General features: G+C 41.2%; 175 protein-coding genes, 5 tRNA genes and 3 pseudogenes (1 of these 183 cut by a window edge). 76 read left to right on the top strand and 107 right to left on the bottom strand.

Annotation, left to right across the window (positions count from 1 at the left end):
• From AAEY97_RS06360 to nhaA, 7 genes and pseudogenes are all read right to left on the bottom strand, one after another.
• Nucleotides 1–690, bottom strand: the 5' portion of a protein-coding gene (locus tag AAEY97_RS06360) for an NUDIX hydrolase (RefSeq protein WP_310734201.1). Its footprint begins 27 nt before the window's first position; 690 of the gene's 717 nt are visible here — the first part of the coding sequence; the start codon lies at nucleotides 688–690; the stop codon falls past the left edge of the window.
• Between the two features lie 323 nt (nucleotides 691–1,013).
• Nucleotides 1,014–1,313 (bottom strand): annotated as a pseudogene (locus AAEY97_RS06355) (substrate-binding domain-containing protein); the annotation flags it as partial.
• 536 nt (nucleotides 1,314–1,849) lie between these two features.
• Nucleotides 1,850–3,232 (bottom strand): NAD-dependent succinate-semialdehyde dehydrogenase, encoded by a 1,383-nt coding sequence (locus AAEY97_RS06350; protein ID WP_350997401.1) that lies wholly within the window; start codon nucleotides 3,230–3,232, stop codon nucleotides 1,850–1,852.
• 130 nt (nucleotides 3,233–3,362) lie between these two features.
• Nucleotides 3,363–4,397, bottom strand: a complete 1,035-nt coding sequence (gene curA / locus AAEY97_RS06345; protein ID WP_350997398.1) for an NADPH-dependent curcumin/dihydrocurcumin reductase — start codon at nucleotides 4,395–4,397, stop codon at nucleotides 3,363–3,365.
• A gap of 12 nt (nucleotides 4,398–4,409) precedes the next feature.
• Nucleotides 4,410–5,567 carry an iron-containing alcohol dehydrogenase gene (locus AAEY97_RS06340; RefSeq protein ID WP_350997395.1) on the bottom strand — a complete coding sequence of 386 codons (1,158 nt, stop codon included), beginning with the start codon at nucleotides 5,565–5,567 and terminating at the stop codon, nucleotides 4,410–4,412.
• Nucleotides 5,568–6,526: 959 nt separating this feature from the next.
• Nucleotides 6,527–6,679 carry a TetR/AcrR family transcriptional regulator gene (locus tag AAEY97_RS06335; protein ID WP_350997392.1) on the bottom strand — a complete coding sequence of 51 codons (153 nt, stop codon included), beginning with the start codon at nucleotides 6,677–6,679 and terminating at the stop codon, nucleotides 6,527–6,529.
• 115 nt (nucleotides 6,680–6,794) lie between these two features.
• Nucleotides 6,795–8,156, bottom strand: coding sequence for a Na+/H+ antiporter NhaA (gene nhaA, locus AAEY97_RS06330; RefSeq protein WP_162023134.1), 1,362 nt, complete (start codon nucleotides 8,154–8,156; stop codon nucleotides 6,795–6,797).
• A 380-nt stretch (nucleotides 8,157–8,536) separates the two neighbouring features.
• Between nhaA and AAEY97_RS06325 the strand changes: the two genes are divergently transcribed.
• Nucleotides 8,537–8,749, top strand: coding sequence for a hypothetical protein (locus tag AAEY97_RS06325; RefSeq protein ID WP_350997388.1), 213 nt, complete (start codon nucleotides 8,537–8,539; stop codon nucleotides 8,747–8,749).
• Between the two features lie 131 nt (nucleotides 8,750–8,880).
• Here AAEY97_RS06325 and AAEY97_RS06320 read toward each other — a convergent pair whose 3' ends face one another.
• Both AAEY97_RS06320 and AAEY97_RS06315 read right to left on the bottom strand, forming a co-directional pair.
• Nucleotides 8,881–9,348, bottom strand: a complete 468-nt coding sequence (locus AAEY97_RS06320) for a hypothetical protein (protein WP_350997385.1) — start codon at nucleotides 9,346–9,348, stop codon at nucleotides 8,881–8,883.
• Nucleotides 9,349–9,535: 187 nt separating this feature from the next.
• Nucleotides 9,536–9,823: a sll1863 family stress response protein gene (locus AAEY97_RS06315; RefSeq protein ID WP_162023137.1), complete on the bottom strand. Its 288-nt coding sequence runs from the start codon at nucleotides 9,821–9,823 to the stop codon at nucleotides 9,536–9,538.
• A gap of 587 nt (nucleotides 9,824–10,410) precedes the next feature.
• Between AAEY97_RS06315 and AAEY97_RS06310 the strand changes: the two genes are divergently transcribed.
• On the top strand, nucleotides 10,411–11,019 hold the full coding sequence (locus AAEY97_RS06310; RefSeq protein WP_162023139.1) for a flavin reductase family protein: 609 nt from the start codon (nucleotides 10,411–10,413) through the stop codon (nucleotides 11,017–11,019).
• A gap of 126 nt (nucleotides 11,020–11,145) precedes the next feature.
• Here AAEY97_RS06310 and AAEY97_RS06305 read toward each other — a convergent pair whose 3' ends face one another.
• Nucleotides 11,146–12,885, bottom strand: a complete 1,740-nt coding sequence (locus AAEY97_RS06305) for a DUF885 domain-containing protein (protein ID WP_350997380.1) — start codon at nucleotides 12,883–12,885, stop codon at nucleotides 11,146–11,148.
• A 270-nt stretch (nucleotides 12,886–13,155) separates the two neighbouring features.
• Nucleotides 13,156–14,952 (bottom strand): acyl-CoA dehydrogenase C-terminal domain-containing protein, encoded by a 1,797-nt coding sequence (locus tag AAEY97_RS06300; RefSeq protein WP_101088254.1) that lies wholly within the window; start codon nucleotides 14,950–14,952, stop codon nucleotides 13,156–13,158.
• 576 nt (nucleotides 14,953–15,528) lie between these two features.
• Here AAEY97_RS06300 and AAEY97_RS06295 point away from each other — a divergent pair.
• The 9 genes from AAEY97_RS06295 (at nucleotide 15,529) to AAEY97_RS06255 (ending at nucleotide 25,790) form a co-directional block, all read left to right on the top strand.
• A complete protein-coding gene (locus tag AAEY97_RS06295; protein ID WP_350997377.1) occupies nucleotides 15,529–17,979 on the top strand; it encodes a TonB-dependent receptor in 2,451 nt (816 codons plus the stop codon).
• A gap of 141 nt (nucleotides 17,980–18,120) precedes the next feature.
• Nucleotides 18,121–18,783 carry a nitroreductase gene (locus AAEY97_RS06290; protein WP_350997374.1) on the top strand — a complete coding sequence of 221 codons (663 nt, stop codon included), beginning with the start codon at nucleotides 18,121–18,123 and terminating at the stop codon, nucleotides 18,781–18,783.
• A gap of 25 nt (nucleotides 18,784–18,808) precedes the next feature.
• Entirely contained in the window at nucleotides 18,809–19,813 is a 1,005-nt protein-coding gene (locus AAEY97_RS06285) for an alpha/beta fold hydrolase (protein WP_243756180.1), read from the top strand.
• Nucleotides 19,814–19,958: 145 nt separating this feature from the next.
• Nucleotides 19,959–21,164 carry a DUF2855 family protein gene (locus AAEY97_RS06280; protein ID WP_350997371.1) on the top strand — a complete coding sequence of 402 codons (1,206 nt, stop codon included), beginning with the start codon at nucleotides 19,959–19,961 and terminating at the stop codon, nucleotides 21,162–21,164.
• An 85-nt stretch (nucleotides 21,165–21,249) separates the two neighbouring features.
• Entirely contained in the window at nucleotides 21,250–22,161 is a 912-nt protein-coding gene (locus AAEY97_RS06275; protein WP_101088248.1) for a bile acid:sodium symporter family protein, read from the top strand.
• Between the two features lie 34 nt (nucleotides 22,162–22,195).
• Complete coding sequence (locus AAEY97_RS06270; protein WP_162023146.1) at nucleotides 22,196–22,888, top strand: crotonase/enoyl-CoA hydratase family protein; 693 nt, start codon at nucleotides 22,196–22,198, stop codon at nucleotides 22,886–22,888.
• Nucleotides 22,889–22,898: 10 nt separating this feature from the next.
• The gene (locus tag AAEY97_RS06265) at nucleotides 22,899–23,753 is read left to right on the top strand and encodes a crotonase/enoyl-CoA hydratase family protein (protein WP_350997368.1); all 855 of its coding nucleotides are present in this window, start codon (nucleotides 22,899–22,901) and stop codon (nucleotides 23,751–23,753) included.
• Between the two features lie 90 nt (nucleotides 23,754–23,843).
• On the top strand, nucleotides 23,844–24,629 hold the full coding sequence (locus tag AAEY97_RS06260; RefSeq protein ID WP_350997365.1) for an alpha/beta fold hydrolase: 786 nt from the start codon (nucleotides 23,844–23,846) through the stop codon (nucleotides 24,627–24,629).
• 60 nt (nucleotides 24,630–24,689) lie between these two features.
• Nucleotides 24,690–25,790 carry a PQQ-dependent sugar dehydrogenase gene (locus tag AAEY97_RS06255; protein ID WP_350997362.1) on the top strand — a complete coding sequence of 367 codons (1,101 nt, stop codon included), beginning with the start codon at nucleotides 24,690–24,692 and terminating at the stop codon, nucleotides 25,788–25,790.
• 957 nt (nucleotides 25,791–26,747) lie between these two features.
• Here the strand turns inward: AAEY97_RS06255 and AAEY97_RS06250 are convergent.
• The 7 genes and pseudogenes from AAEY97_RS06250 to AAEY97_RS06220 form a co-directional block, all read right to left on the bottom strand.
• Nucleotides 26,748–27,671 carry a LysR family transcriptional regulator gene (locus AAEY97_RS06250; RefSeq protein ID WP_101088243.1) on the bottom strand — a complete coding sequence of 308 codons (924 nt, stop codon included), beginning with the start codon at nucleotides 27,669–27,671 and terminating at the stop codon, nucleotides 26,748–26,750.
• 136 nt (nucleotides 27,672–27,807) lie between these two features.
• Nucleotides 27,808–28,236 (bottom strand): annotated as a pseudogene (locus AAEY97_RS06245) (cytochrome b).
• A 224-nt stretch (nucleotides 28,237–28,460) separates the two neighbouring features.
• Complete coding sequence (locus AAEY97_RS06240) at nucleotides 28,461–28,697, bottom strand: RedY/HapK family protein (protein WP_350997359.1); 237 nt, start codon at nucleotides 28,695–28,697, stop codon at nucleotides 28,461–28,463.
• Between the two features lie 76 nt (nucleotides 28,698–28,773).
• A complete protein-coding gene (locus tag AAEY97_RS06235) occupies nucleotides 28,774–29,241 on the bottom strand; it encodes a DMT family transporter (RefSeq protein ID WP_101088241.1) in 468 nt (155 codons plus the stop codon).
• Nucleotides 29,238–29,681, bottom strand: coding sequence for a DMT family transporter (locus AAEY97_RS06230; RefSeq protein ID WP_350997355.1), 444 nt, complete (start codon nucleotides 29,679–29,681; stop codon nucleotides 29,238–29,240). Before AAEY97_RS06230 ends, AAEY97_RS06235 begins: the two co-directional genes overlap by 4 nt.
• The gene (locus AAEY97_RS06225) at nucleotides 29,678–30,193 is read right to left on the bottom strand and encodes a VOC family protein (protein WP_350997352.1); all 516 of its coding nucleotides are present in this window, start codon (nucleotides 30,191–30,193) and stop codon (nucleotides 29,678–29,680) included. Before AAEY97_RS06225 ends, AAEY97_RS06230 begins: the two co-directional genes overlap by 4 nt.
• Nucleotides 30,193–30,555, bottom strand: coding sequence for a carboxymuconolactone decarboxylase family protein (locus AAEY97_RS06220; protein ID WP_101088235.1), 363 nt, complete (start codon nucleotides 30,553–30,555; stop codon nucleotides 30,193–30,195). The genes AAEY97_RS06225 and AAEY97_RS06220 overlap by 1 nt, the downstream gene beginning before the upstream one ends.
• A gap of 882 nt (nucleotides 30,556–31,437) precedes the next feature.
• Between AAEY97_RS06220 and AAEY97_RS06215 the strand changes: the two genes are divergently transcribed.
• Nucleotides 31,438–31,776 (top strand): cytosolic protein, encoded by a 339-nt coding sequence (locus AAEY97_RS06215; protein ID WP_350997407.1) that lies wholly within the window; start codon nucleotides 31,438–31,440, stop codon nucleotides 31,774–31,776.
• A 171-nt stretch (nucleotides 31,777–31,947) separates the two neighbouring features.
• On the opposite strand, the gene AAEY97_RS06210 is transcribed toward AAEY97_RS06215, so the two are convergent.
• The 21 genes and pseudogenes from AAEY97_RS06210 to AAEY97_RS06110 form a co-directional block, all read right to left on the bottom strand.
• The gene (locus AAEY97_RS06210; protein ID WP_350997349.1) at nucleotides 31,948–34,335 is read right to left on the bottom strand and encodes a bifunctional diguanylate cyclase/phosphodiesterase; all 2,388 of its coding nucleotides are present in this window, start codon (nucleotides 34,333–34,335) and stop codon (nucleotides 31,948–31,950) included.
• Between the two features lie 44 nt (nucleotides 34,336–34,379).
• The gene (locus AAEY97_RS06205) at nucleotides 34,380–35,027 is read right to left on the bottom strand and encodes a hypothetical protein (protein ID WP_350997346.1); all 648 of its coding nucleotides are present in this window, start codon (nucleotides 35,025–35,027) and stop codon (nucleotides 34,380–34,382) included.
• Between the two features lie 112 nt (nucleotides 35,028–35,139).
• Nucleotides 35,140–35,292: pseudogene (locus AAEY97_RS06200) on the bottom strand (IS5/IS1182 family transposase); the annotation flags it as partial.
• Between the two features lie 849 nt (nucleotides 35,293–36,141).
• A complete protein-coding gene (locus AAEY97_RS06195) occupies nucleotides 36,142–36,912 on the bottom strand; it encodes an SGNH/GDSL hydrolase family protein (RefSeq protein ID WP_350997344.1) in 771 nt (256 codons plus the stop codon).
• A 102-nt stretch (nucleotides 36,913–37,014) separates the two neighbouring features.
• Nucleotides 37,015–37,923, bottom strand: a complete 909-nt coding sequence (locus AAEY97_RS06190; RefSeq protein ID WP_350997342.1) for a haloalkane dehalogenase — start codon at nucleotides 37,921–37,923, stop codon at nucleotides 37,015–37,017.
• A 142-nt stretch (nucleotides 37,924–38,065) separates the two neighbouring features.
• Nucleotides 38,066–39,238 (bottom strand): vWA domain-containing protein, encoded by a 1,173-nt coding sequence (locus tag AAEY97_RS06185; protein ID WP_350997340.1) that lies wholly within the window; start codon nucleotides 39,236–39,238, stop codon nucleotides 38,066–38,068.
• A gap of 6 nt (nucleotides 39,239–39,244) precedes the next feature.
• Nucleotides 39,245–40,078 (bottom strand): AAA family ATPase, encoded by an 834-nt coding sequence (locus AAEY97_RS06180; RefSeq protein WP_101087184.1) that lies wholly within the window; start codon nucleotides 40,076–40,078, stop codon nucleotides 39,245–39,247.
• Between the two features lie 74 nt (nucleotides 40,079–40,152).
• Nucleotides 40,153–42,267, bottom strand: coding sequence for a molybdopterin-dependent oxidoreductase (locus tag AAEY97_RS06175; RefSeq protein WP_350997337.1), 2,115 nt, complete (start codon nucleotides 42,265–42,267; stop codon nucleotides 40,153–40,155).
• A 201-nt stretch (nucleotides 42,268–42,468) separates the two neighbouring features.
• Nucleotides 42,469–43,467, bottom strand: coding sequence for an NADP-dependent oxidoreductase (locus AAEY97_RS06170; RefSeq protein WP_182749681.1), 999 nt, complete (start codon nucleotides 43,465–43,467; stop codon nucleotides 42,469–42,471).
• 84 nt (nucleotides 43,468–43,551) lie between these two features.
• Nucleotides 43,552–44,616, bottom strand: coding sequence for a patatin-like phospholipase family protein (locus AAEY97_RS06165; protein WP_350997334.1), 1,065 nt, complete (start codon nucleotides 44,614–44,616; stop codon nucleotides 43,552–43,554).
• 54 nt (nucleotides 44,617–44,670) lie between these two features.
• Complete coding sequence (locus tag AAEY97_RS06160; protein ID WP_350997331.1) at nucleotides 44,671–46,341, bottom strand: AMP-binding protein; 1,671 nt, start codon at nucleotides 46,339–46,341, stop codon at nucleotides 44,671–44,673.
• 103 nt (nucleotides 46,342–46,444) lie between these two features.
• A complete protein-coding gene (locus AAEY97_RS06155) occupies nucleotides 46,445–47,626 on the bottom strand; it encodes an acetyl-CoA C-acyltransferase (RefSeq protein WP_350997328.1) in 1,182 nt (393 codons plus the stop codon).
• 121 nt (nucleotides 47,627–47,747) lie between these two features.
• Entirely contained in the window at nucleotides 47,748–48,668 is a 921-nt protein-coding gene (locus AAEY97_RS06150; RefSeq protein WP_350997325.1) for an SDR family NAD(P)-dependent oxidoreductase, read from the bottom strand.
• Nucleotides 48,669–48,742: 74 nt separating this feature from the next.
• Nucleotides 48,743–49,204 carry a MaoC family dehydratase gene (locus tag AAEY97_RS06145; RefSeq protein WP_059743536.1) on the bottom strand — a complete coding sequence of 154 codons (462 nt, stop codon included), beginning with the start codon at nucleotides 49,202–49,204 and terminating at the stop codon, nucleotides 48,743–48,745.
• Between the two features lie 385 nt (nucleotides 49,205–49,589).
• On the bottom strand, nucleotides 49,590–51,395 hold the full coding sequence (locus AAEY97_RS06140; protein WP_182743439.1) for an acyl-CoA dehydrogenase: 1,806 nt from the start codon (nucleotides 51,393–51,395) through the stop codon (nucleotides 49,590–49,592).
• A 103-nt stretch (nucleotides 51,396–51,498) separates the two neighbouring features.
• Nucleotides 51,499–52,260, bottom strand: a complete 762-nt coding sequence (locus AAEY97_RS06135) for an SDR family NAD(P)-dependent oxidoreductase (protein WP_350997322.1) — start codon at nucleotides 52,258–52,260, stop codon at nucleotides 51,499–51,501.
• Nucleotides 52,261–52,429: 169 nt separating this feature from the next.
• Nucleotides 52,430–53,464: a phosphotransferase family protein gene (locus AAEY97_RS06130; RefSeq protein ID WP_101087175.1), complete on the bottom strand. Its 1,035-nt coding sequence runs from the start codon at nucleotides 53,462–53,464 to the stop codon at nucleotides 52,430–52,432.
• A gap of 196 nt (nucleotides 53,465–53,660) precedes the next feature.
• On the bottom strand, nucleotides 53,661–54,872 hold the full coding sequence (locus tag AAEY97_RS06125; protein ID WP_335691942.1) for an acyl-CoA dehydrogenase family protein: 1,212 nt from the start codon (nucleotides 54,870–54,872) through the stop codon (nucleotides 53,661–53,663).
• Between the two features lie 90 nt (nucleotides 54,873–54,962).
• Nucleotides 54,963–56,087: an NADH:flavin oxidoreductase gene (locus AAEY97_RS06120; protein ID WP_350997317.1), complete on the bottom strand. Its 1,125-nt coding sequence runs from the start codon at nucleotides 56,085–56,087 to the stop codon at nucleotides 54,963–54,965.
• Between the two features lie 62 nt (nucleotides 56,088–56,149).
• Nucleotides 56,150–56,920, bottom strand: coding sequence for an SDR family oxidoreductase (locus tag AAEY97_RS06115; protein ID WP_101087172.1), 771 nt, complete (start codon nucleotides 56,918–56,920; stop codon nucleotides 56,150–56,152).
• A gap of 54 nt (nucleotides 56,921–56,974) precedes the next feature.
• Nucleotides 56,975–57,709: a histidine phosphatase family protein gene (locus AAEY97_RS06110; protein ID WP_101087171.1), complete on the bottom strand. Its 735-nt coding sequence runs from the start codon at nucleotides 57,707–57,709 to the stop codon at nucleotides 56,975–56,977.
• Nucleotides 57,710–58,063: 354 nt separating this feature from the next.
• Here AAEY97_RS06110 and AAEY97_RS06105 point away from each other — a divergent pair, with 354 nt between their 5' ends.
• Nucleotides 58,064–58,978: a LysR family transcriptional regulator gene (locus tag AAEY97_RS06105; protein WP_182743444.1), complete on the top strand. Its 915-nt coding sequence runs from the start codon at nucleotides 58,064–58,066 to the stop codon at nucleotides 58,976–58,978.
• A 184-nt stretch (nucleotides 58,979–59,162) separates the two neighbouring features.
• Here the strand turns inward: AAEY97_RS06105 and AAEY97_RS06100 are convergent, their stop codons facing one another.
• Genes AAEY97_RS06100 through AAEY97_RS06090 form a run of 3 tightly spaced genes read right to left on the bottom strand, consistent with a single transcriptional unit; the run spans nucleotide 59,163 to nucleotide 62,885 of the window.
• Nucleotides 59,163–60,296, bottom strand: coding sequence for an HDOD domain-containing protein (locus tag AAEY97_RS06100; RefSeq protein WP_350997312.1), 1,134 nt, complete (start codon nucleotides 60,294–60,296; stop codon nucleotides 59,163–59,165).
• Nucleotides 60,293–62,278 (bottom strand): EAL domain-containing response regulator, encoded by a 1,986-nt coding sequence (locus AAEY97_RS06095; RefSeq protein WP_350997309.1) that lies wholly within the window; start codon nucleotides 62,276–62,278, stop codon nucleotides 60,293–60,295. Before AAEY97_RS06095 ends, AAEY97_RS06100 begins: the two co-directional genes overlap by 4 nt.
• Before the next feature lie 4 nt (nucleotides 62,279–62,282).
• Nucleotides 62,283–62,885, bottom strand: coding sequence for a response regulator (locus AAEY97_RS06090; protein WP_182743447.1), 603 nt, complete (start codon nucleotides 62,883–62,885; stop codon nucleotides 62,283–62,285).
• A gap of 99 nt (nucleotides 62,886–62,984) precedes the next feature.
• Here AAEY97_RS06090 and nosR point away from each other — a divergent pair, with 99 nt between their 5' ends.
• A complete protein-coding gene (gene nosR, locus AAEY97_RS06085; RefSeq protein ID WP_350997306.1) occupies nucleotides 62,985–64,319 on the top strand; it encodes a response regulator c-di-GMP phosphodiesterase, NosR family in 1,335 nt (444 codons plus the stop codon).
• A 90-nt stretch (nucleotides 64,320–64,409) separates the two neighbouring features.
• Nucleotides 64,410–67,514, top strand: a complete 3,105-nt coding sequence (locus AAEY97_RS06080; protein WP_350997303.1) for an ATP-binding protein — start codon at nucleotides 64,410–64,412, stop codon at nucleotides 67,512–67,514.
• On the opposite strand, the gene AAEY97_RS06075 is transcribed toward AAEY97_RS06080, so the two are convergent.
• Genes AAEY97_RS06075 through AAEY97_RS06065 form a run of 3 tightly spaced genes read right to left on the bottom strand, consistent with a single transcriptional unit; the run spans nucleotide 67,503 to nucleotide 69,750 of the window.
• Complete coding sequence (locus AAEY97_RS06075) at nucleotides 67,503–68,795, bottom strand: sensor histidine kinase (RefSeq protein ID WP_259395379.1); 1,293 nt, start codon at nucleotides 68,793–68,795, stop codon at nucleotides 67,503–67,505. The two genes, AAEY97_RS06080 and AAEY97_RS06075, sit on opposite strands and share 12 nt — an antisense overlap.
• Before the next feature lie 14 nt (nucleotides 68,796–68,809).
• Nucleotides 68,810–69,388 carry a chemotaxis protein CheC gene (locus AAEY97_RS06070; RefSeq protein WP_101087163.1) on the bottom strand — a complete coding sequence of 193 codons (579 nt, stop codon included), beginning with the start codon at nucleotides 69,386–69,388 and terminating at the stop codon, nucleotides 68,810–68,812.
• Entirely contained in the window at nucleotides 69,385–69,750 is a 366-nt protein-coding gene (locus tag AAEY97_RS06065; protein WP_162023171.1) for a response regulator, read from the bottom strand. Before AAEY97_RS06065 ends, AAEY97_RS06070 begins: the two co-directional genes overlap by 4 nt.
• Before the next feature lie 185 nt (nucleotides 69,751–69,935).
• Between AAEY97_RS06065 and AAEY97_RS06060 the strand changes: the two genes are divergently transcribed.
• Nucleotides 69,936–70,481, top strand: a complete 546-nt coding sequence (locus tag AAEY97_RS06060; RefSeq protein WP_182743450.1) for a heme NO-binding domain-containing protein — start codon at nucleotides 69,936–69,938, stop codon at nucleotides 70,479–70,481.
• Nucleotides 70,474–71,382, top strand: coding sequence for a sensor histidine kinase (locus AAEY97_RS06055; protein ID WP_350997299.1), 909 nt, complete (start codon nucleotides 70,474–70,476; stop codon nucleotides 71,380–71,382). Before AAEY97_RS06060 ends, AAEY97_RS06055 begins: the two co-directional genes overlap by 8 nt.
• Before the next feature lie 22 nt (nucleotides 71,383–71,404).
• Here the strand turns inward: AAEY97_RS06055 and AAEY97_RS06050 are convergent, their stop codons facing one another.
• Complete coding sequence (locus AAEY97_RS06050; protein WP_350997296.1) at nucleotides 71,405–72,295, bottom strand: dienelactone hydrolase family protein; 891 nt, start codon at nucleotides 72,293–72,295, stop codon at nucleotides 71,405–71,407.
• A 192-nt stretch (nucleotides 72,296–72,487) separates the two neighbouring features.
• Nucleotides 72,488–73,447, bottom strand: coding sequence for a helix-turn-helix domain-containing protein (locus AAEY97_RS06045; RefSeq protein WP_101087158.1), 960 nt, complete (start codon nucleotides 73,445–73,447; stop codon nucleotides 72,488–72,490).
• Between the two features lie 215 nt (nucleotides 73,448–73,662).
• Between AAEY97_RS06045 and AAEY97_RS06040 the strand changes: the two genes are divergently transcribed.
• The 3 genes from AAEY97_RS06040 to eat are packed head-to-tail and all read left to right on the top strand — an operon-like array spanning nucleotide 73,663 to nucleotide 77,412.
• Complete coding sequence (locus AAEY97_RS06040; RefSeq protein WP_101087157.1) at nucleotides 73,663–75,066, top strand: ethanolamine ammonia-lyase subunit EutB; 1,404 nt, start codon at nucleotides 73,663–73,665, stop codon at nucleotides 75,064–75,066.
• Entirely contained in the window at nucleotides 75,066–75,959 is an 894-nt protein-coding gene (gene eutC, locus AAEY97_RS06035; RefSeq protein WP_350997291.1) for an ethanolamine ammonia-lyase subunit EutC, read from the top strand. Before AAEY97_RS06040 ends, eutC begins: the two co-directional genes overlap by 1 nt.
• 49 nt (nucleotides 75,960–76,008) lie before the next feature.
• Complete coding sequence (eat, locus tag AAEY97_RS06030) at nucleotides 76,009–77,412, top strand: ethanolamine permease (protein ID WP_101087155.1); 1,404 nt, start codon at nucleotides 76,009–76,011, stop codon at nucleotides 77,410–77,412.
• A gap of 509 nt (nucleotides 77,413–77,921) precedes the next feature.
• Here eat and AAEY97_RS06025 read toward each other — a convergent pair.
• From AAEY97_RS06025 to AAEY97_RS06010, 4 genes are all read right to left on the bottom strand, one after another.
• Nucleotides 77,922–78,824: a homocysteine S-methyltransferase family protein gene (locus AAEY97_RS06025; protein ID WP_350997288.1), complete on the bottom strand. Its 903-nt coding sequence runs from the start codon at nucleotides 78,822–78,824 to the stop codon at nucleotides 77,922–77,924.
• Nucleotides 78,825–79,403: 579 nt separating this feature from the next.
• Nucleotides 79,404–82,118, bottom strand: a complete 2,715-nt coding sequence (locus tag AAEY97_RS06020; RefSeq protein ID WP_350997285.1) for an EAL domain-containing protein — start codon at nucleotides 82,116–82,118, stop codon at nucleotides 79,404–79,406.
• Between the two features lie 556 nt (nucleotides 82,119–82,674).
• Entirely contained in the window at nucleotides 82,675–83,451 is a 777-nt protein-coding gene (locus tag AAEY97_RS06015; RefSeq protein ID WP_182743456.1) for a hypothetical protein, read from the bottom strand.
• A gap of 255 nt (nucleotides 83,452–83,706) precedes the next feature.
• Nucleotides 83,707–84,849 (bottom strand): PcfJ domain-containing protein, encoded by a 1,143-nt coding sequence (locus AAEY97_RS06010; RefSeq protein WP_350997281.1) that lies wholly within the window; start codon nucleotides 84,847–84,849, stop codon nucleotides 83,707–83,709.
• Nucleotides 84,850–85,152: 303 nt separating this feature from the next.
• Between AAEY97_RS06010 and AAEY97_RS06005 the strand changes: the two genes are divergently transcribed.
• The 4 genes from AAEY97_RS06005 (at nucleotide 85,153) to AAEY97_RS05990 (ending at nucleotide 94,397) form a co-directional block, all read left to right on the top strand.
• The gene (locus AAEY97_RS06005) at nucleotides 85,153–86,754 is read left to right on the top strand and encodes an ABC-F family ATPase (RefSeq protein ID WP_101087233.1); all 1,602 of its coding nucleotides are present in this window, start codon (nucleotides 85,153–85,155) and stop codon (nucleotides 86,752–86,754) included.
• A gap of 291 nt (nucleotides 86,755–87,045) precedes the next feature.
• On the top strand, nucleotides 87,046–89,286 hold the full coding sequence (locus AAEY97_RS06000) for a peptidase U32 family protein (protein WP_192114966.1): 2,241 nt from the start codon (nucleotides 87,046–87,048) through the stop codon (nucleotides 89,284–89,286).
• A gap of 650 nt (nucleotides 89,287–89,936) precedes the next feature.
• Complete coding sequence (locus AAEY97_RS05995) at nucleotides 89,937–92,921, top strand: TonB-dependent receptor (protein WP_350997277.1); 2,985 nt, start codon at nucleotides 89,937–89,939, stop codon at nucleotides 92,919–92,921.
• Nucleotides 92,922–93,518: 597 nt separating this feature from the next.
• Nucleotides 93,519–94,397, top strand: a complete 879-nt coding sequence (locus tag AAEY97_RS05990; RefSeq protein WP_101087147.1) for an NAD(P)-dependent oxidoreductase — start codon at nucleotides 93,519–93,521, stop codon at nucleotides 94,395–94,397.
• 748 nt (nucleotides 94,398–95,145) lie between these two features.
• Here the strand turns inward: AAEY97_RS05990 and AAEY97_RS05985 are convergent.
• Together AAEY97_RS05985 and AAEY97_RS05980 are read right to left on the bottom strand one after the other, a co-directional pair.
• Nucleotides 95,146–97,896, bottom strand: coding sequence for a PAS domain-containing protein (locus tag AAEY97_RS05985; RefSeq protein WP_350997274.1), 2,751 nt, complete (start codon nucleotides 97,894–97,896; stop codon nucleotides 95,146–95,148).
• A 3-nt stretch (nucleotides 97,897–97,899) separates the two neighbouring features.
• Entirely contained in the window at nucleotides 97,900–98,307 is a 408-nt protein-coding gene (locus AAEY97_RS05980) for a response regulator (RefSeq protein ID WP_192114970.1), read from the bottom strand.
• A 219-nt stretch (nucleotides 98,308–98,526) separates the two neighbouring features.
• Between AAEY97_RS05980 and AAEY97_RS05975 the strand changes: the two genes are divergently transcribed.
• Both AAEY97_RS05975 and AAEY97_RS05970 read left to right on the top strand, forming a co-directional pair.
• Nucleotides 98,527–99,207, top strand: a complete 681-nt coding sequence (locus tag AAEY97_RS05975; protein WP_350997270.1) for an Hpt domain-containing protein — start codon at nucleotides 98,527–98,529, stop codon at nucleotides 99,205–99,207.
• A 229-nt stretch (nucleotides 99,208–99,436) separates the two neighbouring features.
• Nucleotides 99,437–99,790 (top strand): YkgJ family cysteine cluster protein, encoded by a 354-nt coding sequence (locus AAEY97_RS05970; protein WP_101031310.1) that lies wholly within the window; start codon nucleotides 99,437–99,439, stop codon nucleotides 99,788–99,790.
• A gap of 195 nt (nucleotides 99,791–99,985) precedes the next feature.
• On the opposite strand, the gene AAEY97_RS05965 is transcribed toward AAEY97_RS05970, so the two are convergent.
• The gene (locus tag AAEY97_RS05965) at nucleotides 99,986–100,990 is read right to left on the bottom strand and encodes a DUF4382 domain-containing protein (RefSeq protein WP_335691962.1); all 1,005 of its coding nucleotides are present in this window, start codon (nucleotides 100,988–100,990) and stop codon (nucleotides 99,986–99,988) included.
• Nucleotides 100,991–101,345: 355 nt separating this feature from the next.
• Here AAEY97_RS05965 and AAEY97_RS05960 point away from each other — a divergent pair, with 355 nt between their 5' ends.
• From AAEY97_RS05960 to AAEY97_RS05945, 4 genes are all read left to right on the top strand, one after another.
• Nucleotides 101,346–101,936 (top strand): hypothetical protein, encoded by a 591-nt coding sequence (locus AAEY97_RS05960; protein WP_350997267.1) that lies wholly within the window; start codon nucleotides 101,346–101,348, stop codon nucleotides 101,934–101,936.
• 80 nt (nucleotides 101,937–102,016) lie between these two features.
• On the top strand, nucleotides 102,017–102,604 hold the full coding sequence (locus tag AAEY97_RS05955) for a class I SAM-dependent DNA methyltransferase (protein ID WP_335691964.1): 588 nt from the start codon (nucleotides 102,017–102,019) through the stop codon (nucleotides 102,602–102,604).
• Between the two features lie 10 nt (nucleotides 102,605–102,614).
• Nucleotides 102,615–103,652 (top strand): DEAD/DEAH box helicase family protein, encoded by a 1,038-nt coding sequence (locus tag AAEY97_RS05950; RefSeq protein ID WP_350997264.1) that lies wholly within the window; start codon nucleotides 102,615–102,617, stop codon nucleotides 103,650–103,652.
• 59 nt (nucleotides 103,653–103,711) lie between these two features.
• On the top strand, nucleotides 103,712–105,505 hold the full coding sequence (locus AAEY97_RS05945; protein WP_350997261.1) for a helicase-related protein: 1,794 nt from the start codon (nucleotides 103,712–103,714) through the stop codon (nucleotides 105,503–105,505).
• A 57-nt stretch (nucleotides 105,506–105,562) separates the two neighbouring features.
• Here the strand turns inward: AAEY97_RS05945 and AAEY97_RS05940 are convergent, their stop codons facing one another.
• From AAEY97_RS05940 to AAEY97_RS05865, 16 genes are all read right to left on the bottom strand, one after another.
• Nucleotides 105,563–105,904, bottom strand: a complete 342-nt coding sequence (locus AAEY97_RS05940; RefSeq protein WP_182743478.1) for a hypothetical protein — start codon at nucleotides 105,902–105,904, stop codon at nucleotides 105,563–105,565.
• Nucleotides 105,905–105,925: 21 nt separating this feature from the next.
• Nucleotides 105,926–107,137, bottom strand: a complete 1,212-nt coding sequence (locus tag AAEY97_RS05935; protein ID WP_350997258.1) for a hypothetical protein — start codon at nucleotides 107,135–107,137, stop codon at nucleotides 105,926–105,928.
• A gap of 12 nt (nucleotides 107,138–107,149) precedes the next feature.
• Complete coding sequence (locus tag AAEY97_RS05930; protein ID WP_350997255.1) at nucleotides 107,150–107,974, bottom strand: type II secretion system F family protein; 825 nt, start codon at nucleotides 107,972–107,974, stop codon at nucleotides 107,150–107,152.
• A complete protein-coding gene (locus AAEY97_RS05925) occupies nucleotides 107,971–108,837 on the bottom strand; it encodes a type II secretion system F family protein (protein WP_350997252.1) in 867 nt (288 codons plus the stop codon). The genes AAEY97_RS05930 and AAEY97_RS05925 overlap by 4 nt, the downstream gene beginning before the upstream one ends.
• Nucleotides 108,824–110,167 carry a TadA family conjugal transfer-associated ATPase gene (locus AAEY97_RS05920; RefSeq protein WP_350997249.1) on the bottom strand — a complete coding sequence of 448 codons (1,344 nt, stop codon included), beginning with the start codon at nucleotides 110,165–110,167 and terminating at the stop codon, nucleotides 108,824–108,826. Before AAEY97_RS05920 ends, AAEY97_RS05925 begins: the two co-directional genes overlap by 14 nt.
• A 38-nt stretch (nucleotides 110,168–110,205) precedes the next feature.
• Nucleotides 110,206–110,967 carry a CpaB family protein gene (locus AAEY97_RS05915; protein WP_350997247.1) on the bottom strand — a complete coding sequence of 254 codons (762 nt, stop codon included), beginning with the start codon at nucleotides 110,965–110,967 and terminating at the stop codon, nucleotides 110,206–110,208.
• Nucleotides 110,968–111,052: 85 nt separating this feature from the next.
• Nucleotides 111,053–111,445: a hypothetical protein gene (locus AAEY97_RS05910; protein ID WP_101087119.1), complete on the bottom strand. Its 393-nt coding sequence runs from the start codon at nucleotides 111,443–111,445 to the stop codon at nucleotides 111,053–111,055.
• Between the two features lie 1,007 nt (nucleotides 111,446–112,452).
• Entirely contained in the window at nucleotides 112,453–113,175 is a 723-nt protein-coding gene (locus AAEY97_RS05905) for a tetratricopeptide repeat protein (protein WP_102037622.1), read from the bottom strand.
• Nucleotides 113,176–113,189: 14 nt separating this feature from the next.
• Nucleotides 113,190–115,142, bottom strand: coding sequence for a secretin GspD/PilQ domain-containing protein (locus AAEY97_RS05900; RefSeq protein WP_350997244.1), 1,953 nt, complete (start codon nucleotides 115,140–115,142; stop codon nucleotides 113,190–113,192).
• Nucleotides 115,143–115,412: 270 nt separating this feature from the next.
• On the bottom strand, nucleotides 115,413–116,864 hold the full coding sequence (locus AAEY97_RS05895) for a sigma-54-dependent transcriptional regulator (protein WP_350997242.1): 1,452 nt from the start codon (nucleotides 116,862–116,864) through the stop codon (nucleotides 115,413–115,415).
• 12 nt (nucleotides 116,865–116,876) lie between these two features.
• A complete protein-coding gene (locus AAEY97_RS05890) occupies nucleotides 116,877–117,245 on the bottom strand; it encodes an Hpt domain-containing protein (protein WP_350997239.1) in 369 nt (122 codons plus the stop codon).
• Nucleotides 117,246–117,522: 277 nt separating this feature from the next.
• The gene (locus AAEY97_RS05885; RefSeq protein ID WP_220487207.1) at nucleotides 117,523–118,332 is read right to left on the bottom strand and encodes a putative bifunctional diguanylate cyclase/phosphodiesterase; all 810 of its coding nucleotides are present in this window, start codon (nucleotides 118,330–118,332) and stop codon (nucleotides 117,523–117,525) included.
• A gap of 197 nt (nucleotides 118,333–118,529) precedes the next feature.
• Nucleotides 118,530–120,863: an ATP-binding protein gene (locus AAEY97_RS05880; RefSeq protein WP_350997235.1), complete on the bottom strand. Its 2,334-nt coding sequence runs from the start codon at nucleotides 120,861–120,863 to the stop codon at nucleotides 118,530–118,532.
• Nucleotides 120,864–120,965: 102 nt separating this feature from the next.
• Complete coding sequence (locus AAEY97_RS05875) at nucleotides 120,966–123,413, bottom strand: PAS domain-containing hybrid sensor histidine kinase/response regulator (RefSeq protein WP_335691979.1); 2,448 nt, start codon at nucleotides 123,411–123,413, stop codon at nucleotides 120,966–120,968.
• Nucleotides 123,414–123,584: 171 nt separating this feature from the next.
• Nucleotides 123,585–124,589 (bottom strand): response regulator, encoded by a 1,005-nt coding sequence (locus tag AAEY97_RS05870; protein WP_350997231.1) that lies wholly within the window; start codon nucleotides 124,587–124,589, stop codon nucleotides 123,585–123,587.
• Between the two features lie 453 nt (nucleotides 124,590–125,042).
• Nucleotides 125,043–125,939 carry a CLCA_X family protein gene (locus AAEY97_RS05865; protein ID WP_350997228.1) on the bottom strand — a complete coding sequence of 299 codons (897 nt, stop codon included), beginning with the start codon at nucleotides 125,937–125,939 and terminating at the stop codon, nucleotides 125,043–125,045.
• Between the two features lie 611 nt (nucleotides 125,940–126,550).
• On the opposite strand from AAEY97_RS05865, the gene AAEY97_RS05860 reads away from it, so the two are divergent.
• The 7 genes from AAEY97_RS05860 (at nucleotide 126,551) to AAEY97_RS05830 (ending at nucleotide 133,275) form a co-directional block, all read left to right on the top strand.
• Nucleotides 126,551–126,874, top strand: a complete 324-nt coding sequence (locus AAEY97_RS05860; protein ID WP_350997224.1) for a heavy metal-binding domain-containing protein — start codon at nucleotides 126,551–126,553, stop codon at nucleotides 126,872–126,874.
• A gap of 173 nt (nucleotides 126,875–127,047) precedes the next feature.
• Nucleotides 127,048–127,500: a DUF302 domain-containing protein gene (locus AAEY97_RS05855; protein ID WP_350997221.1), complete on the top strand. Its 453-nt coding sequence runs from the start codon at nucleotides 127,048–127,050 to the stop codon at nucleotides 127,498–127,500.
• A gap of 415 nt (nucleotides 127,501–127,915) precedes the next feature.
• Complete coding sequence (locus tag AAEY97_RS05850; protein ID WP_350997218.1) at nucleotides 127,916–128,623, top strand: SDR family oxidoreductase; 708 nt, start codon at nucleotides 127,916–127,918, stop codon at nucleotides 128,621–128,623.
• Between the two features lie 502 nt (nucleotides 128,624–129,125).
• Entirely contained in the window at nucleotides 129,126–129,956 is an 831-nt protein-coding gene (locus AAEY97_RS05845) for an EAL domain-containing protein (RefSeq protein ID WP_162023204.1), read from the top strand.
• A 781-nt stretch (nucleotides 129,957–130,737) separates the two neighbouring features.
• Nucleotides 130,738–131,124 (top strand): lactoylglutathione lyase, encoded by a 387-nt coding sequence (gene gloA, locus AAEY97_RS05840; protein WP_350997214.1) that lies wholly within the window; start codon nucleotides 130,738–130,740, stop codon nucleotides 131,122–131,124.
• 13 nt (nucleotides 131,125–131,137) lie between these two features.
• Nucleotides 131,138–132,238 carry an alkene reductase gene (locus tag AAEY97_RS05835; protein ID WP_350997211.1) on the top strand — a complete coding sequence of 367 codons (1,101 nt, stop codon included), beginning with the start codon at nucleotides 131,138–131,140 and terminating at the stop codon, nucleotides 132,236–132,238.
• Between the two features lie 176 nt (nucleotides 132,239–132,414).
• On the top strand, nucleotides 132,415–133,275 hold the full coding sequence (locus AAEY97_RS05830; RefSeq protein ID WP_350997208.1) for a DMT family transporter: 861 nt from the start codon (nucleotides 132,415–132,417) through the stop codon (nucleotides 133,273–133,275).
• Nucleotides 133,276–133,692: 417 nt separating this feature from the next.
• On the opposite strand, the gene AAEY97_RS05825 is transcribed toward AAEY97_RS05830, so the two are convergent.
• Nucleotides 133,693–134,457 (bottom strand): mechanosensitive ion channel domain-containing protein, encoded by a 765-nt coding sequence (locus tag AAEY97_RS05825; protein WP_409085805.1) that lies wholly within the window; start codon nucleotides 134,455–134,457, stop codon nucleotides 133,693–133,695.
• A gap of 342 nt (nucleotides 134,458–134,799) precedes the next feature.
• On the bottom strand, nucleotides 134,800–135,633 hold the full coding sequence (locus AAEY97_RS05820) for a hypothetical protein (RefSeq protein ID WP_350997205.1): 834 nt from the start codon (nucleotides 135,631–135,633) through the stop codon (nucleotides 134,800–134,802).
• 610 nt (nucleotides 135,634–136,243) lie between these two features.
• Here AAEY97_RS05820 and hyaA point away from each other — a divergent pair.
• From hyaA to AAEY97_RS05760, 12 genes are all read left to right on the top strand, one after another.
• A complete protein-coding gene (gene hyaA / locus AAEY97_RS05815) occupies nucleotides 136,244–137,380 on the top strand; it encodes a nickel-dependent hydrogenase small subunit (protein WP_101087103.1) in 1,137 nt (378 codons plus the stop codon).
• A gap of 2 nt (nucleotides 137,381–137,382) precedes the next feature.
• The gene (gene hyaB, locus AAEY97_RS05810; RefSeq protein ID WP_011637560.1) at nucleotides 137,383–139,086 is read left to right on the top strand and encodes a nickel-dependent hydrogenase large subunit; all 1,704 of its coding nucleotides are present in this window, start codon (nucleotides 137,383–137,385) and stop codon (nucleotides 139,084–139,086) included.
• 31 nt (nucleotides 139,087–139,117) lie between these two features.
• On the top strand, nucleotides 139,118–139,786 hold the full coding sequence (cybH, locus tag AAEY97_RS05805; protein ID WP_350997201.1) for a Ni/Fe-hydrogenase, b-type cytochrome subunit: 669 nt from the start codon (nucleotides 139,118–139,120) through the stop codon (nucleotides 139,784–139,786).
• 15 nt (nucleotides 139,787–139,801) lie between these two features.
• Nucleotides 139,802–140,356, top strand: a complete 555-nt coding sequence (locus AAEY97_RS05800) for a HyaD/HybD family hydrogenase maturation endopeptidase (protein ID WP_101087100.1) — start codon at nucleotides 139,802–139,804, stop codon at nucleotides 140,354–140,356.
• On the top strand, nucleotides 140,343–142,367 hold the full coding sequence (locus AAEY97_RS05795; RefSeq protein ID WP_350997198.1) for a NiFe hydrogenase: 2,025 nt from the start codon (nucleotides 140,343–140,345) through the stop codon (nucleotides 142,365–142,367). The genes AAEY97_RS05800 and AAEY97_RS05795 overlap by 14 nt, the downstream gene beginning before the upstream one ends.
• 55 nt (nucleotides 142,368–142,422) lie before the next feature.
• Entirely contained in the window at nucleotides 142,423–144,834 is a 2,412-nt protein-coding gene (gene hypF, locus AAEY97_RS05790) for a carbamoyltransferase HypF (protein WP_350997195.1), read from the top strand.
• Between the two features lie 274 nt (nucleotides 144,835–145,108).
• Complete coding sequence (gene hypB, locus AAEY97_RS05785) at nucleotides 145,109–145,828, top strand: hydrogenase nickel incorporation protein HypB (RefSeq protein ID WP_059743617.1); 720 nt, start codon at nucleotides 145,109–145,111, stop codon at nucleotides 145,826–145,828.
• 2 nt (nucleotides 145,829–145,830) lie between these two features.
• Nucleotides 145,831–146,073, top strand: a complete 243-nt coding sequence (locus AAEY97_RS05780; RefSeq protein ID WP_162023211.1) for a HypC/HybG/HupF family hydrogenase formation chaperone — start codon at nucleotides 145,831–145,833, stop codon at nucleotides 146,071–146,073.
• Nucleotides 146,070–147,197: a hydrogenase formation protein HypD gene (gene hypD / locus AAEY97_RS05775; RefSeq protein WP_162023212.1), complete on the top strand. Its 1,128-nt coding sequence runs from the start codon at nucleotides 146,070–146,072 to the stop codon at nucleotides 147,195–147,197. Before AAEY97_RS05780 ends, hypD begins: the two co-directional genes overlap by 4 nt.
• The gene (gene hypE / locus AAEY97_RS05770; protein ID WP_350997404.1) at nucleotides 147,187–148,194 is read left to right on the top strand and encodes a hydrogenase expression/formation protein HypE; all 1,008 of its coding nucleotides are present in this window, start codon (nucleotides 147,187–147,189) and stop codon (nucleotides 148,192–148,194) included. Before hypD ends, hypE begins: the two co-directional genes overlap by 11 nt.
• Entirely contained in the window at nucleotides 148,194–148,538 is a 345-nt protein-coding gene (locus tag AAEY97_RS05765; RefSeq protein WP_162023214.1) for a hydrogenase maturation nickel metallochaperone HypA/HybF, read from the top strand. Before hypE ends, AAEY97_RS05765 begins: the two co-directional genes overlap by 1 nt.
• 79 nt (nucleotides 148,539–148,617) lie before the next feature.
• Nucleotides 148,618–148,782 carry a hypothetical protein gene (locus AAEY97_RS05760; RefSeq protein WP_174839639.1) on the top strand — a complete coding sequence of 55 codons (165 nt, stop codon included), beginning with the start codon at nucleotides 148,618–148,620 and terminating at the stop codon, nucleotides 148,780–148,782.
• A 199-nt stretch (nucleotides 148,783–148,981) separates the two neighbouring features.
• On the opposite strand, the gene AAEY97_RS05755 is transcribed toward AAEY97_RS05760, so the two are convergent.
• On the bottom strand, nucleotides 148,982–150,739 hold the full coding sequence (locus tag AAEY97_RS05755; RefSeq protein WP_162023215.1) for an acyl-CoA dehydrogenase C-terminal domain-containing protein: 1,758 nt from the start codon (nucleotides 150,737–150,739) through the stop codon (nucleotides 148,982–148,984).
• 384 nt (nucleotides 150,740–151,123) lie between these two features.
• Here AAEY97_RS05755 and AAEY97_RS05750 point away from each other — a divergent pair, with 384 nt between their 5' ends.
• Nucleotides 151,124–152,059, top strand: a complete 936-nt coding sequence (locus tag AAEY97_RS05750) for a hypothetical protein (RefSeq protein WP_350997189.1) — start codon at nucleotides 151,124–151,126, stop codon at nucleotides 152,057–152,059.
• 79 nt (nucleotides 152,060–152,138) lie between these two features.
• Here AAEY97_RS05750 and AAEY97_RS05745 read toward each other — a convergent pair whose 3' ends face one another.
• The 9 genes from AAEY97_RS05745 to aroA all read right to left on the bottom strand — a co-directional run bounded on the left by AAEY97_RS05745 (nucleotide 152,139) and on the right by aroA (nucleotide 160,315).
• On the bottom strand, nucleotides 152,139–152,690 hold the full coding sequence (locus tag AAEY97_RS05745; protein ID WP_101087092.1) for a DUF2058 domain-containing protein: 552 nt from the start codon (nucleotides 152,688–152,690) through the stop codon (nucleotides 152,139–152,141).
• Between the two features lie 27 nt (nucleotides 152,691–152,717).
• Nucleotides 152,718–153,560, bottom strand: a complete 843-nt coding sequence (locus AAEY97_RS05740; RefSeq protein WP_101087091.1) for an SDR family oxidoreductase — start codon at nucleotides 153,558–153,560, stop codon at nucleotides 152,718–152,720.
• A gap of 109 nt (nucleotides 153,561–153,669) precedes the next feature.
• Nucleotides 153,670–154,368, bottom strand: coding sequence for an orotidine-5'-phosphate decarboxylase (pyrF, locus tag AAEY97_RS05735; RefSeq protein ID WP_335691994.1), 699 nt, complete (start codon nucleotides 154,366–154,368; stop codon nucleotides 153,670–153,672).
• 68 nt (nucleotides 154,369–154,436) lie between these two features.
• Nucleotides 154,437–155,597 carry a lipopolysaccharide assembly protein LapB gene (lapB, locus tag AAEY97_RS05730; protein WP_101087089.1) on the bottom strand — a complete coding sequence of 387 codons (1,161 nt, stop codon included), beginning with the start codon at nucleotides 155,595–155,597 and terminating at the stop codon, nucleotides 154,437–154,439.
• Between the two features lies 1 nt (nucleotide 155,598).
• On the bottom strand, nucleotides 155,599–155,895 hold the full coding sequence (locus tag AAEY97_RS05725) for a LapA family protein (protein ID WP_162023219.1): 297 nt from the start codon (nucleotides 155,893–155,895) through the stop codon (nucleotides 155,599–155,601).
• Nucleotides 155,896–156,017: 122 nt separating this feature from the next.
• Nucleotides 156,018–156,305: an integration host factor subunit beta gene (gene ihfB, locus AAEY97_RS05720; RefSeq protein ID WP_011637578.1), complete on the bottom strand. Its 288-nt coding sequence runs from the start codon at nucleotides 156,303–156,305 to the stop codon at nucleotides 156,018–156,020.
• 77 nt (nucleotides 156,306–156,382) lie between these two features.
• Nucleotides 156,383–158,050 carry a 30S ribosomal protein S1 gene (gene rpsA, locus AAEY97_RS05715; protein ID WP_059743635.1) on the bottom strand — a complete coding sequence of 556 codons (1,668 nt, stop codon included), beginning with the start codon at nucleotides 158,048–158,050 and terminating at the stop codon, nucleotides 156,383–156,385.
• 114 nt (nucleotides 158,051–158,164) lie between these two features.
• A complete protein-coding gene (cmk, locus tag AAEY97_RS05710; RefSeq protein ID WP_101087087.1) occupies nucleotides 158,165–158,854 on the bottom strand; it encodes a (d)CMP kinase in 690 nt (229 codons plus the stop codon).
• Between the two features lie 180 nt (nucleotides 158,855–159,034).
• Nucleotides 159,035–160,315 (bottom strand): 3-phosphoshikimate 1-carboxyvinyltransferase, encoded by a 1,281-nt coding sequence (gene aroA / locus AAEY97_RS05705; RefSeq protein WP_350997185.1) that lies wholly within the window; start codon nucleotides 160,313–160,315, stop codon nucleotides 159,035–159,037.
• Between the two features lie 489 nt (nucleotides 160,316–160,804).
• On the opposite strand from aroA, the gene AAEY97_RS05700 reads away from it, so the two are divergent.
• The 3 genes from AAEY97_RS05700 to AAEY97_RS05690 all read left to right on the top strand — a co-directional run bounded on the left by AAEY97_RS05700 (nucleotide 160,805) and on the right by AAEY97_RS05690 (nucleotide 165,155).
• Complete coding sequence (locus tag AAEY97_RS05700) at nucleotides 160,805–161,995, top strand: amino acid aminotransferase (RefSeq protein WP_101087085.1); 1,191 nt, start codon at nucleotides 160,805–160,807, stop codon at nucleotides 161,993–161,995.
• 506 nt (nucleotides 161,996–162,501) lie between these two features.
• Nucleotides 162,502–163,863: an SLC5/6 family protein gene (locus AAEY97_RS05695; RefSeq protein WP_350997182.1), complete on the top strand. Its 1,362-nt coding sequence runs from the start codon at nucleotides 162,502–162,504 to the stop codon at nucleotides 163,861–163,863.
• Between the two features lie 212 nt (nucleotides 163,864–164,075).
• Nucleotides 164,076–165,155 (top strand): methyltransferase, encoded by a 1,080-nt coding sequence (locus AAEY97_RS05690; protein WP_350997179.1) that lies wholly within the window; start codon nucleotides 164,076–164,078, stop codon nucleotides 165,153–165,155.
• Between the two features lie 160 nt (nucleotides 165,156–165,315).
• Here AAEY97_RS05690 and serC read toward each other — a convergent pair whose 3' ends face one another.
• Both serC and gyrA read right to left on the bottom strand, forming a co-directional pair.
• Nucleotides 165,316–166,407: a 3-phosphoserine/phosphohydroxythreonine transaminase gene (serC, locus tag AAEY97_RS05685; protein WP_350997176.1), complete on the bottom strand. Its 1,092-nt coding sequence runs from the start codon at nucleotides 166,405–166,407 to the stop codon at nucleotides 165,316–165,318.
• Between the two features lie 177 nt (nucleotides 166,408–166,584).
• Nucleotides 166,585–169,314, bottom strand: a complete 2,730-nt coding sequence (gyrA, locus tag AAEY97_RS05680; protein ID WP_350997173.1) for a DNA gyrase subunit A — start codon at nucleotides 169,312–169,314, stop codon at nucleotides 166,585–166,587.
• Between the two features lie 387 nt (nucleotides 169,315–169,701).
• Between gyrA and ubiG the strand changes: the two genes are divergently transcribed.
• The 5 genes from ubiG (at nucleotide 169,702) to yfaE (ending at nucleotide 175,681) form a co-directional block, all read left to right on the top strand.
• Nucleotides 169,702–170,424, top strand: coding sequence for a bifunctional 2-polyprenyl-6-hydroxyphenol methylase/3-demethylubiquinol 3-O-methyltransferase UbiG (gene ubiG / locus AAEY97_RS05675; RefSeq protein ID WP_350997170.1), 723 nt, complete (start codon nucleotides 169,702–169,704; stop codon nucleotides 170,422–170,424).
• A 123-nt stretch (nucleotides 170,425–170,547) separates the two neighbouring features.
• Nucleotides 170,548–171,210 (top strand): HAD family hydrolase, encoded by a 663-nt coding sequence (locus AAEY97_RS05670; RefSeq protein WP_350997167.1) that lies wholly within the window; start codon nucleotides 170,548–170,550, stop codon nucleotides 171,208–171,210.
• Between the two features lie 591 nt (nucleotides 171,211–171,801).
• Nucleotides 171,802–174,090, top strand: a complete 2,289-nt coding sequence (gene nrdA / locus AAEY97_RS05665) for a class 1a ribonucleoside-diphosphate reductase subunit alpha (protein WP_101087078.1) — start codon at nucleotides 171,802–171,804, stop codon at nucleotides 174,088–174,090.
• A 72-nt stretch (nucleotides 174,091–174,162) separates the two neighbouring features.
• Complete coding sequence (gene nrdB, locus AAEY97_RS05660; RefSeq protein ID WP_162023225.1) at nucleotides 174,163–175,293, top strand: class Ia ribonucleoside-diphosphate reductase subunit beta; 1,131 nt, start codon at nucleotides 174,163–174,165, stop codon at nucleotides 175,291–175,293.
• Nucleotides 175,283–175,681 carry a class I ribonucleotide reductase maintenance protein YfaE gene (gene yfaE, locus AAEY97_RS05655; RefSeq protein ID WP_101087076.1) on the top strand — a complete coding sequence of 133 codons (399 nt, stop codon included), beginning with the start codon at nucleotides 175,283–175,285 and terminating at the stop codon, nucleotides 175,679–175,681. Before nrdB ends, yfaE begins: the two co-directional genes overlap by 11 nt.
• Nucleotides 175,682–175,704: 23 nt before the next feature.
• On the opposite strand, the gene AAEY97_RS05650 is transcribed toward yfaE, so the two are convergent.
• The 3 genes from AAEY97_RS05650 to AAEY97_RS05640 all read right to left on the bottom strand — a co-directional run bounded on the left by AAEY97_RS05650 (nucleotide 175,705) and on the right by AAEY97_RS05640 (nucleotide 178,434).
• Nucleotides 175,705–176,001 carry a hypothetical protein gene (locus tag AAEY97_RS05650; RefSeq protein WP_101087075.1) on the bottom strand — a complete coding sequence of 99 codons (297 nt, stop codon included), beginning with the start codon at nucleotides 175,999–176,001 and terminating at the stop codon, nucleotides 175,705–175,707.
• Between the two features lie 455 nt (nucleotides 176,002–176,456).
• Entirely contained in the window at nucleotides 176,457–177,269 is an 813-nt protein-coding gene (locus tag AAEY97_RS05645; RefSeq protein WP_502959435.1) for a hypothetical protein, read from the bottom strand.
• A gap of 16 nt (nucleotides 177,270–177,285) precedes the next feature.
• On the bottom strand, nucleotides 177,286–178,434 hold the full coding sequence (locus AAEY97_RS05640; RefSeq protein ID WP_350997159.1) for a BamA/TamA family outer membrane protein: 1,149 nt from the start codon (nucleotides 178,432–178,434) through the stop codon (nucleotides 177,286–177,288).
• Nucleotides 178,435–179,019: 585 nt separating this feature from the next.
• Here AAEY97_RS05640 and AAEY97_RS05635 point away from each other — a divergent pair.
• Both AAEY97_RS05635 and AAEY97_RS05630 read left to right on the top strand, forming a co-directional pair.
• Nucleotides 179,020–179,883, top strand: a complete 864-nt coding sequence (locus AAEY97_RS05635; RefSeq protein ID WP_101087073.1) for a PA4780 family RIO1-like protein kinase — start codon at nucleotides 179,020–179,022, stop codon at nucleotides 179,881–179,883.
• Nucleotides 179,884–180,359: 476 nt separating this feature from the next.
• Nucleotides 180,360–180,686 carry an EF-hand domain-containing protein gene (locus tag AAEY97_RS05630; RefSeq protein WP_350997156.1) on the top strand — a complete coding sequence of 109 codons (327 nt, stop codon included), beginning with the start codon at nucleotides 180,360–180,362 and terminating at the stop codon, nucleotides 180,684–180,686.
• 209 nt (nucleotides 180,687–180,895) lie between these two features.
• On the opposite strand, the gene AAEY97_RS05625 is transcribed toward AAEY97_RS05630, so the two are convergent.
• On the bottom strand, nucleotides 180,896–181,189 hold the full coding sequence (locus AAEY97_RS05625) for a hypothetical protein (protein WP_101087071.1): 294 nt from the start codon (nucleotides 181,187–181,189) through the stop codon (nucleotides 180,896–180,898).
• A gap of 288 nt (nucleotides 181,190–181,477) precedes the next feature.
• On the opposite strand from AAEY97_RS05625, the gene AAEY97_RS05620 reads away from it, so the two are divergent.
• Together AAEY97_RS05620 and yghU are read left to right on the top strand one after the other, a co-directional pair.
• Nucleotides 181,478–182,152, top strand: a complete 675-nt coding sequence (locus AAEY97_RS05620; RefSeq protein ID WP_242445141.1) for a haloacid dehalogenase type II — start codon at nucleotides 181,478–181,480, stop codon at nucleotides 182,150–182,152.
• 152 nt (nucleotides 182,153–182,304) lie between these two features.
• Nucleotides 182,305–183,174 (top strand): glutathione-dependent disulfide-bond oxidoreductase, encoded by an 870-nt coding sequence (gene yghU, locus AAEY97_RS05615; RefSeq protein WP_101087069.1) that lies wholly within the window; start codon nucleotides 182,305–182,307, stop codon nucleotides 183,172–183,174.
• Between the two features lie 172 nt (nucleotides 183,175–183,346).
• Here yghU and AAEY97_RS05610 read toward each other — a convergent pair whose 3' ends face one another.
• The gene (locus tag AAEY97_RS05610; RefSeq protein WP_350997153.1) at nucleotides 183,347–185,362 is read right to left on the bottom strand and encodes an oxidoreductase; all 2,016 of its coding nucleotides are present in this window, start codon (nucleotides 185,360–185,362) and stop codon (nucleotides 183,347–183,349) included.
• Between the two features lie 163 nt (nucleotides 185,363–185,525).
• Here AAEY97_RS05610 and sppA point away from each other — a divergent pair, with 163 nt between their 5' ends.
• Together sppA and ansA are read left to right on the top strand one after the other, a co-directional pair.
• A complete protein-coding gene (sppA, locus tag AAEY97_RS05605; protein WP_101087067.1) occupies nucleotides 185,526–187,370 on the top strand; it encodes a signal peptide peptidase SppA in 1,845 nt (614 codons plus the stop codon).
• 131 nt (nucleotides 187,371–187,501) lie between these two features.
• On the top strand, nucleotides 187,502–188,515 hold the full coding sequence (gene ansA, locus AAEY97_RS05600; RefSeq protein ID WP_101087066.1) for an asparaginase: 1,014 nt from the start codon (nucleotides 187,502–187,504) through the stop codon (nucleotides 188,513–188,515).
• Between the two features lie 136 nt (nucleotides 188,516–188,651).
• On the opposite strand, the gene AAEY97_RS05595 is transcribed toward ansA, so the two are convergent.
• From AAEY97_RS05595 to AAEY97_RS05575, 5 genes are all read right to left on the bottom strand, one after another.
• Nucleotides 188,652–188,933, bottom strand: coding sequence for a YeaC family protein (locus AAEY97_RS05595; RefSeq protein ID WP_101087065.1), 282 nt, complete (start codon nucleotides 188,931–188,933; stop codon nucleotides 188,652–188,654).
• Nucleotides 188,930–189,247, bottom strand: a complete 318-nt coding sequence (locus tag AAEY97_RS05590; protein WP_101087064.1) for a zinc ribbon domain-containing protein — start codon at nucleotides 189,245–189,247, stop codon at nucleotides 188,930–188,932. The genes AAEY97_RS05595 and AAEY97_RS05590 overlap by 4 nt, the downstream gene beginning before the upstream one ends.
• Nucleotides 189,248–189,303: 56 nt before the next feature.
• Nucleotides 189,304–190,428 carry a M14 family metallopeptidase gene (locus AAEY97_RS05585; protein ID WP_162023231.1) on the bottom strand — a complete coding sequence of 375 codons (1,125 nt, stop codon included), beginning with the start codon at nucleotides 190,426–190,428 and terminating at the stop codon, nucleotides 189,304–189,306.
• A gap of 106 nt (nucleotides 190,429–190,534) precedes the next feature.
• A complete protein-coding gene (locus AAEY97_RS05580; protein ID WP_162023232.1) occupies nucleotides 190,535–191,197 on the bottom strand; it encodes a response regulator transcription factor in 663 nt (220 codons plus the stop codon).
• A 157-nt stretch (nucleotides 191,198–191,354) separates the two neighbouring features.
• The gene (locus tag AAEY97_RS05575) at nucleotides 191,355–193,154 is read right to left on the bottom strand and encodes a DUF885 domain-containing protein (RefSeq protein WP_350997148.1); all 1,800 of its coding nucleotides are present in this window, start codon (nucleotides 193,152–193,154) and stop codon (nucleotides 191,355–191,357) included.
• Between the two features lie 271 nt (nucleotides 193,155–193,425).
• Here AAEY97_RS05575 and yegS point away from each other — a divergent pair, with 271 nt between their 5' ends.
• Complete coding sequence (yegS, locus tag AAEY97_RS05570) at nucleotides 193,426–194,355, top strand: lipid kinase YegS (protein ID WP_162023234.1); 930 nt, start codon at nucleotides 193,426–193,428, stop codon at nucleotides 194,353–194,355.
• A 53-nt stretch (nucleotides 194,356–194,408) separates the two neighbouring features.
• Here yegS and AAEY97_RS05565 read toward each other — a convergent pair whose 3' ends face one another.
• The 5 genes from AAEY97_RS05565 to AAEY97_RS05545 all read right to left on the bottom strand — a co-directional run bounded on the left by AAEY97_RS05565 (nucleotide 194,409) and on the right by AAEY97_RS05545 (nucleotide 201,565).
• Nucleotides 194,409–195,728, bottom strand: a complete 1,320-nt coding sequence (locus tag AAEY97_RS05565) for a DEAD/DEAH box helicase (protein ID WP_162023235.1) — start codon at nucleotides 195,726–195,728, stop codon at nucleotides 194,409–194,411.
• Between the two features lie 183 nt (nucleotides 195,729–195,911).
• Nucleotides 195,912–196,001 (bottom strand) — tRNA-Ser (locus AAEY97_RS05560).
• A 231-nt stretch (nucleotides 196,002–196,232) separates the two neighbouring features.
• Nucleotides 196,233–196,856 (bottom strand): YchE family NAAT transporter, encoded by a 624-nt coding sequence (locus tag AAEY97_RS05555; RefSeq protein WP_194956085.1) that lies wholly within the window; start codon nucleotides 196,854–196,856, stop codon nucleotides 196,233–196,235.
• Between the two features lie 873 nt (nucleotides 196,857–197,729).
• Nucleotides 197,730–199,790 (bottom strand): dipeptidyl-peptidase 5, encoded by a 2,061-nt coding sequence (locus AAEY97_RS05550; protein ID WP_502959392.1) that lies wholly within the window; start codon nucleotides 199,788–199,790, stop codon nucleotides 197,730–197,732.
• A gap of 197 nt (nucleotides 199,791–199,987) precedes the next feature.
• The gene (locus AAEY97_RS05545) at nucleotides 199,988–201,565 is read right to left on the bottom strand and encodes a fumarate hydratase (RefSeq protein ID WP_350997145.1); all 1,578 of its coding nucleotides are present in this window, start codon (nucleotides 201,563–201,565) and stop codon (nucleotides 199,988–199,990) included.
• A 138-nt stretch (nucleotides 201,566–201,703) separates the two neighbouring features.
• Here AAEY97_RS05545 and pabB point away from each other — a divergent pair, with 138 nt between their 5' ends.
• The 4 genes from pabB to AAEY97_RS05525 all read left to right on the top strand — a co-directional run bounded on the left by pabB (nucleotide 201,704) and on the right by AAEY97_RS05525 (nucleotide 209,044).
• Nucleotides 201,704–203,149 carry an aminodeoxychorismate synthase component I gene (gene pabB / locus AAEY97_RS05540; RefSeq protein WP_350997142.1) on the top strand — a complete coding sequence of 482 codons (1,446 nt, stop codon included), beginning with the start codon at nucleotides 201,704–201,706 and terminating at the stop codon, nucleotides 203,147–203,149.
• 470 nt (nucleotides 203,150–203,619) lie between these two features.
• Nucleotides 203,620–204,294 (top strand): glutathione S-transferase family protein, encoded by a 675-nt coding sequence (locus tag AAEY97_RS05535; protein WP_182745301.1) that lies wholly within the window; start codon nucleotides 203,620–203,622, stop codon nucleotides 204,292–204,294.
• Nucleotides 204,295–204,682: 388 nt separating this feature from the next.
• Nucleotides 204,683–206,404, top strand: coding sequence for a phospho-sugar mutase (locus AAEY97_RS05530; RefSeq protein ID WP_350997138.1), 1,722 nt, complete (start codon nucleotides 204,683–204,685; stop codon nucleotides 206,402–206,404).
• A gap of 246 nt (nucleotides 206,405–206,650) precedes the next feature.
• Nucleotides 206,651–209,044: a TonB-dependent receptor plug domain-containing protein gene (locus AAEY97_RS05525; protein WP_350997136.1), complete on the top strand. Its 2,394-nt coding sequence runs from the start codon at nucleotides 206,651–206,653 to the stop codon at nucleotides 209,042–209,044.
• Nucleotides 209,045–209,236: 192 nt separating this feature from the next.
• Here the strand turns inward: AAEY97_RS05525 and AAEY97_RS05520 are convergent, their stop codons facing one another.
• The 6 genes from AAEY97_RS05520 to malQ all read right to left on the bottom strand — a co-directional run bounded on the left by AAEY97_RS05520 (nucleotide 209,237) and on the right by malQ (nucleotide 221,551).
• Nucleotides 209,237–210,964 carry a glycogen synthase gene (locus tag AAEY97_RS05520; protein WP_350997133.1) on the bottom strand — a complete coding sequence of 576 codons (1,728 nt, stop codon included), beginning with the start codon at nucleotides 210,962–210,964 and terminating at the stop codon, nucleotides 209,237–209,239.
• Between the two features lie 9 nt (nucleotides 210,965–210,973).
• Nucleotides 210,974–212,236 (bottom strand): glucose-1-phosphate adenylyltransferase, encoded by a 1,263-nt coding sequence (glgC, locus tag AAEY97_RS05515; protein ID WP_101087050.1) that lies wholly within the window; start codon nucleotides 212,234–212,236, stop codon nucleotides 210,974–210,976.
• Nucleotides 212,237–212,335: 99 nt separating this feature from the next.
• Nucleotides 212,336–214,894: a glycogen/starch/alpha-glucan phosphorylase gene (locus AAEY97_RS05510; RefSeq protein ID WP_350997130.1), complete on the bottom strand. Its 2,559-nt coding sequence runs from the start codon at nucleotides 214,892–214,894 to the stop codon at nucleotides 212,336–212,338.
• Nucleotides 214,894–216,987: a glycogen debranching protein GlgX gene (gene glgX, locus AAEY97_RS05505; RefSeq protein WP_502959434.1), complete on the bottom strand. Its 2,094-nt coding sequence runs from the start codon at nucleotides 216,985–216,987 to the stop codon at nucleotides 214,894–214,896. Before glgX ends, AAEY97_RS05510 begins: the two co-directional genes overlap by 1 nt.
• A 48-nt stretch (nucleotides 216,988–217,035) precedes the next feature.
• Nucleotides 217,036–219,291, bottom strand: a complete 2,256-nt coding sequence (glgB, locus tag AAEY97_RS05500; RefSeq protein WP_350997127.1) for a 1,4-alpha-glucan branching protein GlgB — start codon at nucleotides 219,289–219,291, stop codon at nucleotides 217,036–217,038.
• A 37-nt stretch (nucleotides 219,292–219,328) separates the two neighbouring features.
• Nucleotides 219,329–221,551, bottom strand: a complete 2,223-nt coding sequence (gene malQ / locus AAEY97_RS05495; RefSeq protein WP_350997124.1) for a 4-alpha-glucanotransferase — start codon at nucleotides 221,549–221,551, stop codon at nucleotides 219,329–219,331.
• Nucleotides 221,552–222,091: 540 nt separating this feature from the next.
• Here malQ and AAEY97_RS05490 point away from each other — a divergent pair.
• A complete protein-coding gene (locus AAEY97_RS05490; RefSeq protein ID WP_335692015.1) occupies nucleotides 222,092–222,667 on the top strand; it encodes a CoA pyrophosphatase in 576 nt (191 codons plus the stop codon).
• An 81-nt stretch (nucleotides 222,668–222,748) separates the two neighbouring features.
• Here the strand turns inward: AAEY97_RS05490 and AAEY97_RS05485 are convergent, their stop codons facing one another.
• Nucleotides 222,749–223,084 (bottom strand): hypothetical protein, encoded by a 336-nt coding sequence (locus AAEY97_RS05485; RefSeq protein WP_011637624.1) that lies wholly within the window; start codon nucleotides 223,082–223,084, stop codon nucleotides 222,749–222,751.
• 181 nt (nucleotides 223,085–223,265) lie between these two features.
• Here AAEY97_RS05485 and asnS point away from each other — a divergent pair, with 181 nt between their 5' ends.
• Nucleotides 223,266–224,666, top strand: coding sequence for an asparagine--tRNA ligase (asnS, locus tag AAEY97_RS05480; protein WP_101087044.1), 1,401 nt, complete (start codon nucleotides 223,266–223,268; stop codon nucleotides 224,664–224,666).
• Nucleotides 224,667–224,907: 241 nt separating this feature from the next.
• Complete coding sequence (locus AAEY97_RS05475) at nucleotides 224,908–226,524, top strand: methyl-accepting chemotaxis protein (RefSeq protein ID WP_350997121.1); 1,617 nt, start codon at nucleotides 224,908–224,910, stop codon at nucleotides 226,522–226,524.
• 103 nt (nucleotides 226,525–226,627) lie between these two features.
• On the opposite strand, the gene uvrB is transcribed toward AAEY97_RS05475, so the two are convergent.
• Complete coding sequence (uvrB, locus tag AAEY97_RS05470; RefSeq protein ID WP_192115015.1) at nucleotides 226,628–228,649, bottom strand: excinuclease ABC subunit UvrB; 2,022 nt, start codon at nucleotides 228,647–228,649, stop codon at nucleotides 226,628–226,630.
• 1,648 nt (nucleotides 228,650–230,297) lie between these two features.
• Here uvrB and AAEY97_RS05465 point away from each other — a divergent pair.
• From AAEY97_RS05465 to AAEY97_RS05450, 4 genes are all read left to right on the top strand, one after another.
• A tRNA-Asn gene (locus AAEY97_RS05465) sits at nucleotides 230,298–230,373 on the top strand.
• A gap of 33 nt (nucleotides 230,374–230,406) precedes the next feature.
• Nucleotides 230,407–230,482: transfer RNA gene (locus tag AAEY97_RS05460), tRNA-Asn, on the top strand.
• A gap of 23 nt (nucleotides 230,483–230,505) precedes the next feature.
• Nucleotides 230,506–230,581: transfer RNA gene (locus AAEY97_RS05455), tRNA-Asn, on the top strand.
• Between the two features lie 29 nt (nucleotides 230,582–230,610).
• Nucleotides 230,611–230,686, top strand: a tRNA-Asn gene (locus AAEY97_RS05450).

Genomic DNA, 230,686 nt, shown 5'->3' with positions numbered 1-230,686 from the left:
AGTCAGTTTTTCATAAACATGCACATCAAATCGATACAATGACGCTGCTCTGTGGGCAACATTACGTTGCTTCTCATTACAGTCAATTAATAAATTCATCTTTAATATTTTTCGGCGAAAATTGGGTTTGTCTAATGTCACACCGAGAATAGATTCATATAAATCTTGTAGTTGTAATAAGGTAAATTTTTCAGGTAACAAACTAAAACCGATCGGTTCATGTCTGACTTTGTATTTTAAGTGATTAAGGCAACTGGCCAAAATATTATCATGGTCAAACATCAGTTTAGGGACTTGTCTTACATCAAACCATTCACATTCTATGGCATTTGGACCATGCGATAAATTGGTTTCGTCAAAGCGGACCAACGAATAAAACGCAATGGTAATAATTCGTCTGGCTGGGTAACGGTCAACATCACCGAAGGCACCTAGTTGGTCTAAATATAAGTTTTCGACCCCGGCTGTGTTTTTTACAACTCGCGATGCCGCAGTCTCGAGGTTTTCGTCACTGCGAACCCAGTGACCGACTAAGCCCCATTTATTGGTTGCTAGGCCTTTATTGTATTTAATCAATAAGACTTTAAGTTTGCTGTCATGAAGGGTAAAAATAAGATTATCAACGGTTAAGTTACTAATACAATCAGCAGGGATGGTTTCTTCATCAATAACTTCGTTTATAAAATTCACAGATAAGATCCAATTTAATATAGCGAGCTTGGTTGTACATACACACTCTGGAGATTGCCGTTGAACAACTGTGTAGTAGTAAAAAAGTCATATTCAACAGACGTTGATAATCACTTTACTCACCAAAAACATAATTGTAAATGCATGAAACAAAATCAATTTCTACTGCACATCACCAATGCACAATATTACAACAATACTTATCATCGTTGTGGCTTAGATGCGTTTTATCAACGATCACCACAAATTAACCTGCTTAAATTATTGATTGTATTTGTATTTTTCGTAAACAAACACTTCATCATCCGTAGAATAGGTCATTGCTAGACAATTGATTTACTCGACTCTCTTTGAATAATTTCAAATTCGAGAATATGACGCAACTGACTGTTTTTTAGTCCTGAAAAGTCTTTGTTTTTATTTGAGGTAAATAAGCTGACAGCTAACGTTGCCATTTCATCAATAGGCTGTCTTACCGTGGTAATGTTTGGCCACACGACCGTTGCGAGGGTTGTATCATCAAAGCCAACAACCGATAAATCATTTGGCACATTAATCCCCTGGCTTTGTGCAATAGACATCACCGCAGCAGCCATATCATCGTTAGCTGCAAAAATAGCACTGGGTTTATCGTGACGAAAAAGTTATATCTTTTAATTTCAAATAACACTAATCGATTTCTAGATTTGAACAAATTCACATAATCAATGACACAAACGATGATGACGTGTGGATGATTTGTTAATGTTAGCCTCATCTCTCATGATGAAAAGACGGTGTAATGCTGATACTAGCGCTTTAGAAGTACTTGAAATAATGACAATTGGAGGCTTATTCAGTTTTCGCAAACCAGGCTGGCCAGTACTGAATTGGGGATATGTTTTGCATTAAGACTTTTAGTCTCGGTTAGTGGCTCCGATGATGTGGTGATAGTCGACAGTGTTCCGTGATTGGCTAAGTTATCTAACGAAAATTAATTGCCGAGGGCGCTAAACGTTGCAAAGTTAACTAAGGGTCGCTAGCAAAATGAGTTAACTATTTTGATATTTTTGCATGCTTAAAAGTGTTTATGTTGATATCGCTAAACAACTCACTATTTACCGATTTATGTCCTTACTGGATAAGCCAATCCGACTAGACATCGGATTGGCAATTAGCGCTAGAACGGAGCGTCGATGTCAACAATGGCGATAAGTTTGTGGTTAACAAACTCCTTGATGCCGAGACCGACTAGCTCGCGGCCGTAACCTGAACGTTTAACACCACCGAATGGTAAATCCGCCTTAGCCATTGTCGGGTGATTGACGAAGACCATACCTGTGGATATTCGTTTCGCCACTTCTGCACCATGGATTGGGTTGGCAGTAAATACCGAACCGCCCAGACCGAACGGTGAATCATTGGCTATATGGACCGCGTCATCTTCATCTTTGGCGCGAAACATCATAGAAACAGGACCGAAGAATTCCCAATAACGTGCGGGGTTGTCTTCTGCAATGTCAGTCAAAATGGTTGGCTGAACAAAATTGCCTGAATCAGGGACAATTGGCCCAACCTCAGTTGCGGTAGCACCGTAAGAAACCGCCTGGCGAATCTTATCCTTGATTTCATCGGCTGCCGCCCTAGATGAAAGTGGTGCTAGCGTTGTGCTTGGCTCGAACGGATCACCCGCTTTGAGATTCGCAGTACCACCAATATATCCTTCAAGGAACCGATCATACACCTCATCCACAATGATCATTCGTTTTGATGACACACAGACCTGACCACCATTCCAATGTCGTCCTAGAACCGCCCAGTTAATTGTTTTCTGCATATCTGCATCGGCTAGAACAACTAATGCATCAGCACCGCCAAGTTCAAGAGTCGATTTCTTTAATGCCTTGCCAGCCTGGGCCGCAACGACTGCACCGGCCCTTTCCGACCCTGTTAATGCTACGCCCTGAACGCGCGGATCGTTAATGATCGTTTCTATCTGCGACCTTGTAGCGTATAGATTTTTGAACACACCTTGAGGTAAACCAGCATCGAGCATTAATTTTTCGAATGCAGCCGCGGCCTGCGGAACGTTAGACGCATGCTTGAGCAACAGTGTATTACCAGCAGATATTTGTGGTGCAGCGATACGAACCACCTGATAGAAAGGAAAGTTCCATGGTTCAATCGCCAATAATACACCCAGCGGCTCACACAAAATTTCCGCATCAGCGTCGGCAACCGGTAGCTTTTGTGGAGCCAGCAATTTCTGTGCATTATTTGCATAGTAGTCGAAGATATCTGCTGACAACGCTATTTCTGCTTTGGCTTCGGATATAAGTTTACCCATCTCAATGGTGAGCAAATTGGCATAATAATCAACGTCACGACGTAATAATTCGGCGGCGGCGTGCATTATGCGCGCACGCTCAGTAAACCCAGTATTTTTCCAAAGTAAAAAAGCATCATGCGCATTTTCAATTGCTTGCTTTACTTCTGAGTCGCTTGCATCTGGGAACGTTACCAGAAGATCACCAGTGTAAGGATTGCGTGTTTCATATGTCATAATATTTACCTTTTTTGGGTAATGTACCAACAGGAGACGGGTATTTAACAACCGGCCCCCGGTGTTGTTTTGCAAAAGCTATCGCCCGAGGGCGAAGTCAGAACCATCAAGATGGTAAAATATTGACCTGTTACTTTTGACCAACATGGATTGTACGTTTGCCGAAGTTTTCGCCATTAAGAAGGCCTATAAATGCATGAGGAGCATTTTCGAGCCCTGTGATAATCTCTTCTCGGTATTTAATCTTGCCGCTTTTAACCCAACCAGTCATCTCGGCGGCGAAGTCGGGATACAGATGGCCAAAGTCATCAAAAATAATAAAACCTTGCAGCTTAATTTTCTTACGCAGGATCTGACCCATCAGCCAGTTCATTCTATCTGGCCCTTCTGGCAATTCGGTTGCGTTATATTGTGACACCAGCCCGCAAAGTGGGATCCGAGCGTTCGGATTTAATAGCGGGATGACGGCATCAAGGACCTTACCACCGACACTTTCAAAATAGACATCGATGCCGTTTGAGTTCACCTTGGCAAGTTGGTCTGCAAAGTCAGCAACCTTATGGTCGATGCACGCGTCAAAGCCTAACTCGTCTACTGCATAGGCACATTTTTCCGCGCCGCCTGCAATTCCAACCACACGACAGCCCAGCAGCTTGCCGATTTGGCCAACAGTGGCCCCGACCGGGCCAGTCGCAGCTGCCACAACAATGGTCTCGCCAGCTTTAGGGACACCAATATGCTTCAGGCCAGCCCAGGCAGTAAACCCAGGCATGCCTAAAATACCCAGCGCCCATGAAAGATGGGTCGAAGACTTACCGAGGTTAGTGAGCCCGGTGCCATCGGACACAGCATAGTCTTGCCAACCATTAAAACTAAGCACGAAGTCGCCTGGAACAAAGCCATCGATATTGGAATCAATAACTTGAGATACAGTACCGCCTATCATCACCGCGCCTATTTCGACAGGGTCTGCATAAGATGGTGCATCGCTCATCCGCCCGCGCATATAGGGGTCGAGCGAAAGGAATTCAGTCCGCAGTAGCATTTGTTTGTCGTTAGCAACAGGGATAGCGGTCTCAATCAAAGTTAACGTGTCTAGCGTAGGTTCGCCTTTAGGACGTTCTGCAAGAACCCATTGTCGATTAGTTGTGTTTGTTTGTGTCATATTCAATCTCCTTTAAAGTGACGCTTCAAGAATGCGACGGACATCAGTTGGGGTGATGTCTTTGTGTTCGCCAAGGGCTGTCATGCCATGTTCCTCCAAGGCGCGAACGATAAGTTCAATTTCTGCTGCAGCAATACCGTAGTCGCTCAATCGAGTCTTGATCCCTAATTGCTCGAAAAACGCCCGCGTAGCGTCTATTGCAGCGTCAATTCGCACAGCATCTGTGCCTTCGGTGATGTCCCAGACATTACTAGCATATTGGAGTAATTTTTCGTGCTTGTGGCCACGCTGATCATTCAATAGTGACGGTAACACGACAGCAAGAGTACGGGCGTGGTCTGTATCATTGAGCGCAGTAATCTCATGTCCGATCATGTGAGAAGCCCAATCTTGTGGCACTCCGGCACCGATTAAGCCATTCAAAGCCAGTGTGGCTGTCCACATCAGACTTGCACGAATGTCATAATCTTCTGGTGTCTTTAGCGCTTTAGGGCCAAGCTCAATAATGGTGCGTAGCAGAGACTCGGCAAAACCATCCTGCACGTGTGCGCCACTGGGGTAAGTTAGATACTGCTCGATAATATGGACAAAGGCATCTGCAGCGCCATTGGCAATCTGACGCGCAGGCAGCGTATAGGTAAGTTCAGGATCGAGGACCGAAAAAATTGGGTAGCAATGCGGACTTCTAAAAGGAAGCTTGGCTATCTTCTCAGGGTTGGTTATCACCCCACCATTGTTCATTTCAGATCCTGTAGCTGGCAATGTAAGCACCGTTCCGAACGGCATCGCCGCGGTCACTTTTTCCGTGCCGTCAGTAAGGATCTCCCAGGGGTCACCAGCATAAAGCGCCGCCATCGCGATAAATTTAGTCGCATCAATGACAGATCCGCCACCCACGGCAAGCAAAAAGGTGATGTTATTATCAGCGATTACTTTGACGGCATTAAGGGTCGTTGCATAACGAGGATTTGGTTCTATGCCACCAAACTCGACCAATGTGCGACCAGAAAGTGCTGTTCTCACTTGCCCTAATACACCGGTTCGTTCCGCGCTACCACCGCCATAGATAATCAATACTTTTGCATCTACTGGAATATGATCGTTAAGGTCTTCGATGCGGCCTTTACCAAAGAGGATTTTTGTCGGATTGTGCAAGTCAAAGTTGTTCATATTCTATGTTTCCTTCTGTTTCAATGTGAAGGCGTACGTTTATGCTGACATACGTCGATTTTTCTGTGTCTAGTATTCGAATGTAGGCAGACCTGATGAACACATATACTGCGACAACTTGTAACTGCGGCGATAAAAAAGAGACTTAACAGCATCGCCAATATCGCTATTTTGCCGTTCATGGCAATTGCCTAGATGGAATAAAATGCGTTGATCATATTCACTTGCTTGATATCTACATTGTTATTCTTTACTAAATGGTCAACTATAATTAAATGAGTAAACCACCTAAAGTAACCACTTGAATATGTCAATACGATATTTAAATATAAAACTCGTTATTATCTCTGATTTAAGACATTTATATTTAGATATAATATTAAAATATATTTTCAGCATGACGCTAACCATATTAAAACCAGATGATTAAAAAAAGATGATTAAAATCACTGTTAGTGCGGTGCTTTAAATAAAATAAATTATATTTTACTGTTTAGTTACACTAACATACCAATGTTAGCCTTTCCAATTAGGCCAATAAATCTTAATAATTGTAAACAGTTCAGACTAAAAGGATGTAATTGAGTACATCCTTTTAACAATACTAACGATTGGGATTAAGTTTTGTTTAAGTATAAAAATGATGATAGGGAATAACAATAATCAGCGTATGTTATTAGCCACATAAGATTAACTTAATAACAATTCTGAAATTTATAAATAGTTAGATAAATAGATAAGCATCTACGTTTTTAAATAAATCCTAACGCGCGTGACAATCAACAGTTTCAATACTGCTTATTTCATCATCCATACAGAAATGTGGGCAACCCAACACCCGGCCATGTTTCTCGATAGCTTCAACTAGTGTTTGTTGTATGTCGTCAAGGTAGGCTTTAAGTCGTTCTAAAGGTGGCCTAGTTAGCGAAAAAGGTGTTCATTTTCGGCTTTTTTATCTCCTATCCGTCGAGGATGGCCTCAGTAACATGTTCTGATTTAGATTTGAAAAAATAGTAGCAGCCCTTCTTCACGCCGGCTCGCTCACATATAGCATCAATAGTGAGAGTGCCATAGCTGCTCTGCCACATTAAATCTAATATTGCTTGTAGCAAGCGTTCTTTGCCATCACTTTTCGGCCATTTCCAGTACCTATTAATACGTTGACATTATTGACGTTGACTATTATCTATTCGTCTCGATACGCTAATTGGGGCTACCCAATTTAACTTAATCATCAGAAACCAAAAACAATATTGTAGCCCCTATTATCCCGGCTAATAATGAACCGAAAAGGATACCCAGCTTAGCTTGTTCGATTAAAGCGGGCTGCCCCTCAAATGCTAAGGCTGATATAAACAATGACATTGTAAAGCCTACACCCGCTAAAAATCCGATACCTATGATATGAGGAAATGTCATCCCATTAGGTAACCTTACCGCACCCACTTTTAACCCTAACCAAGCAAAAAGGCTAATACCAATGCCCTTTCCCAACACCAATGCGAGTATTATTGCTAGTGTGACCACAGTATCTTTAAATTCAGGAATCATTGTGGGTAACATTACACCTGCGTTCAAAAAAGCAAACAAAGGTAAAATAATAAGGCTAACGGGTTTGTCTAGCGTATAGCCCCAACGTAATATCGGCGCTGTACTTTGCTTGGCAATATCTTCGGCCTTTACAGCAAGTGCGTGTTGTTTTTCATTCTCAAGGATAGGAGTGTCTACACTGTCTACGTCCTTAAATTCTTGAATGACATGTTGCATTTTACGACGAAACCAAACTTTATTGGTATAAGGACGCGTCGGTACCATCATAGCAGCTAAAAGACCGGCCGTGGTTGCATGTACGCCTGATTGAAGAATAAACCACCAAAGAAAAAAACCGCCCATTAAATAGAAAATAGGTTTTCTTATGCCCAGAATGTTGATAAAAAATAACACTAATAACGTCAGAGCAGCCCACAATAATGACAGAACTTCGATTTGTTCAGTATAAAATAATCCAATAACAGCAACGGCTCCCATGTCATCTACAATGGCTAAACCCGTAAGAATAATGTAAGCAGCCCGAGGTGCTTTAGCGCCTAACAGTGTTAAAATACCTATAGCAAATGCCGTGTCTGTGGCCATAGGAACACCCCAACCTTGATACGCATTGGACGAGTCACTAATCCAAATAATGCTTGAATATATCAGTGCTGGGAGCACCATGCCCCCTAATGCCATAACAATAACTAATGCAGCATCTTTTAAATCGCTAAGAGCGCCGACCAAACATTCATATTTTATTTCTAACCCTAAAATGAAAAAAAACAACACCATCAAGCCATCATTGATCCAATAATGTAAGGAATGACTTATTGACCAATCGCCAAGAGAAATAGTTAATTTAAGTGTACTGAGTGCTTCATAACTGTGTTGCCATCCTAAGTTAACCATAAGAATTGCGGCTATTGCCGAAACCAGTAACACGATTCCAGCTACGATCTGGCTATCGATGAATGACTCCACAGGTAATGAAAACTTAAGAAAACCACGCTCTAACGGAGCATGATCACGATTTTCTTCCTTTATTTCGTAACCCATAACTTGTCTCCATCACGTTATTGCATGATTTTTTAACCGAAGAATGTATCCAGAACCCTTTAAAATCAATACATTAAACATCGAGCAAATACGATACCATCTTTGCTAACAAAACGGCTTTATATCCTGTCAATCGCGCTGAAATTTAATGCAAACCTAGCATCACGTTTGCCAAACCAGCGGAGCTAAGCGATTAACATTGCTGATAAACTGTCAAGACACGCCTGAGAATATGACTGTAATCGGTTTAATCAACTGACTATGTATTCTGATCTGTTTCGGTATATTTACCATCACTATGATTGCAACATACACGGTTATATTGTTAGTGTGGTAACCCGCTATGACATAAATATCGAACAATTAACGGAGCGAAACTAATGGGATCTAACAATACTGATCAACATAAACACAGTATCGCGACTTTTGCAGCCTTGAAAACCGCCATTGCAAATGATGAAGAGCAGTTAGTAAAGGAATTATTGGCAGATGAACCGATGCAAGAGCTTGAGAAAAGCTACCTCCTTGACCTAGCCCATCTAAACAATAATTGTACTATCATAAAATTACTTGAAGATATTCCTGAAAAATAGCTAAACAAAGAAATATAGTGTGTTGATGTCCTCTCTATTTAGCTAGCCATTTTCCCTTAAGAGAATCGCCGCTTATAGCGGCGAATAAATACTTATCTAAGCGATACATAAAAACCATTGTTCACAAATGACTATATACTTTCCTCTTCTGTTTTTTCTATAGTAGCGCTTAATTTTTGATATACACCAAGTGCGACAATTAAGATAGCTGATACCATAATAAGTAAGGCTGGATAGAGCAAAAGGCTAAGGTCTTTCGTTCCTGCTTTAAATATAAAAACCAGTCCTTCAATGCTGACTGCTATAGTAATAATGACAATAATTTTTGTAATTGTTCGTCTTGCCTCTTTGGGATCTCGCAGCTCTTTGTCCTTAAAAACCTCTTCTTCCATCATATACTGTGCTACATCAATAATGGCTGCTGCAATAATGATAGCAGCGACAGATTGAAGCATTAATGGAATAAATCCAGAGTCATACTGTATGCCAGAAATGACCTCATAAATGGACCACAGCATAATTATCAAAGATAAGATGATAAGCACTACAGCTGCGAACAAATGAACTCCAGCGAAAATCTTATTAAACAGTTTTTTCATATTTTTTCCCTCTAAGAATTTATCAACCAACGTGGCCCATTCAGCTATTAATGTGTACACACATTTGAAGCGAAGGTGTTCATCCAATATTGATACTTGCTTGTATCATTTAATGCATAAACTCATTAATGATTGGCCGCCATAATGTAGGGATACTATTAACTCGAGTTTCTATTATGTAGCATGCTTATTTGAATCTTGACGTCGCAGACTTAAATGCCGAACCAAGCGAATCCCAGGCGCTGTCAATACCGACTTTTATGTCTTCCCAAGCATCGTCACCGGCCTTTTTAAGCTCAGTAAGCTTTTTATTGGCAGTGTCCTTCATAGACTGAAGTTGCTCTATTTGTTTGTAGTATTCAAGCTGCTCATCAGCTGCGGCCGCATCAGCTTTTGCTTTAAGTTTGTCGATATCAGCGCTCCACTCGTCGAGCTGCGCTTGCAATTTCTTTTCGTATGCTTGTTTCTTACTCATAATGATTGTCCTTTTAAATACATTGGATACGCTATACATTTTAAGTGTTTCTAGTTTATTTGAATCACTGCGCCTCAGCATATTTGATTATTTACCGGCATAAATTTACCAGCTTAAATTTACGTTACCACGCAAGGCGGCATATTGCTCACTTCTGCCTTATTATTGCTTGTTCATGTAATATCGTTATGAAGATATGTTAATGGATCTATTTGCAACCTTTGCTCGTAAAAAAGCCTGCGATTAAAAAATTTAAGCTGTTATATGAAATACATGAGATACATGATGGTTATTTATCAAGGCAATTGAGCACTGCGCAGTATCGAAATACAGTAGCGAGAAACAAACTAACATGAATAAATCATACTAGAGGTATATTGGTTTGATTTATTTAGCATTAATATCAATGAATTATAACCATAAAGCTAATGAGTCATTTACAAGCAAAAACACACTCAGATGAAATAATTTATGGCCTAGATATCATATAATGCAAATTGACGAACAATATCCCAGATGTAGCGTTAATTGGTGAAGCAGCCAATTTTGATTGATAAGGTTGCACTAGTTAGTGTTAAGGACTTTTAATGCATTTTACCAAAGAGCGCTTAGACGCGCTTGAAAAACACACCCGTAGCCATTTAATCAATTCACTGTCAGGATTTAAAAGCGCTAATTTAATAGGTACACAAGATTTACAGGGCAACACTAATTTGTCGATTGTCAGTTCGGTTATTCACCTAGGTGCCAATCCGCCGCTGGTTGGTATGATAATCCGCCCTCACAGTGTGCCGCGTCATACCTTTGAAAATATTTTACAAACCGGCTTGTATACCATTAATCAAGTTAATCAATCTATTTATGAGCAAGCTCATCAAACATCTGCTCGATATGATAAAGATGAATCAGAGTTTGTAGCGGCGGGATTAACGCCTGAATATCTATCAGACTTTAGCGCGCCTTTTGTAAAAGAAAGCCGCCTAAAATATTCAGTTAAGCTAGTAGAGCATCAACATTTAGCTATCAATGGTACCGAGTTTGTTATTGGTGAAATAGTTGACGTTTATGTAGATGATGATGCGGTTCAAACTGATGGGTTTATAGATTTACACACTATTGATACGGTAGCGATTAGCGGGCTCGATTGTTACTACACAGGCAATAAACTGGCTCGTTTGCCTTATGCTAAAAAATAGCGGTGACATAATTTTATAGTGCTTAAGCTAATTTATAGCATGTGCGGCTGCATAAAATAGCCAGAATACGAGCCGTATTTGATAAATCCCATTTAACTAAATGGGATTTATCAATATCAACGTATTTTACTTTTTAGTTAAAAAGCGTTCTTTAACGGCTTCTGCCATTAAATTGGGTGGAATTAAGCCTTGCTCTAACAAAAAATTATTAAATGCCAAGCGATCAAACTTATCGCCTAGGGCTATTTCGACGTCAGCCCTGATCTCCAATAATCGTGATAAGCCATAAAAGTAACTGCCAGCCTGACCAGGCATTCTCATGGTGTATCGATCCACTTCTTGTTTCACTGCCGCTTCTGAAAATACCACGTCATTGCGTAACAATGCATAGGCGTTTTCTTTTGTTGTTAGACCTAGGTTCAACATCGGATCTAACATGGCGCGAGCATTACGTAATAGTCGATGCTGAAGCGCTATAAGCTGTGCTTCAATAGGAAGGTATGGCAACATTTCAGCTTCGGCATACAGTGCCCAACCTTCAACGTTTACGCTGTTAAAAGCATAATAAACACGTGCGAGTGACACGCCCTGCTCCAACATGACCGCAAATTGTAATTCATGGCCAGGTCTGCCTTCATGAGCACTTAATGTATAAGCAACGGCATTAAAATTAAAGTCATCGTAAGCAGCATCCCCGGTTAATGCAGGGTTACCGGTTGTCAGTACAAATTGGCCTTGTTCACCCGTATTACCAATAAACGGTGGCGGTAACATATGAGGCGCTGGACTGCCCGCAGCCTCTGCTTCGCTGGCCAATCGCATAATCATGTCGCGCTCAGGTAAATTGACCACTTTTTTCTGAGTGATTAACGCTTCAAGTTTTTTATTAATGGCTCGATAATGATCTTCAATCTTATCGTTGTCTAAAGAGTCTTTTTTAAGTGCTTTTATCACATCGCGATAATCACTTGATGGCATATTAAACTTTTGCGCAACCAACGGCGCTAACGCCTGCATGTTGGCTTTGGTTATCATATAGCTTGCTTTCGCGCGTTCAATTAACAACTCAGGTTCGATATCAATGCCAACTGTTTTGAGTTTTAAAGCGTAAATTTCTGACGGTAAGCGGAAGTCATCTCGGCTAGTTGGAATAACGGTTTTTTCTGCCCACTGACGGTAATCTGCAATTTGCTGCTTTAGTAGCGACAGATTCTCATCGGCTTTTATGAATTCATTTTTCTCAAACAACTGCTGCAAACCTTGCAATAAGGTATCGGTTCTTGCCAGTGCTTGGTTTACTTCTTCTTTTGTTGGCCCCATTAACTTTTTGTTGGCTAATGCGGCTTCATACAAGGTTTTTGCTTGTTCAGTTAACGCAGGTTGACCCGTTTTACCGACATAACACGCTAAACGAGTATTAGCCGCTTGTTTACGTGTATCTGACATTTGATCATCTAATAATGCCGACACGCCTCTAAATATAATTAACGGCACGTCCACCCAAGGCAACATGTATTTGTCTTCTAATTTACCTGAGGCAATGGTCTGATCAATATTGTTGATAATAATGTTGAGGTCTTGACGAACCTGCAATGACTTTTCAGTATTAAGCGCTTGTAACAACGTCTTTTTACTGGTTTCAAGAGTACGAATATACTTATCTTGTTGTGCCTTAGTAATGCTGCTGCATTGACTATCGGTTTCAGTAATGCCAATTGAACTTGCCATTTCAGGTTGAAATTGACTCGTTACCTGAATTTGTTTGTTGGTGTATGCATTACTGATATCAACCCAGGATTCCGCTGATGATGTCAACGGAATAAGAGCAAGTAGTGGAATCACAGACGTGAGTATTTTGCCTGACATCGGCTTAGTCCTTTTTTTATGATGAAGTGATTACTATAACCGAATAAAGATCTAAAGTGATGAGCGCTGAATTAACTAATCTGTAACGAATGGTGATCAACAAATCAGGTTATAAAGTAGACCCTTTTAAAGTAATGATTAGAAAAACAGTCAGTGCATGAGTTACATCTGTATTGTTACTTCGCAGCCAATAAAAAACCGCAGCGATTGACGCTGCGGCTTGTTCTATCGAGAATATAATCGATTTTAGCGGATGAGATAATTGCTCAATTAAAAAGCAAAGTCTTCGCTATCAAGTGCCATCATAGAATCGACACCATTGGCAATACATGCCGCATGACCTTTAGCCCTTGGCAGCATGCGCTGCATAAAGAACTGAGCTGTTTTGATTTTAGCCTCATAGAACGCTGGCTCGGTGGTGCCTGCAGCCAATTTATCTTGCGCCACTTTCGCCATTTTCGCCCAGAAGAAAGCGAGTGTGACGTAACCGGCATACATCAAGTAATCCACAGACGCCCCGCCGATTTCATCCGGGTTCTTCATCGCCTTGCCACCAATTAACACGGTCAGTTCATGCCACTCTTTAGCATAAGCCATAATCGGTTTAATAAACTCAGCCATGGCTGGGTTATCCATGTTTTGTTGGCAAAATACGGTAACGTCTTTAGAGAAAGGCTTTAATACTTCACCCTGAGTACCAATAATTTTACGAGCCAGTAAGTCTAATGCCTGAATACCGGTAGTACCTTCATATAAACAGCTAATCTTGGTATCGCGCATTAACTGTTCCATGCCCCACTCTTTGATAAAGCCATGTCCACCAAAAATCTGCACACCGTGGCTGGTACATTCAAAACCCAGCTCTGAAAGGAATGCTTTAGCAATCGGCGTTAATAAGGCTAACTTTGTTTCAGCATCAGCTTTAATGGCTTCGTCTTTTTCGGCATGGCCAATATCAACTAGCTGGGCAAGATACGAAATTAACGCACGGCCACCTTCAGCAATCGACTTCTGAGTTAACAGCATTCTACGAACATCTGGATGAACAATGATTGGGTCAGCTGGGCCGTTAGGATTTTTAACCCCGCTGATTGAACGCATTTGTAGACGATCTTTTGCGTATGCCAAAGCCCCCTGGAATGAGGCTTCAGCAGCCGCAACACCTTCACTAGCAACGCCAATACGGGCAGCATTCATAAAGGTGAACATGCACTTAAGGCCGCGATTCGGTTCACCAATCAAATGCCCAGTTGCACCATCAAAATTAATCACACAGGTCGCGTTACCATTAATGCCCATTTTGTGTTCAATAGAACCACAACTCACGCCGTTTCTATCTGAAATGGTGCCATCTTCGTTAACGTTGAATTTAGGTACGATAAATAACGAGATACCTTTATTACCTTCTGGCGCGCCAGGAATACGGGCAATAACGATATGGACAATGTTATCTGACAGGTCGTGTTCACCTGCCGAAATAAAGATTTTAGTGCCGCTCAATGAATAACTGCCATCGGCCTGTAACTCAGCCTTGGTGCGCAACATACCTAAATCGGTACCACAATGCGGCTCAGTTAAACACATTGTGCCAGTCCACTTACCTTCAACTAACTTTGGCATAAATTGTTGTTTTTGAGATTCTGTGCCGTGTGCTTCAATGGTGGCTAAAGCGCCATGACTTAGCCCTGGATACATGGCAAAACTATGGTTAGCACTGGAAAACATCTCAGCAATACTGATATTTAATGAATGCGGTAATCCTTGGCCACCAAACTCTTCAGACTGAGATAACGTTGGCCAACCACCTTCTACATATTGAGCGTACGCCTCTTTAAAACCATCTGGTGTGGTCACCACACCGTCGTTCCATGTACAACCTTGCTGATCGCCTATTTGGTTTAATGGTGCCACAACCTGTTCGGTTAATTTTGCCGCTTCAGCAATAATCGCATCAACCATATCGATACTGGCATCTTGGTAACCCAAACGCTGATAGTGCCCTTCACAATCTAGCAGTTCTTGCATAACAAATTTTACGTCACGAATGGGGGCTTTATATTCAGGCATTGTTACTCTCCATGTCATTATCAATCTATATCTAGTTAGTGATTATTTGGATGAATTTTTCCATGCAAATAATATTTGTTACTACCGATGCTAAGTTAACTACAAGTATTATCCAAATGCATAATAATTATATGTATACATTCGTTTGAATTATAGTTTGTCGGTATTGTTAGACTTTCAGCAACAACTTCGCAACAAAACCGCCTCAGCCCTCGACGATTATTCATCCTACGCATAACTAAAAACACTCAGACGGTGAAATTCCTCAGTGCATTATTCGTTATATGAATAGTTGCTTATCAAAATAATTGATTTGTTTAATTATAAAACACCCCCTAGCATGATTTGGCGGTTAATTGTTCACTAAAGTGGTAATGACGTATTTTCAGGATAATTTTTCAACATAGAAAATTAAGCTGATTGATCCCCCCTTGATGTTATTGAATAACGCTAATTTCACAACGCTATATATTTACAGGTTACAAATAAGAACGCTTAAGCGTCATACATATCTTTTGTAAATCAATGTATTGGCAAGCTTGTTTAATAACGATTAGTCATCGTCTGGGGAAATAAATGAATAATAATAAATCAACATATTTTAAGCATTCTTTACTCGCATTTGCGATTATGGGAGTAATGAGCTCAGCTGCAAATGCTGAAGATGAAAAACCAAAAGCACAAAAAAGTGCAGACGATATAGAAAGAATCGTCGTAACGGCATCTAAACGTGCCAAAGGATTACAGGAATCTCCTGTGGCCATTACGGTAGTGAGTAGCAAAGCAATAGAGCAAGCTAAAGTAATGGACATAACAGACTTACAAACTCTGGTACCAACTCTACGCGTCACCCCACTACAACGTTCAACTAACACCAACTTCTCAATTCGTGGCTTTGGTAATGGCACCAACAATACGGGTATTGAGCCTTCTGTTGGGGTATTTATCGATGGTGTGTATCGCTCTCGTGCGGCATCTCAAATAGGTGACTTACCAAGACTGCAGCAAATTGAAGTGCTAAGTGGACCACAAAGTACCTTGTTTGGTAAAAATGCTTCTGCTGGGGTCATTAGCGTCACCACGCGAGAACCCGCTTATTATCAAGAAGGTAAAATTGAAGTTGGCGTAGGTAATTTCAACCAAAAAGAAATTAAAGGTTATTACACCAATGGCATAACCGATAATTTAGCATTTAGTGTTTCTGGTGGATTGAACAAACGAGATGGTTACACTGAAAGTGTGGTGGGATTAGACGATATTAACGACCGTGACCGTTGGAATATTCGAGGTCAGGCACTGTACGAACCAACTGAAGACGTAAAACTTCGATTAATTGCTGACTATAGTAAAATTGAAGAAGCATGCTGTACCGTAGAGAATTCAATTAATGGCCCTACTACTGGCGCTGTGCGTGCGCTCGGGGGCATGGACCTTGATGAAACAGATTCATTTGCTTATCAATCTACTCTTAATTCCAATCCCGATAACAACGTCAAAGATGGTGGAGTATCACTGCAGCTAGATGTTGATTTTGATGGTTATTCATTTACCTCAATCAGTGCATTTCGTACCAACGATTCTGATTTTATGAATGATGTCGATTACACTTCTCTCGATATTTTGAACGAAGGCGGCTACACCGATATCGAAACAATTACCCAAGAGTTTCGCTTAACCTCTACCGGTGATCGTCAGCTCGAATGGATGTTTGGCGCATTCATTTTTCATGAAGAAGTGACCACTGGCGATACCTTGTATTATGGTAACGACATTAGAAATTACTTTGATGTGTTGATGGCGGCTGGTGGTGCTCCGGGTTTATTAGCGGGTGTTGAAGGAGTATATGGCCTGGATCCCGGCACATTTTTCTCAGGTGACTCGGCAGTAAGTTCTGAGTTCGAACAAGAAAATGATGCTTACTCGATATTTGCCAGTTTTGATTACCATATCAGCGACGATTTTACCGCCATATTTGGCGTGAGTTACACCAATGATCAAAAAGAAATCAACATCACTCAACAACATTCCGATGTCCTTTCTGCACTTGATTTAGACACAGTGCCAACATTGTATGGCGTGCCTATTGGCAGTATTCCTCAGTTGGCACCTGCGGTACCAGTGATTAAAAGTTTGCAGTTTTTACCCCCTATGCTGGGGTTACCAAATGCTGTTGAAAACAATCAATCAGATGATAGTAAAACCACGTGGTCACTACGCTTAGCTTACGAAATTAATGACAATGTCAATATATTCGCTACAGCAGCAACAGGTTTTAAAGCAACGTCTTGGAACTTATCGCGTTATTCAAGCCCTTTCGCAGCGGATCAATCTGCATTAGAAACGGCAGGCTTAGCACTTCCCAATCAGGTTTATGGCGGCCGTTATGCCTCACCTGAAGAAGCCATGGTGTACGAGCTGGGCATTAAAACTCAATTCGAACACGGATCATTTAGCGCAACCATATTTGATCAAACCATTGAAGGGTTTCAGTCATCTATTTTCATTGGCACAGGTTATGTACTGGCCAATGCGGGTAAACAAAGTACCCAAGGTATTGAGTTCGACTCTAATTATAACCTCACTGAAGATTGGTCATTTACCTTAGCGGGTACCTTCCTCGACCCTGTTTACGACTCGTTTGTTGGTGCATCAGGTTTAAACGGACCGGTTGATTTATCTGGCGAGAAACCGGCTGGTATTCATGAAGTCAGTATCACTGCCGGTATTGTGTATAACTTTGAAGTCTTTAATGGTGCCGATGGCTATGTTCGTACCGATTACCTTTTCGAAAGTGATACTAAGCTGGCTGAAAATACCCCTGAATCATTATCTCGCGAGGTAAACACCTTCAACGCAAGTACGGGACTGGCATTTGATAATGGCGTCAGTTTACAGCTTTGGGTGCGTAACTTAACCAATGATGAATATCTGTTGTCGGCATTCCCACCTCCAATTCAAGCGGGCAGTTTTAATGGTTATCCAAATCAACCACGTACCTTTGGAGCCAATATTTCGTACCAATTTTAACTAGCTAAACAGTCTGCAGTGACGGTAATAGCGCTTTACTGCCACTGCAGACTTTTTTATTAACATCAAGATTAAGCAACTGATTTATATCGCTAATAACGCTATAAACTCACTATCAATAAAACAATAAGAGTGTCCTATATGTCTATAGAATCAATATTAAAAAACCGTTACTCAGCACGCGCCTTTCTCGACAAACCGGTTGCCAAGGAAACCTTGGATTTGATTTTTGCACATGCACAGCTTTCTCCTTCCAATTGTAATGTGCAGCCATGGCAAACTTGTGTGGTTTCAGGTCAGACAAAAGACACATTGAAACAAAAGTTTATGGAAACACTCATGAGCGGCGCCTCGCCAAATCCTGACTTTAATTGGCTACCGCAATATCAAGGTATTCATCGTGATCGTCAATTTGGCTCAGCGAATGCGTTGTATAGTGCAATCGGTGTTGCACGAGAAGACAAAAAAGCCCGTCAAATGGCGATGGTACGTAACTGGCAGTTTTTTGATGCGCCACATGCGGTGTTTTTCACTATGGATAAATATTTAGACATTATGGGCGCTGTTGATTTAGGTATATATGCTCAAACACTGTCATTGATTATGGCAGATCACGGCATATCAAATTGCATGCAAGGTGCATTAGGGCAATTCCCTGACCCAGTACGAGAACTATTAAACCTCCCTGCCGAGCGCGGTATTTTATTTGGGATGTCTTTTGGTTACGCCGATGACAGTGCAGCGGTAAACAATACCCGTACCGATCGTGAATCCATTGAAAACGCTGTGGCATATTTCGATTAACCAGTCATGACTAATGAGATTGAATATGAAACTAGAGCATAAAAATATTTTAGTGGATAACGTCAATATTCATTATGTTGAATCAGGGCAATCTACCGAAGCAAATAACGTATTTGCTGTAGCTGACATCACTGCACTCAAACCGACAATAATATTTTTGCATGGATTTCCAGAATATTGGGGTACATGGTCAGCTCAACTGAGTTTTTTCTCACCACATTATCGTGTTATCGCACCCGATTTGCCGGGATATAATCTAAGCGATAAACCAGACGATGTTAGTTTTTATGCGGTACCCAATCTTATCGGCTTTATGGCCAAGTTTATTGCTGCAATTAGCCCTACTCAGCCTGTTATTTTAGTCGCCCATGATTGGGGCGGCGCTATTGCTTGGCCATTAGCAGCGTTTCATGCTCAGTTAATCAGTAAGCTGATAATTGTTAATGCGGCTCACCCAAGTACCTTCACTCGAGAAATGATTAACAATCCACTACAACGCAAAAAAAGTGCTTATATACATCAATTAATCAGCGAATTGGGGGAGTCATTATTAACGCAAGATGATTATCGCTATTTAAGCGAAGACATCATGGTTAGTACCAACCCAAGCGTGTTTACCGCCGCTGTAAAAGCGCAATATAAACAAGTTTGGAGCCAAGCAGGCGCAATTAATGGCATGTTGCAATATTATCGCGCTATGCCCCAACTGGCAGAAAATGACACAGATAATCAACGTTGTAATTCAACAACGGCATCATCCCTAGACACAACATCGACTCAAAATGACACAACTAAATCGAGTCCCGTTAAACAAGCATCGCAGCTTAAAGTACCCAATATACGGATCAATGTTCCCACATTGATTTTATGGGGCGAACAAGACCTTGCCTTCGTTAATGAGAATCTCGATAACATTCATCACTATGTGCCTAACTGCACCATAAAGCGTTTTCAAGACACCAGTCATTGGCTACAACATGAAAGGCCAGACGAAGTGAATGTCGCCATTAATAATTTTATAAACGATTAATATTAATTTAAATACATCTAAAAACATTTAAAAACATTTAAAAACAAAAAGTTAATTGCATCCTTAGTTAAAGGCTTGTTGTAAAACAAACTCAATATAGTGCGCTAAATAACAAACGAAATAATAATAACGATAAAGGGATTTTATGACGACATTAACATCACAAGTTCAGCCGACACTTGTATTTGAAGTGGCTAAAAATGACTTGTCACAAACACGTGTTGTTGAGCTGAATATTGAGCAGCCATTGGCTGACAATGAAGTATTGCTTAAGGTGAGTAAGTTCGCGTTAACCGCAAATAACATCAGCTATGGCATCACTGGGGATGCATTAGGTTATTGGCAATTCTTTCCTGTTAACAATGTCCCTTCAGATACAGCTTCAAATTCGATTACGTCTACAACGCATACTGCTCAACAAACTCAATGGGGACGATTACCTGTCATGGGGTTTGCCGATGTGGTGTCGTCAAATAACAAAGATATCAACGTCGGTGAACGAGTGTGGGGATTTATGCCAATGGCGACCCATCTCAAAATCATTGCTGGTAAAGTTAACCCAAGCGCGTTTTCAGATATCAATCCATGCAGAGAAGGCTTATCTCCGGTTTATGCGCGCTTTGATCGTGTTACGGCCAATCCTTTTTATCAGCTAAAAAATGAAGACTACGACATCTTATTACGCGGACTGTTCACCACATCTTGGTTAGTGGATGACTTTATGTTCGACAATAATTATTTCGATGCCACGCAATATCTGATTACCAGTGCATCCAGTAAAACCAGTATCGCCCTCGCCTTTGCCATCAAGCAAAGAGGCCAACGTAGCACGGTTGGCATTACCTCAATGGCCAATCTCAGTTTTGTTGAATCATTAGGTTGTTACGATCACGTTATTAGCTATAACGACATCACCACCCTAGATGCCAATGTGGCATCCATCTTAGTAGACATGGCCGGAGGTAAAAAAACCTTAGCCGCCATTCATCATCACTTTACCCAACAACTGCGTTATTCATGCCGGATCGGTGCAACCCACCATGGTGATATCGACATAACAGACACACAAAGTGACAGCCTGTTACCTGGTGCACCTCCAACATTCTTCTTTGCGCCAACACAATTGAAAAAACGCAGTCTTGAATGGGGGGTTGGCGAAACCATGAAACAAATGAATCAATCGTTACTCCATTATATAGACTTTTGTAGATCCATTATCACCATTTCCCACACCCATGATCTTCACCACGTTAATGATATTTACCAACAGGTTTTAGCCGGAACAGCTGATGCATCTGTTGGACAAATCATATCGTTAGACCCAAATACACTCCAACCAAGTAAGCAATAGGCAAACTCTCAATCAACAAGCTCGTGTTTAAAAATAAAAATGGACGTTATCGGCCCAATAAAGGTCATATCTGAATGAGGTTATTATGGAAGATATTGAATTAGTGACATTTGTTAATTCGCAAGTTATCCCAGTGTGCATCTTTTTAATTATGATGGGCATGGGGCTATCTTTAGTGACAGACGATTTTAAACGCGTGCTTAAATACCCTAAAGCAGTGGCAATTGGATTAACTAACCAGCTACTTTTGTTACCTATTATTGGCTTTGCATTAGCCAATATCATGCCATTAGAACCAGAATACGCAGTAGGAGTCATGTTACTGGTACTGTGTCCAGGTGGCACAACATCCAATATGTTTTCTCATTTAGCGAAAGGTGATGTGGCACTGTCGGTCACCATGACGGCGGTGGCCAGTTTAATCACAGTGTTTACTATTCCCGTGGTGCTTAATTACTCATTAATTCACTTCATGGGGCAAGGCAATGAATTCCAGTTACCAATACTGGCAACCATGTTCAGCTTAATGAAGCTGACCATTGTGCCTATTTTGCTGGGCATGTTGATCAGACGTTACGCTCCCAAAATTGCTGAAAGTACTCAAGTCCATGTATCACGCTTTGGCATATTGTTTTTGACGTTGTTAATTATATTTTTAACGTATATTCAGCAAGATATTGTTATCCCTGCACTTATCGCCGCAGGACCGGTATCGATTATTCTTAATATTTCAACCATGCTACTTGGATATTATTCAAGTAAATGGTTTGGATTAAATCTTGCTCAAAGAACGTCCATTACCATTGAAGTCGGCCTACAAAACAGTACCTTATCCATGTTTATGGCGTTAACATTGTTGGCTAATTACAAGATGTCATTCACGCCGGCGATTTACACCCTCACAATGCTCTTTACCGCAGGGATTCTAGCGGGTATGTTAAATTCTAAGTATTTTAAATCGAAAAATAATGGCGAAGTGGTTGCCGATAACGCCTAGACGAAACTAATAATTAAAATAACAAAGGTAAACAATGGAACTGATCACCGTAGTAATTGAAAACAATGTGCATGTTATTACCCTTAGCAATGGCAAAGTTAACGCAATATCGCCTGAAGTCATCGCCCAAATCAACAGTGCATTGGACCATGCAGAGCAGCAAAATGCAGTGGTAATAATAACTGGCCAACCCGGAATTCTATCTGGCGGCTATGACCTTAAAACCATGAAGCAAAGCGCTGAAGCGGCAATTGCTTTGGTCACTGCAGGCTCAACGTTAGCCCGCAGAATGCTCGCATTCCCAACGCCTATTATCGGTGCCTGTTCAGGCCATGCAATCGCCAAAGGCGCATTTTTACTACTCAGCTGCGACTACCGTATTGGCAGCGCAGGTCCGTTTAAAATTGGCCTTAACGAAGTGGCTATTGGCATGACTATGCATCAGGCAGGCATTGAAATCGCGCGTAATCGTATTCCGCAAAATTATCTGTCGCGCGCGGTAATCAATGCTGAGTTATTTACACCAGAACAAGCAGTAATGGCAGGTTTTCTCGATCAAGTGGTTGAGCCAGAACAACTCATGGACACTGCACATGCCGTGGCTAAACACATGCAAACGCTGAATATGGCTGCGCATTTAGGCACCAAATTAAAAGAGCGTAAGACTATTCTCGCCTCATTGGATGCAGCCATCGAGCAAGATAAGCAAATTTCATTGAAATTATAAGGATATAAATATGATATCGCAAAAGACCTATCAAACGCTCACTGTCGACATTACCGATAAAGTGGCTCACATTATCCTTAATCGTCCTGACGCGTTAAATTCAATGAACGTCGATTTTTGGCATGAATTTCCAAGCGTAATACACGATATCAATAATCAATCGGCGGCTCGCGCCATTGTCATTTCCTCAACTGGCAAGCATTTTAGTGCCGGTATGGACTTAGCCGTATTCAGTGCGAGTAACCGCGACGAGAATATCGAATTAGGCCGTAAACACGACCAATTACGTCGCTTGGTTCTCAAGCTACAAGATTGCTTTAACGTGCTTGAAACAGCTCGCATGCCTGTGTTAATGGCTATTCAAGGTGGCTGTATTGGCGGCGCCGTTGATATGGTGACCGCGGCAGATTGCCGTTATTGCACCAGCCACGCTTTTTTTAGCATCGAAGAAACCAAACTCGGCATGACTGCCGACGTGGGTACGTTACAGCGTTTACCTAAATTGATTTCAATCGGATTAGTTAAAGAGTTAGCCTACACGGGCCGAAGAATGCCTGCAGCAGAAGCCAAAGCAGCCGGATTAGTCAATCATGTATATGAAGACCAAGCATCAATGCTAACTGCTGTATTAGGCATTGCTGCAGACATTGCCGCCCGCTCGCCTTTAGCCGTTACCGGTTGCAAAGAGATGATCAACTATGCACGTGACCACAGTGTCGCCGACAGTTTACATTACATGTCGGTATGGCAAAGCGGCATGTTCCAACCCCAAAACGACATGATGGAAATCTTCGAAGCAAAAGCACAAAACCGTGAACCAGAATTTGAAGAGTTAACTCAAATTGATCCTTTAAAAATATTCTAAGCATTGGGCATCATTGCACTATTTGCTATAGACCAAATTTATGAGTGAAATAATTTAATCACAAATAGTGCTAACCCTTTAGAGTGAACTATGACAAAACCTTTGATAAACCTCGTGCATGCCAATGGCTTCCCCGCTGGCAGCTATAAAACATTTCTACAAGAGTTTGATAACGACTACCGTACCGTTGCCCACAATCAATTTGGCCATAATGTTCTGTATCCAATACACAATAACTGGCAACACCTTGTTACTGAACTTGTTGAATTTATTAAGAAGCAAGATGAGAAAGTGATTTGCGTGGGGCATTCGTTCGGCGGCGTAATTTCATTTATTGCCGCTTGCCAACATCCTGAGCTTTTTCGGGGTTTGGTGATGTTAGATCCGCCAGTTGTCACCGGTGCATTATCGCATTTATTGAGATTTATTAAGCGAACACCTTATATTGATAAGCTTTCTCCAGCAGGAAAAGCCAACACACGCCAAAATTACTGGCCGGAAAATACTAACTTAGTTGATTATTTTTCACAGAAAACATTGTTTAAAAACTTTGATTCTCGTTGCTTACAAGACTATGCCACCTCTGCCGTAATACAGCGCAATAAGCGTTTAGAGCTCACCTTCTCACCCGCCGTAGAAGCCGACATCTTTAGGCACTTACCGACTAATTTAATAAAGTATAAAAACAAGTTAACCATACCGGCTAAACTGATTTACGGTGAAAATACCAATATATTCCCGATTAAACATTTTGTTCGGTTTGCAAAACTGAATGACATTGAGTTAATGACACTACCAAATGGTGGTCACATGTTCCCACTAGAACAACCGGAAAATACCGCCAATATGGTCAAACAGATCATTAAAGACTGGTAATGATGACCTTAGTACTGGCTCAACAATAGCTAACAATAAATCTACATAAGAGGCCCCAATATGATGAAACCAATTAGTTTATGTTCAACCTTAATCATAGCTATGGGTGTCTCTTATCCATCATTTGCATTACCACTGGATAAGATCCAATTACCAGCAGGGTTTACCATTGATGTGTATGCCGAAAATGTTGAAAATGCGCGCCAGATGGCGCTTGGTGACAACGGAACTGTTTTTGTCGGCAGTCGCAAAGCAGGCAATGTTTATGCGCTTATAGACAGTGATAATGATTTTAAAGCTGATAAGAAAATCATTATCGCAACGGATTTATTTATGCCATCCGGTCTTGCTTACCATAATGGCAGTTTGTATGTTGCTGAAGTCGATAAAATCTGGCGTTATCCTGATATTGAACAATCATTACCCACTATTCCTAAACCAGAATTGGTATACGACAAACTGCCAAATAAGTCCCATCACGGTTGGAAATTTATCACTTTTGGCCCGGATGGAAAGCTGTATATCCCCGTCGGCGCGCCTTGTAATGTGTGTGAAAGTGAGCTTCCCTTTGCCAGTATTTTACAATTAGATCTTGAAACAAAACAAACCACTGTCGTTGCTCAAGGTGTACGCAACAGTGTCGGATTTGATTTCCACCCACAAACAGGTGAGTTATGGTTTACCGATAATGGCCGCGACATGATGGGCGATGATTTACCCGATGATGAGCTTAATCGAGTCACTCAAACTGGGCAACACTTTGGTTTTCCTTATATTCACAACACAGATATTGCCGATACAGATTTTACTAACCCCAAAATCGACAAACTCAACACGCCTCCGGTATTAACCTTAGGTGCTCATGTGGCTGCATTAGGCATGGAGTTTTATCAAGGTAGTCAATTCCCAGCGGCTTATAAGCAATCAATCTTAATTGCCCAGCACGGCTCGTGGAACCGCACTAACAAAGTTGGCTATAGTGTTATGCAAGTTGTCCTTGAAGATAATAAGGTGATTGACTATAAGCCCTTTGCCACAGGTTGGCTTGAAGGTGAACAAAGCTGGGGTCGCCCTGTAGATGTGATGACCCTGGCAGATGGTTCTATCTTGGTATCAGATGACTTTGCCAATGCCGTGTATCGGATTAGTTATACCAAGTAATAAAGGCCATGCGTTAAGCCTTAGCTGTACGACCATGGTAACGTTTGATAATTTTTCAGAGAATGTGTGTCTTTTTTGATAATCAATTTTGATTAGTATCAAACTCACTATTGTACAAAACTTGTTAACCCCCCTTCTCGTCGTCGCAACTCTCACGTCATCCCGGTAATGCTTTTGAGCCGGGATCCAGGTGTTTGTTTTGTATTGTACTTATGGTATTTATGGCCTGCGGCCACTAACGTCTTGGCGCGTCGCCCACACCCGACCAAAGGGGTAAAGTGCATTCTTGTTTATGAATCAGCCTTTGCAAACCCTCAGCGTTCCGGCAACATTTTCGCATTTTTACCAAACAACAATAGCGAAAAATTGCGACGGAAATGAATCCAGCTTTGGACTTCGTTTATAACCGTCTTCGGCCCGTCTTGTTATAAAGAGGAAAATACTAACGCTTCCGATGGGAATCTGATGTGAATGGATTCACGAATGTCGTGATGGCAAGGTCAATGATGTTCCCGACATCATAATGACATTCCCCATATCCATATGGGTCAGATGCCAAAGAACGACCTGTAACGCGAAAGCTAGCCTGACGTCCTGTCAGGCTCACGCATTCTTGTATAAACAGTCTCAACGGCCTCAAGTTCAAAGCTGAATTTAGACATTTTCAAGCAGTAACTAGCTCGCTTTTGGACAGAAACGTCTTAGGTTGATCCCCTCAGACGTACTTTAACCAAAGCTTGTTAGAACTGAAGCACTAAAGTCTTAAGTCTTAAGTCTTAAGTCTTAAGTTCAGATGATGATAAGTATGGCTAAGTTCTGAAATACTTAAGAAGCTATTGAGATTATCTGCCTCATCGCCCATCGCTATTCTGTTAGTCGATATTGTTATAGTTGGCTTGGCTGTGTTTATTTTTATGCCGATGCTTAATAAACTGACTAGCAAACTATTTAGCTAAATCAAACGGTATCCCAGTAACATGGCGTGCCATATTTTTTTGTCAAAAAATCGATAACTACTCGCACTTTGGGTGCTAAGTTATCCGAATCAAGATACAGCGCATTAATCGTTTGAGTCTCTGCGGTGGTTGATACTTTGTGATCGCCCATAATTGGAATTAGCTTACCTGTTTTTAATTCCCCGCCTATTAACCACGTCGGAAACATCACGATCCCAGCACCACCGACGGCACTTGATACCAGTGTTTCTGCGTTATTGCTATATAGTGTACCGGTTACCTCAAAAGGTGCTAGCTGCTCTTTACCAATAAACCAACGTTGTAAGCCCTTTGTTCCTTTAAAAACCAGGCAGTTGTGTCCTTCAAGTTGTTCTGGTATCTCAGGGGCACCGTGCAACTTAATGTAAGTTGGACTAGCCGCTATAACGTAGTTTTGTTGTCCAAACCTTTTCATTCGCATTGAAGAATCCTGCAGCACACCGATCCTAATTAATAAATCAATACCTTCTTGAACTGGATCTATAAAGTTGTCTGTTTGATGTATCTCAACTTTGAGTAGTGGATATATATCCAATAATTCAGGGAGGTAAGGGGCAATATGTAGCCGGCCAAATGCCACTGGCGCACTAATTTTAACGGTACCACGAGGCGTATCGGCTTTTTGCTCGATCCGTTCTGCCACTTGCTCATACTGTCTGATTATTTCACTACAGTGCTTAACAAAAACCACGCCTTCTTCTGTCAGTGATATAGCTCTTGTATGACGGTGGAGCAATTTGGTTCCCACCTTATTTTCCAGTTGCGCCATCTTTCTAGAAACCGACGACGGTGTCATATCTTGTCGTCTTGCGACTTCAGAAAAATTTCCAAACTGGTTTGTCATCAAAAAAAGTTTAATCTCGAGAAGAGAGACATCGTAGTTCATAAGCATTCCCCATGAATTTAATCGCTAAGGTGTTAATTATCAATTAAAAAAGGCAAACCATATAAATAGCTTGCCTTAATCGTTTACTCTATTAAAAATGGAAATGTCTCATGGTGAGATATACGTAATTCAAATTTTAATCATTAAAGAACATCTTCTTTAATGTACGATCTTTCTTAACCAAATGATGATAGAAATCTGAGAAAACATGACCCAAAATAAGCATCCAAACGAGCCAAGCTCCAAGTATCTCTTTATGTATAAAATCAATTGGTTTTTCAAAATCTAAAAAGTTTAATCCCATCCCCTATTCAATAAAATAAGTAAACCCCCATGTATCTGGAAATTTAGCTATATCAAAAAGAAAGAAGAATTCAGTAACAACACCCGTACCCAAATACCCTGTCACTGGCATAGCAATCATTATTGCGTAAGGTAAGTAATGCCCAACCTTCGCTGGTTTATGCTCCAATCGTGTTCCTGGTTTCTTGGATGGCTGGATATTTACCAATCGCCATATAATTCTTAATAGTACTAAAACACCAATAGATATCCCAAAGGGCAAATGCAGTTGCAACGTATTCCAGTTTCCAGTGTTTTTGCATCAGTAAACCAATGCCGATAATAAACACTTATGTAGGCACCTAAAAATAGAAAAGCAGTAAACCAATGAAGTGCCTTAGCTATCATGCCATAATTTTCATTACTATTTTTTAAATTCATATTTAATGTATCATCAATAATATCGGCTTTGCGGCATGATAATAACGGCCCTAATCGTTTACTTGATTAAAGAGTGGTAATATCTTGCGTTGATACAAACGTTTCATCTTTAGAAAACACTTGAAATTGTTCAACAACCTTCGACATTACGTCTGTTTGAATGTCAGCTAAAAATTCGTCTTCTGAATTAATTTTGATCATTTCAAAAAAGTCCCACGGTGATGCTTTTTGCTCACCGAAAACGCCAATGCCTTTGAACACTTCAAATGAACTCACGCCATTGAGTTTACTGACTATTGGCAAGCCAACTTATTTTGCCCATTTCAGGTACTCAGACTCTTTTACGCCTTCTTTAAGATTAAAAAAGACAATCAATGTTCTAGCTTGTTGAGACATTATATTTTTCCTGTTGTTTGTTAGATAAATAAATACAAATAAGTGCGCATGCAATACAAATCATGGACGCTAGACGCCAATAGTTAAGCTCAATCGGTGCATTGCCTAACCACCCTTGGGTATCGATGACTAAACTCATTACCATTTGACCAAACACTGTGGCTACAGTAGCAATTGCAACACCCACTTTTGGCACCGCAGCGACCATCACAACCATATAAACAATGCCAAACAGTGCGCCAATCAGTTGCCATTTAGGTACCGTGAGTAGATTTGCTTCATAGCTGGGTTCAAAGAAAAATATTAATAATAAAGTCACTACCGTTCCGACAGAAAACGTCAGTAATGAACTGCGTATAACCCCTACTTTTGCCCCTAGCTGACCGTTAATGGCAGCCTGTGCACTTAATGCCATACCAGAGATAACAGCAAGCAGCATAAATAACATCATGATTGCACTCCTAAATAAGTTAACACCAAAGCAGCAATAACAAACAACATGCCTATGACTCTTAAGCTGTCAACAGGTTTCTTTGAGGTGCCAAACCAACCAAAGTAATCAATGGCAAAGCTCTTCCCTACTTGTCCAACAAGCACTCCAATCATTGTCATTGCCACCCCTAACACGGGCGTAGCAAGCGTTAATACCACCACATAAATAGGCCCAAGTAGGCCACCCGTTAATTGCCATTTAGGGATTGATCGCATGTCTTGATTTTTACCCGTAGAGGTGAAAATACTGATCAACCAAAGTAAAGCGGCACCAACACCAAAGATACTTAACGTAGCCCATAGATGCCCAACTTGATGCCCTAATGGCCCAAGCAGTCCAGCCTCAAAAGATAGCCCCATGCCTGCAAAAACTACCAATAATATGACTATAATTCTCATCGTGGGTCAAATAATGACAATGATGAAGAATGCTCGTAAGCTTTACCATTAGGGTAAGAGACCAACTCAAGTTGCATTCCCCATGGCGACATGAAATAAACCCAGCTTTCACCTGCCGTTGGACCATCAGTCATTACATTTGGCGAGCCTAAAACTTCGATGCCTTGTTCTTTTAAGTAAGCAACAGCGCTATCCATATCGTCGACATTGAATGCCATGTGGTGACCACCAATATCGGGATTGTTTGGTGCTGTTTTACTACGATGTATGTTGTCAGCGTAATCAAAAATTTCTAGATTTATGCTGCTAGCACTCATCACTGCAATTTTTTTTATTTCAGCGCGAGGGATTACATTCAAGTGCTCCGCCATCCAGTTATCTTCAGCAATAAAGGGATCGAATTCATAAGCAAGTTCGAAAGCAAGGTGTTGACTAAAAAACGCAATCCCCTCATCAATGTTTGGTACAGTAAAGCCGATATAATCTGATTTTTTTAATCCTGGAATAGCCATTAGATGTCTCCTCGTTCATGACGTAATTTGTTTAATGCACCCATCGTAGTCGCGCCTTTATTGAAACCTGTGTACACAGAAGCAAAGACAATCAACTCTTCAATTTCTTCATAGCTAGCGCCTTGTTTTAGTGCCATATCTACATGGGCACCGAAGGGATTCCCATCACCGGTAACATTTAAAGCCATCTGGTCGATGACAATGGTGATAAGCGTTTTAGTTTTTTGGTTAATAAGCGGCATTGCAAATGCTTCCCCAGCAACACGGACAGTTAAATCGCCCCAAACTGGGTTAATTGATTTAAGGCCTGCGATAAGTGCTTGGTCATCTAATACTGCATTTTTGTATTTATTCTCTGTCATAGCGATTTCCTCTGTATTTAACTTTATAACTTGTTCGTCTTTGCGATTGAGGTGGATTATAGAGAAAATAATTAATTGAAAAACTAGCAAGGTTGCATATCACTTATGCAAAAAATGCACAGGTAAAGGGTAAGTTTTAGGTTTGAATTAATAGGACAATTGAATGCACGTCGCACTATGGGGGCGAAAGCGTCTTTGCAATATCCAACCTAATTTTGGCAGGTTCGCAATCTGGTTAATGTGAGTAGTTGTGATATGACAAAACACTTCTATTCCTAACATGAGAAAATGTATGGCAAATCGATCAGGATATATCGCGGTTTAGTTAAAGCTCTAACGCACTTTGGGGCAGAAATGAGTCAGCCAGCCATAATTTAAAATGGACGGGTTCAACTCTGAACTTGAGGACGTTGAAGAAAATAGCGTGAAGCTCACATGGCCTTTCTCGCACATCCATGTGCTACAAGGCATTCAGGCATCCTGCCTATCAGATGTGAGCTTAGCTTTCGCGGTACAGGATGTACCATCGGAAGCGTTAGTATTTTCGAATAAGGCCGAAGCAGTCTGCAAATGCAGGTCAAAGTTAAATTTAACCCCATGGCGACCTTTTCGCTTTTCAGAAAATGTTGCGGGGCGGCTGGGTGATCCAAGAGGGAACAGCCTTTGGTTTCCTTTTGGTCTGGTGTGGGCGAAGCGCCACGACGTTAGTGGCCGCAGGCCATATCTATTGTGGCTTAATCAATCTTAAACAAGGTTTGGGGCAAAGACGTGTTTCAAGGTGGCCTAGTGAATGACCGTAAATTGCACAGAATTACTAAATCTCTACTATGTTCTGCCCCTGATCATGTTAAAATCTCCGCATCAGAATTACCGAGAAACTCAATGTTTATCCATCATGTTAACGGCATCGACTGGCTAGTGATCACAGCTTTTGAAGAACTGAAAACGATGTTTATCGAAGAAGCAGGTACGATACCCTCTTGCTTCTCTACCGCCAGCGAATTGAACCTGGTTGATCAGGCAAAGCGAACTTATAGATATTTGCCTACTCTCAGCGGCGTAATTACCGATATCGGTACATATCAAAGACAGGGTAACGAAGAAGATTTGGACCCACAGCTTGCCTGCTTAGTTGAGGGGCATGGTCGGGTATTTATCTATCACGGCGGCTTTGTAGCTTTTGTGGATAACGAGCAAACCTTTATTACCCGAATAGACTGAAAATTATTCAGTAAGTTGAAATTGGCGAATTGGCATCCCTAGCAAGGAATGGGGCAGAAACGCGTTAGTTGGTTCGCTAATTTAGTGATAAATGAATCAACCCATTTATCTATCATCGAACGTTTAGATGTCTGATAGACATCTATGTGGTGGACCAAATTAGCTAACCCACTACAGTGATGTCAAATTGAAGATTAACTTCTCTTCTGCTACAGGTTTTCCAAAAAAGAAGCCCTGATACTGATCGCATTTTTCGTTGACTAAAAAATCAAGCTCTTCCTGACACTCAACCCCTTCGGCAATCGTTTTCATTCCAAGCGCTTGAGCCATACTGATGATAGCTCTAACAAGATTTTGCTTTTTTTCGTCAAGATGTACATCTTTAACAAAGGTAATGTCAATTTTCAGAACGTCAACTGGGTATAATCTCAAATAAGCTAAATTAGAATAACCAGTACCAAAATCATCAATTGAAAGCCCAATACCTATTTTTTTTAATTCCTTAAGGGTATTTAAGGTGTATTCGACATCCAACATTGCCACTCTTTCGGTGATCTCTAATTCCAATAGTGCAGGTGGTAAACCAAAATGTGTGATTGTCTTTGTCAACATCGACACAAACTCTCGATCGGCAAATAAAGAAGCTGAAACATTGACGGCTACTGGTAACACACATCCTGGGTAACGTACTAACCAGTCACTTATTTTTGTGATTGCATTTTTGAGTACCCATTGATCGATGTCGGATATGAGGCCAATTTTCTCAGCTAAAGGAATAAAGTTGGCTGGTGAAATCATGCCACCATCTTTTTGTGGCCATCGAATAAGAGCTTCATAGCCAACTATCTGCACGTCTCCTTTAGTGACAGTAACTTTAGGTTGAAAATATAAGGTCAGTTCATTATTAGTAATGGCTTTATCAAGGTTACTTCTCATAGCCATCTGTTCTTGCACTTCTTTTTGCATAGAGAGATTAAAAAATACCGATTCATTTCCTCCAAGGGCCTTGGCTTTGTACATTGCTGTATCTGCTGCTTGAATTAAATCTTCTAAGTTAATACCGTCCTGTGGGAACATGGCAATACCGATACTTGCACCGATATGGACATCTAATTCTTCGATTAAAAACTCTTGTTTGATCTCTTCTATATATCTCAACGCCATTTGGCTGGCTTCATCCATGTTGCATTGTGCAATAATGATGAACTCGTCCCCACCGAAACGGCTGAATAAGTCTGTTTCTCGAATGTGTGAACTTAATCGTGCTGTAACGAGTCGTAACAGTTCATCACCATAATGGTGACCAAAGGCATCATTGATTTCTTTAAACTTATCCAAGTCAATGAATAATAAAGCCCATGTTAGACCAGAGCGCTGCGATTCCGCTGATGCTCGAAGAAAATATTCATTGAGAAAAATACGATTGGGAAGACCTGTTAATTGATCGTAGTTGGCTAAATGCAGAATAGTGGTTTCGTCTTGTTGCCTTTGGGTGACGTCTTCCATGATAGAGATGATGTGAAGAACTGTGCCATCAGAATCTAAAACAGTAGTTAAACTTCCGCGCTGTAAATAGAGTTCACCATTTTTCCTTTTATTCCAAAATTCACCACTCCAGATCCCATGTTTTTGCAGCTGCAGAAAAAGACTTCCATAAAATACACTATCTTGTTTATCGGACTTTAGCATTCTAGGGTTTTGACCAATAGCCTCTTCACGGCTGTAGCCAGTGATAATAGAGAAGGCTGGATTGACATCTAAAATAGTACCTTCACCATCGGTGATAATAATAGACTCACAACTGTAGTCGAATACTTCTGTGGTTTGTTTCAGCCGCTTTTGAGAATCATGCATGGAAATAGCAAAACCAGTATCATCGGCCAATTCCTGAAACAATCGCAACATTTCTGGTGTGAAAATAAATTCCCTTTTAGAGAAAATCAGTAAACATCCAACACAGTTTAATTTTTGGTTTATAGGAAACGCTGCTACAGAGTTATAGCCAAAAAATGATGATTCGTCATGCACGTGTTTGTTTGATTGGAACAACTCATATGCTTGGCTTACCAGTACCCGCTTCACGAGATCGCAATTCTTGTCTACGAAAGGGGGCGTAGTAATGATATCGCTGTCGGTTCGGGCCAAAGCACAGTTAACTACATTTTCATTAGATGTAGTGTTGTCAAAATGAATGATAGAAACGCGATCAAACTTAGTTTCTTCAAGAATGATTTTGCAAGCAGATTCAAAAAGTTGAGGTTTTTCTAAAGGCTGCTTGATGAGCAATTGATTAAAACGACTCAACATTTCATAAAGGTGATGTAGTGACGTTTCTTTTTCTAGATGTTGATCACGGTCGTGAAGCATCATCCCGACCAACCACGCCACCAGTGCATTGAAACTGATAAATACAGATAACGCAATCAGGCTATTGATAACTTGTTGTGATTGACCTGCATAGCGTGAGTCTGCCCAAAAAGAGACCACACTAATACATAATACAACCAACAGGCTTTGTAGCAATGGTAAACGGATAGCAGCAAACAGCGTAAATGGCATCAGTAAAGAACTGTATGTAGCAAGAGCTCTACCTTCGGGGTTTGCTATTGAAAAACCGTTACTGCGATGATTAGTCCTGCTAACAACGTCCAAACAAATGTTGAAGTTTTTGCCAACGAGCTAAACAAATGAGATTGCTGACGGTCGTGCTGCCAGAGCAGTAAGGGAGTAATTATTACCATAGAGGTGAAACGAAGCGCAGTCCAGTATAAGAATTCCTGCTCAATTCCATTGAAAGTAAAAGGCAGTGGTGAAACCAATCGCTCCAGTAGAGGTTGTATAATTGATGATGCTAATACTGGCAGTGTCACAGCAAATATAAGAAAATTTATGGATTTTTTTAATGTGTTAGGGAACTGAGCATCGGGTGTAAACCGTCTTAACAAGAACCAGCCAAGAAAAGCCTGAAAAATTAAGGTTAAACTAGTAATTGCTGATGCAAGGGGGGATATTCCAAGTAACACATTTTCTATCAAGTAATTGGCTGCAAAAATGCCTAATGACATTGTTGCTATATGATGTACCCGATACGTTGATTGTGTGAGATATATGAGTGCGGCTAAAATAACTGGTCCGCCGATACGATACGACGCTTGCCCATAAAAAGAGTATGTTAGCCAATGCCAAACTGATACGGATAAACAATAAATTAAAAGCCAAGCAAACCAGGGTAATCGGTTCAATGCATTCATGATGTACATCTCAAATTGGTACCCTCTGTTAGTGTTTATATCTTGTCTACATCTTAGCCGTTCCAATTTAAATTGATAGAGTTTGATTTTTATATTAGGGACTATCGATCTTTCACATTGGGAGCCAAATTATCGAGCAAGCGAGAGCCCGCAGACTTTCAAAATTAATTTTAAATTTGCCATAACGGGTTGCTATAACTATAAAATGCTTGAGCCGAGCAAAAGCATTTTCAACTAAATGCCGATATTTGTATATACACCCATCATATCGTCATTTCCTTGCTTCGAATTTTGTCTTATAGGGATCACTGGCTCTGAGCCACATTCACGAGCTTTCTTTCTATGTCGTAGTCTTTGTTCGCATTGTAGTGGTAAATGAATACTGGCCATCGTTTTAGATTCATTATTACAAAGAATGTGACATTAGAAAATTCATGGCAAACTGAAATGTATATGTTTCGATTAAGCAATAGCACCAACTCATATTGGGGCATAAATAAGTTAAATACTTTACTTTCAAAGGGTGTGAATCAACTCTGAACTTGAAGTCGTTGAAGACTCTTTATACAAGAATGCGTGAAGCTCACATGGCCTTTCTCGCACATCTGACCGATAAGGATATTGGAAATGTCATTAGGATGTAGGGAACATCATTGACCATGTGCTACAAGGCATTCAGGCATCCTGCCTATCAGATGTGAGCTTAGCTTTCGCGGTACAGGTCGTTCTTTGGCATCTGACCCATATGGATATGGGGAATGTCATTATGATGTCGGGAACATCATTGACCTTGCCATCACGACATTCGTGAATCCATTCACATCAGATTCCCATCGGAAGCGTTAGCATTTTCACTCCTTATTACAGATGGACCAAAGCAGTCTACAAACGAAGTTCAAAGCTAGATAAATCCCATGGCGATCTTTTCGCAGCTGTTGTTTTGTAAATAGAGAAAATGTTGCGGTGCGGCTGGGCCAATTCTTTTATAAAGAGTAAAAAGGGAACAGCCGTTGGTTTCCTCTTGGTCTGGTGTGGGTGAAGCGCCACGACGTTAGTGGCCGCAGGCCATATATCCGACTCATAATAGGCAGCAACACATGAGAAAATACCTATTTTATTCAATACCGTCAGATTTAATACCACCAACTATTTGCTCTACCACTAACTTTGCCCATGCATTATAAATCGGTGCACCTGGGTGAAACCCATCGGTAGCCATCACTTGGCGCATAAACTCCAGCATAGTGATATCAGGTTGTGGGTTTTCTAATGGTAATTTAATTAATCTGAAACTTGTCGGTTGGTCGACTTGTTGATTTAATTTAATAAGTAATTGCTGTAATTGGCGATTAAATTGATTTGCTCGCTGGCCTAAACTCCAACGAAGTGGATGTGGCAATGCAGGAAATAGCCCCAAAGGCGGTAACGCTGTGACCAATATCAATTTGGGCCTGTATCGCTTTGTAATCAGTTCAAATAACGTTTTTTGTTGCCGCAACCACTTCTCGCAACTGATTGATGAGGTAATGTCGTTCACCCCTAACGATGTCACGATGACATCATAATGCGTTTGCCCGAGTATGGGATGTGCGTTATCAATCTGCTGTTGTAAGGCTTGTAAGGTGGTATATGTAGTCGAGCCTGTTTTAGCAAATAAGCCATAACTAAACTCAAGTTGAGGACTTAATTGCTCAATAACCTGCCCTAACAAAGCATGCTGTTGAAATGCCACTCCAACGCCAGCCGCCGCTGAGTCACCTAAAATAAGCACACTCAACGCAGGATTGGGCCCAGTTTGCCCGACACGCTCGCCCTCGGGTTCCGGTAATCTTGGCGTAGTGCGGCGAACCTTAAGCCCCTGAAACACCAACAACGGGGCTAACATGAGTGACACTCCTTGATACAGCATGGTTATCCTTTATTCACTATTAAACGAATCCTAATATTGTCACTCAGCACGGCTTAATCATTAATGCAAAATAGACCCTTAACGATTATCAGCAATAAAGTTGACTACAACGTCGGCTAATATTTCGCCTTTTTCCTCTTGCAAAAAGTGCCCTGCAGCGATGATAGTGGTGTGCTTTTGCCCTTTTGTTCCTGGAATGAGTTTTTGCATCAAGGCATCACCACCCGCAGTAATCGGATCTGAATCGCTAAACGCGGTTAAAAATGGCTTTTGCCATTGGCACAATACTTTCCACGCGGCGCGGTTTTTATCTGCAGCAGGATCGTCAGGCGTTATTGGCACTAATAACGGGAATTGACGCGCGCCCTCTTTGTAGCGCTCATCTGGAAACGGCGCATCGTACGCAGCAATAACCTCAGCACGTAAAGTCGATACACAAGCGCTATTAATTAAGTTGCCCGTTGGGAATATCTCAACGTCTTGTGAGAACTGACGCCATTTTTTAAATGCTTCACCTGGCTCATGGTCACCAGTGGGTAACATAGTGTTGGCACAAACAACCCGTGCAAATCGCTCGCTTTCTTCAGCCGCTAAACGTAAACCAATTAATCCGCCCCAATCCTGACAAACCAAGGTAATGTTAGTGAGATTAAGTTGCAGCATCAGTGATTTAATCCAATCGACATGACGTTGATAAGTATAATCGTTACGGTTTGTCGGTTTATCTGAGCGACCAAAACCAATAAGATCAGGAGCAATAACACGATGACCGGCTTTAACAAGAATGGGGATCATTTTGCGGTACAAAAAGCTCCAGGTCGGCTCACCATGTAATAACAATATTGGTGCGGCATCCTTAGGGCCTTCATCAAGATAATGGACTCTCAGTTCACCACCCTCAGTGTCATCAACGGATAAGTAATTCGCAGTAAAATGGTAATCAGGTAAATTGGCGAAACAACTGTCGTCGGTGCGTAAAAAATCCATATTAATTCCCTTCCTTATTGTGTTTTCTATCAATATTGTCTGAGCAATTTAACCTCGCGCTAAATAAGCCACATTGCTGACTGTCACTGAACCTTGAATGTTGACGGCACGGCGTCAGTTCATTGCATGCAACGAACTGACATTAACTCAGATCCTTAATCGCCCGTCCTATTCCATCAACCGTTAATGGATACATTTTATTGTTCAGCAACTGTTGAATTATGGAAATAGAATGATGTATTGGCCAGCGATTTTCCGGTTGTGGATTAAGCCATGCCACTTTATTGAAATGCCCCAGCAATCGATTCATGTATTCAATGCCGGGCTTTTCATTCCAATGTTCAACACTGCCGCCTTTAGCGATAATCTCGTAAGGCCCCATGGTCGCATCACCGACAAAAATGACTTTATAATCGGCCCCAAATGTTCTGATGATCTCTTCTAAATTAATCATTTTATCAAAGCGGCGGTTATTATCTTGCCAGAGATTTTCGTACACACAGTTATGAAAATAAAAGAATTTTAAATGCTTAAACTCACTGTGCGCCGCAGAAAAAAGCTCTTCACATGTATGAATATAATCATCCATCGAGCCGCCAATATCGAAAAACATCAACACTTTAACGGCATTGTGACGTTCCGGTTCCATGTGAACATCTAACATTCCGCCGTTCTTGGCGGTTGAACTGATAGTGGTATTAATATCCAGTTTTTCACTGGCCCCAGTGCGGGCAAATTTTCTGAGTTTTTTAAGTGCCAATTTAATATTTCGAGTACCCAGTTCACGGTCTTGGTCGAAGTTTTTAAACTCGCGCTTATCCCACACTTTCACGGCACTGTTATTACGGTTTTTATCTTGGCCGACTCTAATCCCTTCAGGGTTATAGCCATAAGCGCCAAACGGAGATGTGCCGCCTGTGCCAACCCATTTATTGCCGCCTGCATGACGTTTTTTCTGTTCTTCTAGACGTTCTTTTAACGCCTTCATTAATGCTTCAAGCCCGCCTAAAGATTTAAGCTTGTCTTTTTCTTCTTGAGAAAGGTGCTTTTCAAACTCCTTTCTTAGCCAATCTTCGGGCAAAATTTTATCAAATACATCAATACTTTCGATGCCTTTAAAATACTCAGCAAAGGCGTTATCGTACTTGTCGTAGTGGATTTCATCTTTAACCATGACAATTTTGGCAAGGTTATAAAACTCTTCCACATCGGCAAACACCACCCCAGCTTTTAGTAACGCAATCAAATCTAATAGCTCACGTAAGCTACAAGGCACTTTGTGCTTTTTTAGGATCAGAAAAAAATCAATAAACACGATGCACTACCTGTTTCTGCGGCTCATAAAAGCAAGCTTTTCAATCAATGAAACGTCTTGTTCATTTTTAAGCAATGCGCCAAACAAAGGAATGATGTCTGATTGTTTATTTAGCAAAGTGCTTTGAGAAATATCATCCGATATTAATAACTTAAGCCAATCGATCAATTCAGATGTTGAGGGTTTTTTCTTAATACCGTTGACATCTCGTAAATCGAAAAACACCTCTAATGCTTGCTGTAACAAGTCTTGCTTAACATTAGGATGATGCACGTCGATAATTTTTGCCATTTCATCTTTGGTGGGAAATTTAATGTAATGGAAAAAGCACCGTCTTAAAAACGCATCTGGTAGCTCTTTTTCGTTGTTAGAGGTAATGATGATAATGGGACGTTGTTTAGCTTTGATAACCTGTTGAGTTTCGTACACATAAAACTCCATTTTATCGAGTTCTTGTAGCAAGTCGTTAGGAAACTCGATGTCCGCTTTATCAATTTCATCAATCAGCAATATCGGTCTTTGTTCTTCTTCAAACGCATGCCACAATTTACCTTTAACGATATAGTTACCGATGTCGTGTACACGCGCATCACCTAACTGACTGTCACGTAGACGGGACACAGCATCATATTCGTATAAACCTTGTTGCGCCTTGGTGGTCGACTTAATGTGCCATTGATACAGTTTACAATTAAGAGAACGAGCAAGCTCTTCTGCTAACTGGGTTTTACCCGTGCCCGGTTCGCCCTTAATTAATAACGGTTTTTCTAAAGCAATAGCGGCATTTACCGCTAAAGTAAGCTCGTTTGAGGCAATGTAGTTCTGTGTACTTTTAAACATGGTCAACCTTTTCATTTATGTCATTTTGCCGTAGCAAAGCTTTTTCATGTATTTGTTTGGGCATATATCTGGCTTTAAGCCACGTTAATGGCAACCGGCGTGCCATTGAATGCTGCATTTCCTGTTAGCATATCAACTCTAGCGGCATCCGTTAAATCATTAATGCTCACGCCTGGCTGCGCAGAGGCTACTGACATGTTAGTGCCTTGCTGATTATGGCCCCACCCTTGCGGCATACTCACAACACCTTGTTGAATATCGTCAGTAATAACCACTTCGATATTGATTGTTCCAACAGCGGAAGTCACCGTTACCACTTGTCCCTGCTCAATACCTAATTTTTTTGCATCTTCAGAATGCACTTCTAAAGTACACGGATTTTTACCCTTAGTTAACCGCTCGGAGTTCTGTGTCCAGGTGTTATGACTTTTCACTAATCGGCGACTGATTAAATCAAATGGATAAGCCTTGTCGCGTGCAGTTGGTGTCATCATCGCGTCTAAACGTGGTAAGTCATCAAGGTACACTTGTGGGAATAAATTAACCTTACCGTCTGCGGTTTTAATGCGTTGTTCAATACAGGGCATTAACGGGCCAAGGTCGATACCATGCGGATTGTCTATTAACTTTTGCAAGCTGATGCCTTGTTCACCATACGGACCATTTTTGAGTTCCATGTCCAGTATCATCTCTGGGGTGACTTTTTGCATTGGGTCATCGGCAGGCAGGTTTAGCATTCTGGCTGAAATCTCTTTTAGAATTTGCCAATCGCTGCGTTGTTCTGGCAGTTTTTCAAATAATGGTGCTGAGTATTTCACCGTGTTTCGCACCGAAAATGAATTAAAGAAAATATCAAAGTGGGAGTTCTCGACTCCTGTAGTGCCCGGTAAAATAATGTCTGCGTATTTGGTAGTTTCATTTAAATAGATATCTACCGACACCATGTATTCAAGCCCAGCAAAAGCTTGTGCCAATTTATGACCACTGGGCGCTGACAATACAGGATTACCCGCCACCGTGATGAGGCTTTTAATCTGCCCTTCACCCTCGGTTTGTATTTCTTCTGCTAAGGTTGCCACCGGGAATTCGCCATTAAAGAATGGCAATTGACGAACACGAGTGTGATGCTGACCAAATGAGCTTTTATGGCCTCGTTTATGATTACGTAATAAATCAAACGCAGGTTGTGGAAACATCGCCCCACCGGCACGGTCAAAGTTGCCAGTAATAATATTGAGTACATTGGTGAGCCATAAACATAAGCCACCGAACGTTTGAGTCGAGGCGCCCATGCGGCTATAACAGACCGCAGATTCGGCCGCCGTCATGTCATCTGCAAGCGTACGAATACTAGCGGCATCAATACCGACAAACTCTGCTAGCGCTTCTGGCGAATAGCCTTTGGCAAGCTTAGCTACATCGTCCAATCCTTCAACCATGTTCTCTAAATGGCGTAAATTGACCTTATCATTGGCAAACACACAGTGAATTAATGCCAGTAATAACAGGGCATCTTTTTCAGGTCGAATAAATAAGTACTGGTCAGCAATGTTAGCGGTGCGGGTTTTGCGCGGATCGACCACAACAATTTTTCCGCCACGCTTTTGAATCGCTTTCATTCGCCCAATGACGTTTGGCGCGGTCATCATGCTGCCGTTTGATACCACCGGATTCGCGCCAATGATCAACATAAAGTCAGTTCTATCAATATCAGGAACCGGAATTAACATGCCTGCACCAAACATAAAGTTAGACGCAACATGATGAGGTAATTGATCAGCCGAAGCTGAGCTAAAGCGATTGACCGTACCTAGTGACTTCATAAAAGGTTTAAGCACTAATGCATTGCCTAAGCTGTGGGCGTTAGGATTACCTAAATACACCGCTAAAGCATTGTTGCCATGTTGCTGTTGAATACTTTTAAACTTAGCGGTGATTTCACTAAATGCGTCATCCCAACTAATGGCTTGCCAACCTGAATCGGTACGTTTGATTGGGGTTTTTAAGCGATCTTTGTCGGTATAAAAATCTTCCAGCGCCAATGCTTTAGGGCAGTTGTAACCTTGGCTAAAGGGATCGAGCTGATCGCCTTTGATCGACAAAATTTGTTTGTCTTGATATTTTATTTCCAAGCCACACATGGCTTCACAAATATTGCAATTTCTATAATGGGTTTTTATGTCGCTCATATATATCGCCTGACTTGGAAAATGAATGTGAATGTAACTGAACTGCCAACGTTAACTCAGCTAATAACTCACCTAATAACGCACCTAATTACACAATGCTGACGGTGTTATTAGGCTTTATTTGGCGAGGTTATCTGGTTGCTAAGCTCCGTTATGCCCCATTAATAACTAAGGCTTATCGATTGCTGATAGCCATAACACTTACAGTTTGACGATTAACTTGCCTTTGTTTTTACCAGTAAAAAACAAATTCAAGCCAGTCATTGCAGACTCAAGTCCATTCAATACGTGGGCACGATGCTTAATTTGCCCTTTCATCACATAAGGAGTTAATTTTTCGAGCAATGCGGGCACATCACCGAAATGATCTGGCATAGTGAAACCTTGGATAATCAAGCGCTTTTTAATCACTTGGATCCAATTAGGGCCTAAATCAGGTACCGCTTTCGGGTAATCCGCAATCATGCCGCACACCACAATACGCCCATGGGCATTCATTCTGGCAAACACATGATGCTGAATTGGGCCGCCAGTATTTTCAAAATACACATCAACGCCATCAGGGGTTAACTCGGCAAGCTTTGCTGCAATATCATCGGTTTTGTAATTAACGGCGCCGTCAAAACCAAGCTCATTTACGATCCAATCTGCTTTTTCGTCACTGCCGACAACGCCAATTACTCTTAGGCCGTCTGCTTTAGCAAGCTGCCCCACAATAGAGCCAACAGAACCTGCCGCGCCAGAAACCACAATAGTTTCACCTTTTTGTGGTTTACCTACGTTGAAAAGACCTTGTGTTGCTGTTAAGCCAGGCAAGGCGAATACAGACAATATTGCTTCGTCTGGTAACGGTGCCGTCACTTTATTTAAGCCTGCGCCGTTACTTAAAAAGTATTCTTGCCAGCCCATCATGCCCATTACACGGTCGCCCACGTTAAAATCTGGGTGATTGCTTTCAACAATCTCACCAATGCCAGAACTGCGCATCACATCACCTAACTCAACTGGTGGAATATAGCTTTCGGTGTCTGCGCTCATCCAACCAAACATGGCAGGATCCAGTGACATATGATTCTGTTTTACCAAAAATTGCCCTTGTGCCACTTTCGGCATGTCTTTTTGGACCACTTCGAATAATTCAGGACCGACTGGGCCACCGGTTGGACGGGCGATTAAGTTAATTGCTTTGTATGTGGTCATGTTCAAATCCTTTTTTAATGAGTTAACGTCAACATAGTAATGACGCGTTTTTAATTGATATCCAAAAATGAAATCTTATTGCCGTTAAGCCAGTAACTGCTCAATACTTTTAATGCTGTGAATATTTTGCTGTTGATAAAAATGCTTAAAATGCTCGGCTAGCTTTTCACTTTCCACAAACACCTGCTGCCAATACTGTAAGCGCTGCGCCGGTTTCATTTCGACAAAATCACTACGGTCGGGGATTTTGCTAAACGGCAATGATGCAACAAACTCAGCGGATGGGCACAGGAGCACAGTTTTGTCGTAGTGTTGCAAACGCACTTTGCGAGACAGGTTTTTATCAAACCAACCCGGCTTTAATGTAGAACTGAAATGTGGATACAGAGTTAAGCCTTCATTTTGAATATTAAAATCAAAATGATAGTCAATAATCCCGCCATCGCGGTACATGCCTTGTGGGCAGTCGGCAATGTCTTTTATACCTTGCATCACCATAGGAATCGAGCCAGATGCTAACAGCGCCGCTTTAATATTACGCTGGCTCAATGCCATGGACGTGGTAGCAATATTGTCAGGATCATAAATCGCCAAATCGCTTTGACCATGTTGAAAGATGTAGCGTTCGTACTGACTGTTAAGCAGAGGTCTGCTGATGGAATTTCTAATAAAACTGTTGAATAAGCCAGCCCCTTGTAGCAGTTTATTTTCTGAAGCGACCAGCCCTTTACATTTAGCCACAATAAAATGGGCTTTAAAGACTGTGTTATTGATAATCTCATCTGCACCGCTGTCACCAAATAACTCATCGAGTAATTCAACTGCTTTAGCTGTAATTTCATCCGGTTGTGGTTTAGTGTCATTAGAATAAACAGTTTCACTGTAATTTTTAGCTAAGCGTTCTATCGCCGCAACCGGGTCATTTTGGGCAAAGCACGCGGCGCGAAATGCACCGGCACTTGAACCAATCAGGTTTAAAGGTTGTTGTCTGCCTTTAAAGAATTCCCCAAAAAGGTATTTGTCTAACCCCAGTAAGGTGAACCATTTAGGTCCACCACTGGCACCAAGAAAAGAACTGAATAACTCTGGAGAAAAACCCTGTTGATGTATCGATTTTAAAGCCGTTTCACCAGCGTATATTTCTAACATATGACTCTTATTATTGAGCTGTCGCAATACATGCCGACAGCAGCTCTTGTTATTTTACGCTTGTGACTGAATACGAAGATCTTTACGCAATACTTTACCGACATTGCTTTTAGGCAATTCATTCATAAACTCAATGATTTTAGGGCGTTTATAGTTAGTGAGCATTTTATTGCAGTGATCAAAAATATCTTGTTCTGTTAATGTTGGGTCCTTACGCACAATGTACACTTTGACGCGCTCGCCAGTAATGTCGCAAGACACGCCCACAGCTGCGGCTTCCAATACCCCTTCGTGCGACACAATTACTTCTTCAATTTCGTTAGGGAACACGTTAAAACCAGACACGTTAATCATGTCTTTTTTGCGATCCACAATTTTAAAGAAACCATTCTCGTCCATGGTGGCAATGTCACCGGTGGCTAACCAGCCGTCGATTAACACTTCGTCAGTGGCTTTTTGGCGATTGTAATATCCCTTCATCACTTGTGGGCCTTTAACCCACATCTCACCTGGTTCACCTAATGCCACATCTTCACCATCTGCACCGACTAAACGAATATCGGTTGATGATGCCGGTAAACCAATCGAGCCATTATAGCTTTTTTGGTTATAAGGACTCATTGTCACTAAAGGCGCACATTCCGTTAAACCATAGCCTTCAAGTAAACGGCTTTTAGTGACTCGCTCCCAATGTTCTGCAACTGGTCGCTGAACTGACATTCCGCCACCAAAGCCCATCTTTAATGCACTGAAATCGAGTTGATCAAATCCTGGAGTATTCAATAATCCGTTAAACAAGGTGTTTACACCTGTAATCACAGTAAAGCGATATTTAGCCAGTTCTTTGACAAAGCCGGCCATGTCTCTTGGATTGGTGATTAATAAGTTGGTGCCGCCAAAAGGTAAAAAGGCTAAGCAATTAGAAGTTAACGCGTAGATATGATAAAGCGGTAATGCGGTAATAATCAGCTCTTTACCAATTTCATAGACGTTTTTGGTAACCGCATTTGACTGTTCAAGGTTAGCAACCATATTACGATGAGTTAGCATGGCACCTTTTGATGGACCTGTAGTGCCGCCAGTATATTGCAAAAAGGCTAAGTCAGAACCGATAACGTCAACCGGTATAAAGGTTTTTTTACTGCCTTTTGCCATGGCGTCATTAAATTTAACCGCATTGGGTAAATCGAACGCTGGCACCAATTTCTTCACGTGCTTAATCGCGCCGTTGACTAATGCACCTTTAATAAGACCTAATCTGTCACCCACCCCAGTGGTGATAACATGTTTAACATCGGTTTTATCAATGACGGCCTGTAATACATGAGCAAAGTTTTCTAAAATTAATATGCCTTTCGTGCCTGAGTCTTTTAATTGATGTTCTAACTCACGGGCGGTATAGAGTGGATTGACATTCACCACAGTTAAGCCTGCGATAAGTGCACCAAATAATGCGATCGGATATTGCAGTGTATTGGGGATCATGATGGCAAACTTATCGCCTTTCACTAAACCTAAGTCTTGCTGTAAATAGGTTGCAAAGTCAGTTGCTTGCTGGGCAAGCTGCGTATAAGTAATGCTAACATCCATGTTGATAAATGCCGTATTCGTGGCATATAACTTGGTATATTTTAAAAACAAATCTGCCAATGAGTTGTATTTATCTGGATCGATTTCAAACTCAACCCCAGGCGGATAACTCTTTTCTAACCAAATCCTTTCCATAATACTGTCCCCAATTATTACAAAATTATCAGCAGCCTACATTAGCGGCTGCTGTGATTATTATTGTTATTCTCAACTCGCACACCCTAACCTACACCCAGCTTTACAACACTTCAAATAAACCTGCAGCACCTTGACCGCCACCAATACACATGCTGATCACGACGTATTTAACACCACGACGTTTACCTTCAATTAACGCGTGCATCACCATACGAGTACCGCTCATGCCATAAGGATGACCAATAGAAATTGCGCCCCCGTCGACGTTTAAACGATCATATGGAATGCCCAATTTTTCTGCACAGTAAATGACCTGAACCGCAAACGCTTCATTGATTTCCCACAAACCAATGTCATCAATATTCAAACTATGACGTTCAAGCAACTTAGGAATAGCAAAAATTGGACCTATGCCCATTTCATCTGGCTCACAACCTACAACCACCATGCCTCGGTAAACACCTAACGGCTTAAGACCGCGTTGCTCAGCGAGTTCTCGTTCCATTACCACAACAGCGGCAGCACCGTCAGACAGTTGCGATGCGTTACCGCCAGTAATTGAGCCGTTATCTTTTACCGCTTTTAAACCCGCTAAGCCTTCAATATTGGTTGAAGGACGGTTACCTTCATCTTGAGTTAAGGTGACTTGTTCTTTAGTGATATCACTGCTGGCTTTATCCATCACCAATTTTGTACACGTAACAGGCACAATTTCGTCATCAAATTTACCTGCAGCTTGTGCATCAGCAGTGCGTTGTTGCGAGATTAATGCGTAAGCATCTTGTGCTTCACGCGAGATGCCATAACGATTAGCAACCACTTCGGCGGTATCAAGCATCGGCATATAAATCGCTGGACGATAAGCTTTAACACTTGGGTCGACCGCTCGGTGCATGTTCATTTTATCGTTTTGAACCAAGCTGATTGAGTCACAACCGCCAGCAACTACCACGTTGGCGCCATCACAAACAATATAATTGGCAGCGATAGCAATAGACATTAACCCTGATGAACATTGACGGTCGACAGTCATACCTGGCACAGACACAGGCAGTTTTGCCGCCATTGCCACTTGACGACCAAAGTTCATCCCCTGGTTACCTTGAGTTAGTGCAGCACCAAAAATACAATCTTCAATTTCATTTGGGTCAATACCCGCACGCTCAACGGCTGCATTAACAGCAACTGCAGCTAATGATGGAGCAGATAAATCATTAAACGCACCGCGGTACGCCTTACCAATGGGGGTTCTCGCTACAGATACAATGACGGCTTCTCTCATAATAATTCCTTGTTTATATGTCTTCTAAGACATGTATTTAATCAGGTTTTGAGGTTGAGCTAAGTATTAGTCATAATCACAAGAACAGTTAACGAAACAGCTCAACCTACATTAGAATCATTTACTGTTGCTGCGATTTCATAAATGCCATCGCCTTGATCACAAACTTCTCGCCTTGTTGAGTACCAGATTTCAACGCTTTTTGATTATCTTGCGCAGTGAGTTTCTCCCAGTTGTCACGCACCGTTTCTGGGGTTTGTGATGCTTTAGGGATAAAACAACCTTCTGTTTCAAAGATACTGGCACTTGAATAACCACCCGCTCCGGCACATAAAATAAAGCGGTTTGGCGCGTGTTCATCACACAAGGTCAACATACCCGCAGTTACCGCTTCTGGCGCGAAGGCTTTAACGATTTCTTCAGGCATTAAATCTTCAGTCATACGCGTCCCCGCAGTGGGAGCTAGCGCATTGATGTGGATATTATTTTTTGCACCTTCAAGCACTAAGGTATTCATTAACCCAAGCACTGCCATTTTGGCTGCGCCATAATTAGACTGACCAAAATTACCGTACATGCCGCTTGACGATGTGGTCATCACAATACGACCATAATTTTGCTGTTTCATTATTTCCCACACTGCTTTGGTGCAGTTAACCGAGCCCATCACGTGGACATCCATGACTAACTTAAAGTCATCTAAGGTCATTTTAGAAAACGACTTATCGCGCAAAATTCCGGCATTATTGATTAAAATATCAATGCGGCCCCACTTGTCCATGGTTTGTTGCACCATGTCTTGCACTTCGTCAAAATTAGCGACGTTTGCACCATGACTAATGGCTTCACCGCCCATTTCTTCGATTAAACGAACCACATCTTGCGATGCTGCAGAAGATGCGCCGCTTCCATCACGTGCGCCACCTAAATCATTTACCACCACTTTAGCACCACGTCTGGCGAGTTCCAACGCATGAGAGCGACCTAAACCATTACCGGCACCTGTGACTATGGCTACTTGTCCTGCAAAACTGATCGTCATAATGTTTCCTTAACGGTTTTTTTGATTTTTTATTGTTGTTTTATGTTCATGTGAAGGTGACAAATGATAGAAATCTACTTAACCATTTGCACAGAAATCCACTCAGCCACTAATGCCGGAGTATCAACACCTTCAATTTCAATGGTCACTTCGGTTGATAAACGGAACTGCCCTGGTTTCTTTTCTTCAATTGAAAGGGTTTTAGCGTGTGCTCTAATGCGACTGTTAACGGTAACCGGCTGTAAAAATCTCACTTTATCGAAACCGGCATTCAAGCCCATATAAAAACCGTCAATGATGACGCTAAATTCTTCAGCAAAATGTGACAGCATGGAAAGTGACAGGAAGCCATGGGCAATGGTCGAGCCAAAAGGCGTGGCTTTGGCTTTTTCTTCATCTACGTGAATAAACTGATGATCCAGTGTGCAATCCGCAAACTGATTAATCTGATCTTGAGTGATTTGATACCAGCTTGTTGGCTCGGCTTGGAAGCCAATATAGTTTGTGATGTCGTTACGATTGATGACTGTCGGCATTGTTCCCTTTCCTCTTGTACGTTCAGGTACTGTCCATGAATGAAATTTAAGCGATATCTCATGCTAGTTGGGGTGGGCACATTAAACAAATGAATAGTTTTAATACCAAGACATTCGCAATATGAATAGTCTAGCGTGTTGAAAGGAAGTAATACGTCAGGGAGATTATAACAAAAACGCATTACCCAATTAATGAGTAATGCGCTAATAATAAAGGATTTATACTAGCTAGAATTGAGAAATTACCTCGCGAATCAAAATCCAACTATAGGCAAAGTCTGACTGGTAATACTCATCTAGGGAATCGACCTACGTATAAATAACTCAGCTCAGTCAGTGATAACCTATGATGACTATGACCAACTTGGACATCATTCAATTTAGGTTAAAACCAGTCGGCTTGCATGTCAAAACTGGTACTGTCAGTACTCATCAACAGAGATGACCACACCGCAATTTTGGGTAATTCAAAGCGATAGAAATACTGCGATGCCTGTAACTTACCTTTATAGAAAAACTCATCAGCTTGATGCGGTTGCTGTGCTAAGGCTTTGGTGGCAACCATACTTTGCTTAAGCCATAACCACGCAATAATCACATGGCCAAACAACTCTAAATACTTAACTGAGTTGGCTAAGGCTAAGTCGATGTTCTTCGTCGCCATGCCGTTGAGTACCGCTTCAGTTGTCAGCGTTAATGTCTCTACCGCTTCGCTTAGCTTCTGGGTATATTCGCTCAAGCTGTCGTATTGTTTGGCTTGCTCAATGGTTTGGGCAATTTCATGTAGGGTTGCTTTATAACCCTGCATCTTATTCATCGGCACTTTACGGGTAATCAAATCTAACGATTGTATTCCCGTGGTGCCTTCATGAATCGGATTTAAACGGTTATCACGATAGAACATCTCAACTGGATGCTCATTGATGTAACCATGCCCGCCCATAACTTGAATAGCATAAGAGTTAGCTTTAGGGCCATATTCAGATGGCCAGGTTTTAATGATTGGGGTTAAAAAGTCTAATAAGGTATGGGCATGTTCACGTTGTTCAACGGTGTCTGCAGTACGCTCATCATCACTTAATTGAGTCCCATACAACACTAACGCCATTGCCCCTTCGGCATAAGCTTTTTGTGCTAATAACATGCGTTTTACATCAGCATGTTCAATGATATTTACCATTGGGGATTGCGGGTCTTTACACGAGGGTAGTCGACCCTGCGGACGGTTTTTAGCGTAATCGACTGAATATTGATAACCGGCCACAGCCAATACCGCACCACTAGTACCCACCATAATGCGAGCTTCATTCATCATGTGGAACATGTACTTTAAACCGCAATGTTCTTCACCGACTAAATAACCAATTGAACCATTTTTCTCACCAAAACTCAGTGCAGTAGATGTTTGCGCGCGGCCACCCATTTTATGAAATAGCCCAGCGAGAGCCACTTCATTGTCTTCACCGACGGAACCATCTTCATTAAGCAAAAACTTAGGTACCACAAATAACGAAATACCTTTAACACCTTTTGGTGCGCCTTGAATTCGTGCTAACACCAAATGAACGATATTCTCGCTTAAATCATGGTCTCCGCCTGAAATATAAATTTTATTGCCAGTAATCCGATAAGTACCGTCGTCCGACTTTACCGCTTTGGTAATTAAGTCGCCTAACGCTGAGCCACTGCCCGGTTCAGTCATGGCCATGGTGCCCATAAAACGGCCTTCACGCATGGGTTTAACCCAAGTGTTAATCAGTGCTTGACTGCCATGTGCTTGCAACAAGTTGGCGTTGGCTGTGGTTAACATGTTGTAACCCATACCCACACCGCCAGCCACACTCAAAAATGAGGCTGCTGCACTGGCGATAATCGGCGGTAATTGCATACCACCCAAATCATAATCAGCTGTTGCAGCACCAATACCAGACTCATTAACCGCATCTATCGCGGTTTTAAGTTCTGGGATGATATGCACTTTTTTACCATCAAATGTTGGTTGATGGGTATCAAGTTTTTGACGGATAGGAAGAAAGTATTTTTCTGCGATCGCTTTAGCCGTGGTGACGACTTCATTGAAGGTCTGGCGATCGTGATCTTGATAACGCGCTCGGCTCGTTAACGCTTCACTGTCAAACAGTTCGTAAAGCATAAATTCAAGATCGCGTTCATTCATTAACGTTGCAGGCATAATAGTCTCTTCTTATCTTGTTACTGAGCAGATGCCATGACATCTGCTCACAATGTATTGTTAAATGGATAGTGACAAATATTTGCTGACTGCCCACTGAGGCTTAAAACGCTGACACGCCGCCATCAACCGCAATGCATTGTCCTGTCATATAGGTGTTGGCGGGTGATAACATCATTAACATCACCGCGACGATTTCTTTTGGCTCACCTAAACGATTCATTGGCGCGCCACGGGCCATTTTCTTTTGCTTTTCTTCGTCAGCAAAGTTGGTCACCATCGGCGTTAGGGTAAAGAATGGGCATATTGCATTAATACGAATATTCTCGCGGCCGTATTCAACTGCACCGGTTTTAGTTAAGCCAATAACAGCATGTTTTGCCATAGAATAAGCACTGCCTCGAGCAGCGCCACCTAAACCGGCCATTGAACTGACATTGAGAATAGCGCCTTCGCCTTGTTTAAGCATTTGTTGTATTTGATGACGCATGCCAAATTGCACACCTTTGACGTTGACAGCAAATTGGCTGTCCATAATGGATTCGTCAATGTGATGCAGCGGCATAAACTCGTGCGCGATACCGGCATTATTGACGCCAATATCCACTCGACCAAAATATTCAATCGCGGTATCGACCATCGCTTTACAAGATTCATTTTTGGACACATCGCATTTCATTGCGACCACTTCAGCACCGGTCGCGGCAATAGCATCTGCCACTTGATGCACGCCAGCTTCGTTAATGTCACTGATGACTAAATTAGCGCCACGTTTGGCTAACTCTTCGGCCAATAATTTACCAAAACCTTGTGCTGCGCCCGTAATAACGGCGACTTTGCCCGTAAAGTCTAATAATGGATCCATGCGAGTAACTCCTGTAATTGATGGTCTTATTGTTATATTGAGTGTCTGTTTATCAATTTTTTATCATTTGTTTTTAGCTGAAATCTTAAGTATTAAGTATTAAGTATTAAAGATTAAAAATGAGTGTTAACGTCGCGTTATCACGGTAGATGTCGTTGATAGAACGCTGTTATTTCTCTTGTGCGACAACCTGCAACGCCATTTGTGCAAGCGGTTCAACGAACGATCCCACTTTATTAGCATGTTCATTTGATGCATTGCCTTCTGCAGCGCGTTTTGCCACTCCTTGGGCAATCGCCGCTAAACGGAAGAAACTAAACGCAAGATAAAACACCCAGTTTTCAATCCGTTCAATGCCCATGCGGTGGCAATATAAATCGACATATTCTTGTTCAGTCGGAATGCCTAAGCTGCCACGGTCGACGTCTTTTAAACCATCAATACTGCCCATTCCTGCTGGCATACGTAATTGCATGCATTGATAAGCAAGGTCGGCATATGGATGACCTAATGTCGATAATTCCCAGTCGAGCAATGCAATAACCTGTGGCTTATCTTTGGCAAACATCATGTTGTCTAATCTAAAGTCGCCATGGACTAAACACACACGGCCATCATCTTCGGGTAAATTATCTTCAAGCCACTGACTTAGCTGGTCCATCGCGGGTATTTTTTTAAGCTCGGTCAACCGATACTGTGATGTCCAGCGAGTTAATTGACGCTCAAAATAATTTCCTGCTTTACCATAATCAGTTAAGCCAACCGCATTCACATCAACACTGTGCAATGCAGCTAATACTCGGTTCATTTCGTTATACATGGCTGAGCGGCGCTCATTGGTGCCAATCTCAGCTAACGATGCGCTCCAATAAACGGTGCCATCGCAATATTCCATTAAGTAAAACATCGAACCGATAACAGAGATGTCTTCACACAGATGGAATACTTTTGCGACCGGAACTTCGCTGTCTTTTAATGCATTAAGAACCCGATACTCTCGGTCAACCGCATGAGCAGACTTTAATAACTTGCCTGAAGGTTGGCGGCGTAATACATACACACCCGATTTTGCGGTGACTTTAAATGTTGGATTAGACTGACCGCCGGCAAACTTTTCTAAGGTAATCGGGCCTTCAAAACCCTCAACTTGATTTTCTAAGTAAGCAGTCAGCTGTTGATTATTAATTGATAATACTTGGGGCATTTAGCAATACTCTTGTTGTTATTCTTAGTCATTAGATCGCAGTCATTGGATCGCAGTCATTAAAATTAGTCAGCTTGAATCAGTGTTTACGATCCAATTTTATGACTCAATGATTGCCATCTGATTGGTGACACGGCATTCAGATTGAAACGCAAATGCGTTTCAATCTGTTGCTCAATGTCTGCAACGTATCGATTTACTCTGCAATCTTTTTCACTAAATCACGGCCTAACTGCATCATATGCACTTGGTCTGGACCATCGGCTAAACGCAAAGTACGTTGTCCAGCCCATGCGTGTGCTAAGAAGGTGTCTTGACTCACACCCACTGCACCATGGCATTGAATAGCACGGTCAATCACATCAAGTGACATATTCGGCGCGACAATTTTGATCATTGCAATCAGTTCTTTGGCGGCTTTATTGCCGTCGGTATCCATTTTTTGCGCCGCTTTTAAGGTCATTAAGCGGGCTTGTTCAATCTGGCAGGCAGATTTAGCAATGTCTTCACGAACCGACTGTTGCTTGATCATCGGTTGACCAAACACAATACGTTCACCAACGCGTTTACACATTAAATCTAATGCGCGCTGAGCGATACCAACTGAACGCATGCAGTGATGAATACGTCCAGGGCCAAGGCGGCCTTGGGCAATTTCAAAACCTTTACCTTCAGCAACAATAATATTTTCAACCGGTACGCGGACATTGGTAAACGTCACTTCGCCGTGACCTTCGGGAGCGTCGTTATAACCAAACACTTTCATTGGCCGCACTAACGTCACGCCCGGGGTGTTCATTGGCACAAGCACTTGTGATTGTTGAATGTAACGATTGCTGTTGGTTGGGTCTGTTTTGCCCATCACAATCATAATTTCGCATTGCTTACGACACGCGCCACTGATGTAAAACTTGCGGCCATTAATGACATACTCGTCACCATCACGTTCAATGCTTAACTCAATATTAGTCGCATCACTTGAGGCAACTTCTGGTTCTGTCATCGCAAATGCGGATCGAATTTTGCCTTCCAGCAATGGCTCTAGCCATTGTTTTTTCTGGGCTTCATTTCCGTATTTAGCCAATACTTCCATATTGCCGGTATCGGGTGCCGCACAGTTAAACACTTCAGATGCCCACATCACTTTGCCCATAATTTCAGCCAGTGGTGCGTATTCTAAATTAGTCAATCCAGCACTGTATTTGCCGTACGCCACAGGCAGAAATAAATTCCACAATCCTTCTGCTTTCGCTTTGGCTTTTAATTCTTCCATTAACGGAGGCGTTGACCAAGGATCAAGCTCTACCTGTCGGTGCATTTCTTCTTCAACCGGAAACACGTTCAAATCCATAAAATCGGTTACACGTTTGATTAATGCTTGAACTTTTTCACTGTATTCAAAATTCATGTTCTACCCTTCTATTGGTCATTACGGTGTAATAGCAGTGCTAGAGTGAGGCTTAATATTTCAATTAAGACTCAAGCAGATCAGCAAACGTTAACTGAGTGACGTTAATGATTTTTTGTTAAACGGTTTAATCTCCGCGATGGCTTTGTGTTTAATTTTATTGACCCACTGCGGATCGACTAACAAGGCTCGGCCAACTGCGACTAAATCAAATTCGTCATTATTTAAACGCACTAATAACTCATCAATGCCAGTTGGATTAGACGTGCCAGATAAATCGGCATTGCCTTCACCAATAAAGTCAGCGTCTAACCCTACATTGCCAACGGTAATGACGGGCTTATTAGTGAGCTTTTTGGTCCAACCTGCTAAGTTAAGATCTGAACCTTCAAACTCGGGTACCCAGAATCGGCGGGTACTGGCATGAAAAATATCGACGCCAGCATCGCTTAGCAAACCTAAAAAGGTGGCTAACTCTGCAGGGGTTTGACACAGTTTTGCACTGTAATCTTGTTGTTTCCACTGTGAAAAGCGGAAGATAATCGTAAACTCCTCACCCGCTGCGGCGCGAATGGCTTTAACAATTTCAACGCCAAAGCGAGTTCGATTTTCTAACGAACCACCGTATTGGTCATCGCGTTGGTTAGTGCCTTCCCAAAAGAACTGATCCACTAAGTAACCGTGCGCGCCGTGTACTTCAATGGCATCAAAGCCAATGTTTTTGGCATCTAATGCGGCTTGTGCAAAAGAGGCAACCACTTCATCGATATCATCTTGGGTCATCGCAACGCCGTTTTTAGCACCGGGTTTGTACAAACCAGACGGGCTATAGGCGGGGGCGTCTTTGTCTGGGCCAACACCGGGTTTTCTTACTGAACCCACATGCCAAAGCTGTGGGGCAATTTTGCCACCTGCCGCATGCACTTCATCAACCACGTATTTCCAGCCTGCTAATGCTTCTTCACCGAATATGGCGGGGACATTTTCATAACCGTTGGCCGCTTTATGAGAAATAAAGGTGCCTTCGGTGATAATTAATCCCACATCACCTTCAGCACGTCTGCGATAATATGCTGCAACATCTTTATTAGGGACATAATTAGGTGAAAACGCACGGGTCATCGGCGCCATGACGGTTTTATTTTTGAGTGACAACGATTTAGTGCTGAATGATTCAAATAACTTATCGATACTGGTGTTTTTATCGCTGTTCATGAGTATTTCCTAGCGTGTTATAGTTTTTTATTTATCTATTTTTTCTGATAATAATCAATCCATTACCCAATCAGATAACCGCCGTCGACATTGATGGCGGTACCTGTGGTGTAACTTGATGCGTTAGATGCGAGATACAACACAGTGCCGGCCATTTCGTCTGGTTGAGCAACGCGCTTCATTGGCACGTGGTGCATCATTTGTTTCAAAATGGCTGGGTTATCAACTAACGCAGAAGCAAACTTGGTATCTGTTCCGCCGGGTAATAGAGCATTCACGCGGATATTGAATTGGGCGCATTCTTTTGCGAATGCTTGAGTCATTGAAATAACAGCCGCTTTAGTAATAGAGTAAATACCTTGGAAATCTCCTGGGATAACACCATTAACAGACGCCACGTTAATGATTGAACCACCGCCACTGTCTTTCATTAATTTTGCGCCTTTAGTCGACATAAAGAAGTAACCACGAATGTTAACGTCGACGGTTTTTTGAAAGGCGATTAAGTCTGTATCAATAATGTGACCAAAATATGGGTTAGCCGCAGCGTTATTCACCAGAATATCTAGTTTGCCATGTTGCTCTGTAATGGCGGCGAAAATCGACTCTATTTGATCCATGTCGCCAATGTGACACGCGATGGCTTGTGCACTGCCGCCGGCTTTAACAATCTCATCAACCACTATCTGGCAAGCTTCAATTTTTCGACTTGATACAATCACATGAGCACCGTACTGAGCTAATAGTTTGGCGACACTTTCGCCAATACCACGACTTGCACCAGTCACTAAGGCAACCTTCCCTGTTAAATCAAACAAATTGACATTGTTCATGTTTTTTCCTTTATATTTTTGATTAATGGTTCAAAGCGCTAAAGAGCCTCGTGATTACCTAAAGGTTACCCAGTCATCGCCAGCCTGCTCTAAGTGACTGTAGTTATTAAAATAATCAACACTCAACATGTTTTCAGAAAATAACAGTTTAGTGACACCTGTATTTCTAGCCTGCTGATTCAAGGCTAATGTTTGCTGATCGTTCAATTGTAAAATGTGTTGCACGATTGCTGAAATAGTCCCTCCTGAAGTAAACACTAAAATGTCTTTTGATTTTTTTGTGTTATTTCCAGCGGTGGTAATCTCACGCTTTTTTGCTAATTCTTGTTCAATAATATTGTGCAGAGCCCGAATACAACGCGCTTTAAATTGTGGCCAACTCTCTTTGTATTCATGATCTTTATCACCAGCAATCCAACGACTGAGTGCTTGAGAAAATTCTTTTTGTAGCGTTTTATTCGGTTCATTACGTTGACTAATTTCTAGACTCATTTCTGCAAAGTTTTGCCACTGGTCATTGTACTTTTTTAAAATATCTACATGGTCAAACTCATTAAAGCCAGAATGGATAATCATGGGTGTTGATTCACCTTGGTATCCTTTTACAAAGCTGGTTAACGTTTGGCCATGACGCAATAAATCACCACTATAAAACTTGCTGGGGATAGCCCTAGCGCGCCAGTACTGACCTAATATTGTCGCTTGCTGGCTACCTTTATCTGACAGTTGATCGTAATCAGTGCTTCCAAAAGATGCCTGCCCGTGTCGAATCAAATAAATTGCTGCCATATTAGGTCTCTAACTGATTAAAATGATGGTTCAATACAAAAGTAAAAAATTAACTCACTGTTTAACTTATTGTTTGGATTGTCGTTAATCTACGTTTAACAACCTTGAAAGCAATATTGAATTATTTTCGAATATCTGTAGTAGATGTTAATAATGAATGCTTTTAGCGTATATTTAGCCATTTTTTGTACTGCACCGAATCTACTTGACTATGCTAATAGCAACATCTAAATTGAACAAATGAATAGTTCTAATACCCTACTATTTATAATTTAAATAGTAGATGTTAGATCTAAAATAGCAGATATGAGTTGAGGTGCTCTCAACGTACACCGTGAGATCACTGGAGTGAGTATGAAAATTGATTTGAATTTGTTTGTGGTTTTCGATGCGATTTATTGTGAAGGAAACATAACCAAAGCAGCGTCAGTGCTAAATTTATCGCAACCAGCAGTGAGTCATTCATTAGGTAAATTACGCACTCATTTTGATGATGCTTTGTTTATCAGGCAAGGCAATGAAATGCGGCCAACACCGGTGGCAAAGAATGTCATTGATGACGTGCGCGAAGCATTACATCAACTACAGGTGTGTTTAGTACAATCGCGGCAGTTTGAACCCTTAACCTCACGTAAGAGTTTTTCACTGTCATTACATGGCTCGATAGAACCTTACTATTTACCGATATTGCAGCAAAGTTTGTCGTTAGAGTCTCCGGCAATCAATTTACGCAGTAATAAAAGGGTCAGACGAACGGAACTCGAAAACAAGCTTGCCAGCGGTGATATTGATTTGGCAATTGATACCTTAATCCCTGTCAGCAATAACATTATGCACACCCAATTAGAAGTAGACCAACTGGTTGTTGTTGCTCGTAAAAACCACCCAGCTATTACACCAGAACTTGATTTAGATACTTACCTTCGTTTAGATCACGTGCTAGTTTCATCTCGCTCAACGGGCCCTAGCTTGGAAGATTTTGAACTTTCTCGCATTGGTTTGCATCGTAAAATCTCATTACGTTGCCAGCATGCTTTATCAGCGTGCCAAGTCATCTTAAATAACGATATGTTGCTCACATTACCTAAAACCGCCGCAGCCATGTATAGCAAGATGCTTGATATTGCTATTTACCCTATGCCAGTGGAATTACCTGATATTGGCGTGCATTTATATTGGCATGTTAACGTCGACAAAGAACCGGCTAACAAATGGCTTAGAAACAAAATGATTATTGCGGCAACAAATACTCGCATAGAGAAAAATTGACATTCATATAGGTAATGATTGAGCTTAAATGCCAACTATATTTTTTCACGCAATATATAAGGGCATGCCCCTTATATATTGCCGTTTAATTAACACTGCAGGTAATTATCCATCAAACTGTGTTCTTGCAGTAAATTGATATGTCACCTAATAAACCTAAAGACTGTTCAATCAATTTTATACACTAAGAGTTGCTGATCCATTGCCTAATATCGACATCGACAACTAAATTTAACAGCTCATTTTTTGACGGTTCATCGAGTTGATGAGTTAATGATAAATTGACAACATACAAAATTAATCCCAGAGTATTCACGTTTAATCCTGTGGCATTAAAATCCGGTTTATCTTGCATTAAAATCAGTTCACATAGATCAAGTGGGTAACCCCAAAGTGTCAAGATATAAACCGTCAAGACAGTCGCATCTGCAAGCATGGCATGAGTGTCATCTGAATCAAAATCAACATGCTCGTTTGTTTCAGACATTAGCACTAAATGACCAATACCACTGAGTAAAGCAGCTATAAAAACAACATCTTGCTGCTCAACGCTAAATCCCATCGACTTACTTAACTGACGACATAATCGAGAATAATTAAATGACCATTCATTAATTTTTTTATGTGCTTTTTCTGGCACTCTTAAGGCTAATGCTTGATCAACGACCATACTAACAACGATCGTTTCAGTCATTTTAAGACCTAAACGTTTTATGGCCTCTTCCAAACTCACAGTCTTACGGCTGTAGCCTAAGAAAGCTGAGTTTGCGATTTGTATCAGCTTGGCAGCGATAACACTTTCCTGGTGAATTATGTCCGCGGCATGAGAGATATCAACTTCTTCATTGGCGAACATAGACTGAATTTGTCTCGCGATATCTGGTAATGCAAAAAAGTACCCGATACGACCCAGTTTATTTCGTAAAGGTTGTTCTATATCTAGGGTATTTAAGTGTTCTAATGAGCAAAAAACATCATTTATGTCTTGTTGTGTAAAAGGTTTTTTCAACACAAAATGGGCAATTTCTGTTACTTTAGACACAACATCCTCGGCGGTGTCACCGGTTAATAACACCCGTAATGCCGACGGCATTATTTGAGAAACCTGTTTTAGCAGCTCATCACCATTAATATCTGGCATTAAGTAATCACAAATCACGGTATCGACAATGGCCCCATCAGGCAAAGCCTGCTGCCAATTAAGTGGATCACTGCATAAATAAAATTGCCAATGTGGTTTGAGACGACTTGCGACTCTATTTAGCGCTTTAAGCATAAAAATATCGTCATCAATAAACAGTACAGTTAATGTTTTCATAAATCACCCATTAATCTGGCAACTGAAAAATTAGGATCAGAAATTAAAGAAATAAACTGCTCCTCTATTTGAGGGCGAGCAATAACATAGCCTTGGATAATGTCACAATTCAGCCGTTCAAGAATTGGAATTTGGTCAAAATACTCTACTCCTTCAACCACCACTTTCATACCTAAATCATGGGCCATACGGGTAATGTTAGCGATCATGCTTTGAGTGTTTAAATTACTGGCAATGTCGATGATTAAAGACCGATCTATTTTAAGCACATCGATTGGCAATTTTGATAAATAAGACAAAGATGAATAGCCCGTACCGAAATCATCAATCGCAATACTGATCCCTGCTTTTTTAAGTCTAGCCAGTTTCTCTGCACTTTCTTCAATATTATCAACCAACCATGACTCTGTTAATTCAAACTCGAGAATTGACATGTCGATATCGAAACCTTTCAATAACGCTTCGACTCTTGGTATAAAATCGGGTTCAGATAATTGCTTTCCAGAAATATTAACAGCAACATGATCGAGAACGATTCCGTTTTTAAGCCAATTTGAAATCGCTAAACAGGTTTTTTCAATTACCCAGTAGCCTATTTCAATAATTTGCCCTTCTTGCTCCGCTATTGGAATAAATACGTCTGGAGATACCATTCCTAACTCTGGACTATTCCAGCGTAACAGTACTTCACAACTAGCAATTTTACGTAATCTTAAATCGTACTTAGGTTGAAAGTTTAAAAATAACTCTTGATTTTCAATGGCATGATATAAGGCTTTACTTGTAAATAATTGTTTGCGTTTCTGCTCGATGATTGAGTCGTCAAAACGCATGTAAAAATGAGAGTTTCCATTACTATGCAGTCTGTTACTGACCAATGCATTACTGAATAACTGCTGTGCACTCGCGCCATCACTTGGAGCAATGCAATAGCTAATCGTAAATTCAATGCGTACAGTTTTTTCAGCATATTTTTTGTCAGTAAACGATGAAAAAATATTATCTAGTTGACTGTGTAATTCAATCTCCGATACATAGTTAGCAACAAGAATCACAAAATATTCATTCGGTAATACAGATATTCGGTGATTAAACCTTTCACATTCCATTATTAATGTTGTGTGTATCTCATTAAATAATGCAACAGAATCAATATCGCCTAGCATATCAGCCCAATAGCCATAATTTTTTAGATGTATAGCCACCAAAGCAAATGATTTATTTGTCTCAAGTAATGTTTGCGCATTGCTTAATAAACTTGTTTGATCGATTAGCGTTTTTGACTCACAAAGGACATTATTATCAACGTCTGATGCCATTGAAATGGAAAAAAATCTAGAATTATCTGTCACATGCTTAAGGCTAAACATGACACTTTCGCCTTGAGTCGTTTGTAATATCGGGGGTTCATCGTTGGGGTTAAATAAATAGTCAATGCAACGATCAGTACAATACGGAAACAGGTCATTTAATAATGTATTTTCGTTTTTTATTGCAAGTATCTTTTTAGATAAGCCATTGAACCTACCTATTTGACCATGTGGAAAAAGCTCGATTACAGCTTCATCACTGCTGGCAAGTAGATCGGCAATAATACTTCTTTGTTGTTTACTGTTGTATTGACAAAAGGCCTCCTCAACCTCAATAACAAGTGCATTGTCGTCCCATGGTTTTTGTAAAAAACGAAATACAGTACGAGAGTTAAGCAGCGTTAATATAGAATTAAAATCAGACGAACCACTAAGCACCATACACACAGTATTAGGTTGCATAGATTTTATTGCTAGCAGTAAATCAGACCCATTCATCATAGGCATACGATAATCTGAAATAACGACAGGACATGCTTCTTTAGACATGATCTCTAAGGCTTCTTTGCCGTTATCAGCAATAAATACTTGATAACCTACACGCATGAACAATCTTTTTAACGCTCGTAATATGGACTGTTCATCATCAACAATGAGTAGCTTTTGCTTCATAATTTTACCCATTAATTAAAAGACTGTTGACTAAAGATCGCAGCTTGTCGTTATCAAACGGTTTTGATAATACCGCATCAGCACCTAAATCTAAGGCTTTTTGCAATTCATGTTCAGATAATCCAGACAACACAAGGATTTTTAATTCCGCTAATTCTGGCTGTTGACGAATAAATTGCAATACTTCAAAACCATCTAAACTAGGCATTGCAAGGTCAAGTGTAATCAAATCAGGTTTATCACTGAGTAATTTAACACCCGCGTGAAATCCATCTGCGGCAAAAGAGAAATAATAACCGCTTGATGATAAAACTCGGCGTATTGCATTTCTAATTTCAGTTTCATCATCAATAATTAAGATACGTTTTGGTGATGCAGAACCTGAGTCGGAATTAGTCTCTATATCCTCACAGTAACTCATTAATTCTTCAGGCATTGGCATTTTTTGTTGTTGTAAAAACAAAATAAAATCGTCCAGTAGCACTCGGTAATTACCCCTACCCGGCAATTTATGTCCTTTTAACCGACCTTGCGAAATCCAACGACTAACAGTCCTATGATGCACATCACAATACTGCGCAATGACACTGGGTCGTAACGTTTTCATATTTATCACTCATCATAAAACTTGATTAGTTGTCATTTATAGCATAACTTAATCAATGAGACAAATGAGACATTGAAGACATCGGAAATTTAGGAACATATGAAACAATTAGAAACTGCAGATTTACCTGTAATTTTATGTGTAGACGATGAGACCAGTATTTTAAAGTCTTTACAACGTGTGTTTTTTTCATCAAATGTTCAACTATTACAAGCGTCTAGTGGTAAACAAGCACTAGAAATAATGCAACAACACAAAGTGAACCTGATCATTTCTGATATGCGAATGCCAAATATGACAGGTGCAGAGTTTCTTGCACAAGCAGCCGTAATGCAGCCTGACAGTTATCGTATTTTGATGACTGGATACTCGGATATTCAATCTACTGTTACGGCCATTAATATCGGTAAAATTCATCGTTATATTCAAAAGCCTTGGGATAATACTGAACTACTTGCACAAGTTAATGAGGGGCTAGAGACTTATCGCCTACTTAAAAAAAATAAAGAACTGACAAAGAAAATTGCAGTTCAAAATAAACAACTAAAACAATTGAATACCAATCTAGAAGACACGGTACAGCAACGAACCCAACAACTAAAACAAAGTTTACAACAATATAAAACCTTGGCCAATAATCGAGGTAATGAACAGAAAGCTACATTAGAAGTGCTTTATAATTTAATTAGTATCAATCCGGAAATAAACGGTCAGTTTGCACTTAAAATCAGTGAAACCTGCAATAACATCGCTAACCTATTAGGCATCACTCCACCTGGAGTCGAAATTATTACTAAGGCAGGATTATATTCCGAGCTAGGCAAATTAGGGTTACCTTCTTATTGCCTGAATAAGCCATATGATGAACTGACTAGTGCTGACCAAAAACATTTTATGCGTCACCCTCAATTAGCAGAAGAAATTTTAACACCTGCCGTTCATTTATCTGTAATGAGTGAAATTATTGCTAGTCAATATGAACAATATAATGGTACCGGAGAGCCATTACAGAGAGCGGGCAAAAATATTCACATAGGATCGCGAATTTTATCCGTTGCTAGAGATTTTTGGCATGAATTTCTGCCTAAAAAAAATATTCAAGAGCCGACAAAAGAACAAGTATATAAACTGATAATGCTTCAACAAGGTATTTTATACGACCCAAAAGTGGTTGAAGCATTGGGTAAGTTAATATTTAGTAATGAAAATAATAAAGAAAACATTCATTATTCTGAAGAAGAGTTCTCAAATGGCATACACATAGGAGAAATATCTATTGGTATGCGACTTAGTCAAAATCTCTATAATCGTAAGCATATGCTATTACTACCAAAGGGACATGTCTTTTGTACTAAAACAATCAATAACTTACAGAGTTATGAAAAGAGACACAAAGAAACGTTACTGATAAAAGCAGAGAAAGTTGAAAAGTGACCTGATCAGGCAGAACAAAAGAATGTATAACTCGATAATCGCATCTACATTGTTACTATTTATCCACATATGTTTTAACGGTGAATTATTATGAAAAACATGTTAATAAAACTGTTTTTCTCAAAGGCATTTTCTACAAGGCGCATGTGGTTTTTTATCTACGCCACATCACTTGGCTTGATTGCTAATACCATGGCAATTGACATTCCCATTGTTGTGCCGTTTCTTGTGGGTAATATTGCGTTTTCAATTATACTATTTCGATTAGGTTTCACTTGGTCGTTATTATCGTTAATCATTGTTTGCTTACCACTAGAAAGCCCATTAGTTATTGGTAATTGCGTTTTACAATTAATGTTTCTTATGTGGCTTAGGCTCAATCTTAAGCAGTCTTTATGGCCTATATTTTGTGTATATTCCATATCAATCTTTGCCCTTGATTACCTATTGGGTAATGATTCTTTAAAAAGTACAACGATGTTATGGATCATTGCCACCATGTTACATTGCTGTATTTTTGCCCTGTGTACCAAAACCGCATTGATGCTTAATACCATCACCATCACCCCATTAAATCAAAAACAGCAAAGTTTGCGTCTTCAACTGAGTCACCGAATTGGACTATACAGTGCAGTGCCATGCACAATATTGATTGCATTTATTTTGCAAGCAGCAATCGGACTGCATTTATCATCGCAACTACAATTTTATCAAGATGAGCAAAATGTGTTTGTGTCAAAAATACAGCGGCATATAGAACGATATATCAGTAATACTGAGCTCGTTGCCAGCTTAGGACATAAAAATATAGATACACATACTCTACAAACACTTAACGGCCAGGAACCTGAATTTATATCGACATTGGTGACCGATAAAAATGGCATCGTGACGCAATTTTACAAAGCTGGTGTATCGGAACTACCGATTAACAATGTGTCTGTTACTGACCGCAGTTATTTCAGTCAACCCAAAACAATTAATAGCAGCTTTGTGAGTGAGAGTTTTAAAGGTAGAGCCCTCGGAGAAGACCTGCTTTTTGCCGTGAGCGCACCTATTTATCTAAACGGTATTTTTGATGGCGTGGTCGAAGTTTCGGTCGTTCTAGACACTCTCACCAAAACATTATCGTTTACTGATAACATCAGTCCAAACACGATTATACTTGATCGACAGTCAAAAAAGATATGGGGAAGCAATCACTTAGGGGAATTAGGCAATGTTTGGAATGAACACGCAATATTTGAACCATATCATCCCTCATTACTGCAACAGTTGTTTTTTAATACGGCAAAATCAATTGTTTTCACAACAGATGCTCATTACATTCTAGTAAAAAGCCAATTAGATAAATTAAATTGGTCAACAATACATTATCAAGAAACAACCCCTTTTGTTGTTCGCTATTTAATTTATCTTAGTATCGCAATGCTATCTTCATTATTAGTATTGAAATATATCACTGCATTATCAGGTCGTTTAGTGCATAACTATACGGAAACACTCGAAAAAATTACAGAATTCACACATCAATTAGGCACTGATAAACGAATCAATCAACCGCTGCATTTTAACTATTCAGCGCGAGAATTTGAGATACTGACTCAAAGTATAAATAACCTTAATGAACGTGTTATTAATTCAAGAGAAGCAATGATGAATTCAATGGCTGAAGTCAAAGCGTTGAACAATCAATTAGAAGACAGAGTGAAAGAAAGAACATTACAACTAGAACAAGAGCGCGACAGAGCAAATCAATTAGCAGCTATCAAGACTCGTTTTTTAGCGAATATGAGCCATGAGATACGCACGCCTATCACTATCATAAAAGGATTCACAGAAGAGTTACTTAACCACACAAATGGTGAAACCCAACAAGTGTTGAATCGTATTCGGCAAAATACCTTACATCTACAAAATGTTATTAACGACATCTTAGATACCGCTAAAATTGATGAAGGTAAAATGACGTTTGATTTACAGCCTATCGGCCTTAGAGACTTTCTAGTGAATTCAATTGATAGTTCATCACAAATTGCTAAATCTAAAGGGCTATCAATACAGTGCGCAATAGAGGACATATCTGACTTATATGTCATGGTTGATCCCTTTAGGCTACAACAAATTTTACTTAATTTACTCAGTAATGCCGTTAAATTTACAGCCAATGGCACTATTATACTAAAAGCACATAAATCACCTGATAATACTTGTACTGTTCAAATCATAGATGAAGGTATTGGAATGAGTGATGAACAACAACTCACTCTATTTGCAGCATTTAAGCAAGCAGACGTAAGTATAAGCCGGGATTATGGTGGCACTGGCCTAGGATTGTATATCAGTAAACAACTCGCTGATGCCATGGGGTTATTATTAACCGTGAAAAGTAAATTGGGTCAAGGATCCACTTTCACACTAACGTTGCCTACTACCAATACAAGACCCATGAGTAAGCCACTAGAACACGTTAACTCGACAACATTTACTCAACGAGTATTAGGCGGCACACTGCTTATTGTTGATGATGTAGAGGATATACGCCAACTCATTGCTGTTTATGTCAAACCGTTAAAAATGAAAATATTATTTGCTGAAAATGGTAGGCAGGCTGTAGATATCGTCGACAAAGATCAGCCAGATATTATTATCATGGATCAACAAATGCCCATTATGGACGGATACCAGGCTGCCCAAGTGTTAAGAAACAGGCACTTTACCAAACCCATTATTTCATTAAGTGCGGACGTATTTAAAGAAGAACACTCACCGAATACCGTCTCGCCTTTCAATGCAGTATTGAACAAACCCATTGATAAAACGCAATTATTGCAAACCATCACTCGATGTTTTGACAAGCATCAAACCAACGTATCAAAACCAGATAACGACGATGTAAAAACACAAGACGAATTAGACATGTTAAATGAAATTAAAAACTTACGCCTAGAGTATCTAGATAGTTTACGAGCAATGCCCGACCAACTCATCTTACTTGCATCAAGTGCAGATCACGATCAAGTTAAGAATTTATTTCACAAAATTAAAGGAACCAGTGCTTGCTTAGGGTTAGATAATGTCAGCGAATCAGCAAAACAAGCCGAAATAGGCTTAAAGGCTGGAGAAAATCTACATGACGTATGCAAAAAATTCAATTCTAGTTTAAATAAATTAATTACAGATTCAGATGCTTAGATGTGTTTTATCAATTTCACCTGGTGGTAATAAGGGTAAAATGATGGTAAAAGTCGTGCCAACATTCACAGACGAACTAACCGATATCTTACCGTTATGTTTTTGAATGATACTGTAGGACAAGGACAGGCCTAAACCAGTGCCCTGACCTACGGGTTTGGTCGTATAAAAAGGCTCAAATATTTTACGTATCGCGCTGTCACTAATACCACTGCCGGTATCTTTTATCTCAATAGTGACCTCAGTATCATCGCCGCGCACTGAGATATAAATGTGGCCTTTATTTTCGATCGCTTGTGCCGCATTGACCAATATATTAAGAAATACCTGATTCAGTTGCATTGGCTGGCATAACAATAGAGGTACAGACTCTTGATAATCGCGATGAATTTCGATTTTGTGTTTAAATTGGCTATTGGCAATTTTTAAGGTGCTTTCGATGCCATCAATGACATTACAGTTTTCCCATTCACTGCTATCAACATGAGAAAATGCTTTCAAGCTTCTGACTATATCGGTTACCCGTTCAATACCTTCGATAGATTCACTGACTAAATCTGGCATATCGTCGCGTAAAAAAGGATATTGCATGCGTTGTTGCATGTCTTGTTGAAGATTAATAAAAGTTTGATTTTTGGTTTTATCAATCACTTTTTCATAAAAACTAACCAGTTTTAGTAGCTTACTCGAGTAATCTTGTAAAATTTGTAAATTTGAAAAGATGAAGCCAATCGGATTATTAATTTCATGCGCAACACCAGCGGCTAATTGTCCTATTGCAGCCATTTTCTCAGATTGCAATAATTGATTCTGTGCAGCTTCAAGTTTATTGTTTAACTCTAGCAAAACAGAATGTTCTTGCGCCAGTTGTTGAGTTAATCCTTTTTGGCCTTGATAATAACTGGCAAGTTCAGTCACATCTTGCACAATCATACACACTGTTTTAACCGTATTATTAGACACATCCAATGGTAGAAACTCAATATTTTGATACATCAAGGTTTCTTCACCCGTAATTGGACGGCTACTGCCAAACACAAAAACGTGCGGCTTATGTTCCCAATAAGAAAAACTGGCATTATTTAATATAAAGACACTGTTGATTTTTTTCTTTAAATACGTAGCTTGGTCTGGAAACATCTCTAATAAATTGAGCCCTCTAACATCATCGCTGCTAATCTTGAGGCGATCGGCAAAAAAGTCATTCCAATACTCAATCTCAAACTGATCATTCAGCACACAAACACCTAATGGAAGTTTTGCGGTTAGATTCTGTAACATGGACTCTGTTGCCATCATGACTCCAATAACTCATTTAATTTGGTTAAAACAATCGAAATTGAGTCAGCTTCTAAACAAATCATGATTTTAGAATCAAATCGACTAGATTCTATTTTAAATTCAACTTCCATTAATAATGTGTTGCCCCAGCGATAATGACCCGCAGAAAGAAGTGTTGGGTCAAATACTGTTGGCATACTTAATTTTGTATTCAGTGTTAATTGTTGTGCAAAACCATTTAAGCAGGCCCCTGCAAGAATATTAGATAATTCCAGTAATAACTCTTCTTGGGTAATGTTAGACAATGGCAATTCGTAATCCATCAATTCAGCAATGGCTTCACAGCCCTGTTTGGATTGCAGGGAAAGTACTTCCCCTTTCACTGTACCCAGAAAAGACTGCCTGGTATGCCACATGGTGTCTAAGTTGATCATCTCAACAAACTCTGTAGGGGTAACTGACGATATTTGAGGGATAGAAAGTGTAATCTTAGCGCCAATCAGTCTCGCAAGAGAATTGGCTGCTTGCCCCATAGAAATGTTCATTAGCTCCTGCAAAGCATCACGCTGTTCTTCACTTAAATAGTCATTCATATTAACCCCACGTCAGATAAAGCCTGCGATAATTGCTCTGCTTGTAGCGGTTTATGTAAAAAGCGAAATGCCCCAAGTCGATCGACTAATTTTTTAGCTTCGGGTTGAATATCCGCGCTAATCACAATAACAACTGTTTTAGCATGATGTTCCTGTAAATAGCTTAGGACACCAAATCCGTCCAGTTCGGGCATAGTTAAATCCAAAAAAAGCACTTCTGCTTTGCCTGCTTCAACCGCTTCAATTGCCTCTTTGCCATTTTTGGCTTCGGTGATTTCAACATCCCAATCAACAGGGAGTGCACGCCTAACTACTTTTCTTGACATCATCGAATCATCTGCAATGGTTACAGGTATAGGCATTATAATCTCCAGGTTGTCTCATTTGTCCTTTAGATTATGATGTAGTCTTACAGAAAGTCAAAATTTAATAGAGTATTTTTTATAAACAGTGGTGTTAATTCATTTTAGTTGACATAATCAGCAGAAGACAAATAAGACACAACTTTCCATTAACAAATTAAGCATCTATTACTATTGAGGTTTTTATGAAAGGTATCATTTTTAACGTACTTGAAGACATGATAGTTGAACAATGTGGTATGGGTGTATGGAATGACTTAATGGAAAAACATGCGCCTGCGGACAGAGTATATGTTTCGGCTATCAACTATCCAGAAAATGAGTTATTTGCCATCGCCACAGAAGTCTCCGAGATTTTAGGTATTCCTTTACAAGATGTCATAAAAGCCTTTGGCCAATTTTTATTTTCAGGCTTGGCTGCAAACCATACTGCCGTTGTTGAACGTTTCACAGACTTTACGTCACTCGTTATGGGCATTCATAATATCATCCACGTAGAAGTGAATAAGCTTTACGATGAGCCCTCATTACCTACCATCATGTCGACAATGATCGATGACCATAATATTGAACTCAAATACTATTCTCCGCGTAAATTATGTTTTTGTGCTGAAGGGCTTATCTTTGGTGCAGCTGATTATTATCATCAAAATATTAGCATCAAACATGACACCTGCATGCATCAAGGTGCTGAACAGTGCATCTTAAATATAGAGTTAAAAAATGATTGATAAATCTAACCCATATTACATTGCCTACCATCGAGAAAAGAAAGCCCGAGTTGAAGTTGAGCAATTGTTAGAAGATTACACTAGACAAGTGTATGAAAAAAATATGTTGTTAGAACAGCAGATTAAACAAATTAAAAATCAGCAGCAGTCACTGATACAACAAGAGAAATTAGCCTTATTGGGGACTCTCGCTGCTGGTGTAGCTCATGAAATCAATAACCCATTAGCGTTTGTGATCAGTAATGTCACCACATTAAACAGTTATGTGAACGACTTAATTGAGGTAATCCCTAAAGAACAGTTAAGTCAAAGTGACCAAAATACTATCCATTTTATTACAGAAGACTTACCAGAGCTTATCACCGATAACGATCAAGGTTTTTTTCGCATTAAAGATATTGTTAAAAACCTGCTGTTCTTTGCCAGAACAGACTCCGAAGAATTAACAGAAATTGATTTGTCTGGTGCCATTGATATGGCAGTCAAGTTATTAGGCCCAAAACTAAAAAATATTCAAGTTAAACAAGAACTTTGCAAGGTACCTAAAATTCGATTTAATTCAGGAGAGCTTAACCAAGTGCTGGTCAATATCTTGGTTAATGCCATTCAAGCCTGTGAACAGTCAGCAAATAATAGCGCGATTATCACCATCAAACTGGCGCAGCATGACGGTATGATTCAACTCAATATTATCGATAATGGTTGTGGTATGTCTCCTGAAGTGCAACAAAGAATGTTTGATGCTTTTTATACTAACAAGCCTGTAGGCACTGGCACTGGTATAGGAATGTCGATTGTGTTGCAGATATTAAAACAACACAATGCGACGATTGATGTACAGTCTGAATTAGACAAAGGTACCATCATAAAAATTGGCTTTAATTTATCTGCACCTATATAGAAAATAAATTATAAATAAGTACTTAGCCAATATTTTTATTAAAAAAATCAACAGTCCGCTGCCATGCTAATTCTGCATTAATTTCATCATATCTGCTGGTCGAATCATTATGAAATCCGTGATGGGCTTTTTTATACATGTGCATGGTATAGGGTACCTTAAATGCTTTTAAATCTTGCTCGTACTCGGGCCAAGTATTGTTAACCCTTTCATCTAACTCGCCTAATTGAATTAATAATGGCGCTTTAATATTTTGTCTTAATTCTTTTGCTGCTGGAGTGCCATAAAATGGAACACCGGCTTGAATCAAATTTGAATCAACTGCCGCGAGATAATTAACAATATAGCCGCCAAAACAAAATCCCACCGCACCTAAGTTACCATTACTGCGTTGATGCGATTTTAAAAACTGGGTGGCCGCAACAAAGTCTTGTTCAATTTTACTGCGGTCTAATGATTGCTGCATTGCCCGGCCTTCATCATCATTACCGGGATAACCGCCTAGTGAAAAAAGTGCATCAGGAGCAAAAGCAATAAACCCCGCTTTCGCTAAACGGCGAGCAACATCTTCAATATATGGATTTAAACCACGATTTTCATGAACGACTAATACAACGGGCAATAACCCTGTTTTACTTGTGGGCTCGACTAAATAGCCCTGGCCTTTGCCATAACCCAAAGGAGAATCAAATTGAGTGTAAGTGGCTTTAATGTCGGCATCATTAAATGACACTTGCTCTGCTAGCGCATAATTAGGCAATAATGCCGAAGTCAGCACACTCATTGAATAACCTAATGCCACTAACGAGCCTAATTTAGTCATAAATGTCCGACGGTCCATGCCACCATGAGCATAGGAGTCATACCAATCAAAGGCTTGTTGCGGAATATTATCGACGGATTTGTGCTGCATAAGTTCCCTCTTCTGATCAAATGTAATTACGCTAATTGATGGTTATTAATATTAGTTGATAACAGTTAATGTTACCTGAAGATAATGTATTCACCATCGTCAGCCGATTTTATACGCTTAATTAGCCGCTTAAGGTCAACTGATTTGGTGCGCCTAATTATCACAATTTAAGACTCTATCAATTGTGATGAGTCATGGTTGAGCTGGCTGATATCGCTTAAGCGTATGTGATGGATTTTCTCCAAAGAGTTGAGTGTAATCTTTGGTAAATTGGCCAGCATGCCAAAAGCCCCAATTGGCCGCAATCACCGAAATAGGCGTATCTTGGTCGGGTTGTTTCAGCTGACGCCTCACATTATTTAAGCGTGTAAGACGCAAAAAGCGCAATGGATTAATGCCTAAAATACTCTCAAAACTATACTGCAAGGTTCTTCGGCTCACAAAAGTAAGCTCACAAAGCTGGGTTATCGTCACCGCTTGTTGAGGATAATCATGCAAGAATTCTTTTACTTTCTCTACCACGGCTAAACGATGTTGATAGCTAGGCGCCACCACTTGTTTTGATGATTCCTGGGTTAATAAATTCAGCGCTAAAGTGCTTAACATATCTTGCTGTAACGCAGTATGTAAGCCTAATTCACCTTGGTTAATCAGTGATTCAATCATAAAACGGGTTTGGTTAAGTTGCATTGGATTAGTACTTAATCGCTCCGCCCCTTGCGACGTTAAACTCTTAAGTGACAAACCTTGTATCTCAGCCATAGTAAATAAGATCTGTTTATTAATAACCAAACCATAAATAGTAAACTGTTCTGGGGTCATTAACTCAAAATCACAATCACTGCTACGACACATAAACTGATGAGTATCAACTGGTAAACCATTGATTTTACTTTGGTCTGAAAAACGTGGAATGCCTAACCAGATTGATTCAGGCGCGATATTGCATTGCTGTCTTAGTGCACGCTGAGTAAATTCTTTAAATAAATGCGCCTCAGGATAGTCAAGCCCTTCTATACAACCATAAAAACTGCCGTTACTGACTTGATCATAAACTTGCTGCCATTGAGTTAAATTATGCGCCTGCTCATCAATATCGTTGGTTGTGACCACGCTCTTTTGTGGTGCGCACTGATTAATATGGTGCTCCATCTGTCACGTCCTCTTGATATAACACTGTTAACCCAAACTCTAACCCTGAAGAAAAAGCACTTTATCTAGCTGAAATTAATCACAAAAAATGACTTTGCCAAAACTTGATAGCCACTTGGTACGATTTAAGCTCGTGTAAACTTATAAATTAATTGATTAACGATTACAGGAGCAAAACCTGTACCAAAGTTCAATCGTTAACCTCGAGGTCATTAATGAGTCAATCGTATCGCTACACCTTAGGTAGCCAAACATATCAATTTCGACATCTTGCAGACCTAATGGCTAAAGCAACGCCACAGCGATCCGGTGATCGCTTAGCCGGAGTGATGGCTCAATCAGCGAAAGAACGAGCTGTTGCGCAAATGACACTTGCAGATGTGCCATTAAAAACCTTCCTTAACGAAGCGCTTATTCCATATGAAACAGACGAAGTTACACGATTAATTTTAGACGAACATGACACTCGTGCATTTGCTTATATTAGCCATTTAACGGTTGGCGATTTTCGTAACTGGCTACTTAGCGACTACGTAACACCACAGGTTTTAGCCGCAGTAAAAATGGGCATCACACCTGAAATGGCAGCGGCTGTGAGCAAAATTATGCGTAATCAAGATCTTATTCTTGTGGCTAAAAAATGTCATGTCACTAGCGCATTTAGAAATACCATTGGCTTGCCCGGTCATTTATCGACCCGCTTGCAACCTAACCACCCTACCGATGATGTCAATGGGATTGCAGCTTCAATACTTGACGGTTTGTTGTATGGCAATGGCGATGCTGTGATTGGCATTAATCCAGCAACAGACAACGTAGCGCAAGCCATAAAACTAATGAAATTGATGGATGACGTGATCCAAAAATATGACATTCCAACACAGAGCTGCGTCTTAACCCACGTCACTAACACCATTGAATGTATAGAAGCCGGCGCACCGGTTGATTTGGTGTTTCAATCAATTGGTGGCACCGAAGCCACAAACAGCAGTTTTGGGTTTAATTTAAATACCTTAGCAGAAGCACAAGATGCAGCATTAAGTCTAAAGCGTGGCACCGTTGGCAATAACGTAATGTATTTTGAAACCGGCCAAGGCAGCTCGTTGTCTGCTAATGCTCACCATGGGTTAGATCAACAAACCTGCGAAGCTAGAGCCTATGCTGTCGCGCGCAAGTTTAATCCGCTACTGGTGAATACAGTGGTTGGCTTTATTGGTCCTGAATATTTATTTGATGGTAAAGAAATTACTCGGGCCGGATTAGAAGATCATTTTTGCGCAAAACTACTTGGTGTACCTATGGGGTGTGATGTGTGTTACACCAACCATGCCGAAGCCGATCAAAACGATATGGATAATCTTCTCACCTTATTGGGGGTTGCCGGTTGCTCGTTTGTGATGGGGATACCAGGTTCAGACGACATCATGCTGAATTATCAAACCACTTCTTTTCATGATGCTTTATATGTTCGTCGTGTATTGGGCTCTCGCCCAGCGCCAGAATTTGAACACTGGTTAAGCAAAATGAACATTATGAAAAATTCGGCAGATTTTGTGTTGTCCAACACTGTACCCAATGCATTTGCTAAACCACTGTATGCACTACAAGGAGACTATTAATGGACTCCAATTGTGTAGATAAACAGAACAACCTTGTCGATTCAATTCAATCACATCATCAACATGGCAATGTAGTCTCCAATCCATGGCGCGACCTTCGCCGTTTTACTGATGCACGAATTGGCCTTGGTAGAGCCGGAATTAGCTTGCCCACATCAGAGTTATTAGCGTTCCAATTATCACACGCGCAAGCTCGCGACGCGGTGAATTTACCGCTAAATATCGATGCTCTGGCAATTGATCTAAGCAATATCTTATTACTGGATAATGTGACTTATCCTATGACAGTTAACAGTCAGGTTGATGATCGTATCACCTATTTACAAAGACCTGACCTTGGCAGAAAACTTGCTGAAAGCGGCCGCAAAACCTTACTACATCACATGAACAGTCAAGGTCAAGCTGCCGACACTCAATACGACCTTGCCATAGTAGTGGTCGATGGTTTGTCATCATTAGCGGTACAAAACAACGCCAAGCCATTTATCAACGAATTATTAAGTCAACTGCATCTGCAACATTCTGGATGGAATATCGCCCCCATCACCATAGTAGAACAAGGTCGAGTTGCCATAGGTGATGATATTGGCCAGCTGTTAAATGCCCAAGTGGTGATGGTGCTTATCGGCGAACGCCCGGGACTCAGCTCACCAGACAGTCTTGGCTTATATCTCACTTGGGCGCCTAAAACGGGGCTTAATGATGCCTGCAGAAATTGTATTTCAAACATTCGCCCTGCTGGCTTGCCTTATACCGAAGCAGCCAAACGGGCTGTTTACCTATTAACACAAGCTAAAAAACTCAAACTAACAGGAGTGAATTTAAAAGATCGCACTCAAGACGATGTGATTGAACACCAACAACAAACTCAAAACTTTTTAATTGCTGAATAACCCTAAATAAATTCTACATAAAAATGTAAATACCACCGGAGAAACAATCATGTCTGAAAACAACAAAGAGTATCTTGCCAAAAGGCAACTTAAAAGCGGTACCGCTGGATGGGTTTTATTGGCAGGATTAGGCGTGTCGTACGTTATTTCTGGTGATTTCGCAGGTTGGAACTTCGGCATAGCCGAAGCTGGCTGGGGAGGATTTGCCATTGCAGCTGTACTGATGGCAATCATGTATTTAGCGTTAGTCTTGTCCTTAGCGGAAATGTCAGCAGCAATACCCGCTGCAGGTGGCGGCTATAGCTTTGCTCGCCAAGCAATGGGACCGGCTGGAGGATATTTAACCGGACTGGCGGTGTTAATCGAGTATGCTCTAGCCCCTGCTGCTATTGTTATTTTTATTGGCTCTGCGGTACAGGAGTTACTGGGATTTAACGGCCCTTGGGTGTATGCACTGTTTTATATCGTCTTTGTCGGTATTCATCTCGCGGGTGTTGGAGAAGCACTAAAAGTCATGATGGTGATCAGTGGTTTAGCTGTTGTAGCCATTATTGCCACTGCAGTGGTGTTGATTGGCAACTTTGATGCTACCCGACTTTATGATGTTGCTGTTACTGATGCAGCAGGTGCTAGTGAGTTTTTACCATTAGGATGGTACGGTGTTTGGGCTGCTCTGCCCTTTGCCATGTGGTTATTTTTAGCTGTAGAAGGTGTTCCATTAGCAGCAGAAGAAGCCAAAGATCCGGCCAAAGATGTGCCTAAAGGTATTATTGGTGCAATGATATTTTTATTGTTTACTGCGCTGCTGGTTGTAGTATTAGTCCCTGGCGCTGGCGGTGCTGCGGCTATGGGAGCAAGTGCTGTACCACTCGTTGATGCATTAAATGTGACCGGTAATCATACCTTAGCGACTATGGTAAATATTTTAGGTTTAGCAGGTCTAGTAGCCTCATTTTTCTCAATTATTTATGGTTATAGCCGTTTGGTATTTGCGTTGTCACGTGCAGGCTATATTCCGCGTTCACTGTCAATTACAACCTCGCGCAAAGTCCCTGCCCGCGCATTAATAGTCCCGGCAATATTCGGTTTTATTGCATCACTCAGCGGCGAAGGTGATTTATTGCTTGCTATGGCCGTTGTGGGCGCAACAGTATCTTATGCATTAATGGCATTAAGCCATATATTATTACGCATAAAACAGCCTGAATTAGTCCGTCCATACAAAACACCGGGTGGTGTCGTAACATCAGGTATTGCATTAGTCCTGTCTTTAATAGCATTAACCGGAGTGTATGCGTTTGACCCACGGGCATTCTTATTCACAATAGGTTTATTTGTCATTGGCGCTGCATACTACTTTGGCTACAGCTCAACTAGGTTGGTAGCAAAAAATGCTGATGAAGAGTTTGCGATGTTGGCTGCGGCTGAATCAGAACTAGTCATGGAAAACTAATCAAACAACGCTTAATGCGATCTGGTTGTGATAACAGATCGCATAATATCAAAAACGTATTCCTCATCTAACCAATATAATTAATTAATTTAATGCTCAACTCTAACGATCTCGAGTTAAATTTTGCACTAGCCATGCTGTCAGTTCAGACACATTAATGCAGGGTGCATTTACAAGCATTTTGTAAGATTAGCACTATGGTTAACTGAACGGCCACAACGCTGGAATCAAACTCAGAAGAGTATCGCCAGCAAGAAATCTCACTGCACAGCTGAGGCGTACGTCCTTCCCAAGCTATCGCCTACTGTAGATAAACAATATAAACCTGTTCCATAAAGTAGCAAAAATACCAACAACTACTCGCCTCCAGCAGCATAAAGTAGCCATGATCAGTAATCACAGTCCACTGGTCATTAGCCATTAATCATTAATCATTAATGCCACTATTGTCATGAACTCATTTCCTTGCTTGCTCAGAAACCGATTATTGCTATCTTTCGTCCAAACGCTTAGCGCAGACGATGGGTCAGTGCTTCAATATGTTCTGGACCAATCCCACAACAACCGCCAATGAGTGATGCCCCCACGGCACGCCAGCGTTCTGCCCATGTTAGATAATCAAGTGGCCCAAGATCGTTACGGATCTCATCTAAACCATCATTGGCCGTAGCATCTTTTGCTTGCGGAGGAAAAGCATTCGCATAAGCCCCCAATCGGATGTCATTTCGGCCAAGCTTAACCAGACAGTCAGAGGCTACCTTTAGTGCAGCCTCAATGACTTCAGGCTGACAACAATTAAACAAAATGGCATCTACACCTACTTCTATCAGTCTCTCTATGGCATACACCACGGATTCACCAGATCGTAATCTAGGTTCATTTGTGACTATTTCATCCTCAAGCGTAAAAGCGACCCAAAACGGTTTACCGTCATTTGGCAGTAACCTTTTAATCGCAAGCGGTTCAGCGATAAGGCTCACTGTTTCGACCAGCCACAGATCCACATTGGGTGACATTGCTCGTATCAGCGGAGTAGCGAGCTCACTGACTTTATCAGCATCGAACAAATCGGCCCGATATGAGCCAAACAATGGCGGCAATGAGCCCGCAACTAACACAGAACTCCCCTGCTCGTCGGCCACATCGCGTGCCAACTTACTCGCAAGCGCGGCCAATGTTTCCCCTTCTGCTGCAAAACGCTCGGATCCAATATGAAACGGCACCAAGGCATAACTATTGGTTGTAATAACTCGAGCGCCACTATCGACATAAGCACGGTGCACTTGAGCCACTGTTTGTGGTGCTTCTATTAAAGCCAGAGCGGACCATTCAGGTTGACGAAATGGAGCACCTCGGCTTGCCAATTCGCGTCCCATACCGCCATCAAGCACCCATAATTCCTGCTTATCCATTGTTAATGACTCCATAATATTAAGATGTCTCTACAAATCTTTATCCCGAGTGATGCTGAAATAGATCTCAATGGCACAGTCGAGTACACGAATAAATCCACCAAAAAATCAGACGTCCAGATGGCTAAAGTGTAAAGGTATAAATGGGATACTGCAATCAACCATACCGAAACTATTAAATAACTTTGTTATTGATATCGACTCATTCTAAAAGCCTAAACGAGGTATTAAATCGATATTAAATACGGCTTAGCTTACCTAAACAACACCATTAAATCGTGTCCAATATTGATTAACCTGAGCTCAGGATAACAAATCAATGACCGCAGCAGCTTAGATGAATGATGCTTGAATAGAATTGGATAATTTAAATCGGTATAAAAACTATCAAATAAAGTGTGAAGTACAACCAGATAGCATTACTCACATAGGTTGTTGGAAATGTCATGATGAAATTGTTAGCAGTAAGATGAGTCTTTATTTGGACATTTTGTCGATGTTTAAATTAGTAAAGCTCAATAGTCTAATGTCGATTAGCACGACTGAGCGAGATACATATTAATGCTGACTAGTAGCGCTCTATTCGATTGTTAAAGCGTATTTATGATAAACATCATCAACGTTCATCGGTTTTGAAAAATAATACCCTTGCGCCACATCGCATTGATATTCAATCAAAAAATCTAATTGTTCTTGTAATTCTACCCCCTCAGCCGTGACGCATTTACCTAATGAGTGAGCCATGCTTATCACCGCTTTTACCACGGCTTGATCTTCGGCTGAATGAATCAGATTGGAGATAAATGACTGATCAATTTTTAACATGTTGGCAGGTAGTGATTTAAGATAAGCAAGTGACGAATAGCCGGTACCAAAGTCGTCGATAGCGACATGAATATCAGCTTCGATCAGTTTCTGTAAAATCTCGATTGATTGCTCAGGAATGGCCATCAATGCGGTTTCAGTGATTTCAAACTTAAGCCACTTAGGTTCGGCGCCAGTATCTGTAATAACAGCCAGTAAATCGTCAGCTATATTTATATTTATCAGTTCTAGTGCTGACAAGTTAACTGAGACCCTCTTAAAGTCAAAACCTTGCTCATGCCATTTCACTAACTGTTGGCATACCGTTTTGAGCATCCAACGACTTAATTCAAAGATTAAACCAGTATTTTCGGCAATAGGGATAAATTCCGCCGGAGAGATAAGCCCAAAGTCTGGATGGTCCCAACGCATCAACGCTTCAAATCCACCTAGGCCTTGGCTTGGTAAAAGGATTAAAGGCTGATATACCGCAAACAATTGATAATGTTCAATAACAGGTTCAGCTAACGCTTTACGTAACCCCTGCTCAATAATGAGACGGCGTTTATTATGTATCGCTTGTTGTTTGTTACAAAATGCCACCCCAAACGGTCTTTTTTTCGCTTCATACAAGGCTGAATCAGCTTGGCTTAATATCGCTTCAGCATCTTGGCCATCTTCAGGAAAAAGACTAATACCCACACGGCAACCTAAAATAATGGTTTGTTCTAAAAACTCAAAATGTTGTTGAAACACTTCAACTAATTCTGTCGCAATGGCATTCGCTTCATCGGCGGCTTTATTGGGTAATGCAATACAAAATTTATCACCGCCAAAACGTGATACTGTGAAGGTTCCATTTAGCGTAGTACTAATGCGTGTAGCCGCCTGCTGTAAAATATAGTCGCCAGCACTATGTCCAAAGTTATCATTAATAATTTTAAAACGAGTAAGATCTAAAAATAGTAATGCCAGTGGCTGTTGATTTTGCAGACATGTTTGAATATTTTCGTCGAGTAAAATCTTAAAAAAGTAACGGTTAATTAAGCCCGTTAAGTCGTCATAGTGCGACAGCTGATACAACATATCTTGTTGCTGTTTACGCGATGTCACATCGTGGGCAATACCTTCGCAACCAATGCATTTACCTTCATCATACATAGGTCGTTCAAGCACCTCAAAGGTATGAATAACGCCATTCGCATCAAATATTTCTATCTCAAATGGCGCTAATTTCTCTCCATTAATAATGCGCTGGATATATCCTGAGATCAGTTGGTTTTTCGGATTGTCAGTTAACAATTTATAATAATATTCGCCAAATCCAGTAATAGTGAGCCCTAAAATATGAGTCACAGAAGGGCTGACATATTGTATAAAACCATCGGTATCGTGCTGATAAAAAATGTATTCATCTTCTAACGACTCAACCAAACCACGGTATCTATTTTCGCTAATGGTAAGCTGAAGCGTCCGTTCCAAGACGTTTTGTTCAAGATTATTTTTTAATTCGTTTAATGCCATATTGGCATTTGCAGTATTAATATTCGCAATGATTAAGGCTTGATTATTCCGTCTAGCTTGCAAAATCCACACACTAAGCAACAAAATTAATACACCTGCCACCGCCGCAAACTCAATCAAATCTTGGTAATCTTTCGGCAGCGTAATGTTTGCCCCCCAAGCTTCATTAATGGCAATTTTTTCAGCAGAGCTCAACGAGCTCAACCCTTTCTGCATAATACTGGCTAAAATAGGAAAGTCTTGTCTGACTGCAATGGATTCATTAGCATTGTTTTTTTCGTAAAAAGCGAAGAATTTCAAATCAGAAAATGAGTACTTTAACTGGTAATAATTTGCTGCAGCAAAAAAGGTGATTGCAGCATCGGCTTGATTAGCCTGCACAGCTTCCATTGCTTCACGCATGTTATCAACCACAAATGGCGTTACGCTGGGAAACTCTTTAATAAGTTTATCGGAATATTGATAATCCTTCACTATCGCAATGGTTTTATTAGCAATATCACTGCGGTTATGAATTTGATGGTTATTTTTTTTACCAATAATCACCAGCGATTTATAAACAATTGGACTAGTGAACAAAAATTGGTTTTCGCGCTCAGGAGTGTTGACCATGGTTAACACCATATCAATCTCTTTTTGCTGCAGATTTTTGATGACATCCGGCCAGCGATGTTCATCATTTATGACAAACTCTATGCCTAACTTTTGCCCAATCAACAACAAAGTATCAACTGCCATTCCAACAATTTGATCGTTTTCATTGATATAAGTATAAGGAGGGAAATAACCATCCACACCCACACGGATTGGTTGATGTTCGCTCAGCCATTGTTGCTCATGTTCATTAAGGGTTATTGGCCTAACAGCGGTCATCTCGACAACATCAGCACGTGTAAAGTTAGCGAATGACAGCAATAACAATATACAAAAAAAGACGTTTGCATACGCATAGGGTTTATTTGGCATTATTATTTTATTCCTGGTGCTTATATAGCCAATGCTAAAACTAACACCGGTAAAATGTAATGAATTAATGAACTGCTTAGAGGATCGTACCATATTTAAAATAATAACGAGCAGACTTAAGCATTAAGTAAATCTTTTCAGTCACTTAGCTATAAATAACGCGAGTTTTTAATCAACATTTCTAATCAGTTTAATGAATCTATTTATACAAAAAAGATTATCAATATACAAACTTTAATGAGTATTTTATTCAATAATCTTTAGTAAACTGCATGTTTGCGATCAGGTACTAAAGCAGGCTTTGTAAGCCCCGCTAGGGAGTGTAAACGGTCAGCCAACCATTCGTTGTACTGTTATCGGTGTGATACTTGCGATAGACAAACTGCGTCGTCGGTAACTGCTCCTGCGTTACTCTATCTCCTGCATCCATGCAGTCGTCGGTAACTGCTCCTGCGTTACTCTAGCTCCTGCATCCATGCAGTCGTCGTTTAGGACTGCTATTAGTGTTTTGCCTTGAGGTTTACCCGTTATCGCTAAGTAATAACAGCACAGTCGATTATTGACTCAAGCTTAACTCACTAAACGACAACGACATCTTGCCTAATCCTTGATATTCAATCTGCAGTGGTTTATCCATGTCGACTTTAAGCACACCGCAATATGAACCAGTAATAATGGCCTGCCCGGCAGTAATCTCAACGCCGCGAGCGGTTAAAAAGTTCACTAACCAGTACAAAGGTGATGCAGGTAAATGGCACGGATGACATCCGTCATAGGTATTGGTAGTGTGTTGTTGAGTGACCAATATTTGAATTTTGCTAGCCATTAATGCCTTAGCTTTGTCAATTTCAGGGCCTAAATACAACCCCTGGTTACTGAGTCCGTCAGCCAATTTTTCAACAAATGTGGCTGGATAATCTCGGCTAAATCGTTGTTGAATTAACTCCAATGCCATATGAGTAGCGCTAATTTGCTGATTAATTTCGGCTTCAGAGTAATGACGATGAGCCTCAAAAGTTTGACCAACAACAAAAGCGATTTCAGGCTCAATCAGGGCTAGCTGCGCCGATGATAAAATGGCGCAATCATGTTGATTAACAATGGCATCCGCCAAAATAGGTGCAACAATCAAATCGCCATTGTCACGCGGCGTTAAACATTTCCAGCCAGTAACATTATGCTGATTCAAAGCAATCATCGCAACTTGGATTTCAAGTGCCGTTTCAATACTGTTTATATGCTGTTCAGGTAGTAAATTCGACAGTGGCTTAACACAATGCCTCTGTGAAAAGAGATGTTTGGCAATGTCGTTTATATTCGTTTGTTGAACCATTACGGTTTCCTATTGCGATAGTGAGTTCTTTAACAAGCGAAGTTTTAGTCGCGAGTAAGTGATTATTATAAATACATCTTCGGTTAGTATTAACGCCACACATTATTCACAGCTGTATCGATGTTAGTGGCGTTAATGCTAGTCGCGTTAAAGATAGTGGCGTTAGCGTTAGTTGCGTTAATGTTAGTGGCGTTTCAGCTGATGACACCGCACAAACAACCGCAGTATCAAAGCTAGCATAAAGTAACGCTCACGTTATCCAGCTTTGCGTTGCTTTAATTGTGCTTTAGTTTGCTCAAACCACTGATAAACAATCTCGCGTGTTTGCTCCGATGGCATTGAATTAGATGCGCCTCTAATCTGGTCGATTTCGCACATCAGCGGCTCGGTTTTAGTGATTTTGATGCCAATAGTCATTCGCTCAGGCTTAGCCATTTTAAACGCACAATAATGTCCGTTGGCAATACTTTGATGATAAATAGCAATACAGTGACCTTGTTCGCGACCTTCTGCGACGAGCTCATCATAACGGCTAATAGGCTTAATTTGGCCATTGGCTGTAAGCAATTGAGGATAGGCGAAATCAGCATTTTGCGGACGAGTTTTAACAAGCTCCATTTCATTGCGTTCAACCACCCAGCGATCATGTAACTGGCGTAAATCACTAATCGACGACAATTGACTAACCCGTTGCAGCGGATCGAAAATCCCTAATGTTATTCCCATGTGTAACGTGTCATTAAGGTACGCCATTAATTGGCTGCGACCTTGTTGCTGATTAAACGCCAAATCGAGCCCGAGCGGAGTGCCAGTAAAAAATGGGTACATGTGATCAACACTCAAAGCATTTAAGTTAATCTGTTGATAATGTTTAAACCGACTAAAGTGACAAAAACGGACATCTAACTGACGTTTAACATGCAGTAAATCGGCTTCTCGTTGATAGGTTAAGGTTAACTTATCAATAAACTTAAGCGCTGCTTTACTGCTGTGATAGCCTAATGCCGATAGAATTTGGCGCTGTCCAAGTAAGCAAAATGCCAACGCTTGTTGGTTATCGACACTGCATTGCTCGCAAATAAGCAATAACAGCACCGGTCTGCTGAGTAATATTTGTAATGCGGGTTCACAATTAGCAGCCAACCACAGCATTTGGTATTGATGCTCAGCAAAGGGCGCGGTTATCTTCAATAAATGTGCCGGAATAGACGTCAACCAGGCTTGACCTACATCGGTTTGAGTCACTAAATCAAGTCCTAGCCCTAACCCGCCTTCAAGTTGCTCATTAGATTGATGATTAAACGTTCTAAAACCAGCTAAGCCATTATGCCAGCCATGTAATTCAACATCATAATCAAAACCCAAATCACGGATAGGGATGGTTAATGCAGCGGTCATGTCGACTCCTAAAACAACCAAATCAATAATGTAGCTGATATTGAAACTAATATGGCATCAGTTTCTATTGCAAACGATTCAACCGCGCAGATATCAGCCAATTTACTCAGTTCAATGCTTTCCTAGCCCAGCGTTAACGCCATTGTCTGCTATATAAGCAGATTATAAATCGACAACTTAGCACTAACCTGTATAATCCGCGGCCTATTTACTTACATATACTCATGTCTGTCTTATTCACACGTGGCTGTTGTCTTGCCTATTGTTGATAAATATTCAGTAGTACACAGTTGGAACATTGCTTTGATTTCTACCGCTAATATCACCATGCAGTTTGGCCCTGAGCCATTATTTGAAAACATCTCGGCTCAATTTGGTCACGGTAACCGTTACGGTTTAATCGGCGCAAATGGCTGTGGTAAATCCACGTTCATGAAAATTTTGAGTGGTGCTTTGGCTCCAACATCAGGAAACGTGTCGATTACACCAGGCTTTAAAGTCGGTACGCTTAGTCAAGATCAATTCGCGTTTGAACAATATAGTGTTGTCGACGCAGTGATCATGGGTGATGTCGGACTGTGGAAAGTCAAACAAGAACGCGACAGCATTTACGCCAAAGCAGAAATGACCGACGAAGACGGCATGCGAGTAGGCGACCTAGAAAGTCAGTTCGCTGAAATGGACGGCTACACAGCTGAAAGTCGTGCGGGTGAAATTCTGCTAGAAGCCGGTATTGAAGAATCATTTCACTTTGGTTTAATGCAACAGGTTGCTCCAGGTTGGAAACTGCGCGTGCTATTAGCACAAGCTTTATTCGCTAACCCAGACATTTTGTTACTCGACGAACCTACCAACAACTTGGATATTCATACCATTAGTTGGTTGGCCACAGAGCTAAACAAACGTAAATGCACCATGATCATCATTTCGCACGACAGACACTTCTTAAACTCTGTTTGTACCCACATGGCTGATATCGATTACGGCGAATTACGTGTTTACCCAGGTAATTACGAATATTTCTTAGCTCAATCAGGCTTAATTCGCGAGCAACTGTTAGCGGGCAATGCCAAGAAAAGTGCTGAAATTGACGAGCTGCAAGACTTCGTTAACCGTTTTGGTGCTAACGCATCTAAAGCAAAACAAGCTAGCTCACGCGCTAAAAAGATGGACAAAATTAAGTTAGATGATGTTAAGTCATCTAGCCGTATTACCCCATCAATTCGTTTTGCAGAAAGCAAAAAGCTGCATCGCCAAGCACTCGTGCTTGAAGAATTGTCTCACGGATTCGACGAAGTGTTATTCGAACACGGCGATCTTATTCTTGAAGCGGGTTCTAAACTGGCGATTATTGGCGAAAACGGTGTGGGTAAAACTACCCTATTACGCTGCTTAGTGAATCAATTACAACACAATCATGGCCGTATTAAATGGTCTGAAAATGCTGCAATTGGTTACTGCCCGCAAGACAGCACCGCTGATTTTGATAATGACATGACTTTATTTGATTGGATGTCATTATGGCGCACACCAAAGCACAATGATTTAATGGTTCGCGGCATGTTAGGTCGTCTATTATTTTCTGATGACGACGCCAACAAAAAAGTCCGCAACTGTTCAGGTGGTGAGAAAAATCGCTTGTTATTCGGTAAGTTAATGATGATGGATATTAACGTACTGGTAATGGACGAGCCAACCAACCACATGGACATGGAAGCGATTGAAGCGCTAAACCAAGCCTTGAAATTATTTGAAGGCACATTGATATTTGTCAGCCATGACCGTGAGTTTGTGTCATCTTTGGCAACACGCATTATTGATGTAAAAGGCAAAAGATTGATAAACTTCCAAGGTACATTTGATGAATACCTTGCAAGCCAAGCTGAAGCAGAAGCCAGAGGCTAACATCTTTTTTGGGCATGTATTACTCAATGTCCATTAACGGATAACATCGTTAAAGTAAGGTCTTCATGTTGCATAATGTTGCAATGACGAAGACCTTTTTTGTTTAATTCATCATAGAGATGAAAGCTAAGCAGTTAGCAAAGCAATACAAAGGGCTGTTTGAGCGACGTTTGTTATCCCGAGTTCAGGTTATTTATATTCGAAAAGCCTAATCAATAGTAATCCGTTGCAGATACACGTAAAATCGACCTGTAAAATTAATAACCAACGACATAAAATAGCGAAAATATCATGAATAGAAAAATCGAATTATTGGCACCCGGTGGAGATGTCGATGCGATCAAAGCTGCGATTATAGCCGGTGCAAATGCCGTTTATTGTGGCCTAGATACCTTCAACGCCCGTAACCGAGCGGCCAACCTGTCATTCGATGACTTAATTGGTGTTATCGCGCTTGCTCACCAATATCAGTGTGAAGTGTTTCTCACCATGAACATCGTTATTTTAGAAAACGAAGTTCCGACATTGGTTAAATTGCTCAATCAGTTAGTGAATACGGGTATCGACGGCATTATTGTCCAGGATTTAGGCCTGTTTAATCTAGTGACTAAACATTTTCCAAGCCTAGCAATTCACGCTTCTACCCAGCTGACAACTCATAACGAAGGTCAAATTGGCTTCTTAGCCAAAATCGGTGCCACTCGTGTCAATTTATCTCGCGAGCTAAACCTTGGCGAAATTAAAAGCCTTACCACCCTCGCCCACGATCACGAAGTGCTTACCGAAGTTTTTGTTCACGGCGCATTATGTATTGCCTTCTCGGGTCAATGTTATTCAAGCTCAGTGAGTGTTGGTAATTCTGGCAACCGTGGCCGCTGCAGCCAGGCATGTCGTGATGAATACGAAGTCACAGCAGCCGGTAACAAGTTTCCGCTTAACTTAAAAGACAACTCAGCTTACTTTGATTTACCAGAATTAGTTGATGCAGGTGTCGACTCGCTCAAAATTGAAGGCCGCATTAAAGGTGCACAATATGTCCATACCGTGGTGGACAGCTGGCGCAAACAGATCGACAAATTTATCGAAACAGGCAAGCTATTAGCCGATGACTCGAACTTACATAAAGTGTTCAACCGTGATTTTACCAACTCGTTTTTAAAGGGTAACCTCACCAAAGACATGTTTATCGATAATCCACGCGATAACAGCTTTAAACATGCTAACGACAAAAGTAACGCGATATCAGTGGTTCAAATTCAAGAAGCCCAACAAACACTGTCGTCAGAAAAAGACGCCATTGTGCAATTGGTAGCCGAAAAAATTAATCACCTGAGCATTGCCAAGCCTACGCTAGCACTGGCATTTTCTGGTCAAGTCAATCAACCATTGTCGGTCACTGTGACCACGCCAGATCAACACTTTGTGATTGAATCATCTATCTCTCTAACCCAAGCAACAGAATCACGGGTTGATGAAGCCGCAATTGAAAAACGCTTTAAAAGCTTAAAAGGCAGTGGTTACTTGTTACAAGCGTTTAATTATGACGGCTTGCAGGCTGATTTAAGCTTACCGTTTAGCCAGTTAACTCAGCTTAAAAACCAACTGTTATTACAGCTAACACAAAGAGAATACATAGGCGCAGTAACCTTACCCAAGTTACCTAAACATCCTAAAGTGACCGACACACCGACATTGTCTTTGCTTATTAGTGATGAAAAAGACGTCAACTTGTGTGATGTTACCGATGCCGATATTTACTTTAAGCTGCCAGAAAGCTTTAAGAAAAACGACAACAAGTATATTGATATCTTTTTACGTAACCCAAGGTTAATTCCGTGGTTTCCGGCTGTGCTTATCGGCAAAGATTACATCGAAGCGGTAAGAGTGTTAGAAGTAGTAAAGCCTAAGCGTATTGTCACAAATAACACTGGCGTTGCGTTTAAAGCCTATGAAATGGACATCGAGTGGATTGCGGGGCCGTTTTTAAACACCACTAACTCTTATGCCTTGTTAACATTACAAGAGCAATTGAATTGTGCTGGTGCGTTTATTTCGAACGAGATCAATCGTAACCAAATTAAAAACATCGCCAGACCAGAAAACTTCAAACTGCTTTACAGCATCTATCACCCTATTTTGATGATGACCAGCAGACAATGCTTTTTCCAACAAACGGTAGGCTGTAATAAGCCCAGCATTGAAGACGGTTGCATGCTCAAGTGTGAAAAAGCCACTACCATCACTAATGTGAAAGGTATTTCGTTTGCAGTAGACAAACAAAAAGGCGGTTACCCGAGCATCTATAACCACGAGCAGTTTTTAAACATCGAAGCCGTTGAAGATCTATCACACTTATTTGATGAGTTCTTTATCGACCTCACCAACATAGGATCTGGCTCAAAAGCGGAAATCGATAAAACTCAGCTGGTTGCCCACTTCGAAAACGTCCTTAAAGGCGTCACCGAATCTAAAGTAGAGCTAAATCAACTTGTGACCATTTCTACTAACGCCCAGTATCAGCAAGGTTTGTAATTAAATTTGTTAATGACTCAATCAATCGAATATGTAAATGGTTAACTCAATAACCTCAACTCGTGATAGAGATGAGAATATAGTTACTCTGTATTGATTGTCCATCATAGAAACAACAAGGGTCGCATTAGTGCGACCCTTGTTGTTTCTGAAGTGATCCACGGTTAATTCCGACAGAAACACTTTTTATCGACATTAATTTCAAGCTAACATATTGGCAAGCTATCTCGCGAAAAACCTCTAGCAACCTTCTAAAAGTGGCTACTTTGATGTGTTAACCACAGTAATGACAACAACCACCGACCACTTGTAATACCAATATGTAAGCCTACCTTACCAATATTTATCTCTAAATCTGACTCTGTAAAACCTGTATTCATCGCATATAAGCCTTATATCGACCGCATCAAGTGAAGAATCTCTGTTTTAAACGCGATAGTCACAAGCCAGAGTATGACTGCATTGTAGAATAATGGCTTACAAGTAACTCTCATCAACATAAAGATTAGTGCGATTAATTTTGGTAAGACAAATAAAATTATTTGGTAATGATCAATTGCAATTGTTGGTAACGTGTTATATAAATGTATCTGTTGATTAAAACAACAACATTGGTAATACCAAATCAAAAAATTTCTTTGGGGGGAATTATGAAGTTGAATAAAATAAGCGCCATGTTCAGTGGCGCAAAAAACAAAGCCAACAATATAACCATTTTTGGCGCGACTTTAACAGCCATGTTAACGATGCCAGCATTTGCAGCAGAACCTGTAGCACAAACTGAAGCGGAAAAAGTTAATACAAGTGAAATTGAAGTTATAGCCGTTCGAGGTATATTTGGCAGCTTAAAAGCCGCTAACTTACTTAAACGTACTGACGAACGTATTGTCGATGTTATCGTTGCTGAAGATATTGGTAAATTACCTGACAACAACATTGCCGAAGCATTGCAACGCATAACAGGTGTTTCTATTGAATCTGATTTTGGTGTCGGTGAATCTGTCACTATCCGTGGTGTATCAGAAAACCTTATTCTGCTCAATGGCCGCTCAACAGCAGGCCCAGGACGTGGCGGTATTAGTTTAGATGACTTCCCTGCTAGTTTCTTAAAAACAGTTGAAGTGATTAAATCTCCAACGCCTGAAATGATTGAAGGTGCTTTAGGTGGCACAGTTAACATGCAAACAGTACGCCCATTAGAACTTAGTGAGCCGCTAATTGCGATTACCCTCGACGGTGAATACGCAGACAAAACTGAAAATGTTGCACCTAACTTTACCGCCGCAATCGGTAATAGCTGGGATTTAGGTGATGCCGGTACCTTCGGTGCTGCAGCTAACGTATCGTACCAAGACCGTGAATTACGTCGTGACGAGTATTTTAACAAGGTTGATTTACAAGACGATATCGATTTAGACGGTGATGGCACTGTTGATGTATCTGGTGGCCCTAACGGAAAATACCTTCGTAGAACAGAAAGTACAGTAGAACAAAAAACAGAACAACGTGAACGTACAGCATTTGGTTTATCACTACAGTGGGCGCCAACCAGCGAAGATCTTAATTTCTACGTTGACATGAACTCGACAAAACTGGATGGCGGCCAAGCGGCTTATTCAATTCTCGATGTTGGTGGTTCCGTAATGCCAAGAAGTGATTCCTACTACGATGGTAATGGACAACTGCAAAATTACGACCTAAGTGGCGTATTGGTTATTCCTAAAACCTGGAGTGACTTTACAACATCAGAAACAACTTCTCATGCTATTGGTGGTGAGTGGAATATTACTGATAACATCGAAATCTCAGGCGAATATTCAATCTCGAAATCAGAAGAACGTCAAACAGCTTCTGAATTTAACTTACGTCCAATTGAACGCACAGACCCTACCCTTGATTTAGTGACACATACCAGCACAGCAAGCATGACTAATGGTAGTGGCATTCCATCTTATGTCTTTGAAGACACAGGTATGTTAACTAATCCAGACAACTTGGTATTCCGTGAGTTTTACCACAAAACATTAGACACAGATAACGAAGAACAAGCATTACGCTTTGACTTTAAAATCCATGATGTAGGTGTAGATTTTATCTCTGCAATAAAAACGGGTGTTCGTTTTACCGATAGAGATTACAGTTCAAATCGCTTTGATCTTAAACCTAACGGAACCACGCTTAAAGATGCTTATAAAAAAGCTAAAAACGCAGACGGTTTATACAGCCCAACCTGGATTGATAATCCAATTATCAGCGACAGCTTTACCACTATCAATGCCAGTAACTCGTTCGACCAAACCGGTATTGCGGGTCAAAACGACTTACTAACATACAACGTGTATGACGCTGAAAAGCTGCAAGATGCTCAAGCAACCTATTTGTTAGCTCAGCAAATGCTAGCAGGTACCACTTATGCAATGAACGGTACTTTAGCTGACAACATGGTTGAAGACACTGGCGCCTATAAGTTCATCAACGAAAAGACTCGTGCTATCTATGCACAGTTTCATTTAGATTTTGATGACATTACTGCAGTGGTTGGTGGGCGTTATATTCAAACAGAATTAGAATCAAGCATTGTCGATTCTGTAGACAGTAACGGTAACAAAATCCTCAATACTGGTAGTAACGATTATTCAGACTTTTTACCTAGCTTGAATGTCACTTATACTTTATCAGAAGAAACCTTAATGCGTTTTGCGGCTGCTAAAGTGATGCGCCGTGCTGATTTTGATGAATTAAGTCCCGCATTATCAATCGATAACTCTTTAGTTACCGGTACTCAAGGTTCGTACCAGTTAGAACCGTATCGTGTTACTCAATATGACCTTTCTGTAGAACATTACTTCGGCGACGGTGGTTTACTTTCTGCGGCAATTTTCTATAAAGACGTTAACTCGTTCACCCAAACCGACAGCAGCTGTTTAGCTGACTCAAGTACGATAAGCGGACAAAATACCACGCAGTGGAACAATATTTGTTTACTTAACACCGCGGGTCAAAGCCAAGGTGACATTGTTAATGCGACTCAAGATCAAGGTTTAGCCTATGTTGATGCTCAAAAAGCCGCAGGTCGCACGGGTATCGTCATCGACACTGATGTGAATGGTGGTAGCGGTGAAGTCAGAGGTTTGGAGTTAGGTTACCAGCAACAGTTCAGCTTTTTACCCGGCATTTGGGCAGGTTTAGGTGTTAACGCAAACTATACCTATGCAGATAGTGAGCAACCCGATGGCAATCCATTACTGAATATTTCTAAGCACACCGCTAACACTCAAGTTTACTGGGAAGGTGAAGAAGTTCAGTTACGTTTAGCCTACAACTGGCGTGACCGTTATTTAGACGACCAAAGCACCAAGCGTGTACAAACTGTTGGCGCTTTAGGTTATAACGTTTTCAACCAGAATGACCCTTCTGCTGACAACTACGACCCTACCGTGGGTAACAGCTACCGAGAAGATAGAGGCCAACTTGATTTTTCAGTTAGCTGGGATATCAACGAAAACTTCACTGTTGTAGCCAATGCGGTAAACCTAACGGGTGAACCAATTGTTTATACTACTGAGCTAGATTCTATCTGGGCTTACAGTGAAGCAGACCGTCGCTACACTCTTGGTGTTCGAGCTAAGTTTTAATCAACTGATGTCTTAAAGTAGAGCCTATCAAATTGATAGGCTCTACCATTAACGACAACAATATTATTGACCGTCACTACAAACGATATTAGAGCGTTAAATGGATCTGACACTAGCAGCGGCTTAACGCGTTACGTATGTGCAGGGTCATATAAACGATTTATTAGTTGATAAAAATGTCGAATTACAAATAGCGATACCTTGCTACCACACCATCATTAATTCTAGTTTTAGTTAACAACCAACAACGCCATCCTTACCAATCACATTTTTGGTATAACATTGGTAAGATAATTGGTTGACAACAATCTTAGTATTACTTACAATTTTGTAATACCACTTGATAACCAATTCAAGCAAGAGTAAGCATCATTGTTACCGATATTTTCAGTGCGGCAATATTAAATGATAAATAATGAGTCGTTTTTGAAGAGTAAACAGGAATACACCATTTGAAAGGACATTAACCCACTCAATTGGCTTATAGCAATCCTGAACTCAAGATGGCTCTTTATACAAATTACATAGCGCACTGGCACATTCTGTGAGCTGAATAAAATTGAAATACGCATTTACCAATATATTTAGGAGTTAGACATGACAAAACCAGTCATCGGTTTTATCGGCCTTGGCCTTATGGGCGGCAACATGGTTGAGAACTTACAAAACAGAGGTTACCAGCTAAATGTAATGGACCTTAACAAAGAAGCGGTTGCTACATGTGTTGCTCGCGGTGCAAAAACCGTAACAACAGCAAAAGAACTTGCTGCATCTAGCGACATCGTAATGCTGTGCTTAACCACATCTGCCGTAGTTGAAAAACTGGTTTATGGTGACGATGGTATCTTAGCGGGTATTAAAGAAGGTTCTGTACTGGTTGATTTTGGTACATCAATTCCTTCATCTACGCGTAAAATTGGTGCAGACCTTGCAGCAAAAGGCGCAGGTATGATTGATGCCCCACTCGGCCGAACTCCTGCTCACGCTAAAGACGGTTTACTAAACATCATGGCAGCTGGCGATCTTGAGACCTTTAATAAGGTTAAGCCAGTATTAGACGAGCAAGGCGAAAACGTATTCCATTTAGGTGCATTAGGCGCAGGTCACACGACTAAGCTAATCAACAACTTTATGGGTATGACTACCGTTTGTGCTATGTCTCAAGCCTTTGCTGTTGCAGATCTTGCTGGTGTTGACCGTGCGCAACTGTTCGACATCATGTCAGCGGGTCCATCTAACTCACCGTTCATGAAATTCTGTAAAAACTATGCAGTAGACGGTGTAAGCGATTTAGGCTTCTCTATTGCTAACGCTAACAAAGATCTTGGCTACTTCTTAAAAATGGTAGAAGACTTAGGCACAGAATCTAAAATTGCTGAAGGTTCATCTGCTAATCTACAAGCTGCATTTGACGCGGGTTTAGGTAACGGCAATGTACCTGAGATATTTGACTACTTTGTAAAACTAGCCAAGTAATTCATAAAGCTGAGTGAATAAAACCTTTTCATCTGTGACGATTGCAGATGAAAAGGTCTATATCAAAACTAAAGCCAGCTTAAACTAAAGCCAAAACTAAAACTAAAACTAAAACTAAAACTAAAACTAAAACTAAAACTAAAACTAAAACTAAAACTATCATTAAGACTCTACATTACCCTTCGCTACACAACCTTTCACTCCAGCACTTTTAACTTCACCACTTTTAACCACACCACTCTTCACTACACTTCTGCTCATTAAAAAAGTCACTCTGTATAAAGTCACTCTGTATAAAGTCACTCGGTATAAGTGTTATTACCGCTGCCAATGCCTGCTACGATTACCGCTAACGTCTACAGTATCGATTCAATACTCATCAACGCTTCGACTTTATGTTCCGCGTAACACCAATGCATGCTGGTTAAACATAATATAATCGCAGACTTCAATATCCATGAGTGCATCAAAACACCAACTGATTTGCCAGACGATTACAGCCATCACTTCTTCTGTATTGATATTATTTAACAATGGATCAGGACCATTGCCTCTCTCGAGTCATGTATGTCGACAACGGTTGTTTCAAATCACACTCAGATTAAGTCACACTCAGATTAAGTCACCATTTTATTATTATCACTAGTGGTCAATACTAGCTGGTTGCTTTGAATAAAATGTTGTCGAAATGTGTTGCCAAATCCACACTTATGTAGCGGTAGATTAAACTCACGATATTGTTTTTTCGTTAAACTGATAAGGGTAATCTAACAAAAAACCGAGCGCCACAGCCGGGTTCGGAGCGATAGTCAATGCTTCCGTTCATTGCTTCAACAAGCTCCTTACAAAGGGCTAAGCCTAAACCCGTGCCTCCTTTCACTTTAGAGCTGCTTGCATCTGCTTGCGAAAACTTTGCAAATATTTTGCTCTTAAAATCTTCAGGGATTCCGGCTCCTTGGTCTTGTACAGCAATTTCAATTTCATCATAAGTGACAGTCGCAGACAATATTACACTCCCCGATTCGGGAGAAAATTTAACCGCATTGGATAGGAAATTAGTCAGAATTTGTAACAGACGATGCTCATCAACATATACAAACAATTCATCTATTTGCTTATCTACATGTAACGCCAAAGTGATTTTATGCAGGTCGGCGTATGGTTGATGATCATTGATAGCTCTTTGTAAAAGTGGAACTACATTTAATCGTTTCATTTCAAACAACATTTTACCAGCTGCCAGTTTTTCAATATCTAATAAGTCATTGATCAAACGACTAAGCTGCTTGCAGTTACTGCTCGCAATCTCAACCAACTTCTCCGCTTTTGTAGGTAGTGTGACCAACTTACCAGACTGCAATAAACTTAATGCGCCATAAATTGATGTTAACGGAGTGCGAAGCTCATGACTCACGGTTGAAATGAATTCATCTTTAATTTTCTGTAATGTCATCCGCTCGGTAATATCTTGCATAGAACCTATCATTATCTTATCCGGATTCTGATCTTCGGCAACCAGCTGTCCTAATTCATGTACCCAGCGAACATCCCCATTAGGGCGGATGATTCGGTAAACTTCGTTAACAATACCTGTCGAACGAGTCTGCTGCTCATTTTTAAGCACTTTATCGATATCGTCAGGATGAACAGCATTTTTAAACAATGTAGAACTCGGCACCACATCTTCAGCGTTAAACCCAAAAATTTGATAAATAATAGGTGACCACCAAAATGTTCCATGCTCAAGCGATGCATGCCAATAACCAATTTTGGCTTGCTCACTCGCTAAATCAAGGCTTTGCTGAGTAACATTCAGCTGAAGATTGAGATCCTCAAGTTTGAGATAGTATTCTTTAGTTTGGGTAATATCATGAATATAGCCATGCCATAACGTACTACCATCTGGCATCCTTTCCGGTGTTGCTCTGCCTAATAACCATATTATCGATTTGTCATCCCGGTAAACACGATATTCCTGTTCCCATATAGTCAGTTGTTGGCTAGAGACTTCAATACTCTGAACAACTGCAGGAACATCTTCAGGATAAATTGTAGAAAATGCATTGGAAGCATCTGTAAGAACATCTTCCGGTTTAACACCATAAATATCTTCGATTCCAGAGCTAGCATATGGGAATGCGCTACGTCCGTCTGGCCACACCTGATACTGATAAACCACACCCGGAAGCTGCTGTGTCAGTTTGTACAATTGGTCTTGCAGTTTTTTTTCTTTGCTAACATCCATAACAAAACCGTCAAGGTGTTGAACGACACCGTTGCTGTCATATTCAGCAGCGCCGCGTTCTTCTACCCATATAACAGATCCATTTTTATGCAAAAGACGGCAATTAAATACCCAACTAGAATGACTAAGCACAGCTTTTTCGATGACTTCAAATACCAATGCCCTGTCATCAGGATGAACCATACTAACAATACTGCGCTGACCGTTATTGATAAAATCGCTGGCAGGATAGCCTGTAAGTGCATAAATATGTTCACTCATATACAGCATGGTCCAATGTTCATCATGCAGACATCGGTAAGTCATTCCCGGTATATTGGCAACCAAGGTCTTAAACTGATCTCGGCTTTGTAATAATGCTAAGTTACTATTATTTTCTTTGGTGATATCAGCATGTGTGCCATACATCATCAATGGCTTACCATCTGCGGTATAAGAAACGACTTTGCCTCGATCATGCGCCCATACAAAATGACCATCTTTGTGCTTCATTCTGCATTTAACGTCATAAAATGGAATTAAGCCATTGAGGTGATCATCTAAAGCTGCATCTGAATAGTCTAGATCATCGGGATGTATCATGGATAACCAAGTATCAATGGTAATGGGTTCTAGCTCGGCAAGCGTATAACCGATAATCTCAGCCCAACGTTCGTTGCAATGGGTTTCACCCGTTTGAATATTCCACTGCCAAGTACCGATCCTCGTTCCGTCAAGCACCGACCTGTACATTTGCTCGCTTGCCACTAATTGCTCATGTGCTTGATCTTGTAATCTATCAATAATTTCTTGTTCAATACTTTTAGCAAAACCGTATGCAATATCTCGTTCTTTGTCAGTGAACTGGCGAGGTTTGCTATCAATAAAGCAAAGTGTGCCAATTTTTTCACCATTACACACTAAAGGCACACCAGCATAAAATCGAATAAACGGCGCAGATACAACTAATGGATTGTCTGCAAACCGACTATCAAGCAGAGCATCAGCAACTTCAAAAATACCATCGCCTAAAATGGTATGGCCACAAAATGAAATATCTCTGCTTGTCGCGCATGCATCTAAACCTTGTTTCGACTTAAACCATTGGCGATTGGAGTCTACCAATGAAATAAGCACAATTTCCGTGCCTAAACAAAGTTGAGCTAAATGCGTTAAACGATCAAAACGTTCTTCTGGGCCCGTATCTAACAGCCCAGTATTATTTAGCGCGGTAAGTCTTTCTGTCTCGGAAATAGGAAATACAGGAGTTTGCATAAGTTACTCTTGATTGTGGATTTCTTGAGAGATTAAGCAAGCTTGATAAATAGATTCTAACCTATCACCTAGACTCATAGCATCGAAGGGTTTTTCAATCACAGCAACGGCACCAACATCCAAATATTCTTGTTTTTCAGACTCCTGAATCCTCGCGGTCATAAAAACAGCTGGAATGTTTAAACAATTTGGTTTTTTACGAATTTCAATCAGCGTTTGTATACCATCCATACCCGGCATCATGGCGTCTAACAATATTAAATCTGGTGCGAAAGCCTCCACTTGGCTAATGGCCTCATGTCCGCCATCACAAGCCAACAGGGTAAATCCAGATATATCAACGAGAGCCATTTCAACAATGATTCGAATCGACTCATCATCCTCTACGTGTAAAATTTTATCTAATTGCATGCCGACTCCAGTTTGATTGGCGTAAACCCCAAATATGTCGAATTTTATCGACTAATATTGCATTATAATTATTGTTGAAGCAAACTAAGCTATTGATTAACAATAAATCCTAACTTTTTATGACGATAGGACATCCATTGGAACTCAATAATACAGTAAACTGCTGTTATCTTTTCTATAGTGTACTTAGAAAGTCATCATGGTCCGAGAGTCATACATATGAAATCTACTAAAATTACTGCTCAGCAGCAGCCCCTTGATGTAATGAATAAACATGACATTAATAATTTTAGATCAGAACCTGATAATAAGGAGCTAGAAAGTTTACTTAAGCCTTTTGGTGTTAATGAAAAGTTTTATCGGCGTTTACTAAAGGTTTTTGAAGCAAATCTGGATCAGCAACTGAATAATCTAGAACAGATGATCTTGCAAAACAACACCAATGAGATATTGGTCATTGTTCATACCCTTAAAGGGACTTCTGGGACAGCTGGCTTAACATCAATCTATCAAGCCTTATGTGCCTGGGAGATAAAACTCAAGGACGCGAATAGTTCAAATGCTTTTGAGATACTTTGTGTCGAACTGGCGCCCCAGTTACATTCAGTGACACAAGCTGAACTATCAAGAATCCATGCTTTATTAGCAGAAAAAGACGTTGAAACACAACACCTAACAGTTGATTATTCAATCCCAGAGCTCACCGCGATGCTCGCAGAACTGAAACAACACCTCGAAAATAACAATCTAGAAGCGGTGAATATCATCCTAAACCTTCAAAATATGTTGGCTAATAATTTATTGGTTAAGCATGAATTAGCAGTGCTATATGATGCAGTAGAAATATTAGATTTCGACAATGCACTTGTTGCATTATCTTCATTATCCAACAAGTTGTAATAGCCATTTAGCCGTTACCGGATTATAAAAGCAGATTTATCTTTGATGCCACTAGGCAAATATTAAACAAAAAGTGTTATTCCATTAATATACCATCCTGCACAAAGGGTCCATTGCTGCTAAATAAGTGACTACTAAATAAGTTGCGGCCAAATATATACCTTGGCAACTTTTAGTCAGCCCACTATCGACGTATAATGTTCGCGAACTCTTTAAACGTTAGGCATTAATGAAAAATAACATAGAGATAGTCGATCTGCTGCGTGAACGCATTCCGTCATTTGAATGTAAGCCAGGTTGTCACGATTGTTGTGGTCCAGTAACCACATCTTCAGAAGAAATGGCACGCCTCCCCTTTAAAACTAACGCCCAACATGAAGCCGCATTAAAAGAGTGGAACTGCGTATACTTAGGTCCAAATGGTTGCGAGGTTTATGAAGAGCGCCCATTGATATGTCGTGTTTTTGGTACAACACCACGTATGCCTTGCCCTGAGCACCGTCGACCGGAAGTGATGATTGACACAAAAACTGAGGCGCAGATCCATCACTATATCGCCAACACCCGCCAAGTACTGGTTTGACATTTAATCTGTAGTAAATACTGCAGTGATAGAACCTGCCAGAACAGATAATATTTATGTCTGGTAAGGCGGCATAGGAATACCAGTCAATGCATTAACAAGGCATGCCAACGACACACGCACAATGATTATGCTGATATAAAGGCATTTTCGTATTTACGAAAATGCCAGCATAAGACTAAATGTTAGATGAGCTTAAAACTCACCATTCGCGACAGTACCATTTGTCACTTCAATATCTTGTAAATCAGCATGTAAAAAGAAAGGACTTTCTACATCATCAAGTGTATTTTTTACATCTGGATCATCGTACTGTGCAACACAGGTGTAACCCAGACTATAATTACCCGCTACCACAAAACCAAACTCATAGCCTTGGCCTATCACTTGATTGTTTTGATCTAAAATAGCGTTAACTCTTGCAGAAGCAATAGGCGCAGCTTCTGGAGCAACGACGGCATCAATATTAAAATCAGCCATATTTTCTAATAGCGCAGTATCTTGATATAAATAAACCGCATGGCTAAATGCACTTCCGCCAGCGGCAACTTCACATTGAGTCATCATGTCAGCAGGAATACTTCCCTCAATCGCACCAACTTCAGAAATGTTATGTAACTGCACCGACGTAGGTTTTAAAGTCCAGTAGTCTTTATTGCCATGGGGGTCTTGTAATCCACTAGACAGATCAAACTCAGCAACAAAGCTATTTGTGCCTGCTGCAATCGTAAATGCCTTATTAAAAAATAGCCGTCCAGTATCGGTATCCGTTGCACCGACTCCGCCACATGAACCATTACTGTTTGTCGTTAAACCAAATAAATTATCGTCATTGGTTATGACATATGAACTGTCCGCATTCGGGGTTTCACTTCTTTGCATATAAATACACATTTGGTATTCACCAACAGGAATACTTTGCCCACTCACAAGTGTGTCAACTGCTTGCCCTTGAAATTCAAGTAAATTAACTTGTTTCAAAGCACCATCATCTGACACATCAAACGAAATACTCCCCGAGTCATTTTTTAACACAACTTGTTTAAAAGCGATCGTCACGTCTTTGGCATCACTTGGGTTATCTGATACACCTAAACTAAATACCCCCATTTGAGGAGAGTCTGTTTTATCGTCACTCCCCCCACAAGCTACCAGTAAAGTCGATATCGAGACGGCAAGTAACGTATTAAGCTTTTTCATAATAAACCTCATTAATCGTGCATTTTTTACTGTTTGTTTTACAACTGTAAAAAGTATTGATCACTAAATAAATCATGTTCGATTTTTATACAATCAAAACTCAATAACCCTGTAAGTATTCAATTCAGCAATATGGGCTGTTTACTGAGCTCTATAACAAAGCTCAGTAAACAATTAAATTATTATATTTTTTTGATAAATAAAAATTAACGACAATTTAACACCCATTTCACTTCAAAAAATATGATATTAAACGATATTTAATCAATCTCACAACCATCCCACAGTTCCATCTAGCCAGCTTGAGCAATACACGTTATTGTTGTCCCAAATGAACGTACACGATGGATTTTGATTGTTTACCTATAATATCAACGGTAAAGCCAGCCGCTTTTTCACTTACGCAGATCTCATTAATTGTGGTGCAACCGCGCTCGAACATAATATTGAAAACCTGCCATTACAACCTGACACCTGGCGCGCCCTGAGTTTATTGGCCACTCAAATACTGGACCCAATTGTCGACAAATTTGGCCCATTGCGTTTAACTTATGGTTTTTGTTCACCCGAGCTTGTTAGAAAAATAGCTAAAAATCGTAATCCGCATATTGCCCCAAAGCTTGATCAACATTGCTCGCACGAACTCAATCAAAATCAAAAAATCATCTGCGACCGCCTAGGTGCCGCCTGTGACTTTACCCTAGTAAGCAGCAACAATGGCCAACCGATTGATATGCAGCAAGTTGCACTATGGATGTGTGAAAACCTGAAATTTGATCGCCTGTACTACTACGGTAAAAACCGACCAATACACATCAGCATTGGCCCGCAAATGAATCAGTTTATACAAACCATGAAAACCAATGCCGACACCGGCCATCGCGTACCGTCTAAAAAAGGCCGTGATGAAACGGCAATCGCGGTGATCCAGCAAGTTGATTACTGATTGTAATAGGTTATAAAATCACACTGAAGCATTCAGACTTAAGCATTCATATTTAAACGATTTAAATTATAGGGTTAACCATGTCTACTATTGCGTTTTATGATCAACATTCGCATGATTTTTTCGAGTCGACTGTGAATGCTGATGTCAGCGAATTGTATCAAGCCTTTGTCGCACAACTCCCTGCTAACGCACGTGTATTAGATGCTGGTTGTGGTTCTGGTCGTGACAGTAAAGCCTTTATTCAATTGGGCTTCAATGTTACCGCCATTGATGCCAGTGCCGAATTAGCCAAAGCGGCATCTGATTATATTGGCCAACATGTCACGGTTTGTACCTTTGATGAAATAGACACATCGCTTCAGTTTGACGGCATTTGGGCTTGTGCATCTCTGCTTCATGTTGAAGCAAGCGCTCTACCCAACACTTTTGAAATTTTGGCTAACAGTTTGGTTAATGGTGGCGTATTCTATTGTTCATTTAAATATGGTGATCAGGAGCGAATTCATAACGGTCGGTTTTTTACCGATGCTAATGAGTCACTATTAGAACAGTGGATTCAACAAACAGGTTTCATGATTAAACAGACTTGGGTGACTACAGATGTGCGCTCGGGTCGTGAAAACGAAAAATGGCTCAATGCCATCCTCATAAAGACGTTAAAATAGAGATATAAAAATGAAGCTAGCAGACGGACCTGTATTAACCAGCGGTGGTTTGGATGACCCTTTTTTACCAAAATTAACGCAAGCCATTAACCGTGCTACTAGCATTGAAATGTCGGTGTCGTTTATTCAACAATCTGGGCTAGATTTAATTTTTGATGCTTTATCCGATGCATTAGAACGCGATGCTAGCATTTCAATTATCACCTCCGACTATCTTTTGATTACCGACCCAGTCGCATTGCGACACTTAATGATTTTGCAATCTCGTGGTGCAAAAACCAAAATATTTACCTGTAATAGCAATCAAAGCTTTCATATGAAAAGCTATATTTTCGTCCAGCAACAAATAGGATTAGCAGATATCGGGAGCGCTTTTATTGGCTCAAATAACATCAGTAAAGCTGCATTCACACACGCATTTGAATGGTGCTTGCGCCATGACTTATTGCCGAATCAAGATCCTAAAGAGTTTAACCATATCCGCCAACAATTCTTGAATATTTTCAATCATTCGCAGGCAATCGATCTAAGTGATACCTTCATCAACGACTATGCCCAAAAACGTAAATTGTGTAAACCACCTTTAGCTATTGTTCATGAAACAGAGCCAGAAGAACCTGTACCTAATTCTGCCCAAGCAGAAGCCTTAATTGCATTAGCGGATACACGTTTAGCTAAGCAATCCAAGGGACTGGTTGTATTAGCCACAGGCATGGGTAAAACATGGTTAGCTGCATTTGATGTATTGCAATTCAACGCTAAAAAAGTGCTATTTGTTGCTCATAGAGAAGAGATATTAATTCAAGCAGAACGGACTTTTAGAACCTTATTACCTCAAAGTACAACTGGCCACTTTAATGCCAAAACTAAAGTCATTGATGCTGACATTGTATTTGCATCGATTCAAACATTAGGCAAACCGGAATATCTTAATAAACTAGATCAAGCTCACTTCGACTACGTCATTGTTGATGAGTTTCATCATGCTGGCGCCGTCAGTTATCGGTTATTACTCAACCACTTTACCCCGCAATTTTTACTCGTTTAACGGCCACGCCAGAGCGCACGGATCAAGCTGATATTCTATCGTTATGTGATAATAATTTGGTGTTTGAAAAAAACATAATCGACGGAATTGAATCGGGCATTCTGGTACCATTTCATTACCAAGGTATTAAAGACGAGACGGTCGATTACCGAGAACTTCCGTGGCGCAATGGTAAGTTTGATCCGCAACAATTAATGAATCTATTTGCTACACAGAAGCGTGCTAAACACGTGTTTGGCCATTGGAAAACCCACAAGCAGCAACGCACCTTAGCATTTTGCGTCTCTAAAGCTCATGCCGACTTTATGGCCCAATGGTTTTCTGCTCGAGGTATTAAAGCGGTGTCGGTGCATAGCTGCTCAGAAGTTAGACGCGGCGAAGCACTTAGCCAATTAAAATCGGGTGAAATAGAAGTGATATTTTCAGTCGATTTGTTCAATGAAGGTACTGATTTACCCTCAATAGACACTATCTTAATCTTACGTCCGACTGAATCTAAAATTCTATTTTTGCAACAGTTAGGCCGTGGGTTGCGGACATCTGCTGAAACCAATAAAACCTTTGTCTCGGTTATCGATTTCATCGGTAATCACATCAGCTTTTTAAATCGTCCAATGGCGTTATTGCAAGCAGCGAATGCCAATGAAGCGATTAAGCGTCTTAACAATCCTGAAATCGATTCTAAGTGCTTAATCAATATCGATCCCGAATTGGTCGACTTTTGGCAACAGCTAAAACTTGATTACACCAAAGCAGATCAACAATACCAATTACTCAAAGATGATTTAGGTCACCGCCCTACTGCCACTGAGTTTTATCACAGTGGTTATGTTTGGAGTAAAATGACCAAGCAAAATGGTAGTTGGTTTGAACTGGTATTAACCCAAGAACGTGAAGACAAAACATTACTGGCGTTAACGCCCTATTTGCCATTTTTGAGTCGTGGCGTTGAAAAAGCCACAATGACGAAATGCTTTAAAGCCATTTTACTCGAAGCATTTATTGAGTTAGACGGATTAAACTATCCCCCCACAATTGAAGCGGTATGCATTAAGAGTTGGCAGGTATTTAAACGTTATCCGAAATTGTGGACTCAAGATGTTAAAACCGATTTACAGCTAATCGACGCCGATTCCCCAAAATGGCGTAAGTATTGGTTAGACAACCCAATTACGTTTTTATGCAAACAAGATAAGTCAGACACACAGTCTTGGTTTGTTGTACAAGAAAATAGATTACATGCAAATGTTGATGTAAAAGTTGATGATATTGAAGTAATGTCTACCGCAATGAGCGAATTAAGCGAATTGTTGTTAGCGCGTTATAGCCAACGCCAATCAGCATCGACACTCACACCAATAAGCAAAACTGTACAATCGAATGTGGTTACACTTCCAATTGAAGTGAGTCGCGATGAACAGGCATCCCTTAGTTATTACCCAGATCTCAAAATTGCCTGCGGTCATTTTAAAACGGGTACTGACGACAATAGTGAAACACTGACGTTAAACTCGACCTTTAGTAAACTCGATCCATCGATTTTTTTTATTGCCCCTGCAAGTGGTGATTCGATGAACAGTGGTAAAAATCCCATTGAAAATGGTGACTTATTGTTACTAGAACGTATTACAGCAATTAATGCTGGTTCGATTACCGGTAAAATCATGGCGATTGAAATACGGGATGACGCAGGAGATAATCAATATTTACTACGTAAAGTGAGTAAACTCACTAATGGTCAGTATCAACTTAATGCCCATAATCCTGAGTACACACCAATACTCGCAAATGACTCAATGCAGACCTTTGCACGCTTAAAGCAGGTGTTAAATGGCTCTGATTTTATTAAATAAACCCACTTGAACCTTTGTTTAGGTCTGTCAATATTGCAGTTTGAATAATTACGATACTTAATCAAACTGCTTGTTTATAAAATCAATTTCATCATCAACCAGTGCAGGTTTTTGTTCATCTTCAAGTGGGCATGTTGTCACAATATCAACGTGTTCTAAATTGGCGCGTATTACATTAAATTCAGACTGCTTAGACAAGCAATTTAGTACATCTCGGCTAAATTCGAGCATGTATTGTTGAGACACCTTTAATCTGTTTTTTTGTGAAAGCAGTAATAACGTTGCATCACGTTTTAGCTTAGACAGTTGCTGGTCTTTTTTATCTTCATGATGTGACGCAATCACTAATAAAGAAGATATATACATTTGCTGTAACACATCATCATTTAGCTGTCTCATGGTAATTACCTCGCGGTTTTTTTACAAACCAGTATTGATCCCTTCACCGTCCGGTGCGACATAGAGCCACTCATCGTCTGCATTGTTATTGGTTGGCAAGTTAATCGTAAATGGTGGAGTGAAACGATCAAGTACATTGAAATTATCGTTGTAAGGGTCGACTACAGACTCTGCACTTAATAAGTTTATGTTAGCAACACAGTTGATTGTGCCTTGTTGTATGCCTAACCTAGTCAGTAGGTTATTGACTAATCGGTTATCAATTAAATCTAGGCCTAAGATATCGAATGTTTTCGTTATTACTGTGTATGTAATAGAGCTCACTAAATCATCATTATCTTCAAGTTGGGTACCAATTGGGCAACAAATATCCCCAACCGTAACATCTACATTTGGCGTTACCCCTGTTTGAGATAACAGACCAAACACTGTATCAACTAAAGGCTCAATCTCTGGAAGAAAACGGTCTAAAATATCCCCTTGAGACTCAGTGCCAGTAGGACAGCTTTCACATAAAGGATTATCTAGCGGTGGTTCAACATTAATGACAGACAAGCCAACTTCAACCCCGACTAAACAACTGACATCGGCTTCGGCATTATTGACCTCAAACGATTCACATGGAGTACCAGTCACAACCCGTTGCGACATATAACGCGATTGAATATCGCTAATATCAACTGGGCATTGTAACGGCGTTGAACGATATAAATGGCCAATAATACCGTCATCCGATCGGCCAATAGCATAATTGGGCCCACCTTGAAGCGCATGCAAATAACTCACGGCACCGGAAGCATCAATGTTATCAACGCCTCTATTGTCTGAGGTTTCATCGCTAATGCCTTTAATACAAGGGTTACCGGTACAGTTGGGTGAATCGTAATAAACTGGTTCACGTGAGGTAAAACGGTCATCCCTTACCCCTAAAATTGCCCGGTAGTTTTTGTGTGCAGGATCGGGCGCTAATGGTGCAACGCCGCCATCAATAAACGGTACAATTGGGGTTTCGTGCTCATTTAAACTGAGCATTTTACCTAACTTAACCCCATTACTGTCAGCAACGGTGATGTCTCTGTTTTGCTGTGCCACTTGAGATTTAACCAGCGCGTTTCTTACCGCCGATATACCCACAAAACTGCCAATAATTAAAATGGTTGTGATTAATATAAGTTCAATGGTCAGTACAAAACCAGCCTGCTTCCTTAACCTGGTTGATATGTTATTTATCATGGTGGCGGCCTCTTATAATGAATCGGCTAAAACGCTCAGCAAATCCATAAACTGAATTGCGGCGGGGAAAAAAACCAACACCAGAAACATCGGAAAACACACCAATAACATCGGCAATAATACCTCTAGTGACTTTCGATTAATTTTACTGTTCACCAATTGCTGGCGTTGCTGTTGTATTGCACTGAGTTGTGATTGCAGACAATTGATTAATGGTGAGCCAATTTGCAAACCAATGTTAATAATAGCCGCCAATTTATTCAGATTTTGCACCCCGGTTCGTTTGGCTAAATCCGCAAAAGCGCGTTGTCTATCACGACCAGACTCTAATTCTAAAGACAGCAGTAATAACTCATCTGCTAATGGGTGTTCTTTGGTTAAGCCATATTTTGCCGACAGTCTAAATGCCTGGCTTAAAGGCGTTCCTGATTGTAAATACACCACTAATAAACTGATAAAAAATTCTAATGATGCATCGATGCGCTGTTTTCTCATTTGGCGTTTTAACAGTAACCAGCCATCTAACATGAAAAAGGCAATAACACTGATCAGAATGTGAAGCCATACCGGTATTGTCGGCATAAATTCAAGTGCCATGATAACGGCTGTAATCGCTAAACTGAGTTTAATAGACCAATACAGCAACCGATTACGAAATACCGATAAACCCGCTTGTCTAATCAGGTTTGCAGGATATATGTTGTCTAATGGCAGTAAATCACCAAAAGAAGTAATGTCTTTGTCGTCGACGCGGGTGTTATGGAATAAGTAAAATAACCAACAAGTTATAACCAATAACACGCCTAGAATAAGATCGGTAAAAAGTGATGAATTCATAAGTTGGCCTTTAATACTTTACGTAACCAAAAGAAGCCAATAATTTGTAATAACAACGCAGTGCTTAAGAAGTTAGCGCCATTAGGGTGCTCTAGTAATGGTGCAAACCAATGCTGCTCCTGCGACACAAACAATGGAATAAGTGCATAAGGCATAAGCCCACAAAAGAATGCCGCATAACGTGTGCCTGACATTTGGCTATTAATAAAGTGATACTGCTGAATACGTTGGCGCATAAGCTTAGTCACGGCTTGTAACATGGCATTAAAGTCGCTGCCGGTTTGATGCCTTGCTACCAATGCTTGAGCAAATAATCGGGTGCCTTCGGTGTTGTAGCGATTGACTAATCGATTAACCGATTGGCTGGCGTCATAACCCGATGACAACCGCGTGACAATTTCTGTCAGCTCTGCTTTTAATGGCCCTTTGGCTAAACTGGCGGCGGTTGAAATAGCTTGTAATGGTGACAACCCCGCTTGTAGCGATGAATGCATAGTATCCATTGCATCTACCAGCTCAGTTTCTACCCGTTTGATGCGCCATGTGACTAAGTCATCTAATACAAAATAACTACTGATTAATATGGCTAATGCCATGATCACCGCGATGCTTTGATGTTGAGGAAACGCAGTGTGAATTGCCATATAGGCACATATTGATAGGGTTAAAATACCAATCAACACACTAATGGGCGCTAAGTTAATGTCTAATAAACGTAATTTTTGGCGTATTCCGCTAGTTAGCTTGGTTTGTGGTTCGAGCTCTTGCGGCTTAGGTTGGGCATCGGCAAACCACCAAACCCTGGCACACACAAGCATCACAGCAAATAAAATTACCAGTACAATCACTTCATACCAGGGCATAATCTACCTCCGAAAATAGCAAGTTAAGCTCGGTAACATCAAAACCTTTGGCTGCAATTTGTTCGCTTAACTGGCATTGCGTTGCACTGCAAACATGTTGGCCTACGATATGGTTATGGTCTGTTTGCGGTTGTTGTTGAAACTCAAATAGTGGTTTTACCTCCGTTATAGCTGCGGTTTGTATCACTTCACATACACTCACCACTCGGCGACTACCGTCTCTAAAACGTCTAACTTGAACAATGACTTGTATTGATGAGCTGATCATATGATCAATGGTGTCACGGCATATTGCCGCTTCTTCCATTTGGGCCAATGAGCGCAGACGATTAATCACATCTTGTGGATTATTGGCGTGCACAGTGGTTAAGCTTCCATCGTGGCCACAGTTCATGGCTTGGAGCATATCAAATACTTCACCGCCTCTGACTTCGCCAACAATAATGCGGTCAGCGCGCATTCTTAATGCCGTTTTCACTAAGTCTCGTAATGACACTTCGCCATTACCCTCGCCGTTTGTTCCACGACTTTCCAGTGGAATAACATGCGGATGATGTAGTTGCAGCTCGCCCGTTTCTTCAATGGTGATAACACGCTCGCTGTTAGGGATAAAGCCGGAAATCACATTAAGTAAGCTGGTTTTACCTGAGCCCGCACTGCCAGCAATAACAATGTTTATGCCTGCGATAACGGCTTTTTCTAAAAAGGTTAGAATGTCTTGGCTGATAAACCCACTAGACACTAATGTCTCTGCACTAATGGTTTCATGATGAAAACGGCGAATTGATACTACTGCTCCAATAGTACATAACGGTGGAATAACCGCATGTAAACGACTGCCGTCGGCCAATCTTGCATCTACCATAGGATTATTAGCATCTAACTGGCGACCTTGTGCACTCACGATTCGTTCAAGAAATCGTCTTAGGTGCGAGTCGTTATCGAACGCTTGAGTGGTTTTGCGCAGTGCTCCGTGACGCTCAACCCAAATCGAAAAAGGACCATTAATTAAAATGTCGGTAACGGCTGGGTCTAACATTAATTCAGAAATCGGCCCAAGCCCTTGTAGTTCTTCAATAACTTGCTGGATAAGGAGTGCCTTATCTGCAGTATTTAATGGCTGTTGTTGTTGCCCTGGCAATAAATCGATTAGTTGCTCAAGCTGCTGCTTAAGCTGAGTGGGTTGCTTTAAATGCAATGAGTCGTCGTTGTCCATATCATCAATTAAGCTGTTATGGAGCAGTTGCTTAAGTCGACGCATTTCATCATTGGGGATTGATGAGATGTTCAATGTTGTTGGGGAAAAAATATTATGCTCGGAATTAAACATATCTCACCTCACTGCATTGTGACTTCCATTTGTGCGGATTACTCACGTTCAATACTGACCGTTTTGCGGCTATTACCACTGTGAATAATGATGTCTCTGTGCGTTTGGGCCATGCCCAATAACGGCTGAGTGCCGTTGGCAATATCGTAGGCGCTGTGTAATACAATAGACACAATATCGCTGGCACTAATGCTGGCAAGTGGATAAACATCTCCTGGTCTAACGGCCATGACTAGCGCTAATGCGCCGTTGGATGAGCTGGCACTTTGGGCATTTAAACTGTCGATTGCCCCTTTGCTGTTATTGGTCTTTTTGGGCGGCTTGAGTACGCCGATTAATTGCACGTTGCGAGCAACGGTTCTGACACGTTTACGTCCGCGGACTAAAATATCGAATCGGTCGCCTTGATTGAGCTTGGCAAACGGCAGGCCTGTAGGTAATTGTGAAAGTGTGAATAACACCCGGCCCTCTGGTACTGCATACGATAACGATTTAACCGTGGGTAAAATGAGTTCGTTAGCAAACACCACATCACCTTTGCGTTTGGCAACATTAAGTACTTTGCCAAGTAACTGCTGTGGATTTTGTACACTTTGTTCAGAATCATCTTTATCTGTTTTTCTCCTTGTTAATACTGATGAAGTAATAGTGTCACCGGCTTTTAAATCTTGGCTTAACACTACCGCAGTGGTTGTAGATAAACGATCTACTTGACGAATACCCAGTGCAGATGCCAATACGCCGGAGGTGACGAATAGTGCAATGGCTATTGTCGTACTACCTGTGAATTTGCGTTTCATGATGCACCTCTGCGTTATGTTGTTAATCTAAAGATTAGGCGCCGATTGCCTCTGTGTGAGACAACCGACGTAGACTTAGATTAAATTAGTTATCTAAACTACCGTCAGCCTGAGAGGCCGAAGCAGCACCTGCACTAGGTGAATTTGAAATCAACACAGCAGATTCTGCGAAGTCGGTTGCAACAAACTGGAAGGTTGCACCATCACCTGCATTTACATCGACTGCATCGATAAAGCCTGAGCCACTGATTTCGGCCGTATTTTCAGCATTAATGATGCCGTCAAATGCGTAGCTTTGGTCTAATGAGCCAATCGCTTCTGCAACATCCTCTAACTCAGCCGTTACCGAATCTCGCATTGTAGTAAGTCCTACTACTAAGCCTGCTGCCATGACAGTTGATAATAAAATCAACTCAGATGTCATAACAAAACCGCCTTGCTTCTTATTGTTTTTAATCATTGATTTAATAGATTTCATAATGTTTACCTCATTTATTAACTATCATGTTCACAGCCATCAACTGTTGTACTGTGAAAGTGGGTAGAGAATTAACTTGCTCTGTTACATTAAGAGGAATCTAGATACTGCTATAAACTGCCTCTGTATAAGTAATTGCGAACAACATGCCAATATAGGATATTCATAAAATAAAATTTAAAATCGTTATTTGTCATGTACTTATGTTTTTAAAATTGATTTTGCATACAATGAGATTATCAACAGTATCGAATTGAAAATGGATATGAATTGCAGAGTGAATGGCAAAATGCGAAAAGTTGCAAATCTACTGTTAATCCAATTTTTGCGCAGTCCATTAATTCAATAGCGTGACTCATGAACACTGGTTCTGTGAGTGTTATCAGTACGGTTGTCAGTACGTTTGTATCCATGCTTAACGCCTGAATCATCAATCGGATCTACATTTACCTGTCATTAGTAATTATATTGTTAGATAACTGAGGCCCTTATTGGCGGCTATTGTCGACGGCTTTAGCTGCTCCATTGGTTCGCGGTTAGTGTTGCTGCACTTCTAAATGTTTGGCTCAAGGTGATAAGTGATTAAGGCCACTGTCATCCGTTATTACCCTGTTGCTTTTGGTGCCAGGGATATCGGCTTGGGCATATTCTCTGAATGTGATTTTTTGTAGCCTACTGCAACAGCTAAGGTGCTAATTCATTTCAACGCGGTAATCACTTAACTGATACTGAGTTGCTGAGTATATGAATGTTGAGCTGTTGAGCTGTTGAGCTGTTGAGCTGTTGAGCTGTTGAGCTGTTGAGCTGTTGAGCTGTTGAGCTGTTGAGTAAAATTTTTATAAATACTCTTACACAGAGCAAATTAATACGATATTTACTGGCTTATCGTTACCAACGGCGACGTCTTGGCTTAAGCGAATCGTTAGTCAGCTCTGTATTACAGATTAGAGCATTGGCCTAAAGCAAAAAGTCCCCATTTGGGGACTTTTACAGACTGAGTTATGACATTACAGACTACTTAACTGGACTCGACACTCGGGATGATCACTTAAATACAGCAGTCTCGACAAACTTTGTCGGTGTGCCGGCTGGTAACTCAGGGTATCGGCGTAAAAATGACACGCTTGCGACCAATTTGATTGTGCTTCGTGAATTAGTCCTAAGTGGTAACTGGTTCGCCATACTGGAGCGCCTAATCGGTCGGCGGTAGCAATCACGGCTTCGGCTTTTTCGTAACGACCTTCTAAATAATAACTTGCTGCTAATGTTGCATGCAGTTCTGGGTGATCCGGTTGTAACTGCACTTGTCGTTGTAATACGGTTCTTGCCAGGTTGATATTACCCTCTTGCATGGCCAGTTTACTGCGCAAAATGGCTACTTCAGATACTGGTTGTTGTTGCGATAACAACCTATCTAGCACCATTTGGCTATCAACATCACGACCAATTTGATGGTAAACAATCGCGGCTGTAAAACCAATTTGTTGGTGTTGTGGATAGGTCATTGATAATGCACCTAGGTCGTTCGACAAGCGTTCACAGTCACTAATAGCAGACTGATAACCTTGGCAATTAACACCATCGGTTTGATTTACATTGTATTGTTTTAACATCGCCGTTAACTGATCATCTGGTTGATATTCACGCTTAGTTTGGCTGGTACTACACGCACTGCTGACTAAGGCAACCACAATCACGGTACTGAGGCGGAAATGAGTTAAAGTCTTCATAATTAATGTCCTCTTTATAGTGACGAGTCAGCTAATGGAAATTGCATGCTTTGTAGCATTTCAGCTGATGTTTGGAATTGCCATAAGGCAACATCATGACGTGGCTCTCTTACCAGTGTTGGCGTCACAATAATAATTAACTCGCGGGCGGTATCGGCGTCAGACGATGACTCGGTTAACTTACCCAGCAACGGAACATCGTTAATACCCGGTACAAAGTCACGTGAATCGCTTATGTCACGGCTGACTAATCCACCGATGATTAATGGCTGTCCATCACGTAAGCGCGTACTGGTGGTCAGGTTTCTGACATTGAATGCACTAGTGGTTAATGATGACCCTGTGCTCGACGATATTTGTTGGGTTAACAAAGTGTCTGGTGTTGAAATACTAGGACTTAAATCTAAAGTGATTAAGTCGTTTTCGTCCACCATTGCTCGTACTTCAAGCTGGATACCAAACGATTTAAACTCGGTGCCACTAAATACCCCTTGGCTATTACCCCCATTGGCACTACTAATTCCATTGGGTGAAAATGACGTTGGCACTGGCACTTCACCACCGGCTCGGAATACGGCTTTTTCTCCTGCTAAGACGGTTAACGTCGGACGAGATAATGTGCGTGAGATACCGTCTTTTTCTAACAATGAAAACAGTAAATCAAACGCAATCTCACTGCCGCCCACTTGGAAGTTGTTCACCAGTGCGCCACCTAATACCTGCAATGCATTTTCGACTTGGCCTGAACCCAGTGCTTGATTGGTTGCGCCATCTAAACCGAAATTACCGTCGGTTTTGTTGTAGCCTTGAGTGATCAATGAAAAGTCAGGACGCCATTGGGTTAAACTACGACGATTCACTTCGTACATTTGAATCGCTACACGTACCTGGGGTAAATCACGGACTTCAATGGTCGACAACAATCTACCATTCGCCATAGACAACAACTTGGCTCTGGCAATATTTGACTTCACATTGTTACTGCTAGATTTTGCATTACCGCCTCTATTTGATGACGAATTACTGCTTACCTGTTGGCTTGAGCTGATTAACCCACCCGACTCATTGGCGATAACGGTAATGTCATTACTGCCTGCTTCTATTTTTCCAGTGATTGAATTAATACGATCTCCAGTGAAAAGGCGCGATGCTAAATTTAATACTCTAACGAGGTCAACTTGGGTTTCAACCTGACCGCCTAGTAACAAGGTGTCGGCTTGATCATCAGGCATGTCGCCTTTTTGAATACGACTCACCGTGACTGATTCACCACCTAATTGAATAATGGCCTTTTTGACTTTTTCAATCATGCTCATTGGTAATACATCAACTTGAATTAAGTTGATAATAGTGGCGTGGCCTACACTCCCCCGATTAGACTGACGCAGTTGTTGCGACGGCAGACGAATATTAGGACTTAAGTCGGCCAAAAAATCGGTAGGTGATTTCATGACTAAACTATTGTTATCGTTGATACGGTTTTTACCTGCATCTAAGTAATGACGAGCGGCAGTTTCAGCGGCTAATTTATATTTTACCGTTGGCACTCGGCCCCTAAGTACCAGAGCTGCGCGATCAGGTGCTAATGTTAGGCGAATTTTAGGGTGAATATCACTGAGCGCTTGCCTTAACACACTCAAGTCTTCTGTGACACTGAATAGAAACGTTTCAGAGGTGTCGTCGGTATACCAAACAATAAGGCTGGTACGGCCCACTTTTTTTGCCAGTGCCAGTACTTCATTTTTATCGAGTACTTCAACTTGCATAATGGCATCTTGGCCAATGGCTACGCGTGAAATGCTTTTTTTAAACACCAAACGTGAATGAGTCCACTGGACCATTTCTCGGATCATACTGGACTGGCGGCCATCTGCTGTTTCAATAAAATCTAGCCCTTTAGTGCCAGAAAATACTGACATGCTCACTAGCAACAAACAGATTGACGTTACACAGAGAGATTGTTTCATGGTTCACCCCTTAACATTTAACGCGTCATTTAAGACAGTACAATGATTAATGCAGGAAGCTGGCCACAAAATTAAAAATATATTAGTTATTTTAAAACAGTAGGTTAGATAGTTATTTATCGTTATTAAATGTTCTGACTTACATTACTCTCAAATCGATTCGCATTTTGCGACGCACTTAGGGGGATGAGCCTAGCAATTTGAATAGCTTTTCAAATGGCAAAAAAAAGTTACCGATTAAGGTAACTTTTAAAGGTTTAGAAAAGACTATTAACTCTCAGCCCAGCTTTTCATTTTTCGATAAATAGTTGATGCGCTAATGCCTAAATAAGCTGCTGCTAGTGGAATATTACCGTCACATTGGTCAATGGCTGCTTCAATGGTATTTTTCTCTACTATCCAAAGCTGAACAATATTATGTGGTGAAGGTTGTTGGGTATTAACGCTATTGGTCGAGGTTCTGGCCGTGATATTAGTGGTTGTTTGATTCGGCTGAATACCATGGTTATTTGTAGGATGGCTGTTGGTATGGCTGACGATTGAATGACCAAAATTATCTGGTAACATGCCCTGCTGTACAGTCTGACCATCATAGATCACCACGATATTTTCGATGACATTTTGCAATTCACGAATATTACCAGGCCAATCGTATTGCATAAAGGTATGCTTAACGTCAGCACTAAAGTCAGTAAATTGTTTATTATTCTCAGCCGTTTTAGACTGCAAAATATGATTTGCTAGCAATAAAATATCATCGCCACGCTCACGTAATGGCGGCAACATAACCGGGATAACATTGAGTCGATAGTACAGATCTTCACGAAAACGCCCTTCACCGACTTCTTCTGCCGGATTACGGTTCGTTGCACAAACGATGCGGACATCACTTTGTTGCAGATCGTTACTGCCCACTTTGCAAAATGTACCCGTTTGTAAAAAACGCAATAATTTTGCTTGCAAATTTAATTGCATTTCACAAATTTCATCTAAAAATAGCGTACCACCATTGGCGACTTCGACAGCACCTTTACGATCCGTTAATGCGCCACTGAATGCACCTTTAACATGACCAAAAAACTCTGACTCAAATAGCTCTGCAGGAATAGCCGCACAGTTAATGGCAATAAATGGACCTTGCTCGCGAGCACTGGCCTGATGCAAACCAAGAGCACACACTTCTTTACCTGTACCGCTTTCACCGGTTACAAACACACTGGCTTTACTGCGTGCAGCACTTTCTAATAAGCGAAATACGGTGTGCATTGATAACGATTCACCAATAAAGTTCATTCGCTCGAGCGAGGTTGCTTCTAGCTCTACAGTAATGGTTTTTATGTCTTGATGTTGTTGCTTAACAGCATTACCTACTGATGTGGTTAGGCGTTCTGAAGTAAACGGTTTTTCAATAAAGTCATAGCCACCTAGGCGCATTGCATCAACGGCAACATCGATAGAACTGTTTGAAGTGATGATAATCACTTTGGCTGAGGTGTCTTGATTATTGACGTATTTCAATACTTCTAAGCCACTAATGTCGGGTAAACAAACATCTTGCACTAATACAGCAGGCATTTTTTCTTTAATCGCTACGAGTGCAGAATAACCATCGACAAAATGTTGCGTATCAAAACCGGCCTTTTTCAATTGGCTGCAATATAACGCTCCACTAGAGAGGCTGTCTTCAACTACATATACGAGCGGTTTATTGTGTTCATTCATTACCGACCTTCCCTACTCGACTAACGAGTGAATATGCACGTTAAATACCCTGAGTGTTTCAACTAAAATAGCTATTAACTGCTGAGTTTGTGGGATAAACGCTTGGCCAATTTCTATTTGATATACCAGACAAGCACTTTTGGATAAACGTTCTGCTCCATATAATGCAGCAGTGTTCTTCAGGATGTGCGTCACGTTATTAATCTCTTGGTATTGTTGTTGCTCTACTGCCGTTTGCAGATTTAAATGCAATTGAATTAATTCTTGTTCAAATAAATTAAGCAAATGTTGATAAGTTTCAAAACCTAAATCGGACAATAAATTGTCTAAGGTACTTCGCTGCATGATTGGGCATGCTGTTATTGCTGTGGGTTCTAACATTGTTCACCTCATGGTGGTTTATATAACCACTGCGTTATAAGCATAATGAGCAAAAAGCATTAAAGTCGCGTTTTGGCTTGTCTTATAGGGTAAACGCAAGAGTTACGCCAAGATAAAGGAAACAATTTTACCGTTATTATTCAGTGAATTAATTAACCTCATATTATAAACAAAGGCTACTTAATTTACAGTCGCATATTGATTCGCATTTTGCAAATCAATATGCAGCTTCAGTATCTACAAAAATAGTTTGATCATAAACGATAAACAAAATATGTTAACTCCATAGGCTAAGGTTCTTTTCTAATGTTTGTGGTTTACCCAATAAGTAACCTTGGACGACATCGCACCCAAGCTGACTTAATATTTGCAGCTGGCTTTCTGTCTCGACGCCTTCTGCGACAATATGTAATCCAAGTCGTTGCGCCATGGCGATAACGGCGCTGCATAAAGTGAAATCCTCATTATTGTCTGCAATGCCACTGACAAAGCTGCGATCTATTTTTAGGCCGTCAATATTGAATTTTCGCAATAAACTTAATGAGGCGAACCCAGTCCCAAAATCGTCCAGCCACACTTGTACATCTTCTTGTTTAAAGGCATTAAACACTTTACAAATGGTTTGGGGATCGTGAATGAGTGCGGTTTCGGTTAATTCTAATTTAACGGCAGACGGCGGGATTTGGAGTTCGATAATAAGAGACATGAGTTGTTCATATACATTAGTATGCAGCAACTGAACTGGGGATACATTCAACGATAAACAAATGTTTTGCATGCCCTGGTTACGCATGCGCTTTAAATCTAGCAATGCTTGTTGAAATATCCAACTCCCTAGCTCTAAGATTTGTCCACTTTGCTCAGCACAAGGGATAAAGTCACTGGGCGAAATAACCCCAAACGTTGGCGAGTCACATCGAACCAATGATTCAAAGCCGACAATCCGACCTGTTTGCACTGAAATAAGCGGTTGATACACCATGCTGAAACAATGTTGTTTTAATGCCTCCTCTATAACGTCGGTAAGGTCATTCCAATTTGAGTTACTTGCATCTTCATTGATCACAGTTTGTTTTTGGGGATACATATCTGACTCCAAAACGATTAATACTTATGTGGTAATTAATAGAAAGCAAGAGTCGAGCCAAAAAAACGATTATTAATCAATCGATAAATCACTGATATATATAGCAATAACTGCAATGAAATTAGTTAAGTTATTTTAGATAGCAACTTGCCATTCTGTTTGCAAAATGCAACTCAAATTACAAAGCAAACAGATGACTACTGTAGGAATTTAGACAGGGTTTGTAAGAAGTGAACTTTGTTAATCGGTTTTGAAACATAATCGTCCATACCGGCATCCATAAAGCGTTTTTTATCCCCTTCCATAGCATTGGCGGTAAAAGCAATGATGGGCGTTTTTTTGCATAAAGAGTCTGCACGAATGAGTGTAGACGCGGTAATGCCATCCATTCTTGGCATATATATATCCATTAAAATAACGTCGTACTTTAGTTTTTTGGCCGCTTCAACGGCCTCTATTCCATCATTAACAATATCAATATTACATTGCAGTTTATCGCACATCGCTTGCATCACTAGTTGATTAGTCTTGTCATCATCGGCGAGCAATATTTTGACATTTCTATCGCCAAGATTGAGATTGCTAATTAATGTTGCTGAGTTATATTCAACCGGTTTAGCTAGGGTAAACGGTATACCAATAATGATTTCGGTACCGCTTTGTTCTTGGCTGTTTATGGTTAATGTCCCTTGCATTAACTTAACTAAATTATTACTGATTGCTAAGCCAAGCCCAGTACCTGAGCTGTGTTTTATTGCACTATTATCGACTTGAGTGAAGGGTTCTAAGATGTGATTCAGCATCGTTTCAGGAATACCAATACCGGAGTCGGTAATGGTAATGGTCACGCTCACTTGAGTATCAGAGACCACATCGTATGTTGCGGTTAAGTTTATACTTCCCACTTTGGTGAATTTGATCGAATTTGATAATAAATTAAGCACTAATTGGCGTATGCGGCCTGGGTCACCGAGCAAACTTAACTCTTGTTCAGGTAATGATAAACTAAGCGATAAACCACTCGCCTCAGCATTTGTATTCATTAAGCTGCAGGCAGATTGCAGTGTGGTCGTTAAATTAAAGGGTTCAGAGACTAAGGTTAACTTACCGGCTTCCATTTTGCTGACATCTAAAATGTCGTTCAATATTTGCAGTAGGCTATTAGATGAATCTTGCATTGTGGTTAAATAAAATTGTTGCTGCGAATTAAGCTCTTCATCGTCAACCAACACATCCAAAAGGCCAATAATACCATTTAATGGGGTTCTGACTTCGTGACTGACATTGGCTAAAAATTTTGATTTAACTACGTTAGCCGTTTCTGCTTTTTGGCGCGCTTCGATGAGTTGTAGTTCTTTGCGTTTCAACTCAGTTATATCGGTATGGAACCCAACAATACCGCCATCTCGCATTGGTCGTTCAACCATTTTAATCCAACGGCCGTCATTGAACTCAATAATCCGCTCAGGTTGCTGCTTACGTAGGTCATCTACATCTAGAAAATCAGGTTGTTTAACTAAACTGCGTACTGTGGAGTTTTTTCGTAATTCTTGATAACTAATGCCTTCCTGAACAATATCAGCCAGTTCAGGATAAAGCGAAATAAAATTTTGATTATACACAGCCACTTTTTGCTGATTATCAAAAATGATAAATCCATCAGCTAATGCTTCAATCGCATCACGAAAACGTCTTTCATTCCTAACTTGATTAACTGATAAAATATGTAACATTTTACGTAAGTTAGCCGGTAATCGAAGCAAGAAATACATCAGCAGGGCCAGGCAGCCACCAACAAAAATGTATAGCGTATAATGCCACCAAGAGTCGTTAGTTGACTCATCCGGAGTTAAATGTTCAATAATATCAGCTTGCGAAATTACATGTTGATTGTCTGTTTGTACGGCAAGGAACAGGCTCGATGCCAGTACAATCAAACTGATTGAAAAAGCCACGGCTCTGCGGGTCCATAGCGGCGATGGTTTCGTGAGTAAGCTGATTAACCTTTGGGTAAATGAGCTTTGCTTGTCGGTTGCTATTTCTGCACTGCGTTGACGGATCAGGCTTTCAATTACTTTACCAAAATCTTGCAGATGCTGTTTGTCGCTATAATTAAATTGTCTTGGCTTAGTGTCGATAATGCACAAGGTGCCAATACGATGACCACCAGCAGTTTGCAAAGGAAATCCTGCATAAAAACGAATTTTAGGGCCATCTAAAACTAAGGGGTTATCAGCAAAGCGTTGGTCTTCTAAGGTATCTTCAACAACAAATACATCACTGAAATGAATAGCATGGCCACAAAAGGACTCTGCTCTACCTGTTTCGCAAGCTTCTAAGCCTTGTTTAGATTTGAACCATTGTCTATTTTTATCAACCAAACTGACCAAACAAATTGATACATTGAAGTAGGCTTGGACAAAACGAGTCATGTGATCAAACTGCTCTTCTGGAAACGTATCCAGCAAATTCAACTCAAGTAATGCCTTAAGCCTGTTTGCTTCATCAATTGTCGGCTGTGGTTGATCCATATTAGGTCCCTAGAATTATCAAACATCAATAACACTCTATATTACTATCAGTGCTATCGCTATATAGAGTTGATTTGTATGCACAAATCATTGAGACAACCGTTATAAGCCATTTAATTGATCTAAGGTATATTGGAGTTTATCTAACTTACTCCGCTTAACACTATTGGTTGAATTCAAATAGCGTTGGAGTAACTCATACAAGCTGTCTCGATTGATGGGTTTTGCTAGATAATCATTCATTCCTGCTTGAATAAAACGCTTTTTATCACCATGAATAGCATTAGCCGTCACGGCTATAATCGGTGTTTGACTGAATATCTCTCGACCAGAACGAATTTTTTCTGTCGCGGTAATGCCATCCATAACAGGCATTTGAATATCCATAAGGATTAAGTCGGTTTTGTGTTCAGCTAAGTAGTTCAATGCTGCTTGGCCATTTTCAGCACAATGAACCTCACAACCCACTTGAACCAGTAATTGACTTAACACTGCCTGATTGTTGATGTTATCTTCAACGATTAATACATGCTTATCAGTAAACTGCAGTGCCAGTGATGCTGGAAACCCACTCTCGCATGAATGAGTTAACTCTAGGTTAACCAAAGGATCATCTAATAACTCTAATGCCCAACTCAAATGTGATAATTTAAATGGGCCATTAAGCTGAATTTCGTTTTGATTGTTATACACAAAACTACTCTCTTGGCCGAGTAAGTCTATTGAAAGAAAACACACTTTGGTTGATTTAAGGTTATTGATGGCTTGCAAATAATCACGACAAGACTGCAATTGATTTGGGTCTGTTAACACAATAATATCGACATTATCTGCTAGCTGTTGGGGTAAATCAGTCGGGTTGTTAAACGCACTATAAGTGAGACTGTAATGCTGCAACATATTGTAAACGGCTGGATTTAAGCTGTTATTTTGACCGACAACCCAACAATGTGAATATTTATTATTATTAATAATTTTGGCGGTTGAATCACAAATTTTAGGCTCAAGCTTCAGCGGAATTTCAACAATAAAACGACTACCTACCCCGAGAGTCGATTCAACACAAATATCACCGCCCATCGCTTCACAAATCTGACGACAAATTGCCAGCCCTAAGCCACTACCACCATAAACACGAGTTGATGAGGTGTCTGATTGCATAAACGCTTCGAACATCTGTTCAATTTTATCCGCCTCAATACCAATCCCCGTATCTTGAACGGTTATCTGTAAGGTGAGTTGGTCATCATTATTCATGTAATTAACCGATACAACGACCTCCCCTTGGGGGGTAAACTTAACGGCATTGGCCAATAAATTAATTAATATTTGCCTGATACGGGCTTTATCACCAATGATAGCTAGCGGCACTGTTGGCATAATATTTAAGATAACTGATAAGCCTTTTTCTAAAGCTGGGCCAGATACGATATCAATCGCTTCTTCAAGGCAACGATCAAGCTTAAAAGGTTCATTAACAATATTTATTTTACCGGCTTCAAAACGAGAATAGGTCAGGACATCATCTAAGATACTCAATAATGCATCACTACTGGTTCTTATCATGTCTGTAAAGCGTGTTTGCTCACGGGTTAAGCCGCTTTCGAGCAGGATATCAGCAGAACCAATCACTGCGTTCAGTGGTGTACGAATTTCATGGCTTATATTGGCCATAAAACGACTTTTAGCTTCGGATAATTGCTCTGCTTGATATTTAGCTTCTTGTAAAACTTTTAACGCTGCCCTATTTTCGCTAATGTCGGTTTGTACCGCAATAAAGTGGCTTATGTTGCCAGTGCTATCAACCACCGGACTGGTATTAATGTTGACCCAATAAGGTTCGCCATGACAATTGTAATTAATAATGTCGGTTTGAAAGCTTTTACCTTGGCGTAACGCCTCTGACATTAAGGTTATTGTTTGAGGATTGCTGTCTTTACCTTGCAATAAATGACCCGGTTTTTTACCCATAATATTTTTTAAGATATAACCGGTGCTTTCTTCAAAACTTTTATTCACCCACTCAATGAATCCCTCGCGATTGGTTATCACCACTAAATTTTTGGTATGGCTGGCCACTAACGATAAACGCTTAACATAGTTTTGTTGATGAAGTAGTTGTGCTTGTATATCTTTATGTTGCTGAATTTCAAACAGCGAACCGATGTAACCACCGTCACCGTCTTGCACTAACTTTAATTCAAACCAGTGATGCTGACCGTTTAATAACTTAAGTTGAACTTCAATAATGGTTGGGACATTGTTACGGCTGTAGGCTAATTTATGTAGACACACTTCAAGTAATGCCAGTTGCGTTGACGAACTGATTAACGAACACAAATTCATTTTATCTAACGACTCACGATCATAACCTAATCGCTTTTTCCATGCGGGATTGGTATACGTTAATTCAAGTTGGTCATTACATTCAAAAATGCATTCATCTAAAAGTTCGAGTAATTTAGTTTGACGTTTTTGTGCATGAGAGAGTTTTTCAACAAGTGCATATTGAATTTGAACTTGTTGCTCATCCCTGGATTCATCAGCCATGATTAGCCGCCTTTATTGGTTAGCTTAAGTCGTTCGAATGACACTACTTGGGTATATGGTGGCAACACATCTTCGCTATAAACTGACTGCACAGACGGCTTATTAACGACAATGGATAATCAATTCCTACGTTGTCGTATCAGAGTGAATGTATTTTATATAACAAAGCTTTTATTGCAGCTGCCATTGAACTAAAAACTTTTCTAATGCCAATTTAGTGACTGGTTTTTCTAAATAATGGGTAATACCTTTACTGAACAGGTGCTGGATTTCATCGGGCTCAGTGAGCCCGGTTAACGCCACTTTAGGGGTTAGCCGATTCATTGCGTCATCGTTAACCAGTCTTTGTGCCACATCGCTGCCATACAACCCTGGCATACGTTCATCGAGCAGAATTAAATCAAATGTTTGTTGCTGTGCTAGCGCTAACGCTGAATTGCCATCATTCGCCGACACCACTTTACAGCCGAGCTTTTCAAGCATGGCTTGGGTAGCAACTTGACTAGGAATACTGTCGTCGGCAACGAGTATAGATAATGGCTCTGGTGAAGCTTGCTTGTTAATCATGTTAATCATGTTAATAATATCCGTATCATAAAATGGCCAAAACAAAGTTGAGGTTGGGCTAACATCGGTATCTGGAGCATTGACAATGTTACATAATGTCAGCTTGATAACGTCATTGTTATTATCAATATCATTGGTGGTTTTAGACTCCTCGTCAATTAAATCTACACTCAACGCAGACTTCATTTTCAAATGAGTAAAATTAACCAACGAAAATTTAATATACGGCGCTAAGACAGCATTAATCTTGTTCGATCCACTCCGTAATTCGATGAATTGATGAGGAATCGACACTGGCTGAGAAAAAAAGGCTTTCTCTGGTGTGGTGCAGATAGCGGCAATGTCGGTGTTTGTATCAGCATAAATGGCAAGCTCTAAATGCTTACTTTTAGCTGCAACGATCAGCACAATTTTTTCATCCGCGACTTGTAGCACTTGTTTTATCAGTTCACTCAATTGCTGATGCATTAACGTCGGATCGGACTGATATACCGCACTGTAATAGCCTGTTTTATTGATTAAACAAGGTTGAATAGTTTTCCCATGCTCGGCTAATTCTTTAGCGAGCACACATTGAATGAATTCAAGTAATTCAATTTTAATACTCATAACGAACTGCCTCTTTGCTCTCTACCGACAACGAAGAGGCAGCAATTTGTACGCCATTCATACAGAGACAATCTAACACATTGTTATTACGCAATAATTTCCAACATCAACCAACATTGGAGAGTCTATGGGTATTTGGTTTGCATGTTGAGACGCAATTTGAATTGCATTATGCAAATCAAATTGCAAAGCGGGCATTATCCACCAAAGCAAAAGAGATAAATAAGGGACACAAATGGCAATATCTGTCCCAGAATACTCAACAATGCTAGCAAATGACGTTAGCTAGGTGAAAACAAGTCTTGGCCGAGACTGATTTTCTATAGATAAACATTAAAGCAAAGACCGCATTAATCGGCCTTTGTTTGTAACATTGGAAATGACACCATTCTCAAACTAACTCATACAAGCTACTAACTTACATCGTTACCCCATAGAGAATGGTGCCTACTGTTAACCATTCTGCTTATCAAACGCTAGCCCTAAAGGTTCAAAATATTCCATCATGGCTTGATATATTTCACGGCAATGCTCTGCATCGGGATAAGCGCCATGTTTAGCAAGTGGCGAGTTGATAGTACTGTTAACCAGGTACGGATTGGATATATTGGCATAATCCTGTGAATACATTTCAATGCAAGATTCAAAGGCGCGCGCCATCATTTCGGTAGGTTTAGCAAAGTAATGGCAGCGTTGCTGTTTATCGAGTGCGATGGAGCGACGCACATAATCGTGTGGCTCTTGGCCGTTGGCACTCAGCAAGGTCACTTTAAATAAGTTAGAGAGTTTCTTATTCAACGGGTGAGCGATTATGGATTTATCGGCCAGCCAATTGTCGCTGGCACAAGCAAATAAATTGGCAAGACTTAAGTTAGCCCGAGTTGTAGTGGTCGTTTGCTCTGATATTACAAGCGACGACAAATACGGGTCTAATATACTGTCGTCAATAAACATTTTGTCGGCGATATAGTGATCGAATGCATGCCAAAATTCATGAGCTAACGACCCTGCTCCGGCATTTTTGGCTAATGCCAGTTCCCGGTATGCTGGTGCATAATGAGCTTGCACACCTTTTTGGCCGCCATGGCCAAAGGCAAAGCGTAAGCTACCGCGTAAACCAATCAACTCTGGCGGTACTGCTAATATGTTGGCTAAGTCTGCTAGTGAGTCAAATATCAAATTAGCCGCAAGTGCCGACTCCTCACGGTTAACCCATTTTCCAACACGGATATGCTGCAAACCAAAAGTGTGTTTAATGTCGAGAAAACTGACTGAATCGCCATTTCGATAGTCGGGCCCGATACGTTCAAAATGGCGTTGATGATTTAATAATGAATGATGTGAAGCCAAACATACCTCTATTGTCTCTAAAGCGATTGCCAAACATGTTTACACAAAAACGAATGCTGAACCTAGTGACTAATTATGCCATGTTTAACGCCATAAACCGCCCTATAAAAATAAAGTGATAGTAAAAAACACCGCTAACGTAGGCTAATGCCACCAGCACACCACTAGAATAACTATTCGTGATTATGCAAAAATAAAAGTATTACCCTCGGTAAATTTTTAACCTTCACTCACTTTAATGCATATTTACTCAAAATAAGTCTGCGCAGGTTACATAAAAGTGATCTATAAAACACCGAGCGTATTTTACTCTGCCATTAAGTTGTCTATTACAATACTCACTAAGTGACCTATTACGTCCACCAGCATTTTATGGATCGTCTAGATTACGATTCTGTATTATGCATCTACATTACGGCTATTGATTACGGCTCTTCATCACGACCCTTTATTGCTTCTCTTCAATACGACTCATCATTACTTCCCTTTATTACAAGATGCGCCTAAAGCGTAAACAACAGTATTGGGGGTCAGTTAAGTATCACTAATTGGATTCCTATTTAAGCGTGTTAGCAGTACGATGGTTTACGATTGATTTTTATGGAGGATTTATGATTTATACCACAACTGAAACCATTCCTAGTCGGGACATTATCGAGATTGTCGGTGTTGTAACCGGTAATGTGGTTCAATCTAAACATATTGGTCGAGACATTATGGCCGGCTTAAAAAGCATTGTGGGTGGCGAAATCCGCGGTTACACCGAAATGTTATCTGATGCCAGAGATGTCGCAGTTGAGCGTTTAGTTGCCAGTGCGGCACAAAAAGGGGCTGATGCGATTGTGGGGATCCGCTTTACGACAAGTGCCATTATGGATGGCTCGTCTGAAATTATGGCTTTTGGTACTGCGGTTAAATTAGGGCCAAGCAGATAAATACGCCTGAAACTAAACGGGTATTAATAGTATGTGCGTACAACAAATGCTTAAGTCGATTTTTATATCCTTGATGTTAGCCGAGTTTATCGCCGAAATGCTTCTATTGATCAAACATAACTAATATGACCAAACACAACTAGTATGACCAAACATAACGAATAGGTAATTTTATGATTAAAAATATTTCTTTAGCCGTTGCCGTCTTGTTGGCTTCTACTCATGCTTATGCGGTAGAAAGCCTTATCACTGTTGAAAGCCATTACTCGGCCAAAGAAACGGCAGATAGGTTTGAGTCGATCATAAAAGACAAAGGTTTTACGGTTTTTTCGAGGATTGATCATCAAAAAAATGCCGCCGGTGTGAACTTAACTCTGAGACCAACTGAAGTGATTATTTTCGGTAACCCTAACATCGGTACTCAATTAATGCAGTGTAACCAACTTGTCGCGATTGACTTGCCACAAAAGGTATTGATTAGCGAAGATGCTGATAACAAGGTTTGGCTGTCGTATAACAATCCGCAGTACATTAAACAGCGTCATAGTATTGCAGGCTGCGATAAGGTTATTAATAAAATCTCTGGTGTCCTCAATACATTAAGCATTGCTGCAACGTCTAAGTAGTTATTTCGCAGCTAGTCGTTTGAGCAAGGCTATTGGCGCGAACATTTTGAACGAGTAAATTGAACGAATAGATTGAACGAACAGATTGAACGAACAGATTGAACGAGTAAATTGAACGAGTATATTGAACGAGTATATTGAACGAATAGATTAAGTGATCATTTATAGCCACCAGCTTATTAATTCGGAGCGAGTATACGAGGAATAAGCAAAGCATGACGATGATCACTCAGCCATTGTGTGTTATCGAATGACGATTCTTATCGCAACACAGAGTAAACATATCGAATCACATCCACGGTGACACAACTGCAAGATGATATTTATCAATATTTTACATTTATATTTTACACAAGAATTTTTCAATAAAACTTACCAGAAAAGTTATATAAAACAATCGATTTAGAGGTTTTTAATGAATAGTGAAGTGGTATTAATCACCGGTGCGAATAGAGGTATTGGTTTAGCGTTAACAGAGCAATATCTTGTCAACGGTTGCAGCGTCATAGCAACCTGTAGGGATGGCGCAACAGCGACTGAGCTTTTGTCGTTGAAAGCTCAGTTTGCTGACAAATTATTGATTGAGTCACTGGATATCACGAGCTCTGAATCAATCCAGCGCTTAGCGAATAATCTCAGTCAGCAAAATATTAGTCTCGATTTAATTGTTAATAATGCGGGCTTTTTAGATGGAGATAATCACAGTATTCATGCTATTGATTATGCTGACGCTGAAATGTGTTTTAAAGTGAACGCGCTCGGGCCATTATTTTTAACACACTGTTTATTAGAACTATTGAATAAAAATCGTTTATGCAAAATAGCGATTATCTCTTCTTCTAAGGGATCACTATCACAAGCACAAGGTGTCGACTGGTATGGTTACCGAATGTCTAAAGCCGCAGCCAATATGTTAACGGTGAATTTATCGACTGAACTGGTTAATGATAACGTCGCGGTGGTATCTGTTCATCCTGGTTGGGTGCAAACTGATATGGGCGGCAGCTCTGCAAAGGTAAAGGTTAATGATTCCGCCCTTGGGATTATAAAAGTGATCAACAATTTATCGATTCACAATACCGGTCAGTTTTATGATGTTAACGGTGAGCAACGGCCGTTCTAATCAGCGCATCAATTCGGACAGCAAACAACTAACCGTTATGTTGGTTATGGGGTTATACCTTGAGTTGAATTGAAGCTATATTTTCAGTACGCAAGATGGTAATTACGATGATTTTTATTAAGCCAATAGCCAACAAATTGACCGATAAACTATTAAATACTAGATAAAGTGTATTGATGTATGTGCGTGGCTTGCCTTAAAAATTGAAATGGGTAAGATGTTGTTTTACTGTCTTTATCGTTGATATTATTTTGATGTTTGAGTGTTAACCCACAGAGTTTGGCAACAGAGATTAAGTCGACAGTTAATCAAATTAAAATTGATACAATTAAGATGAGTTTTATCTTTTCCTGCCGCATAGCGGCTAAGCTCAACAAACACTTAATGTTGATTTGCAACGCGCTGCATTGGTAATGTTTTTAGTCATTACCAATGCAAGGTAGAATCCTAAGTTCGTTACGGCATAGCTTAAGCGAGCGTTATATTAATTGAGGTTGCTACAATGGAAACAAAGCCAATAATTTATGACAGATTTACTTGTAATAAATGTTTTGATAAAAGCAGCCTTGATTTTGATTTCACCATGGCTTTTCAGCCAATTATTAACTGTAAGACCAATAGCATATTTGGCTATGAAGCATTGGTACGTGGCTTACAGAATGAATCGGCCTTTTCGATCATTTCTCAAGTCAATGATGATAATCGTTACCTCTTTGATCAACTTTGCCGCGTTAAAGCCATCGCACTGGCGGCGAAACTAAAGCTAGATTCAATGCTTAGCATTAACTTTCTTCCAAATGCTATTTATAAACCTGAGCGCTGTATTCGCACAACCTTAGAAGCCGCTAAAGAGTATAACTTCCCAACCAACAGAATCATGTTTGAATTTACAGAAAATGAGAACATTAGTGATACTGCATTTGTTAAGAGTATCGTTGAGTATTATAAGAAATCAGGATTTATCACCGCATTAGACGATTTTGGTTCTGGCTATGCCGGTTTGGGACTGTTGGCTGATTTTCAAACCAACATTATCAAATTTGATATGAAGCTTGTTCGTAATATCGACCAAGATAAAACCCGACAAGCTATTATTAAAAACTGCTTAAACTTGTTTGCTGAACTTAACATTACCTCTTTGGCTGAAGGCGTAGAGACAATAGAAGAAATGCAATGGTTACGCGATTGTGGCATTGAGCTGATGCAGGGTTATTTATTTGCTAAACCTGGTTTTGAATCCCTACCGCTAGTTGATTTTGACGAGATATACCGCAGCGAAAGTCAGATTAAGACTCAACCTACTCTGAGCTTAAATGACGGAGCGGGTATATAAGCTTAAGGTCGATACTCATCATTACCTCAATGCACATTATTATTTATGCCATTGAGTGTATTCCACACGAGTATGGCGCCAGTGTTCAAAGGCAATAGGGTTAGATGTTTCGTGCATAGGTTGAATGGCTTGTGGTATTTCTTAGTTAACAGTCTGTGACATAACCGGCATCGAAATAGCGGTAAAGATTATCGCAACAATGGTTAATCTTATTTTCATGCTGCTGCCCAATATTTATTGAGCCTAAATATTTCTACACTGCGTCATTAATGCGCCTATGCTATAGGCGTAATACTCATTGCAACAACAAAAACGCACTATCACCATGGTTTAATGGTTAAAAAGCAGTTCATACATCTGTGCCTAAGCTAAAATTTAGACGATAAAGCGTGCCTCTTTTTTACAAAAATCAGAGAGATCACAGATCGTTTTCATTTGTATTTGAGGGGCACATTGTCAACTTTCGGTTTGCTTTGCATGATCAAGTTTATTGTCACCATGATAACCAGCAAATAATTTGTTAATTATGTTCAAAAAATTTTGGACGTTAATTGTTAAACTCTCCATTGATAACGTTTTATTATTAAAAGGATAAGTTTTAATAATTTATTGTTTAGCCTTGTTCGCTGTATATTACGTCTATCGAACATCATTCATCATTCATACGCACGCCTTATAGTGTAATTTATCCGATTGTTTATGCGGTTGTTTATTCGTTTGTTTATTCGGGAATTGGCACGTTCGCTGATGCGTTTAAAAGATGTCGCTTAAAGAGAGAGTTATGAAATTTTTACACACTATGTTGAGAGTCATTGACCTAGAAAAATCAATTGAGTTTTATACCCATGTGCTAGGCATGAAAGTGCTAGAAAGAACCGAAAACAAAGACTATCGCTACACCTTAGTTTTTGTGGGTTATGGCACTCAAGCAGACAGCACCACGATTGAATTAACCTATAACTGGGACACCAATGAGTATGACCATGGTAATGCTTTTGGTCATATTGCGCTGAGTGTAGAGGATATTTATAGTGCCTGTAATGACATTAAAGCACGCGGTGGCAAAGTAACCCGTGAACCAGGACCGGTAAAAGGTGGCTCAACCCACATCGCCTTTATCGTCGATCCTGATGGATACCAAATTGAACTTATCCAAATTAGCAAGTAAAGAGGAATACAGAATGAACAATGCACTATTTCAACCAATACAGCTCGGTAAACTCTCTTTAAACAATCGTATTGTGATGCCACCAATGACGCGCTCGCGCTCAACCCAACCGGGTAATGTGGCTAATGAGATGATGGCTGAATATTATGCTCAGCGAGCATCCGCGGGTCTTATTATTACAGAAGGCACCCAAATATCAGTCATGGGCCAAGGCTACGCATGGACGCCAGGTATTTATTCTGCAGAACAAATTGCCGGATGGCAGAAGGTCACCAAAGCGGTTCATGCACAAAATGGCACTATCTTTGCCCAGCTTTGGCATGTTGGTCGAGTGTCTCACCCTGATAATATCGGTGGTCAACAGCCTATTTCGTCTTCTGCACTAAAAGCCCAAAATGTAAAAGTGTTTGTGGATAATGGTACCGACGAACCCGGTTTTGTTGACGTGGTAGTGGCTCGTGAAATGTCTAAAGCTGACATTGAACATGTGATTGGCGAATATCGTCAAGCAGCGTTAAATGCGATTGAAGCCGGTTTTGATGGCGTAGAACTGCATGCTGCTAACGGTTATTTAATTAACCAGTTTATCGATTCTGAAGCGAATAATCGTATCGACGAATATGGTGGTAGTATCGAAAACCGCCTGCGCTTCCTGGGTGAAGTGGTTGGTGCAATGACGCAAGCCATTGGCGCTGATCGTGTTGGTGTTCGTCTTGCGCCATTCACATCGCTAAATGGTACTGTTGATGCAACGCCGATAGACACCTACATTGCCGCGGCAGCATTACTTAATAGCCTCAATGTGGTCTATATCCATGTGGCTGAAGTTGATTGGGATGATGCCCCAGAGACACCAACAGTATTTAAAGATACGGTTCGCGACGTTTATAAAGGGGTGCTTATTTATGCGGGACGTTACAACGGCGAAAATGGATCTCAGGCCATTGATGCTGGTGTAGCGGATATGATTGGTTTTGGCCGACCATTTGTCTCCAATCCAGATCTGGTAAACCGTATTAAGCATAACTATCCATTAGCGTCTCACAACCCAGAGACATTATTTGGTGGTGCTGAACGCGGGTATACTGATTACCCCGAATACAGCCCAAGCTAATAGTCATCACACTGTTTAGTTGAGTTAATATGTGAGCGATTCTGACGTAAGGTAGGATCGCTTTATACGTATACATCATTTATTTATCACGACATATTTTTTGGTTTTCTCGTATCATTGCGACTTGCCAAGAGCCTTGCCCCTTTTCCCATCCCTCAGCTGGAACAAACGGTTTGATGAAACAAGAAGCGTTGCGCGGCAAAATATCCTTATTACTGGCCACAATGCTTGCGGCTGTGGGATGGATAGCCTCCAAACTTGTTATTTTAGAGATGCCTGGAGAGGTGTTTATTGCTGCTCGCTTCTTAATTGCGAGTCTGATTTTATTGCCATTTTGTTATCAGCAGATTTTTGCACTCAGGCCTAAGCAAATTGCCGCGCTTTGTGGCGTTGGCATGGTATTAGCCGCTTCGATTGAAGTATGGGTTCACGCGATTACTATCTCTAGTACTTTGTCTGAAGGTGCTTTTATCATGAGCCTGGCGATGATTATAGCCCCGTTTATTTCTTGGCTATTATTCAAAGTAAGACCTAACCGCATGTTTTGGATATCGCTGCCTATTACTTGTATAGGCATTATGTTATTGACCATCACAACTGGCTGGGAAGTTGATAACAGCCAGTGGTTTTTCTTATTATCATCGGCACTGCTGTCATTGCATTTTGTATTGAATAAGCGGGTCTTGACCAATATAAAACCGTTAACATCCATCTGCGTACAATTATTCATGGTGGGCATTGTGGGTTGCGTGATTATGGCTGCGGTTTCACCTGAACATTTTGAGATAAATGGTCATGTGCTATTTTGGTTTGCGGTATCAACGGTTATCGCAACCAGTGTGCGTTATTTACTTCAAACTGTCGGTCAATTTAGCGTTAAAATTGAAACCGCTTCGCTGATCATGATTTTAGAACCCATTTGGACATTAATTTTGTCTATCAGCTTTCTTGATGAGGTAGTTGAAATGCAAAAGCTCATTGGTGGCGGGGTTATTTTATTGTCACTGTTTATTTACATCAAATATTCTAAAAAATAGTGCGTAAAAAGCCTTATTTACAACATCTATAACATCACAACATCTGCAACATCTACAACGCTGAGTATATCAATGTTGTAATAACCTATTTTTCTGTTTATTAACCACGGCGTTGTATTCGCTACGCAAATGCATACGGTGGGAGGGACACAACGCCTTATACACTGAGGTGTAACTCAATCACCGAGATTAAACTGAGATGAGTCTATAAACGCTACTGAAAGGTCATGATGACGAGTAATAGACACATGCAAAGACTTTGTATTGATGTTATTGATGTTATTGATGTTATTGATGTTATTGATGTTATTGATTCTAAAACACAGTGAAGTTAATGATTAATCCCAGTGTTGAACTGAGATTAATCATGCCGTGCGGACTAAACATGTGGAGCGATAGAGAGCGATTTCAGATGAGTTAGCTAAAGTTTTCGTGGTAAGCAATCATAAAGTCTTCTCTTATTAACTGCTCTAAATGTATGGCGCGTTCGGTGGGGCAAAAAATCATGATATGCACATTTTGCTCTCCGTTGATGCCGCTGGTGATATGAATATGCGGTTCGCTGCCAGGTAAATCGACACCAGCATGTTTTTCTATCACACCGTTGTAACGCTTAGCCACTTCGATAAAGTCTTCACAGTGCTGTTCTATTTGGCGGGTTAACCCAGGAAACAGTGTATAGAGATTAACAAACTGGACCACGGTAATGGTTATGTTGTGGTAAACATAACGTTTCATAAAGTTGAGGTTTTTCACCGCATAGGTAAAAAACATACTGTTAGGCAATGTCGCGGTTTTACCGGTGTAATGATATTGACCTTGATCAAGATCGATCTCTTGGATCACGGTGGCCATTAAGTTATGTTCAATCACTTCGCCATATATTTTCCCTACTTCAATCCAATCACCAATCACAAATGAACGTGAACTCGCGCGTTGTATTGAGCCGGTAAAGCAAAGAATGATTTCTTTTGATGCTATCACTATGGCAATGGCAATGGCGGTAACAGACAGTGCAAACTTGCTAACTTCGGATTGCCAAAGCATGAACAAAATAACCAGTATTAAAATGAAGGTGCCATTTTTAGTGCGTGACATCCATTTGCGTTGCACATCAGAAAGAAAAGCGACGTCGCCACGAATACTTGAAATGATAAAACGTTTTATCACTGAGATAAGCATTATTATTAACACCGTTAATAATAATTTGTGTTCGAGAAAAAAATCGACGATCAAAGCTATATTATCTATCAAACTTGTTACCTACGTTGTTTTTGTTTCCACACTCATGGTGCTGAATTACGGACATTCCGGCCGTCACTCTATTGGCAATAGCAGCAGAAGACAAGGTAATTAGGCCATAACAGTATGAGGTCTAACCTGGTGCAGCAGTAAACACTTAGTCAACGTCGGTAAATTAGCCCCTTCATAAACACGAAAAAACCATTAATGTAGCTGACATTAATGGTTTTATCCGTATCGAGATTCGCAATATTGAAGTGAATATTTTAGCTGGTGATCATTTTAGTTAGTTTGGTAGTAAATAACGGTTGGTGTTATCGCTATAACATCATCATATCGATACCCCAAAGCATTTGGCTGCCCTTTTACTGGCTTAACATCTGAGTTGTAGCTTAGCTTAACTCCCCAATGATTATTACTGATACCATCGAAAATAATATTTATTACGCCGTCACTTTCTTTAACCATCGCGGCAACGTGGTGCTTGGCCATAATGTCTCTTACCTTAGCTGAGCGTGATGAGCACAAATTACACGCTTCTATATTGGTGACATTTTTAAAATATGTGGCATCGGCTGAAGGTACAAACCCAGCTACCGCTGACGGTTGATATTGAATAATACCTGCGGGGGTGAAAAATACGTTATTGACTCTAAATACATTATCATCTGAGCGCTGAACAATAGTGATATCGACGTTGTCCTTAAAAAAACGACTGATTACGTCTTGCTCTATCAGCAATATATTGATGGCCTTAACCCTTTGGTCTCGACATGATTTTTCATTGCACAGCACTCTATTGGGCAAACTGGTGACAAATTGGGGATCGGCTTTAAATATCGCGTGACTCATTACACCTAAATTGAAGTTAGCAAAATCATTTTTATCCTCTGCAGAGGTAAATTTTGTTGGATGCACATCAAGCACCCCATACGGTGAGGCTAACCCAGGCAATATTTCTGCAATCCCATTTTTGGGTAATAAACCCCGTAAATGATTAATTGTTGCACGGTACTCTTTATCGGAGTCTGCCGTGAGGAAGTTAGGCAAGTTGTTTGCGCTGGTAACGATAGGCACGAGCAATGGACATAACAAAAATAGATAAGTGGCTCTCATGGGTGAGTAACATCCTTTTAATGTCATTGTTAACGTCATTGATGTTTAAGTAAAACACATCTTTGTTGTCATAATGTTATAAAAACACGCAAAGTTAAAGCCGTGTCTAATCAAATTGTGAGTTTATCTTATGGATAAATTAGCATTTTTTGTGCATTTTACTTCGCTGTACGTTGTCATTATTAGCATTCTTTAATCAATGGTACCTGCTCTGTATTCGGCAAACGGATGACAAGTTCACTCATAATAAGCAGAACCGTTATTAGCCGTTTAACCGTGACGTTATCCTGTGGCGGAGATGGCTAGTGATAAGTATCCAACGAGCATCCGCTCCGCACACAACTAGATTGAACAAGATTTAACTCGCCAACATCAGCAAGTCTATAAATAATAACGTCAATAAAATGGTGATCTGCGACAATTTGTCCGATTTCATTTTTGTTAACTTGATCAACATCATGTATTCGACGATATAGCCCTACATATGCTAAGGAAATATCTTACAAGTTGATTTACATCAAAGACCATTTTTGGCTGAGTTTTAATATTGATACCGATGGATTGCAACTAATTATTAGCCACTGAGCTAACTTAAGCAGAAGGTATCAACATGGACACACATGCAGCCCTTTATAAACAGGGTCAAGACCGCCTTGATTATTTACGCCAATTTGCCCAACGTCAGCCCGTGTCACTACAACAAAAAATGGCCAACATTGGGATATCTCGTCGAGACTTCATTAAGTGGACCGCGTCGGTCACTGCAATGTTTGCCTTGCCCCTACCCTTTAGTAATCTGGTTGCCGAAGCGGCAGAATTAGCCGACCGAGTACCGCTAATTTGGTTACATTTAGCCGAATGTACAGGCTGTTCTGAGTCATTAATTCGTACCGACACGCCCAACCTCGACACATTGATTTTCGATCATATCTCGCTTGAATATCACGAAACCTTAATGGCAGCCTCTGGCTGGCAAGCAGAAGAGAACCTAGAAAATGCTCTTGAAACCTACAAAGGTCGGTATTTGCTGGCCGTTGAAGGTGCGGTCCCTACCGCCAATAACGGCACCTTTTTAACCGTGGGTTGTAAAGGTCATACGGGTTTACACATTGTTAAGGAAGCAGCTGAAAATGCTGCCGCGATTATCTCCGTTGGTACTTGCGCTGCTTTTGGTGGTGTACAAGCCGCTGCACCTAACCCGACTGGGGCAAAAGGTGTTTACGAAGTGGTCGATAAACCTGTGATTAACTTAGGCGGTTGCCCTCCGAGCGAAAAGAACATTGTTGGCACGCTAATGTATTTCATTATGTTCGGTAAGTTACCTGCACTGGATATGTTTAATCGTCCTAAATGGGCTTACGGCGCACGGGTACATGATAACTGTGAACGTCGTGGGCGCTTTGATGCTGGTGAGTTTGTTGAAGAATTTGGTGATGAAGGTGCTAAAGAAGGTTACTGCCTTTATAAAGTCGGCTGTAAAGGCCCTTATACCTACAACAACTGCCCTACTGAGCGTTTTAACCATCACACCAGTTGGCCGGTGTTAGCGGGTCATGGCTGTATGGGTTGCTCTGAGCCGAATTTTTGGGATGACATGGCGGACTTTGAAAAACCGCTAGGACGCCAACTTTTACATGGCATAGATGCCACCGCTGACACCATTGGTGCGGTCATTTTAGGCGCTACCGTTGTTGGTATTGGCGCCCATGCAGTTGCTAGCGTATTTGCTAAGCCTTTGGAGGAATAATCATGAGTAAACGTGTCGTTATCGACCCTATCACCCGTATCGAAGGCCATTTACGTGTCGAAGTTGAAGTGGATGACAATAATGTCATTACCAAGGCTTGGTCTTCGTCGACCTTATGGCGAGGTATTGAGGTTATTTTAAAAGGCCGAACTCCAATGGATGTGGGCTTAATTGTGCAGCGTATTTGTGGCGTATGTACCTATTCGCATTATCGTTGCGGTACTGAGGCCGTTGAAAATGCCCTTGGGGTTAAGATCCCACTTAATGCTAAATACCTGCGCAGCATAATGCAGTCATCACTCTACATGCATGATCATATTGTACATTTTTATCATCTACACGGTTTGGATTGGGTGGATGTGGTATCAGCATTAAGTGCCGACCCAGCCTTAGCGGCTAAAGTGGCAATGAATTATTCTGATGCACCGATTGCTGCAGGTGAAGGTGAATTAAAAGCGGTACAGGCACGAGTGAAAGGCTTGGTCGAAACCGGAAAACTGGGTCCATTTGCCAATGCCTATTGGGGTAATGGTACTTATCGTTTTACCCCTGAGCAAAACCTCATTGCGTTATCGCATTATTTAAAAGCACTTGAAGTACAACGTGTGGCAGCTGAAATGTTAGCTATTTTTGGCGGCAAATCGCCACATCCACAGTCTATTGTTGTGGGCGGCGTAACCTCTGTACGTGACATGTTAAGCCCCGCCCGTTTACAAGAATGGAAACAAAAGCACGCTATCGTGCAAGACTTTATTGAGCGAGCTTACCAAGCCGATATTGTGATGGCAGCAGAAGCATTTGGTACAGAAGCCAGTGTACTTGGCGGCGTAAATGTTAACAGTTTCTTGTGCGGTGAAGATTTTATTACAACCGATGGCGAGTACTTATTTAACCAAGGGGTCATTTTAAACGGTGATTTAGCCAATGTATTGGATATCGACCCGAGCTTGATTAAAGAAGATGTGACTCACGCCTGGTATAAAGCTGATGGTCCGCAACATCCATATCAAGGAACCACCATTCCTGATTACACCGGGTTTATTGAGCGCGACACTGTGTATGGCAAATTACCCACCATTAATGGCGATGGTAAATACTCGTGGGTTAAGTCTCCGCGTTACCAAGATGAACCGATTGAAGTAGGTCCACTAGCGTGTTTGTTGGTTAACTATGCCCGTGGCAATCAAGTTGTGGTCAATGCGGTTGATGGTTTGTTAGCTCGCACTGGTTTGCCTCTTGAAGCATTGTTTACCACTTTAGGCCGTACTGCTGCACGTATGTTGCAAACGGTGTTGGTTGGCCAGGCCAGTTTGCAAACCTTTGATGCTTTACTGGTGAATATACAGTCGGATCAGTCAACTTACGTTAAACCTGAAATAGACCCAGACCGTGTTTACGAAGGTTATTCGATGATTGAAGCCCCTCGCGGCATGTTAAGTCATTGGATCCGGATTAAAGATGCCAAAGTCGAAAACTACCAAGCTGTGGTTCCTACAACCTGGAACGCAGGCCCTGTGGATGCTAACGGTAAAATGGGCCCATACGAAGCTTCGTTGATTGGTTTGAAACTTGAAGACCCAACTAAGCCGTTAGAAGTCATTCGCATTATTCATTCCTTTGATCCTTGTATGGCGTGTTCCGTTCACGTGATGGATTACAAGAAACACACCCTAGGTCAATTTAAAATTGATCCAAATGGGTTTTAATCAGAGGTAATGGAGTAGGAGGGATAAAAGTATGGAACATATTGCAACCCATAATAGGCAGCTGATATTTACTCCAGCGATTCGAATATTTCACTGGTTACGCGCTCTGGCCATTTTGGTATTAGTGATCACCGGATTTTATATCTCGTGGCCATTTATAGTGGCTCCTGCCAGCACTGATGTATTGGTACAAGGTTGGATCCGCTTTGCCCATATCATTTTTGGATTTTTGTTAACCAGTATTACCTTAGTGCGTTTTTACTTGTTTTTCTTTAGTCGTATTAACAATGAAAGACGATCATTTAAAGATGTGCTATCGCCTCGAAGCTGGATATCGCAAATAAAATCCTATTTTTGGATGGGCAGTTTAGACAAAGCCGGCGTTTACGGACCATTACAGTTTATGACCTATGTGGCCATTTCGTTTGTCGCCTTGATTATGTGTATCACCGGCTTAGTGCTGTACGCCAATGTGTACCATTTAGGTATTGGCGGAATGCTCGGTGATGTATCGGCATGGATAACCGGCCTCTGTGGTGGTTTAGCGCCACTGCGGATTTATCATCATTACTTAACATGGGCCTTCATCATCTTTGTGGTGATCCATATGTATATGGCGGTGTGGTCTGGTATTCGCTTTAAACATAATTCAGTCGATTCTATTGTGTCTGGATATGACTATCACAAAGTACATAAATAGGATGAATGAATAATTGTGAAAAAAATATTGCTGTTAGGTATAGGCAATGTATTGTACGCCGATGAAGGAGTCGGCGTACATTTTGTCAATTATATCAAAGACAAATACCAATTCAGCCACCAAACTGACAGCATAGATATTGTCGACGGTGGCACCCTAGCTCAAGGCCTTATTCCGATGATAAGCCAGTACGACCATTTGATTGTGGTCGATACGGTTAATAGTGTTGGTGTGGAGCCCGGTGAAGTGTACTTTTTTGATTTTGATCACGCCCCTGCTGAAATTGATTGGCAAGGCAGTGCTCATGAAGTGGAAATGCTGCAAACACTCAACATGATGGACATTGTGGGTGATAGACCTCACACGTTTGTATTAGGCGTTACCCCGACCGTGATTGAGCCAATGACTTTGGGGCTTACACCACATTTACATGCCGCCATTCCGCTAATGGAACATGCTCTGTTAACCCATTTGACCGACTTAGGGTTTAGCCAGCAGATTGTGGCTGATATTACTATTGATGAGGTGATTCCTGACGCCTATAAGCGAGGTTGCTATGTCGATGCATAACATTCGATTTGATTTTGTATGCCAACGCCATGTGCCCTTATATGAGCACTTGTGTAATCAATACCTGGAGCGTAACGAATTTAATATCAGTATTGGTGCTGAATCCGAGCCTCAAACCAGTAAAATACGTTACTTTATTGAGGCCTTTGCTACGCAAGCGCAACTTGAAGCATTAGCCGATGAGATTGCCAGTGATTTTTTGTTATCCGTTTGGTTACTTGACACCCACATTCAGCGGATTGAGCAACACAGCGGACAGCGAAAACCGTTTAAGATAAAACCGCTTTATTCTGGTTTACCGCTGTATTTTTGTCAGCATTGCCAACCACAATTTGGCGATAATCAACACCCCTCTTTTGGTGATATTAATCTGCAATGTCATCATTGTATGGGACATGAAAAACTCAGTCGTGATGAAAAATCGTTAACTCAGGCCGACATCACCGCGATGGCAAACCGCCTACTAAGCCATAAGGCTCTACCCTTACCTATTCTTGGGATCACGTTATGGTTGACCCCACCCGCGGCCATATTCTCCTCAACCATACTCCCCTCGACCATATCGCCAAATGCAGATGATCAACGCATAAACTCATCACAGACCAATGCGCCTATAACCGCAATAACCACAACAATAAAATATCAACGGCCGCGAATATTAGTCTGTAATCCGAATTCTTTGAATAGCCATTTTATTGTTAATGACAGCCAAGTGTTGGCATTATCTAGCATCGAAAAACCGTTACTAAGAGTACGACCAAGTAGTGATCACCCCAGTTTATTAGCGCCACTGTATGAAATTCAATTTGCTGAAAATCGTTTGTTAGTGATACTCACGGAAGTGTTACGCCAAAAAGGCATTAATTGGTTGCATGTCACTCATGATATTGACCAGCATACTAGCCAAGAAGCCTTGCTCAATAAGCCGCTGCGTTTGGCCAGTGTTAATCAACAATGGTTACCTATTACCACCCTAGGTAATGGCACCATACCGTTACCCACTAACGTAACCTGTTTGCATGATGAGCATCATTACCAAGATGATCTGCATACGTTTACGGTTCAAAGTTCTACAACTGACATTAATTGGCGAGTGAGTGACAACGACGCTAAACCTTCTAATTCACAGTCAGCTTCACCGTTAGCTGTACCAGCTGTTTTAGCGAGCTCTTGCGCAGATGATTCGAGCACGATCACTAACGATATTACTACCAGCTTATGTGCGTTAAATGCCGCGGTACTGCGCTGTGACCCCAATAAAAATAATCATAAAGCACAATTTGTTAAGCATGCTGCAGTATTGTATTTCAGCCAACATAATACTTGCCAAATTGTCACCCTCGACAGCCAAAGTAAGCCTGAGTTATTTTTCCAATTACCGACGTTGCCGACAACAGGTTATGAGATTTGTCATAGTTTGTCTGAGTCTCCTCAAAAAAGCCTGTTAGATAAGTTTAAACAATTATTTCCCGCCGAATATAATCAATTATTGGACCTGCACATTCAAGCCAACGATGGTGCATTGTCTCAGCTAATGGCTGTTGCTACCCTGATTATTGGTGCCTATCCAGTAGAAACCGCTCAACGTGTGACGGTAACCGAACTTGCCGATAAATTTATTGCTTTAGCGATGGCGCATCATGGCAACAATGCACCACGCATTGACTTTCCACTCACCAAAGGTGCCGCACATCGTAGCCTTAATTGGTGTAAAACATTGGGCTCGTTAATGAGTTTCAAGTTGGCAGGCGAGACTAACTTAGCAAAACTTGCGTTTGCATTTCATGACTCGTTTGCCGACTACTTAAGCCATTGGGTTGAACATTTAGATCAAAATATTGGCGTAAAGCAATTAGTGATTGCAGGAAGCGAATTTGCTAATCCGGTGTTAACTGATCGGGTGCAATTACGCATTGGTAAAAACTTTCCGCTGCTGGTTAATCCATTATTGGATTTAGATGGCGTTAATATCGCAATTGGTGGGCTATATCTCAAACAAAGACGTGGATAAAAGGTATCTTAAGGTATATCAGTTATTGCTTATCCTTGTATGAGATTGAGTCCTTATGAAACCATTACAGCAAGTTACCATTATTGTTAAAGGTATTGTACAAGGGGTTGGTTTTCGCCCCTTTGTGTTTCGTTTGGCACATCAGTTAACTTTACTCGGTAGTGTGCTGAATAATCACCTTGGGGTGACGATTGTTTTACAGGGTAATAGCGAACAGATTGAACAGTTTATCGATACATTAGCTAAATCTCCTCCGCCATTAGCGCGAATTGATGCTATTGAGGTTACTCATCAAACTCAATTAAGTTTGTTTGACAAATTTAGTATTATTGAAAGCCATGCCTCTACTGACGAACATGCAAATGTGGCTATTTCGGCCGACATGAGTATTTGCCGAGATTGTCTTAACGACATTAATGACCCTCAAAACCGCCACTATCAATATCCGTTTACTAATTGCACCAATTGCGGTCCGCGCTATACCATTATCAACGCCCTGCCATATGACCGATGCAACACCGCCATGGCTGATTTTGAGATGTGCGAAGATTGCCACGCCGCTTATACCAACCCAATGAATAGACGCTACCATGCCCAACCTGTCAGTTGCCCACATTGTGGCCCACAGTTAACCTTTAGTGTCATCAATGCTCGTGCTGAATGTCTTTATGATTCATCGATGTTAATAGCATTAGAGCAAGCCGTTGAAATGATAAACCGTGGTGGCATCATCGCCATTAAAGGTTTAGGCGGTTTTCATTTGGTGTGTGATGCCACCAATAACGATGCGGTTGCAGCCCTGCGCGAACGTAAACAACGCCTCGCCAAGCCGTTAGCGATAATGGTGACCAACTTAGCCCAAGCAAAATTATGTGTCAGCGGTACTGAAACGGAATGGCAAGTGTTAACCAGCCCTGAGAAGCCGATTACCTTGATGACCAAACGTGTTGTTAGTAATAATAACAGTGGTAATGGTAAAGATGATGGATCAGATAATGGGCCGATCACACTGAGTCCATTACTAGCGCCGGGTATTGATCGCCTTGGAGTATTTTTACCCTACACACCATTACATCATTTATTGATGCAGCGATTACAGAAACCCATTGTAGCGACTAGCGCCAATCGCAGCGGTGAACCCATTATTGGTAATCAGGCTGACATTGAACAGTATTTAAGCCATGTAGTTGATGGGATACTCGACCATAATCGGCCGATTATTAATGCTTGTGATGACAGTGTGGTACAAGTGATTGACGGGCAACTGCAAGTGATTCGATTGGCTCGCGGTTATGCGCCGCTAACCATTAATTTGCATACACCAATGCTATCAAACAGCCAAAACAGCGTGTTGGCTGTTGGCGCACAACAAAAAAACACGGTCGCATTTGGTTTTGCCGATAATTTGATTGTATCACCGCACATTGGTGATTTATTCAGCCTTGAAGCAGAGCAATATTTTAGCCGAAGCTTAGCGACGTTTAAGCGTTTGTATGACTTCAGCCCGAGTCATATTGTGCATGATAATCACCCGCAATATGCGCCGACACAATGGGCGGAAAATTACCAATCGGAACATCACCTTTTGCCATCTCATTGTATTGGCATACAACACCACTTCGCCCATGTTTTGTCGGTTATGGCGATGCACCAACGCACTGAGCAAGTATTAGGATTCAGTTTTGATGGCACAGGCTTAGGTGATGACGGTGCATTATGGGGCAGCGAAGTGATGCTGGCTGATGTTAACGGTTTTACCACTGTGGCGCACTTTAGTTGCTTTAAGCTCATTGGCGGTGAACAAGCAATTAAACACCCGGTTAGAATTCTGCTGGCATTATTGTTTGAACAGATGCCGCTTGAACAAGTACTTTTACTCCCAATTGCCGCTATAGCCGATTTGGGCAGCAAAACTGTCACTAATTTGTATCAGCTGTGGCGTAACAATAGCCATTGTATTGAATGTCGATCCGTTGGACGTTTATTTGATGCTCTTGCGGTGGCGTTAGGCTTTATTGGTAGCTCGCAGTACGAAGGCCAAGCCGGAATGATGATTGAAGCGGCAGCCAATGCCTATAATTGCAAGTCAAATATTGAACCTTTATCTGTAACACTCAACACCATAAGCGACACTGACTCACAACCAATTCAATGGCACAGTAGCGACTTTATCACTCAATTAGTTAACTGTGCTGTGGAAAGCTCACATAACCCTTTAATTAACCAACAAATATGTTGGCATTTTATCAATGTTATTAGCCAGCAATTGGATAGAATTGGGCAGCAATATCCCCAGTTACCGCAGGTATTTTGTGGTGGTGTATTTCAAAACAAAACCTTACTAAGCCAGTGCATTTATGATTGTAAACGTGGCCAACGGCAAGTTTTGCCCAGTGGCCATATTCCCATTAATGACGGTGGTATTGCATTAGGCCAATTGTGGTATGGCATACATCACATGGCGTAGGCTTAGGTGTATCAAATACTAATGACAATTTAACCACTGTAAGTAACTTGAATAGATTAATTTTTATCATAATCCGGCTAGCAGCCGGTATCGATAACGCTGCAATGCTACATCAATGTTGACCTTCAGATAATTGTGGCTTTGGTCACATAATTAACGCAATAACACTGTTGTTCACAGTGTTTATTGCAAAAACTGATGTGTATCAAAGAATCCTTAATCCACTTAACCGACACTAGTTAATAAGAATAACAACAAGGTTAAGGAACATAACATGTGTAAAGATTGCGGCTGTTCAATTACCCATGATCATGACCATACTCTTCATAGTAATCCTCAGCTTAACGATAAAAAGACCTTAGCGGTTATCCATAAAATATTGGATAAAAATGATGTCGAAGCACAACATAATCGTGATCATTTTGCGGCTCATCAGGTCAGTGCCTTTAATCTAATGAGTAGTCCTGGCAGCGGTAAAACCAGTCTTTTAGAATGTTTACATGAATACCTTGATGCTCGCTATGCCGTGATTGAAGGCGACCTTGAAACCTCACGCGATGCCGACCGTTTAATTGCCAAGGGTATCAACGCCTATCAAATTCAAACTGGCTCTGCCTGTCATCTCGATGCATTTATGGTTCACGGTGCACTGCATCACATTAATTTAGATGATGTTGATATTTGCTTCGTTGAGAACGTCGGTAATCTTGTGTGTCCTGCCAGTTATGATGTTGGCACCCATAAAAATATTGTGTTGTTATCAGTGCCTGAAGGTGACGATAAAATTGAGAAGTATCCGGTGATGTTCCGCCGAGCTGACTTAGTGGTTATCACCAAATCTGACCTACTTCCTTACTTTGACTTTAGTATTGACGAAGCCAAAGCACAGTTAAGTAAATTAAATCCAGATGTGGAATTACTCGTTGTATCAGTGAAAAATCCTGATTCGATGAAAGTATTAGCAACGTGGTTTGATGAACATAAGGAATATTAGCTATGTGCTTATCAGTACCGTCAAAAGTAGTTGAAATTCATAATGATGCAACTGTCACTGTTGATACGCTTGGTGTTAAACGTCGTGTGAGTTGTCATTTGATATGCGATCCGTTGGCGTTAGGCGACTTCGTATTGATTCATATCGGTTTTGTGATGAATAAAATTGACCACAATGATGCGCAAGAAAGCCTCGATTTATATCAACAAATTGTCGCTGAGATGGAATTGGAGTCTGAGCAATGATTAGCCTCAATGACTTTTATCAAGGGTTTCGAGATCCTCAGACTATTCGTCATTTAGCGCAATTGATAGCTCAACAAGCGGCTAAAACGACTGAGCAAATAAACATTATGGAAGTGTGTGGTGGCCACACCCATACCATTATGAAGTACGGTTTATTACAGCTTTTACCTGACAATATTCACTTTATTCACGGTCCGGGTTGCCCAGTGTGCGTTATGCCTAAAGAGCGAATTGACCATGCCGCTACCCTTGCCTCTCAAGCCGATACCATTTTAGTCACCTTGGGCGACATGATCAGAGTGCCGGGTTCAATGGGCAGCTTGGCGCAGTTTCGCGCTAAAGGCTGCGATATTAGACCTATATACGATCCATTGGATACCTTAAAAATTGCCCAGGATAATCCTGACAAAACCGTGATTTTTTTCGCTATTGGTTTTGAAACCTCAACGCCAATGACGGCCGCCTTACTGGCACAGGCTGAAGCACTGAAAATAGACAATATCTTGTTTCATATAAACCATGTGCTGGTTCCACCCGCCATTGATGCCGTGATGTCTGATAGCCGCAGTAAAGTGAACGCTTTTATCGGTCCTGCTCACGTCAGCGTGATTAGTGGGGCTCAAATCTACCAATCAACTGTCGACCAATACAAAACCCCTGTTGTGGTGTCTGGGTTTGAACCGGTAGATGTGATGGAATCCATTTTACGTATCACACGCCAAAAAGTGGCAGGCAAAGCAGAGCTAGATAACCAATACAGCCGCTCAGTGAGTTACGAGGGCAACATTGCTGCACAACAACTTGTCGACAAATATTTTATGGTCCGTGACAGCTTTCGCTGGCGTGGATTAGGGCCTATTGCTAATTCGGCACTGACACTGCGTCCTGAATATCATCATCGCGATGCCGAACGCATTTATGCAAAAGTATTGCCGACAACCGAGATTGATGACCATAAAGCCTGTATGTGTGGCGATATTTTGCGAGGCTTAGCCAACCCTAAAGACTGCAAAGTGTTTGGCCGAGGCTGCTCACCACAAACACCGCTGGGCAGCTGCATGGTTAGCTCAGAAGGTGCGTGTAATGCTTATTACCGCTATGGAGAAGTTAATCATGCCATCTAAAAAGACGATTCAACTTAGCCACGGTGGTGGCGGTAAAGAAATGGATCAATTGATCCACGATTTGTTTTTTAAAGCCTTTGATAATCCGATTTTAACTTCGCAAGAAGACGCCGCCAAATTGAATATGTGTGGTCATATTGCTTTTACCACCGACTCTTTTACCGTTTCACCGTTATTTTTTGCTGGTGGCGATATCGGTAAACTCGCGATTGCAGGCACAGTAAACGATTTAGCCATGATGGCTGCACAACCCGAATATTTAAGCTGTAGTTTTATTATTGAAGAAGGTTTTCCACTGGATGACTTAACCACTATTGTGAATAGCATGGTTGCTGAATTACACAAATCAGGCGCGCGGATAGTTTGCGGCGACACTAAAGTGGTGCCTAAAGGCTGTGCTGACGGGCTATTTATTAATACCTCTGGTGTAGGGCGTATTTTACATCCGAATATTTCAGTGCGTAATTTACAAGTGGGCGACGCCATTATTGTCTCTCGTGACATTGGTTGTCATGGTGCGGCAATTTTAATGGCCCGTGATGGCTTAACACTTGAATCTGAGTTGTGCAGTGACTGCGATACGCTATGGCCGATTGTTGAACAACTGTTGGTGGCAAATATCGATATTCATGCCATGCGAGATGCGACTCGCGGTGGTTTATCTGCGGTGCTAAATGAGTGGGCCAAAGCTTCGAACATTGGCATTGATGTTGAAGAAGCCAGCATTCCTATTTGTGATGAAGTAAAAGGCTTATGTGAGTTATTTGGCTTTGAACCTTTCGATTTAGCCAATGAGGGCACCTTTATTATGGCATTGCCAATGGATGTCGCCGAAGGGGCTATTGAGGTGATGCAGCGCTATGGACATTGTGAACACGCAGCAATTATTGGCCATGTTACCGAACGCTATCCTGGAAAAGTGGTGCTACAAACACCTTGGGGCAGCAGTCGCTATTTAGATTTACCACAAGGTGAATTACTGCCAAGGATTTGTTAATGCATGAATACTCGATTGTGATGTCATTAATGGAACAATGCGAAGCGCTTGCACAGCTGCATAAAGCCACACGAATTGAACAAGTTGAACTAAAAATTGGGGTGTTAAGTGGCGTAGAGCCAACCTTATTGTCGACAGCTTTTGAAACGTTTAAATTAGACAGTGTTTGTCACGAGGCAAGATTAATTATTAATGTTCAGCCATTAGTGTTGCAGTGCAATCAATGCGAACAACAATCGCAAGTAGATGAACGAACCATTGTTTGCCCCATTTGCCAGTCAAATAAAACCACCGTGATTGACGGTGAAGACATGATGCTAATGCAGCTTGTCATGGACACATAACACAATATTTATCAAATAGTTATATTAAAATACCCTAACCTAATAACCAGAGTAACCTTACAAATACAAGGACAACACCATGAAATATTTATCAATTGCCTTTATCCTTGCCACTATTCCATCTATTGCTATGGCGCATGAGGGACATGGTGGTGTTGGACTGTTTCATCATTTAATTCAATTAACACCCGCCATTGCTCTTGTGGCAGTTGTAGCGTTTATCTATTGGAAGCGCAGTAAGTAATTGCCCAACCTGTAGTCAACACGTTCTGCGATGCTAAAGCTAAAATAGTTTGCTAGATCAACGCGATTAAACGTTGGTTATTTACCTTGGTTAGCACAACGCTTGAAACGCTGCTTAAAACCTTGATGATATAAAGGCTGCCAAACAAATAAGCCTTCCATCGGAAGGCTTATTATCTTGTTGCATTGCAAATGTAGACTTAGAACATTTCTGCAGGCATTGCCATTATCGATTTATCACCCTGATTAACTTGTGATAAATGATACTGAGATTTTGATAATAGCTTATCCATATAGAAGTCAGCCACAAACTGCTTTTGGGCAGCAAAGCTAGCATCTTCATGACTTGATGCCTTGTCAGCCATCAATAGCCAGAAGTAACCGTATAAGGCATAACCAAAGGCATCTAAGAAGTCGACAGCACAAGCGTTAACTAATGCTGGTTGAGTTTTCTTGTTGTCATTGACGTAGTTAGCTGTTGTGAGTAACTCCGCAAACACTTGGCTTACCATCGCTTTATGCTCAGTATTAGCCTGAGTTAATTGCGCAATACTTGCATTCACTTCAGCAACAAATTCAGTCAAAGTGGCGACATTATCGTAAGTAATTTTACGGCCTAAAAAGTCGATAGCTTGAATACCGTTAGTGCCTTCGTATATTTGTGCAATACGGGTATCACGAACAAATTGCTCGATACCGGTTTCACGAATATAACCATGACCGCCAAACACTTGCTGACCCATAACCGTGGCATCTAAACCGCGGTCGGTTAGAAATGCTTTTGAAACAGGTGTAAGCAAACCAACGTACCTAGCCGCTTTAGCTTGCACATCGCCACTGGCATACTTTGCTAAATCCAACTGCTTACCGGTATAAACCGATAATGCTCGGCCCGCTTCCGTCATCGCACGGATAGTGAGTAACATGCGGCGTACATCGCCATGCACAATAATAGGATCGGACGTTGCGCCAGTCGCTGAACCTGCAGCAGCAACACCCTGTAGGCGATCTTTAGCATAGTCGGTGGCCATTTGATAAGCCGCTTGTGCGTTACCTAGACCTTGTAAACCAATGGCTAAACGCTCGTAGTTCATCATAGTGAACATACACACTAAACCGCGGTCGGGCTCGCCAACTAAGAAGCCTTTGGCGTTATCATAGTTCATCACACAGGTAGCTGACGCTTTAAGACCCATTTTGTGTTCAATAGAACCCACCGTAACACCATTGGCTTCGCCTAAGCTACCATCGGCATTAACGCTGATTTTAGGCACGACAAACAATGATATGCCATTCGAGCCTGAAAGTTTTGCGAGTACTAAATGAATGACGTTTTCAGTTAAATCATGATCGCCGCCGGTAATAAAAATCTTGTTACCGGTAATAGAATAACTGCCATCATCTAGCGGTTCTGCTTTGGTACGAATACCTTTTAAATCAGAACCAGCATGTGGCTCAGTCATGTCCATTGCACCAGCCCATTGGCCAGAATATAAATTAGGTAAATAAGTTTGTTTTAATTCTTCATTGGCATGTGCATTAATACATAACGCTGCACCAGCGGTCAGTGAGTTATATAACGTAAACGAATTACACGAGCTGTAATTCATTTCATCCACTAACACGCCAAGCATTTTTGGCATGCCCATGCCACCAAAATCTGACTCACCACAAAGCCCTACCCAGCCGCCTTCTGAAAACTGCTGATACACTTCTTTAAAGCCATCAGGAGTAATAATGTCATTACCTTTATGAACCACACCTTGCTCATCACCACTGCGATTTAAAGGGTGAAGCAGATCACGGCTGATCTTATTCGCTTCATCTAGAATGGCTAATGCAGTATCCATGTCGACAACATCTGCCATAGCTGGAAGTTGTTCCCATGTAGCTTGGGCATCAAATACCTGTTCTAACAAGAATTGCATGTCCTTTAACGGGGCTTGGTATGGGTTCATAAGAGTCTCTTAAACAAATAATTAAAACAGTTGTTTTAATTTATACTAAAGCGCTACAAAAAGAAAAGCTTTTTAGCAATTATCTAACCATAATTTGACGAATGTCGGCTAGAGCGAGCCTTTATCTCGATAGTTTACGTTTCTCAGCCCAATAGGGTTCCAATGAGTTACAATTAGCCGTACGATCCTTGAGTTAGCAGCTTATTTGATTGAGATCTAAGGCCATTTTGAACTTTATTTGATGACCCAATAGGTCCAAACCCAAGTATTAAGCCCGAGTATTAAACCCGAGTATTAAACCCGAGTATTAAACCCGAGTATTAAACCACAGAATTAAACACGAATATTAAACTCTAGTAATAAACCATAGCGAACAGCACTTTTATGCATACACGTACTGACGAGATCCCCCCATCATCTTCCCTATCTGAGCACTATCAACAGATCACCGTCATTGGTAATGCACATGGCGATTGGCAACCTGCCGACATTGGACATACTTTTATTTTCAATGGGACTGAACATGATGCCGATAACGTTATTAACATTTGTAATGGTCCTTATGCTGGTTCGCATCAGGCCTTCGTTGTCAGTAATAGTTTAGATGACAATCAGTTAGTTTCATTGCTAACCGAAGTGGGTGAGAAACTCGAAGGACAACTTAACTGCTGGCCATCTTCGGGATTGGTGACCATTTTATTGATGTCGTTGATGGCAAAACAGGTCAATGTACAACGTATGTCTTTATTACCGTCTTTAGCGAGACCCAATGACATGCCTGCTTCAGAGCATTTGCCTTGCATGGTGCATAATTGGTTAGGTGAGCGTCGTATTGCATTAGGTTTGCAACTCACCAGTAATAATATTCAGTGGCCCGAATTGTTTGTAGATGATGCCTCTATCCTATTGCTTCACGAAGCTGAACCCGTTGATATTAATCCGTTTGAGGTTCTATTGAGTGATGCGGTTCGTCGACGCCAAAATGAAGTGTTGACCCCAGATAACGCTGATCCGCAATTTAAAACCGCCCAGCGCTTAGCCTTGCAAGTGACGACTGAACAACCTGACAATCTTGATGTGCAATATGCGTTGTTAGCCGCCTTGAGTAACTTACCGAGCGTGCAATGGTTAACCTATGCTAACCAAAGCGATCTCATCATGGCAGAGTCTTTGTTTTATAATCAGTATCCACAAACAGCCAGTTATTGGTACCTTATCGATAATCAAGCATCACAATACTTAGATACTATCCGCCATCACCTTGCTTATTGTCAGCAAGTTATCGCGTTAACGGCAAAACAGGCAAATGCAGACTCGTAAAGTATTGGTTAACACCAAACAAAAACGCCTCTATTTAGAGGCGTTTTGTTGTTAATGATTAATTGTTAATGGTAACCACTTACCACATTAAATCATCTGGAATTGCATAATCTGCATATGGGTCATCGGCTCCACTCACCTGCTCAACAGAATCTTTAGCGGCTTTATCCCATAAGTAACCACACCATTGTGGAACAAGTAACTTCACTCGTTCTGCGAGCTTATGCGGCACGATGTAGGTTTTATCTTCATAACGGACTATGCCTAAACTGCCATTGAGTAAATCAGCTTGGATTTTATCGGTAATATAAACCGAATAAATTTTGTTTTCTAAGGTGAAGTTAAACTTAAGCTCAGCATCACGGGCTACGGTAATAGCAAACTTAGAAAACTCGCTGATTAAACCACGTACTTGACCTTTTTCAGATGCTTCAGCAAAGCGCTTTTCATTCAATGCTTTATCTTTTTTCGCTTGTTGCAACTTTTGCTCAGCAATTTGTTGCTTGAGCTCTGAACTGCCGTCATCAACTTTGGCTTTTTTGTCACGACGCTTTTGTGTTTTTGCATCGCGTACTTTTTGTTTACTGGCAAGACCTGCTTTAAGCAGTTGATCTTGTAATGCATTTGCCATGTTATTTACCTTTAAATTTATCGATTTTTATAAACCGTGCTTGGCGGCTATGTCGCCTAATTCTGTCATTGCAATACTGGCTCCACCCAATGACCAACCACCATCAACAGGCAAAACAACACCGGTAATGTATGACGCCATGTCTGATGCAAGGAACAAAGCTGCATTAGCAATATCTTGGCCTTTACCATTGCGTTTTAGCGGCACACTATTAGCCACTCGTTGTTGCAGTTCCTCACTGGGTGCTAAGCGATTAAAGCCTTCGGTATCTTCTATTGGACCAGGTACGATAGAGTTAATTCGTATCCCTTCAACACCCCACTCTAACGCTAATGTACGAGTCAACATATCGACTCCGGCTTTAGCGGCGCAAACATGCACTTGTAACGGCATCGCGATATACGCTTGTGGTGCGGAAATTTGAATAATGCTGCCATTCGGGCGAGATAACAATGGATAAGCTTGTTTCAATACTTGAAAACTGCCAATTAAATCAATATCTATAACCGATTTAAAGCCATTGTTCGACAGCTTTGCGGCACTGGCCGGAAAGTTACCCGCTGCGCCACTCACTAACACATCAATATGACCGTAAAGGTCAGCAATTTTTGCAAAACCAACCGTTAATGCATCGTTGTCACGTACATCGAAACTGACACCTAAATGTTTGGCGTTCGGGTTAGCTTGGCTCAGTAATTCTACCGCAGCATTAACCTTATCAATACTGCGACTTGCGACCGCAACATTGGCGCCAGCAGTAGCAAATTGAATCGCAACTTGAAGGTTAATGCCAGATGTACCGCCAACCACAACAACATTTTTGCCTGTGTAATCAAACCCTGTTCTATCAAACCCTTTGTCATCAAACATAGTCATCCCTTATTTCTGTGTGATTTGGTTAATGTAGATAAGTTTCCTTTACCCACTAGATTGACCAAGTCCATGACTCAGTCAATTTAGCCGTTAGCGCGATAACAAATCAAACATGCAGTGATTGATAAATAGCTTTAAGTGCTGCTAATGGATCGGCTGCTTGAGTGATAGGTCGACCAATCACCAAATAATCTGACCCTGCCGCAATGGCCTGGGGTGGTGTCATGACGCGATGTTGATCACCAGCATCACTGCCTGCGGGTCTAATCCCCGGCGTGACTAAGGTAAAATCTTGTCCAAATGATGATTTAAGTAATTTAGCTTCTTGAGCGGAACACACAACCCCGTCTAACTCTGCTTGATGAGTCAATTTGGCTAAACGTAGTACATGTTCAAATGCAGGGACATTAATACCAAGTAATACTAAATCTTCATCTGACATCGATGTTAATACGGTAACGGCTATCAATATTGGTGCATCTTCGCCAAATGGTATCAATGCTTTTTTGGCTGCCTGCATCATGGCTAAGCCGCCACTTGCATGCACATTGGTCATCCACACGCCTAAATCAGCGGCGGCGGCAACGGCTTTTGCAACCGTATTGGGAATATCATGAAATTTTAAATCAAGAAATAAATCAAAATTACGACTGTGGATGTCTTTAACCAGATCGGGTCCGAATAACGTAAACATCTCTTTGCCGATTTTTAAACGACACATATCTGGGTCAAGTTTATCAATAAAGGTTAATGCGTCATTTTTATTGTCATAGTCGAGGGCGACTACAATGGATTTATCAGTCATTAGGACTCCAGCGGCAATAGCTTGTGTTAATGCATTTATTATAGGGATTCTATCTTGTGATGGCGACGTTATTCGCCATCGAGGCCTTTTATTCGCTTGATACTGCCCCACTGTTTACACGATGGACAATGCCAATACAAACCGTGAGAAGGGAAACCACAGGCAGTACAGCGATAACTAGGGCGGAATTTAATTTGTTGTTCAACAAGTTGTTCAAGCATGGACAGACTTTGTTTGGCTTGACCATCTTCAGCTTGTTTAATGTGTAATTTCATTAAATGCTGAAAGCCTTTCATGGTCGGATGACGATATAAATTATCGAGCATCATGGTTTCAGCACTTTGATGCTGGCCGAGGCTAATTTTATGTTCGGCGAGTGCAACTACTACACTGGCTCCCGCGCCATCAGCAATCGCTTTGGCGAGCAGCTCATGAAAACCATTTGGATCTTGGGTATCTCGATACACTTGCTTTGCAATTGAAACACCATCGGCAAATAAATTAATATCGGCCACTTTTAACTCTTGTAGCGCCTGCTTACATAGCTCAAATTGGCCTGCATCAAGATACATTTTAGCTAAGGTTAACCAAGCACGGCCGCATTGGGCGTCTTGTTTAATGGCTTGTTGTAGTTTTTTGATTTTATCAGCATCATTATTGGCTTCATCAGCTAGCTGACAATAAAAATGGGCCGTGGTGCATTTAAGCACTTGCTGACGTTTACGAGGTAGGCGCTTAGTGATATTGATGGCGTCTTGCCATTCTTTAGTCACTTGGTAGATTAACAGCAATTGTGTTTCAGCTTCTTCACTGTGGTCATCTTGGCTGACTAAGTTAATAAAGATTTCTTCAGCACGGTCATAAAAACCTGCAGCCATATAATCTTTACCTAACTCCATCATCGCAATGTCACGCTGCTCATTGGTTAAGCTGGGCCTAGCAATCAAGTTTTGATGGATGCGAATGGAACGATCCACTTCACCACGTTTACGAAATAACGAACCTAACGATAAATGGGTGTCGATAGTTTCATCGTCAACATCGAGCATGCTGATGAATAAATCAACCGCTTTGTCAGACTCGTTCGACAGTAAAAAGTTAAGCCCAGTAAAATAATCTCGGCTTAATTTTTTAGTCTGCTGGCTATCGCTATGACGAATACTGCGTCGTCCCATGTACCATCCATAACCGGCAGCGATAGGCAATAACAAGAACAAGATTTCTAGCATACTAGGCGGCTTGATCCTTAGGCGTTACAACTACACTGGTTGCATCCGCAGCGGTGAGCTTTTTAAGCGCTTTGTTACTTTTACGCAATGCGAGTTTTAACTTTACGATGTGATAACTTGCAAATATCCAGCTGATAATAAACCCGCTGAAAAATACCACCGCAAGCACCATAGGCAATCGATACTGCCCTTCAGCAATAAAGTAACTTAAGGTTACGACTTGTTCATTTTTAGCGCCAAATAATAATGCTAGAACAAACATCAATCCAACCAGTACAACGACAATAAATGATCTCACGCTATTCTCCATGAAGGTGCATCAATATAATGATTATCCAAGAAATTTACTGGGCTGACCAGCATTGACTGCCATTAGATACAAAAAAGCCTCCAATAGGAGGCTTTTTATTCAAGCGTTAATCAAGGATTAACAGCATCGACACGTTCGCGCAGCTCTTTTCCCGGCTTAAAGTGCGGTACATACTTGCCTTCCAAGTCAACAGAGGTTCCTGTTTTTGGATTACGACCCGTACGAGGCGCACGATAGTGAAGTGAAAAACTACCAAATCCACGGATTTCTATACGATCACCGGTTTCTAATGTTGTCGCCATTTGCTCCAACATTTCTTTGATTGCACTTTCCACTTCTTTCGCCGACAGTTGCGACTGCCTAGTGGCGAGTTTTTCGATAAGTTCAGATTTTGTCATCTTAGCTATCCCATATTATCAAGCCAAACACAGTCGCCTAATGGGGACAAGGTCCCCATACAACAGACGATTTTCGATTACTTACGAGCTGCTTTGAAGGCTTCAGCCATTGCGCTGCTCATTACAACATCGTCTTGCTTGTTCAAAGTAGCGATCGCTTCTTTCTGTTCAGCTTCATCTTTCGCTTTGATAGATAAGCTGATAGAACGGTTCTTACGATCTACACCCATGAACTTAGCTTCGATTGCATCACCAACTGAGTATACAGTAGATGCGTCTTCGATGCGATCTGCAGAGATGTCAGCTACACGAATGTAACCTTCAACTGTTTCTGCTAATTCAACTGTAACACCTTTTGCGTCAACAGCAGAAACAGTACCGTGAACTACGGTGCCTTTCTTCTTGTCAGCTAAGTATGCGTTGAATGGATCATCTTCAGTTTGCTTAACACCTAGGCTGATGCGCTCACGCTCTGGGTCTACTGAAAGAACTACAGCGTGGATCTCATCGCCTTTCTTGTATTCAGAAACTGCGTCTTCGCCAGTACCGTTCCAAGAAATGTCAGATAAGTGAACAAGACCATCGATTCCACCGTCAAGACCGATAAAGATACCGAAGTCAGTGATTGACTTGATCTTACCAGATACTTTGTCGCCTTTGTTGTAACGAGTTGCGAAGTCATCCCATGGGTTAACTTTACACTGTTTAAGGCCTAGAGAAATACGACGACGCTCTTCATCGATGTCTAGTACTAACACTTCAACTTCATCACCTAAGTTAACAACTTTAGATGGGTGAATGTTCTTGTTAGTCCAATCCATTTCAGAAACGTGTACTAAACCTTCAACACCTTCTTCGATTTCAACGAAACAACCGTAGTCAGTTAGGTTAGTTACGCGACCAGTAAGACGTGTGCTTTCTGGGTAGCGCTTGCTGATTTCTAACCATGGATCTTCGCCAAGTTGCTTAAGACCTAGTGATACGCGAGTACGTTCACGGTCATACTTAAGAACTTTAACGTTGATTTCGTCACCAACATTAACGATTTCAGATGGGTGCTTAACACGTTTCCAAGCCATATCAGTGATATGTAAAAGACCGTCAACACCACCTAAGTCTACGAATGCACCGTAGTCAGTAAGGTTTTTAACGATACCTTTAACAGCTTGACCTTCTTGTAGATTCTCAAGAAGAGTATCACGTTCAGCACTGCTTTCAGATTCGATAACTGCACGACGAGAAACAACAACGTTGTTGCGCTTCTGGTCAAGCTTGATAACTTTGAATTCTAATTCTTTGTACTCTAAGTGAGCGGTGTCGCGAACTGGGCGCACGTCAACTAGAGAACCTGGTAAGAAGGCACGGATACCGTTTAATTCAACAGTGAAACCACCTTTAACTTTACCATTGATGATACCGATTACAGTTTCAGCATCTTCGTACGCTTTTTCTAGAACGATCCAAGCTTCATGACGCTTAGCTTTTTCGCGAGACAATTGAGTCTCACCGAAACCATCTTCAACAGAGTCAAGGGCTACGTCAACTTCATCACCTACTTGGATTTCTAAAACGCCTTGTGCGTTTTTGAATTCGTCAGCATTGATTGGGCTTTCAGACTTAAGACCAGCGTCAACAAGTACCATACCGTTTTCGATGGCAACAACTGTACCACGGACGATAGAACCTGGACGGAACTCTAGGGTTTGAAGGGATTGTTCAAATAGATCAGCAAAAGATTCAGTCATGTTTTAGGTTACTTTCATTAAATAAACCACCATCCATCCTAGATGTGGAGTCTAGTAATATTATTCGTGTCATCCTTAACACGAATACCTACTGCACAATAATCGACCATTCGATTACGCAACAGTAATTTTTTGTCCAACGTATTCAAGTACTTGCTTCAATACATCTTCAATACCTATGCCGCTTGTATCAATAACAAGTGCATCATCAGCTGGGACTAGAGGCGAAGCGGCGCGATTGATATCACGGTCGTCTCGTTCAATAATTTCAGCTAAAAGGCGATCGATTTTAACATCGAAGCCCTTGTCCTGCAACTGATTATAGCGTCTTTGCGCACGTTCTTCAGCAGACGCAGTTAAAAATATTTTTACTGGTGCTTTAGAAAAAACCACTGTGCCCATGTCGCGTCCGTCGGCAACAAGTCCTGGAGCGGCACAAAATGCACGTTGACGGCGTAATAATGCCTCACGTACGCGTGGTAATGCAGCCACTTTTGAGGCAGCATTTGAGCATTCTTGTGTTCGAATGGTGGTGGTAACATCTTCACCTTCGAGAATCACTTTAATGGCATCTGCCTCGGTGCCCGTTAAAAATTGAACATCAAGGTGTGCAGCCAATAAGGTCAGTGCTTCTTCGTTTTCTAGCTCAACATCATGATGAATAGCGGCTAAGGCTAAAACACGATAAATCGCACCACTGTCTAACAAATGCCACCCTAAATGTTGTGCCAACAATTGGCATATCGTCCCTTTCCCTGCACCGCTTGGGCCATCTACTGTGATCACTGGAGATCGTTCAGACATAATTTCCTCCGAAAATAATCTATCTTCCTTGAAAAGATAAAGGGTTCATCAAAATAAGCGCGCGCATTGTATAACAAAAAAATGTTAATTACTGATGAATTTTCGGTTATTAAAACCAAGATCGCCCTTTAGCACATACCTGATGCGCTATAGGGTCCGTTTTAATTCCGCGCTGTAATATTATTTTGCTAGCTGTACAAATTGAGCAAAGTAATCTGGAAATGTCTTAGATGTGCAGTCTGGATCGTTAATGGTGATACCACAATCAGCAAAAGCCATCATTGAAAAACACATTGCCATACGATGATCATTATAGGTATCAATTGCTGCAGTATTTAATTCTGCAGGTGGTGTAATGGTAATATAGTCATGGCCTTCTTCAACTGTCGCGCCAACCTTACGTAATTCAGTGGCCATGGCCGCTAAGCGGTCAGTTTCTTTAATACGCCAGTTATATATATTGGTCAGTTTTGTGGTGCCCTTGGCAAATAAAGCCGCTGTTGCAATGGTCATTGCAGCATCAGGGATATGATTCATGTCCATTTCTATCGCGCGAAGGCTCGATTTTCTGGCAATAATGAAATCATCGCCCCACTCGATATCTGCCCCCATTTGGGCTAACGCATCGGCAAACTTAACATCGCCTTGAATACTTAAGCGTCCAACACCAGTGACTTTAACTTCACCGCCTTGGATAGCGCCTGCAGCGAGGAAGTAAGATGCCGATGAAGCGTCGCCTTCTACCAGTACTTTACCGGGTGAGACATATTGTTGACCGGCCTTAATTTCGAAACGTTGATATTGATGATTGATCACTTCAACACCAAACTGCTTCATTAGCGCAATGGTGATATCAATATAAGGCTTAGAGACAAGCTCGCCTTTAATATTAATGTTGACGCTGTCTTTGGTCAGTGGCGCGACCATGAGTAATGCGGTTAAAAACTGGCTTGATAAATCACCGGCAATGTCAACATTACCGCCATTTAAGCCGGTTGCCTTAATGGTTAATGGTGGAAAACCGTCATTTTTAAGATACGTGATATCGGCACCTAATTGACGCAGCGCATCGACCAAATCACCAATTGGGCGCTCCTCCATGCGAGGCTCACCGGTTAAGGTAAATTCGCCATGGCCTAATGTGAGTGCGGCGCATAATGGTCGCATTGCAGTGCCTGCATTACCAAGAAATAAACTCTGTGCGTCCACAGATGAAACAGCGCCACCTAAACCGGTTAATTCACAAACAGTATTATTGTCAGACAGCTGGTAATGCACACCTAACTGCTTTAATGATGCCAACATATAGCGAATGTCATCAGAGTCGAGCAAGTTAGTCAGAGTGGTTTTACCCTGTGCTAAAGTCGCTAGTAACAGTGCACGGTTTGAAATGCTCTTAGAGCCTGGAATGTTAATTTCGCCATTCATGCGAGTAATTTGGTCTAGACGCAGTTGTTTCATTAATACTCTTCTTTAGTGTTGCACTCATTAAACGTCTATCGACCGAGATATGAGTAAAAGGCTTCGCTGGAGAAATAAGTGTGACATTGTTAACGTGATGCGGATCGGTGCACATCTTAAAATACATGTCACTGGCAATTTTTCGGTACAGTTTGCTAATAATTTACTAAATAATTCTTCGTAGCCCTACGTTACTGATTGTCAGCAAGGATTCAACCGTTATTTTGTGTTTTAGGTGACTTTTATACTCAAGTTGAATTTATTTTATCTTTATCGCTTTTTTTATTAGCAAATCGGACCACAACATTGGCTATTTCACCTGTCAGGCTTAGTTGCCAGAAATCGTAACAACCCTCTTGCTAATATCCCATCACAGCTGATTTAGCAGTTCTTTATTGATGTAAATCACGTTATGCTTAAGACCATAATGCATATATTGTTAGCTTATTTCGCCCTAATGCCTGTAATTTTAAATAAGAAGGTCAATTCATGTTCAATTCATTAACCGCGATGCCTGCCGATCCGATTTTAGGCCTATTGACTCAATACCGCGAAGACAGCCACCCAAATAAAGTCGATTTAGGTGTGGGCGTATATAAAGATCCTGTTGGTCATACACCTATTCTAGATTGTGTAAAAGCCGCCGAAAAAATTCGTTTAGATACCGAAACAACCAAAGTCTACATCGGCCCGACTGGCTCTGCGTCATTTAACCAACTTATGGGTGAATTAGCTTTTGGTGCTAGCCACAGTGCATTACTGGCTAACCGAGTTCGAACAGTGTCAACCCCTGGCGGAACCGGTGCTCTGCGCGTTGCGGCTGACTTTATTAAGCGTTGTAATCCTAATGCAGTGTTATGGGTTAGCGATCCAACCTGGGCAAACCACACGGGTTTATTTGAAGCAGCTGGTGTTACGGTGAAAACCTATCCGTATTATGACTACGACAGCAAAACCCTTAAATTTGATCAAATGCTGGCAACCTTAAATACCATTGGTAAAGATGACGTAGTGCTTTTACATGCTTGTTGCCATAATCCAAGTGGCATGGATTTAACGACTGAGCAATGGGATGAAGTGGTTAAGGTTACGGTTAAGCAAGGCTTTACGCCATTAATTGATATGGCTTATCAAGGTTTTGGTGACGGCGTAGATGAAGATGCTTATGGCGTACGTCAAATGGCTGCAGCAGTTGAAAGCATGATTTTATGCAGCTCTTGCTCGAAAAACTTCGGTTTATACCGCGAACGTATTGGCGCTTGCTCAATTGTGGCGAAAGATAGTGCAACTGTAGATGTTGCCCAATCGGTATTGTTATACGTAGTGCGCTGTATTTATTCTATGCCGCCAGCACATGGTGCTGCGATTGTTGAAACCATTTTAGGCACCCCAGCCCTCAAGCAACAATGGTTAGACGAGCTAAAAGTCATGCGCGACCGTATTAACGGTAACCGCGCAATGTTGGTCAATCAATTAACGGCCAATGGTGTTGACCGTGACTTTAGTTTTATCGCCCGCCAAAAAGGGATGTTCTCATTTTTAGGTGTTAAGCCAGAACAAGTGGCAACCCTTAAACAGCAATACAGTGTATACATGGTCGGCTCAAGCCGCATCAGTATTGCTGGTATTAGTGAAACTAATGTTGATTATTTAGCGAAATCAATCGCGGCAGTGTTATAACCGATACTATTTAGATAATGGTTAGCAAGTAACATTACTGTATAAACAAGGTCGCTAAATGCGGCCTTGTTTATGTTAGGTCTACAAATTGTCTGCTTTGATATACCTCAGCTGAATATATCAAAACGGCTATTAAATATAGCCATTTTGTTATTCCATCATAACTCCCCAAGACCGCAATCCGAGTTAGGTTAACTTACCTGCCTTTGCAAATAACAGCGTTAAGTGCAGCCAAATCTATGCGATGCAATTTATCGAATTGAGCCAATATGGCTAATGCATAATACTGTTAATTCCCGGGTATCTATTAAAGTAATCGCACTGTTAAATATATAGGTGATGGTTGTATACGAATTGAAGCCGCTTGTAGTTTTTAATTTACGCTCATCGGGATACAGCTCCCATAGCATGAACATTATTAACATAATGGCTCTGTAGCTGTTTAAATTTGCATAAAAAGAGATAGCCTGACGCTGAATTTAATATATCAACAAAGCGAGTCAGCCATGCAAAATGAAACCATAAGTGTACAAGAGATCCCCGTATCCTCCGTTGTTTCAGCCACTGGCTGGTCACGCCAGGATACCACTTGGATGTTGAGCTTGTTTGGCACCGCGGTTGGCGCCGGAATTTTATTTTTACCGATCAATGCGGGAATGGGAGGTTTTTGGCCATTAGTGTTAATGGCACTCATGATAGGCCCAATGACCTATCTCGCTCACCGTGGATTATCTCGTTTCCTATGTTCATCAGCGATTCCTGGCAGTGACATCACTCAGGTCGTTGAAGAACATTTTGGTACTGGAGCAGGTAAAGCGATTACTTGGCTGTATTTTCTCGCCATATATCCTATTGTATTAATCTATGGCGTTGGGATAACTAATACCGTCGACAGTTTCATTATTAATCAATTAGGCATGTTTACCGACGTCCCAAGAATGTTACTCGACGGTACGCCTGCACTGACGGAAGCTGGCGGGCAAATAATCGATAAAGTCAGTGGTATTCCACGTTGGCTACTTTCTGGAATGCTCATCTTGGGCATGATGTCGGTGATGGTTGCGGGTGAAAAATTTATGCTCTCCGTGACGCGATTATTAGTCTATCCGTTAGTCGCAATCCTTGCTTTTATGTCCTTGTACCTCATACCAGACTGGAAGTTTGATGCATTAATGGTTGTGCCTTCGACAACTAATTTTCTTGGTACTGTCTGGTTAACCATTCCAGTGTTGGTATTTGCCTTTAATCATTCACCCGCTATCTCACAGTTCTCGGTTTCACTCAAAAAAGAACATGGCGCGAATGCCTCCCATAAAGCCGATGTCATCCTCCGCAATACAGCCATTATGTTAGTCGGATTTGTGATGTTGTTTGTGTTCTCTTGTGTACTGTCGTTAACACCGGCGCAGTTATTAGAAGCTAAAGCCGATAACTTGCCGATATTGTCTTATCTTGCCAACGTGCATGAAAGTGGCTTTATCAGTTATTTTGCCCCTGTCATTGCTTTCATCGCCATTATTTCATCTTTCTTCGGTCACTATATGGGTGCCACAGAAGGGTTAAAAGGCATTATTGTTAAGCAATTACCGGATAGCAGCGAGCCAGAAAATAGCAAAAAACTGGATAAATTTATTTTAGGGTTTATGTTTATCACCACCTGGGGCGTGGCGATTATGAATCCAAGTATTCTGGGTATGATTGAAGCGCTTGGTGGCCCGGTGATTGCGGCTATTTTGTATCTCATGCCAATGTATGCGATATACAAAGTCCCGGCACTGAAAGCCTACCGCGGTCGAGTAAGCAACATATTCGTCGTTATTACCGGTTTATTATCTATGACTGCCATTCTTTTCGGCTTGCTGAGTTAAATAAGATAATTTGGGCGGGCTCACACCCGCTCGAATTATTGATTGAGGCAGAGTTATGTATAAAAAATTCAGTAAAATGTCATGTTATGCTTCAACTTCTATTGTTATACATTTATCAAAAAACAAAAACTAGAAGTAGCTCAAAACCTTACTAGCATTATCTTGTTACTATAAAACCCATATCACATCCTTCCTTTGAGTTAATACGGTTAATGTCTTTTTACCAATCTCCCAAAAAAATGTCTGCATTTGATGCTAAGTTTGAAGCACAAAAAATAGCCTTCGCACCCGTAAGCTTTCAAGTCGCCCGTTGCTTAAGTCAATTTGGCTTACTGGCAAAAATTGATGACGCCGGAGACGAAGGTATTAGCTTAATTCAACTGATTCAATATTTTGAACTGTCTGAGTATGCCATTCATGTATTGCTCGATATGGGATTAAGCATGGGCATTTTTTGGTGTAAGGATGATCGTTATCGACTCGATAAAACGGGCTATTTTTTGCTTCATGATGATATGGCCGCCAAGAACCTAAACTTCGTCCATGATGTTTGCTATCAAGGCTTGTTTGATCTTGATGATTCACTTAAGCAAGGCAAAGCAATAGGACTTAAACACTTTGGCGATTGGGATACTATTTACCCAGGGTTAAGCCAGCTACCTGAACAAACTAAAAAAAGCTGGTTTGAATTTGATCATTACTATTCAGATCATGCCTTTGACAGCTTATTACCTTTGATTTTCAAGTCAGATCCGGCTCATATTATTGATGTAGGCGGTAATACCGGTAAATGGGCATTTGCCTGCACCCGCTATAATAAAAACGTCAACGTCACCATAATGGATTTACCCGGTCAACTTGCTGTGGCAATGAAAAATGCCCAAGCATGTTTGGTTGCCGACCGCGTTCATCCATTTGAAACAGATTTGCTTGATAGCAACAAACCGTTTTACCAAGGAGGTGATTTGTATTGGATGAGTCAATTTTTAGATTGTTTTTCTAAACAACAAATCATCACTATTCTTCGGCGCACAGTGGCTGCGATGAAACCTGGCAGTGAACTGTGTATTTTAGAAACCTATTGGGACAGACAGCCACACGAAGCGGGCGCCTATTGCGTTAACGCAACCTCGTTGTATTTTACCGCGATAGCCAATGGAAATAGCCGGATGTATCACAGTAAAGATATGCTTAAAATGATCAATGAGGCTGGCTTGTATGTTGATGAAGACATCGACAACATTGGCCTAGGTCATACTTTATTGCGCTGTAAATTAAAGCCGATGAATTAACAGAACTCACAGGCCAGAAAGACCAGTGGCAAGAAGTTCGAACAGTAATATAGCGATAACATACACATTTATTGCTGGCATAAAAAAAGCGAATGCTGTTAGGCATTCGCTTTTTTACTTTACTAAGCCGATCTTACGGTAAATAAATAAGCGGTTCGAATTAACTGTGCTTTACGGCGAAGTTATTCATAAAGTCCACTAAGGCTTGCACACCCGCTAGCGGCATAGCGTTATAAATACTGGCACGCATACCACCGACAATACGATGACCTTTTAACGCCACTAACCCAACCTGCTCCGCTTGGGCTAAAAACTCACTGTCTAAGGCATCATTCACTAGTTGAAAGGTGACGTTCATGCGTGAGCGGTTTTGTGGTGCTACACCGTTTTTATAAAACGGATTGCTGTCGATACAAGCATACAATAACGCAGCTTTTTGTTGGTTCACTTCAGCCATCGCACTTATGCTGCCATTTGCGGCTAACCACGCAAACACTTCCGAGGCTAAATACCAAGCAAACGTTGGCGGCGTATTAAACATAGAACCATACTCAACGGCAACGCGATAATCCATTACTGATGATTGCGGCAGACTTGGCAGTTTAAGCATATCGTCACGCACAATGACAATCGACAAGCCTGATGGACCAATGTTCTTTTGCGCGCCGGCATAAATAAGACCGTACTTACTGACATCAATTTCATGCGACATGATGGTCGATGATAAATCAGCAACAATTGGCCATGGACTGTCTAACTCTTCAAAAATCTCGATACCATCTACGGTTTCATTTGAGCAATAGTGCACATAACGATAATCTTTATCGATTGCCGTTAAGTCCGGCAGTTTAACCTGATGAAGCCCATTGATTTGCTCAACAATATTGATACTGTCAATATTGTGCTCGCTTACCAATTTCTTCGCTTCAGTTACCGCTGCCGATGACCACTGACCACTGACCAAATACAGTGCCTGACCATTATCGCCAAGAAAGTTATTCACTACGTTAGAAAATTGAGCCCGGCCACCACCGTGCATAAATAACACGTGGTAATTTGCAGGAATGTTCATCAACTTGCGTAATGTCACCTCTGCTTGATCGGTCAGCGCAATAAACTCTTTACTGCGATGACTGATTTCCATCACGGAGACGCCTAGGCCATTCCAATCAATTAATTCCTGTTGTGCTTTTTGCATTACAGCTTGAGGTAACATGGCAGGTCCAGCACAGAAATTATAAATCGCGCTCACAGACAACTCCTTTGACAAATAATCAATATAGACAATAACAATTTAACCGTAATAGTAAGTATTTTACGGGTTGATGAATAGGCCTTTATTTACCTATTTTGATGAAATTTATTCCGTAAAATAAAACGAGCGCCATAAGGGCGCCCGTTCGAGGATATCTACAACAAAAGTAATCTATTACTCTTGTTCGTCATCTCCGGTTTTGGCTTCGTCTGCATCTGTTGCTTCAACATCGTCAGTTGACTCAGCATCTGTCGCTTCAGCATCGATAACATCGCTTACTGGAATAACATTGCCTTCTTCGTCTAACAACTCTTCAGTTTGAATTTCTTCAATACGCTGCAAACCAACGACTTTCTCGTCTTCTGCGGTACGGATGATAGTCACACCTTGAGTGTTACGACCAATAATGGATACGCCTTCAGCAGGAGTACGCACTAAGGTGCCTTTATTACTGATCAACATGATTTCGTCAAATGTGCCTACTTGAACAGCACCAACAACTTCACCATTACGTTCACTGACTTTAATTGATACCACGCCTTTAGTACCGCGGCTCTTCGCTGGGTATTCACTCAGCTCAGTACGCTTACCGTAACCATTTTCAGTTACGGTTAAAATAGCACCGTCACCTTTAGGTACAATTAACGACACCACTTTTTGGCCAGCATCAAGTTTAATACCGCGAACACCGGTAGCAGTACGACCCATAGGGCGAAGTGCAATAATTTCTTCGCCAGTTTCAGCATCAATCTTCACTTCACCGGTTTCAGAATCACGCGCTTTTTCATTAAAGCGAACCACTTTACCTTCATTAGAGAACAACATAATGTCGTCACTACCTTCAGTAATATCAACGCCAATTAATTGGTCGCCGTCTTTTAGGTTCACCGCAATAATGCCGTTTGCACGAGGGTTACTGTAAGCTGTTAATGCTGTTTTCTTAACGGTTCCGTGCGCGGTAGCCATGATGATAAATTTATCATCTGCGTATTCACGTACTGGTAGGATTGCAGTAATGTGCTCACCGTCAGAAAGTGGTAATAAGTTAACAATTGGACGACCACGGGCTGTACGACTTGCCAATGGTAATTGATACACTTTTAGCCAGTACATCTTACCAAAGTCAGAGAAGCACAAGATGGTATCATGGGTGTTTGCCACCAATAACTTTTCGACAAAGTCTTCATCTTTTACTTTAGTTGCCGCTTTGCCTTTACCACCACGACGTTGCGCTTGGTAGTCAGACAGCACTTGGTATTTCGCATAACCTAAGTGAGACAAGGTCACTACAACATCTTCTTCATTGATTAAGTCTTCAAGACTCATATCAATTTCGTTGGCGTTGATAATCGTGCGACGTTCGTCACCGTATTGCTCAAGTATTTCTTCTAGTTCTTCTTTAATCACTTCCATCAAACGCGATGGAGTACGAAGAATGAATAACAAACCTGCAATAAGAACTAAAAGCTCTTCATATTCAGCTAAAATCTTGTCATGTTCTAGACCGGTTAAACGGTGCAGACGTAATTCCAAAATCGCTTGGGCTTGTTGCTCAGTTAAATAGTACTGACCGTCACGGATACCGAACTCAGGCTCTAACCATTCAGGGCGTGCAGCGTCATCGCCAGCTTTTTCAAGCATGCCTTGTACATGGCCTAATTCCCAACCTTGTGCAACCAATTTTGCTTTGGCTTCAGCAGGTGTAGGTGAAGCTTTAATAAGCGCAATAATAGGGTCGATGTTAGCCAATGCAATGGCTAGTGCTTCAAGAACATGAGCACGTTCACGGGCTTTACGCAGTTCAAATACAGTACGGCGCGTGACCACTTCACGACGGTGAAGAATAAAACACTCAAGCATTTCTTTAAGGTTAAACAATTTAGGCTGACCGTTAGTCAATGCCACCATGTTGATACCAAAAGAACACTGCATTTGTGTTTGAGAATATAAGTTGTTTAGTACAACCTCACCCACTTCACCACGTTTGATTTCAATAACAATACGCATACCGTCTTTATCAGACTCATCGCGTAGGCCACTGATACCTTCTAATTTTTTATCTTTAACAAGCTCGGCAATTTTTTCAATCAAACGGGCTTTGTTAACTTGATATGGAATTTCATGAACAATAATACGTTCACGACCATTCTCTTCAGTTTCAATTTCCGCTTTAGAGCGCATGATAGCGCGACCACGGCCAGTGTGATAAGCATCGATAATGCCTTTGCGACCGTTTATTGAAGCTGCCGTTGGAAAATCTGGACCTGGAATGTATTCCATTAACTGTTCAATCGATAAACTTGGATCTTCGATTAACGCCAAACAGCCTTTCACTACTTCTGTTAAGTTGTGAGGTGGAATGTTAGTGGCCATACCAACCGCAATACCTGATGAACCATTGATTAATAGGTTCGGTACACGTGTTGGTAACACCGCAGGGATCATTTCGGTGCCATCGTAGTTAGGCACAAAATCCACAGTTTCTTTTTCAAGGTCGGCTAATAATGAATGCGCCAACTTTTGCATGCGGATTTCGGTATAACGCATCGCCGCTGCCGAGTCACCGTCGACCGAACCAAAGTTTCCTTGTCCGTCAATCAATGTGTAGCGTAGCGAGAACGGTTGCGCCATACGTACAATTGTATCGTATACAGCTGTATCACCGTGTGGGTGATATTTACCAATTACGTCACCAACGACACGAGCGGATTTCTTATATGGTTTGTTCCAATCGTTTTTTAATTCGCTCATTGCGAACAATACTCGACGGTGAACTGGTTTTAAACCGTCACGGACGTCAGGTAATGCACGACCTACAATTACGCTCATGGCGTAATCAAGGTAAGAATTTTTAAGTTCGTCTTCGATGTTAATTGGCGAAATAGATGATGCCAGATCAGTCATAAACTGCGCGTTCCCCTAAAGTGAGCTGACAATAAAACTTCCATATTATTATCTAGCTTAAAAACGTGATTTGGCATTCTAACACAGATATTTAATGTCGCCAGAGCAAAGACCAGCCAAATGCTCTATCACTCTTAAAAATTACAAAAAAGCTAATATTTTCAGCTAATTTAGTTTATTCATTGGCTAATATACGACTAAATTTGAGCAACAATTATCGTTAACTTGTTGATGATTTAAGCAGTTGATAGCATAAAACATCCATTTACCTCGCTTAAATGGATGTTTTATGAGCAAGCGTAAACGACAAAAGCCATTGTTGACTACTATTCGCAAAGGTTATCGCTATAATAGCGACCATACTTTATTACACACTTAGGTTACGTTATGTCACACGCTGAACAATCGACACCCAATGTTGATCCACTCGAGATCGCAAAATTTGAAGCCATGGCGCAAACGTGGTGGGATCTCAATGGCGAGTTCAAGCCATTACATTTACTTAATCCACTGCGTTTAAACTACATTGACCAAACCGCTGAAGGTATTTTTGACAAAAAAGTACTTGATGTTGGCTGTGGTGGCGGTATTTTGTCAGAAAGTATGGCGCGCCTAGGTGCTAACGTTGACGGTATTGATATGGGCAACGCACCACTTGAAGTGGCAAAACTACATGCCTTAGAGTCTGGTGTTACGGTTAATTACCTCAAAACAACAGCCGAAGCACATCGCGATAACCACCGCGAATATTATGATGTGGTCACTTGCATGGAAATGCTCGAACATGTACCCGATCCCCAATCGGTTATTCAAGCCTGTTGTGACATGGTTAAACCTAATGGTTTTGTGTTTTTCTCAACCATAAACCGTAATATCATGTCGTATTTAAAGACGATTATCGGCGCAGAGTATTTATTAAAAATGCTGCCCGTTGGTACTCACGATCACAGCAAGTTTATTCGCCCATCGGAACTGATGGCATTAGTCGATAACACCGACTTATTGTGTAAAGATGCGCTGGGAATTACCTACAATCCATTGTCAGGTGTGTTTAAGTACACTAAAAGTGTTGATGTAAATTATATGATAGCCACTCAAAAAATTGATTAATCATCCAGGTGATTCTTTTCAACATTTCAATGTGAATGCACCACAATAGCGTTATGTTGTGCCAATAACGCTATAAAGGGCTTGCACTGTCTATTGTTATTTTATCTCGTTAGGAGCTAGCCCTTGCATAAACAAGATATAAAAGGAGTGCTGTTCGATTTAGACGGTACCTTAGCCGATACCGCACCAGATTTAGTACAGGCATTGAATCTCAGCTTGGATGAAGCCGGTTTTAACGTCCAACCGCTTGACTTGATGCGCCATGCGGCATCACATGGCAGCTTATATTTAGTTAAAACGGCCATTCCAGATGCCGATGAACAAGTACAAATTACCATCCAGCAAGCACTACTTCAGCATTATGCCCGTATCAATGGTGACAACAGCCGTTTATTCGCTGACTTACCCGAACTATTATCCTTATTTGATGCCCAATCGATTCCTTATGGCGTAGTGACCAATAAGCCGGCTCGATTTGCCAGGCCATTAGTGGAAAAGCTTGGTTTAACTCATAAATTGAAAACCATGATCAGTGGTGATAGCACTCGTCACTCTAAACCTCATACCGCACCAATGCTTTTAGCAGCACAACAAATTGCCATTGCTCCTCAAAGTATCTTATATCTAGGTGACGCTGAACGTGACTTAGTCGCCGCCCACAATGCCAGTATGTTAGGCGGCGTTGCGTTATGGGGTTATTTATCTGCGACAGATAAACCTGACACATGGCCAGCAGGCAAACAATTTCAACACGGAGCCTCACTTAAACAGTTTTTCACTGATTAATGACACTATTGGGCATCAAGTTAGCGGGATATTTGTGCTAAATGAACAAAGCATGAGTGAAGTTTAACGGGTCTTATTCGGCTTAAATGAACAGTTAACAGTCATCAATTTCTACCCGATCAAAACCAACAAAAGATCAACCAATAAACGGTCCATTTTTTTTGATCGCTGTTTATTTTAGCGATCAAATTTTTATCATTTGATGGATTAAAAAATATCATTTATCAAAAACTCTTTATGAATTTGGGCTCTAGGGTTAGTTGTCACTAACCCTGCCGTTTATCCTCAAGTTATCCACAAGAAGTTAATGAAATTGTGGCTTGCAATAAACCTCAAACCTCACTATCTTGTATCTTAGATTTTAAATAACACCATATCTTGTGTGTGGCTGACAATCAAAACACTACTCCACGACGTTCCAAAGGATGTAGTGGCTAACTGAACGTACTGGTGTTTAACTACCACGTTGTGAGTACATCAGGTTGATTGTTTTAACATGGAATTGTTTTGTAACTGGTTCGGATCGAATCAAGCAGCACTGCATCCAACAACAGATCACATGATTAGATATAGAACCAAGGCCTCTCTTCAATGAATAGCAATATGACAGTCACTAAACGCAGTGGCGAACGTGAATCTATCGATTTAGATAAAATTCATCGCGTGATCACTTGGGCAGCCAAGGGATTAAAAAACGTCTCAGTATCTGAAGTAGAACTTCGATCTCATCTGCAGTTTTTTGATGGCATTCCAACAGAAGCCATTCATGAAACGATCATTAAAGCTGCGGCTGACTTGATCTCTCCTGAGTCACCTGACTACCAATTTGTGGCTGCCCGCTTAGCGGTGTTCCACTTACGTAAAAAAGCGTTTGGTCAATTTGAACCACCAACGTTATATGACCATGTCACCAAATTAGTTGAACTGGGTAAATATGACATGCATATCATGGCTGACTACAGCCGTGAAGAATTAGACACACTCGACACCTATATCGATCATTGGCGCGATTTGAACTTCTCTTATGCCGCGGTAAAGCAACTTGAAGGTAAATACCTGGTTCAAAACCGTGTAACGCATGAAGTGTACGAAAGCGCCCAGTTTTTATACATATTAGTCGCTGCATGTTTGTTTGCCCGTTACCCAAAAGAAATTCGTTTGAAGTACATTAAAGACTTCTATGACGCGACGTCTCTGTTTAAGATTTCTTTACCAACACCAATCATGGCCGGTGTGCGTACCCCTACACGTCAGTTCAGCTCATGTGTATTGATTGAGTGTGATGACAGCTTAGATTCAATCAATGCGACTGCATCGTCTATCGTTAAATACGTTAGCCAACGTGCTGGTATTGGTATTAATGCGGGTCGTATTCGTGCCCTTGGTAGCCCTATTCGTGGCGGCGAAGCATTCCACACCGGTTGTTTACCATTTTATAAGTATTTCCAAACTGCGGTGAAGTCGTGTTCTCAAGGCGGCGTACGTGGAGGTGCAGCAACTCTTTTCTATCCTTTATGGCATCTAGAAGTTGAATCGCTATTAGTACTAAAAAACAACCGTGGTGTTGACGACAACCGTGTACGTCATCTTGACTACGGTGTGCAGTTAAACAAATTAATGTACCAACGTTTGATTAAAGGCGAATATATCAGTCTATTCAGCCCATCAGACGTGCCCGGTCTTTACGATGCATTCTTTGAAGACCAAGTTGAGTTTGAACGTTTATACCTTCAGTATGAACAAGACAGCAATGTCCGCAAAAAACAAATTAAAGCGGTTGAACTGTTTTCATTGATGATGCAAGAACGAGCTTCTACTGGCCGTATCTATATTCAAAACGTCGATCACTGTAATACTCACAGCCCGTTTGACTCTAAAGTTGCGCCAATTAAGCAATCTAACTTATGTTTAGAAATTGCTTTACCGACTAAGCCACTTAAAAACATCGATGATCCAGACGGTGAAATCGCGTTGTGTACCTTGTCAGCACTTAACTTAGGCGCAATTAAAGATTTATCAGAGCTTGAACCATTAGCTGATTTAGCTGTACGTGCGCTAGATAACTTACTTGATTACCAAGATTACCCAATTAAAGCTGCGCAAACGAGTTCAATGAACCGTCGTACCTTAGGTATTGGGGTGATTAACTTTGCTAACTATTTAGCTAAAAACGGTAAAAAGTATTCAGACGGTTCAGCTAATAACTTAACTCACAAAACCTTTGAAGCGATTCAGTTTTATTTACTAAAAGCGTCGATGAACTTAGCAAAAGAGCAAGGTGCATGTCCGTTATTCCACGAGACAACTTATTCGAAAGGTATTTTACCTATCGACACCTACAAGCGTGATTTAGACAAGATTTGTGACGAGCCATTGCACATGGACTGGGAAAGCTTACGTAGCGACATTAAGCAGTACGGTTTACGTAACTCAACCTTGTCTGCGCTAATGCCGTCTGAAACCTCATCGCAAATTTCAAATGCGACTAATGGTATCGAGCCTCCACGCGGTTTAATTAGCGTTAAAGCCAGTAAAGATGGTCAGTTAAAGCAAGTCGTTCCTGATTTTGAATTACTGAAAGATAAGTATGAACTGCTGTGGAATATGCCAAACAACGATGGTTACATCCAACTTGTTGGTTTAATGCAGAAGTTTATCGACCAAGCTATTTCGGCTAACACCAATTATGACCCAAGCCGTTTTGAAGGCGGTCGTGTACCGATGCAAACATTGTTAAAAGACTTGTTAAGCGTCTACAAACTGGGCATTAAAACATTGTATTATCATAATACTCGTGACGGTGCTTCTGATCAGTTTGACGACATTATTGCTGTCGAAGAAGAAGACGATGGTTGTGGTGGCGGTGCGTGTAAGATCTAATCATCACTTTATGTATATTTAGCGGGGGCCTTCCCCGCTTTTTGAAAAATGCGTTTTCAGGACACCTAAATAATGGCTTACTCAACATTTTGTCAAACACCTAACGATTCTACCAAAGAACCTATGTTTTTCGGTCAATCGGTTAATGTGGCACGCTACGATCAACAGAAATATGAAGTCTTTGAAAAACTAATTGAAAAGCAATTATCGTTTTTCTGGCGTCCAGAAGAAGTTGATGTCAGCCGTGACAAAATTGATTTCGGTAATTTGCCTGAACATGAACAGCATATTTTCCTATCAAATCTAAAATACCAAACATTACTCGACTCAATTCAAGGCCGTTCACCGAATGTGGCATTTTTGCCTTTGGTATCGCTACCAGAATTAGAAACGTGGATTGAAACATGGTCGTTTTCTGAAACCATTCACTCGCGTTCGTACACTCACATTATTCGTAATATTGTTAATAACCCGTCTGTGGTATTTGACGATATTGTACAAAATGACGAAATCTTAAAGCGTGCCGGTGATATTGCCGCTTATTACGATGACTTAATTAACCTCACCCAGATTAATAACTTGTTAGGTGAAGGTACGCACGTCATTAACGGTAAAGAAATCACCGTTAATTCACGTATTCTTAAAAAGTCATTATATTTGTGCATGATGTCAGTTAATGCCTTAGAAGCGATTCGCTTCTATGTCAGTTTTGCCTGTTCGTTTGCCTTTGCAGAGCGCCGTGTCATGGAAGGTAATGCTAAAATTATTCGCTTAATTGCCCGTGATGAAGCATTACACCTCAATAGTACACAACACATTTTAGCTCTGATGCAGGGTGGTAAAGACGACCCAGAAATGGGAGAAATTGCTGCTGAGTGTAAGCAAGAAGCGTATGACTTATTTGTTAAAGCGGCAGAACAAGAAAAAGAATGGGCCAAGTACTTATTCAAAGATGGTTCGATGATTGGTTTGAATGAACAGATTTTATGCCAGTACGTTGAGTTTATTACTAACCAACGGATGAAGTCAGTTCACTTACCTCAACCTTATGATGAACAGTCAAACCCACTACCGTGGATGAAAAACTGGTTAGAAAGTGATGCAGTACAAGTTGCCCCACAAGAAGTAGAAGTGTCATCTTATCTTGTTGGTCAAATTGATTCTTCTGTTGATGGCGACGAGTTTTTAGATTTTGACCTATAAAAATTTTTTCAAAAAAGCCCCTATCGTGAGCTTGAAAGGACAGCCGGTTATTTTATTTGACGGCCAACATTCAAGCTTATTAGAAGCGCTTGAGTCGAAAAAAGTGAAAGTGTTTTCAGAGTGTCGTAATGGATTTTGCGGCGCGTGTAAAACCACAGTTATATCAGGAGAAGTCAAATACTTCTCCGAGCCACTAGCAGAACTGAAATCAGATGAATGTCTGCCCTGTTGTTGTGTACCTGAGGGTGATTTAAACCTCAAACTATCAACTGAAGGTGTACAAGTGGTGGCTAAACGTCAATATGTTTCAACCAATGACACTCATAAGCCAACAACTGCGTTAACCCAACAATTACAGGCTAACCCTAAACTTGTCCACGAACGTTAACTTATCGTCCCGTTAACACCCTCCTAGATGTTCAAAGCAACACTTAGCAACACACGTTTACCCGTCTCAATCTTAGTCACGCTGTGTTCATATTTATCTGGACGAAATAAATATACTCGTCCCCATAAGTTCATGATGCATTTGGCACAACGAAACACCCCGCCCACTTTAGGTTGTACAAGAACAAAGTTGAGTTTGTAATAGCGGCCTTGTTGTACCGGATCGATATGTGTCATCACACGATGATGAGTATGGTAGGTCACCAGATTTATCGATAATATTCGACTGCTAAAAATGGCTTTATTGATCACCTTGGCCATGGTATCTCCAATGGGAACATCAGCAGCAGATTATACCTATTCGATAAAATTTTTGGGTCATATTCACCAGCCAAAATCATATAACATAGACGACACGATTTCATCAGGTTAGTCAGCAACTAACGCCATCGAACTTATCGCAGGGATATTGTTGCTTGATAGCTTGTACAGAAAAAAGTCTATTGATGATCTTGCTGGGCTAATAGTAAGGTTTCGAGATTAATCCTTTAATCATTATTGACTCGTGCTAATAATGGCTAATGCTAGTGTAGATAATGGCTATGGCTAGAGTAGATAATGGCTAATGCTAAAATAACTAGCATAAATAGTGATGAGTCAGCCACCGCCCATAACGAGTAAATCAATTCTCTATAGTGTCCATTTATGGCAATAATACCGTGAAAATTAGGCTCATTGACGCGTCAATAAGCCTAATGACGTAACACGAGGTAAGGTTAGCTCTCCGTCATGGTATCGCAAGATGAAACATAATGTTCAAGCTCAATAACACCTTGCAAAATCATCCCATGATAATGGGCTTTCACCAGTTGATAATTCATACTTGGTGCAAAGTAGTACGTCACCTCTTCGGCCCCGGTTTGCTCCACCGGAATAAGTTGTATCTCCCCCAAAGACGCGATGGTAGCGGTTAATTCGTCCTTTACATAAAATTGATAAGGTTCAATTGCATCTGAAGCTTGCCTAATTAACGCAAATTGACGTCGGCCAGCGAGCAAGTTTTCGCGTATTTGAATGGCTAAGGTGTCTACATCCCTTAATGGTATTTGGCTTGAGGTATAATTCTCAATATCGCCATCAACAACCACTCGTGACTCAAGGCCATTATTGTAAAAAGTGGCTTGCATGTCTCGTGAGCGAAAACCGGTTACCTGCTGATGAAAACTATCGGTTAGCCATTCATTGCGGTTATTTGACCACGATAACTCAGTACGTTGTTGATATTGAGTGCCAATTCCTAAAATACTGGCTTCACTCTTTGAGGTTATAACAGCAGATTTACCCTGCCAGTTCTCAGTACGGTTCATCTTACCAGTGTGTAGACCACTGAGATAAATAGCGTAATTAAAGCTTCGCTGGCAACTGTGTGGAATGTCACTGGCCAAGGCACTATTACTCTGCAATAAGCCACTAACCAAACACACAATGATCATCATTCTCGAGTCGACAGCATAAGCTGTCGCAGATATCCGGATGTTACGACACCCGGTCATCATAAGCATAAGCTTCACTCGCGACATTACTGTCATCATCAATAGTATCGCCTTAAAAGACTTCATTCACATTTAGGTAGAAGTTAGTTTCATTTTCACCGACCCCTACATCAAATCGTAAATTAATATTGTCTTTAATTTTGAATCGAAATCCTGTGCCATAGGCCGTTAATAGCGTATCGGTTAGCTCACTCACTTTAGGTGCCACACTACCAACAGCGCCCCAAAATACCATGCCATAACGTTGGAACACTGGTAAGCGATATTCAACTTGCCCCATCATCATTTGCTCGTCACGATATCGGCCTCTAATGTAACCTCGCATCGCGTCGGAGCCACCAAGATCAGGTAATAGATTCCAAGGTACATCGCCACTGGTTAGATGACCTTGCACTTGCCATGCGATTAAACCCGGTGTCGAGCCTAAATCAATATAGTTCGCTAATTCAATATTATAAGTAGAAAACGAATCGAACTGGTCATTTTGGTATAATCCAGCATCAACCTGAAATAACCAGCCTTTTGTTGCGTTTAAACGGTAATCTCTTGAATCATAAATACTGGTTACTACAACACCTGAGCTAAAGTTGTCTGGCAGAAGCGTACTTGAATCCACAGGAGCTTTTGTTGCGACTAATTCTAAGCTGTCGGCCGTGGTATAAATAAAGTCAGCACCCACACCAATAAAATAGTTACTGGCAACTTCGGTCATCCAACGCGGCTTAAAACTATACAGTTGTTCTTTGAACTCATGATGATTAAGGTCTTGGTCGCCTTGTTCAATCCCTATGCCATAATAAACAGCAGCTTCATTATGCAGTTCTAAGTCAAGCAACAAACGCTGTTTACCTTGATTTAAAAACGTCATATTTTCTACCGTGACGCCATAAGAATTGTTCACAGAAGCAAATGAATTCAACACCAATGATGAAGGCTGTTGTTCACTTGATGCGTTATCTGTTTTGTATAACCCCACCATAAGTAAACCCACACCAAACTTTTTCTCTGGGGTGTAATAAGCCGTAGGTAAATAACTCATATCAATAGCTTTAGTGTCATCGAATTCACCATCCGCGCCAAAAACCGACAAAATATCATCAATCCATGTTGGTTGCATATCTTTGGGGGTTTCAAATAAAGGTTCAACTGCGGTTGCGGCATTAGAAAAAACAAATAGTGTTAAAAGTAAGGTCCGTTTCATAAAAACTCTATTAAAATGTTAAAAAAAATAGGCGTGCATGATGACTTCCATGCCAAATTTTGGAATCACTGTTCAATGAGTTACCGACAATAATCGCTTCAAATAATAGCCGATTCAGATAAGAATCAAATAATAACTAAATCAAAAAAGATTATCCTACTCATCACTCAATTCTGACTGAAGAAGAACTTAAGTCTTGCTGAAGTTCTTCATCATTAAATACAAGATATTATACTGCGTTAAATGATGGCCTTTATACCTAACGTTAGTTTAGGCGTACCATCAGCAATATTTTAATCTATAGGCGCAACTGATATCATTACGCTAAATGACGGCCGCTAATATAACACGTTTGGCAGCTCTTTTTAGTGATAACTCAACATTCACCCCATCGATATCTTTCGGTAAAAGGATCAGAATCGACTATATTTAGCTGAATGGCTACAGCATTTTCATCTAATAAACAAGAGTCTACAAAGCACAAATTCAGTACTATTGAGCCTCATTTAATCAGTAGCCCATCAGCAAGTAAAAATTATTTCCTTAGATATATCATCCAGCGCGCAAGTAAGGTATAACGACGCTATGAAAACGCCTATACGATTACAACCACTGGTTGACGATGGTCTCGTCGATGAAGTGATAAGCCAACTCATGAGTGGCAAAGAAGCTACGGTCTATATGATCAGATGTGGCGATGCGATTCGCTGCGCCAAAGTGTATAAGGAAGCCACTAAGCGCAGTTTTAAAAAAGCAGCACAATATCAAGAAGGTCGAAAAACCAAAAACAGTCGACGTGGTAGAGCCATGGAAAAAGGTTCTAAATACGGTCGTGAAGAACAAGAAAAAGCTTGGCAGAATGCCGAGGTCGACGCGTTATATAAATGCGCCGCCGCTAAAATTAGAGTACCAGTGCCTTATGGCTGCTTTGATGGAGTGCTATTGATGGAGTTGATCACCAATATTCATGGTGATGTTGCACCTCGATTAAATGATGTTACTCAGATGAGTGCTGAACAAGCGCAAACGCAGCATTACGTTATGATGGGTTATGTCGTACGAATGTTATGTGCAGGTATTGTTCATGGCGATTTATCAGAGTTTAACGTGCTCGTAGATCAGAATGGACCGGTTATCATTGACCTGCCCCAAGCTGTTGATGCATCAGCAAACAATAATGCCAAAGCGATGTTATTTCGTGATGTGAATAATATGACAGACTATTATTCTCAATTTGCCCCAGAATTAGCCGCAACAAAATATGCTAAAGAAATGTGGGCCTTGTACGAACAAGGTGAATTAACACCGGAAACACAATTGACCGGTTTATTTGAAGAAGACACAACAGCGGCTGACGTCGATTCTGTATTAGAAGAAATTAACGCTGCATTTGAAGAAGCCCAAGAAAGACGCGAGCGCATGAGTGATGCAAACAGCGACGAATATTAAATCGATCGTTTATTCACTCATGTGAACACCTAGGGAGACATTCCGACAAATTATCGAATAAGTGATCGAATACACTATCGAATAAATTTTCAGGTTAATGTCTCCCTATTTAATTAGCCCTTCTCCTTTAATTAACGCCAAGCCAACCCGAGTTGACGGCTAATTACCCCTAGTGAATACCAAATTAGTACCAAATTAAGACGCTCATCTCAACTAAGCAAGTTGGTTAACCATAACCATAACCGCTAGCCGCCTAAACACTGCACTTTTATGCGACGCTTGTTAACGCTATCGTGTGCAAAAGCACTCTCATTACTGGCTAAACCTCAATCAATTGCTTTTTCCCACATAGTCATGAGTGAACCGTTATGTTTGCTAAAAAGTAATATGATCAATTTACACACTTTATATAACCTTGCTTTTTACATGGGTAAATAGGCGTATAATGATATTGGAAAGTTAACAAGGAGAATATTATGAGTAGCTATGTTCTATCGGTATTACTCGTTTGTCTGACTATTTTTATGTCAGCTAATGTTATTGGAAATGAAAATGGAATGATGAGAATGTCTCAGATGCCTGCATTTTCCGATTTTGATACTAATCAAGACAAATTGATATCTGAAGAGGAATTTGAACGCTTTCAAAAAGCCAGGCAAGCATTGCATCAATCTGAAGGGCGACGATTAAAAAACGCATCGGATTGTGATGAAATGTTTGAGCGTATCGATTTGGACCGCAATAAGTTTATTGATACTGAAGAGTTTCAATCTCATCACGAAATGATGAGAAATTCTAAATAATCACAGTTTGGGATATCTACATAATCTCAGCTCGGGATAATAATCAACATCGCTTTAGAGAGGTAATCAGCATCACCTCTCTTTTAAATACGCTATAGCATAGCAAACGACTTAGTTGTATCTACACCTGCAAGATATAGCGCCATTTTTCCACACCATCGCTAAAATTACTCATTACTCATTACTCATTACTCATTACTCATTACCCATTACTCCTGCGCTGCAATAAGCTTACTTTTAAATACGCCATAAAAAGCAATACAAGCACCCGCAAAACCTAAAAACGAGCATATTAAGCGATAATCAGTGTTGTCGATGAAGAAGTTAGCCACACTGAATACCAACAAAATGAATAAGCCAATATTTTTGGTCATCATCATTTTAGGCTCGAACATCAACCATTGATCACATTTAGGGCACTGTGTTTCAACCCCATGTTTACCTTTACGGACTTGTTTAAGCGCTTTACGGGCAAAGATACCCTTACAACGAGGACACTCCATTTAACATTACCTTCAATAATTTTTATCAATATAATACAATTAATTAACTCTACATCAAAGTTTTCCTTGAGAGCCAATATTGCAGAGCAAGCTAATATCATTTAATAACTCACACCATTTGGAACGTTCGTTCAAAATAGTAATTGAACGAATGATATAGTTAGTTTATAGTAACTCATGGCTCACATTATGAGCACGCTAACTCGCTACAAATAGAACTTATTGGCAAGTATATCAAATGATAAAGAGCTTAAGCACTTTGCTCATAACCCAAATGGAACAATGAACATGCATAAAATGATTGGATTTGATGTTTACGGCACATTAGTGGATCCAGTGGATATGGGCCAGCATCTGCAGCAATTGATTGGCGACAAGGCACAAGCATTTGGTCAATTGTGGCACGATAAAAAAGTCGAATATGCATTTCGTCGTGGCTTAATGCAACAATATGAAGATTTCGGTGTGTGTACTCAACAAGCTTTACAATATTGTTTATCTGTTTTCAACGTCACACTGTCAAACAGCGAACAACAAGATTTACTGGCTAAATTTAGTCAACTCACGGCTTTTGATGATGTCATTCCTGGGCTAGCATTACTGCGCAATCAAGGTCATACCCTCGCCGCTTTTTCAAATGGACCTGAAGTTGCGGTTCGTACACTGATGCAAAATTCAGGCGTTTTACCGCAGCTCCATGACGTTATCAGTGTTGATGACCTAAAGACGTTTAAACCTAACCCCGCCGTTTACCATTATTTAATGACTCGCACCCAATCTGACCTCAATCATTGTTGGATGGTGTCGAGTAATCCATGGGATGTGATTGGTGCAAAAGCCGCCGGACTGAATACGGCTTGGATCAAAAGAGACAGTAAAAAAATATTTGACCCGTGGGGCATTGAACCAGACATAACCGCCAGTAGTTTAATCGAATTAAGTGAACAACTGGATGCCCTGTAATAAATAACTCACATGCTGTATTTAAACAATATAAGCATAACTCATACGCGTTGATGCTAATACATTAAAACTTTACACGCTACACTAACCACATTGTGCTAAGCGCATTATCAATTTACTTAACCTGCTAACAGGTTGTACAAGGATATTTTATGACTAACCAATATACCCCGCCTAAAGTGTGGCAAAATAATAACAATGGCGCTAATAAGTGGGCGAACATTAATAGCCCTGAGTCAGGTGCAAGATTTGATAAAGTGCTGCCTGTCGGAGAGCATGCTTTGCAACTCTACTCGCTTGGCACACCAAACGGGCAAAAAGTAACTATCATGTTAGAAGAGCTACTGGCCTTAGGCATTAAAGAAGCTGAATATGATGCTTATCTGATTAACATCGGGGAAAAGGATCAATTCTCGTCAGGGTTCGTTGCCGTTAATCCAAACTCAAAAATTCCTGCTTTATTGGATAAATCAGCTAATGAAGACGAAAACGTGTTTGAATCTGCTTCAATTTTGGTTCATCTAGCAGAGAAGTTTAACCAATTCCTCCCTAAAGATGGCAAAGCCAGAACGCAAACATTTAACTGGTTGTTCTGGGCCCAAGGTTCAGCGCCATTCCTCGGTGGCGGCTTCGGTCACTTCTATGCTTATGCCGATGAAAAGCAGGAATATCCAATTAATCGCTTTGCTATGGAAGTTAAACGCCAGTTAGATGTGCTAGATAAACAACTGGCAAAAAACACCTTTATTGCTGGTGAAGAATATAGCATTGCAGATATTGCTATTTGGCCTTGGTATGGCAACTTAGTCTTGGGCAATTTATATGAGGCTGCCGAATTCCTAGAAGTAGAGACTTATACCAATGTTGTTCGTTGGGCTAAATTGCTTGAAACTCGTGAAGGGGTCCAACGTGGTCGTATCATCAATCGCTCTTGGGGCGAAGAATGGGAACAAGTTCCTGAGCGTCATTGCGCTGAAGATATTGATAAGGTTCTAAAACTGCGTCCTAGCACAGTAAAATAACTTAGTCGTCAACGTTTGGCGCTATTGTTTCACTGACTTATTTTGTTGCCATACTAAAAAGCCTTCTGCATTACAGAAGGCTTTTTTTGTTTCCGTATTTCAGTTCGAAACAACGACAGTTCGAAACAACGCAAATTGTGGACGTTATTTCACACTAGAAACTCTGTGACAATTAAATACTCATCGCAAGTTCTGCACCTTGGCGAATAGCGCGTTTGGCATCTAATTCAGCCGCCACATCTACACCACCAATTAAATGTACAGGTAATCCTGTGGCTTTCATTTCATCAACCAAACTGCGATTCGACATTTGTCCGGCACACAACACCACATTATCTACAGCAAGAATTTCAGATTGTTCACCTATTTTAATGTGAAGGCCTTGTTCATCAAACTTTTCGTAGCTTACGCCGGTTTTCATATGAACTTGATGTTGCTTCAACACGCTGCGATGGATCCAGCCAGTAGTTTTACCTAAACCTTTGCCCATTTTGGTGGTTTTACGTTGCAGTAAATACACTTCACGACCAGGAATATGTTCGGCTTCTTCAGTTAACCCGCCAGCATTCTGATAGGTTTTATCAATGCCCCACTGTTTTAACCATTTATCGGGTTGCAAAGTGCTCGATTCTAATTCGCATAAGAAATGCGCCATATCAAAACCAATACCGCCAGCACCAATTAATGCTACCGTTTTACCCATTTCAACTTGGCCCGTTAATACTTGTTGGTAATCGACCACTTTAGGATTATCAAAACCCGGTAAATCCAACGCTCGTGGTACCACACCAGCGGCGATGACCACTTCATCAAATTTCTCATTGGCCAGCACTGCCGCATCCAATTTAGTGTTTAGACGCAGTTCAACGTTATGCAGTTTAATTTGGTTAATGAAATATCGAATAGTTTCACTAAACTCTTCTTTACCCGGGATTTTACGCGCTAAATTAAACTGACCACCGACTTCAGACTTGGCTTCAAACAATACCACTTCATGTCCACGCGACGCTGCGTATACCGAGAACGCCATTCCCGCAGGACCGGCGCCCATAACAGCGATACGTTTTTTACTGGTTGTTGGGGTAAAATTAATTTCGGTTTCATAACAAGCACGGGGATTAACCAAACAGGTTGCCCGCTTCATCGCAAAAGTATGGTCCAAACAAGCTTGGTTACAACCAATGCAGGTATTAATCAACTCTGGGGTATTAGCTGCCGCTTTATTCACAAACTCTGCATCTGCTAAAAATGGCCGGGCCATCGATACCATATCAGCTTGACCTGATGCAATAATCGCCTCGCCAATTTCTGGGGTATTAATTCGGTTGGTGGCAATTAACGGAATCTTGACTTCTTTTTTGAGCTTTTCTGTTACCCAAGAAAAAGCACCACGCGGTACACTGGTCGAAATCGTCGGTACACGTGCTTCATGCCAACCAATACCGGTATTAATAATACTCACACCGGCTTGTTCAAGCGATTTTGCCAGCTGAACCACTTCATCCCACGTTGAGCCATTGTCGACTAAGTCGAGCATCGACAAACGGAACACAATAATAAAGTCACTGCCTACTTTCTGACGAATAGCGTTAACGATTTCAATCGGAAACTTAACCCGATTGTCATAACTGCCGCCCCATTCATCGGTACGTTTATTGGTGCGCGAACTGATAAATTGATTGATCAAATAGCCTTCAGAGCCCATGACTTCAACGCCATCATAACCAGCTCTTTTCGCCAATGCCGCGCTGGTAGCGTAGTCTTTAATCGTCGAGCGTACTTGACGAGCAGACATCGCAGAGGGAGTGAACGGGGTAATGGGCGATTTTACTTTGCTCGGCGCTAAGCTAAAAGGATGATAGCTATAACGACCCGCATGCAAGATTTGCATACAGATTTTACCGCCCGCTTCATGCACAGCATCGGTAACTATTTTATGTTTACCCACTTGCCAAGAAAAGCTTAATTGGCAGGCATGTGGCGCTAAACGGCCACGTAAATTAGGTGCGATACCGCCAGTAACGATTAACCCGACGCCACCTTGAGCACGCTCTTTATAAAAAGCTGCCAGTTTCTCAAATCCGCCTTTTTCTTCTTCTAACCCCGTGTGCATTGAGCCCATCAACACGCGGTTTTTCAGCTGTGTAAAGCCGAGATCTAAAGGTTCTAATAAGTGTGGAAACGACATTCAAACATCCTTTTTAAACAAGTGATTTAAACCAGCATACCCCGACAGTAAAGTTTGCTCAATCATTTAAACGCTCGTTTGTTAAAAACCTTTACAATTGAATTTCACATTTTTATTGATTTTCAGTTAGGATGACTACATTAGACTGATAAAGGAGTGGCAAATGTCCGCTAAACCCTCGTTTTTAAAAAGGATGTTTTTACTGTTATGGAATACAGTAAACGGTATCCGTAAGTTCATCATCAACGTTATATTTTTTGGTTTGTTGGCTGTCATCGCTGTAGTACTTCTCAACAGCGAAGATGAAATTGTCGTCGAAGATCAATCAGCATTAGTGCTGAACTTGTCTGGGAGCATAGTGGACCAAAAACATTATGTAGACCCAATAGAAATGGCATTTAGCCAAGGGCAAGCGAATGATCCAGAAGGTGAAATTCTATTAGCCGATGTACTTTATACTATTAATAATGCGACTCAAGACGCCCGCATTAACAGTATAGTACTGGACTTAGCGGATCTTCGTGATGCCGGTATTAGTAAAATGACCGCTATAGGTGAAGCATTAACCCAGTTTAAAGCCGCCAATAAGTCAGTTATCGCTATGGCCAATGGTTATGATCAAAACCAATATTTTTTAGCCAGCTTTGCAGACAAAATATACCTTAACAACCAAGGTATGGTAGCGCTTGATGGCTTAAGCCGTTATCGCTTATATTACAAGGCTGCACTCGAAAAACTCAAAATTACCACTCACGTATTTCGAGTGGGAACCTTTAAATCAGCTGTAGAGCCCTTTATTCGTGACGATATGTCTGATGCCGATAAAGTCGCCAGTAAAGTATTGTTAAACGATATTTGGCAAAGTTATTCAACTATTGTGGCCAGTAACCGTCAAATAGCCCCAGATCAATTAGTGTTAACTCCAGATGAATTCCTTGCTCAGCTTGATAAAGCTGAAGGTGACAGTGCTCAAATGGCTGTCAACATGAAATGGGTTGACGAACTGGTTTCGGCTGATGCGTTCCGTGTCGCGATGATTGAACGTGTTGGCAGTGATAAAGAAGGTAAAAACTTTAAGCAAATTAGCTTTAATGATTACCGAGCGTTAACCGCACCTATGCCTAGCTTTGTTGAAAAAGACGCAGTGGCCGTTATCGTTGCTAAAGGCACGATTCTTAACGGTAAACAACCTGCTGGACAAATTGGCGGTGAAAGTACCTCTGCATTGCTAATGAAAGCACGCTTTGACGATAAGGTGAAAGCCGTCGTGCTTCGCGTTGATAGCCCTGGTGGTAGTGCATTTGCGTCAGAACAAATTCGTCAAGAAGTGTTAGCCCTAAAAGCAGCAGGTAAGCCTGTGGTTGTTAGCATGGGTAGTCTTGCTGCATCTGGCGGATATTGGATATCAGCCAGTGCCGACTATATTGTTGCAACACCAACAACCCTAACGGGTTCTATCGGTATTTTCGGTATGTTTGCTACGTTTGAGCAAGCACTGAATCATTTTGGTGTGACCTCTGATGGTGTCGCAACATCTGATTGGGCCGGATTATCGCCTGCACGCGAATTAAATCCGCAAGTGGCTGCTGTTGTACAACGCCATATTGAACGTGGTTATCATGAGTTTATTTCTCTGGTAGCAAAAGAACGTCATATGACACTAGAGCAAGTTGACAACATTGCTCAAGGCCGAGTATGGACTGGTAAACGCGCACTCACCTTAGGCCTAGTTGATGAACTAGGTGATATGGATGTGGCATTAGCCAAAGCTGCTGATTTAGCGAAAATGGACAAGTTCGACGTTAAATTGATTGAACAAGAGCTTAGCGCTGAACAACAACTGATGCAGCAAATCATGGGTGCGACTGCCGCTTATGTTCCAGACAGTGTTCGTCAAACCAGTTTCATTGAGCGCTTTGCCAAGCAGTGGGCTGGCGCATTTGAAACATTGTCGATGTTTGATGACCCTAATCATGTCTATATGTATTGCGAAAACTGTAATTACTAATCACTCAAATGACCGCAATATGAAGATTATTCAAAAAAAGCCTGCTTAGCAGGCTTTTTTATTGGGGATCGACAAATAAACTCGTATAATTTCCACAATCTGCAATCGCTGTTAAAGAAGAGCCTACATACATGACAAAACGTTCCATTTACGTTGCCTATACTGGCGGTACCATCGGGATGCAAAAGACCGATAATGGTTTTGTGCCAGTATCTGGGTTCTTAACCGATTGTGTGCAGTCAATGCCTGAGTTTTATCATGAAGAAATGCCTGAATTCGTTATTCATGAATACAGCCCATTAATTGACTCATCCAATATGGCACCGCCGGATTGGCAATTGATTGCTAATGATATTCAAGCCAACTATGAAAAGTATGACGGTTTCGTTATTTTGCATGGTACAGACACCATGGCTTATACCGCATCTGCATTGTCATTTATGCTGCAAGGTCTATCAAAACCTGTCATTGTTACTGGTTCACAAATTCCGTTAGCTCAATTACGTTCAGACGGTCAAACCAACTTGCTCAATTCGCTTTATATTGCAGCCAACTACCCCGTTGCAGAAGTCTGTTTATTTTTTAATAACAAACTGTTTCGTGGTAACCGCTCAACCAAAGCCCATGCTGACGGATTCGATGCGTTTGCATCGCCTAATTTTCCTATGTTGCTCGAGGCAGGCATTAAAATAAACCTTAAAGCAGGGAAAATAACCAAACCAACAGGTGAGCCTTTAGAAGTGGTGACAATTAGTCCACAACCTGTTGGTGTGGTGACACTTTATCCAGGGATCTCCACTGACATTTTTAATAATATTTTACAACAACCGGTAAAAGCACTGATTTTATTGACCTTTGGCGTGGGGAATGCACCACAAGATAAGAAGCTACTTGATACACTTAAACAAGCCGATGAACGCGGTATTATATTGGTTAATTTGACCCAGTGTTTCCAGGGTAAGGTCAATATGCGCGGTTATGCTACAGGTAATGCTTTAGCACAAGCTGGGGTAATAAGTGGTGCTGATATGACCATTGAAGCGGCGTTAGCTAAATTGCATTATTTGTTGTCTATTGGATTAACGTCGGCGCAAATTAAGCAACGTATGCAGCAAAACCTTGTTGGTGAACTGACAACGGACTAGTTTAGGTTATTGATACTGTTACGGGGTTATTGTACTAATCAGATAACAGCTAAATAAAAATGCGAGCTAATGAGCTCGCATTTTTTGATGTTATAATATCCATTATTGATAACAAATATTATTTATTATCAGATAATTACAAATCAGCTTCTTTAAACTCGGCGATGGGCTCACCTTTAAACTGTTTTTTCAGCTCTGATTTAGACAGCTCATTAATGTTACCACCGGCTGCGATGGTAAAATGTTCAGTTTGCTGCAGCTTACGTGCTTGATACAACATCACTACTTGCAAAGTCGATTCACGCTGTGGCTGAGTTAATACTGTACCATCATCCCACTTACCTAACTCAGACGCAGACAATAAGCGCAGGTATACTTCTTCAGGCATTTCATCAATGACTTTATTGATATCGTTCATACTGATTTCCGTTTATGTAACACTATTCTGACTCGGGTAACAAGATAACCCGTAAAACCAATAACAAAACTTGCGATCGCGATATAAGAAGTTAACCCCTGTGCAGGCTCTCCTCCCCAAAACCACACCACAACTCCTGCGATAAATAATGTCAAAAAAATAAAGCTTTGAGTCATTAAGCTATTTGAACGCTCAATGTGACTGATAATCATTAATGACTCAGTATTACCACTCAAATCGGTTTTACAATGCTCACATTGCTTAGCCAAACTTGAAATTCGCTTTTGACATTTAGGACATGCAACTAAGGCCATAATTCATTCTACCTGCTTGATTATCTGAAGATAAAAATTACCGCGTACTGTCGCGATTATAAATTATCAACCACAGCTAACATCGCAACTAAAGACGCTTCACCTAAATATACGCAACGCTCTGGAGACCAGCCCACAAATGGATCGGCTAAATTGGCATTGTCTTTAAATGGCATTTCTAAGGTGTTCGATAAACAACTGAACGTATTAGCAACCCAATTAGAACCTACCGTTAAATTAGCTTTGCCTGGCTCATCTTTATCGTAACCAAACTCTGTTTGGAAATCCGCACTGGCAATGGTCAATGCACTGAGAAATTGCTGCTGTAATTGAGCCATCTTATCGTTGTAGCTTGGCACCCCTTCACAACCGGCAAGGAACACATAAGGCAGGCCTTCATCGCCGTGCACATCGTAAAATAAATCAACACCAGTTTGATGCATTTTATTAACGACATAATACACTTCAGGGCTTTTCTCTAAGCTCGGTGTTTGCCATTCGCGATTTAAGTTAGTACCAACAGCATTAGTCCGTAAATGGCCGCGTGCGCTGCCATCAGGATTCATGTTTGGCACAATATAAAAATTGGCTTTGTCTAATAAGGCTTTAGATGTTGGACAATCACTATCAAGCAATTGATTTAACAAACCTTCAACTAGCCATTCAGCCATCGTTTCACCCGGATGTTGACGCGCAGTAATCCAAATATTCTTTTTATCTGGGTTAGCATCACCAATTTTTAGCAAGGTCATGTCGCGACCATCAAGGGTTAACCCAAGGTGCTCAAGACTCACAGCAGGATGTAATTGCACTTCACTGATCAAATCTAAATGACGTTCGTAGCTGTACGGTGCAAAATAAGCTATTTGAATGGCTTCACAATCTAGCTCAGCCTGGATGGTTAATTTTCCGTCGACATACTGAGTTGGTAATCTGAACCACGATTGGCGGTCATAACTGGCCACTGCTTGATAATCGTCCCAGCCAGCTGGATAAGAGGCACTACCTGCATTGAGGATGTTAAGGGTATATGTCTGGCCGACTTCCCCTTCTAAACGGAAGTTAAACCATTGATAAAACTCACCACCAAAATCGGGACGAATGGCGAGCTGTATATCGTCATGTTTGTCTAGGTTAATGACGTCAATATTGCCGCCGTCAAAGTTTGCTGTAATCCGCATTAGATTATCCTTTATGTGCTTGCGCTTATTTTGGGCTTAATAACGATTGGTATCAGCCTTATTTTATGCGCCATAGCTTATCAAATGCGGCAATAGGTGTGAACCATTAAAAGCTAAAGCTGTAACCTTGACCGCGAACGGTATTAATCAATTCGCGTGGTAAATTGCGTTTAACTAATTTACGGCGTGTATTACTGATATGCATGTCTAAATTACGGTCAAAACGTCCAAGTTCTTTGTGTAATACCCGTAGTTGCAGCTCTTCTTTGGTGACCACTTCACCTTGTCTATCAAACAAATATTTAAATAACCGATATTCCGTTTGGGTCAACACTAGCGACTTTTCTGCAAAACTAATGGTATAGCAGGTATCATCAAAGCCAATATAGTCATTAACCGCGTCATTAATTGGTGCTTGGGTGCGTCGATGGAGTACATTAAGACGTAACTGCAATTCGCGGATATTAATCGGTCGAGTGAGATAATCGTCGGCGCCTAACTCTAGCGCATTAATGCGCTCCAGTTCGCTGTTACTCTCTGCTAATACAATAATAGGCGTTCGGGTTTGTCGTGCAACGAGCAGCCAAAATGACTCCATTTTGGGAACCGAAAAATCTAACAATATGGCTTCAAGCTGCTCAGTTTCCATTTGGATCAACGCATCAAAGGCATTATTAACCCGATGAACACTGTAGCCCTGCTCATTTAGCTGTCGAGTTACGTCACTTTTATCGGAAAGGGTATGTTCAATGAATAGGATATTCTTCATGCTCAGCTACTTAATGATAACGATTACCATTAAGATTATCATACTGATTTAGCCAAAACCAGATTTAATCGACCCTGTAGCCCTTTTCATTAACAAAAAGGCCTGAAACTTCAGGCCTTGAGACATTTGTCACAATAATGAATGAGACATCATTGGTCTATTTATCTGTCATCAACTGTTTAATAAATTTAACCGGCGCACTACCGTAACTTAAAAACTGTTCATGGAACTGCTTTAAATCAAAGTTCTCACCTTGCTTAGCTTTAAGTTGTTCGCGGAAATCATAGATCTCACGATAGCCAGCGTAATAGCTAGTCAGTTGCACTTGACTTAAGGTCGCTCGACGCCACTTACCTTCAGCTTCAGCGCGTTGTTGGAATGCTTCATTCTCGAGCAAGTCAATCACCTCTTGCTCACCCATTCCGTTAACCTGAATGCTGTAGTCTAAAATAGTGTTACAAATAACCCGTAAATTCCATTTGTAATACATCAACCACATTTCAGGTTCAAAAGCCCCATAACCTTCTTCCAGCATCATACGCTCGGTATACACTGCCCAACCTTCAATCATGGCACCGTTACCAAATAAGCTTTTCACTAAACTAGGAGATTGGTTAGAAAAGACTAATTGTGTGTAATGCCCTGGGATAGCCTCATGAATATTCAGTACCTGTAAAATCCAGTGATTGTATTCACGTAAATAGCTCTCTGCCGACTCATCACTCATGTCATCGAGGGGCGAAACGTTGTAGTAAGTATTACCGCCTTTGTCATAAGGCCCTGGTGCACTGATAGAAGCACCCGCAAAACCGCGCATGTATTCAGGGGTTTCACGCACAATTAACGGTTTGTTAGGATCAAGAGTCACCAGTTGTTTATCATTGACAAATTTAATCAGTTCTGGAATTTGCTTACGCACTTCAGCAACAAAGTTTTCTCGTTTAACATGTTTGGTTGATAACACATCAATTAACTGCCGAATAGCTTGTCTCTCATCGTCTGGTTTTGGGGTATCGATATACTTTGACCAAATGGTATCGGTAATCTTAGCCATTTCTTGCTGAACATGATTTTTATCCGCTACGGCTTTGTCGTATAACTGTTTAGCGGTCATACCAGACTGAATATCGAAGGCGAATTTTTCTTCGTATAAGGTTTCACCAATACGGAAATCGCGGCCTCCATTTTCGGTTAGCTTAGTTTCAAGCGCGGTTAACCACTCAATGTGCTGTTTAATCGCTGCAGTTGCTGCATCAAAACGTTGAGTAAATAACGCTTTCTGCTCTGCGCTTAAGCCTGAATCAGTGACTTGCTGGGCTAACTCGGCAGACAATACCGAAAATGCGCCTTGATTTTGCATAATCGCTAATTGGGTATGCTCAAGTGTCGGCTCACTAATATTTTGTCGCGCGGCCTCATAATAAGCGGGCACATTTTCAAGACGTGCAATAACAGAGCCTAAGCGCTCATCTAACGGCGCAAAGTCTTCATTGATGATTTGCGCAAAACCACCGGCAACATTGTAATTAGATGGATCCCATTGCCAACCTTTAAAGCGTGTAATTTCCCATTGCATTGACTCAACTAAATTACTCAGTAATTTATAATCAATTAACTCGTTAGCAGATAATAACTGCGGATCGAATTGGGCTAGTGCCGCTTGCTGTTGCTTAACAAATTGCAGCGTTTTGTCGCGGCTAGCTTGATTAGGGATATCTAAATAGCCATCATTAACATGTTTGCCACTGTACAGAGCCCACGTTGGTGATAATGCCCACAGCTCATCAATAAACTGTTGTGAATATTTGTTAAAGGTTAATTCTGCCACGGTTGTAGTTGTGCTAGCCTCTGCAGTAACGGTCTTGGTTTGTGGACTTTGCTTAACCGAGTCATCGCTACAACCTACCAATCCAGCTAAGGCAAAAGAAACCGCCAAAGCAAGTAAAGATTTTTTCATGAGTTATCCCTTACATTGTTATTATTTTTTAGTGTATATAAACTTATTTTTTGATGCATATCGCTTTCGTGCACAAAGATTTTTGTTGCGAAGATACGAATAAAAATTCATCTTACGGCAATTATAATGAGTTAATCATGTTCGTCACAGTTTTGCAGCATGCAGACACCTTTTGTGACATAAAAATAGTGAATCGATCAACTGCTTGTAGCCTAGAAACCGATTTTTAGTTACATAGCCGTGTCCATAATAATCAACAGAGGTCTTAACGATGCCTTCAACACATATCCGACTACTGCTTAATGGTAAAAAAGCCGCCAATGTCGACATCAGACAATCGGTTATCGCTTTACGTGAAAAAGGCCATACTGTTGATGTGCGGGTCTCTTGGGAAAGTGCCGATATGTTGCGTTTTATGACGGAAGCAATAGCCGATAATGTCGGCAGAGTGGTTATTGGTGGCGGTGATGGCTCACTTAATGAGGCTGTTAATGCCCTGATGCAACTGCCACAACAGGATCATATGCTCGAAATAGCCGTGCTGCCATTAGGCACGGCAAATGATTTCGCCACTGCGTGTGGCATTAGCAATAATATTCACTCCACTTTGGAACTGGCGATTCATGGTGACAGCTACCCTATTGATATCATCAGAGCCAACAATAATTATTTTATTAATGCGGCTGTCGCCGGTTTTGGCGCGCAAGTGACTGCAGAAACACCAACAGAGTTAAAAGATTTTCTGGGCGGCGGGGCTTATACCTTAATAGGATTGGCAAAAGCATTAGGCTTTAAGCCTTATCAAGGCAGTATTACCACCGATAAAGGCACGTTCGATGGCGATATTCTGGTAGGCGCCATTTGCAATAATAAGCAAGCTGGCGGCGGACAAATGCTGGCGCCCAATGCGTTAATTGATGATGGCTTGATGGATATCACCCTGCTGAAGTCATTTTCAACCTTTGATATCCCGGTGGTGATAGAAGAAATACAAGCCATGAGTCATGAAGCCAGGTTTTGTTATCATTTTCAAACCCGTTGGCTAGAAATTGATTTCCCTATCAAGTTACCGCTTAATTTAGATGGCGAACCCTATCCAACAGAGCAAATGCGTTTTGAAGTACTCCCAAAAGCCATTCAGTTTGTGTTACCGCCAGACTGTCCATGCCTTGAGAAATCCACACAAAAAAGCGGAAAGTAAATTCCGCTTTAATCGCCGATACAACAACTGAGTTAATCGTTTATCTAATCAGTTTAGATATTCCAGGGATTAGGTTTATTACCTTTCGGCGAGGCTGGCGCTTTAGCTGTTTTGGTTTTTCTAAAGTCAGCTGAAGCCGTTTTCGATTTGCCTAAACTCAGCGTAGGTCGGTCTGTCGTTGAGGTTGATTTATGCTGACGATTTTTTGGGATAAAATTCAACACCGAAATAGGAATAGGCTTAGATGGTTCAAAACCGACTATTTCTTTGCGTTCAATTAAATGCCCCAAACGACTTTCAATCATACACAGGTTTTTAAAGTCATCATTGGACACAAAAGAAATAGCGACACCAGCAGCACCCGCACGACCGGTTCGACCAATACGATGAATGTAGTCATCGGCCGGATAAGGCAAGTCATAATTGATTACACGAGATAAATCGTCAATATCAATACCACGGGCCGCAATACCGGTAGCTACTAGGTATTTAATGTTACCCGATTTAAAATCAGCTAAAATTTGTTCACGCACCGGCTGGCTGCGGCCACTGTGAATACACTCAGCAGCAATATCACGCTTTTCAAGCTGACTGACTAATTTAGCGGCACCTTGCTTAGTTTCGATAAAGATTAGCGCTTGATTCCACTCTTCGGTTTTAATTAAATGACTTAATAAAGCTGATTTTTTATCTTTATCAACCGTCGTTAACCACTGCTCGATTTTCGGTGCTGAATCGCGATCAGCAATCACCGAAATTTCCACAGGACGCTTAATGGCCGTTTTCGCTAACGCACGCACTTGGTTTGATAATGTCGCGGAAAACAATAAACTCTGACGTTCAGAAGGTAATTTATCGATGATTTTATTAATATCTTCGATAAAGCCCATGTCGAGCATTCTATCGGCTTCATCAAGCACCAACACTTCAACTTCATCAAAGTGCACAGCACGTTGGGTATATAAGTCAAGTAAACGTCCTGGTGTCGCCACCAAAATATCCACACCATCAATTAAGGCTTGTTTTTGCGGCTTCTCATCAACCCCACCATAAATGGCGATAGAGGTTAACGATAAATGCTTGGCGTACTGCACTACGTTGGCGTGAACTTGCACTGCGAGTTCGCGAGTTGGGGTTAAAATCAACGCTCGAATACGTTTTGCACGCTGGGTTTCAGTGTCGGCTAAGCGTTCTAATATTGGTAATACAAAGCTTGCGGTTTTACCGGTGCCCGTTTGCGCCGCGGCAAGCAGGTTCTTACCCTTTAAAATAACCGGAATAGTCTGTTGTTGAATCGGTGTCGGCTGACTGTATCCCACTTCATGTAGGGCATTGACAATCGTGTCGCGTAATCCAAGTGTCGAAAAAGGCATGAAAGTGGGTCTCAGTAGTAAAACAAGAATAGAGCATTATAGAGGCTACGCATAACAAGCGCTAACACCTCGTTAATATAAAGTCATACTAGACAACGGCGAGACGAAGCATCAGCCAAATTGTCAGTATTGTATTAAAACACAAATGAAAAAAGACGTCCGAAGACGTCTTTTTTCATAATATGGCGGTGAGCGAGAGATTCGAACTCTCGTTAGGGATAAACCTAAACACACTTTCCAGGCGTGCGCCTTCAGCCACTCAGCCAGCTCACCAATTTGTGACTGACTTTTTATCCATACCATTAAAAGACATCAGATAAAAAGGCAGTACTTAATATTTGATTCTATTGAGTGGGATAATGACCTCTCAACAATACAAAACCGCTTAATACTAACCGCGGCAGTGCTAATCGAGGCGTACTTTACGCAAATGATGATAGCGGGTCAAGCTAAAAATCCCCACTATCAAGCGTTTGCACAAATGCACAGCAACTAGCAAGCTAACTAACCTATTAAGGTAGGGAAAAGTCCTTTAACACCCGCGGCGATCACTTCAATGCCTAAAGACAACATCAGTAGACCCATTAGGCGAGTAATAACGTTAATGCCAGTTTTACCTAATAGTTTAAACAGCATTGGCGCCATACGAAATAAACCCCAACTAACAAGACCTAAGATGATAATGGTTAAAAACATACCAATGTAGTTGGTTATTTGGTGATGCTCTGCCGCAAACACAATCACCGCACTAATGGCACCAGGACCAGCCATTAATGGCAAAGCTAAAGGGACAACTGCAACAGACTCCATACCTGAAGACTCACGGTCTTCTTCTTGGTTGCGTTTCACTTCACTGATTTTACCTTGCAGCATCGACATGGCAATAATACAAATCAAGCTACCACCGGCAATACGAAAAGCCGATAATGAAATACTGAACATACTAAGAATGTAATGCCCTGCTATTGCCGTCACCAATAAAATGACCACTACGGCAAAGTTTGCCACCCGGTTGGTATGTCTACGCTCAACTTCAGTTTGATGGCTGGTTAAACTAACAAAAACAGGTAATAACCCTACTGGGTTAATAATGGCTAATAGTCCTAGAAAGAACTTGATATAAAGCATGAAATCCACTTGGTATAACCCTCTTGATATTACCTGTATTGAAGCTCGATTCTGAGGGCGCTAATGTAGCTGAAACATTGCCATTCCCCAAATGAAATTTTTTATATTTGATAGACCGTTTTACAATACAAAAACTAATGCTACGTCTATTATTTGTGTTTTTACATCATAATGACAGTTAACGTAAACACGCACTTTTAGTTATTTTATTTCACTATACAGTTCTAATTAGCATCAATATGATGATTTAACCTACAACATAACTTAAAATATTGTTTGTCTGTGGTTAACCTACATATTATTCAACAAAATAAGAATAGCCTTATGATGAAAAATACTAACGATAGCGGAGTTTTTATTTCTCCTAAAAGTATACATTTAGCCGGTCAGTTTATTTTGACAGTATATAAGTGTATTTTTTAGGTAAACAGTATAGATATCGATTCCAGCATCACCTTGACTAATGAAGAACTCATTGCCTCTAGTAAAACTGCGATTGGCTTGACCCACAATATCTGAAGCTACAATAGCTTAGGCACAAAAAAGAGATGTTGCCAGTGGCAACATCTCTTTTAATTAACTCTGAAAGTAACTCTGCTGTGAAGATTAGGCCATTATTTCAATACTGACCTGCGTAAACCCTCTACAGAGAAACTACACACTATTTAACCTGAACTCGGGATAAGAGACAAATATATGATTATAAAGATCATAGTCTTATACGTTAACAACTCTCAAACTTGTCATTTGTTTTACTAACAAGGCGAATTGACGCGTCAATAGCGGGTCTATTGCAAGTTAATTCAACAACGTTAGCAAGGCAAAGAGCTGTTTGAGAGCTGTTTGAGAGACGTTTGTTATCCCAATTTCAGGTTATTTAGCTGTCCAACGATCCATCCAGCCTAGTACATTCTTGTACCATAGCTGTAGGTTATCTTGATTTAAGATCCAGTGATTCTCATCTGGAAATACCAATAGCTCTGAAGGAATACCTTTACGCTGCATAAAGGTAAATGCAGCAAGACCTTGGCCATAAGGTACACGGTAGTCTTTTTCACCATGGATGACGAGCATCGGCGTTTTCCAGTTTTCAACATAGTTTACTGGGTTAAACTTTTCATATAGCTCTTTGTTTTGATCGTATGGGCCACCGAATTCATATTCAGGGAACCATAATTCTTCTGTAACGTAATACATAGAACGCATATCAAACAAACCAGCATGGTCGACTAAACACTTGAAGCCATCGTTCCATTTACCTTGGAACCAGTTCATCATATAGCCACCGTAAGAACCGCCCAGTGCACATGCATTGTTAGCATCTAACCAAGGTTGCTGCGCGGTAACTGCTGCCATGCCTTTTTTAAGATCTTCAAGCGGTTTTCCGCCCCAATCCTTGCCAATAGAGTCGGTAAACGCTTGACCATATCCAGTAGAACCATGGAAGTCGACCATCACTACGCCATAGCCTGCACCCGCCCATAACTGAGCATTCCAGCGGCTGCTGAAACTGTTACCAAATGAGCCTTGTGGGCCGCCGTGTACCAGGTAAGCTATTGGGTATTTTTTACCTTCTTCATAGTTAACAGGTTTGATCCAATAACCATGAACGGTTTCGTCATTCCAACCTTTAAAGTTGAACTGTTCAAAATCACCAAACTTAATATCTGCTAATTTTTCACTGTTGACGTTGGTTAGCTGTTTAAGTTGTTCACCTTCTAGTGACACACTGAATAAATCGCCAGGTTCAACTAATGATGACTTCTGGAAAATAAGACGATTACTGGTCACAGCCACTAGGCTGTTGCTGCCTTGGTTGTAAATAGGACGCACATCACCAAACTGAGTGTTCACTTCAAAAATGGTCACTTGCCCAAGATCTTGTGCTGTCACATACAAAGTACGACCATCGGCACTAAAATTTAATGAACTCGCGCTGCGATCCCACAATGGTGCGACTTCTTTTTCTTGGCCTGTAACATTGTCACGTAACATAATGCGGGAGCGATCAGCTTCGTAACCCGCCTTGGTCATGGCTAAATAAGCAAGATAACGGCCATCGGCAGAGAACGTTGGCTGGGCATCCCATGCTTGGTTATCTGGGGTTAAGTTAACCGTTTCACCGCCAGCTACAGGCACTTGCCATAAATCGTAGTTAGTAGTCCAAGCTTGATCTCGGCTCGGCGCTTTCGCGCTATAAACAACGTACTTACCGTCTGCAGTAAAGGTGACTTCTTCCATACCAGAAAATGGCTTAGGCGGTGTTTCAGTGTCACGGCCCGCTGTAACGTTTGTCGCGGTGGTAATTTTGTTGCCATTAAGCGAGGCGACAAACAAATGATTACGTGCATGATCTTCCCAAGTGTCCCAATGACGTACCATCAACTGCTTGTATTGACGCCCGGTGCTTTTACGTTCAGCTTCGGCAGTAAACTTGTCTTTTGAACACGCTAAGTCTTTACACTCTGGAAATACTCGCAACGTCATAACAACTTGCTTACCGTCGTTAGACAATTTGTAGCCATTGATATCTAACGGTAAATCGGTAACCGCGATAGCTTCTCCGCCATCAAGGGCCAATTGATACAATTGACTGGTGCCGGAGCGCGTGGCGAGGAAATAAATCGATTTTCCATCGGGCGAGAAGCTGACATCGTGTTCAGTACCGGCTGCCGAGGTAAGTTGCTTTGGCTTAGCATTTTTATCGTTCAAATCGAGAAGATAAAGATCTGAGTTGCCCTCGCCTTTATCATCAACCACTTTTACGCCGTACACCATGGTTTTACCATCATTTGATACGGCCGCTGAATGCAACTTATTTAAGTTAACCAGTTGCTGAACATTAAAAGCTGCGGGCTCTGCCGCAGACACTGATGTTGCCATGCCAGCAGCAACCAGTGCGAATAATACAGAAGACTTTTTCATTGTTATCATGTCTCAGTTGTTTAAATAAAACGTATTACGTTTGGGCCACAAATACAGCCAATATCAAACGTAATCATAAAATGTATATTGCAGACTAACCAAAGCAAAACGCTCAGGCAACAAGCCTTTTGTAAAAAGCTGTAAACCCGAGCGTTTAATCACATTGACACTTATCGCTTATGTGTAAGCACAATGTTATCGATGGCTTACTTATTAGCTTTACTGTTAGCGATATTAATTTTCCAAATCGCTGGGCCAGTTTCGTGCGCATTAACACCATTGGTATCAACCGCCACGGTTACAGGCATGTCTTGCACATCAAATTCGTAAATCGCTTCCATGCCTAAATCTTCAAATGCGACAACACGTGATTTCTTAATCGCTTTCGACACTAGGTATGCCGCGCCGCCAACAGCCATTAAATACACTGCTTTGTGCTTTTTAATTGAAGCAACCGTTTCAGGACCACGCTCAGACTTACCAATCATGCCCATTAGGCCTGTTTGGTCTAACATCATGTCAGTGAACTTATCCATACGGGTTGCCGTTGTTGGGCCTGCAGGGCCAACCACTTCATCACCGACAGGGTCTACTGGGCCAACGTAATAAATAAACTTACCGGTAAAATCGACGCCTGCTGGTAAACCTTCACCAGATTCAAGTAACATTTGAATCCGTTTATGAGCTGCATCGCGGCCAGTCAGCATTTTACCGTTGAGTAATAAGGTATCACCACTCTTCCAAGTTTCGATTTCAGCTTGAGTGACAGTATCTAAATTGACACGGTGAGTGTTTTCTCCCGCTTCACGAGTGATTTCAGGCCAATCAGATAAAGATGGTGGTACTAAATCGACTGGACCAGTGCCATCTAAATGAAAATGCACATGGCGCGTTGCTGCGCAGTTAGGGATCATCACGACCGGTTTAGACGCTGCATGAGTCGGTACAGATTTAATTTTAACATCTAATACTGTAGTGAGTCCGCCCAACCCTTGAGCGCCTATGCCTAAATTATTTGCGCGTTCAAAAATGTCTAAACGAAGCTTTTCTTCTGTGGTCTCTGCACCACGAGCCATCAACTCATGAATATCAACAGGGTCCATTAATGATTCTTTGGCCAGAACGGCCGCTTTCTCAGCAGTACCACCGATACCTATGCCTAACATACCCGGTGGACACCAGCCCGCGCCCATTGTTGGTAATGTTTTTTCTACCCAAGCGGCGATATCGTCTGACGGATTAAGCATGGCCATTTTGGATTTATTTTCCGATCCACCACCTTTGGCTGCAATCATCACTTCTATTTGATTACCAGCAACCATGTCAATATGAACCACTGATGGTGTGTTGTCTTTGGTATTTTTACGCGCACCGGCAGGGTCTGACACTATTGATGCACGTAATGGATTATCTGGATTGGTATAAGCAAGACGTACACCTTCATCGACCATTTCTTGAACTGTCATGTCAGTTTTATCCCACTGAACAGACATACCAATTTTAACAAAGGTGGTGACAATTCCAGTGTCTTGGCATAAAGGCCGTTTGCCTTCGGCTGACATACGGGAGTTAATCAGAATTTGGGCAATGGCGTCTTTCGCGGCAGCGCTTTCTTCACGCTCGTAAGCTTTGGTCATTGCATCAACAAAGTCTTTGGGATGGTAATACGAGATGTATTGCAGAGAATCAGCAATACTTTCAATAAAGTCAGCTTGTTTAATCACGACAGCTTGACTAGATATAGGTGAATGAGTTGTAGAGTGAGATGTGGTATTCGTCGACATATGGGGTGCTCCAGCAGCCATTGCGGCCTAACATGGTTATCGTTTTTATTAGAATCGATTTAATATTAACTATTAAGACCAATATGATACTCTTTCCATCCTTTTTGGGCTACATCACATTTTAGATAAGGGTTATCGATGTCTGCGCGGGCAAAAAACGCACTCTTCATGCAAAAACTGGACTGGAAAATAGACACAAAGCAGCTATTTTCACTGGTAAGCCACCAGCCATGGGCGATATTACTCGACTCAGCCAATGCTCCGCACCAAGATGCCAAATTCGACATCATCGGCTTTAATCCTATTGCAACGTTAACCAGCAGCGATGGCATCAGTCAATTTAGTGCCAAAGACTCGGCCATCAAAGCACTCAATATTAAAATAGATCGCCACGCTAACCCCTTTAACACATTAGCTGAACTGCAAGCGCGGTTATATCCTTCAGCGCAAGACAGCCAACATCCATTTAGTGTCGGAGCCCTGGGCGCATTTGGCTATGACCTGGGCCGAAATATTGAAAAGTTGCCACAAATTGCCATTAAAGATATTCATCTTGATGATATGAATATTGGTTTTTATGATTTTTCACTCGTCTACAGTTACGTTGATAAATCTTGGTATGCTTACCATTATGATGGATCTAACGCGTTAAAAGTTGAGTTGAATTTAATTGAATCTAAAATACAAAAATCAGCCAGTAACGCAATAACATCAAGGCCTTTCAGATTAACTACGGCTTGGATTAATCAGATAGACAGTCAGCAGTATCAACATAAATTTGCTCAAGTGCAGCAGTATTTATTGAGTGGTGATTGTTATCAAATCAATTTAACCCAACGATTTGAAGCTCAATATCAAGGAGATGAATGGCAAGCTTATTGTGCTTTATCCCTTGCAAACCAAGCGCCTTTTTCGGCATTTATGCGAGTTGATAACCACTGCATGTTATCTATCTCACCAGAACGTTTTATTAAACTTAACGATCAATATATCGAAACTAAACCCATTAAAGGTACCATGCCGCGCCATCATGATCCCATTTTGGATCAACAAGCCGCTAGCGCATTAATCACTTCCGAGAAAGATCGTGCCGAAAATGTGATGATTGTAGACCTACTCAGAAACGATATCGGTAAAGTCGCCGCCCCAGGCTCGGTTAAAGTGCCGACGTTATTCGCCATTGAAAGCTTTCCTGCGGTGCATCATTTAGTCAGTACGGTGACTGCCACACTTGCACCACACAAAACAGCATTCGATTTACTTAACGCCGCCTTTCCAGGTGGGTCAATTACCGGTGCGCCAAAAATCCGCGCAATGGAAATCATTGAAGAATTAGAACCGTCCAGACGTAACCTTTATTGCGGCAGCATCGGCTATATAAGCCAAAATGGAAACATGGACACCAGTATTACTATTCGTACTTTGGTCACTGAAAATAATCACATTTACTGCTGGGCAGGTGGTGGTATTGTTGCCGACTCCAATGGCGCTGCGGAGTATCAAGAAAGCTTTGATAAAGTCAGTAAAATATTACCTTTGTTGGCGAATCTAAATCAGCAACAAACAACTGTCGATAATCATTAAATATACTGACGCTTCCCACTGGAGTGGATGATTGCGAGTAAAGAATGGTCGTTAGTAAGATTGTCACCAGCAAAATGGCGGCAATAACAATAATTCAATGGTGCATGCGCAAGCGCTTAGACGAGTTAAAAGTGAATAGTTGCTTATCTAAGTGAATAAGCCATGAAAGTACTCAAGCTAGGTTTACCTTACACAGCGCCAGTATTGGGTATGCTCGATAACTTCAGTTAATGAATTCTAGGCTCAGATTATCTTTTGTTATCAAAGGTCAGCAACCTTAATATTTTCTAGAAATCATCGATTTTAATAGTATTACCTTATGCTTGAATCTGTTTTTTAATCCGTGTTTTTAAACCATTATTTATAATATTCACTCAAACTACCTTCAACCATGAACGATCGCTCAAAAACATATTGAGCATTCGTTCAAAACCTGCTTAAATACACTTCTTACTTATTAAGGAGTTCACATGATTAAATTTTATTTCCATCCAGGCCCTAACCCAATGAAAATTGCCCTGTTCCTCGAAGAAACAGGCCTTGAGTTTGAACTCGTGCCAGTGGATACCTTAAAAGGTGAGCAACATAGCGCTGAATTTAAAGCGATTAACCCAAACAGTAAAACACCCGCCATTGAAGATAACGGCGTGCGTGTATTCGATTCTAATGCCATTCTTTTATACCTTGCTGACAAAACCGGTCAATTAGCTGCAACCCCGGAAAATCGTGGTGAGCTTCTGTCGTGGTTAATGTTCGTCGCCACTGGTTTAGGCCCTTATTCTGGTCAATGTGTCCATTTCACTCACCATGCACCAGAGAAAATAGATTACGCAACAAACCGTTATCAACGTGAAACTCAGCGTCATTACCAAGTACTTGACGCACATCTTGATAACCGTGAGTTTATCGTCGGTGATGAATTGAGCATTGTCGATATTGCTGCATGGGGTTGGGTTGATAAAATCAGCTATGTATTAGGCCAAGATGCCCTTGCCACTTACCCGAATGTTCAACGCTGGTTTAACAGCATCAACAACCGTCCTGCAGTTGAACGCGCCAGAAACATGGGTAAAGACATTCAATTTAAAGCAGAATTTGATGAAGACGCAAAACGTGCGTTTTTCCCACAAAATTATGTTATCTAAGCAAAATAGATTTTAATCGCGGTATTTTAATCGCGTTATAAAAGGCTTGTGGATGATATCCATAAGCCTTTTTTGTATTGCCTATGTGGCCCCACTCTTGCTGTAACGCCACTCTTGCTGTAACGCCACTGTGCACGCTATAGGTTTCTATCTATACAATGTTTTTAAGTTTATATATAAAGCTTTAAAGTTGATTTACACGGTTTTTAGGTTTGATATTTAGCTGCAACTGGTTGTTTATAAGCTAATGATCGCGTTTATGCATGTAGATTAAGCGTATAAATCATGAATACAATTTGTTATTTTTATCCACTTTGACACGAATTTACTTGTTCTTGCGGCGGTATTTTCCTACTGTTATTGAAAATGATTATCAATGAGGTTACTCATGAATACCCATCTTCAACATCAAATCAACCAATGGCTCAATAACGATCCCGACCCACACACCCGCTCACAACTGCAAACGTTAATTGATAACGGCAATGAAACAGAACTAGCGGCACGCTTTGCGGGTCGTTTAGCATTTGGCACTGCAGGGCTAAGAGGCGAAGTGGGTGTTGGCCCTATGGCGATGAACCGTTTGGTTATCCGCCAAACTACTGCCGGTCTGGGGGCTTACTTACTCGAGCAAATCGACAATGCTGCCGAGCGTGGTGTCGTGATAGGTTACGATGGTCGTCATGATTCCTTTACCTTTGCCCATGATGCCGCAAGTGTATTAACCGCTATGGGCATTAACGTGCATTTAACCTATAAGGTTGCCGCCACGCCGTTAGTCGCTTTTGGGGTAAAACATCTTAACGCTGCGGCTGGCATTGTGGTTACTGCAAGTCATAACCCACCACAATACAATGGCTATAAAGTCTATTGGGAAAATGGCGCACAAATTATTCCTCCTCACGACACAGGCATAGCCGCCCAAATTACTCGGGCTGCCACTCTGACTATTCCCTTTTTAGCACTAGACGATGCTATCTCACAAGATAAGCTTACTTGGTTACAAGACGATTTCTATCAAGCCTATCGCCAAGGAATTCGTGAAGCTAAAGAGCTGCAATACCACAGCGGACAAGACAAGGTCAGTTTAGCTTACACCGCAATGCACGGTGTTGGTGCCGATATGGCTGAAACGGTATTAAATGATGCTGGTTTTACACAAGTGTATTCAGTGGCGGCTCAACGTGAACCTGATGGCGACTTTCCTACGGTAAACTTTCCAAATCCTGAAGAAAAAGGCGCAATGGATTTGGTGATTGCAGAAGCCAAAAAGCACAATGCTACACTCGCTTGTGCCAACGACCCTGATGCTGACCGCTTTGCTGTTGCCGCTCGCACTGAAAATGGCGACTACCAAATGTTGACAGGCGATCAAGTTGGAGTGTTATTTGGTCATTACTTACTCAGCCATGCGCCTAAAAATCAGCAACTTACTGGCACTACTATCGTGTCCTCCAGCCTGTTGTCTAAAATTGCCACTGAGTTTGGTAGCCAAAGCTATACCACTCTTACCGGCTTTAAGTGGTTAATGAATGTCGGTATTGCCAAGCACCAAGCTGACAATCAGTTCTTATTCGCTTATGAAGAGGCACTCGGTTACACCATTGGTAACTTAGTGTGGGATAAAGATGGATTATCGGCATTAGTGGCCTTTGCCCAACTGACTGCAGAACTTGCAGATAATGGACAAACCATTTGGGATAAACTCGAGCAGATTTATCGCCAACATGGATTTCACCTTAATAAACAAGTGAGTATTGCCCTTAATGCTGACACGCCAAATATTGGTGCCTATTTACGCGAACATCCACCCGTGAAAATTGGTGAGTATGCGGTGATCTCGACCGACGATTTAAAAAGTCTACAGCGCACTGCCGCTGATGGCAGCAAACAAGCCATTGATTTACCTAGTAGCGATGTGTTGATTTATGCCTTAGAAGGTGGCGCTCGAGTCATTGTTCGCCCGTCGGGTACTGAGCCAAAAATTAAATGTTATTACGAAGTGGTTGAAACCATGACAACCTCAGACACCTGGGCATCGGCACAAACTCGTGCAGAGGATGCCATGGCGACCTTCATTACATCGCACCAAACGAGCTTACCCAGCTAGCGGCTCATAAAGCGATTAAGTCTCATTAACAAAAGAATGTTAAACGCCTGTTATTATTAACAGGCGTTTGTTTATGCTTATGAGCAATTGTAATCACAATGGATGAGTTATAGCCTTTAACTAGATCAGAGTGTCATGAGATATGCCTGATTGAACTAACCAAGCCTATATTAAAGCGACCTATGTACCAGCGAAAATGATCTATAATGTTACAAAATTACTCATAACGTTATCGCAGGATTGCTAATGTATAAAAGTCTCGTATCTTTGGCCGTTATTGCCAGTATTTCAGCCCCAGTAGCAATCGCTGCAGAAGAAGGTGAAAACCTAGAGCGCATTCAGGTTATTGGATCGCGTATTGCCCTTCGTACCGCCACAGACAGTGCAACCCCTGTCGATATTATTACCTCAGAACAACTTGAAGCAACAGGCATAACCGAAACCGCTAAGGCATTGCAGTTTGCTGCGCCCAGCTACAGCTTTCCATTCTCGTCAATTACCGATGGCAGCGACGCGGTTCGCCCTGCAAGCTTACGAGGCATGTCACCTGATCACACTTTAGTGTTGGTAAATGGTAAGCGTCGCCACGGTTCAGCATTGGTTCACTTAGCTGGCACGTTAGGCAAAGGTTCATCAAACGTTGACCTTAACGCCATTCCAATGACTTCAATTAAGCGGATTGAAATTTTACGCGACGGTGCATCAGCACTATACGGCTCTGATGCGATTGCGGGCGTCATCAACGTCGTGCTGAAAGACAGCGACGAAGGTGGCAGCATTGCCGCCCAAGTTGGCCAAACCTATGAAGGCGACGGTGAACAAGTACGCCTAGGCATTAATCAAGGCTTTAGTTTTAGCCAAGACGGCTTTGTGAATGTGTCTTTAGAAGCACATCAGAAAAATTCAACTAATCGTGCCGGTTTCGATTCACGTCAGCAATACCCGACCCTAGCAGATGGTAGCCTTGATCCACGTGAAGCCACATTCGATCGTAAAAATCATCATGTTGGCGACAGTGATTATGACAACTACGGTTTATTTGTAAATGCTGAGCAAGGGTTAGATACCAAGGGCAAGCTTTATGCCTTTGGTGGTATTAGCAAACGCAGCTCAACTTCAGGCGCTTTTTATCGTCGTGCGTTGGATTCTCGTAACGTTATTGAAGTGTATCCAGACGGCTTTTTACCACAAATTAGCCCAGAGATTATCGATTACTCTTTAGTCACCGGTTATGAGTTTGAGTTGGGCCAATGGGAAATTGATTCATCAGTTGGTTTTGGTAGCAACAGCTTTGAATACAATGTTGAAAACAGCATTAACGCTTCGCTTGGCCCTAACAGTCCAACAAGCTTTGATGCTGGTACATTGTCAACCAGTGAGCTGAATCTAAACTTAGATGCTTCAACCTACTACGATTTTGCCAATGACTCTGACTTACTCGTGGCAATGGGCATCACATGGCGCGAAAGTGGCTATCAAATTGAAGCTGGCCAAGAAGAATCGTATATCCAAGGCGATTACCAAGATAAATCGGGTGGTAGCCAGGGATTTGGTGGTTTCACTAAAGAATCTGAAGTAGATGAAGACCGTACAAACCTTGGTTTGTACATCGAACTTGAAAACCAACTCACCGATGACTTTTATTGGGCGGCAGCCGTTCGTTATGAAGACTATTCAGATTTCGGTGGCAATACCAGTTGGAAATTGTCTGGTCGTTATGAGCTAACAGACCGAGTGGCACTTCGTTTAACCACCGACACGGGTTTTCGCGCGCCAAGTGTACAACAGCTTTATTTTACCAACGTATCCACTTTCTTTGACCCTGATCCGATCACTGGTGAATTTATTCCTAGAGAGTCAGGTACCTTTAACCAGTTATCACCGGTTAGAGCTGAGCTAGGTATTCCCGATCTTAAAGCGGAAGTATCACACTCTTATAGTGCAGGTATTGTTTACACTGGCGACAATGGCTTTGCAGTGACATTAGATGCTTATGAAATCAATGTTGATGACAGAATCATTTTGTCAGGTTCTATCGACAAAGAAAGCTCACCCGCCATTGCTGCCATTCTTGAAGGCACCAATGCCGACTCGGCGCGTTTCTTTATGAATGCGGTTGATACTAAAACTCAAGGTGTAGACTTAGTTATCACTCAAGGTTTTGACCTTGGTGAATACGGCGATCTAAAAGCAAACCTTGCTTACTCATACAAAGAAACTGAAATTGAGTCAATTTCTTTGCCTTCGATCCTCAATGGATTAGAAGACGAGCTATTTGATAATATTGAAGTCGTTCGCATGACGGAAGCCAATCCGAAAAATACCGCTAACATCGGTTTTACTCATCAATACGATGACTTCACCACTAACTTACGTTTCAGCTATTTCGGTGAATATACCGTGGGTTATTCATCTAGTGAAGTAGAATATGGTGCGAGATGGACCACTGATTTAAGTACTCGTTACCGTGCAACCGATAACCTTTCAGTGACGTTAGGGGTACAAAACCTATTTGATACTTATCCAGAGAAACGCCCAGAGGATAATAATTTTAACGGCATATTTGTATACCCACTGACCAATACTCCGTTTGGATTTAACGGTGGTTACTATTACTTAGATCTACGTTATACCTACTAAAAGATTAGTTATTAGTGAGTATTTTCAGCCGATAATCACGCTGAAACGCAAAAATGCCAATCATATTTGATTGGCATTTTTCATTACATCAAGCTGAACATAAAACGATTGGTTAAGAACATTAGTTTAAGTTATCTTGCTAACGGACTAATGCTTACTGACTGTATTTACTGACATTTTTACTGACGTGGTTTACTGATCATTATCATTCGCTACATAGAGCTTTGCTAGATATTGCTTCGCGACATCGTCCCAGCTAAATCGCTGTTGGGCGGCATTATGCTTCACCTGTTGCCAAGTATCGCTGCCATATAACGCAAGAACTTGATTAACACGTTCAACCAGGGCTTGTCCTTGTGCAGCTAGCGTTTCACCATTAAACACCCAGCCGCTGACATTATCTGTAATCGTGTCGTTCAGTCCACCCACGCCATGAACCAAACAAGGTTGCCCTGCCCGCATTGCCAGCATTTGACTTATTCCGCATGGCTCAAATGAGCTTGGCATTAAAAATAAACTGCCCGATTGATAAAGTTGCTCAGACAATGCTTCATCATAACCGTGTAAAAATAAAAAGTTATCATAACGCGCAGCTGTAGCTTGCAGAACCTTAGCAATATGCAGATCACCACTACCAAGCAACATAAACACCCCGTTGGGTTGTTGTCGCTTTAATGATTCAAGTACCGCTTCTAGTACTGTTTTTGCTGAGGAAAGGCTTTTATCTATTTGCGTTGCACTATACGGTTGCAACAAAATCAACACTTTTTGCTCAGTTAACCGACCTACTGATGTCAGTAAAAACCGTTGTTTGTCATCATCAAACGTTTGGCTATTTACCTCTAACGATCGCAGATGCTCCGCCAATACAGCATGCTTATACTGACTCATTCGCGTGAGCGCAATGGTGTCTAATACACTGACATTATTGGCCTTTGCTTGCCATTTGATAATCGCGTTTTCCGCTTGGTGCAATAACCCTGCATATCCTGTTTGATGATCAACATCATTTAGGGGCTTATCATCATAAACACAACCATTAATGATCCCAACGACATTACCTTGCAGCGCTTTAGTGGCTAAATCTAGCTCTAATCCTTCACCGCCAAAAAAGCCTTTATGATAATCCGACGGCATTAACACTTCGCGGGCATAACTGGGCGACACCAAGTGCACTTTATCACTCAGTACTATGCCCATTCGCATTGGATTAATGCAATTGTTGTAACGTGGATCAAATAAGCTTACATCTGCAACTGCATTCAATTTTTCCATGTACTGTGGAAACCAATGGGCAAACGATGAATCATCACCGCTGAAGGGGCGGATCCCCTGTAAAGCCAAATTATGGATAGTGAACACACAAGGCATCGCCTGCAATGCCGAGAACTCCGCCACGCAGCCGCGAAGCATCGCCACCATTGCGGTGTGCCAATCATGCAGATGCAACACATCGAAACGAGGTAATAGCCTGTTGACAAGGCATGTGGCAACACTCAATGAAAACAAAGCAAACTTGGTCGCATCTTCGGCAAACGGTCTGTCGGCTGAACCATTACAGTAAACCTGACCTTGATGGTTAAACAGCGGATGATCGAATAGATAAATTTGGGCGCCAGTATTATCTTGCTCACCGATATCGACCATTTCGTCTTTGTTTTGCGGCCTAGGCATCCGATACACAGATACCACATGACGCTCACCCGCAAAATCAACTTCAATATCAGCCATATGTGCGGCACAATATTGTTGAGCTAAAAAACCATAATTAGGCATAGCGACATCGGCTATCACGCTGCATTGGCCTAATGCGGGTGGCAAGTCGCGGATAACATCCGCCATGCCACCTACTTTAGCGCCGTGCAGTGCATCGTTTTCTGCTGCCACCAGCAGTACTCGCTTTACACTCACAAGAGTCATTTACGGTCCTTATTCGTAACCAACAGGTAAACCCAACATTTTACGAGTTACTAAGGTAATACCTTTTTCGGATACCCTAAAACCTCTTGCCCTGTCGTGATCTTGATTATAACCAATCACCATGCCTTCTGGGATGATACAACCCCGATCTAAAATGGCATTTTGGATTTTACAGTTCTTTAATACCACCACATCGGGTAGTAATACCGAGTCTTTTACCGACGAATAAGAACATACCCGCACTTCATCAAACAACACGCTGCGTTTAACTTTTGCGCCGGAGATAATACAACCACCGGACACAATAGAATCAACCGCCATACCGCGTCTATCTTCATCATCAAACACAAATTTAGCCGGAGGTAATTGTTCTTGATAGGTCCAAATAGGCCATTTGGCATCATACAAATTCAATGCCGGCGTAGGTGATAATAGCTCCATATTGGCTTGGAAAAATGAATCTAAGGTACCCACATCGCGCCAATAAGCAGGTTCGTCTGGAACTGCACTAGTAAAAGGAAACGCGAACACATTATGCTTTTCTATGATTGCCGGAATGATGTCTTTACCAAAGTCACGGTCTGAGTTTTCGTTGTTCGAATCCTTTTTCAATTGATCGAACAAAAACTTGGTATTAAACACATAATTGCCCATCGAGGCTAAACACATTTCCGGATCGTTTGGTGTCGGTTTAGGCTCAGCTGGTTTTTCTTCAAAGCCAATCACCCGATTAGTGCTATCGACTTCCATTACCCCAAATGCCCCCGCAGCTTCGGCTATCGGCGTTTCTAAACAACACACGGTCATGTCGGCACCAGATTCTGCATGGGCGGCTAACAAGCCGGCATAATCCATGCGGTATACATGATCGCCAGATAGAATCATCACGTATTTAGGTATTTCATGGCGAATAATATCGATATTTTGAAACACGGCGTCTGCGGTACCTTGATACCAATTACCTGATGTTTGTTGCGACGCCGGTAATATCTCAACCGATTCACCCAATTCCTTCTTAAAGTGGCCCCAACCACGAGTAACATGCCGAATAAGTGAGTGTGATTTATATTGTGTCACCACTCCCACGCGACGAATTCCAGAGTTAATACAATTCGATAATGGGAAATCAATAATCCTGAATTTACCACCAAAATATAACGCCGGTTTAGCGCGCCAGTCGGTTAATTCGTACAACCGAGAACCACGACCACCCGCCAAAATAAGCGCATAGGTATCACGAGTTAAATTACTAATATAACGAACATTACTCATAAGCAGACTCCATTTGACTATCAAAGATAGCCATCAATAAATTAGCATTGATCTACGACTTACTTGTTAACTAAGCGGCATAACACCGCCATCCCTGTATTACTTTTTCATCCAGATTTCGTCGCGGTAACCCGCTATAGTGTTGTCGCTTGAAAAACGCCCGCTTGCGGCGGTGTTTCTAATACTCATTTTTTGCCAACTATCTTGATCAAGATAGGTTTTTGCCACCTGTTCTTGTGCCAAGCAATAACTGTCAAAATCGGCAGCGGTCATCCATTGGTCGTTAGGGTCGACAATCGAGGCAATAATGTTGTCGAAAATACCCGGTTCGACCAAATTGAAATGAGCGCTTTTGAGCATGTCCATCACCCCATGAAGGGCTTTAGAATGTTCAACGATGTGCTGAGGTTGATAATTCATTCGGGCTTGGCTTACTTGGTTAGCATCTAAGCCAAATAAGAAAAAGTTCTCATCACCCACTTCTTCAAGCATTTCAATATTGGCACCATCTAATGTGCCGATAGTCAAAGCGCCATTCATCATGAATTTCATGTTACCTGTACCTGAAGCTTCTTTACCTGCTGTTGATATTTGCTCAGATAAGTCGGTACCCGGACAGATTTTTTCCATCGCACTAACGTTATAGTTAGGCAGGAAAGCCATACGTAAATACGGCGTCACCAGTGGATCAGAATTGACCATATGAGCGACATTGCTTGCTAACTTAATGATTTGTTTTGCCATGGCATACCCTGGCGCAGCTTTGCCACCAATTAATACGCAACGGGGAACCATATCTTGAGTATCGCCATTTAAAATTCGACGATATAAATGAATAACGTGCAGAATATTCAATAATTGGCGCTTGTATTCATGGATACGTTTTACTTGCACATCGAACATCATCAGAGGGTCAAATTCAATCCCACATTGCTGATGCACAAAAGTGGTTAACACTTGTTTATTCTCGAGTTTTATTTGCGCCCATTCCTTAACAAATACTTTGTCACTGGTGAAAGCATTTAACGCGGTAAGACGTGATAAATCGTTAATCCACTCATCGCCTAAGCGTCGGCAAATCAACTCAGATAACTTAGGATTACAATACGCGAGCCAACGCCTAGGGGTGACACCGTTGGTTTTGTTATTAAATTTGTGGGGCCACAGTTGATAGAAGTCATTGAATAACCCTTCTTTAAGCAACTGAGTATGTAACCCCGCCACACCATTAACCGAAAAACTGGCAACAATCGCTAAATATGCCATCCGTATTTGCTGCTCGGGGCCTTCTTCAATAATCGACATGTTGGCCAATTTTTGAATATCTGCGGGCCAATGATGAGCCACTTGTTCAAGATAACGTGCATTGATTTCGAAAATAATTTCGACAATTCGCGGCAACATATTTTTCATCATCGGCACAGACCAACGCTCTAGTGCTTCTGGCAATAAAGTATGATTGGTATACGCCATAGATTCACTAGTGATCGCCCAAGCGGTATCCCAACTCAAGCCATATTGATCAAGTAACAACCGCATTAACTCAGGTACTGCAATGCTCGGGTGAGTATCATTAAGTTGCAACACGTTATGAGTACTAAACTGGCTAAAGTCTTCACCAAATTGACCGACGTAACGGGCCAGCAAGTCTTGTAAGCTGGCAGACGACAAAAAGTACTGTTGTCTTAACCGCAATTCTTTGCCGTTAACACTCGAATCATTGGGGTACAACACCATGGTGATTTGTTCGGCTAGGTTTTTCGTCGCGACGGCTTCAGCATAATCACCTTCGTTAAACTCTGCTAAATCAAACTCGTCATTGGCTTCTGCCTTCCACAAGCGCAGCGTATTAATTCGGCCATTTTTAAATCCTGGGATCGGCACGTCATAAGGCACGGCCAGTACATTTTGAGTTTCCGCCCACACATGGTGTCGATGCCCTTGTTTATCGACATAGGTTTCGGTATGGCCAAAAAAGGGAACTGTCACAATACGATTGGCAATACGGACTTCCCATGGATTACCGTGTCGTAACCAACGGTCCGGACGCTCAACTTGGTAACCATCGACAATTTTTTGCACAAACATGCCATATTGATAACGAATACCGTAACCAGTAACCGACAAATCTAAACTGGCACAACTGTCGAGGAAACACGCCGCAAGTCGTCCAAGCCCGCCATTGCCTAAGCCCGCATCTTGCTCAACTTGCTCAAGCTCTTCTAAACTAGTCGCGTATTCAGTCATGACTTGTTGCGCATCGGCGGTAATGTCTAAACTCAGTAATGCATTACCTAATGCTCGGCCCATCAAAAACTCTAACGACAAGTAAGCCACTTGTTTTTGTTGGTATTGATTATCTTTTATCCGTGTTTGACGCCAGTTATCCAGCATTTGCTCTTTAACACTTTGCGCCACGGCATTAAACAATTCATGTTGCTCATGTTCATCGCGACATAAACCATAACGAATATGTCTGGCTAACGAGGCTGCTAAACTGTCGCAAGGTTCACAAGGCTCTGCATGAGAACTGAGCTGATTGTCTGCTGCGGTTTGTGTTGCGACTTTGGTTTTACTACTGGTCTTACTGTTAGCTTTAGCTCGACTGGCACGGGCAGTCGGTTTAGTCGCACTGGCGTTAGTTTTCGCTGTGGTCATCAATTGCTCCTTGTAAACTCGGTATGAAATAACATTAAACTACGGCTGATTAAATTGACTTGCTGACTGGCATCCACCACTGGCTCACTTTCTTGGGTATGCAATAAACAATGCCAATAACGAAAGTGAGGCAATTGCGGTAATGTAAAGGTATGTGGGGACTCATCGACATTGATCATCAACAATAAGGCTTCAGTACTTTCAGCAACGGCGCCAACATCGGCATCACCTAAATTACCGGTTAAAATAACGCTTAAGGTGCGGGTATGATGTTCACACCAATGTGATTTCGTCATCGCTTCACCTTGGCGGTTAAACCACGCTAAACCGTTATCGAATAATGCTTCTGGTTTATGAATAAATGCTTGATGACACAACATCGGAAAGCGTTTACGTAAGGTGATCAACTGAGCGGTAAAATTCACCAACGACCAATCTATTTGCTGCCAGTCGAACCAACCAATCGGATTGTCTTGGCAGTAGGCATTGTTATTACCTTGTTGAGTTTGGCTAGATTCATCGCCAGCCAATAGCATCGGCACCCCCTGAGATAGCAACAAGCACGTTAATAAATTGCGCTTTTGTCGGTTGCGAATGGCATTGATGGCGACATCGTCGCACTCGCCTTCTATGCCATAATTACTGCTACAGTTTTCTTGATGTCCATCGCGGTTGTCTTCACCGTTGGCCAAGTTATGACGATCGTCATAACTGACTACATCATGCAAACTGAAACCATCATGACTGGTGATAAAATTGATACTGGCTGCTGGCCCGCGACCGTTATGTTCAAAAAAGTCACTCGAACCATGAAATCGTTTAGCAAATTCAGGTAACAAACCACTGTCACCGCGCCAGAATTTGCGCATAGCATCACGGTAACGGTCATTCCATTCACTGAATGCCACAGGGTAATTGCCTAACTGATAACCACCAGGTCCAATGTCCCATGGCTCAGCAATCAATTTCACTTTACACAGCACAGGATCTTGAGTGATGGCGTCAAAAAATCCACTTCCTGGGTCAAAGCCATAGGCTTCTCGTCCAAGGCAACTGGCTAAATCAAATCTAAATCCATCCACGCCCATCACTTCAACCCAATAGCGCAGCGAATCCATTACCAGCATCAGTACTTGGGGATGATTAAGATTAAAGGTGTTACCACAACCGGTATCGTTAATGTTAAAACGCTTATCATTGGGTAATAAACGGTAGTAACTGGCATTGTCGATCCCGCGGAAACCATACGTTGGCCCTAAATGGTTACCTTCTGCAGTATGGTTAAATACCACATCCAAAATGACTTCAATGCCTGCTCGATGAAGTGTAGAAACCATCTGCCTAAATTCAGCAATGTCATCCGATGCAGACAAATAAGCGCTGTGCGGCGCCATAAAAGCAATACTGTTATATCCCCAATAGTTATTGAGGCCCTTTTCAATTAAAAATGGCTCATCAAAAAAACCATGCACGGGTAATAGCTCTATACAGGTTATGCCTAAGTTTTGTAAATAATCGATGATAGGTTGGCTCGCTAAACCTGCAAAGGTGCCTTGTTGCTCGCTGCTGACCTTGGGATGCTGTTGGGTAAACCCTTTTATATGGGTTTCAAATATAATGCTGCGCGCAAGGCTAATATTGAGCGGCTCAATTGGAATATCATTGACAAAGCCGCAATCAATAACCTGTGCTTTAGGCACATATGGCGCACTATCTTGGGTATCAAATGACAAATCTTCGTCCCTGGCTTCAATGTCATAACCATAAAGCGCAGGATGATATATCACCTCGCCCACCAGCTTTTTTGCATAGGGATCGAGTAACAATTTATGATGATTAAAGCGATGACCTAATTGAGGTTGATATGGGCCAAAGACACGATAACCATACAATAGCCCTGCTTGTGCATCAGCAAGATGACAGTGCCAAATTTGTCGAGTTTGATCGCTCATGATGTATTGCGCGACCTCAACTTCTCCAGTGGCATCAAAGATACACAATACGACTTGAGTAGCATGCGCCGAAAACAACGAAAAATTCACCCCGTTATCATCGAGTGTCGCCCCTAGTGGATAAGGATAACCGCTGGTCATATCCATAACATGCCCCTGTAAAGTTGAAACCATAGTGTCTGTACCCACTTATTCCGTCGACTCATCTAGCTTTCTGGTTCGCCCAGTTCGTTCGTCCAGTTCTGGAGCCCAAATACTGCAACCTAACGGAGGGACTGTAATGACAATACTGTGTGACATGCCCTGCCATGGCGTCGCTTGAACTTCACAGGGATTATCATTGACGACGTGACTGCCGCCATAGTGGCGATGGTCGCTGTTGAGCATTTCGCTGTAGCATTGTTCCGCAGGTACACCCACTCTGAAATCGTGATAAACCTGTGGAGACATGTTGACCACAATCACGACATGTTGTTGCTTATCCATGCCAAAACGACAAAATACTAAAATGTTATTTTCAGCATTGTTGCAGTCGAGCCATTGGAAACCGTCGCTATGATGATCACGTTGATATAAGGCAGGATATTGTTGATAGCATTGATTGAGATCGCGCACCCAATCTTGCACACCTTGATGTGGTGCATAGGTTAATAAATGCCAGTCGAGGCTCTGGTTATGGTTCCATTCGTTGCGCTGGGCAAACTCGTTACCCATAAACAACAGTTTTTTGCCCGGATGGGTCCACATAAAGCCATAATAAGCGCGTAATGTGGCGAACTTCTGCCAGTCATCACCAGGAATTTTATGCAGTAACGAGCCCTTACCGTGAACCACTTCATCATGACTGAGTGACAAAATAAATTGTTCGGTAAAAGCATAAACTAAGCTAAAAGTGAGCTCTCCATGGTGATAACGCCTAAAAAGGGGATCGCAACTGATATAACGCAGTGTGTCGTTCATCCAGCCCATATTCCACTTAAAGCCGAATCCTAAGCCATTATTACTGGTGGCTTGTGTCACACCTGGCCATGCGGTGGACTCTTCAGCAATCATGTTAATACCAGGAAAACACTGATACATACGTGCGTTTAATTCTTGCAGAAAGCTGATTGCCTCAAGGTTTTCACGACCGCCAAACTCATTGGGGATCCATTGATCCGCTGTACGGCTATAATCGAGATAGAGCATTGACGACACAGCATCAAGGCGTAAGCCATCAAAATGAAATTCATCTAGCCAGTAATGCGCATTACTGTATAAAAAACTGCGCACTTCCGCGCGGCCATAGTTATAAATTAAGGTATCCCAATCCGGATGTTCGCCTTTACGGGGATCGTCATGTTCATATAAGCAACTGCCGTCAAACCGTACCAAACCGTGAGGATCGCGAGGAAAATGAGCTGGCACCCAATCGAGTAACACCGCAATGCCTTGCTGGTGGCATGCATCGATAAAAGCTTTAAGGCCATTGGCATCACCAAAGCGATACGTCGGCGCAAATAATCCCACGGGTTGATAACCCCAAGAGCCATCGAACGGATATTCACTGATTGGCATTAGCTGTAAATGGGTAAAGCCCATTTCTTTGATATAAGGCACCAACTCGGCTATCAACTGCGAGTAATCGGTATAATCTTGGCCGTCATCCCCGTTGCGGCGCCATGAGGCTAATTGCACCTCATAAATAGACATAGGTTGTACATGTGGCTGATGACTTGCCCGTTCTGTTAACCATTGACTATCTTGCCAGTCATAGCCTTCTACTCGAGGTATTTTCGACGCATTATGAGGTGACGGTTGCATGGCGACCGCATAAGGATCGGACTTAATAACTTGATTGCCATGCATATCGCTAATGGCATATTTATAGTGCTGATCGGGTTCAACCTCGGCAATGAAAATATCCCACAGCCCACTGGCTGGATGATGACGCAACACATGGCGCTTATTGTCCCATAAATTAAAATCACCAATCACCGCAACTTGCTTAGCATTTGGCGCCCAAACACAAAAATGAACCCCTTTTACATCGTGATGTTTACGCCAATTAGCGCCTTGAAAATGGTATGTTTGCAGCTGGCTTCCTTCGCCAAATAAATACACATCGTCAGGATCGAGTAGACTGTCAAATTGATATGGGTCGGTGATAAGCTGCTCACACAACGGATATTGCACCCGTAATAGATAAGCAAAATGGTTAACTCTGCGGCCCATTTTACCGGCAAATAAACCTTGTTCATTCACTTGCTCAAGCGTCGCCACTTTACGTCGATCTTTAGCATTCAACACATCAACACTGAGCGCACCAGGTATTAAGCAACGAACAACCAGCGCTTTATCATCATTAACACTGTGCATACCAAGCAGTGAAAACACATCGGTGTACTCACCATTTAATAAGGCCATTTCACTACCTTGTTGAAAATACGGGGTCGCTACTGTCATATTTAATGATCCATTAATGAGCAAGTTTATCGGATGACTATGTGTTTACTGCACTTGTTTTAACTGCACTGGCGTGAGTTCGGGACTTTCGCGCCGATGCTATCGCTTCAAGACGTTGCTGCACTTTAGGGCTTTGGGACATTTGTTTGATAGACAGGGGTAATCGGCGTTGCCAATTAGGGAACTCTTTCCAAGTACCGGGAATATTTACCCCGTGTTTATCAGCGACTAAATCACTTAATTGCACACTAAATAGTTGTGCATTGCCCTTAGCAGCAACGCGGATCCAAGCCAACAACACACTATCAAAATCTAATTGTTCGGCTAATGTCATGGGGGTTGGTAGCTCAAATGCTTGTTCGCGGATAAGCAAGTCAATCAATTGCTGTTTTTCTTGCTGACGCTGGTCCATGACCTGATGTAACTTGTCATCGGTTTCAATCAATTCAAGTTGACGTCGTAGGCGTAAATCCGCAGCAAACCACCACGCAGAAAGTGTCGGTACATCGTGATTAGCCAACATCATCAGGCTTTGACGTTTATAGTCTTGTGGTGGTTTAAACCCATTATGGTCTTTACAGAAATAAAATAATTCATTTGATAAAATGCCCGCTTGGTGTAAACACGACACAATCTCTGGTGGTACTATGCCTAAATCTTCGCCAATCACGATGCAACGAGCACGCTGGCTTTCTAAACAAACAATGGCGAGCAAGGTGTCCAGCGGATAATATACATAGCAACCTTTACCAAGTTCTTCATGCAGAGGCCACCACCACAAACGTAGTAATCCCATAACATGATCAATTCTCAGCGCGCCGCAGCTTTGCATATTACTGCGAACCAATTGGATGAAATGGCTAAAATTATGCTGCTTTAATTTCACGGGGTCGAATGGGGTTAAGCCCCAATTTTGGCCTTGCTCAGCAAAAGGATCTGGTGGTGCGCCGATACTGGCGTTATCACAAAACAAATCTGCATTGGCACTAATTTCAGCGCCATGACTCACCGCACCTACGGCCAAATCACGAATAAGCCCAATACTCATACCGCATTGTTTTGCATTCAACTGGCAAGCTTGTAATTGTTCATCGGCGACAAATTGCAAATACATATAAAAGCCAACATCTTGAGTGAAGTATTTAGATGCTAATTCCACTTCGACGGTAACAAACTGCATCAACGCAGCTTCATCTTGTACAACAAACTCTTTATAGGCCTTGTATCTTGGGGTTTCTAGCTTGATGTGGTGAGAACAAAATATTTGATACATTTTCTCGAATGCTGCGTATTTAAGACTGTGCACCTCATCGTAATTAATAAGATGTGCTTGATTTAGTACTAACCTTTTTTGCTGCCATTTTTGTGATGATAACTCCCCATTAAGGGCTTTATATTCATGAACGGCTTCAATTTGTATGTACAAGGGGTTTAACCGACGGCGGTCTGTTGGACTGTATGGACTGGGGTTATCTGGCTGGCTTATGTCTACTGCATGTAATGGATTGAGAAGAATAAAATCAGCACCAGCATGGGCAGCATACTCAATAAGCTCAGCTAAATTGCCAAAATCACCAATGCCCCATTGCGCATCATTACGCAATGCATACAGTTGCGCATTAAGCCCCCAAGATTGCTTACTGCTGTTAAGTGGTTGCACTAAGCGACCTTGATAAGCCGTAGACGGTGCAACCATCAACTGTCCATGTAAGGTATCTTTATGCTGAGGATCGTTAATAAACGCTAAATCGAGTTGGTGATAACCTAAATGTAATTTAGCTTTATCAAGCATTAAACGATATTGGCAATAACGTTGATCATTAATATGATATTCGCCAGCAATAACACAATCACTCACATCGGCATTCACCGAAATTGTGTCAATATTTTCACCGCTGATGGTCACCACAAACTCAGATGAATAATGCTCTGGCAGATAGACATCAACATGAGGCTTATCAATAGTACACCACTGAAAACCATGTAGCGGTACCAACCAAGGCTGTACATCGAGTTGCTCTATTCTGGCGTCTATCTTTGGTGGTGATAAATGCTGCTGAGTAAAAGCCTGTACATCGAATAGTTGCTGGCCAGGCTTATTCATACCATGAAGGTGCTCATGTTGATCAAACGACGATTGCAACAACATTGTGGTTAAAATGCCCTGCCTGTCCTTAGCAGGTATGTGAACAAGATTACCGAAACAATCGATAAACTCTGCCCCAACGCCTTGCAAATATAGCAACTTCTCTAGTCCCATATTTGTCTTCCTCGCGATAATTAACTGCATTAATTCCAGCAGTTACCATGCCAGTTCATCATAACAAATTGACGACAGATTAATTGCAGTAAGATGACAATGGCTATTCATTAAAAATCATATAGTTACTAAAGAAAGGTTAAGATTGTATTGCTCGTTTAATACGCTTGTTTTAAGTTTGTTTTTTGCACAAAAATAGTGCACAACAATCAAATCAGTGCATATTATCTATGGATTTCAAGTGGAAGCGCCTTAAAAAGAGGCAGTTGATATCATTGCTATTATGATTTTGTATTGCCAATAGCTTAAGTCTTAAAACTGCTCTGACTCAATTACCCTATGTAGATGTTTAAGCCTTATAACGCCACGGTTAACAGTGATGCTTGTTACTGAAATAGAATAGCCAATTAATACTTCTGTTATGCTAGCTGTATCGCTATTGTCAGCGGTGGGGTGATAATCTCTTCGTTCCAAAGTACCACGCAGGGTTGATTCCAGATCACAACATCCCTTGTCATTAACAGGATACACACGTAATAAATGAATAAACACGAATTCACTTTGCGCTACAACTTACATTGTTTGCGTTCGACAATTGCTTCTGCGCCCCCGTCGTACCTTGGCCGCGAAGCCGCGGTATTAATCCCTGTAATCGAAATAGAGCAACAATTACATATTATTTTAACCCGACGTCCGATGCATTTACGTCACCATCCTGGGCAAATTAGCTTTCCTGGCGGCAAAGTTGAGCCAAATGATATTAATGCCATCCACACCGCGCTGCGCGAAGCTCACGAAGAAATTGGCTTATTGGCAGATAATGTTGATATTTTAGGTGTGTTTCCAGCTCATAAAACCTTTACCGGTTTCGAGATCACCCCTGTCGTGGCAATAGTAAAGCAGCCATTTGAACTGGTACTCGACCCCGGTGAAGTGGATGATTGTTTCTCAGTACCATTGAATTTTTTTATTGAGCGCAGTAACCGTCATAAAATGTTTCATTATCGCCACGGCGCACATTATCAAGTGCATTTTATGCCATTTGAAGACAAATTTATTTGGGGGGTAACGGCAGCCATCATAGATTTACTGTGCCACCATATAGCAGATAACTAATCACTGTAGGCGCATGACGTAAAAAGCCAATTGATGGTTGATTAGCTTAGAACTATTGTTCCAAGCATCATCAGCGTTATTTTACACCACGTAACGAATATACAAACCTGCTGCGAGTGATACCAAAAACAACAATGGAATATTGACCCAAAAACCAATTCGAGTGGTGGCTTTTGCATAAAAGTTTACCAGCAAATTCAAAAAGCTGACCCCAGCACACCACCATATTAAGTATTCTAATTTAATGGTTAACTCAGGGTCCCAGTTTAATCGTACCGATGCGCCTTTACTCAAAAAATAACCTACCGCACGATCAGGTCTGGCTTCGCCAAAAATAATCAATGCATAAATGGCTAAGCTCCAGCCTAATAACGACAAAACGGTCAATACAACCTGTATAATTCCTAAACGAGACATGGCCTTTCCTTGGTTTACGAGAGAATATAAAGGCTAATTAGCCATATATTTAACCGACATACTCAAAAGTATCACATTAATCACCCTAGAATAGCGTTTTCAGCTTGAGAAAAGCCACCAGCAAGGTAAGATAAACCCCAATTTTATATTTATATTCTATACGTTGGAGAATAAAGCAACAATGAGCATTGCATCTGTCGCTTCTGTATTTAAAGGTGAACACGCCGTTGGTTCGCAAGTCACTGTCCGTGGCTGGGTAAGAACTCGTCGTGATTCAAAAGCGGGTATCTCTTTCTTGGCCGTGTATGACGGTTCATGTTTCGACCCTATTCAAGGTGTCTTGCCTAATAGCCTAGCCAATTACAATGACGATGTATTGAAATTGACTGCTGGCTGCTCTGTCGTAATGACGGGTGAAGTAGTTGCCTCTCCTGGCGCTGGTCAAGCATTTGAATTACAAGTCACTGAAATAGTGGTTACGGGTTTTGTAGACGATCCAGATACTTACCCAATGTCGGCCAAACGCCACTCTATTGAGCATTTACGTGAACTTGCCCATCTACGCCCACGTACTAACATTATTGGTGCAGTAGCCCGTGTACGTAACTGTTTATCGCAAGCGATTCACCGCTTCTATCATCAAGAAGGTTTTATCTGGGTATCTACCCCGTTAATTACCGCTTCTGATTGCGAAGGTGCGGGCGAAATGTTCCGCGTGTCGACCTTAGACATGGAAAATCTACCTCGCACAGCTGACGGTAAAGTCGATTACGATAAAGATTTTTTCGGTAAAGAATCATTTTTAACCGTGTCGGGTCAGTTAAACGCTGAAACTTATGCTTGTGCGTTATCGAAAGTATATACTTTTGGCCCAACGTTCCGTGCTGAAAACTCAAATACCACTCGCCACCTTGCAGAATTCTGGATGGTTGAGCCTGAAGTGGCATTCGCAACGTTAGATGATGCGGCTGAGTTAGCGGAAAGAATGCTTAAATTCGCGTTTAGCGCAGTGCTTGAAGAACGCATGGATGATTTAAACTTCTTTAACGAACGTGTTGATAAAACCGTTATCGAACGTTTACAAGCATTCGTTAGCAGTGATTTTGCTCAAGTGGATTACACTGATGCGGTTGAAATCCTTAAAAACTGTGGTAAGAAGTTTGAATTCGCAGTTGAATGGGGTATTGATTTACAATCTGAGCACGAACGCTACTTAGCTGAAGAGCATTTTAAAGCGCCTGTTGTCGTTAAGAACTACCCGAAAGACATTAAAGCTTTCTATATGCGCTTAAACGATGATGGCAAGACTGTTGCAGCAATGGACGTATTAGCACCAGGTATTGGTGAGATTATCGGTGGTGCACAGCGTGAAGAGCGTTTAGACGTGCTTGATATGCGTTTAGCTGAAATGGATTTAAGCCAAGAAGATTACTGGTGGTATCGTGACCTACGTCGTTATGGCACCGTACCTCATTCAGGTTTTGGTTTAGGTTTCGAGCGTTTAGTGTCGTATGTTACTGGCGTTAACAACATTCGTGATGTTATTCCATTCCCACGCGCCCCACGTTCAGCCAGTTTCTAATTATCTCGATAATATGAAATGACATAAACGCGCCATTTGGCGCGTTTTTTATTAGCTTTACCATATGGTTTTTAGGATATATCAGTATCAGTATTTTAATTTATAGTGTTCAAACTGACTAAATCCATAGATTTATTAGAGAGAGATCTGATAACAATGCAATGAAAATGACACATATTATATGACACGTTATTCTATACATATTGCAAGCTGTAGCACTTATTAAGTCAAAGGTATTTCTATGAATATAAAGTTCTCAATTAAGAGAATGCTCCAAATTACCATTATGCTAACGTTAACTGCGTTGACACTATTAGCTTGGGTTATGAGTGTTCAGCAATCACGTATACATGTAAATGTTAAACATGAAGAACAACAAGTTAATGCCATATTTGCCTTAAAAGATACTCGTTATTTTGTCGTGCAAATACAGCAATTTCTAACTGATGTCGGTGCAACAAAAAGTGATGAAGCAAAATCAGAAGCACTCGAAAGTAAGCAAAGCGCCCTAGAACATATTGAAAAATTGATTCAATATGCTCCTGAATTTACCGTTCAGGCACAAAACATTAAACGCCAAGTTAATTCATTACATGATTCAGGCATAAAAATGGCTGATGCCTATTTGACTCAAGGAACTGATGCCGGCAATTTATTAATGAAAAGCGCTGGTGGTTTTGATGATGCGGCTGGCGATTTAGCTGATAACTTAGATCTATTGGCTCAAAAACTCGATCAGCAATTTATACTCACCGTTAATGAAACGCTCAGGGCAACCACTACCGCTGCTAGAGTGCAATTATGGGGAAGCATTGGCATAGGATTGTTTATAGTGATCATTATGATAGTGCTATACCAACGTATTTTAACACCACTTAAAAAACTTGATGATTCAATGCGCAATGTGGCCTCTGGCGCCAAAGATTTAACCGCAAGGTTAGATGATAGCAGTGATGATGAAATTGCCAAAGTTGCCGCCAGTTTTAATGCGTTTGTTGGTAATATTGGCGAATTAATTACTGACTTTAATCATAATACCCAACAATTAGGTACAGCAAGCGACCAATTAACTTCGGCTAGTAACGAAACGTTGAGTGGGATGCAGCGACTACAAAGTGAAACTGAACAAGTCGCTACCGCTATGAATCAAATGCAAGCCACCGTCATTGAAGTTGCTAATAATGCAGAGTTAGCCGCTCAAGCAGCTCAAGAATCTGATGCACAAGCACTGCATGGTGACAACATTGTCAAGAAAACGATTACTTCGATTGATCATCTTGCTAAAGGGGTTGAACAAGCCGCTAATGCACTCTATCAATTGCAAAAAGATACCGATAATATTGGCACTATCTTAGAAGTCATTCGAGGAATTGCAGATCAAACCAACTTACTGGCTCTGAATGCTGCTATTGAGGCTGCGCGTGCAGGAGAGCAAGGACGAGGTTTTGCTGTTGTCGCTGATGAAGTACGCACCCTAGCAAAACGAACTCAAGATTCGACTAACCAAATTCAGCAAATGATTGGCCAATTACAATCAGGCGTAAAAGGAGCCGTGACAGTAATGGCATCGAGTCGAGAGCAAGCCATTAACAGTACGGAGCAAGCGGCGCAAGCTGGTGATGCGCTGAGCAAAATTACTCAGTCTGTGGCGACAATAGCCAATATGGCGACTCAAATAGCGACCGCAGCAGAAGAACAAACTGCAGTAAGCGATGAAATTAATCGTAATATTGTCAATATTAGCGATGAAGCTCGTTTGACAGTGACCAATGCCCAGCAATCAAATACTGCCAGTATCCAAGTTGGTCAGTTATCACAACAGTTAAGAGCTCAAATTGGTCAATTTAAAATCAATTAACTGACGCTACAATGTCATTTAGAGAACATTCTCAGCCAGTTTTTCATATTTTCATTGATAAACTGGCTATCTATTTTCACCTAAAATTATATTTTTCAGTAAATTAACTGTTTACAATGATCAGGTCACGTAAATGTTTGACGTCATCACGCACGGCAGCAGCTTGTTCAAACTCTAGGTTCTTAGCGTGTTCATGCATTTGTTTTTCCAATTTATCAATTTGATGACTCAAATCGGCAATACTGGTGTATTTCGCTCGCTCTTCTGCCACTTCAGCAAATTTAGAGTGATTTTTACGAGTACCTTTACTGAAGTTAGTGTCACCTACATCCATTACATCGGTAATACTCTTCACTACACCACGAGGCACAATACCGAGTTTAAGGTTATGTAGGTGTTGCTTTTCACGGCGACGCTCTGTTTCCCCCATGGCTTTAGCCATTGAGTTGGTTATTCGGTCCGCATATAGAATGACTTTACCGTTAACGTTACGAGCAGCACGGCCGATAGTCTGAATAAGTGATCTCTCTGAACGTAAAAAGCCTTCTTTGTCTGCATCTAAAATGCACACTAATGACACTTCAGGCAGATCTAGCCCTTCACGTAATAAGTTAATGCCAATCAGTACGTCAAAACGTCCCAAGCGTAAATCACGAATAATTTCAACTCGTTCAACGGTATCAATGTCCGAATGTAAATAACGAACTTTAACCCCATGCTCGTCAAGGTATTCACTCAGATCTTCAGACATCCGTTTAGTTAATGTGGTCACCAGCACACGCTCATTAACCGCCACGCGTTTGTGGATCTCAGACAAAAGATCGTCAACTTGAATGCCCACAGGCCGAACTTCCAATACAGGATCGAGTAATCCGGTTGGCCTTACAACCTGCTCTGCTATCTCGCCGGTACTTTTTTCAAGCTCATATAAACTGGGTGTTGCTGAAACAAAAATGGTTTGCGGCATTAATCGTTCAAACTCTTCAAACATTAACGGCCGATTATCTAGTGCTGATGGTAATCGAAATCCATACTCTACTAAGTTCATTTTCCTGCTTCTATCACCTTTGTACATAGCGCCAATTTGCGGTACCGTCACATGTGACTCATCAATAATCAGTAGACCATCTGCAGGTAAATAATCTAATAATGTTGGTGGACCTTCTCCAGGCGATCTGCCTGATAAATATCGAGAGTAGTTTTCAATCCCGGAGCAATATCCTAGCTCGACCATCATTTCTATGTCGTATTGAACTCGCTCAGTGATCCGCTGAGCTTCAATCAATTTATTGTTATCGAGTAGATATTGACGACGTTCTCTGAGTTCTTCTTTAATATCTTCAGTTGCCGCTAAAATTTTCTCTCTTGGTGTCACATAATGCGTTTTGGGATAAATGGTGGCACGCGCTATTCGTTTGTTAATCTGTCCGGTCAAGGGATCAAACTCACTTAAGCGTTCTATTTCGTCGTCAAATAATTCTATTCGAATGGCTTCGCGTTCAGATTCTGCTGGAAAAATATCTATCACTTCACCGCGAACTCGATATGTCCCGCGTTGTAACTCAATGTCATTGCGTTTGTATTGTAATTCACTGAGCCGAATGAGGATGTCACGTTGGCCCATAAAATCGCCTTGACGCAAATGCAATAACATCTTCATATAAGAATCAGGATCGCCTAAACCATATATGGCTGACACAGAGGCAATAAGCACCACATCTTTACGCTCTAATAACGCTTTAGTGGCCGATAAACGCATTTGCTCGATGTGGGCATTCACCGATGCATCTTTTTCAATAAAGGTATTAGAAGCGGGTACATAAGCTTCTGGTTGATAGTAATCATAATAAGAAACAAAATATTCAACCGCATTATGTGGAAAAAACTCTTTCATTTCGCCATAGAGTTGCGCGGCAAGTGTTTTGTTAGGCGCCATAATAATGGTTGGCCTGCCCATTTGCTTAATCACATTCGCGATAGTATAGGTTTTACCTGACCCTGTTACGCCTAATAACGTTTGACTAGCAACGCCAGACTCTAAGCCATCTACTAATTTTTTTATTGCTGTAGGTTGATCGCCGGCGGGTTCGAATTTGGACTCTAGGGAAAATACTGACTCTGACACAACATGGTTTCCTATTCTATTGAACCAATTATCATATACCTAAACACAGGTTAATGGCGATACATAATAGTACTAAACCTCTGGTGTTTTTACTTGAGGCAGTAACTATATTGAAGGAAAAATTGCAGAATATTATTTAATATTGGTGTGTTTCATGCAGATCATTCTCTGTCACTTGGTTCTTCAATATGACAGCATAATGATCGTAATATGAAAGTTATAAACAAATCGATTCGATCAGTATTTAAGGCCACAAATGCGCTAAAAATCGAGCTTAAAGCACAATTTAATACACAATCTACTATTCAAAGAGATTACAATTTTGCAATTGACAGAACAGTGAAAAAATAAAGTTGTTGATTTTTGTATCTGTTTGATTAAAAACAACTTAACTTATCGCTAAATATTTGTACCAATTTAAGTCCGACTCAAGCGCAACAAGGGTTAGCCGCTTATTTACAGTAGAAGTCCACAAGTTTATCCACAGATTTAGTGGATAAGTCACAAAAGCCCAATACTACTGCGGGGTAGCGAGCAAGTGAGTTTCATAAAAACGTAAGAAAATTGTGATGAAATTTAATTACATTTGCACATTAATACGAAAGATAGCGACAATAGTTCAGTTGCTGTTTTAAATTTGTAGTCGCCTCATATATTAGCAACGCCTTGAACACCGATCAACATTGCGATCAGTGAGCGCTTACGCTAGTACACATTCAACAAATATCACCTCCCTCGTATCGCTAAACATGGTTGACTCAGCCCAAGCTATGGCTGGTGAATATTAGCCATACTCAAATTGATTATTTTCAGCCACGTCTTAGTATTTAGTGATAACTGCACTATAGAACTCATCAAGGTGTCGACAATATAGCTATAATGCCACTGGTGATAGCTGGGTAATCTCAACGGCTAAAAACAACAATGTACAACAATGTATTACTCGGTTTAAAAGCTTGTGCGCGCTATGTATCGATGCTTTGCTGAGTTAAATATCATTAACATACTTTGACTCAAGAAGCTGTCGATAAAAACATAACTTAATCTCATAACTTAATCTCATAACTTAATCTCATAACTCAATCTCATAACTCAATCTCATAAGATCAACCTTAATTTAGGATAATAAAGAATTATCACATCACAAAATTTGCACTATCAGTTTGCTTAAAGTGACATTCAGTTTGCTTAAAGTGACATTGACTTGCAATAAGCCCCCTTTTCACATGTCAAATCTGCTTAATGAGTACAAAAAATAGTAAGTTTGATATTGCTGACTTGCCATAAATCCGTTTTTACCGATCTATACAATCTCTGTATCTCGAATTGCACTTATATCAACACGGTTTTCAGTTCCGCCATAAAGCCACACCGACGAGATAGCCGAAAAAACACAACGATAGACATCAAAAACATGATGTATACAAAAATATTGTCTTTATAATCGTGGAAATGAATGTTGAGAGTAAGTGATTCATTTTGTTTTCATTGTTTAAAAATCGACACAAATGCCCAAAAGTCGTTCACGATGTGTGTTTGGTAACCAATTAGTCACATAAATGCGTTTTTTTTTATAACTCGAGTTGACTCAGTTACCAGAGCGTTTTACTATGCGCTCCGTTCTCAGCAATACATTGCTAAAAACGCTTCCCCAGTAGTTCAGTTGGTAGAACGGCGGACTGTTAATCCGTATGTCACTGGTTCGAGTCCAGTCTGGGGAGCCAATTTAGTATGCAGAGTTGAGATGTAAGCGTAATTCCCCAATAGTTCAGTTGGTAGAACGGCGGACTGTTAATCCGTATGTCACTGGTTCGAGTCCAGTTTGGGGAGCCATCGTTTACTGTTATCGAAATAATTCCCCAATAGTTCAGTTGGTAGAACGGCGGACTGTTAATCCGTATGTCACTGGTTCAAGTCCAGTTTGGGGAGCCATCGAGATAACACATTTGAAATAATACGCTTCCCCAATAGTTCAGTTGGTAGAACGGCGGACTGTTAATCCGTATGTCACTGGTTCGAGTCCAGTTTGGGGAGCCA

Source organism: Shewanella sp. TB7-MNA-CIBAN-0143 (assembly GCF_040310065.1).
Classification (GTDB): Bacteria; Pseudomonadota; Gammaproteobacteria; order Enterobacterales; family Shewanellaceae; genus Shewanella.
Note: the sequence above shows the minus strand (reverse complement) of the source record. Positions and strands in the feature narration are given on the sequence as shown.

Bases quoted from the DNA above. Each gene is read 5' to 3' on its own strand.
- AAEY97_RS06350 (WP_350997401.1), bottom strand. From the start codon at position 3,232: ATGACATATGAAACACGCAATCCTTACACTGGTGATCTTCTGGTAACG.
- curA (WP_350997398.1), bottom strand. From the start codon at position 4,397: ATGACACAAACAAACACAACTAATCGACAATGGGTTCTTGCAGAACGT.
- AAEY97_RS06340 (WP_350997395.1), bottom strand. From the start codon at position 5,567: ATGAACAACTTTGACTTGCACAATCCGACAAAAATCCTCTTTGGTAAA.
- nhaA (WP_162023134.1), bottom strand. From the start codon at position 8,156: ATGGGTTACGAAATAAAGGAAGAAAATCGTGATCATGCTCCGTTAGAG.
- AAEY97_RS06325 (WP_350997388.1), top strand. From the start codon at position 8,537: ATGGGATCTAACAATACTGATCAACATAAACACAGTATCGCGACTTTT.
- AAEY97_RS06320 (WP_350997385.1), bottom strand. From the start codon at position 9,348: ATGAAAAAACTGTTTAATAAGATTTTCGCTGGAGTTCATTTGTTCGCA.
- AAEY97_RS06315 (WP_162023137.1), bottom strand. From the start codon at position 9,823: ATGAGTAAGAAACAAGCATACGAAAAGAAATTGCAAGCGCAGCTCGAC.
- AAEY97_RS06310 (WP_162023139.1), top strand. From the start codon at position 10,411: ATGCATTTTACCAAAGAGCGCTTAGACGCGCTTGAAAAACACACCCGT.
- AAEY97_RS06305 (WP_350997380.1), bottom strand. From the start codon at position 12,885: ATGTCAGGCAAAATACTCACGTCTGTGATTCCACTACTTGCTCTTATT.
- AAEY97_RS06300 (WP_101088254.1), bottom strand. From the start codon at position 14,952: ATGCCTGAATATAAAGCCCCCATTCGTGACGTAAAATTTGTTATGCAA.
- AAEY97_RS06295 (WP_350997377.1), top strand. From the start codon at position 15,529: ATGAATAATAATAAATCAACATATTTTAAGCATTCTTTACTCGCATTT.
- AAEY97_RS06290 (WP_350997374.1), top strand. From the start codon at position 18,121: ATGTCTATAGAATCAATATTAAAAAACCGTTACTCAGCACGCGCCTTT.
- AAEY97_RS06285 (WP_243756180.1), top strand. From the start codon at position 18,809: ATGAAACTAGAGCATAAAAATATTTTAGTGGATAACGTCAATATTCAT.
- AAEY97_RS06280 (WP_350997371.1), top strand. From the start codon at position 19,959: ATGACGACATTAACATCACAAGTTCAGCCGACACTTGTATTTGAAGTG.
- AAEY97_RS06275 (WP_101088248.1), top strand. From the start codon at position 21,250: ATGGAAGATATTGAATTAGTGACATTTGTTAATTCGCAAGTTATCCCA.
- AAEY97_RS06270 (WP_162023146.1), top strand. From the start codon at position 22,196: ATGGAACTGATCACCGTAGTAATTGAAAACAATGTGCATGTTATTACC.
- AAEY97_RS06265 (WP_350997368.1), top strand. From the start codon at position 22,899: ATGATATCGCAAAAGACCTATCAAACGCTCACTGTCGACATTACCGAT.
- AAEY97_RS06260 (WP_350997365.1), top strand. From the start codon at position 23,844: ATGACAAAACCTTTGATAAACCTCGTGCATGCCAATGGCTTCCCCGCT.
- AAEY97_RS06255 (WP_350997362.1), top strand. From the start codon at position 24,690: ATGATGAAACCAATTAGTTTATGTTCAACCTTAATCATAGCTATGGGT.
- AAEY97_RS06250 (WP_101088243.1), bottom strand. From the start codon at position 27,671: ATGAACTACGATGTCTCTCTTCTCGAGATTAAACTTTTTTTGATGACA.
- AAEY97_RS06235 (WP_101088241.1), bottom strand. From the start codon at position 29,241: ATGATGTTATTTATGCTGCTTGCTGTTATCTCTGGTATGGCATTAAGT.
- AAEY97_RS06230 (WP_350997355.1), bottom strand. From the start codon at position 29,681: ATGAGAATTATAGTCATATTATTGGTAGTTTTTGCAGGCATGGGGCTA.
- AAEY97_RS06225 (WP_350997352.1), bottom strand. From the start codon at position 30,193: ATGGCTATTCCAGGATTAAAAAAATCAGATTATATCGGCTTTACTGTA.
- AAEY97_RS06220 (WP_101088235.1), bottom strand. From the start codon at position 30,555: ATGACAGAGAATAAATACAAAAATGCAGTATTAGATGACCAAGCACTT.
- AAEY97_RS06215 (WP_350997407.1), top strand. From the start codon at position 31,438: ATGTTTATCCATCATGTTAACGGCATCGACTGGCTAGTGATCACAGCT.
- AAEY97_RS06210 (WP_350997349.1), bottom strand. From the start codon at position 34,335: ATGCCATTTACGCTGTTTGCTGCTATCCGTTTACCATTGCTACAAAGC.
- AAEY97_RS06205 (WP_350997346.1), bottom strand. From the start codon at position 35,027: ATGAATGCATTGAACCGATTACCCTGGTTTGCTTGGCTTTTAATTTAT.
- AAEY97_RS06195 (WP_350997344.1), bottom strand. From the start codon at position 36,912: ATGTTAGCCCCGTTGTTGGTGTTTCAGGGGCTTAAGGTTCGCCGCACT.
- AAEY97_RS06190 (WP_350997342.1), bottom strand. From the start codon at position 37,923: ATGGATTTTTTACGCACCGACGACAGTTGTTTCGCCAATTTACCTGAT.
- AAEY97_RS06180 (WP_101087184.1), bottom strand. From the start codon at position 40,078: ATGTTTAAAAGTACACAGAACTACATTGCCTCAAACGAGCTTACTTTA.
- AAEY97_RS06175 (WP_350997337.1), bottom strand. From the start codon at position 42,267: ATGAGCGACATAAAAACCCATTATAGAAATTGCAATATTTGTGAAGCC.
- AAEY97_RS06170 (WP_182749681.1), bottom strand. From the start codon at position 43,467: ATGACCACATACAAAGCAATTAACTTAATCGCCCGTCCAACCGGTGGC.
- AAEY97_RS06165 (WP_350997334.1), bottom strand. From the start codon at position 44,616: ATGTTAGAAATATACGCTGGTGAAACGGCTTTAAAATCGATACATCAA.
- AAEY97_RS06160 (WP_350997331.1), bottom strand. From the start codon at position 46,341: ATGGAAAGGATTTGGTTAGAAAAGAGTTATCCGCCTGGGGTTGAGTTT.
- AAEY97_RS06155 (WP_350997328.1), bottom strand. From the start codon at position 47,626: ATGAGAGAAGCCGTCATTGTATCTGTAGCGAGAACCCCCATTGGTAAG.
- AAEY97_RS06150 (WP_350997325.1), bottom strand. From the start codon at position 48,668: ATGACGATCAGTTTTGCAGGACAAGTAGCCATAGTCACAGGTGCCGGT.
- AAEY97_RS06145 (WP_059743536.1), bottom strand. From the start codon at position 49,204: ATGCCGACAGTCATCAATCGTAACGACATCACAAACTATATTGGCTTC.
- AAEY97_RS06140 (WP_182743439.1), bottom strand. From the start codon at position 51,395: ATGCCTGCAACGTTAATGAATGAACGCGATCTTGAATTTATGCTTTAC.
- AAEY97_RS06135 (WP_350997322.1), bottom strand. From the start codon at position 52,260: ATGGATCCATTATTAGACTTTACGGGCAAAGTCGCCGTTATTACGGGC.
- AAEY97_RS06130 (WP_101087175.1), bottom strand. From the start codon at position 53,464: ATGCCCCAAGTATTATCAATTAATAATCAACAGCTGACTGCTTACTTA.
- AAEY97_RS06125 (WP_335691942.1), bottom strand. From the start codon at position 54,872: ATGAATTTTGAATACAGTGAAAAAGTTCAAGCATTAATCAAACGTGTA.
- AAEY97_RS06120 (WP_350997317.1), bottom strand. From the start codon at position 56,087: ATGAACAGCGATAAAAACACCAGTATCGATAAGTTATTTGAATCATTC.
- AAEY97_RS06115 (WP_101087172.1), bottom strand. From the start codon at position 56,920: ATGAACAATGTCAATTTGTTTGATTTAACAGGGAAGGTTGCCTTAGTG.
- AAEY97_RS06110 (WP_101087171.1), bottom strand. From the start codon at position 57,709: ATGGCAGCAATTTATTTGATTCGACACGGGCAGGCATCTTTTGGAAGC.
- AAEY97_RS06105 (WP_182743444.1), top strand. From the start codon at position 58,064: ATGAAAATTGATTTGAATTTGTTTGTGGTTTTCGATGCGATTTATTGT.
- AAEY97_RS06100 (WP_350997312.1), bottom strand. From the start codon at position 60,296: ATGAAAACATTAACTGTACTGTTTATTGATGACGATATTTTTATGCTT.
- AAEY97_RS06095 (WP_350997309.1), bottom strand. From the start codon at position 62,278: ATGAAGCAAAAGCTACTCATTGTTGATGATGAACAGTCCATATTACGA.
- AAEY97_RS06090 (WP_182743447.1), bottom strand. From the start codon at position 62,885: ATGAAAACGTTACGACCCAGTGTCATTGCGCAGTATTGTGATGTGCAT.
- nosR (WP_350997306.1), top strand. From the start codon at position 62,985: ATGAAACAATTAGAAACTGCAGATTTACCTGTAATTTTATGTGTAGAC.
- AAEY97_RS06080 (WP_350997303.1), top strand. From the start codon at position 64,410: ATGAAAAACATGTTAATAAAACTGTTTTTCTCAAAGGCATTTTCTACA.
- AAEY97_RS06075 (WP_259395379.1), bottom strand. From the start codon at position 68,795: ATGTTACAGAATCTAACCGCAAAACTTCCATTAGGTGTTTGTGTGCTG.
- AAEY97_RS06070 (WP_101087163.1), bottom strand. From the start codon at position 69,388: ATGAATGACTATTTAAGTGAAGAACAGCGTGATGCTTTGCAGGAGCTA.
- AAEY97_RS06065 (WP_162023171.1), bottom strand. From the start codon at position 69,750: ATGCCTATACCTGTAACCATTGCAGATGATTCGATGATGTCAAGAAAA.
- AAEY97_RS06060 (WP_182743450.1), top strand. From the start codon at position 69,936: ATGAAAGGTATCATTTTTAACGTACTTGAAGACATGATAGTTGAACAA.
- AAEY97_RS06055 (WP_350997299.1), top strand. From the start codon at position 70,474: ATGATTGATAAATCTAACCCATATTACATTGCCTACCATCGAGAAAAG.
- AAEY97_RS06050 (WP_350997296.1), bottom strand. From the start codon at position 72,295: ATGCAGCACAAATCCGTCGATAATATTCCGCAACAAGCCTTTGATTGG.
- AAEY97_RS06045 (WP_101087158.1), bottom strand. From the start codon at position 73,447: ATGGAGCACCATATTAATCAGTGCGCACCACAAAAGAGCGTGGTCACA.
- AAEY97_RS06040 (WP_101087157.1), top strand. From the start codon at position 73,663: ATGAGTCAATCGTATCGCTACACCTTAGGTAGCCAAACATATCAATTT.
- eutC (WP_350997291.1), top strand. From the start codon at position 75,066: ATGGACTCCAATTGTGTAGATAAACAGAACAACCTTGTCGATTCAATT.
- eat (WP_101087155.1), top strand. From the start codon at position 76,009: ATGTCTGAAAACAACAAAGAGTATCTTGCCAAAAGGCAACTTAAAAGC.
- AAEY97_RS06025 (WP_350997288.1), bottom strand. From the start codon at position 78,824: ATGGATAAGCAGGAATTATGGGTGCTTGATGGCGGTATGGGACGCGAA.
- AAEY97_RS06020 (WP_350997285.1), bottom strand. From the start codon at position 82,118: ATGCCAAATAAACCCTATGCGTATGCAAACGTCTTTTTTTGTATATTG.
- AAEY97_RS06015 (WP_182743456.1), bottom strand. From the start codon at position 83,451: ATGGTTCAACAAACGAATATAAACGACATTGCCAAACATCTCTTTTCA.
- AAEY97_RS06010 (WP_350997281.1), bottom strand. From the start codon at position 84,849: ATGACCGCTGCATTAACCATCCCTATCCGTGATTTGGGTTTTGATTAT.
- AAEY97_RS06000 (WP_192114966.1), top strand. From the start codon at position 87,046: ATGAATAGAAAAATCGAATTATTGGCACCCGGTGGAGATGTCGATGCG.
- AAEY97_RS05995 (WP_350997277.1), top strand. From the start codon at position 89,937: ATGAAGTTGAATAAAATAAGCGCCATGTTCAGTGGCGCAAAAAACAAA.
- AAEY97_RS05990 (WP_101087147.1), top strand. From the start codon at position 93,519: ATGACAAAACCAGTCATCGGTTTTATCGGCCTTGGCCTTATGGGCGGC.
- AAEY97_RS05985 (WP_350997274.1), bottom strand. From the start codon at position 97,896: ATGCAAACTCCTGTATTTCCTATTTCCGAGACAGAAAGACTTACCGCG.
- AAEY97_RS05980 (WP_192114970.1), bottom strand. From the start codon at position 98,307: ATGCAATTAGATAAAATTTTACACGTAGAGGATGATGAGTCGATTCGA.
- AAEY97_RS05975 (WP_350997270.1), top strand. From the start codon at position 98,527: ATGAAATCTACTAAAATTACTGCTCAGCAGCAGCCCCTTGATGTAATG.
- AAEY97_RS05970 (WP_101031310.1), top strand. From the start codon at position 99,437: ATGAAAAATAACATAGAGATAGTCGATCTGCTGCGTGAACGCATTCCG.
- AAEY97_RS05965 (WP_335691962.1), bottom strand. From the start codon at position 100,990: ATGAAAAAGCTTAATACGTTACTTGCCGTCTCGATATCGACTTTACTG.
- AAEY97_RS05955 (WP_335691964.1), top strand. From the start codon at position 102,017: ATGTCTACTATTGCGTTTTATGATCAACATTCGCATGATTTTTTCGAG.
- AAEY97_RS05950 (WP_350997264.1), top strand. From the start codon at position 102,615: ATGAAGCTAGCAGACGGACCTGTATTAACCAGCGGTGGTTTGGATGAC.
- AAEY97_RS05940 (WP_182743478.1), bottom strand. From the start codon at position 105,904: ATGAGACAGCTAAATGATGATGTGTTACAGCAAATGTATATATCTTCT.
- AAEY97_RS05935 (WP_350997258.1), bottom strand. From the start codon at position 107,137: ATGATAAATAACATATCAACCAGGTTAAGGAAGCAGGCTGGTTTTGTA.
- AAEY97_RS05930 (WP_350997255.1), bottom strand. From the start codon at position 107,974: ATGAATTCATCACTTTTTACCGATCTTATTCTAGGCGTGTTATTGGTT.
- AAEY97_RS05925 (WP_350997252.1), bottom strand. From the start codon at position 108,837: ATGCCCTGGTATGAAGTGATTGTACTGGTAATTTTATTTGCTGTGATG.
- AAEY97_RS05920 (WP_350997249.1), bottom strand. From the start codon at position 110,167: ATGTTTAATTCCGAGCATAATATTTTTTCCCCAACAACATTGAACATC.
- AAEY97_RS05915 (WP_350997247.1), bottom strand. From the start codon at position 110,967: ATGAAACGCAAATTCACAGGTAGTACGACAATAGCCATTGCACTATTC.
- AAEY97_RS05910 (WP_101087119.1), bottom strand. From the start codon at position 111,445: ATGAAATCTATTAAATCAATGATTAAAAACAATAAGAAGCAAGGCGGT.
- AAEY97_RS05905 (WP_102037622.1), bottom strand. From the start codon at position 113,175: ATGAAGACTTTAACTCATTTCCGCCTCAGTACCGTGATTGTGGTTGCC.
- AAEY97_RS05900 (WP_350997244.1), bottom strand. From the start codon at position 115,142: ATGAAACAATCTCTCTGTGTAACGTCAATCTGTTTGTTGCTAGTGAGC.
- AAEY97_RS05895 (WP_350997242.1), bottom strand. From the start codon at position 116,864: ATGAATGAACACAATAAACCGCTCGTATATGTAGTTGAAGACAGCCTC.
- AAEY97_RS05890 (WP_350997239.1), bottom strand. From the start codon at position 117,245: ATGTTAGAACCCACAGCAATAACAGCATGCCCAATCATGCAGCGAAGT.
- AAEY97_RS05885 (WP_220487207.1), bottom strand. From the start codon at position 118,332: ATGTATCCCCAAAAACAAACTGTGATCAATGAAGATGCAAGTAACTCA.
- AAEY97_RS05880 (WP_350997235.1), bottom strand. From the start codon at position 120,863: ATGGATCAACCACAGCCGACAATTGATGAAGCAAACAGGCTTAAGGCA.
- AAEY97_RS05875 (WP_335691979.1), bottom strand. From the start codon at position 123,413: ATGGCTGATGAATCCAGGGATGAGCAACAAGTTCAAATTCAATATGCA.
- AAEY97_RS05870 (WP_350997231.1), bottom strand. From the start codon at position 124,589: ATGAGTATTAAAATTGAATTACTTGAATTCATTCAATGTGTGCTCGCT.
- AAEY97_RS05860 (WP_350997224.1), top strand. From the start codon at position 126,551: ATGATTTATACCACAACTGAAACCATTCCTAGTCGGGACATTATCGAG.
- AAEY97_RS05855 (WP_350997221.1), top strand. From the start codon at position 127,048: ATGATTAAAAATATTTCTTTAGCCGTTGCCGTCTTGTTGGCTTCTACT.
- AAEY97_RS05850 (WP_350997218.1), top strand. From the start codon at position 127,916: ATGAATAGTGAAGTGGTATTAATCACCGGTGCGAATAGAGGTATTGGT.
- AAEY97_RS05845 (WP_162023204.1), top strand. From the start codon at position 129,126: ATGGAAACAAAGCCAATAATTTATGACAGATTTACTTGTAATAAATGT.
- gloA (WP_350997214.1), top strand. From the start codon at position 130,738: ATGAAATTTTTACACACTATGTTGAGAGTCATTGACCTAGAAAAATCA.
- AAEY97_RS05835 (WP_350997211.1), top strand. From the start codon at position 131,138: ATGAACAATGCACTATTTCAACCAATACAGCTCGGTAAACTCTCTTTA.
- AAEY97_RS05830 (WP_350997208.1), top strand. From the start codon at position 132,415: ATGAAACAAGAAGCGTTGCGCGGCAAAATATCCTTATTACTGGCCACA.
- AAEY97_RS05825 (WP_409085805.1), bottom strand. From the start codon at position 134,457: ATGCTTATCTCAGTGATAAAACGTTTTATCATTTCAAGTATTCGTGGC.
- AAEY97_RS05820 (WP_350997205.1), bottom strand. From the start codon at position 135,633: ATGAGAGCCACTTATCTATTTTTGTTATGTCCATTGCTCGTGCCTATC.
- hyaA (WP_101087103.1), top strand. From the start codon at position 136,244: ATGGACACACATGCAGCCCTTTATAAACAGGGTCAAGACCGCCTTGAT.
- hyaB (WP_011637560.1), top strand. From the start codon at position 137,383: ATGAGTAAACGTGTCGTTATCGACCCTATCACCCGTATCGAAGGCCAT.
- cybH (WP_350997201.1), top strand. From the start codon at position 139,118: ATGGAACATATTGCAACCCATAATAGGCAGCTGATATTTACTCCAGCG.
- AAEY97_RS05795 (WP_350997198.1), top strand. From the start codon at position 140,343: ATGTCGATGCATAACATTCGATTTGATTTTGTATGCCAACGCCATGTG.
- hypF (WP_350997195.1), top strand. From the start codon at position 142,423: ATGAAACCATTACAGCAAGTTACCATTATTGTTAAAGGTATTGTACAA.
- hypB (WP_059743617.1), top strand. From the start codon at position 145,109: ATGTGTAAAGATTGCGGCTGTTCAATTACCCATGATCATGACCATACT.
- AAEY97_RS05780 (WP_162023211.1), top strand. From the start codon at position 145,831: ATGTGCTTATCAGTACCGTCAAAAGTAGTTGAAATTCATAATGATGCA.
- hypD (WP_162023212.1), top strand. From the start codon at position 146,070: ATGATTAGCCTCAATGACTTTTATCAAGGGTTTCGAGATCCTCAGACT.
- hypE (WP_350997404.1), top strand. From the start codon at position 147,187: ATGCCATCTAAAAAGACGATTCAACTTAGCCACGGTGGTGGCGGTAAA.
- AAEY97_RS05765 (WP_162023214.1), top strand. From the start codon at position 148,194: ATGCATGAATACTCGATTGTGATGTCATTAATGGAACAATGCGAAGCG.
- AAEY97_RS05760 (WP_174839639.1), top strand. From the start codon at position 148,618: ATGAAATATTTATCAATTGCCTTTATCCTTGCCACTATTCCATCTATT.
- AAEY97_RS05755 (WP_162023215.1), bottom strand. From the start codon at position 150,739: ATGAACCCATACCAAGCCCCGTTAAAGGACATGCAATTCTTGTTAGAA.
- AAEY97_RS05750 (WP_350997189.1), top strand. From the start codon at position 151,124: ATGCATACACGTACTGACGAGATCCCCCCATCATCTTCCCTATCTGAG.
- AAEY97_RS05745 (WP_101087092.1), bottom strand. From the start codon at position 152,690: ATGGCAAATGCATTACAAGATCAACTGCTTAAAGCAGGTCTTGCCAGT.
- AAEY97_RS05740 (WP_101087091.1), bottom strand. From the start codon at position 153,560: ATGTTTGATGACAAAGGGTTTGATAGAACAGGGTTTGATTACACAGGC.
- pyrF (WP_335691994.1), bottom strand. From the start codon at position 154,368: ATGACTGATAAATCCATTGTAGTCGCCCTCGACTATGACAATAAAAAT.
- lapB (WP_101087089.1), bottom strand. From the start codon at position 155,597: ATGCTAGAAATCTTGTTCTTGTTATTGCCTATCGCTGCCGGTTATGGA.
- ihfB (WP_011637578.1), bottom strand. From the start codon at position 156,305: ATGACAAAATCTGAACTTATCGAAAAACTCGCCACTAGGCAGTCGCAA.
- rpsA (WP_059743635.1), bottom strand. From the start codon at position 158,050: ATGACTGAATCTTTTGCTGATCTATTTGAACAATCCCTTCAAACCCTA.
- cmk (WP_101087087.1), bottom strand. From the start codon at position 158,854: ATGTCTGAACGATCTCCAGTGATCACAGTAGATGGCCCAAGCGGTGCA.
- aroA (WP_350997185.1), bottom strand. From the start codon at position 160,315: ATGAAACAACTGCGTCTAGACCAAATTACTCGCATGAATGGCGAAATT.
- AAEY97_RS05700 (WP_101087085.1), top strand. From the start codon at position 160,805: ATGTTCAATTCATTAACCGCGATGCCTGCCGATCCGATTTTAGGCCTA.
- AAEY97_RS05695 (WP_350997182.1), top strand. From the start codon at position 162,502: ATGCAAAATGAAACCATAAGTGTACAAGAGATCCCCGTATCCTCCGTT.
- AAEY97_RS05690 (WP_350997179.1), top strand. From the start codon at position 164,076: ATGTCTTTTTACCAATCTCCCAAAAAAATGTCTGCATTTGATGCTAAG.
- gyrA (WP_350997173.1), bottom strand. From the start codon at position 169,314: ATGACTGATCTGGCATCATCTATTTCGCCAATTAACATCGAAGACGAA.
- ubiG (WP_350997170.1), top strand. From the start codon at position 169,702: ATGTCACACGCTGAACAATCGACACCCAATGTTGATCCACTCGAGATC.
- nrdA (WP_101087078.1), top strand. From the start codon at position 171,802: ATGAATAGCAATATGACAGTCACTAAACGCAGTGGCGAACGTGAATCT.
- nrdB (WP_162023225.1), top strand. From the start codon at position 174,163: ATGGCTTACTCAACATTTTGTCAAACACCTAACGATTCTACCAAAGAA.
- AAEY97_RS05650 (WP_101087075.1), bottom strand. From the start codon at position 176,001: ATGGCCAAGGTGATCAATAAAGCCATTTTTAGCAGTCGAATATTATCG.
- AAEY97_RS05645 (WP_502959435.1), bottom strand. From the start codon at position 177,269: ATGACAGTAATGTCGCGAGTGAAGCTTATGCTTATGATGACCGGGTGT.
- AAEY97_RS05640 (WP_350997159.1), bottom strand. From the start codon at position 178,434: ATGAAACGGACCTTACTTTTAACACTATTTGTTTTTTCTAATGCCGCA.
- AAEY97_RS05635 (WP_101087073.1), top strand. From the start codon at position 179,020: ATGAAAACGCCTATACGATTACAACCACTGGTTGACGATGGTCTCGTC.
- AAEY97_RS05630 (WP_350997156.1), top strand. From the start codon at position 180,360: ATGAGTAGCTATGTTCTATCGGTATTACTCGTTTGTCTGACTATTTTT.
- AAEY97_RS05625 (WP_101087071.1), bottom strand. From the start codon at position 181,189: ATGGAGTGTCCTCGTTGTAAGGGTATCTTTGCCCGTAAAGCGCTTAAA.
- AAEY97_RS05620 (WP_242445141.1), top strand. From the start codon at position 181,478: ATGCATAAAATGATTGGATTTGATGTTTACGGCACATTAGTGGATCCA.
- yghU (WP_101087069.1), top strand. From the start codon at position 182,305: ATGACTAACCAATATACCCCGCCTAAAGTGTGGCAAAATAATAACAAT.
- AAEY97_RS05610 (WP_350997153.1), bottom strand. From the start codon at position 185,362: ATGTCGTTTCCACACTTATTAGAACCTTTAGATCTCGGCTTTACACAG.
- sppA (WP_101087067.1), top strand. From the start codon at position 185,526: ATGTCCGCTAAACCCTCGTTTTTAAAAAGGATGTTTTTACTGTTATGG.
- ansA (WP_101087066.1), top strand. From the start codon at position 187,502: ATGACAAAACGTTCCATTTACGTTGCCTATACTGGCGGTACCATCGGG.
- AAEY97_RS05595 (WP_101087065.1), bottom strand. From the start codon at position 188,933: ATGAACGATATCAATAAAGTCATTGATGAAATGCCTGAAGAAGTATAC.
- AAEY97_RS05590 (WP_101087064.1), bottom strand. From the start codon at position 189,247: ATGGCCTTAGTTGCATGTCCTAAATGTCAAAAGCGAATTTCAAGTTTG.
- AAEY97_RS05585 (WP_162023231.1), bottom strand. From the start codon at position 190,428: ATGCGGATTACAGCAAACTTTGACGGCGGCAATATTGACGTCATTAAC.
- AAEY97_RS05580 (WP_162023232.1), bottom strand. From the start codon at position 191,197: ATGAAGAATATCCTATTCATTGAACATACCCTTTCCGATAAAAGTGAC.
- AAEY97_RS05575 (WP_350997148.1), bottom strand. From the start codon at position 193,154: ATGAAAAAATCTTTACTTGCTTTGGCGGTTTCTTTTGCCTTAGCTGGA.
- yegS (WP_162023234.1), top strand. From the start codon at position 193,426: ATGCCTTCAACACATATCCGACTACTGCTTAATGGTAAAAAAGCCGCC.
- AAEY97_RS05565 (WP_162023235.1), bottom strand. From the start codon at position 195,728: ATGCCTTTTTCGACACTTGGATTACGCGACACGATTGTCAATGCCCTA.
- AAEY97_RS05555 (WP_194956085.1), bottom strand. From the start codon at position 196,856: ATGCTTTATATCAAGTTCTTTCTAGGACTATTAGCCATTATTAACCCA.
- AAEY97_RS05550 (WP_502959392.1), bottom strand. From the start codon at position 199,790: ATGATAACAATGAAAAAGTCTTCTGTATTATTCGCACTGGTTGCTGCT.
- AAEY97_RS05545 (WP_350997145.1), bottom strand. From the start codon at position 201,565: ATGTCGACGAATACCACATCTCACTCTACAACTCATTCACCTATATCT.
- pabB (WP_350997142.1), top strand. From the start codon at position 201,704: ATGTCTGCGCGGGCAAAAAACGCACTCTTCATGCAAAAACTGGACTGG.
- AAEY97_RS05535 (WP_182745301.1), top strand. From the start codon at position 203,620: ATGATTAAATTTTATTTCCATCCAGGCCCTAACCCAATGAAAATTGCC.
- AAEY97_RS05530 (WP_350997138.1), top strand. From the start codon at position 204,683: ATGAATACCCATCTTCAACATCAAATCAACCAATGGCTCAATAACGAT.
- AAEY97_RS05525 (WP_350997136.1), top strand. From the start codon at position 206,651: ATGTATAAAAGTCTCGTATCTTTGGCCGTTATTGCCAGTATTTCAGCC.
- AAEY97_RS05520 (WP_350997133.1), bottom strand. From the start codon at position 210,964: ATGACTCTTGTGAGTGTAAAGCGAGTACTGCTGGTGGCAGCAGAAAAC.
- glgC (WP_101087050.1), bottom strand. From the start codon at position 212,236: ATGAGTAATGTTCGTTATATTAGTAATTTAACTCGTGATACCTATGCG.
- AAEY97_RS05510 (WP_350997130.1), bottom strand. From the start codon at position 214,894: ATGACCACAGCGAAAACTAACGCCAGTGCGACTAAACCGACTGCCCGT.
- glgX (WP_502959434.1), bottom strand. From the start codon at position 216,987: ATGACCAGCGGTTATCCTTATCCACTAGGGGCGACACTCGATGATAAC.
- glgB (WP_350997127.1), bottom strand. From the start codon at position 219,291: ATGACAGTAGCGACCCCGTATTTTCAACAAGGTAGTGAAATGGCCTTA.
- malQ (WP_350997124.1), bottom strand. From the start codon at position 221,551: ATGGGACTAGAGAAGTTGCTATATTTGCAAGGCGTTGGGGCAGAGTTT.
- AAEY97_RS05490 (WP_335692015.1), top strand. From the start codon at position 222,092: ATGAATAAACACGAATTCACTTTGCGCTACAACTTACATTGTTTGCGT.
- AAEY97_RS05485 (WP_011637624.1), bottom strand. From the start codon at position 223,084: ATGTCTCGTTTAGGAATTATACAGGTTGTATTGACCGTTTTGTCGTTA.
- asnS (WP_101087044.1), top strand. From the start codon at position 223,266: ATGAGCATTGCATCTGTCGCTTCTGTATTTAAAGGTGAACACGCCGTT.
- AAEY97_RS05475 (WP_350997121.1), top strand. From the start codon at position 224,908: ATGAATATAAAGTTCTCAATTAAGAGAATGCTCCAAATTACCATTATG.